At 43.5% G+C, this 230,686-nt stretch carries 175 protein-coding genes and 1 tRNA gene (1 of these 176 only partly in view); 74 read left to right on the forward strand and 102 right to left on the reverse strand.

Annotated elements, in window-relative coordinates:
- Positions 1–234 precede the first annotated feature (234 nt).
- The 4 genes from ACMA1I_RS03275 (at position 235) to ACMA1I_RS03290 (ending at position 8,915) form a co-directional block, all read left to right on the forward strand.
- Entirely contained in the window at positions 235–786 is a 552-nt protein-coding gene (locus ACMA1I_RS03275; protein ID WP_337066828.1) for a 2'-5' RNA ligase family protein, read from the forward strand.
- Positions 787–1,333: 547 nt separating this feature from the next.
- Positions 1,334–3,541, forward strand: a complete 2,208-nt coding sequence (locus ACMA1I_RS03280) for a catalase (protein ID WP_337066829.1) — start codon at positions 1,334–1,336, stop codon at positions 3,539–3,541.
- A gap of 582 nt (positions 3,542–4,123) precedes the next feature.
- On the forward strand, positions 4,124–6,724 hold the full coding sequence (locus tag ACMA1I_RS03285) for a M1 family aminopeptidase (protein WP_337066830.1): 2,601 nt from the start codon (positions 4,124–4,126) through the stop codon (positions 6,722–6,724).
- Between the two features lie 193 nt (positions 6,725–6,917).
- Positions 6,918–8,915: a tetratricopeptide repeat-containing sensor histidine kinase gene (locus ACMA1I_RS03290; protein ID WP_337066831.1), complete on the forward strand. Its 1,998-nt coding sequence runs from the start codon at positions 6,918–6,920 to the stop codon at positions 8,913–8,915.
- A gap of 231 nt (positions 8,916–9,146) precedes the next feature.
- Here ACMA1I_RS03290 and ACMA1I_RS03295 read toward each other — a convergent pair whose 3' ends face one another.
- Together ACMA1I_RS03295 and hslV are read right to left on the reverse strand one after the other, a co-directional pair.
- Complete coding sequence (locus ACMA1I_RS03295) at positions 9,147–10,118, reverse strand: deoxyhypusine synthase family protein (RefSeq protein WP_337066832.1); 972 nt, start codon at positions 10,116–10,118, stop codon at positions 9,147–9,149.
- Positions 10,119–10,338: 220 nt separating this feature from the next.
- Entirely contained in the window at positions 10,339–10,878 is a 540-nt protein-coding gene (gene hslV, locus ACMA1I_RS03300) for an ATP-dependent protease subunit HslV (protein WP_337066833.1), read from the reverse strand.
- A 240-nt stretch (positions 10,879–11,118) separates the two neighbouring features.
- On the opposite strand from hslV, the gene ACMA1I_RS03305 reads away from it, so the two are divergent.
- From ACMA1I_RS03305 to ACMA1I_RS03315, 3 genes are all read left to right on the forward strand, one after another.
- Entirely contained in the window at positions 11,119–12,378 is a 1,260-nt protein-coding gene (locus tag ACMA1I_RS03305) for a DUF2157 domain-containing protein (RefSeq protein WP_337066834.1), read from the forward strand.
- Positions 12,368–12,943, forward strand: coding sequence for a GDYXXLXY domain-containing protein (locus ACMA1I_RS03310; RefSeq protein ID WP_337066836.1), 576 nt, complete (start codon positions 12,368–12,370; stop codon positions 12,941–12,943). Before ACMA1I_RS03305 ends, ACMA1I_RS03310 begins: the two co-directional genes overlap by 11 nt.
- 1,244 nt (positions 12,944–14,187) lie before the next feature.
- The gene (locus ACMA1I_RS03315) at positions 14,188–15,375 is read left to right on the forward strand and encodes an acyltransferase (protein WP_337066838.1); all 1,188 of its coding nucleotides are present in this window, start codon (positions 14,188–14,190) and stop codon (positions 15,373–15,375) included.
- A gap of 93 nt (positions 15,376–15,468) precedes the next feature.
- Here the strand turns inward: ACMA1I_RS03315 and ACMA1I_RS03320 are convergent, their stop codons facing one another.
- Positions 15,469–17,145, reverse strand: coding sequence for a pyruvate dehydrogenase complex dihydrolipoamide acetyltransferase (locus ACMA1I_RS03320; protein ID WP_337066839.1), 1,677 nt, complete (start codon positions 17,143–17,145; stop codon positions 15,469–15,471).
- A 117-nt stretch (positions 17,146–17,262) separates the two neighbouring features.
- Positions 17,263–17,889 carry a histidine phosphatase family protein gene (locus ACMA1I_RS03325; RefSeq protein WP_337066840.1) on the reverse strand — a complete coding sequence of 209 codons (627 nt, stop codon included), beginning with the start codon at positions 17,887–17,889 and terminating at the stop codon, positions 17,263–17,265.
- 64 nt (positions 17,890–17,953) lie between these two features.
- On the opposite strand from ACMA1I_RS03325, the gene ACMA1I_RS03330 reads away from it, so the two are divergent.
- The 10 genes from ACMA1I_RS03330 to ACMA1I_RS03375 all read left to right on the forward strand — a co-directional run bounded on the left by ACMA1I_RS03330 (position 17,954) and on the right by ACMA1I_RS03375 (position 29,266).
- Positions 17,954–18,373 (forward strand): hotdog fold thioesterase, encoded by a 420-nt coding sequence (locus ACMA1I_RS03330; protein ID WP_337066841.1) that lies wholly within the window; start codon positions 17,954–17,956, stop codon positions 18,371–18,373.
- Between the two features lie 9 nt (positions 18,374–18,382).
- Positions 18,383–19,606: a chorismate-binding protein gene (locus tag ACMA1I_RS03335; RefSeq protein WP_337066842.1), complete on the forward strand. Its 1,224-nt coding sequence runs from the start codon at positions 18,383–18,385 to the stop codon at positions 19,604–19,606.
- Between the two features lie 247 nt (positions 19,607–19,853).
- Entirely contained in the window at positions 19,854–21,569 is a 1,716-nt protein-coding gene (menD, locus tag ACMA1I_RS03340; RefSeq protein WP_337066843.1) for a 2-succinyl-5-enolpyruvyl-6-hydroxy-3-cyclohexene-1-carboxylic-acid synthase, read from the forward strand.
- A gap of 368 nt (positions 21,570–21,937) precedes the next feature.
- Positions 21,938–22,393, forward strand: a complete 456-nt coding sequence (locus ACMA1I_RS03345; RefSeq protein ID WP_337066844.1) for a DoxX family protein — start codon at positions 21,938–21,940, stop codon at positions 22,391–22,393.
- Between the two features lie 455 nt (positions 22,394–22,848).
- The gene (menB, locus tag ACMA1I_RS03350; protein ID WP_337066845.1) at positions 22,849–23,673 is read left to right on the forward strand and encodes a 1,4-dihydroxy-2-naphthoyl-CoA synthase; all 825 of its coding nucleotides are present in this window, start codon (positions 22,849–22,851) and stop codon (positions 23,671–23,673) included.
- Positions 23,674–24,006: 333 nt separating this feature from the next.
- On the forward strand, positions 24,007–25,116 hold the full coding sequence (locus ACMA1I_RS03355; protein WP_337066846.1) for an AMP-binding protein: 1,110 nt from the start codon (positions 24,007–24,009) through the stop codon (positions 25,114–25,116).
- A 226-nt stretch (positions 25,117–25,342) separates the two neighbouring features.
- Positions 25,343–26,212, forward strand: coding sequence for a gluconolaconase (locus ACMA1I_RS03360; RefSeq protein ID WP_337066847.1), 870 nt, complete (start codon positions 25,343–25,345; stop codon positions 26,210–26,212).
- A gap of 366 nt (positions 26,213–26,578) precedes the next feature.
- Positions 26,579–27,526, forward strand: coding sequence for a DUF1835 domain-containing protein (locus tag ACMA1I_RS03365; RefSeq protein WP_337066848.1), 948 nt, complete (start codon positions 26,579–26,581; stop codon positions 27,524–27,526).
- 50 nt (positions 27,527–27,576) lie between these two features.
- Positions 27,577–27,978, forward strand: a complete 402-nt coding sequence (locus tag ACMA1I_RS03370) for a hypothetical protein (protein WP_337066849.1) — start codon at positions 27,577–27,579, stop codon at positions 27,976–27,978.
- Positions 27,979–28,270: 292 nt separating this feature from the next.
- Complete coding sequence (locus tag ACMA1I_RS03375; protein WP_337066850.1) at positions 28,271–29,266, forward strand: pseudouridine synthase; 996 nt, start codon at positions 28,271–28,273, stop codon at positions 29,264–29,266.
- A gap of 123 nt (positions 29,267–29,389) precedes the next feature.
- Here ACMA1I_RS03375 and ACMA1I_RS03380 read toward each other — a convergent pair whose 3' ends face one another.
- Entirely contained in the window at positions 29,390–30,079 is a 690-nt protein-coding gene (locus ACMA1I_RS03380; RefSeq protein WP_337066851.1) for a hypothetical protein, read from the reverse strand.
- Positions 30,080–30,477: 398 nt separating this feature from the next.
- Here ACMA1I_RS03380 and ACMA1I_RS03385 point away from each other — a divergent pair, with 398 nt between their 5' ends.
- Positions 30,478–31,782, forward strand: coding sequence for a phenylacetate--CoA ligase (locus tag ACMA1I_RS03385; RefSeq protein ID WP_337066852.1), 1,305 nt, complete (start codon positions 30,478–30,480; stop codon positions 31,780–31,782).
- 80 nt (positions 31,783–31,862) lie between these two features.
- On the opposite strand, the gene ACMA1I_RS03390 is transcribed toward ACMA1I_RS03385, so the two are convergent.
- From ACMA1I_RS03390 to recQ, 4 genes are all read right to left on the reverse strand, one after another.
- On the reverse strand, positions 31,863–32,717 hold the full coding sequence (locus ACMA1I_RS03390) for a pirin family protein (protein WP_337066853.1): 855 nt from the start codon (positions 32,715–32,717) through the stop codon (positions 31,863–31,865).
- A 344-nt stretch (positions 32,718–33,061) separates the two neighbouring features.
- Positions 33,062–33,784 carry a pirin family protein gene (locus ACMA1I_RS03395; protein ID WP_337066854.1) on the reverse strand — a complete coding sequence of 241 codons (723 nt, stop codon included), beginning with the start codon at positions 33,782–33,784 and terminating at the stop codon, positions 33,062–33,064.
- 180 nt (positions 33,785–33,964) lie between these two features.
- Positions 33,965–34,747 carry a helix-turn-helix domain-containing protein gene (locus ACMA1I_RS03400; RefSeq protein ID WP_414703859.1) on the reverse strand — a complete coding sequence of 261 codons (783 nt, stop codon included), beginning with the start codon at positions 34,745–34,747 and terminating at the stop codon, positions 33,965–33,967.
- A 381-nt stretch (positions 34,748–35,128) separates the two neighbouring features.
- Positions 35,129–37,258 carry a DNA helicase RecQ gene (gene recQ / locus ACMA1I_RS03405; protein ID WP_337066857.1) on the reverse strand — a complete coding sequence of 710 codons (2,130 nt, stop codon included), beginning with the start codon at positions 37,256–37,258 and terminating at the stop codon, positions 35,129–35,131.
- 305 nt (positions 37,259–37,563) lie between these two features.
- Between recQ and miaB the strand changes: the two genes are divergently transcribed.
- From miaB to groL, 7 genes are all read left to right on the forward strand, one after another.
- A complete protein-coding gene (gene miaB / locus ACMA1I_RS03410) occupies positions 37,564–39,003 on the forward strand; it encodes a tRNA (N6-isopentenyl adenosine(37)-C2)-methylthiotransferase MiaB (protein WP_337066858.1) in 1,440 nt (479 codons plus the stop codon).
- Positions 39,004–39,167: 164 nt separating this feature from the next.
- Positions 39,168–40,442 carry a sigma-54 dependent transcriptional regulator gene (locus tag ACMA1I_RS03415; RefSeq protein WP_337066859.1) on the forward strand — a complete coding sequence of 425 codons (1,275 nt, stop codon included), beginning with the start codon at positions 39,168–39,170 and terminating at the stop codon, positions 40,440–40,442.
- On the forward strand, positions 40,426–40,947 hold the full coding sequence (lptE, locus tag ACMA1I_RS03420; RefSeq protein ID WP_414703860.1) for an LPS assembly lipoprotein LptE: 522 nt from the start codon (positions 40,426–40,428) through the stop codon (positions 40,945–40,947). Before ACMA1I_RS03415 ends, lptE begins: the two co-directional genes overlap by 17 nt.
- A 28-nt stretch (positions 40,948–40,975) precedes the next feature.
- Positions 40,976–42,352, forward strand: a complete 1,377-nt coding sequence (locus ACMA1I_RS03425) for a hypothetical protein (protein ID WP_337066861.1) — start codon at positions 40,976–40,978, stop codon at positions 42,350–42,352.
- 1 nt (position 42,353) lies between these two features.
- Positions 42,354–42,737: a preprotein translocase subunit SecG gene (gene secG, locus ACMA1I_RS03430; protein ID WP_337066863.1), complete on the forward strand. Its 384-nt coding sequence runs from the start codon at positions 42,354–42,356 to the stop codon at positions 42,735–42,737.
- A 415-nt stretch (positions 42,738–43,152) separates the two neighbouring features.
- Positions 43,153–43,443, forward strand: coding sequence for a co-chaperone GroES (gene groES, locus ACMA1I_RS03435; RefSeq protein ID WP_194349919.1), 291 nt, complete (start codon positions 43,153–43,155; stop codon positions 43,441–43,443).
- Positions 43,444–43,478: 35 nt separating this feature from the next.
- The gene (gene groL / locus ACMA1I_RS03440; protein ID WP_337066864.1) at positions 43,479–45,113 is read left to right on the forward strand and encodes a chaperonin GroEL; all 1,635 of its coding nucleotides are present in this window, start codon (positions 43,479–43,481) and stop codon (positions 45,111–45,113) included.
- 296 nt (positions 45,114–45,409) lie between these two features.
- Here groL and ACMA1I_RS03445 read toward each other — a convergent pair whose 3' ends face one another.
- Together ACMA1I_RS03445 and ACMA1I_RS03450 are read right to left on the reverse strand one after the other, a co-directional pair.
- A complete protein-coding gene (locus ACMA1I_RS03445; protein ID WP_337066865.1) occupies positions 45,410–45,964 on the reverse strand; it encodes a hypothetical protein in 555 nt (184 codons plus the stop codon).
- A gap of 261 nt (positions 45,965–46,225) precedes the next feature.
- The gene (locus tag ACMA1I_RS03450) at positions 46,226–47,620 is read right to left on the reverse strand and encodes a peptide MFS transporter (protein ID WP_337066866.1); all 1,395 of its coding nucleotides are present in this window, start codon (positions 47,618–47,620) and stop codon (positions 46,226–46,228) included.
- Between the two features lie 221 nt (positions 47,621–47,841).
- On the opposite strand from ACMA1I_RS03450, the gene pckA reads away from it, so the two are divergent.
- The 4 genes from pckA to ACMA1I_RS03470 all read left to right on the forward strand — a co-directional run bounded on the left by pckA (position 47,842) and on the right by ACMA1I_RS03470 (position 51,994).
- Positions 47,842–49,455 carry a phosphoenolpyruvate carboxykinase (ATP) gene (gene pckA, locus ACMA1I_RS03455; protein ID WP_337066867.1) on the forward strand — a complete coding sequence of 538 codons (1,614 nt, stop codon included), beginning with the start codon at positions 47,842–47,844 and terminating at the stop codon, positions 49,453–49,455.
- A 154-nt stretch (positions 49,456–49,609) separates the two neighbouring features.
- Complete coding sequence (locus ACMA1I_RS03460) at positions 49,610–50,326, forward strand: 16S rRNA (uracil(1498)-N(3))-methyltransferase (RefSeq protein ID WP_337066868.1); 717 nt, start codon at positions 49,610–49,612, stop codon at positions 50,324–50,326.
- Positions 50,327–50,415: 89 nt separating this feature from the next.
- The gene (locus ACMA1I_RS03465) at positions 50,416–51,027 is read left to right on the forward strand and encodes a DUF4159 domain-containing protein (RefSeq protein ID WP_337067098.1); all 612 of its coding nucleotides are present in this window, start codon (positions 50,416–50,418) and stop codon (positions 51,025–51,027) included.
- Between the two features lie 136 nt (positions 51,028–51,163).
- Positions 51,164–51,994, forward strand: coding sequence for a DUF3298 and DUF4163 domain-containing protein (locus ACMA1I_RS03470; protein ID WP_337066869.1), 831 nt, complete (start codon positions 51,164–51,166; stop codon positions 51,992–51,994).
- A 32-nt stretch (positions 51,995–52,026) separates the two neighbouring features.
- Here ACMA1I_RS03470 and ACMA1I_RS03475 read toward each other — a convergent pair whose 3' ends face one another.
- Positions 52,027–52,596: a hypothetical protein gene (locus ACMA1I_RS03475; RefSeq protein WP_337066870.1), complete on the reverse strand. Its 570-nt coding sequence runs from the start codon at positions 52,594–52,596 to the stop codon at positions 52,027–52,029.
- A 469-nt stretch (positions 52,597–53,065) separates the two neighbouring features.
- On the opposite strand from ACMA1I_RS03475, the gene smc reads away from it, so the two are divergent.
- Positions 53,066–56,602, forward strand: a complete 3,537-nt coding sequence (gene smc / locus ACMA1I_RS03480) for a chromosome segregation protein SMC (RefSeq protein WP_337066871.1) — start codon at positions 53,066–53,068, stop codon at positions 56,600–56,602.
- Positions 56,603–56,874: 272 nt separating this feature from the next.
- Here the strand turns inward: smc and trmB are convergent, their stop codons facing one another.
- Genes trmB through ACMA1I_RS03520 form a run of 8 tightly spaced genes read right to left on the reverse strand, consistent with a single transcriptional unit; the run spans position 56,875 to position 66,808 of the window.
- Entirely contained in the window at positions 56,875–57,531 is a 657-nt protein-coding gene (gene trmB / locus ACMA1I_RS03485) for a tRNA (guanosine(46)-N7)-methyltransferase TrmB (protein WP_337066872.1), read from the reverse strand.
- 2 nt (positions 57,532–57,533) lie between these two features.
- Complete coding sequence (locus ACMA1I_RS03490) at positions 57,534–58,823, reverse strand: bifunctional folylpolyglutamate synthase/dihydrofolate synthase (protein WP_337066873.1); 1,290 nt, start codon at positions 58,821–58,823, stop codon at positions 57,534–57,536.
- Positions 58,824–58,830: 7 nt separating this feature from the next.
- On the reverse strand, positions 58,831–59,745 hold the full coding sequence (locus ACMA1I_RS03495) for a hypothetical protein (protein ID WP_337066875.1): 915 nt from the start codon (positions 59,743–59,745) through the stop codon (positions 58,831–58,833).
- Between the two features lie 11 nt (positions 59,746–59,756).
- On the reverse strand, positions 59,757–60,149 hold the full coding sequence (locus ACMA1I_RS03500) for a biopolymer transporter ExbD (RefSeq protein WP_337066877.1): 393 nt from the start codon (positions 60,147–60,149) through the stop codon (positions 59,757–59,759).
- A 2-nt stretch (positions 60,150–60,151) separates the two neighbouring features.
- Complete coding sequence (locus ACMA1I_RS03505; protein WP_414703861.1) at positions 60,152–60,859, reverse strand: MotA/TolQ/ExbB proton channel family protein; 708 nt, start codon at positions 60,857–60,859, stop codon at positions 60,152–60,154.
- A gap of 1 nt (position 60,860) precedes the next feature.
- Positions 60,861–62,027: an SPOR domain-containing protein gene (locus ACMA1I_RS03510; protein WP_337066879.1), complete on the reverse strand. Its 1,167-nt coding sequence runs from the start codon at positions 62,025–62,027 to the stop codon at positions 60,861–60,863.
- A 5-nt stretch (positions 62,028–62,032) separates the two neighbouring features.
- Positions 62,033–63,724 carry a hypothetical protein gene (locus ACMA1I_RS03515; RefSeq protein WP_337066881.1) on the reverse strand — a complete coding sequence of 564 codons (1,692 nt, stop codon included), beginning with the start codon at positions 63,722–63,724 and terminating at the stop codon, positions 62,033–62,035.
- A gap of 36 nt (positions 63,725–63,760) precedes the next feature.
- Positions 63,761–66,808, reverse strand: coding sequence for a tetratricopeptide repeat protein (locus ACMA1I_RS03520; protein WP_337066883.1), 3,048 nt, complete (start codon positions 66,806–66,808; stop codon positions 63,761–63,763).
- Positions 66,809–66,842: 34 nt separating this feature from the next.
- Between ACMA1I_RS03520 and ACMA1I_RS03525 the strand changes: the two genes are divergently transcribed.
- A complete protein-coding gene (locus ACMA1I_RS03525) occupies positions 66,843–66,974 on the forward strand; it encodes a hypothetical protein (protein ID WP_337066885.1) in 132 nt (43 codons plus the stop codon).
- Between the two features lie 195 nt (positions 66,975–67,169).
- Here ACMA1I_RS03525 and holA read toward each other — a convergent pair whose 3' ends face one another.
- Positions 67,170–68,216 (reverse strand): DNA polymerase III subunit delta, encoded by a 1,047-nt coding sequence (gene holA / locus ACMA1I_RS03530; protein ID WP_337066887.1) that lies wholly within the window; start codon positions 68,214–68,216, stop codon positions 67,170–67,172.
- A 426-nt stretch (positions 68,217–68,642) separates the two neighbouring features.
- Here holA and ACMA1I_RS03535 point away from each other — a divergent pair, with 426 nt between their 5' ends.
- Both ACMA1I_RS03535 and tyrS read left to right on the forward strand, forming a co-directional pair.
- Positions 68,643–71,369, forward strand: coding sequence for a cation-transporting P-type ATPase (locus ACMA1I_RS03535; RefSeq protein ID WP_337066889.1), 2,727 nt, complete (start codon positions 68,643–68,645; stop codon positions 71,367–71,369).
- Between the two features lie 155 nt (positions 71,370–71,524).
- Positions 71,525–72,829 carry a tyrosine--tRNA ligase gene (tyrS, locus tag ACMA1I_RS03540; RefSeq protein ID WP_337066891.1) on the forward strand — a complete coding sequence of 435 codons (1,305 nt, stop codon included), beginning with the start codon at positions 71,525–71,527 and terminating at the stop codon, positions 72,827–72,829.
- Positions 72,830–72,908: 79 nt separating this feature from the next.
- Here the strand turns inward: tyrS and ACMA1I_RS03545 are convergent, their stop codons facing one another.
- Positions 72,909–73,097 carry a histone H1 gene (locus tag ACMA1I_RS03545; RefSeq protein WP_147923659.1) on the reverse strand — a complete coding sequence of 63 codons (189 nt, stop codon included), beginning with the start codon at positions 73,095–73,097 and terminating at the stop codon, positions 72,909–72,911.
- A 106-nt stretch (positions 73,098–73,203) separates the two neighbouring features.
- Positions 73,204–74,442 (reverse strand): aminotransferase class I/II-fold pyridoxal phosphate-dependent enzyme, encoded by a 1,239-nt coding sequence (locus tag ACMA1I_RS03550; protein ID WP_337066894.1) that lies wholly within the window; start codon positions 74,440–74,442, stop codon positions 73,204–73,206.
- 217 nt (positions 74,443–74,659) lie between these two features.
- On the opposite strand from ACMA1I_RS03550, the gene accC reads away from it, so the two are divergent.
- Positions 74,660–76,162 carry an acetyl-CoA carboxylase biotin carboxylase subunit gene (gene accC / locus ACMA1I_RS03555; protein WP_337066896.1) on the forward strand — a complete coding sequence of 501 codons (1,503 nt, stop codon included), beginning with the start codon at positions 74,660–74,662 and terminating at the stop codon, positions 76,160–76,162.
- Between the two features lie 164 nt (positions 76,163–76,326).
- Here the strand turns inward: accC and bshB1 are convergent, their stop codons facing one another.
- From bshB1 to ACMA1I_RS03595, 8 genes are all read right to left on the reverse strand, one after another.
- Positions 76,327–77,055 carry a bacillithiol biosynthesis deacetylase BshB1 gene (gene bshB1 / locus ACMA1I_RS03560; RefSeq protein WP_337066898.1) on the reverse strand — a complete coding sequence of 243 codons (729 nt, stop codon included), beginning with the start codon at positions 77,053–77,055 and terminating at the stop codon, positions 76,327–76,329.
- Positions 77,055–78,098, reverse strand: coding sequence for a M23 family metallopeptidase (locus tag ACMA1I_RS03565; protein ID WP_337066900.1), 1,044 nt, complete (start codon positions 78,096–78,098; stop codon positions 77,055–77,057). The genes bshB1 and ACMA1I_RS03565 overlap by 1 nt, the downstream gene beginning before the upstream one ends.
- A 453-nt stretch (positions 78,099–78,551) precedes the next feature.
- Positions 78,552–79,490, reverse strand: coding sequence for a thioredoxin-disulfide reductase (gene trxB, locus ACMA1I_RS03570; protein ID WP_337066901.1), 939 nt, complete (start codon positions 79,488–79,490; stop codon positions 78,552–78,554).
- A gap of 157 nt (positions 79,491–79,647) precedes the next feature.
- A complete protein-coding gene (locus ACMA1I_RS03575) occupies positions 79,648–80,511 on the reverse strand; it encodes an RNA polymerase sigma factor RpoD/SigA (protein WP_007656436.1) in 864 nt (287 codons plus the stop codon).
- A gap of 194 nt (positions 80,512–80,705) precedes the next feature.
- The gene (gene pnp / locus ACMA1I_RS03580) at positions 80,706–82,844 is read right to left on the reverse strand and encodes a polyribonucleotide nucleotidyltransferase (protein ID WP_337066910.1); all 2,139 of its coding nucleotides are present in this window, start codon (positions 82,842–82,844) and stop codon (positions 80,706–80,708) included.
- Between the two features lie 225 nt (positions 82,845–83,069).
- Positions 83,070–83,345, reverse strand: a complete 276-nt coding sequence (gene rpsO / locus ACMA1I_RS03585; RefSeq protein ID WP_337066912.1) for a 30S ribosomal protein S15 — start codon at positions 83,343–83,345, stop codon at positions 83,070–83,072.
- 343 nt (positions 83,346–83,688) lie between these two features.
- Entirely contained in the window at positions 83,689–85,107 is a 1,419-nt protein-coding gene (locus ACMA1I_RS03590; protein ID WP_337066913.1) for an LptF/LptG family permease, read from the reverse strand.
- Between the two features lie 102 nt (positions 85,108–85,209).
- Positions 85,210–85,614 (reverse strand): START-like domain-containing protein, encoded by a 405-nt coding sequence (locus ACMA1I_RS03595; protein WP_337066914.1) that lies wholly within the window; start codon positions 85,612–85,614, stop codon positions 85,210–85,212.
- A 137-nt stretch (positions 85,615–85,751) separates the two neighbouring features.
- Between ACMA1I_RS03595 and ACMA1I_RS03600 the strand changes: the two genes are divergently transcribed.
- Together ACMA1I_RS03600 and ACMA1I_RS03605 are read left to right on the forward strand one after the other, a co-directional pair.
- Positions 85,752–85,825: transfer RNA gene (locus tag ACMA1I_RS03600), tRNA-Met, on the forward strand.
- Positions 85,826–86,962: 1,137 nt separating this feature from the next.
- Complete coding sequence (locus ACMA1I_RS03605) at positions 86,963–87,223, forward strand: hypothetical protein (RefSeq protein WP_337066916.1); 261 nt, start codon at positions 86,963–86,965, stop codon at positions 87,221–87,223.
- A 199-nt stretch (positions 87,224–87,422) separates the two neighbouring features.
- On the opposite strand, the gene ACMA1I_RS03610 is transcribed toward ACMA1I_RS03605, so the two are convergent.
- The 25 genes from ACMA1I_RS03610 to ACMA1I_RS03730 all read right to left on the reverse strand — a co-directional run bounded on the left by ACMA1I_RS03610 (position 87,423) and on the right by ACMA1I_RS03730 (position 117,347).
- Positions 87,423–88,169 (reverse strand): glycosyltransferase family 2 protein, encoded by a 747-nt coding sequence (locus tag ACMA1I_RS03610; protein ID WP_337066918.1) that lies wholly within the window; start codon positions 88,167–88,169, stop codon positions 87,423–87,425.
- A 121-nt stretch (positions 88,170–88,290) separates the two neighbouring features.
- Positions 88,291–88,860, reverse strand: a complete 570-nt coding sequence (locus ACMA1I_RS03615) for a WcaF family extracellular polysaccharide biosynthesis acetyltransferase (RefSeq protein WP_337066919.1) — start codon at positions 88,858–88,860, stop codon at positions 88,291–88,293.
- A 450-nt stretch (positions 88,861–89,310) separates the two neighbouring features.
- On the reverse strand, positions 89,311–90,633 hold the full coding sequence (locus tag ACMA1I_RS03620; protein ID WP_337066920.1) for a nucleotide sugar dehydrogenase: 1,323 nt from the start codon (positions 90,631–90,633) through the stop codon (positions 89,311–89,313).
- A gap of 148 nt (positions 90,634–90,781) precedes the next feature.
- The gene (locus ACMA1I_RS03625; protein WP_337066921.1) at positions 90,782–91,939 is read right to left on the reverse strand and encodes a glycosyltransferase; all 1,158 of its coding nucleotides are present in this window, start codon (positions 91,937–91,939) and stop codon (positions 90,782–90,784) included.
- Positions 91,936–92,934: a glycosyltransferase gene (locus ACMA1I_RS03630; RefSeq protein WP_337066923.1), complete on the reverse strand. Its 999-nt coding sequence runs from the start codon at positions 92,932–92,934 to the stop codon at positions 91,936–91,938. The genes ACMA1I_RS03625 and ACMA1I_RS03630 overlap by 4 nt, the downstream gene beginning before the upstream one ends.
- Positions 92,935–92,940: 6 nt before the next feature.
- The gene (locus ACMA1I_RS03635) at positions 92,941–94,326 is read right to left on the reverse strand and encodes a hypothetical protein (protein WP_337066924.1); all 1,386 of its coding nucleotides are present in this window, start codon (positions 94,324–94,326) and stop codon (positions 92,941–92,943) included.
- Between the two features lie 9 nt (positions 94,327–94,335).
- Complete coding sequence (locus ACMA1I_RS03640) at positions 94,336–95,463, reverse strand: hypothetical protein (RefSeq protein ID WP_337066925.1); 1,128 nt, start codon at positions 95,461–95,463, stop codon at positions 94,336–94,338.
- Complete coding sequence (locus tag ACMA1I_RS03645) at positions 95,460–96,467, reverse strand: glycosyltransferase (protein WP_337066926.1); 1,008 nt, start codon at positions 96,465–96,467, stop codon at positions 95,460–95,462. Before ACMA1I_RS03645 ends, ACMA1I_RS03640 begins: the two co-directional genes overlap by 4 nt.
- The gene (locus ACMA1I_RS03650; protein WP_337066927.1) at positions 96,467–97,573 is read right to left on the reverse strand and encodes a glycosyltransferase; all 1,107 of its coding nucleotides are present in this window, start codon (positions 97,571–97,573) and stop codon (positions 96,467–96,469) included. Before ACMA1I_RS03650 ends, ACMA1I_RS03645 begins: the two co-directional genes overlap by 1 nt.
- The gene (locus tag ACMA1I_RS03655; protein WP_337066928.1) at positions 97,563–98,519 is read right to left on the reverse strand and encodes a glycosyltransferase family 2 protein; all 957 of its coding nucleotides are present in this window, start codon (positions 98,517–98,519) and stop codon (positions 97,563–97,565) included. Before ACMA1I_RS03655 ends, ACMA1I_RS03650 begins: the two co-directional genes overlap by 11 nt.
- The gene (locus ACMA1I_RS03660) at positions 98,516–99,484 is read right to left on the reverse strand and encodes a glycosyltransferase family 2 protein (protein WP_337066929.1); all 969 of its coding nucleotides are present in this window, start codon (positions 99,482–99,484) and stop codon (positions 98,516–98,518) included. The genes ACMA1I_RS03655 and ACMA1I_RS03660 overlap by 4 nt, the downstream gene beginning before the upstream one ends.
- Before the next feature lie 72 nt (positions 99,485–99,556).
- The gene (locus ACMA1I_RS03665; RefSeq protein WP_337066930.1) at positions 99,557–100,729 is read right to left on the reverse strand and encodes a glycosyltransferase family 4 protein; all 1,173 of its coding nucleotides are present in this window, start codon (positions 100,727–100,729) and stop codon (positions 99,557–99,559) included.
- Positions 100,730–100,911: 182 nt separating this feature from the next.
- On the reverse strand, positions 100,912–102,027 hold the full coding sequence (locus ACMA1I_RS03670) for a glycosyltransferase family 4 protein (protein ID WP_337066931.1): 1,116 nt from the start codon (positions 102,025–102,027) through the stop codon (positions 100,912–100,914).
- A gap of 1 nt (position 102,028) precedes the next feature.
- Positions 102,029–102,943, reverse strand: coding sequence for a glycosyltransferase family A protein (locus ACMA1I_RS03675; RefSeq protein WP_337066932.1), 915 nt, complete (start codon positions 102,941–102,943; stop codon positions 102,029–102,031).
- A 219-nt stretch (positions 102,944–103,162) separates the two neighbouring features.
- Complete coding sequence (locus ACMA1I_RS03680) at positions 103,163–104,188, reverse strand: glycosyltransferase family 2 protein (RefSeq protein ID WP_337066933.1); 1,026 nt, start codon at positions 104,186–104,188, stop codon at positions 103,163–103,165.
- Positions 104,188–105,123 carry a glycosyltransferase family 2 protein gene (locus ACMA1I_RS03685; RefSeq protein ID WP_337066934.1) on the reverse strand — a complete coding sequence of 312 codons (936 nt, stop codon included), beginning with the start codon at positions 105,121–105,123 and terminating at the stop codon, positions 104,188–104,190. The genes ACMA1I_RS03680 and ACMA1I_RS03685 overlap by 1 nt, the downstream gene beginning before the upstream one ends.
- Before the next feature lie 583 nt (positions 105,124–105,706).
- Positions 105,707–106,831, reverse strand: a complete 1,125-nt coding sequence (locus tag ACMA1I_RS03690) for a polysaccharide pyruvyl transferase family protein (RefSeq protein ID WP_337066935.1) — start codon at positions 106,829–106,831, stop codon at positions 105,707–105,709.
- A gap of 12 nt (positions 106,832–106,843) precedes the next feature.
- Positions 106,844–107,920 (reverse strand): nitroreductase family protein, encoded by a 1,077-nt coding sequence (locus tag ACMA1I_RS03695; protein ID WP_337066936.1) that lies wholly within the window; start codon positions 107,918–107,920, stop codon positions 106,844–106,846.
- A 1-nt stretch (position 107,921) separates the two neighbouring features.
- Entirely contained in the window at positions 107,922–109,187 is a 1,266-nt protein-coding gene (locus ACMA1I_RS03700) for an ABC transporter ATP-binding protein (RefSeq protein ID WP_337066937.1), read from the reverse strand.
- A 6-nt stretch (positions 109,188–109,193) separates the two neighbouring features.
- Positions 109,194–110,045, reverse strand: a complete 852-nt coding sequence (locus ACMA1I_RS03705) for an ABC transporter permease (protein WP_337066938.1) — start codon at positions 110,043–110,045, stop codon at positions 109,194–109,196.
- Between the two features lie 111 nt (positions 110,046–110,156).
- The gene (gene gmd / locus ACMA1I_RS03710; RefSeq protein WP_337066939.1) at positions 110,157–111,269 is read right to left on the reverse strand and encodes a GDP-mannose 4,6-dehydratase; all 1,113 of its coding nucleotides are present in this window, start codon (positions 111,267–111,269) and stop codon (positions 110,157–110,159) included.
- A gap of 310 nt (positions 111,270–111,579) precedes the next feature.
- Positions 111,580–112,518 carry a GDP-L-fucose synthase gene (gene fcl / locus ACMA1I_RS03715; protein ID WP_337066940.1) on the reverse strand — a complete coding sequence of 313 codons (939 nt, stop codon included), beginning with the start codon at positions 112,516–112,518 and terminating at the stop codon, positions 111,580–111,582.
- A gap of 739 nt (positions 112,519–113,257) precedes the next feature.
- Positions 113,258–115,627: a polysaccharide biosynthesis tyrosine autokinase gene (locus ACMA1I_RS03720; RefSeq protein ID WP_337066941.1), complete on the reverse strand. Its 2,370-nt coding sequence runs from the start codon at positions 115,625–115,627 to the stop codon at positions 113,258–113,260.
- A gap of 56 nt (positions 115,628–115,683) precedes the next feature.
- Positions 115,684–116,487: a polysaccharide biosynthesis/export family protein gene (locus tag ACMA1I_RS03725; RefSeq protein WP_337066942.1), complete on the reverse strand. Its 804-nt coding sequence runs from the start codon at positions 116,485–116,487 to the stop codon at positions 115,684–115,686.
- A 107-nt stretch (positions 116,488–116,594) separates the two neighbouring features.
- Positions 116,595–117,347 (reverse strand): DUF481 domain-containing protein, encoded by a 753-nt coding sequence (locus ACMA1I_RS03730; RefSeq protein WP_337066943.1) that lies wholly within the window; start codon positions 117,345–117,347, stop codon positions 116,595–116,597.
- A gap of 495 nt (positions 117,348–117,842) precedes the next feature.
- Between ACMA1I_RS03730 and ACMA1I_RS03735 the strand changes: the two genes are divergently transcribed.
- Together ACMA1I_RS03735 and ACMA1I_RS03740 are read left to right on the forward strand one after the other, a co-directional pair.
- Complete coding sequence (locus ACMA1I_RS03735) at positions 117,843–118,496, forward strand: HD domain-containing protein (RefSeq protein WP_337066944.1); 654 nt, start codon at positions 117,843–117,845, stop codon at positions 118,494–118,496.
- Between the two features lie 266 nt (positions 118,497–118,762).
- On the forward strand, positions 118,763–120,790 hold the full coding sequence (locus tag ACMA1I_RS03740) for a cation:proton antiporter (RefSeq protein WP_337066945.1): 2,028 nt from the start codon (positions 118,763–118,765) through the stop codon (positions 120,788–120,790).
- 168 nt (positions 120,791–120,958) lie between these two features.
- Here the strand turns inward: ACMA1I_RS03740 and ACMA1I_RS03745 are convergent, their stop codons facing one another.
- Positions 120,959–121,543: a DUF4136 domain-containing protein gene (locus ACMA1I_RS03745; RefSeq protein WP_337066946.1), complete on the reverse strand. Its 585-nt coding sequence runs from the start codon at positions 121,541–121,543 to the stop codon at positions 120,959–120,961.
- Positions 121,544–121,983: 440 nt separating this feature from the next.
- On the opposite strand from ACMA1I_RS03745, the gene ACMA1I_RS03750 reads away from it, so the two are divergent.
- The 3 genes from ACMA1I_RS03750 (at position 121,984) to ACMA1I_RS03760 (ending at position 125,035) form a co-directional block, all read left to right on the forward strand.
- On the forward strand, positions 121,984–122,826 hold the full coding sequence (locus ACMA1I_RS03750) for a DUF1206 domain-containing protein (RefSeq protein WP_337066947.1): 843 nt from the start codon (positions 121,984–121,986) through the stop codon (positions 122,824–122,826).
- Between the two features lie 291 nt (positions 122,827–123,117).
- Positions 123,118–124,482, forward strand: coding sequence for a sigma-54 dependent transcriptional regulator (locus tag ACMA1I_RS03755; RefSeq protein ID WP_337066948.1), 1,365 nt, complete (start codon positions 123,118–123,120; stop codon positions 124,480–124,482).
- Positions 124,483–124,654: 172 nt separating this feature from the next.
- Complete coding sequence (locus ACMA1I_RS03760; protein WP_337066949.1) at positions 124,655–125,035, forward strand: Hpt domain-containing protein; 381 nt, start codon at positions 124,655–124,657, stop codon at positions 125,033–125,035.
- 71 nt (positions 125,036–125,106) lie between these two features.
- On the opposite strand, the gene ACMA1I_RS03765 is transcribed toward ACMA1I_RS03760, so the two are convergent.
- The 6 genes from ACMA1I_RS03765 to ACMA1I_RS03790 form a co-directional block, all read right to left on the reverse strand.
- Entirely contained in the window at positions 125,107–125,925 is an 819-nt protein-coding gene (locus ACMA1I_RS03765) for an ion transporter (protein WP_337066950.1), read from the reverse strand.
- 216 nt (positions 125,926–126,141) lie between these two features.
- Positions 126,142–127,527 carry a TIGR00341 family protein gene (locus ACMA1I_RS03770; protein ID WP_337066951.1) on the reverse strand — a complete coding sequence of 462 codons (1,386 nt, stop codon included), beginning with the start codon at positions 127,525–127,527 and terminating at the stop codon, positions 126,142–126,144.
- Positions 127,528–127,581: 54 nt separating this feature from the next.
- Positions 127,582–128,928, reverse strand: coding sequence for a DUF2254 domain-containing protein (locus ACMA1I_RS03775; RefSeq protein WP_337066952.1), 1,347 nt, complete (start codon positions 128,926–128,928; stop codon positions 127,582–127,584).
- 160 nt (positions 128,929–129,088) lie between these two features.
- Positions 129,089–129,517 carry a helix-turn-helix transcriptional regulator gene (locus ACMA1I_RS03780; protein ID WP_337066953.1) on the reverse strand — a complete coding sequence of 143 codons (429 nt, stop codon included), beginning with the start codon at positions 129,515–129,517 and terminating at the stop codon, positions 129,089–129,091.
- Between the two features lie 625 nt (positions 129,518–130,142).
- The gene (locus ACMA1I_RS03785) at positions 130,143–130,718 is read right to left on the reverse strand and encodes an azurin (RefSeq protein WP_337066954.1); all 576 of its coding nucleotides are present in this window, start codon (positions 130,716–130,718) and stop codon (positions 130,143–130,145) included.
- The gene (locus tag ACMA1I_RS03790; protein WP_337066955.1) at positions 130,702–132,420 is read right to left on the reverse strand and encodes a L,D-transpeptidase family protein; all 1,719 of its coding nucleotides are present in this window, start codon (positions 132,418–132,420) and stop codon (positions 130,702–130,704) included. The genes ACMA1I_RS03785 and ACMA1I_RS03790 overlap by 17 nt, the downstream gene beginning before the upstream one ends.
- A 588-nt stretch (positions 132,421–133,008) precedes the next feature.
- On the opposite strand from ACMA1I_RS03790, the gene ACMA1I_RS03795 reads away from it, so the two are divergent.
- The 3 genes from ACMA1I_RS03795 (at position 133,009) to ACMA1I_RS03805 (ending at position 136,705) form a co-directional block, all read left to right on the forward strand.
- Positions 133,009–134,901: a M1 family metallopeptidase gene (locus ACMA1I_RS03795; protein ID WP_337066956.1), complete on the forward strand. Its 1,893-nt coding sequence runs from the start codon at positions 133,009–133,011 to the stop codon at positions 134,899–134,901.
- A 641-nt stretch (positions 134,902–135,542) separates the two neighbouring features.
- A complete protein-coding gene (locus ACMA1I_RS03800; protein ID WP_337066957.1) occupies positions 135,543–136,280 on the forward strand; it encodes an EcsC family protein in 738 nt (245 codons plus the stop codon).
- A gap of 146 nt (positions 136,281–136,426) precedes the next feature.
- Positions 136,427–136,705 carry a GNAT family N-acetyltransferase gene (locus tag ACMA1I_RS03805; RefSeq protein ID WP_337066958.1) on the forward strand — a complete coding sequence of 93 codons (279 nt, stop codon included), beginning with the start codon at positions 136,427–136,429 and terminating at the stop codon, positions 136,703–136,705.
- A gap of 72 nt (positions 136,706–136,777) precedes the next feature.
- On the opposite strand, the gene ACMA1I_RS03810 is transcribed toward ACMA1I_RS03805, so the two are convergent.
- The 5 genes from ACMA1I_RS03810 to ACMA1I_RS03830 form a co-directional block, all read right to left on the reverse strand.
- A complete protein-coding gene (locus ACMA1I_RS03810; protein ID WP_337066959.1) occupies positions 136,778–137,518 on the reverse strand; it encodes an MbnP family protein in 741 nt (246 codons plus the stop codon).
- Between the two features lie 66 nt (positions 137,519–137,584).
- The gene (locus ACMA1I_RS03815) at positions 137,585–138,697 is read right to left on the reverse strand and encodes a cytochrome-c peroxidase (RefSeq protein WP_337066960.1); all 1,113 of its coding nucleotides are present in this window, start codon (positions 138,695–138,697) and stop codon (positions 137,585–137,587) included.
- A 61-nt stretch (positions 138,698–138,758) separates the two neighbouring features.
- Positions 138,759–139,856, reverse strand: coding sequence for a cytochrome-c peroxidase (locus ACMA1I_RS03820; protein WP_337066961.1), 1,098 nt, complete (start codon positions 139,854–139,856; stop codon positions 138,759–138,761).
- 208 nt (positions 139,857–140,064) lie between these two features.
- Positions 140,065–140,817: a metallophosphoesterase family protein gene (locus ACMA1I_RS03825; protein WP_337066962.1), complete on the reverse strand. Its 753-nt coding sequence runs from the start codon at positions 140,815–140,817 to the stop codon at positions 140,065–140,067.
- A gap of 2 nt (positions 140,818–140,819) precedes the next feature.
- The gene (locus ACMA1I_RS03830) at positions 140,820–141,578 is read right to left on the reverse strand and encodes a nucleotidyltransferase (RefSeq protein ID WP_337066963.1); all 759 of its coding nucleotides are present in this window, start codon (positions 141,576–141,578) and stop codon (positions 140,820–140,822) included.
- 816 nt (positions 141,579–142,394) lie between these two features.
- Here ACMA1I_RS03830 and ACMA1I_RS03835 point away from each other — a divergent pair.
- Complete coding sequence (locus ACMA1I_RS03835) at positions 142,395–143,195, forward strand: hypothetical protein (protein ID WP_337066964.1); 801 nt, start codon at positions 142,395–142,397, stop codon at positions 143,193–143,195.
- Positions 143,196–143,308: 113 nt separating this feature from the next.
- The gene (locus ACMA1I_RS03840; RefSeq protein ID WP_337066965.1) at positions 143,309–144,169 is read left to right on the forward strand and encodes a M28 family peptidase; all 861 of its coding nucleotides are present in this window, start codon (positions 143,309–143,311) and stop codon (positions 144,167–144,169) included.
- 22 nt (positions 144,170–144,191) lie between these two features.
- Here ACMA1I_RS03840 and ACMA1I_RS03845 read toward each other — a convergent pair whose 3' ends face one another.
- The gene (locus ACMA1I_RS03845; RefSeq protein WP_337066966.1) at positions 144,192–145,295 is read right to left on the reverse strand and encodes an alanine racemase; all 1,104 of its coding nucleotides are present in this window, start codon (positions 145,293–145,295) and stop codon (positions 144,192–144,194) included.
- Between the two features lie 162 nt (positions 145,296–145,457).
- On the opposite strand from ACMA1I_RS03845, the gene ACMA1I_RS03850 reads away from it, so the two are divergent.
- Both ACMA1I_RS03850 and ACMA1I_RS03855 read left to right on the forward strand, forming a co-directional pair.
- Positions 145,458–145,991: a CopD family protein gene (locus ACMA1I_RS03850; RefSeq protein ID WP_337067100.1), complete on the forward strand. Its 534-nt coding sequence runs from the start codon at positions 145,458–145,460 to the stop codon at positions 145,989–145,991.
- A 350-nt stretch (positions 145,992–146,341) separates the two neighbouring features.
- Positions 146,342–146,977 carry a hypothetical protein gene (locus ACMA1I_RS03855; protein WP_337066967.1) on the forward strand — a complete coding sequence of 212 codons (636 nt, stop codon included), beginning with the start codon at positions 146,342–146,344 and terminating at the stop codon, positions 146,975–146,977.
- Positions 146,978–147,308: 331 nt separating this feature from the next.
- Here the strand turns inward: ACMA1I_RS03855 and ACMA1I_RS03860 are convergent, their stop codons facing one another.
- The 6 genes from ACMA1I_RS03860 to ACMA1I_RS03885 all read right to left on the reverse strand — a co-directional run bounded on the left by ACMA1I_RS03860 (position 147,309) and on the right by ACMA1I_RS03885 (position 154,236).
- Positions 147,309–148,220 carry an AEC family transporter gene (locus tag ACMA1I_RS03860; RefSeq protein WP_337066968.1) on the reverse strand — a complete coding sequence of 304 codons (912 nt, stop codon included), beginning with the start codon at positions 148,218–148,220 and terminating at the stop codon, positions 147,309–147,311.
- A 190-nt stretch (positions 148,221–148,410) separates the two neighbouring features.
- Complete coding sequence (locus tag ACMA1I_RS03865) at positions 148,411–149,094, reverse strand: 2'-5' RNA ligase family protein (protein WP_337066969.1); 684 nt, start codon at positions 149,092–149,094, stop codon at positions 148,411–148,413.
- 112 nt (positions 149,095–149,206) lie between these two features.
- Positions 149,207–151,114, reverse strand: coding sequence for a DUF294 nucleotidyltransferase-like domain-containing protein (locus tag ACMA1I_RS03870; RefSeq protein WP_337066970.1), 1,908 nt, complete (start codon positions 151,112–151,114; stop codon positions 149,207–149,209).
- An 88-nt stretch (positions 151,115–151,202) separates the two neighbouring features.
- Positions 151,203–151,736 (reverse strand): hypothetical protein, encoded by a 534-nt coding sequence (locus ACMA1I_RS03875; protein ID WP_337066971.1) that lies wholly within the window; start codon positions 151,734–151,736, stop codon positions 151,203–151,205.
- Between the two features lie 134 nt (positions 151,737–151,870).
- Positions 151,871–153,649, reverse strand: a complete 1,779-nt coding sequence (locus ACMA1I_RS03880; protein ID WP_337066972.1) for an aminopeptidase P family protein — start codon at positions 153,647–153,649, stop codon at positions 151,871–151,873.
- A 77-nt stretch (positions 153,650–153,726) separates the two neighbouring features.
- The gene (locus ACMA1I_RS03885) at positions 153,727–154,236 is read right to left on the reverse strand and encodes a DUF1905 domain-containing protein (protein ID WP_337066973.1); all 510 of its coding nucleotides are present in this window, start codon (positions 154,234–154,236) and stop codon (positions 153,727–153,729) included.
- 921 nt (positions 154,237–155,157) lie between these two features.
- Here ACMA1I_RS03885 and ACMA1I_RS03890 point away from each other — a divergent pair.
- From ACMA1I_RS03890 to ACMA1I_RS03940, 11 genes are all read left to right on the forward strand, one after another.
- The gene (locus tag ACMA1I_RS03890) at positions 155,158–155,373 is read left to right on the forward strand and encodes a hypothetical protein (protein ID WP_337066974.1); all 216 of its coding nucleotides are present in this window, start codon (positions 155,158–155,160) and stop codon (positions 155,371–155,373) included.
- A gap of 530 nt (positions 155,374–155,903) precedes the next feature.
- A complete protein-coding gene (locus tag ACMA1I_RS03895) occupies positions 155,904–156,668 on the forward strand; it encodes a polysaccharide biosynthesis/export family protein (RefSeq protein ID WP_414703862.1) in 765 nt (254 codons plus the stop codon).
- A 4-nt stretch (positions 156,669–156,672) separates the two neighbouring features.
- Positions 156,673–159,048 (forward strand): polysaccharide biosynthesis tyrosine autokinase, encoded by a 2,376-nt coding sequence (locus ACMA1I_RS03900; RefSeq protein WP_337066976.1) that lies wholly within the window; start codon positions 156,673–156,675, stop codon positions 159,046–159,048.
- 103 nt (positions 159,049–159,151) lie between these two features.
- Positions 159,152–160,678, forward strand: a complete 1,527-nt coding sequence (locus tag ACMA1I_RS03905; protein ID WP_337066977.1) for a lipopolysaccharide biosynthesis protein — start codon at positions 159,152–159,154, stop codon at positions 160,676–160,678.
- A 42-nt stretch (positions 160,679–160,720) separates the two neighbouring features.
- Positions 160,721–161,923: a glycosyltransferase family 4 protein gene (locus ACMA1I_RS03910; protein WP_337066978.1), complete on the forward strand. Its 1,203-nt coding sequence runs from the start codon at positions 160,721–160,723 to the stop codon at positions 161,921–161,923.
- A 39-nt stretch (positions 161,924–161,962) separates the two neighbouring features.
- Positions 161,963–163,288, forward strand: a complete 1,326-nt coding sequence (locus tag ACMA1I_RS03915) for an O-antigen ligase family protein (protein ID WP_337066979.1) — start codon at positions 161,963–161,965, stop codon at positions 163,286–163,288.
- A gap of 50 nt (positions 163,289–163,338) precedes the next feature.
- Positions 163,339–164,274 carry a nucleotide-diphospho-sugar transferase gene (locus ACMA1I_RS03920; RefSeq protein WP_337066980.1) on the forward strand — a complete coding sequence of 312 codons (936 nt, stop codon included), beginning with the start codon at positions 163,339–163,341 and terminating at the stop codon, positions 164,272–164,274.
- Positions 164,275–164,285: 11 nt separating this feature from the next.
- On the forward strand, positions 164,286–165,521 hold the full coding sequence (locus tag ACMA1I_RS03925; protein ID WP_337066981.1) for a glycosyltransferase: 1,236 nt from the start codon (positions 164,286–164,288) through the stop codon (positions 165,519–165,521).
- Between the two features lie 13 nt (positions 165,522–165,534).
- Positions 165,535–166,374 (forward strand): glycosyltransferase family 2 protein, encoded by an 840-nt coding sequence (locus tag ACMA1I_RS03930; RefSeq protein ID WP_337066982.1) that lies wholly within the window; start codon positions 165,535–165,537, stop codon positions 166,372–166,374.
- Positions 166,371–167,639, forward strand: a complete 1,269-nt coding sequence (locus ACMA1I_RS03935; protein ID WP_337066983.1) for a glycosyl hydrolase — start codon at positions 166,371–166,373, stop codon at positions 167,637–167,639. Before ACMA1I_RS03930 ends, ACMA1I_RS03935 begins: the two co-directional genes overlap by 4 nt.
- 904 nt (positions 167,640–168,543) lie before the next feature.
- Positions 168,544–171,360, forward strand: a complete 2,817-nt coding sequence (locus tag ACMA1I_RS03940) for a PA14 domain-containing protein (protein ID WP_337066984.1) — start codon at positions 168,544–168,546, stop codon at positions 171,358–171,360.
- 290 nt (positions 171,361–171,650) lie between these two features.
- Here the strand turns inward: ACMA1I_RS03940 and ACMA1I_RS03945 are convergent, their stop codons facing one another.
- Together ACMA1I_RS03945 and ACMA1I_RS03950 are read right to left on the reverse strand one after the other, a co-directional pair.
- Complete coding sequence (locus ACMA1I_RS03945) at positions 171,651–174,023, reverse strand: LamG-like jellyroll fold domain-containing protein (protein WP_337066985.1); 2,373 nt, start codon at positions 174,021–174,023, stop codon at positions 171,651–171,653.
- An 832-nt stretch (positions 174,024–174,855) separates the two neighbouring features.
- Positions 174,856–176,565: an SGNH/GDSL hydrolase family protein gene (locus tag ACMA1I_RS03950; RefSeq protein WP_337066986.1), complete on the reverse strand. Its 1,710-nt coding sequence runs from the start codon at positions 176,563–176,565 to the stop codon at positions 174,856–174,858.
- Between the two features lie 359 nt (positions 176,566–176,924).
- Between ACMA1I_RS03950 and ACMA1I_RS03955 the strand changes: the two genes are divergently transcribed.
- From ACMA1I_RS03955 to ACMA1I_RS03965, 3 genes are read left to right on the forward strand one after another with little or no spacing between them, the layout of a single operon-like run.
- Positions 176,925–178,397: an MBOAT family O-acyltransferase gene (locus ACMA1I_RS03955; RefSeq protein WP_337066987.1), complete on the forward strand. Its 1,473-nt coding sequence runs from the start codon at positions 176,925–176,927 to the stop codon at positions 178,395–178,397.
- Positions 178,398–178,439: 42 nt separating this feature from the next.
- Positions 178,440–179,540, forward strand: a complete 1,101-nt coding sequence (locus ACMA1I_RS03960; RefSeq protein WP_337066988.1) for an alginate O-acetyltransferase AlgX-related protein — start codon at positions 178,440–178,442, stop codon at positions 179,538–179,540.
- Between the two features lie 60 nt (positions 179,541–179,600).
- A complete protein-coding gene (locus ACMA1I_RS03965; protein ID WP_337066989.1) occupies positions 179,601–180,863 on the forward strand; it encodes a glycosyltransferase family 61 protein in 1,263 nt (420 codons plus the stop codon).
- A gap of 35 nt (positions 180,864–180,898) precedes the next feature.
- Here the strand turns inward: ACMA1I_RS03965 and ACMA1I_RS03970 are convergent, their stop codons facing one another.
- The 9 genes from ACMA1I_RS03970 to ACMA1I_RS04010 form a co-directional block, all read right to left on the reverse strand.
- The gene (locus ACMA1I_RS03970; RefSeq protein WP_337066990.1) at positions 180,899–182,086 is read right to left on the reverse strand and encodes a glycosyltransferase family 4 protein; all 1,188 of its coding nucleotides are present in this window, start codon (positions 182,084–182,086) and stop codon (positions 180,899–180,901) included.
- An 11-nt stretch (positions 182,087–182,097) separates the two neighbouring features.
- Positions 182,098–182,871 (reverse strand): nucleotidyltransferase family protein, encoded by a 774-nt coding sequence (locus ACMA1I_RS03975; RefSeq protein WP_337066991.1) that lies wholly within the window; start codon positions 182,869–182,871, stop codon positions 182,098–182,100.
- Between the two features lie 207 nt (positions 182,872–183,078).
- Entirely contained in the window at positions 183,079–184,410 is a 1,332-nt protein-coding gene (locus tag ACMA1I_RS03980) for a DUF4910 domain-containing protein (protein WP_337066992.1), read from the reverse strand.
- Positions 184,388–185,638 carry a class I SAM-dependent methyltransferase gene (locus ACMA1I_RS03985; protein ID WP_337066993.1) on the reverse strand — a complete coding sequence of 417 codons (1,251 nt, stop codon included), beginning with the start codon at positions 185,636–185,638 and terminating at the stop codon, positions 184,388–184,390. Before ACMA1I_RS03985 ends, ACMA1I_RS03980 begins: the two co-directional genes overlap by 23 nt.
- Positions 185,639–185,920: 282 nt before the next feature.
- Positions 185,921–186,481, reverse strand: a complete 561-nt coding sequence (gene rfbC, locus ACMA1I_RS03990) for a dTDP-4-dehydrorhamnose 3,5-epimerase (RefSeq protein WP_337066994.1) — start codon at positions 186,479–186,481, stop codon at positions 185,921–185,923.
- An 8-nt stretch (positions 186,482–186,489) separates the two neighbouring features.
- The gene (locus ACMA1I_RS03995; RefSeq protein ID WP_337066995.1) at positions 186,490–187,581 is read right to left on the reverse strand and encodes an SDR family oxidoreductase; all 1,092 of its coding nucleotides are present in this window, start codon (positions 187,579–187,581) and stop codon (positions 186,490–186,492) included.
- A gap of 42 nt (positions 187,582–187,623) precedes the next feature.
- Positions 187,624–188,427 carry a glucose-1-phosphate cytidylyltransferase gene (gene rfbF / locus ACMA1I_RS04000; protein WP_337066996.1) on the reverse strand — a complete coding sequence of 268 codons (804 nt, stop codon included), beginning with the start codon at positions 188,425–188,427 and terminating at the stop codon, positions 187,624–187,626.
- A gap of 358 nt (positions 188,428–188,785) precedes the next feature.
- On the reverse strand, positions 188,786–189,607 hold the full coding sequence (locus ACMA1I_RS04005) for a WecB/TagA/CpsF family glycosyltransferase (RefSeq protein WP_337066997.1): 822 nt from the start codon (positions 189,605–189,607) through the stop codon (positions 188,786–188,788).
- Positions 189,597–190,988 carry an undecaprenyl-phosphate glucose phosphotransferase gene (locus ACMA1I_RS04010; RefSeq protein WP_337066998.1) on the reverse strand — a complete coding sequence of 464 codons (1,392 nt, stop codon included), beginning with the start codon at positions 190,986–190,988 and terminating at the stop codon, positions 189,597–189,599. The genes ACMA1I_RS04005 and ACMA1I_RS04010 overlap by 11 nt, the downstream gene beginning before the upstream one ends.
- 1,739 nt (positions 190,989–192,727) lie before the next feature.
- On the opposite strand from ACMA1I_RS04010, the gene ACMA1I_RS04015 reads away from it, so the two are divergent.
- The 3 genes from ACMA1I_RS04015 to ACMA1I_RS04025 all read left to right on the forward strand — a co-directional run bounded on the left by ACMA1I_RS04015 (position 192,728) and on the right by ACMA1I_RS04025 (position 200,479).
- Positions 192,728–198,952: a gliding motility-associated C-terminal domain-containing protein gene (locus ACMA1I_RS04015; protein ID WP_337066999.1), complete on the forward strand. Its 6,225-nt coding sequence runs from the start codon at positions 192,728–192,730 to the stop codon at positions 198,950–198,952.
- 135 nt (positions 198,953–199,087) lie between these two features.
- Positions 199,088–199,444, forward strand: a complete 357-nt coding sequence (locus tag ACMA1I_RS04020) for a gliding motility-associated C-terminal domain-containing protein (protein ID WP_337067000.1) — start codon at positions 199,088–199,090, stop codon at positions 199,442–199,444.
- 9 nt (positions 199,445–199,453) lie between these two features.
- On the forward strand, positions 199,454–200,479 hold the full coding sequence (locus ACMA1I_RS04025) for a type IX secretion system membrane protein PorP/SprF (protein WP_337067001.1): 1,026 nt from the start codon (positions 199,454–199,456) through the stop codon (positions 200,477–200,479).
- A 247-nt stretch (positions 200,480–200,726) separates the two neighbouring features.
- On the opposite strand, the gene ACMA1I_RS04030 is transcribed toward ACMA1I_RS04025, so the two are convergent.
- Both ACMA1I_RS04030 and ACMA1I_RS04035 read right to left on the reverse strand, forming a co-directional pair.
- The gene (locus ACMA1I_RS04030) at positions 200,727–200,939 is read right to left on the reverse strand and encodes a heavy-metal-associated domain-containing protein (protein ID WP_337067002.1); all 213 of its coding nucleotides are present in this window, start codon (positions 200,937–200,939) and stop codon (positions 200,727–200,729) included.
- 277 nt (positions 200,940–201,216) lie between these two features.
- Positions 201,217–203,454: a heavy metal translocating P-type ATPase gene (locus ACMA1I_RS04035; RefSeq protein WP_337067003.1), complete on the reverse strand. Its 2,238-nt coding sequence runs from the start codon at positions 203,452–203,454 to the stop codon at positions 201,217–201,219.
- Positions 203,455–203,867: 413 nt separating this feature from the next.
- On the opposite strand from ACMA1I_RS04035, the gene ACMA1I_RS04040 reads away from it, so the two are divergent.
- Together ACMA1I_RS04040 and ACMA1I_RS04045 are read left to right on the forward strand one after the other, a co-directional pair.
- On the forward strand, positions 203,868–207,218 hold the full coding sequence (locus ACMA1I_RS04040) for a PAS domain S-box protein (protein WP_337067004.1): 3,351 nt from the start codon (positions 203,868–203,870) through the stop codon (positions 207,216–207,218).
- 3 nt (positions 207,219–207,221) lie between these two features.
- The gene (locus ACMA1I_RS04045; protein WP_337067005.1) at positions 207,222–207,632 is read left to right on the forward strand and encodes a two-component system response regulator; all 411 of its coding nucleotides are present in this window, start codon (positions 207,222–207,224) and stop codon (positions 207,630–207,632) included.
- Between the two features lie 65 nt (positions 207,633–207,697).
- Here the strand turns inward: ACMA1I_RS04045 and ACMA1I_RS04050 are convergent, their stop codons facing one another.
- From ACMA1I_RS04050 to ACMA1I_RS04060, 3 genes are all read right to left on the reverse strand, one after another.
- On the reverse strand, positions 207,698–208,558 hold the full coding sequence (locus tag ACMA1I_RS04050) for an SDR family oxidoreductase (RefSeq protein ID WP_337067006.1): 861 nt from the start codon (positions 208,556–208,558) through the stop codon (positions 207,698–207,700).
- Positions 208,555–209,538 carry an NAD-dependent epimerase/dehydratase family protein gene (locus ACMA1I_RS04055; protein ID WP_337067007.1) on the reverse strand — a complete coding sequence of 328 codons (984 nt, stop codon included), beginning with the start codon at positions 209,536–209,538 and terminating at the stop codon, positions 208,555–208,557. Before ACMA1I_RS04055 ends, ACMA1I_RS04050 begins: the two co-directional genes overlap by 4 nt.
- 175 nt (positions 209,539–209,713) lie before the next feature.
- Complete coding sequence (locus ACMA1I_RS04060; protein WP_337067008.1) at positions 209,714–210,289, reverse strand: helix-turn-helix domain-containing protein; 576 nt, start codon at positions 210,287–210,289, stop codon at positions 209,714–209,716.
- A 485-nt stretch (positions 210,290–210,774) separates the two neighbouring features.
- On the opposite strand from ACMA1I_RS04060, the gene ACMA1I_RS04065 reads away from it, so the two are divergent.
- A complete protein-coding gene (locus ACMA1I_RS04065; protein ID WP_337067009.1) occupies positions 210,775–211,155 on the forward strand; it encodes a hypothetical protein in 381 nt (126 codons plus the stop codon).
- Positions 211,156–211,267: 112 nt separating this feature from the next.
- On the opposite strand, the gene ACMA1I_RS04070 is transcribed toward ACMA1I_RS04065, so the two are convergent.
- A complete protein-coding gene (locus tag ACMA1I_RS04070; RefSeq protein WP_337067010.1) occupies positions 211,268–211,642 on the reverse strand; it encodes a hypothetical protein in 375 nt (124 codons plus the stop codon).
- 253 nt (positions 211,643–211,895) lie between these two features.
- Here ACMA1I_RS04070 and ACMA1I_RS04075 point away from each other — a divergent pair, with 253 nt between their 5' ends.
- The 3 genes from ACMA1I_RS04075 (at position 211,896) to ACMA1I_RS04085 (ending at position 213,691) form a co-directional block, all read left to right on the forward strand.
- Entirely contained in the window at positions 211,896–212,090 is a 195-nt protein-coding gene (locus ACMA1I_RS04075; RefSeq protein WP_337067011.1) for a hypothetical protein, read from the forward strand.
- A 525-nt stretch (positions 212,091–212,615) separates the two neighbouring features.
- Positions 212,616–212,831 (forward strand): response regulator transcription factor, encoded by a 216-nt coding sequence (locus ACMA1I_RS04080; RefSeq protein WP_337067012.1) that lies wholly within the window; start codon positions 212,616–212,618, stop codon positions 212,829–212,831.
- 104 nt (positions 212,832–212,935) lie between these two features.
- Positions 212,936–213,691 carry a GAF domain-containing protein gene (locus ACMA1I_RS04085; RefSeq protein WP_337067013.1) on the forward strand — a complete coding sequence of 252 codons (756 nt, stop codon included), beginning with the start codon at positions 212,936–212,938 and terminating at the stop codon, positions 213,689–213,691.
- Positions 213,692–213,902: 211 nt separating this feature from the next.
- Here the strand turns inward: ACMA1I_RS04085 and rplT are convergent, their stop codons facing one another.
- The 8 genes from rplT to ACMA1I_RS04125 all read right to left on the reverse strand — a co-directional run bounded on the left by rplT (position 213,903) and on the right by ACMA1I_RS04125 (position 223,886).
- Positions 213,903–214,247 (reverse strand): 50S ribosomal protein L20, encoded by a 345-nt coding sequence (gene rplT / locus ACMA1I_RS04090; protein ID WP_337067014.1) that lies wholly within the window; start codon positions 214,245–214,247, stop codon positions 213,903–213,905.
- Positions 214,248–214,342: 95 nt separating this feature from the next.
- A complete protein-coding gene (gene rpmI / locus ACMA1I_RS04095; protein ID WP_007656420.1) occupies positions 214,343–214,537 on the reverse strand; it encodes a 50S ribosomal protein L35 in 195 nt (64 codons plus the stop codon).
- Between the two features lie 24 nt (positions 214,538–214,561).
- Complete coding sequence (gene infC, locus ACMA1I_RS04100; RefSeq protein ID WP_147921767.1) at positions 214,562–215,098, reverse strand: translation initiation factor IF-3; 537 nt, start codon at positions 215,096–215,098, stop codon at positions 214,562–214,564.
- A 112-nt stretch (positions 215,099–215,210) separates the two neighbouring features.
- The gene (gene thrS / locus ACMA1I_RS04105; RefSeq protein ID WP_337067015.1) at positions 215,211–217,148 is read right to left on the reverse strand and encodes a threonine--tRNA ligase; all 1,938 of its coding nucleotides are present in this window, start codon (positions 217,146–217,148) and stop codon (positions 215,211–215,213) included.
- A gap of 6 nt (positions 217,149–217,154) precedes the next feature.
- Positions 217,155–218,258: a tetratricopeptide repeat protein gene (locus ACMA1I_RS04110; RefSeq protein WP_337067016.1), complete on the reverse strand. Its 1,104-nt coding sequence runs from the start codon at positions 218,256–218,258 to the stop codon at positions 217,155–217,157.
- A gap of 154 nt (positions 218,259–218,412) precedes the next feature.
- Positions 218,413–219,207, reverse strand: coding sequence for a tetratricopeptide repeat protein (locus tag ACMA1I_RS04115; RefSeq protein WP_414703863.1), 795 nt, complete (start codon positions 219,205–219,207; stop codon positions 218,413–218,415).
- Between the two features lie 73 nt (positions 219,208–219,280).
- A complete protein-coding gene (locus ACMA1I_RS04120; RefSeq protein ID WP_337067018.1) occupies positions 219,281–222,031 on the reverse strand; it encodes a DNA gyrase/topoisomerase IV subunit A in 2,751 nt (916 codons plus the stop codon).
- Positions 222,024–223,886, reverse strand: coding sequence for a DNA topoisomerase IV subunit B (locus ACMA1I_RS04125; protein WP_337067019.1), 1,863 nt, complete (start codon positions 223,884–223,886; stop codon positions 222,024–222,026). Before ACMA1I_RS04125 ends, ACMA1I_RS04120 begins: the two co-directional genes overlap by 8 nt.
- Positions 223,887–224,280: 394 nt before the next feature.
- Here ACMA1I_RS04125 and ACMA1I_RS04130 point away from each other — a divergent pair, with 394 nt between their 5' ends.
- The 3 genes from ACMA1I_RS04130 to fbaA all read left to right on the forward strand — a co-directional run bounded on the left by ACMA1I_RS04130 (position 224,281) and on the right by fbaA (position 228,758).
- The gene (locus ACMA1I_RS04130; protein ID WP_337067020.1) at positions 224,281–225,369 is read left to right on the forward strand and encodes an AI-2E family transporter; all 1,089 of its coding nucleotides are present in this window, start codon (positions 224,281–224,283) and stop codon (positions 225,367–225,369) included.
- Between the two features lie 397 nt (positions 225,370–225,766).
- Entirely contained in the window at positions 225,767–227,176 is a 1,410-nt protein-coding gene (locus tag ACMA1I_RS04135; RefSeq protein ID WP_337067021.1) for an exonuclease domain-containing protein, read from the forward strand.
- Between the two features lie 502 nt (positions 227,177–227,678).
- Positions 227,679–228,758, forward strand: coding sequence for a class II fructose-bisphosphate aldolase (gene fbaA, locus ACMA1I_RS04140; protein ID WP_337067022.1), 1,080 nt, complete (start codon positions 227,679–227,681; stop codon positions 228,756–228,758).
- Between the two features lie 195 nt (positions 228,759–228,953).
- Here fbaA and ACMA1I_RS04145 read toward each other — a convergent pair whose 3' ends face one another.
- Both ACMA1I_RS04145 and ACMA1I_RS04150 read right to left on the reverse strand, forming a co-directional pair.
- On the reverse strand, positions 228,954–229,889 hold the full coding sequence (locus tag ACMA1I_RS04145) for a hexose kinase (protein ID WP_337067023.1): 936 nt from the start codon (positions 229,887–229,889) through the stop codon (positions 228,954–228,956).
- Positions 229,890–229,997: 108 nt separating this feature from the next.
- A protein-coding gene (locus tag ACMA1I_RS04150) for a glycoside hydrolase family 65 protein (protein WP_337067024.1) crosses the window boundary here: on the reverse strand, positions 229,998–230,686 show its end. 1,717 nt of this gene lie beyond the right edge of the window; the window shows 689 of its 2,406 coding nt (coding positions 1,718–2,406); its start codon lies off the right edge, out of view; the stop codon is at positions 229,998–230,000.

Genomic DNA, 230,686 nt, shown 5'->3' on the forward strand with positions numbered 1-230,686 from the left:
CAGCCTTTTAAGTTATGGCCTTAATGACATCTCCCCTTCAAAGCTTTTATTTCTGCGAGAAAGTGGTTAAAATTGCTTTTTCAGAAACAGCGCTTCCTTATTTCAGCCGAAGATTTAATATAAAATTGAACTCTACCCACGGCAGAACCATATGATGAAAGGCACGTTTCATGTACCTGTTCCGGAAGTACCTGGTCTTTAAGCTTGGCAGGAATCCAAAATTATTAAAACCACATGATAGCAATTACCTCCCTTTTAGACAAAGTGTACTCTGACCGTGTAACAGAGTTAACGGAGCTGTTGGAAAAGAAATTTGGGCTGAAGGGTGTAAAAATGTCTCCATATCCTCACCTAACGCTCCTGACAGCCGAAGTTCCAGACATAGAGGAGTTAAAAGAGTACCTCGAGGGTATTTGCCTTGAGACTCCTACTTTTACTATTCGCACCACTGGCTTGGGTATTTTTCCGGGTGGGGCGCCTGTAGTATACGTGCCGGTGCTACGTACGCCCCGCTTAAACCAGTTTCATGGCACCATCCACCGCGACATTGCCGAGATGAGTGTAGAAATGAGCGTTTATTACAACCCCAACATGTGGTTGCCTCACATTTCTCTTGCCCTGGGCGATACTACTCCTGACTTATTAGGACCTGTTCTCAATTTCCTGAACACCTATAACTTTAACTGGGAAATTTCTCTAGACAACCTCACTATTATGCGTAAGAGTGGTGACTTCTACCTTAAAGAAGATGAGTTTCAGTTTAGCAGACGCGAGTTGATTACCTAAATAAAATCCTGCTCAACAAATTCCATTTCCTATATACATCAGTTTCTGATTAGTATCATCTTCAGCACACTCGCCCCGAGAACTCATCTGCCAGGAATATTAACTCTGCTTTTTGCCTCCGGAAGGGCAAAATCATTAGAATAATTTACCCTCATACCACTGTTCTAAAATTATGTCTTTCTTAGCTATCGCTTTCCAATAATTAGTTAAACGCACCCTACCTATAAATGTAGAACGGGCATTAGTATTCCATAAGTACAAAAACAAGTTTGTCAGCACCTTCAGTTGCTCCTCTTCCTACAGCCTTCCTATTAGCACTAACTTCGTTCTTCCTTACTTATTTACCTCTTACATTTTTGATTTTTCCCACTTCTTCAACAGAACAGTGGCATTCTACTATCTTGCCTTAATTCAACTCTCTACTCGTTCAGCCTCTCCTCAATTTGATTAATATTGAACAGAACACAGAATTCACCCGTAAATTCTAAAACCAAGTCTATTCGGAAATAACCCAAACCACCAATCAAATTATCATTTCAGTAGAACTATGAGCAATAACGATCGAAAGAACAAGGGCGAAATGTCTTCGCGCAACGTAGATGAGAACAGCAAAAATAAGCAGTTAGAAGAATTCAGAGAAGATCCCACAGACCAATTCCTCACCACTGATCAGGGAGTGCGGGTAAACCATGTGGACGATTCCTTAAAAGCCGGGTCCAGGGGGCCAACCCTGATGGAAGATTTTCTGTTCCGGGAAAGAATGACGCATTTAGATCATGAGTCTATTCCGGAGCGTGTGGTGCATGCCAGAGGATCTGGGGCACATGGGTTTTTCCAACCTTACGACGACTCCATGAAGGAGTTTACCAAGGCTAAATTCTTAACCACTCCTGATGTAAAAACCCCTGTGTTTGTGCGATTTTCTACCGTTGTTGGTTCCAGAGGTTCTGCCGATACTGTACGAGATGTAAGAGGTTTTGCTACCAAATTTTATACAGAAGAAGGCAATTATGACTTGGTAGGAAATAATATCCCGGTATTTTTTATACATGACTCCATTAAATTCCCTGACCTGGTGCACGCCATTAAGCCGATGCCTGACAACGAAATGCCTCAGGCATCGGCAGCGCACGATACCTTCTGGGACTTTGCCTCTCTGATGCCCGAAACAACACACATGCTCTTGTGGGTACTGTCTGACAGGGCTATTCCACGCAGCTTCCGGATGATGGAAGGTTTTGGCGTGCATACATTCCGATTTATTAATGCTGCCGGAAAAGCTACTTTTGTTAAGTTTCATTGGCGGCCGCTACTAGGCACCCACTCTCTTGTGTGGGACGAGGCACAGAAACTAAACGGAAAAGACCCTGACTGGCTACGCCGCGACCTTTGGGAAGCCATAGACATGGGCGACCATGTGGAATTCGAATTGGCTGTGCAGCTGGTGCCGGAAGAAGATGAACTCAAATACAATTTCGATCTGCTCGATTCAACTAAAATAATTCCGGAAGAACTGGTACCGCTACGGCCAATCGGAAAAATGACCCTGAACCGGAACCCAGACAACTTTTTTGCAGAAACAGAGCAGGTAGCTTTTCACCCGGGCAACCTGGTACCGGGCATAGATGTCACCAATGATCCACTGCTACAGGGTCGGCTTTTCTCTTATGTCGATACTCAGCTGAACCGCTTCAATAGCGCAAATTTTGCGGAGATACCGATTAACAGGCCAGTGGTGCCAGTGCACAACCAGCAGGGTGCCGGGTTTATGCGCCAAACCATAAATAAAGGCAAGGTTAACTACTGGCCTAACTCCTTAGGAGAAGGTAATCCAAAATTGGCCACCGAAGAAGAAGGTGCTTTTGTGCATCATCAGGAAAAAGTAGAAGGCCACAAAATAAGAGCGCGAAGCGAGAGCTTTAAAGATCATTTCTCACAGGCTACGTTATTTTGGAATTCTATAACGGAACCCGAGAAAAAACATTTGGTGGAAGCTATTCATTTCGAGTTGGGCAAAGTAGAAACAATTGCCATTCGGGAGCGAATGGTAGCTAACTTCTACAAAGTGTCGCCGGAGTTGGCCCAACGTGCCGCAGAAGGACTTGGCATTGAAGTACGCCAAGACATAGAAGTGGAATCTACTGGTAATTATGAAAGCGACAAAGCAGCCGGTAAAATCAGCAAAGGCAAATCTGTAAAAGAGTCGCCGGCAGTAAGCATGGAAATCGGTAAAAAAGAAACTGCCAAAACCAGAAAAGTAGCTATTCTGCTGGAAGACGGTTTTAACTACGATGAAGTAATGGCGGTAAAGCAGGCCTTGCAAAATGAAGGAGCTCAGGCCAAAATTGTCTCAAAGGTGTTTAAGAAACTGAAGTCGACTAGTGGCGAGGAGATAGAGGTAGATAAGAGCCACGTAACTACAGGATCTATTATGTTTGATGCCGTGTATGTGCCAGGTGGTATGGCGAGTGTAGAAGCCATGAAGAAACAAGGCGAAGCGTTGCACTTCCTGAACGAGGCCTTTAAGCACTGCAAAACCATTGGTGCATCGCGCGAAGGAGTAGACTTGATAAATGCGACAAGCTTAACAGGTGTGCATGTAGCAGAGGAAGCTACGGCAGACATTGTGTCAGAGAAAGGGGTAGTAACTGCGCGCGCTGCAGCCTCTATAGAAGACTTTGCCACATCTTTTGTAGCTGCCATTAAAAAACATCGCCACTGGGAACGAGAAGAAAAAGCAATGGTCCCAGCTTAAAGCTATCAAATAATAAATCTACCTTCTGGTGTAAGCAAGTGGAGGAGAATGAAACCTAAACAATAAATGCCGCTCTAATAGCGGCATTTATTGTTTAACTGAGCTGAAGATATATTACAACCCTAGGCTAAAATTCTCCTTTTAACCTCTGGAAGGCTTTTTTCATTAGCATAATTTGTATAAGCAAAAGCTGCCAATTCTTGCTAATAGCTGTTGTGACAGGAGTCTTAAAATCAAGCCATTTTTCCAAATGCACTCACTTAGAATTTCCTCTAAAGGGAAGGGGTCCCTTCAAAGAAAAAGTTCAACGGGTACGAACTCAAACTAATATGCCTTTAAGCACTGCTTTTGCCTCTCACCCACAAGATCCTTTCAAATTATAACCTAAATAAGTCAGAGCGATACAACTTGATTAGGATGTAGCATCAGAAGATGAGCCTGTGCTTTGCACCTGCTGCTCACCAGACTTTTCCCGCTAAATGCAATATCCAAACAACCCTAATGACTCACCTCTTTCTAACAGCTAAAAATTTATTCTCACCGATTCCTTCCTTATCTTTAGCGTTTCTCAAATGTTACTATATGAACTCACTTCGTTATCGGGCTTTGGCAGCAGGCTTTGCTTTTGTCACCGTTTTCTCGGGCTACTCATGCACAAATAAAATATCGACGTCCGGTCATGTTCCTATAGAAACAGGTGTTTCCAGGCAGTTGGCCCAACATCGCAAGCAACAGATCAGCCAGTTGCAGTACGACATCAAATTCATTATACCTGAAACAAAAGCAGGTGCCATACAAGCATCTGAAACTATAACATTTTCACTTCTCTCCCACAACCAGCCTTTGCAGCTCGACTTTAAAGAGCAGTCGGAGAACCTGCATAAGGTAGTGGTAAACGGCCAGGATCTCCCTATACAGCATATCCAGGAACATTTGCTCATTCCGGCCGCTAGCCTGCAAACTAGCAACAATACCATCGAAATTGATTTCACCGCAGGTAATTTATCTTTAAACCGAAGCGACGATTTTCTGTACACCTTGCTGGTGCCAGACCGGGCCCGTACTGTATTTCCGTGCTTCGACCAACCCGACTTGAAAGCTGTATTTAAGCTGGCCCTTACGGTGCCTCAGAACTGGAAAGCAATAGCCAATGCCCCGCTCCAGGATTCTACGGTGCTGGTGCAAGGCAAAAAGAGCTACCAGTACCTGCCCTCCGATACTATTAGCACCTATCTGTTTGCTTTTGCTGCTGGCAAATTCGATAAAATACAGCGACAGGTCAAAGGGCAAACCATGCAGTTTCTTCACCGCGAAACAGATGAAGCTAAAATCGACCAAAGCATAGATCCTATTTTCAAACTTCATGGCAATGCGTTAAAATTTATGGCCGAGTACACCCAAATCCCCTACCCTTTTCAGAAGTTTGATTTTGTGGCCATTCCCGATTTTCAGTACAATGGCATGGAGCACGTAGGTGCCATTCAATACAAAGCTGCCTCTTTGTTCTTGGATGAAGGCGCTACCCAGGATCAGAAAATCGCCCGATCCAGCCTGATTGCGCACGAAACTGCGCACATGTGGTTCGGTGACCTAGTAACTATGGAGTGGTTCAATGATGTTTGGATGAAAGAAGTGTTTGCCAATTTCATGGCTGATAAAATTACGCAGCAGGCCATGGCCGATTCGAACTACGACCTCAAGTTCCTGATCGACCATTTTCCGGCTGCCTACAGCGTGGACCGAACGCAAGGCGCTAATCCCATTCGGCAGGAGCTGGCAAATTTGCAGGATGCCGGTACCCTTTACGGCAACATCATTTACCACAAAGCACCTATTGTAATGCGGCAGCTCGAGCGTTTAATGGGTGAAGAAAACTTTAGAAAAGTGCTGCAGGAATACCTGAAAACCTATGCCCACGGCAATGCCACCTGGCCCGACCTTATCCGCATAATGGATGCACACACACCGGCTGATCTGGCTTTATGGAGCGAGGTTTGGGTAAGCGAGCCAGGCCGCCCCTTGTTCGACTATGAAATGAGGACAGAGGCAGGAACAATTTCTGCCTTTCAAATAACGCAAAGAGGTGAAGATGGCTCCGACCGCCTGTGGCCACAGCTCTTTGAGGTGGCCTTGGTCTACCCTGACCGGATAGAGGAACTGACCGTGAACATGGTAAAAGCACAAGTGCTGTTGCAGGAGGCAATTGGAAAGCCACAGCCGCTGTATGTACTGTTTAACTCCACGGGCCAAGGCTATGGTCTGTTTCCGGTAGATGGGCACATACAACATGACCTTACCCAGCTACAAAACCCGGTCATGCGCGCTAGTGCGTACATTAACCTGTACGAGAACATGTTAAGTCAACGCCTTGTTAAACCAGATCAACTACTGCAAATTTATCTGAATGGCTTAACTCAGGAAACAGAAGAGCTAAACCTCAAGCTGCTAACCGGACAACTTGAAAACATTTTCTGGAAGTGGACTACATCCGCCAAAAGGTTGGAGTTAGCCAAGCAAGTAGAAGATAAAGTATGGGAAGCTCTGCAGAAAGCCAAAGCTGGTAATAACAAAAAATTACTCTTTAACACCTACAGGAGCATCGCTATGAGCAGTCAGGCGCAGGACCGGCTGTATCATGTATGGGCAAAAGAGCAGGAACCTGCCGGTGTTAAACTCACAGAAGATGATTATACAACTATTGCCCTGGCTCTGGCTGTGCGTGACCATAAAAGAGCAGAAGAGATACTTGCCTCGCAGATGCAACGCATATCCAACCCGGACCGCCAGAAACGACTGCAGTTTATCTTGCCCGCCCTCGCTGCAGATAAGCAACAGCGCGATGCTTTTTTTATGTCCCTAAAGGATCCGAAAAACAGAGATAGAGAAGCCTGGGTAGTTACCGCACTTCAGTACCTGCACCACCCTCTCCGCACACCAAGCTCCCAAAAATACTTAAAAGAAAGCCTTAACCTGCTGGAAGAGATACAGCTGACGGGCGATATATTCTTTCCTCAGAACTGGCTCGGTGCCACCTTCAGTTCTTACCAAAGTCCGGAAGCGGCGCAGGTGGTGCGGCAGTTTCTAGCCGAACACCCACACTACAACCCTAAGCTAAGGGCTAAAATATTACAGGCAGCCGATGGGCTTTTCAGGGCAGTCAGTCTACACGAATCTCAGCTTTAAAGTGAGATTTACTATCTGTGTGAACACATTTTGTATACATATCATACAAAGAATCCTATTATTGAGAAGTCTACGGAATGTTATTCTTCTGGTTTATGTTCAAGCCGGCAAATGAAGTTTTCTTTTATAAATTTATAAAGGTACTGGAAAGCTGACCTTTACTAATAAAAGCTTGTAGTTGTTCTACCTATTTATGAGAAACCTTTTACTCTTGCTTCTTTTTCTCCCACTGCACCTGCAGGGGAAAAATAATCTGGCAGATAGCCTGGCGTTAGAACTAACCAAAGCAAAATCAGATTCTGAACGGGTAGAGTTGCATTACCAGCTGAGCAGGCGTTTTTTCTTATCCGATGTAAAGAAAGGCATTGCCCATGCCGAGTCGGCTCAACAGCTCTCTGTTCAGAGCGGCTATAAAGCTGGGGAGGCTAAGGCTTTAAATTTACTCGGTTATGCAGAGGTTGTGTTAGGTGAATATGACAAAGCTCTTGACTACTACTTTAAATCCCTGAAAATTGCAGAAAAGACAGGTTCTATAGAAGCCCTCACTATTTCTTACAATAGTATTGGCAGCGTTTATTTTAGAATAAAGGATAATGATCGTGCTTTAGATTTTTATAACCAATCTTTAAAGCTTGCTCTCGAAAGTAAAGACCCACTAGCGATGAGTAAAGTATACAACAACATTGGTAATATTTTCGAGGCAAAAAGAGATTTCAGCAAAGCACTGAGTTATTTCACTAAATCTGCAAACCTGCAAAAAGAACTGGGCAACAAAGGCAGCTGGGCTATTAGCCTTTACAATATCGGCAATCTGCACGTAAACCTGCCATACCCAGAAAAAGGCCTGCCTTACCTATTTCAATCGCTTAAGCTGAACCAGGAAATTGGAAATAAAATGCTGTTGGTAGGTACTCTCAAAGGCATATCCTCTATTTACCTCCTGCTGAACCAGAAAAAGGAGGCGCTTCAATATGCCATTCAGAGTTACGAAATGGCTTTGGAAACAGAATCTAGTAAAAAAATAGCAGATGCGGCTTACCTCATGCAACAGGTATACGAAGCCACCGGGCAGTTTGAGCAGGCACACAAGTACCTCGCTATTTATGTGGAACAGCAAAAGCTCTTGGATGTAGAGCGGCAGCAAAAGGTATTAGAGGAGCTGACCATCGGGTTCGATACGGAAAAGCAGGAGTTGGAAAACCAGAAACTGAAGGCTGAGAACGCTTACCAAGCCATAGAAATGGAGCACGACCGTACCGTGCAAGGCTTTGGCCTGGTAGTGATCGTGCTTATGCTTGGACTGCTGTTGCTACTAGAGCTCAACAGAAGGCGCGCAAAGGAGAGTAACCTGGAACTGCAGAAAATTAACCAGTATGTGCAGGCAAAGAATCTGGAAATAGAAGCACAAAAAAGTGAAATTTCTTCGCAGGCACGGGCATTACAAATTCAGAATGAGCAGCTTGAGCAAAACAGCAACTTCAAAAACAAACTCTTCTCTATTATTTCACACGATTTACGCAATCCTTTCCAGTCTGTTAAAGGCATTCTAAATTTGATCCAGCGGAATGGGATGACTGAAAATGAGATCAAGCATATTTTTCCTCTGCTGCACCGTGATGTGGAGGCAGCGCAAAATATGCTGCATAACCTACTCCTGTGGTCTAAGGCCCAACTGGAAGGTTCTTCAGTTGAATATGTGCCTGTAAATTTGCGGCAGCTTATTTCTGAGAATATAGTCTTGATTCTATCGCAGGCGCAGCAAAAGCAAATTTTGTTTGTTAATAATGTGGAAGAACTGATATGGGTGCAGGCAGACCTAGACCGACTAAATTTTGTGATAAGAAACCTGCTAAGCAATGCAGTTAAATTTTCTTTTGCAGGAGGTCAGGTAGCAGTATGGGCCGAAGCAAACCAGAGCCGGGTAACCCTGCACATCGCGGATCAGGGAAAAGGAATTTCTGAAAAGAATATGGAGAAGCTGTTTGGCAGTACCAGGTTTACCACCACTGGCACTGCCAAAGAAAAAGGCACAGGCCTTGGGATTATGTTTTGTAAAGACTTTGTTGAGAGTATGGCTGGCTCACTTCAGGTGAAAAGTGAGGAAGGTAAAGGCAGTGTTTTTTCTATTACTCTGGCAGCAGCTGAGGTGCCAGCACACCAGGAAGCTATACTTACCGAAGCAGCAGTGTAAATTCTGGTAGATTGGGAGAACTACCACTACATATTTTTAAGCTTCAAAGAGTACTTGTATAAATTATTGTAATGAAAAAGCCCCTCCAGAGCGTTTTAAGTCAATTTTTAGGAAAGCCTTGGCTAGAGCAATAGACAGGTCTTAAAGAATAGCACCTTACAGTTATGTGAATTCATAAAAAAAAGCGGCTGAATTACTTCAGCCGCTTTTTTTATGAATTCACTCAATAGTTTACATATCAAGTACAATAGCGAATATAAGCGGCACCACAATGGTGGCATCCGACTCTATTACAAATTTTGGAGTGTCTTTGCCTAACTTACCCCAGGTTATTTTCTCGTTCGGCACAGCGCCTGAATATGAGCCATAGCTAGTAGTGGAGTCAGAAATTTGTGCAAAGTAGCCCCAAAGTGGAACACCTGTGCGCTGCAGATCCTGGTGTAGCATAGGCACCACGCAAATCGGGAAGTCTCCGGCTATACCACCGCCAACCTGGAAGAAACCAATAGTAGATTCATCCGTTGCAGTTTTGGTATAATAATCGGCCAGCTCCATCATATATTGAATACCGGTTTTTACCGTATGCACATTTTTGATGTCGCCGCTGATAACGTGCCCTGTAAAGATGTTACCAAGCGTGGAGTCTTCCCAGCCAGGAACAAAAATAGGCAGGTTCTTTTTAGCGGCTTCCAGCATCCAGCTGTTTTTTGGATCTATCTGGTAATACTGCTCCAGATCGCCTGATAACAGGATCTGGTAAAAGAACTCGTGCGGGAAATAAGACTCGCCGGCTTTATCGGCTTTTTCCCAATACTTTAGCACCACATGTTCTAATCGACGCATAGCTTCCTCCTCTGGAATACATGTATCGGTTACACGGTTCAAGTGGCGGCTCAGCAGTTCCTCTTCGTCCGCAGCCGACAGCTCACGGTAATGCGGCACGCGCTCGTAGAACTCATGCGCCACCAGGTTAAAGATGTCTTCCTCCAGGTTGGCACCCGTACAAGAAATAGCGTGCACCTTGTCCTGGCGGATCATCTCGGCCAGAATGATCCCCAATTCTGCTGTAGACATAGCGCCTGCCAGTGTCACCAACATTTTACCACCTTGGTCGAGGTGCGTCTTGTACCCTTCGGCAGCGTCTATCAGAGAGGCAGCATTGAAGTGCTTGTAATGTTTCTTTAAGAAATTTGTTACGTTCATGTTTGTTTACTTTAAGCCAGCCCATACAGGTGGCCAGAGTCCGCAAGTTAAGAATTAAAGTATTATTAAACTCTTACGGTTCATAAACTGCTGCAGTTCGCAAACCGGCCTAAGCCGGGAATTCCTATGTCAGATTATTGTCCTTCAGATTCAGTAGTTAAACACCTATTTGCGGAAAGAATTCCATTTCTGGTGTATTCAACCTTAAATTAAAAATCCTTTAAACAGGCTTCTCAATTATCAGGTTGTGGTTGGTATAGATGCATATATCCGCTGCAATGTTGAGTGCCTCGCGCACCATTTCCTCAGCCGATAGATGCGGAGCATGTTTTTTAAGAGCCAGCGCCGCTGCATGCGCAAACATACTGCCAGAGCCAATAGCTGCTATTTCGTTGTCTGGCTCCAGTACATCTCCCGTACCGGAAATGATGAGTAACTCATTTTTATTGGCAACCACCATCATAGCTTCCAGCTTACGCAGGTACTGGTCTTTGCGCCAGTCTTTGGCCAGCTCAATTGCGGCCCGTTTCATATTGCTGTTATATGAATTTAGTTTTTCTTCAAAGCGCTCGAGCAGCGTAAACGCATCGGCTGTAGAACCGGCAAAGCCCGTTACAATTTTGCCATCGAGCAGTTTGCGTATTTTTTTTACATTGCTCTTAGCAACATGCTTGTCCATGGTGGCTTGTCCGTCGGCACCTAAGGCTACTTCCCCGTTGTGGTACACGCCCAGCACGGTGGTTGATCTTATTTTGGTCATAGTTTTTTAATTCGAAGTACGGCAGCAGCAGCTTTTTACAAGCTACCTCTCCCCTGATTGTAAAGCTACGATACCTTCAAATAAAAAGCCAATGGTTAATGGGGTGTCAAATTGGCTGCTTTATAGGCAAAACCATTCTGGCGTTCCAAAACTGGCTGCCCTACTTAGGTGAGTGCATACAAATTATTTGTAAATTGATACACTTTCTTTTAACAGAAATAAAATTAACATCAAGCTGCCATGCATCTATTAAAAGAACTTCCGGAGCTAGTGCAAGCCGGAGTAATTCCGCAGGACACCGCAGATAAAATACAGCTGTATTACAGAACTAAGGCCGGTAAACCACAGAACAGGCTGCTTCTTGTTTCGGGTATTTTAGGGGCCTTGCTTATAGGCCTCGGCATCATTTTAATAATTGCCCACAATTGGGACGACCTTAGCCGTTCTGTTAAAACAGTACTGGTGTTTCTGCCCCTGCTGATTGGGCAACTCGCTGGCGGCTATACATTGCTAAAAAAGCAGAAGAACAGTGGATGGCGCGAAAGTTCTGCTACCTTTCTTTTTCTGTCGGTAGGTGCGACTATTGCGTTGGTCAGTCAGGTTTATCACATTCCTGGGAATTTAAGTACTTTTCTGTTTACCTGGATGCTACTTTGCCTGCCACTGGTTTACCTCCTGAAATCGAATTTCGCCTCGTTGCTCTTTCTAGCAGGCATAACCTGGTATGCTGTAGAAGGCGGGTATGGCAAACAGGATTACACTTATTGGTGGCTTTTACTACTCATTCTGCCTCATTACTTTCTGCTCTGCAAAAGCAGACCCGAAAGTAACTTTACCAGTTTCCACCATTGGCTGGTGCCACTCTCCCTCCTGGTTGGGCTGGGTACGGTAGCGAGCCAGACAGAAGAATTATTACTTATCTGCTACATGAGTCTGCTAGGTGTTTTTATTTTAGTAGGATATTCTAAGTTTTTCAAATCCAGTAGGTTCAGTAGCAATGGCTATCTCATTTTAGGCTACTTGGGCAGTGCTGGCATATTAATTACCATGAGCTTTAAATTGCTTTGGGAGAACATCAGCAGAGCAGAGCTGAATATATTATCACCTGAAATGCTGGCCGCTTGTTTTATCTCCGGCGTGGGAATTACCCTGTTGGTAGTAAAGTGGCAGAAGCAACAAGTGATTAGTCTATTAGAATTCGTGTTCCTTTTCTTTATCCTCCTTTTTGCGCTGGCCCACCTCTCTGCGCTTGCTGCGACTATCTTCACTAACTTATTGGTGCTAATTATTGGTTTAACTGTTGTTCGGGCGGGTGCCAGAAGAAATAATTTAGGCCTTCTTAATGCTGGCTTGCTCTTCATCACAGCCCTTATAGTGGCCAGGTTTTTTGATACAAATATGAGCTTTGTGCTGAGAGGAATTTTGTTTGTGCTGGTTGGGCTCGGGTTCTTCCTTGCAAATTTCTATATGCTTAAAAAACGTACTACTCATGAAGCTTAGCATTATTATAGTACCGGCCTTTATCTTAGTTTGCCTGGCGCAGCTGTACGTACCCATTAGCATGATTCGTAACAGAGAAGCTATTTTGCGTTATGGCAAAGAGTTTAAATTCCTTACAGCACCCATCGATCCCAGCGATCCTTTCAGGGGGAAGTATATCGTGCTGAATTTTACGCAAAATATTTTCCCGGTCGAAGATGCATCTGCATGGCCTGAAGACAAAGTCATTTACCTGCACCTGCAAACAAACCAGAACGGCTTTGCCACCATCAGTAAAATCTCGCAGGCACCACCCGCAGACACCATAGACTATATTGCCAGCAAAGTGGAATATGTGTCGCACCACAACGGAAGGAACCATGTTTTCTTTCAATTTCCCTTCGATCGGTTTTACATGGAAGAATCAAAGGCGTATGAGGCGGAACTAGCTTATACTGCCTCTCAACAAGACACGACGCAGCAGACGTATGCCTTGGTTCGTGTAAAGGAGGGTGAGGCTGTACTAAGTGATGTACTCATTAATGGCGTCCCTATCAAGGAAATGGTGGAAAGGCAGCGCCAATAGTAGTTGTAAAGAAGGATAAATAAAATTATCCCCATCCATAAAGTATAAAAAAATACGTATCAGTTCTATTCCAATTATTGTTTGCCAGCTTGTTTAGCCATCAAGCAATTGCCTGTTGGTGCAGCATAACTGATATAATTCTGTTTTGGGATGTAATTTCGCCCCATTCCAGGAACGCTATGGCTAAATTGGCTGAAATTTATGGAAATGCATCAAGCGCAGACGAGATAGTTGGCCGATTCGTGGTAATGGAGAACTTTAATATTCCGAACCTTAAGGTAATGATACTTTCATACTACATAGTGGCACCACCTCCTGCGACTATAATGTCATGTTTTTGGTGCGGCCACAAGATGTGCTTATTGTTGCCTTACTAGATAATAACATCTTATATGGTGGTTGCCTCTTTAATTATTTGGAATTAGGAGATGGCAACGGTATGGAGCAGCAACTGGAAGAGATAAGGGCCAGCATTTTAATTAAATTATTTACTCAAAAATCCTTGTCTGCTCAAAAAAACATCCTCCTATATCCAAACCCAGGCTTGTCTTCCACTACCATAAGCATCCCGCTTGCTGGTCGGCTTCTTTGCAAAATCTAGATTCTGTATAGGACTGGCAAAGTGGTAAAAACGAACAATTCTCATCCATTGGAAGAGCATCTGGAAGTGCAGGATCTCCAAAAAGGTTTGTACTTGCCCAAGCTTTCATATGCCGAAGAAATATCTTCTACACAAAAGTGGGTAAGGAATTAAATTAGCACACAGTAAAAATAATTAGACTGCATTTCATTTATTTAAATTGAGTAACCCTTGTTGACTTGTCAAAAACGAAAGCAAACACATTTTCTAATTTTAGATTTGGAGGAGCATAAGTAGCCTACACCAATAAAGCCTTCCAAAGCTCTGGAAGGCTTTATTAATTCTAATAATTGATATAGCCTCTCTCATTCTAAACCGATCATATTATATTACTTTAAATCATAAGCATAAACAATAATTAATTTAATATATATTCTTATTTTTACACTATTAACAGTTGATCTCACCCGCATTATTCTACTATGTATTTAAGCTAATTTAGGTCAGTTAAAGAAATATTATTCATTATAACGTGAAAGAAGGACATCCAGATTCTTTACTCAAAAGAGAAATATTAGCTCGACACTTTTAAATCTCTTTATGGCGTTACTTTCACAATCAAAATTCTTAAGCACTAGTGGCTTACTATAATAAAATTTTTTACATGAAATTCGATCTTCTGTACCCGGCAGATAAGTACCGCCAAAACAATTTTGACTTTATCCGGCTCCTTCTTGCTGCCACTGTTGTCTTCTCTCACAGTTATGTAATTTATAATGGCGTAGTAGACGACGAGCCTATGTGGAAGTTGTCGAAATCGCAGGCGGCGTTTGGTACGCTGTCGTTGAACTTCTTTTTCATCATCAGCGGATTTTTAATTGCGCAGAGCTGGGTGAATAGCACCTCTTTCATAAGTTATCTTCAAAGGAGGATCACCAGGATTTACCCTGGTTTTATGGTGGTTAGTTTGTTTACTGTTTTTATTTTTGGTGCTATTGGCACCTGGACTCCAAATGCTGGCTATGCAGCCTTACAAACATATTACGCTGAGATAAACTTACTCTCGCTCCTAAAACGGTGCCTGCTCTTACAAATCCCCAAAGTTCCGGTAACCCTGTTAGATGTGCCTGTCCAAAATTACATCAATGGTACACTTTGGTCGATTTCCTATGAATTTATCTGCTATCTGATCATTCCTTTGCTAACCCTACTAGGGCTATTTAGAAAAAAACTAGCTCCCCTTCTGTTCTTCGTGGTAGTGCTTTGTTTTAATATTTGGCATGCACAGCAATACCAGCAATACAACTCACAAGGTATTATTGACAGTAACTTATTGCCTTCTTTTTTCAGCTCTTATGGGAAGGAGTTTATAAATCTAGAACATTTTCTCATGTTCTTTTTAGCAGGAATGTGCTTTTACTTTTACAGAAATTATATACCTAAGCTAAGGGTTCTCTTGCTTGTCTCCGTAATCATTATGTTACTCTCAATTAACATATATCCGCTGATGGAACTGGCACAGTCAGTTTTTGGCTCCTACATCTTGTTCTATTTCATTTTCAGCGATAAAGTAAAACTGCATGAGTTTTCCCGCTTTGGCGACTTCTCTTACGGCATCTATTTGTACGGATGGCCAGTACAGCAATTAGTAATGTTATACTTAGGTAAAGAACTGACCGTGATGGGTTTATTCATGGTTTCTATGGCGATCGTAACGCCCATTGCCGCTTTTAGCTGGTTTTTAATTGAGAAACCAGCTCTTAAGCTGAAAAATTTGCCTATCAAAATCCCAATGCCTCACTTGCTGAAGAAACGGGGGAAATCCTCAGTAATGGCACAACGCACCACCTAAACTCACCTTACCTAATAAGTGGTATAATATAGCCTAAAGCAAAAAAGGCCTTCTGGAGTTCCGGAAGGCCTTTTTCATTAGAATAATTTATGTTTACACTAATATTCTTACTGGATTCTCGAGCAGGTTCTTGAAAGTCTGAAGGAAGGCTGATCCCACAGCACCATCAACAACACGGTGATCGCAAGACAAGGTCACTTTCATGATGTTGCCAATTTTAATCTCACCGTCTTTCACAACAGGCACCTGAGAGATACCACCTACTGCCAATATACAGGCATTTGGCGGGTTAATGATAGCTGTGAATTCGTCGATTCCGAACATACCCAGGTTAGAGATAGAGAACGTGCTACCTTCCATTTCGCCTGGCTGCAGTTTTTTGCTCTTCGCTTTACCTCCCAGTTCTTTTACCTCAGAAGAGATAGCAGAAAGAGATTTGAAGTCAGCATTGCGCACTACAGGTACCAGCAGACCTTCTTCTACCGCTACTGCTACACCAATGTTGATGTGCTTGTTGTAACGAATCTTATCCCCTAACCAGGCAGAGTTAACAGCTGGATGCTGACGCAGGGCTACAGCTGCTGCTTTCAGAACTAAGTCGTTGAAAGAAATTTTAACCGGAGATACTTCGTTCATGCTCACACGCGCTTCCATAGCTTTGTCCATGTTGATAGACATGGTCAGGAAGAAATGCGGTGCTGTGAACAGGCTTTCTGACAGACGGCGTGCAATTACCTTACGCATCTGCGATACATTTACTTCTTCGTACTCTTCAGTTGGCACACCTGGCACAGTAGCTGGTGCAGCTTTAGGAGCAGGAGCACCCTTTGTTGCAGGAGCAGCTTCCTGAGGAGCGGCAGATGGTTTAAAGTTCTCCACGTCGCGCAGCACAATACGGCCACCCTCACCAGAACCTTTTATCTGAGATAGCTTCAGGCCTTTTTCCTGGGCTACCTTCTTAGCAAGTGGCGATGCTTTTACACGTCCGTTTTCATTAGAAACAGCTTGCTCACCAGATCCGGAAGTCTCTTCTGCGCCTACTGTTTCGGCACGAGCTTGAATGTCTTCGTCTGTGGTAGCATTTTCCTCACTGTCGTCCAGTGCAGAAGAGTCGGCATCCAATAACGCTTTAAAGTCTGATCCTTCTTCACCTATTACAGCAATAGTGGCATCTACAGGCACAGAGTCACCTTCTTTAACGCCGATGTACAATAGGGTACCATCTTCGTAAGCTTCCAGCTCCATAGTGGCTTTGTCGGTTTCCACCTCAGCCAGAATATCGCCTGCACTTACTTTGTCGCCTTCTTTTTTCAGCCACGATACCAACACACCTTCCGTCATGGTGTCACTCATCTTAGGCATCTTAATAACAGAAGCCTTGATATTTGATGTGTCTACAGCAGCTTTTTTAGGTGCAGGAGCCTCTTTTTTAGCTGGAGCAGCTTCTTTTTTCTCCTCCGGTTTTGCTTCCTCTTTGGCAGCAGGTGCTCCACCGCCTTCAATCTCAGACAGCAAGCCTGAGATATCTTCACCTTCTTTCCCAAGAATGGCAATAACTGCATCTACAGGCACAGCATCGCCATCTTTCGGACCAATGTACAGGAGTGTACCATCTTCGTAAGACTCTAGCTCCATTGTCGCTTTGTCAGTCTCTACTTCTGCCAGGATGTCGCCAGAATTAACGCTATCGCCAACCTTCTTCAGCCAAGATGCGATCACCCCCTCCGTCATTGTGTCACTCATCTTGGGCATTTTTATAACTTCAGCCATATATTATCGTGTTGTTTTTTTCGCCCAAAGGTCTTTTTTAATCAGCCCAAAATTAGATTTAAAAATATTTTATTCAAACTATACTTTACTTTTTGTTGCCCTACTTCTAAACTACCATTATTTAGCAAGCTCTTCCAGGTGTGCAACGTCGCAATATTTCTTTACTGCGAACATGCTGCCGGTAAAATCCAGCTCATAAAGGCACAGGTTCTGGTGCTGAAACTTGTCCATGCAATGGAGCGGGTAGTTGAGCAGATTGCAGAGCAATATACGCATAGCTCTGCCGTGCATGCAAATTAAAACTGTTTCTTCTTCGGGTCTGCTTTTTAGCAATTCAATAAAAGGTAGTTGCCGGGCTGCCACCAGGTCCGGGCTCTCCCCTCCTTCTATGCATTCGGCTGTCTCTCCTTGGTTCCAGCGGCGGAGCAGGTCGTAATAGTAGGCATCCTCTTCCGGTGTTATAAGGGTACCTTCCCGGGTGCCCCAGCAAATTTCGTTTAAACCGGCGTGCTGCTCATGCGGAATCCCCAAGTCTAAAAAACCCTGCACCGATTGTATGCTGCGTTGCAGCACCGAAGTGTATACTTTATCAAAGGCTATACCTTTGTAAGCCTCATAAAATAAGGCTGCCTGTCTGTGTCCGGTAGTGTTTAGGGAGGAGTCAACGCCACTTCCCTGCACAATTCCCTTTAAGTTAAAATCTGTCTCTCCGTGGCGGATGAGGTATATTTTCTTAATACTCAAAATTCTTCTACTTTTGCCTTTCTGTTGTAATAGACCCCTAAATTAGGAAACGTAATCTATTTCTATGCAAAAAAATGAGGATGTGCTCGATAAAATGAGGGATTGGTCTAAAAATACGCTGGTGGACCATTTAGGCATTGAAATTACAGAATACGGAGAGGGTTACATTTGCGGTAAAATGCCAGTGGACCATCGCACGCACCAACCCATGGGCCTGCTGCATGGCGGTGCCTCAGTGGCGCTCGCCGAAACGCTGGGCAGTATAGGAGCCGCCCTGCAGGTAGACCTGAAAACGAAAGCCTGTGTGGGCCTCGAAATTAATGCCAACCACCTACGCAGCGTTCGCGAAGGCTGGGTATTTGGTAAAGCAACGGCCCTGCACACGGGCCGCACTACCCAGATCTGGGAAACAAAAATAACAAACGAAGCCGGCGACCTGATCTGCATCAGCCGTATGACAGTAGCCGTTATCGATAAAAAATAAGGTTTGCCCATGGCTACAGCTCTCACTGGAGAAAAGGCTACCCCCTCTGCTGCTCCAACCCTTTCCGCTATCATTACCACGGCGATGGATCTTGGCTTGCCCGTGGCCGCCTGGCGCTTGCCACTGTCTTCTGTCTGGCAGGTATGTGTGTCGCTGCAACAGGAAATTCGTATCGAGCAGCCTGTTCTGGAAAGCAGCCAGTTTGGTTTTCTTTTCTGCCCTTTCCAAGTAAATGAACACCACCATAACATTTTCATAAAAGCCGACATTTATTTTAATTCTGAAAAAGGTGAACCAGACGTAGCAAATGAAGCTAACCCTGCAGCCGTGGGCCAGTTTTTAACGGCACTTACAACATCAGGCAGCACTCAAAAACAAAACTGGTATACTCCTGCCAGTAACGGCAGAGGCACCGAGCAGCCGGAAACTGCCTATAAGGCAGCAGTTAAAAATGCGGTTAAAGCCATTGAGGCCGAAGAAATGGACAAGGTGGTGCTGTCGCGCGCTTTAAAATTACCTGTTCCAGAAGGCTTTACTCCTGTTTCCGGTTTCGAGGCAATGTTAAAACTGCACCCGCGGGCGTTGGTTTCGTTAGTGGCAGTGCCCGGTGTGGGAACTTGGATGGGTGCCTCTCCGGAGATTTTAGTTAGTGTAGACGAGAACAAGGTTTTCAGGACGGTTGCCTTGGCCGGAACGCAACCCATTACCAATGCCACTTCTACGGCCAACGCCATTTGGCGACAAAAAGAAATTGAGGAGCAGGCCCTGGTAGAGCGTTATGTCATTAATTGCTTTAAAAAAATCAGGCTGCGCGACTATACTGAGATTGGTCCCAAAACGATTGTTGCCGGCAACCTGATGCACCTGCGCACGGATTTTAAGGTCGATATGAGAGAAGAGCCGGATTTTCCGAATCTCGGCACTGATATGCTGCACCTGCTGCACCCAACCTCCGCGGTGTGTGGCATGCCAAAAGAACCGGCACTTGCCTTTATTCTGGAGCACGAAGGCTATGACCGCAGCTATTACAGTGGTTACCTTGGCCCCGTTAACAGTACCGTAGGCACACAACTTTACGTAAACCTGCGTTGCATGCAACTGCTGCAATCTGAGGCAGTATTGTATGCCGGAGCTGGTATTACCGGAGAATCCTCGCCAGAAAAGGAATGGTTGGAAACGCAGTATAAGTTGCAAGCCATGCGCCGAGTGTTAGGAGGGTTGAGTTTTGACTGAGTGATTGAGTAAATAATGTATTTAAATAAGGCTTTGCAGAAAAAAGCTTACTGGTTATTGTTTCTGAATAAATAAATTCTGATACAATTTATTCGCTGTTTATAGTGCTAATAAATATGGCGAGCATTGGCAAGGGCAGAAGAATTGAAACACGTATTTCATTCTACCCAAAATCGAAACGACAATACCTATTCTAAAATTCCATCCACCATTCACTCATCCACTTAATCATATTTAAAGTTAAAAGATGATCCTTCAACCGATAGTAAACATAGCAGAGATTTGTGCCAGAAAGGGTGTGCAGCAGGTGGTACTATCGCCGGGGTCACGTTGTGCACCGCTTACCATAGCGTTTGCACGCCATCCTGCTTTAACAGTGCGCACCGTTAGCGACGAGCGCGCCGCTGCTTTTATAGCACTTGGCATGGCGCTTACAACAGGCAAACCAACGGTGCTGATCTGCACCTCTGGCACAGCAGCACTGAATTATGCGCCAGCAGTGGCCGAAGCATTTTTCCAGCAGGTGCCCTTGCTGATACTCACCGCCGATCGTCCGCCCGAATGGATTGACCAATTAGATGGCCAGACCATACGCCAGCAGGAAATTTATGGAAAGCATGTAAAAAATAGTTTTTCCTTTCTGGCTGATTTAATGCACCCCGATGCAGTGTGGCATGGAACACGCATAATTTCGGAAGCATTAAACGAAGCTGTAGCCTTTCCTCCCGGCCCTGTTCATATTAACGTGCCCTTGCGCGAGCCCTTTTACCCTGCGCCTGGCGAAGTACTGGTGTATGACAAGGATGTAAAAGTGGTGGAGGAGCAACAAAACGACTTCTCCCTCTCTAAAGTCCAGGCCGTACAGGTGCTGCAGGAATTGCAACAATACAAGCGCATACTGGTAGTGGCTGGTCAGGAAAAGTATGACCACGTGTTGCAGGAGCAACTCGGCAATTTTGCAGACAAAACAGGCGCAGTAGTAGCTGGTGACATCATTTCAAATATTCATCAGATCCCGGGAGCAATCAGGCACCAGGATGCTATTCTGGCTTGCCCGGATGAGGAAAAAATGCAAGCGCTGCGGCCAGATTTACTTATAACCTTTGGCAAATCGATAATCTCTAAAAGCCTGAAGCTATACCTGCGCCAGTACAAGCCCAAAGCACACTGGCACCTTCAACCTGCCGGTGCCGTGGCAGATACATTCCAAAGTTTAACTAAAATTTTCAGGATTACTCCTGCCTCCTTTTTTGTCGAAGTAGCAGCTGCTCCCACTGGTTCAGAGCCAAAGGACCTGATGTACCATGAGACGTGGGCCAATAAGGAAGCCCAGGCTGCCCACTTTTTTGAAGAATACACTGCAGCAGCAGCAGCTTATAGTGAATTATCTGTCATAAGCAAGGTGCTGCACCAATTGCCACAGCCTTCAAACCTGCACCTTGCCAACAGTATGGCCGTGCGCTATGCCAATATTTTGGGCCTAAGAAAGAAACAGGATATTCACGTGTTTGCAAACAGAGGCACCAGCGGCATAGATGGCAGCACCAGCACCACGGTAGGATGTGCCCTTACCAGCAGCCATATCACCACCCTGATTACCGGCGACCTCGCATTTTTCTACGACCGCAATGGCTTGTGGCACAATTATCTGTCTCCAAATCTGCGCATTGTACTGTTAAATAATCATGCAGGCGGTATTTTTAGATTGATAGAGGGACCCAAGCAGCAACCGGAACTTGAGCCATTCTTTGAAACACACCAGGCCCTGAACGCTGCTAATACCGCCCGCGACTTTGGCCTTAGATACACCTCCTGCCATACCCTGGACGAGTTGCAACAGGCGCTTCCCACCTTTTTCGAGGCGGAAGCGGGCGCTGGCATTCTGGAAATTTTTACAGATACAAAAGACAATGCGGCAGCATTTGCCGCTTATAAACAGCAGTTACTCCGATCTGGGATTTAGAACCTCCTGCCTATCCAATTCTTCTAATGAAAATGTCCTTCCAGAGGTTAATGACCTTAGGAAGGACATAGGCATAACTTTGGATGGAGTTGCCACAGCGTTGTTACCATAGGCAGGGGCTGCTATTATCAAACTTCCTGAAGCTAATAATCCAGAACCTTTCGCTGTTGTTCCCACAACATTTCCGAAGGAAACCACTAACTAAACATTGGCAAATATATTAGCAAGGTCGAAAAATAATTCAACCTAACCCATTCATAAACAACAGAATAAAAGCACAGCTACTACGCTAAAACATGTCCGAAGTTTTGAAGAAATCGTTTAAACAGTAATAAAATATTGTTTTAAATCCTTTAAACAGTAAAGCCATGAATTTAACACACGACATGAACCGCGTGGAGCGCTGGGCTGATACGCACCACCCGCTCTGGATTGATTTTTTGAGAATGGCTCTGGGCATTTTCATTTTTGTTAAAGGATGGATGTTTATACAGGATACAGCCGCTTTGCAGCAGATAATGAGTAACAGCCAGTTCCAGTGGGTATCGTTTGGATTGGCGCATTATGTTGCGTTTGCACACCTGGTAGGCGGTATTCTCATAGCCATCGGTTTAATTACCAGAGCAGCTATCCTGTTCCAACTTCCTATCCTGATAGGTGCCGTCTTTTTTGTTAATTCCGAGCGCGGGTTTTATTCAGAAAACACAGAATTATGGACTTCGATGATCGTGCTTGTGCTGCTCATTTTCTTCCTGATTTTTGGCTCCGGCCGCCTGTCAGCCGACTATAGAATGCGCGAAAAACACGATCCACTGGATAGATAGCTTCTGCTGAAAAATTCATCAACATAGCGAGTTCTGCTTTACAACTGCAGTAGGAAAAGGTATGCCCTTTGTTGATCGCAGGTGGCGGTTAAAGCGCATTTTAAGACGAACACTATTACACCGGAGCATGAACAAATACCCTCCTGAATATCATTTTACTAAATTCAGATTTTAAGTTTATAGTCTCTACCCAGTTTTAAGTCGGCAAGGAAGTAGATAGTTTAAATCCTCCACCCCACCTGAACAAAATTGACAACACATTAATTTACTAGCACTTATTTTAAAACCACCAAATCGCCTCAGTTGCTATGGCAGTTCTTTGCCACTATAAAACTTACGGCTTATTTAGAAGAATCTGTTTTAATCAATAGCCACAATTAGTACTTTTACCTCCTGAAGCAACTTTACTGCACCAAACGTACCTGGTGTAGCTGTATGTTTAACAGAATAATTTAATGGAGAGCAAATTTAACTGGACAACGCTGAAAGAATACAAAGAGATTCTTTTTCAATATTACAACGGCATTGCTAAAATAAGCATTAACCGGCCGCAGGTGCACAACGCCTTTACTCCGCGCACAGTAACGGAAATGAGCGAGGCTATGGAACTGGCCCGTCAAAACGAGAAAGTGGGTGCCATTATTTTAACTGGCGAAGGCGGAAAAGCTTTCTGCAGTGGCGGCGACCAAAGCGTGCGTGGCCATGGTGGCTATGTAGGCGAAGATACGGTGCCTCGTCTGAATGTACTGGACCTGCAAATGCAGATTCGTCGCATACCTAAACCAGTTATTGCCATGGTGGCTGGCTGGGCTATTGGTGGCGGGCACGTGCTGCACGTGGTATGCGACCTTACCATTGCCGCTGAGAATGCTCGTTTCGGACAAACAGGTCCTAACGTAGGCTCATTTGATGGTGGCTTCGGAGCTTCTTATCTGGCACGTGTGGTGGGTCAGAAAAAAGCCCGTGAAATCTGGTTCCTCTGCGACCAGTACGATGCTCAGGATGCGCTGCAAATGGGACTGGTAAACAAAGTGGTAACACTGGAGCAACTAGAAGAAACAACGGTGGCCTGGTGCGAAAAAATACTGCAAAAAAGTCCGTTGGCTATTCGTATGCTCAAAGCATCTTTTAATGCCGAGCTCGACGGGCAGGCTGGTATTCAACAACTAGCAGGAGATGCTACTTTGTTATATTATCTTTCTGAAGAAGCAAAAGAAGGTAAAAACGCCTTTTTGGAGAAACGCAAACCAGATTTCTCTAAGTTTCCAAAATTCCCCTGATCTTCCCTCATTTCCCCTTGCCCTTCCAAAGGAAATTTTGCCTCTGGAAGGGCATTTTTATTTAAATAATTGCCCGGTCCACCTTTACCAAAATATAACTCGAGCAGGCACAACAGCTCCATGCAATTCTGATTGCACGACCCGAGATGCTACCTTCCCTCCGCCAGTTAAAGAATATATCTTTCAGATTAGGTAATTATACTTATCTAAATAAAAACTTCTCAGACCTTTTGTTTGTTTTTAACTAAATAAATAGGCAAAATTGCTTGCTTCGAAACTAATAAATCCTCAACTTATTAGTTGTAAGACCGACACTTTTTAATTGTACTAATCATGAAAGAGTTTCTCCTGCTGAATGGAAAGAAGTTTCAATATAGCGACCTGAGAAAAAACAGTTATCTCAGCGAAACTCCTTTGAATGGGTATGAAGTAAAGACCCTAGAATTTTGTGCTGATTGGCTTAATGGCGTGCAGGAGTTTACAACACAAACCTCTGGCTCTACTGGCACACCCAAACAGGTTCAGCTTACCCGCCATCAACTCGAAGCCAGTGCCCTTAAAACCATTCGCCTGCTGCAGCTGGAGCCAGAAGACAATACGCTGGTTTGTTTGAATACCGAATATATTGCGGGTTTGATGATGCTCGTCCGTGGTTTTATGGCCGATATGACCATGCACATTATATCGCCAAGCAGCAATCCGCTGGCACAATTGCCACCAGACACAGCTATAAGTTTTGCTTCTTTTGTGCCTATGCAATTGCAGACCATGCTGCAGGAATCTCCAGACGCGCTGCCAAGGCTAAACCAAATGAAGGCGATTCTGGTGGGAGGTGCCCCCGTTAACATGGTGCTGCAACGAGAGCTACAGCGTATAAAGCCTCCTGTTTTTCATACTTATGGAATGTCTGAGACCGTATCGCATATAGCACTCAGGCAACTCAACGGGCCAGCGGCCGCTGAATATTATGAGGTGCTGAAGGGGGTATCGATTGCGCAGGACAAGCGGGGCTGCCTTACTATAAAAGCAGACGTTACCAACCACGAACTTATTGTTACCAACGATCTGGTGGAGATCCTCACCCCCACCCGCTTCCGCTGGATTGGCCGCATCGACAATACCATAAACACGGGCGGCGTTAAAGTGCAAACTGAAAAACTGGAAGTAGCCATTGCGCAGGCATTGTCGGAGCGCGACCCGATGCCCCGCTTTTTTGTAACCTCACAACCAGACGAGTTACTGGGCGATAAAATTGTTCTGATTATGGAGGGAGAACCATGGGGTGCAGAAGCAGAACTGATACTCTTTGCCCGGCTCACCAACCTGCTCCGAAAATTTGAGCTGCCAAAAGAGATTTACTACAGCCCTTCGTTTAGTGAAACGCCAACCGGAAAAATTTCGAAACAACGAACCCTTTCAAAACTGGGTCTGGCAGCTTCCTGATGTTTTTCACTTTCTGCTCAATTCCTCCGGCAACTGCGCTTTCCTCCAACAGATTATCGGCAAAATTCCAACCGTAACATTCCATACTCGGGGCTATCTTTTTAGGTGGCTCAATCTCTAATTTTTTCTCATTAGCTCAATGTAGGCCAGCATCGGGTAGAGCAAATTTACCAAACAGCTTGCTGCTAACTGCCGTAAAGCTGTATACAGATCAATTTAAAAGCTCATGCGCATTTTTATACAATACCTGCTACTCCTTTGCCTGCCATTTTTAGCTTCTTGCCGCTCCGGCCTTTTTGGCGGTGGCACGCCGGTAAAACTGACAGAGGCCTGGGCCAGCGACAATACGCTGCGCACACCAGAATCAGCATTGTATGATCCGGAGCGTAATGTAATCTACGTCTCCAACATTAACCAGCGTACCGAAGACCGCAAAGATGGCGATGGCTTTATTTCCGTTTTATCACCTAATGGCAAGGTGGAACAACTCTTCTGGGTAGCCGGACTAAATAACCCTAAAGGCCTGGCTCTTTACAATAATGTTTTGTATGTGGCCGATATAGATGAAGTAGTCGCCATTTCGACGCAGTCAGGTGCTGTGCTGGAGCGATTTAAGGCCGACAAAGCCAAAAACCTTAACGATGTAGCAGTAGATGGAGAAGGAAATGTCTATATATCCGATTCAAATGAAGGCCGTATTTACCTGCTTCGCAACGGACGCATCAGCACCTGGATCAAAAACACAAAAAATGAACTGCCAAACGGGCTGTTTTACGATCAGAACCGTCTCCTCGTAGCTTTCAAAAACAGCGGCCATGTACGGCTTCTGGATACCAACCGAAAAAGATTTACTAACTGGACAGAAGGAATCGACAGTGCCGACGGTATTGCAGGGGATGGCACAGGAAACTTTTTCATTTCGAACTGGAACGGTGAAGTGTACTATGTGAACCAGAGAGGCAAAAAATGGCTCCTGCTCGATACAAAATCAAAAGGAGTAAAAGCTGCTGATATAAGCTATGCTCAGCAACAACAATTACTACTGGTGCCAACCTTCTCAGACAACAGAGTGGTAGCCTATAAGGTGAAGTATTAAGTTAAACTAGGCATAGTGCAGGCACATTAAGTAGCCTAATGGACAATTTGTGATTTTGCTTCCTGAAGGCTCTTTTCATTAGAATAATTGGCTTCAGGAAGTTCTGTTACTCAATATTTCATCTTTCCTTGGCAGTAATAAACGGACTGATGCCGAAATAATCTCGTGCTCCCCTCGTTAAAATTGAAGTTCGTCAACTCTAAACATTTTCATTCTGAATAACACCGATTGTAAAACTTCTTATGCAAAATCAGAAAAGAGATTCGTTTCTGAACCTGAAATCTTTGTTGTACAGGCGGAACAATATTGGCACTATCTTCAAACGCAAAACACAATCGTGCTCCCAAAGTTAGTAAACCCAAAATCATGAAAACCCTACACGTGCTGAACGGAGATGCCTCTGTGCCTGCGTTTGAGGCTGCAGAAGTGCCAGGAGATATACTGGTTTGGCGCGAAATTATGTCGGAAGGCCCTGTGGTGCCACAGGTAAAAGATGAGGCTTTTTGGGAGATGCGGCAGCAATACATTGTGCAGTACTATGCCGAAAGCGAAGAGGCATACCAATCTAAAGTGCTGGAGGTGGTGCCGCTACTGAGGCAGTGGCATGGCTATGAAGAATTGGTGCTTTGGTTCGATACGGACCTGATGTGCCAAATCAACCTCCTGTTTTTATTGCACTACATCAGGCCACAACATCATCAGAGAATAACGGTAGCCACTCCTGCCCATACACCTGTTGCTTTACTTACAGAAGAAGAGGTGCAGGCGGTGTACGCGCAGCGGCAAGTTATGACAACAGAGGACCTGAGTCTGGCGCAACAGCTATGGCAGGCGTACGCCGATGAATCGCCGCTGCTCCTGCAGGAATTGCTGTATGGTGATCTGGCTCCGTTTAGCTTCCTAAAGCAGGCGCTAACTTTGCACTTTCATCGCTTTCCTGATTGCCACACCGGTCTGAACCAGGTAGAAACACTACTGCTACAGCTTCTGGAAAAAGGCACCACAAAGAAGCAAAAGCTCATGCAGGCGATCTGGCAGGCTGCCCCGGACTACGGTTATGGCGACAAACAGCTCGACCTGATGCTCGAAGACCTTAGCCCGTCTCTATTGCAGCTCTCAGGCGAAATCGTTACCCTTACGGCTGTTGGCATAAAAGTGCTCCAAGGGCAAATACGCTTATCAGAGATATTGGCAAGAGAAATGCTGGTAGGTGGCGTGCGTCTCGATTTTAAAAGCACCTGTTGGTGCCGCGATGCCGTAGATGGTAAAGTTAAGGCCGTAAATAAAAATTTTGATGCAGGCTCAGCCACCTGATTTCTGGCTTGAATTCTGCATATAGAGCCTTGTACTGAGATGAACGCATAATGAAGAAGAAAAAGTATGTTTTGGCCTTTGGCCTTCCGTTTGTTCTGGTAACCCTGCAGGCAAAGGCGCAGGAAGCTACCACTCCATTACCACGTCTGCACCAGGAACATATACTGGTTAAGGCAGACACTACAGTACAACTTAAAACCCTTTCCGGTATTCACCTACAGCCAGGTACAAAAGGAACTTTTATACTTGATTTTGAGCAGGAGCTAAAAGAAGATGCTAAGCTGGAAATTAAAAATAAAGCTGGAAAACTGGTATTTCAAAAACTGGTAGATAATACAGAAACCAAGCAAAGCTGGCGTTACAATGTAGGCAAACTACGACCGGATACTTACCTTATCGAAGTGAAAACCTCCGACACCACCTACTGGACAAAATTTAAGGTGAGTAAGTAGCAATACAAAAATGTTAAAAGCCGGTTCCGATATCAGAACCGGCTTTTTTGCAACTAATGCAGAATCTACTGTTGAATTGAAACTATGGCTATCGCTATTCTCTATATGCCATATAAGCTTTTGATAGGCTGTGGAGGTGAACGTAGAGGCTGTTTCTGAAACAAATTTCAATGCCAGGTGCCGGCAGAATAGGTAAAGCAACTGAATTCAGGTAATTTTACCTTTCGCTTATAACAAGCGTAATATAAACGCGGATATCACTGGCCATACCATTGTGCCGCGAAAGCAATATATGGAACCCAAAAGACTAAATAAATTTATCAGCGATAGCGGCATGTGCTCCCGGCGCGATGCCGACAAGTTGCTCGAGCAAGGTCGCGTAACCGTAAATGGGAAGCTGCCTAAACCAGGCACCATGGTTACGCCTAAAGACAAGGTGCGCGTAGACGACCAACTGCTTAACGTGCGGGAAGAGGAACCCGTTTTCCTGGCATTCAACAAGCCAGCCGGCATTGCTGTCACTACCGATACTTCTATCCGGAACAATATAATTAGTGCGCTCAATTATCCGGCCACTATCCTGCCAATTGGCCACATGGATCGCGACGAAGAGGGATTAATGTTCCTGAGCAACGACAGCGAGCTGGTACGCAAAATGACACGTGCCGACAACAGATTTCAGAAGGAATATGTGGTGCATGTTGATAAGCCGATTACATCGGAATTTCTGGCAAAGTTAAGTACTGGCGGGGAGCAGCCAGCAGGGCCTGGCGAAGAACAGAAAAAGGCGATGGTGACCAAAGAGGCCACAACACGCTTCCGGATTATTCTGGAACCAGGGACCAACCACCATATCAAAAAGATCTGCGAGGCGCTGGGCTATAAAGTGCAACACCTGCAGCGCGTAAGGATCGATTCTTTTAAACTGGCTAAGCTACCAGGCGGCTATTGGCGCGCCATGACGGAAGCAGAAATAGCGCAAGTTACCAGCGTGCTTTCTCAAAAACAGGTGAAGCCCGGCCGGGCAGGAAAAGGTTGGGGAGCAGAAAATGCTTATAGCAAAGACCGCTCTGCCAGAACCGGCACCTCCCGGACTAAAGCAACCACAGGGCAAGGCAGAACATCAGCCTCTTCCTCTACTTCCACTGCAAAAAGAGCAGACAGCAATCGCGGAGCCAGAGGAGCTTCTAAACCTGGCACCAGAAGCACAACACGTAACACTGGCGGACCAAAAAGCAGCACACCCAAAACCAATTCAGCTAAGGGATCTCCTCGACGAGGAAGGTAGCATAAAAATGCATCAGATCTGGTAAAGCTTGTCTGGCTGCTAAACAAAAGTTGCCAGACAAGCCCTTGAGCTCTTCAGAAGATTACAGCCTCCGGAAGGGTAGTTTCATTAACAGAATTTGACTCACTTTTTCTGAAACACCTGCACGAACTCCTGCACAACTAAGGTGTCTTCGTTTTTTAGCTTGTCAAGAACAGTAGGGTCAAATTCATTGTTCAGTAACCTTGAGTTCACTCTAAAGTCTCTTTTATCACCAGATTTGATGGTATACAGTAGCTTTGGGAACTCCAGCAGGGATCCATTCAAGTAGGCATGCAAGCGGTCTTTGGTTTTGTAGCTGTAGTTAAACCCGCTACTAGACGCCAAAGTCTGCTTATCAAAAATCAAGGGCTTATGCTTACTGATATATTCCATCATATTGATGGCATACTCATCATTCTGGCCATAAGTAGCAGTTGTTTCTTCTTTAGCAGTAAACAGCAACTCGTTGCCGCTAATCAGTAAATCATAGTAACTTGGGCTGCCACCCCAAACAAAATGTGCTTCCTGCTCTTTCTCCAGAACCACCTCGTCTCCGGTTGATCGGTTTTCTGAAACACCTTTTGGTTGGTACTGCCCGTAACGATCGAATGTTTTGATGAACGTTTTGATAAGGGCTTCATTTTTAACTTCTCCCTGGTTAGTGTACATCCTAACAGTAGTGGAGCTACGGTACTGAGTTTCGAAATAGGTAGTCGGAAAGCTAAGCCCTTCTTCTTTTTTACAGGAAGTGAAAAGACAGGCTAAAAGTAGCAAACCACTAAAGATTTTCATTTGTTATATAGTTTTGATTTGATCTTCAAAAATAGTAAAATGGTTCTATTTTTAGGTATAATTATAATATATAAATTTAAAATATTGATTTATCAGTAAAAAAATCTCATTCAAATCTTAATACTGCTTTTTGAAAGTGAGTAATTTTACTTAATCAATTAAGCATAGTGATAGGCCTGTTTTTACTGAGTTAACAGAAGATAAATAAAAACAAACGTTCATTCTTTAGGCACTACATACTCTTTTAGCGTCTAAAACTAAGCCTGCCAAGGCTTGCATTATTATGCTAATTATTCGAACTTATGTATCTGAACCAGATAATATAACAAGAAAACAGCGCTCAGGCTGGCAATCTTATGCTTTTTAATCCTGCCATTGAAACTCTACCCTTGCCTAAATTGCGGAAACTCCAGAACGAGCGGCTCCGCAACCTCGTCAATTATGTATACGATCGGGTACCTTTTTACAGGCAGCTGTTTGATGCGCATGGATTAAAGCCATCTCACATTCAAAGAGTAGAAGATCTGCACCTGCTCCCCTTCACTAACAAGCAAGACCTGCGCGATAACTACCCATTTGGCTTACTGGCTGTGCCCCGGCAAGAGATTTCTCGTGTGCATTGCTCCAGTGGCACCACCGGCAAACCGACAGTTGTTGGCTATACTGCCGGCGATATAGAAATTTTTTCGGAGGTAGTGGCTCGTTCGCTTGCTGCCGGAGGCTGTAAACCAGGCATGATGCTGCAAAATGGCTACGGATATGGTTTATTTACTGGTGGCCTGGGCCTGCATTACGGTGCCGAAAAACTAGGAATGACCGTTGTGCCGGTATCTGGTGGTATGACAGAACGCCAACTGATGCTGCTCCAGGACTTTAAACCGGAAGTACTCTGCTGCACTCCTTCTTATGCCCAAGCCCTGGCAGAAGAGATAAAGAAGCGTGATATTAGCCTGGAGTCGCTAAATCTGAAATTTGCCTTGCTTGGAGCAGAACCCTGGACCGACTCCATCAGGCAGCATGTGCAGCAAGGGCTAGGGCTGCAAGCAACCAATATTTACGGCCTAAGCGAAATTATAGGGCCGGGTGTGTCGCAGGAGGATGTAGAGGAGCCCGGCACCGGCAGTTACCTATGGGAAGATCATTTTTATCCCGAAATTGTAGATGCCACAACTGGTGAAGTCTTACCAGAAGGCGAATTAGGAGTCTTAGTGTTAACCACGCTCACAAAACGAGGAATGCCCCTCCTCCGCTACCGCACCAACGACATTACCAACATTTATTACAGCCACTCTGGCAAGCGAACTCATGTGAAGATGGGACCTATAAAGGGACGTGCAGACGGCATGCTAATAATTAGGGGTGTGAACCTCTTTTACACGCAGGTGGAAGAAGTGCTACAAATGTTTGAGCACCTTACCACCCATTATCAGTTAGTGGTGTCGCGCGAAGGCAGCATGGACGAGGTAGAAGTGCATGTTGAGGTAAGCCAGAGTTTAGTGCGGGAGCTAGGCCTGGAGCATATCTCCATCGTAGAGTTGTGCCGGTTCCCGGTATTATCGGAGTTAAATGCCACTTTTTGCAAAAGGCTAAAAGAAAATACAGGCCTGACAATGCGTGTGCACCTAAAAGTAACCGGAGAAATACCACGCAGCGAGGGAGGCAAATTGAACCGCATTGTAGATAAGCGGCAGGTTTACGCCTAAAGAAAAAGCAGATTGCAGCTCCGGTTTATAGATAGTGCTGCAATCTGCTTTTGATATTCTTACCCGCTTTTCGGCAAGCTTTAGCCTTGCCAGGACCCCATTTTACCAAGCTGGTAATCGCGGTAAGCTTCCCTGATTTCTTCTTCTGAGTTCATAACAAACGGCCCTTGTGCAACCACCGGCTCCCGGAACGGCTCTGCATGGCCCAGAAGAATATAAGATTCCTCCAAAGCTTCTACCTGCAGGTCATCCCCTTCGTTTAAAAACTCTACAAGATGCAGTTTCTCCACCGGCTCCTGGTTTACCAGTACCTTGCCGCGCACAACATAGAAAAAGATATTTCGAATGGCAGCTATTTTAGTGCTGAAACGGCCACCCCGCTGCAGCTCGACACTACTCATATGTATGTCGCTGAGAGAGTCGATAGGACCATTAACATCGCCCCAATTCCCTGAAATTACGTTCACTTTAACTTTGCCACCATCTTCGGCAACCTCTGGTATCTGATCCTTCTGAAGGCCAACATAATGGGGAGCAACCATTTTATATTTTGCCGGAAGGTTAAACCAAAGCTGCAGAATTTCCATATCCCCACCGTCGCGCTTAAATTTATCAGAAGAAATTTCTGCATGAATAAGGCCACGGCCAGCCGTCATCCATTGTACACCACCCGCCTCTATTACGCTCTGCCCACCACCAGTATCCTGGTGCATGATGTCGCCATCCAGAATAAAGGTTAAGGTTTCGAAGCCCCGGTGCGGATGCGGTCCAAAAGGGAGCCCCTCGTTGCCTGGCTTGTAATGCTGCGGCCCATGATGGTTCAGAAACAGAAATGGGTCGATATACTCTACTTCACGGGTTGGTAAGGCTCTATAAGTTACCAGGTCGGCTATGGGTGCATATACTGCCTTATATTTTTTCTTAATTACTCTCATACTAATAGGATTAAGATGCAATTAATGTAGGTACATCGACTTATCCAAATAATAAAACCTATTTAGGGTCCGTATTACTATGGAGTTTTAGCAGTTAAATTACACTAATGAAAATGGCCTTCTTTAGGTGTTTTAGACAAAAGGTATGGTAGGATATATATTACTTCTATACCGGACTTGCTCCTGGTGCAGAAACTAAACAGTTGCTCTCTCCTACATAGAACAGCATTCTTAGCTCTCAAGAGCATAGTATGTGCCATCAAGCACCAAGAGCAGGAAATTCCTTTGCAGGAAAGTCCCTATCTTTTGTGCTTACTGGATCTATTGATGGCCTGCGCTAAAAGTTAAAAGTTTGCTTCTATTGCCGGAACATCGACCAGAATAAACGTGGCATCGGCAGATCCATGAATGGTAATTAATTCCTGATCCTCTAACCTGATATGATCGCACTGATCTGCTTCAACACCATTTATAATAACAGTACCTGTTAGTACATAAAGCAGCGTTTTTCTGATTTTAAAGGTTCTAAAGTCCAGCTCCTCTCCTTGCGACACCGAACCATAATAAACAGTGGAATTGGAGTTCATAAAAACCACATCTTCCAGCACTTTCTGCCCGGTTACCAGCGGATAAAGACTTTTTGTAACTGTCAGAAACTCTACATCCATTTGTTCAAAGGCAGGCGCCAGGCCACGTTTGTTTGGCAGAAACCAAAGTTGAAGCAAATGCAGCTCTTCTTCTTCAGATTCATTGCTCAGGGTGTAAGTAATACCAGAACCGGCTGTTATACGCTCTACTGCTCCTGCCTGAATTTTACTTTCATTTCCGAGCTGATCTTTATGAGTGAGTTCACCGCTAAGCACCACAATCACCACCTCCATATCGGAGTGCGGATGCGCTGGGAAGCTGCTCTTCGGTGCCAAATATTCGTGGTTAAAAACACGCAAAGGTCCAAACTGAATATTAGAGGGATCGTAATAGTCTGCAAACGAAAAAAGGTAGTTAGAAATAAGCCAGTCTCCTACTTTAGCTTCGTGGCGTTCTGAAGCTGTGATTAGTTTTATCATTGCGCTTTATAGTAAATGAGTGTGCAAAAGCATAAATATTAAGTACTATATATTGCTTAGCCTTTACGCATAAAGCGCGAACTGGTTAATAAAAGCCGTTTCTGCTTTTGTTTTCTGGGCATAAACAAAAAAATCCTGCCCGTATAGGTGCAGGATTTTTTTGCGGCTAATAAACTGGTATTAGTCTAGTTTTTTCAGTTTCATCACCTCTTTCTGCAGGTCGAGCACGATAGACGAAAGTTTATCTAAAGACAAATCAGCAATCGGGAAAGTGGAGCTGATATAAGACTTTGCTTCCCAAATCTCTAAAATATCTTCCACGTGCAGTTCATAAGGCGAGTACAAAGGGTTATCGGAGTGTAACCGAAGGATAGACGCATTTTGAATTTTATTGTAAAGCCGCTTGAAAACCACACCTTCTTTCTGGCTCACGATTATACAAGGAGTTCCGTCTTTGATAGATTGCCAATCGTCGATAAAACGGCCCACAATCACTGTTCCGGAAGAGATTGGTAACATAGAGTCGCCACTGATCTCAAAGGCTCTGAAAGTTCCGTTGTTACCCAGCATAGGAAGCTGGAAACGAGGCAACTCTTCAATAAACTCAGGATCGGCATACCCATTCAGGTAACCGGCACTCGCCTTGTAAGGCACGAGTTCAATGTTTTCTTTCTGGTCCTGGTCTACAGTTATAGCCAATACCCGTAATTTGCCACCAGCACCAGTAGTAGCCTCAGCGCCACCTTTTGGATTGTTGGTAGAAAGATCCAGGGTAATCAGATCATCTAGTGTAATATTAAAGTGCGCTGCAATATTAATGAGCGTACTCAGCTTTGGCTCTGCCCTGCCCTCCTCATAGGCGCCGATCAGGGAACGTTTTATATCCAGCTTTTCAGCCAGTTGTGCCTGTGTATAGCCGGCACTTTTTCTCAGATGCCTTAAATTAGAAGTTACCATATCCACAAATTGCCAAATGCATTAGTTAAAAATAAGGCAATACCCTCTTTGAGGGCTTATCCTTGTAAACATACTAAATTTTTAAACAAAAAACTAATATGTTTAGCATTTTTATCTAAAGTTTTTTATGGTAATAAAAGTTCCTGTCGACACAAGAAAGATTGAGAATAAAGAAGCGGGAAGGTCTTGTTCAAATAGTTTCGGCTGCCTGCCTCTCTATAAAATAGCAAGGCTCCTGCACTGGCTTCTCTCCTTTAGTAATACAAAGAAATTTAAACGCTACGGCCTTAGGTCGGTTGCCCTTAGGGTCCCACAGCTTAAAACAGCTCCGGAGGGCCTTTTTCATTAGCATAATTTGAGCTCTCCTTGGCAGTTACTGCTCCAGGTTTATTTGCTATGTTGCTTTTTATAAACTGCCTGCGATAGTCTGATTTTAAAGTATTCGTAGCCTTCGCCAAGCTGCTCGTAGAGCTCTTTCAGTTTGGCTTCGGGACCTAAAGCTTCAATGGCTTCAGAAATAGTGTTGTACTCGGATTTGGTGAGAAAATCAGAAACTTTAATGGAGTAGCCCTGCTCATATAAGGTGGCCAGGTGCGAGTAAACGGTTACCGGGTTCAGTTGTCGCTGCTCCGCAATCTGCTCCGGTGAGAGCCCTTGCTGATAGGCATCAAACGTAACTAAGTGGGTTGCTCCTTTTATTTTGTTGCCCTTGTTTTGCTCCCCAGTCATAAACTGAATGATCTCGTTGATAAATTCTTCGCCATATCGCTCGAATTTCTGAGCACCCACCCCGCCAATAGCCAGCATCGCCAAGCGGTTTGTCGGCTTCTCAGCCGACATTTCCTGCAAAGTGGTATCGGTAAACACCACATAAGGCGGCACATTGTTTTCATCAGCAATGCGCTTTCGCAGGGCGCGCAGTTTATCAAACAAGGCATCCTTAATCAGCTCTTTCTTCGGTCTGGCTTTTAGAATTGGAGCCTCTACCTGCTTCACCTCTTCAAACTTCACAAGTTCTACTTTTCGGTTTTCAAAAAGTACCTGTCGGCTCTGCTCGGTCAGCTTCAGGCTGTAGTTTTGGTCATAAGCCATTTCCACTAGCCCGGCATTTATCATTTGGTGCAGGTAGCGCTGCCATTCCATAGAATTTACATCGCGGCCAGCTCCATAGGTCTTTATTTTATCGAAGCCTGATTGCAACACCTGGCTGCTCCTGGAGCCACGAAGCACGTCGATCAGCAGGCCCATATTTGCTTTTTCCTGGGTGCGGGCAATAGCCGATAGTGCCTTTTGGGCAATCAAGGTACCATCGAAAGTAGTAGGTGGATTTCGGCAGATGTCGCAATTTCCGCAGTTTTTGCCGTGGTTCTCGCCGAAGTATTGTAGCAAGATGCGTCTCCTGCAGATGGCAGCTTCAGCAAATTGCTGCATGCGCTCCAGTTTCACCAGTTGCAGCTCCGTCTGTTTCGACTCTCCCTCCTGGAGCATGCTGCGAAGGTTCATGACATCAGCATAGCTGTAAAACAGCAAGGCATCCGATTTGGAGCCGTCCCGCCCTGCCCTGCCGATTTCCTGGTAATAACTTTCGATGTTCTTTGGCAGGTTGTAATGGATAACCCAGCGCACATTCGATTTATCGATGCCCATACCAAAAGCAATGGTGGCACATACCAGCTGTACGTTATCGCGCAGAAAGTCTTCCTGTGCTTTGGCTCGCTGGTTAGCGCTCATGCCGGCATGGTAATAGGTGGCATTGTACCCTTCGCGCTTCAATTTGCCTGCCAGCGACTCAGTTGAGTTTCGGCTAAGGCAGTAAATAATGCCGGGCTGTCCACGGTGCCGATCCAGAAAATCCAGAATGCGTTTGTAACGATCCCGGCCGGGCTTTACAGAAAGGTTAATGTTAGGCCGGTCGAAAGAAGCAATAAATACCTCTGGTTGCTGTAACTGCAACTGCTCCTGAATATCTTTTTGGGTAAGCCTATCGGCGGTGGCAGTTAAGGCAATAACAGGCACCTGCGGAAACTGCTGCTTTAGTGCGCGCAGCTGGGTATATTCTGGCCTGAAATCGTGGCCCCAGGCCGAGATGCAGTGCGCCTCATCTACTGCGAACAAAGAAATCTTCAGTCGTTTCAGAAAAGAAAAGAAGCCGGCCGAAAGCAGTTTCTCCGGCGATACATACAAAAGCTTTAATTGCCCGTTCAGGCACTGGTTCTCTATCTCGTACTGATCCTGCGCATTCTGGGAGCTATTGAGGTAAGCCGCCGGAATTCCATTTACAAGCAGTGCCTCCACTTGGTCCTTCATTAGGGCAATAAGTGGAGACACCACCACGCACACCCCCGGCATCACTACGGCAGGCACCTGAAAACAGATAGATTTTCCGCCACCCGTCGGCATCAGCACAACGACGTCCTTTGCCGCCAGTACGTTTGTAATAATCTGTTCCTGCATTGGCCTGAACTGGTCGTAGCCAAAATAAAGTTTAAGTGCTTCGCGTGCCTCTCTAATGTCCATCTGTAATATAATGCGGTGCCGGTACGGCTGTAGGTGTCAGTATTTCAACACCAAAGATAATCAAAATTATGCTTCCAGAAGTTCCAACCAAGGTAGCAGGGCAAATGTTCTCGAGCTTCATCCCTTGTATGCATGTATTAACTTTTTAGTATCAAATTTTCTTTAACTAACTATAACAAATTGACCTTCAGCATAAAAAACCTTGCTGGTATAACCTGCTTGTTCATGCTACTGTAAAAGCTTTCTGCCATTCTGTCACATACATTTGTTTCTTTTTGTATATTTGTAGCTGTAAAGGAATGAGAATGGAATCATTAGTAACAGATTTAGATTTTATTGACAACCGCACGCCAGAACAGGCCGCTGCTGCCGCCTGCGACACCAAGGTGACACAGGAGACAAACACGGGCCGGGCGCGGAAACTATATATTGAGAGCTACGGCTGCCAAATGAACTTCTCAGATAGCGAGATAGTGTCCTCTATTATGTTTAAGGAAGGTTTTGACACTACTTCTCAGATAGAACAGGCCGATGTCGTGTTTCTAAATACTTGCTCTATTCGGGAAAAGGCGGAGCAGACTGTGCGGAACCGTTTGGGGCAGATCAACTATTTCAAGAAAAAGAAACCTGGCCTGGTGGTTGGTGTGCTGGGCTGTATGGCGGAACGTCTTAAAAAATCGTTGCTGGAGGAGGAGAAAATTGTTGACCTTGTTGTAGGACCGGATGCTTACCGTGATCTGCCAAACCTGATAAACGAAGTGGATGGTGGCCAGAAAGCAGTTAACGTATTGCTTTCGCGTGAAGAAACATACGCCGACATAAACCCCATTCGACTGAACAGCAACGGGGTATCAGCCTTTGTCTCTATTATGAGGGGCTGCGACAACATGTGCTCTTTCTGTGTAGTGCCCTTTACCCGTGGTCGCGAACGTAGCCGCGATGCACACTCTATTGTGGAGGAAGTAAAGGACCTGGTACAGCAAGGCTATAAAGAGGTTACACTGCTAGGTCAGAACGTGGACTCCTACAAGTGGGCTTCGGAAGACGGTACAGAAGCTGTAAACTTTGCCCAGCTTCTGGAGAAAGTGGCATTGGTGCACCCGGACCTGCGCGTAAGGTTCTCCACCTCTCACCCTAAAGACATTACAGATGAAGTCTTGCATACCATGAAGAAGCATGACAACATCTGCAAATATATTCACCTGCCTGCCCAAAGCGGCAACTCCCGTGTGCTGGAGCTCATGAACCGTACCTACGACCGAGACTGGTACATGAACCGTGTAGATTCCATTCGGGCTATTTTAGGCGAAGATTGCGGTATTTCCTCTGATATGATCTCCGGCTTCTGCTCCGAAACCGAAGAAGAGCATCAGGATACTCTCTCGCTCATGGAATACGTTAAGTACGACTATGCCTACATGTTCTTTTACTCCGAACGGCCAGGCACGTTAGCTGCCAGAAAACTGGAGGATGACATTCCGCTGGAGACCAAAAAGCGCCGTTTGGCAGAAGTAATCGATAAACAGCGTGAGCACTCCTATATCCGCAACCAGCTGGCGCTGGGCAAGGTGCACAAAGTATTGGTTGAGAACTTCTCTAAAAAATCTGACGAGTTCCTGAGCGGCCGCAACGACCAGAACAAAGTGGTAATCTTTCCTAAAAAGCACTACAAAAAAGGAGACTATGTGAACGTGTTCGTAAATGACTGCAGCGTAGGCACCCTGTTCGGAGAAGCTGTTGATTAATGTGCTAATATTTAAGTGTGCTGATGTGCTAATTAGTTGATGAAATAAGGGTATGATTATCTACGTGCCACTTATCAAAAGTATTTCACCTGATATCACATCTGCACATGAATCTTTAAGCAAATTAGCACACTATCACATTAAAGAATTAGCACATTAAATAAATGCGCAATATAGATATCCAGAGTATTAAGCAGCGGTTTGGGATAATAGGTAATTCGCCTTTGCTCAACCATGCCATACAAGTGGCAGCACAGGTGGCTCCTACCGACATGACCGTGATGATTACCGGTGAGAGTGGTAGCGGAAAAGAATCCTTTTCAAAGATTATTCATAACATGAGCCCGCGCAAGCATGGGCAGATAATTGCCATTAACTGCGGCGCCATTCCGGAAGGTACCATCGACTCTGAGCTTTTCGGCCACGAAAAAGGATCTTTTACCGGCGCACAGGAAGCACGCAAAGGCTATTTTGAAGTAACAGACGGAGGCACTATTTTTCTGGATGAAATTGGAGAAATGCCGCTTGGAACGCAGGCCCGCCTCCTGCGTGTACTCGAAAACGGGGAGTTTATTAAAGTTGGCTCCTCTAAAGTGCAGAAAACAGACGTTCGTGTGGTGGCAGCCACTAACGTAAACCTGCTAAATGCTGTAGAAAAAGGGCAGTTTCGCGAAGACCTTTATTATCGGTTGAACACTGTTCCAATATCTGTTCCGCCACTGCGCGATCGTGGTGATGACATTTACCTTCTTTTCAGGAAATTTGCCAGCGATTTTTCTGAAAAGTATAAAGTAAAACCTATTACCCTTACGCCCGATGCCATACAGGTATTATTGCGCTACAGATTTCCGGGCAATATCAGGCAACTGAAGAATATAGTGGAGCAAATTTCCGTTCTGGAATATGACAGAGAAATAGATTCTGCTAAACTGCTGCACTACCTCCCCAAAGAACAGTCGGGCCTGCCGGCCCTGTTAAACAAAGAGGCACAGGCAGGAGATCATTCCTTTTCGGAGCGGGACCTGCTCTACAAGGTGCTTTTTGACATGCGCCGCGATGTTTCGGAACTTAAAAAGCTGGTGTTTGAGTTACTTACTCATGGCCCTACCGACAATGACTTGCTAAAAGAGCATAGCCACCTCTTCGAGAACATAGAGCACCATGGCTACAATGGCAGGCCATACCAGCAGGAGCACCCCGATAGCTATTACCTGCCAGTGAGCCAGCAGAAAACCGACGATTACGAAGAAGATCAGAAAGTGGAAGATATTCCGCACGAAACCGAAGAAGAAAGTCTGTCGCTGGAAGATAAAGAGAAAGAACTGATTCTGAAGGCTCTTAAAAAGCACAACAACAAACGTAAATACGCTGCCCAGGATCTGGGAATTTCTGAAAGAACACTTTACCGCAAATTAAAGCAGTATGATATTGAAGAGTAAACTATTTTTAGCTGTAAGCTGCCTGCTGCTCCTTTTTACCAGCGGCTGCGGGGTCTACTCGTTTACGGGCGTTAACATTTCGCCTGATATAAAAACGATTTCTATCCAGAACTTCGAGAATGCTTCCGGCGAGGGACCCGCCAACCTGACACAGGTGGTGACCAATACTTTTAAGCAATACTACCAGCGAAACACTAACCTGAACATGCTGCAGCGCGAAGGCGACTTGCAGATTGAAGGAGAAATTGTTAGCTTTAGTATTACTCCGGCAGCTGTGCAACGCGAGGGCGATTTTGACCGCGCCAGCCTGAACCGCCTTACCCTGGGTGTAAAAGTTCGGTTTACAAATACCAAAAATTCAGAAGACGATTTCGACCAAACCTTCTCCATCTCGCAGGATTTTTCTTCGACTGTAGATATAACCCAAATTCCAGCTCCCTCTATAGAGCAGCTGGCCGAGCGCCTGGCAATCGACGTGTTTAATAAATCTTTGGCTAACTGGTAGTTGGCCTGGTATCAGAAAGCTTCGCTTCATGAATAAATCAGCCTTCTTACAATTGATACAGCATGTATCAGACATATCAGACCAACAAACACATGAGTTGGAGAAGGTAGCTGCTGCCTTTCCTTATTGCCAGACAGCACACCTGCTCCTGGCGAAATCTGCACACGATAAAGGTAGTATGCTGTCGGCTCAGCGCTTGCGCCGCGCTTCGTCGTACGCCACTAACCGGCAACTCCTTAAAAGAATTATTTATACGGCAGCTCCAGCTCTGGAACCTGTTTTTGAAGAAACAGAAGCAGCAGAAACTGAGGCAACGGAGGCAGCCCTGCAACCAGAAACAGTTGCCACTGATCTGCAACTTGTACAACCTGAAGTAACTGTAGAGGACCCCGAAGATACTATTGAGGTTGAGCAGCAAGAGGAAAATATAGCTATAGGCAATAGTGAAGCTTCTGTTGAAGAAGCAGAAGTAGAAGACACAGGTTTAATCGTTTATGAATCCGCAGCAGTTGCAGAAGAAGCTATCGAAGTAGCACCTGCACCTGAAGTTGAGCCGGAGACGAACGAGCTATATTCCGAACTGGCCATGCTGCTTACTATTGACAGCCTTAACCCCAGTTCTACCGATTTACTTGCCCAGGCAGCTGTAACTACTCCAGAAGAAACCACCACTCCTGCCCTTGCCTCTTTTATGGAAGAGCTTCAGGATAACATGCAAAGCTATGCCGAAGCCTTAGGTGAAGAAAACTCTGAGGAAGATGCAACGGAGGCAGTAATAAGTGTAGACACATCAGATACTTATTTCGAAGTACCTGATGAACAGCTTTTTGAAGAAAATGAGCTGCTAAATAATTCAGCTACAGTTTTTGCTGCCGAAGAAGAGGCAATAGAAGAAACTCCGGCTATAAGTGTCGCCGGTCAGGTTAATTATAGTTTCGATGAAATAGACCGCTTGTATGCCGACGACCTGCTGGGTTATTGCATGGGCAACAGCCGCATGGGCGAAGTTCTTCAGCTAAAGGACGAGTATACCCGCCCAAGGCCCCAAAGTTTTCACCCGGAGCTGATATTGGAATACAGTAAAACACACGAATTGGAAAAGGCGGTGCAGCCGGCGAACCATATTTTAAGCAACCAACTCGATATTATAGATCAGTTTCTAAAACTGAACCCAAGGCTTAAAACTATGGCTAACCTTAAAATAAAGCCGGAACCACAAGAGGATTTATCGCTGAAAAGCACCAAGATACGCAAAGGAATGGCATCAGAGAATTTGGCCAACATCTTTATTCAGCAGGGCAAAGCCAAGAAAGCTATTAAAATATATGAGCAGCTGATGTTGAAAAATCCGGAAAAAAAATCTTACTTTGCCGAACAAATAGAAAAATTACAAAACTTAAACTAAAATGTATATCGCCTTAATCAGTATCATTATTTTTGTTTGCGTACTGCTCGTACTTGTTGTGCTTGCCCAAAACCCTAAAGGGGGCGGCCTATCCAGCCAATTTGGAGGCGGTGGAGCCAGCCAGCTGATGGGCGTGAAGCGTACAGGCGACTTACTTGAAAAACTGACCTGGGGTTTTGCTGTGGCGCTGGTGGTATTAACACTAGGTACACACATGATGCTAGACTCCTCTGGCGAATCTAATATTAACAGAAGCGTAAATGAAGAGCGTGCACGTCAGTCACAACTTCCTGCTGGTCCTGCTGCCACTATTCCAGGCGAAGACAGCACCATGGCTATTCCTGACGCAGCTGAAATTCCTGACATGATAGATACTGCGCAATAACATTTTGCAGCAAACTATATTAGAAGCCGGCCCTCCGCCGGCTTCTTTCATTTTAGGGCTGTTTAAAGTTTTTTGTTAGCAAGGCTTTTACAATGCTGGAACTATCGGTTCAGCTTCTTATCTCCAGCACAGCTCACAAGCCTTAAATTAATGAGATGCGCATTTTGTAGGCAATTAGCACCGCAAATATGGGCCAATAAGGCACCATAGAACAGGCAAGGCTGTCAGCTATGTTCGTTGACAAAGGCCAGCCGCCGTGACAAAAACTGGCAGTCCTGACAATTTTGTCAGAACCGGAGCTGCAAAAATGGCTTAAAATGGCAGAAATTAACCATTGGCACAAGAAATGATAGTAGCCACTATGGTTTCAAAGCTTAAATATCAACCATATTAAAACTTAACATTTATACAAACTATGTCAATCAGCATTAAACCATTAGCAGACAGAGTAATCGTAGCTCCTGCTGCAGCAGAAGAAAAAACCAAGTCAGGTATTATTATTCCTGATACTGCTAAAGAAAAACCACAGCGTGGTGAGGTAGTAGCCATTGGCGAAGGAAAAGTATCTGAGCAAGGCGCTCTGATGAAGCCTCAGGTTAAAGTAGGTGACCAGGTTTTATATGGCAAATATGCCGGTACTGAAATCTCTGTTGAAGGAAGCGACTATCTGATCATGCGTGAGTCTGACATTCTGGCTATTCTTTAATCTATCAAAACAAATCTTAATCAGAAAAAATAACCATGTCTAAAAACATCACATTCGATAGCGACGCTCGTAGCAAGATTAAAGCTGGCGTTGACAAACTGGCTAATGCTGTTAAAGTAACGTTAGGACCAAAAGGCCGCAACGTTATCATCGACAAAAAATTCGGTGCCCCTATGATCACCAAAGACGGTGTATCTGTGGCAAAAGAAATTGACCTGAAAGACCCAATCGAGAACATGGGTGCGCAGTTGGTGAAAGAGGTTGCCTCTAAAACTGCTGATCAGGCTGGTGACGGTACTACTACTGCCACTGTACTGGCGCAGGCTATCTACACTGCCGGTATCAAAAACGTAGCGGCAGGTGCCAACCCAATGGACCTGAAGCGCGGTATCGACAAGGCGGTTGCTATTGTAGTAGAAAACCTGAAGTCTCAGTCTAAAAAAATCGAGAACTCTTCTGAAATTGCCCAGGTAGGTACTATTTCTGCCAACAACGATCCTGAGATTGGTAAAATGATTGCCGATGCCATGGACAAAGTTGGCAAAGACGGTGTAATTACTGTTGAAGAAGCAAAAGGTACTGAAACTGAGGTTAAAACTGTAGAAGGTATGCAGTTTGACCGTGGTTACCTGTCGCCTTACTTCGTAACCAACGCAGAGAAAATGGAAGCGGAGTTCGACAACCCTTACATCCTGATCTACGACAAAAAAGTGTCTACCATGAAAGAGCTGCTTCCTGTATTGGAGCAAGTGGTTCAGACTGGTAAAGGCCTGATTATTATTTCTGAAGATGTAGACGGCGAAGCCCTTGCTACTTTAGTGGTAAACAAACTGCGTGGCTCGCTTAAAATTGCCGCTGTTAAAGCTCCAGGCTTTGGCGACAGAAGAAAAGCAATGCTCGAAGATATTGCCATCCTGACTGGTGGTACTGTTATTTCTGAAGAGCGTGGCTACAAGTTAGAGAACGCTACTCTTGATTACCTGGGTACTGCTGAGAAAGTGATCATCGACAAAGACAACACCACTATTGTAAACGGTGCCGGTCAGAAAGATGATATCGTGGCTCGCGTAAACCAGATCAAGTCTCAGATGGAAACAACAACATCTGATTACGATAAAGAAAAACTTCAGGAGCGTCTGGCCAAATTATCTGGCGGCGTGGCTATCCTTTACATCGGTGCTTCTACTGAAGTTGAGATGAAAGAGAAGAAAGACCGCGTAGACGATGCTCTGCATGCTACACGTGCTGCTGTTGAAGAAGGTATTGTAGCCGGTGGTGGCGTTGCCCTGATCCGTGCGCTGGATTCACTTTCAGAAGTGAAAGCTTACAACGCTGATGAGCAAACTGGTGTTCAAATCATCAGAACTGCCCTGGAAGCTCCTCTTAGAACCATCGTATCTAACGCAGGTGGTGAAGGTTCTGTAGTAGTACAGGCTGTTCGCGAAGGTAAAGCCGATTATGGTTACAATGCCCGCGACGACAAGTATGAGAACATGTTTGCGGCCGGTATCATCGACCCAACTAAAGTTACTCGTCTTGCCCTGGAGAACGCTTCTTCTATTGCTGGTCTGCTGCTTACTACCGAGTGTGTAGTTTCTGAAGATCCTGAAGAAGAAAAAGGTGCACCAGCTATGCCAGGTGGCATGGGCGGCATGGGCGGCATGATGTAATCATCCTTTCCCATAGTTACCTTACAAAAATACCCTCACCAGAGAAATTGGTGAGGGTATTTTTTTTGCGTCCTACCCTTGTGCTTACAAATGCTTTGATGCCTCTGGAAGGTCCTTTTCATTAGAAGAATTTAGGGATAAATATATTTGATAAGTAAAACCAGAAAAACTATGCTAGCACTATAGTAGTAAAGCCTTTATATAAAAGCCACAAGAAGAGTTCTGGAAGGCCATTTTAATTAGAATAATTTAGAGTCAACATCTGCAAGGATTAATGAAGTTAAGTTTATGCTCTGTTAGGGGAGGTCCTTCACAACAATTTTTATATCATGTGGGGCCACTTCATCTCCTCCAAAATATGGGTAAAGCATGTAGCCATCTGCCTGATCGTAGCAGGCTCTTGGTAGCGTTACCTGCTCGCCATTTACTTTAAAAACATAGCGTCCCTCCTGCCGTTCCAGTTCGTATGTGTACGTCTGCCCCAATGCAACAGTCGAAATAAGAGCTGATTTACGGGTGCCATTATAATAGGTGTATGCATGGATTTCCAGTTTGTTATTATACCATCTCCATCCAAAGCGTGCACTGTTGCTCTGGTGTAAAGATCCACAATCAGAAAACCCATACAATTTGTTTATGTCTCCCTGGTTTGCAGGATCTATAGACGTATAAATAGCTGTACTGTCAAAAGTAGCCTCAAATTTAAGATTTGGAGAACTTACCTTTTGAATCTTGTTTATAGCATGATGCTGGTTCTTGTGAATGACATAGGTAGTGCTAGGTACTGGTTCGGTCTCTACCACTATGGTGTCTGCACCAGAAATAATTTCGCATGAAGGCAATAAAGACAAGAAAATAAATAAACTTAATAGAAGTAAAGCTGGGATTTTCAATAGAATGGAGATAAAGGATGAAAAAGATCTTTGAATCATTGTTCGAACATTAGATTTATGGTAATAGTTTTATACAAGTACAAAAAAGCCGCTGCTATATACTTAGCAGCGGCTTTTTTGTATTCACTTGTTGATTCTATGTAGATTATATCTTATTCATAATCAGGGCTAAACCTTTTTAAGCACTGTAATTTTGATGGGCAGTGTCTCAAAAAAATATTATTTAACCCCATGCATCAGCTTAACCAACCTACCCGATAATAAGAATAGTATGATAGACGATACAGCTGCAATACCTACAAATATCAGGAAGAAGGTAGACATAGACTGGGTTTGCGCCATTTGATCGATCATACCTGCCAAGGCACCACCTATGTAGTTACCAATAGCAGAAGCAAGGAACCAAACACCAAACATTACGCCGATCAGCCTAACAGGTGAAAGCTTGTTCACAAACGAAAGCCCCACTGGCGACAGGCACAGCTCTCCCATGGTATGCAACAGGTAAGCGAACACAAGCCACAGCATGCTAACACCTGCAGCTTCAGCACCTTTTGGAATAGATAATGAACCCACCACAAGCACTGCAAAACCAAGCGATAGCAGCAACAGTCCAATGGCAAATTTGTAAGGCCCGGCTGGGTTTATGTTCTTCTTGGTCAATTTTACCCATAACATAGAGAAAATTGGTGCTAAGGTAAAAATGAAGAAAGCGTTAATAGATTGGAACCAGGTAGCAGGAACCTCAAAGTTCAGGAAATCGATTGTTCTGTCGGTGTACTTATAAGCAAAAATATTCATAGATGACCCCGCTTGCTCAAAGGCTAACCAGAATAATATAGAGAAAAAGGATAAAGACAAGATAACCTTAAGTCGGTCGCGTTCCACTTTGGTAAGAGGCTCTGCTGGTTTCGCATCTACAGACGGATCTTTAGGCTCAGGCTTCAGACCGATCTTACCTAACTTATTCCGGCCAATATAGAATTGTGTAAGGCCCAACACCATACCGATACCGGCTGCACCAAAACCATAATGCCAGCCTATAGCCTCACCCAGCCAACCACAGATCAGAGAACCTAAAAAAGCCCCAAGGTTAATACCCATGTAAAAAATGGTATAGGCAGAGTCTTTCAGTTTACTTCCTTCCGGGTACAACTGGCCAACCATAGAAGAGATATTTGGTTTAAATAAACCATTGCCAATGATCAAAAGTCCTAAACCGCTATAAAAGAAAGGCATCGATTCAATGGCAAGTGCTCCGTGACCAATCGCCATTAACAAACCACCGATAATAACAGCAGATCTGAATCCTAAATACCTGTCGGCCAGGTAACCTCCAATTAAAGGAGTTACATATACTAAACCCGTATAAATACCATATAACTGGCCAGCTTCAGCAGAGGTCCAGCCTAAGCCGCCTTTAGAAATTTCTGAGATCAAATACAAGGTTAACAAGGCTCTCATACCGTAGTAACTGAAACGCTCCCACATTTCTGTAAAAAAGAGCATGTAGAGTGCACTGGGATGCCTATTGTCAGATTCTAAGGAAGTGGCACCATAGGGTATGTTGTGCTTACTGACCTGATCTGAGGCAGGACGATCTTTGAAGGACATAGATGTAGTTAAATTAGAAGTGTAGTTTTTGTTCGTGAGAAGGTAAATATATCAGTTTAAACAATTATTGACAAATCCTTTGCCCCACCTAATCTGCTCCGAATCCGTAAAAACCTGCATATAAGAGCATGCTACTCTGTAAATTACATCACGCCACAAACTACTATTGGAAAAACTAGTGCATTTCTTAAAATCACATTTTTTAACAAACTACCATCTACATGAAAAAATTTGGAAAGAAAGTACATCCGGAGGACCTGGAGAGCCTGGGTATTACAAATGCGGCAAAGGTCTACTGGAACCTTAGCCCCGCTGAACTAATAGAAGAGGCAATTAAGAATGGGGAAGGTATGCTGGCCGACACAGGTGCACTGATGTGCGACACAGGCGAGTTTACGGGCCGATCACCAGAAGACCGTTTTATTGTGAAAGATGAGACAACAGCCGATGTTGTATGGTGGGATAAAATCAACATCCCGTTTGAGCCCGCTAAATTCGATAAGCTGTACGACAAGGTGGTTAAGTCTCTGGAAGGGAAAAAACTTTATGTGCGCGATGCCTATGCCTGTGACCATCCTGACCACAGACTCAGCGTTCGGATTGTAAACACGCAGGCCTGGCACAACTTTTTCTGCTACAATATGTTCCTGCGCTTCTCCACCGAGGAGCTTTCCTCTCATACACCAGAGTTTACCATCATCGGAATTCCTGAATTCAACGCATCTCCTGAAGAAGATGGCACCCGCAGCAGAAATTTTTCTATTATCAACCTCACCAAAAAAATCATTTTGATCGGAGGCTCTGGCTATACCGGCGAAATGAAAAAAGGTATTTTTTCGGTGCTGAATTTCACTCTTCCCCACGAGAAGAAGGTATTATCTATGCATTGTTCGGCCAACGTAGGAAAAGAAGGCGACACGGCTATTTTCTTCGGACTATCAGGTACAGGTAAAACCACCTTATCTGCCGACCCGGACCGCTACCTGATCGGAGACGATGAACACGGCTGGACCGACGACGGAGTATTTAATTTTGAAGGCGGTTGCTATGCGAAAGTAGTAGACCTTTCCCGCAAAAAGGAACCTGAAATATGGGATGCCATTCAATTTGGGGCGCTCCTGGAAAACACCCGCTTCTATGAAGGAACACGCACTGTAGACTACACCAACAAATCCGTTACTGAAAATACTCGCACTGCCTACCCCATACATTTTATACCAAATGCCTTACTACCATCCCGAGCCGGAATTCCAAAAAATATTTTCTTTCTCACAGCCGATGCCTTTGGCGTGATCCCTCCTATTTCAAGGCTTAACCAAAGCCAGGCCATGTACCATTTTATATCAGGTTATACCGCAAAGGTGGCAGGTACCGAAGTAGGTGTTACAGAGCCTCGAAAAACGTTCTCAGCCTGTTTTGGAGAGGCCTTTCTGCCCCTGCACCCTACGCGCTACGCGGAGCTGCTTGGCGAAAAAATGAGCAAACACCAAGTAAACGTATGGCTCGTAAACACTGGCTGGACAGGCGGTCCCTATGGTGTTGGCTCTCGCATCAAGCTTGCTTATACCCGGGCCATGCTTACGGCAGCCCTTACTGGTGCCCTTGATAATGTAAATTATGCCAAGCATCCAGTATTTGGGGTGGAGGTGCCAAAAAGTTGCCCTGAAGTACCCGAAGAGGTACTAAACCCGCGCGATACCTGGTCCGATCAGGAGGCTTACGACGCTAAAGCAAACGAATTAGCGCAGTCCTTTGTCAAGAACTTCGGTAAATATGCTGAATTTGCAAATGAAGAAATTCTGGCAGGTGCCCCTCATGCTGAAGTAATAGTTTAAGGCCGCTGTTAACCTAAAGAAGCCTCTTTACGCTAAAAAGTAGAGAGGCTTCTTTCCTTTGAGGAAGATTTTTATTTTTATGCTTATCTTAGTTGTTGCTTAAAACGGCTAAGGCTATAGGCTAATCTTATATATAACGTTAAAGAATTCTAAAGTGCATCTTTTCTATACCCCCGATATTGCAGGAGAAACTTACACCTTACCCGAGGAAGAGTCGAAACATTGTACCCGTGTGTTAAGACTGCAGCAGGGCGATACCGTATACCTGGTAGATGGGAAAGGTGGCCTCTATACCTCTATTATCCAGGATGCGCACGCCAAACGCTGCCAGTTACAGATTATAGATAAACAACTGGAATATGGCAAGTTGCCTTACGTAGCACAAATAGCAGTAGCACCAACTAAAAACATAGACCGGATAGAATGGTTTGTAGAGAAGGCTGTGGAAGTAGGTGTTAGTGAAATATATTTTTTAGAGTGTGAGCATTCTGAGCGAAGAAATCTGCGCCTCGATCGGCTGGAAAAAATAGCTGTAAGTGCCATGAAACAGTCGCAAAAAGGGTATTTGCCTCTGTTGCACGACATAATGCCAGTTAAAAAATTTATGCAGCAATGTTCTCCTGAGCATACCTATATTGCTCATTTAGAAGAGGACGCGACAAAAAGTATAAAAGATTACTATAAACCAGGAAAGCCACATTGCATTATGATAGGCCCTGAAGGAGATTTTTCAGAACAGGAAATTGCACTTGCCTATCAAACTCGCATTAGACCTGTAACCTTAGGCAATAGCAGGCTGCGCACCGAAACAGCGGCTTTTGTAGCTTGCCACACCCTGCATATACTGCACGACATTTATGCCCCGTTGTAGTATATCAATACTTAGAATCTGACGAGAAAAAACATATGATAAAATCATTTTGCTGCACACTAGTTCTTGTGTTGATCTGGTCCCTGTCGATGTCGCAGGCACCGAACTTTAGAATTGCTAAACTAAAGTACAATGGGGGCGGCGACTGGTATGCCAATAAAACCTCTTTGCCCAACCTGATTCGATTTTGTAATCAAAATCTGAGCATGAATATTGCCCGCGAAGAAAGTGTGGTGGAAGTAGGAAGTCCGGAGCTTTTTCTTTACCCTTTCGTGCACATGACCGGCCATGGCAATGTCGTATTCTCGGATGCGGAAGCCCTGAACCTGCGCAACTACCTGCTGAGCGGTGGCTTTCTGCACATAGACGACAACTATGGTCTGGATCAGTACATCCGAAAGGAAATGAAAAAAGTATTTCCGGAATATGAGTTTGTGGAGCTGCCTTTCTCCCACCCCATTTATCACCAGAAATATCCTTTCCCGAACGGCCTGCCTAAAATACACGAGCACGACAACAAGCCGCCGCAAGGTTTTGGAATTGTGCACGAAGGTCGATTGGTTTGCTTTTACACCTACGAAACAGATTTAGGTAATGGCTGGGAAGACCCTGAAGTGCACAACGACCCGGAGAACAAACGCCAGGAAGCTTTACGCATGGGCGCCAATATTCTCACCTATGCCCTCACTCAGTATCTGTAATATTACCTTCTATTTAATGATTATGGAGTAGTTACAACAACAGCTTCATAAATTAGTTGACTTTAGCTACTTCTAATTTTATTCCAGGCAGCTCGGCTGCACCGCCTATATACTAATCAACCTAAATTATTCCCTGGTGAACATAAGATTTCAACTCCTAACACTGCTGACGATCCTGTACTTCAGCAGCTGCCAGCAATCACAACCTGAAGAAGCAGAGGCTAAGGAGGCAACGGAAATAAATATAACTCTAGAAGAAAAGAAATTAGATGAGCATTCGCCTCATTGTACGGCAGGTGTAGATAGTTGTGCCCATGTGGAAGTTACCTATTTTAAGGCGACAGGTACTCCAACAGCGCTTCAGGATAGCCTAAACAACTACATACAAAATTTGCTGATCAGGTTACAGCTCGATTTTGATCCGGATGCTAATACTTTGGCTCCTGCAGAAGATCCAGCTAAAAAATTGGCTTCTAGTTTCTTGCAGCAATACGATGCATATGCTACAGATGCCTCTAAATCAGGATTCCCTGTAAGGCCATGGGAATTAACAGTTAACGCGGGGCTACTTTATAAATCAGCTTCTGTCCTGTCGGTGAAAACGGAGCAGTATAGCAATACCGGCGGGGCGCATCCTAATTCCAGTACTGCTTTACAAAGTTTTGATGTGGCTGGCAAGAGATTGTTACTCTCAGAGATGGTAACAGACACGGCAGTGCTGATACAACAGGCAGAAAAAGCGTTACGCCAAAAATTTCCGCAGTTACAAGATAAGCCGTTAGCCGAGGCAGGACTTTTGTTAGATTCAGATGCCTTGCCTTTACCACTTAACAGCGCGCTTAGCGCGGATGGGCTGTTGCTGCATTACAACCCGTACGAAATTGCACCTTATGTATTCGGACATATTCAGTTGCTTCTGCCCTACTCACAATTAGAAAATATAATAAAACCTGCCTACAAACCTTAATACTCTGGAGTTTTAGCGCAGACACAGGAAAATTAAAATTGCTTCCGCTGTAGTACCTCCGCCAAAATAACCGCGTCTCGTACAGTCTGAGGGTTTTTGAGCATAGCAGCTATCCGGTGGTTGCTCCCAACACGCTTTGGTACAGGCGCCTCCGGTATGCTGATGGCAGCTTCTCTTGCAGCTAAACGTTTTTCTGTTCGCCTGTCTTCCTCTACCTTTCGCCTGGCCTCAATAACCTCCATCGGCACCTCCAACGATTGAGGCTTTGGCTTATTCAGTTCATAGTTTTTAACGGGTACAGGTGCTGGTACTGGCAGAGGCTTAACTTTGTCCTTTGCTGTATCTACGGCGGTGCGCCCCTGCTCCTTGGCACGATCTACTTTTGGTTGCAGCTCACGCAGAATATCCTCAAAAGATGTTGGGGGGCCTACAGCTTGCTGCGGCTTTGGCTGAGGCCTGGCAGCTTCAGGCCTTCTGTTTTGCTCTGGCAGCTCGTCCGGCGGCTTAACCTCCGGATTGTCTTTGAAAGCCTTTCGCCAGAAAGAATAAACAAAATAGGCTACTGCCGCCAGTACATATAATATTGGTTTAATATCTTCCATAGTTCGCCTTTCTATTCAAATATAGCAAAATCAGAACGCTTCTGAGCAGGCATCACCAAACTATTTACTCAAACGGAATCTAAAATGTAAATTATTCTAATGCAAAAGCCCTATCAGAGACTTTTGATAACATGCAAGATACAGGGCATAACAGACGCTGTTTCATGTATTAGAGTATGTATCACAGGACTAATCAGGTCTTTAAACGGTCATTCAATCACTATTCATGTTGTCATTATAGCTCTTGAACTATCAAGTACGGTACAAATAATCACTGACAGGCAATTCTTCTAATGAAAAAGGCCTTCCGGAGCAGCATTTTGCTTGAGAGGCCCAAGGGTATATAAAGATAAAAGAAGGATGTGCAGAGCCTGGAGCTAAAATTTAGCCTCTAATTCGCTTTAGCCTCTCAACATAACAATTTAAGTCTTAATTTTGGGTTTAGTTTGAAGAATACCCGCGGACGCGAATGCAAGTATCAAGATTAGAGATAAAAGGATTTAAAAGTTTTGGAGACCGCGTGGTCATCAATTTCGACGAAGGAATTACGGGAATTGTAGGTCCGAACGGCTGTGGCAAGTCTAACATCGTAGATGCCATTCGATGGGTTTTGGGAGAACAACGCACCCGTAACCTCCGCTCCGACAAAATGGAGAACGTGATCTTTAACGGTTCCAAAACACGGAAACCTGTCCAGATGGCAGAGGTCTCCATCACCTTCGATAACAATAAAAACATTCTGCCAACAGAATATTCACAAGTCACCGTTACCCGAAAATACTATCGGACCGGCGACAGCGAGTATATGTTGAACGGGGTGGTCTGTCGCCTCAAAGACATCAACGAACTGTTCCTCGACACAGGTATCGGCTCCGACAGCTACGCCATTATCGAGCTGAAGATGGTGGACGAGCTGCTTAACGACAAAGAAAACTCTCGCCGACTACTGTTCGAAGAAGCTGCCGGTATCTCTAAGTTCAGGGTACGTAAAAAGCAGACGCTAAAGAAGCTGGAGGAAACAGATGCCGACCTGGAGCGCGTGGAAGATGTGCTCTTTGAAATAGGCAAAAACATGAAAACACTGGAGCGGCAGGCAAAGCAGGCCATCAAGTATTTTCAGCTGAAAGACGAATACAAAAAGCACAGCATTGAGTTTGCCCGCCGTAACATCTCGCAGTACCAGGACACACTGCAGCGTTTAGAGCAAGATGTGCAGCAGGAAACAGCCCTGAAGGAGAACTACATAGAAACGGTAACAGAGGCTGAAAATGCCATAGCCGACCAAAAAGAAGAGCTTAACCAGACACAGGAGGCGCTTGCCGAAAGCCAGAAGACCATGCAGGTCCAGACGGCCAAACTGCGCCAGCTGGAAAACGACATTAAGCTGAAATCCGAAAGAAGCTATTTTCTGAAGGAGCGCATGCAGCAACTCCGCCAGCAGATCAGCCAGGATACCGCCACCCTCGACCATACCAAAGAAAGTATTGTGCAGCTGCGGGAAGAGCTCGAGGCGGTGCAGGATCAGTTTGCTGAGGCCGAAGAGCAGGTGCAGGCCCTGAAAGAGCAGCTGCAGGAAGCAAATGAGCAGAAGCAAACCATTCAGGAAACGCTACAGGACCTGACGCAGCAGCAGCGCCAAAAACAAAACGAAGTGTACCAGCTAAATAAATCACTGGAAATAAGCGAGGTACAAATCCAGAACATCAATACGGAGATAGAGCGCCTGCAACAGCAGCAACTTACCGCCGACGAAGATGCGCGGGTGTTACAGGAGCAACTACAGGAGGCCCAGGAAATTCTGGAAGATAAAACCGCTATGCTCGTGCGATTGCAGGCGAAAGAAGAAACCTTACTGCAAGACATAGAGAAAACCGAGGGAGACATAGACCTCCTGAAAGAGCAACTCGTGGAGCTAAATCGTGCCCTCGATGCCAAGCAAAACCAATATAGCCTCACCAAGTCGCTGGTAGAAAACCTCGAAGGCTTTCCGGAAGCTATTAAATATTTGTATCAGTCCGACAATTGGTCTAAGCCAGCCCCACTCCTATCGGATATTATAGTGGTGGAGCCTGAATACAAAAACCTGATCGAAAGTTACCTGGAGCCTTACATGAACTTTTTTGTGGTGGAGGCCCTGGAGGATGCCGTAGAAGCCACAGAGCTGCTGAAAAAGGAAAACAAAGGCCGCGCTAACTTTATTATTTTAACGGAAGTAGAAGAGCTGGAGCCGACCGGAACCTTCTCAGAAGGCAAAATGAAAGCAGCCTATGAGGTGGTAACAGCTGAAAAAAAATACAGCAGCCTGCTAAAGTACATTCTCAACAATGTATACATAAGCGACACTACCCCCGACGATTTCTATGACAACGACTATCGCACCATTATATTAAAAGACGGCTCAGCCATTAAAAAGCCCTTAAGCTTATCGGGCGGCTCGGTTGGCATGTTCGATGGCAACCGCCTGGGCCGAAAGCAGAACCTCGAAAAGCTGGAGCAGGAAGTACAGGAGCTTACGCAGCAGGCCGACCTGATGCAAAGCCGCATTAACACGCAAAACCAGATTCTGCTGAACCTAAAAGGAGAATCTCAGAAAGACACCATAAAGCAGCTCGAAAAAGAAGTCTCCCGCCAGCAACAGGAACTCCTGGCAGTGCGCATTAAGCATGAGCAGCACCAGCAAAATATCCAGAACTTTAACCTGAAGCATGCCGAACTGCTCCAACGCCTGGAAGAGCTGAGCCAGCAATCGCAGGAGGTATCGCCGCAGGCAGAAGCCGACCAGCAGGAGCTGAAACGCCTGGAAGAAGAAATGGCAGTTTATGCCAGCCATGTGGAGCGGCAACAAGAGCAGATTGCCGTCATTTCCAGCAAGTATAACCAGGAAAACATACAATACCACCAGCTCAAAAACCGCTTTGCCAGCTTGCAGCAGGAAATAAGTTACAAGCAAAAATCTGTTGAAACGAACCAGGAGCGCATAGAAGGTCTACGACAGGAACTGATACGCGCAGAAGAAGAAACGGTGCAGGCAGCTGCTTTTATTGAAGAAAACGAAGCAGTAGTTGTAACCATGACCGAAGCCCGGCGCGAGTTTGGCTACGAACTGGAAGAAATAGAAAAGAAATACTTTACACTACGTGGCGACCTGGAAGAAGAAGAAAAGGTGATCAGGGAGTTGCAACGCAAGCGCCAGAATGCCGATGAGCTACTCATGCGTATGCAGAAAACCATTTCAGATACGCAAATCAAGCTGGTATCGGTGCAGGAGCGCTTGGTTGCCGAGTTTAACTTGAGCCCGGAAGACCTGCAAAAGGAGCCGGAAACGCCAACAGAACTGTTTGCCCTTACCAACGAAGAGCTGAAAGTGCAGATTGCTTCCGTAAAAGCAAGCCTCGACAGAATGGGACCTGTAAACGCAATGGCAGCAGAAGCTTACAGTGAAATAGAAGAACGCAATAAATTTATTACCGAACAGCGCGACGACCTGGTAAACGCAAAAAATACCCTCATCGAAACAATTAATGAAATCGATACGGTAGCGCGAGAGAAATTCATGGACGCGTTCACTCAGATCAAAAACAACTTCATGCTGGTATTCCGAAGCCTCTTTACCGACGAAGATAATTGCGACCTGGTACTCACTGATCCTAAAAATCCGCTGGAATCTAAAATTGAGATTATGGCGCAACCAAAAGGGAAACGCCCACTTACCATTAATCAGCTTTCCGGTGGAGAGAAAACGCTCACGGCTATTTCGCTGTTGTTCGCCATTTACCTGCTCAAGCCAGCTCCGTTCTGTATTTTTGATGAAGTAGATGCTCCTCTCGACGATGCCAACATCGACAAGTTCAACAACATCATCCGGAAATTCTCAGACGACTCTCAGTTTATTGTGGTAACGCACAACAAGCGCACGATGGCCTCTACTGATGTGATGTACGGCATCACTATGATTGAGGCAGGTATTTCGCGTGTTATTCCGGTTGACCTTCGCCAGATTGCCTAATGCCTCCTTTGCTGTAGATGCATAGTGCTTATAGACTCACTGCACCTACAGCCTTACTTAAAAACAAGCAACCCTCCGCTGCAATTCACTCTTCAGTGACTCCAGCGGAGGGTTGCTTGTTTTAGTAATGAAAATAAGAGAGAAACTCTTTTATTTCAACTTCAGGTAGAACAACTAGTTATAATTTCCAATTATTCTAATGAAATTCCCCTTCCAGCGTAAATGTAGCCTCAGTAATGCCAAGGCCAATGCAGGCTCCACACCCTTACGATTTACCTAAATTTGAATTGGAGGTACTTAATTGGAACACCTTCCTGCAAATACTGCTTCTCATATTTGGTATAAATACCCATTGTATGCTCCTGCAATTCCGACTGGTAAAGGTCTGTTGTGGAAATCAGATTTTTAATCGGAGCTTCCTGCAGCACCTCGAGGGTATACTCAAACAAGCCCAGGTTATCGGTTTTTAAATGTACAATTCCATCAGGTTTCAGGATGTGCTTGTACAGCGCCAGAAACCGCGGAGAAGTTAATCGGCGTTTAATATCCCGATCTTTGGGCCGCGGATCCGGAAAAGTAATCCAAACTTCAGAAACTTCCCCTGCAGCAAACTGGTCACTGATTTGCTCTACATAGGTCCGCAGAAACGACACGTTCTCCAGCCCTTCTTCTATGGCAATAGTACTTCCCTTCCAGAGTCTGGCCCCTTTGATATCAACTCCGATAAAATTTTTGTCTGGGAATAGGCGAGCCATACCTAAGGTATATTCACCACGGCCACAACCTATCTCTACTACTATTGGATTTGTATTTTCGAAATGAATTTCATCCCACTTTCCTCCCAGGTGACCGTAAAGTTCGTTCCCCTCTTCCAGCACGTTTTCACGCTCTGCAATTTCACTGAATTTCTTTAGTTTAGATCTCGACATTGTTAAAGTTCTTCTATCTCTGCAACTACAAAAGTACTACCTCCAATGAAAATAACCTCATCCGGAGCAGCATTTGCTTTGGCGGCCTGAATAGCTGCTGCCACGGTAGCATAAGGCTGGCCCTGAAGTCCATGTGCCAGAGCCTGTTCCAGCAACTCCGTAACAGCCAGGGCACGCGGAATATTTGCCTGGCAGAAATAATATTGGTAGTTTTTAGGCAAAAGCTCCAGAACAGAACTAATGTCTTTGTCGTTTACGGTGCCAAAGACCATATGTACTTGTTTCGGCTTTATAGCCTGCAGTTGCTGCACTATTTGTTTAATGCCGTCTGTATTATGACCTGTGTCACAAATTGTTAACGGATTTTGGTTTAGCACCTGCCACCGCCCCTTGAGGCCTGTCAAAGTCTTTGTATTTGCCAAACCCTCTTTCAAGGCCTCCTCCGAAATAGAGAAGCCTGCTTCTCGCAAAAGATGTACCGTCTGTAGCACGCCGGGAAGGTTAAACTGCTGATAATGCCCGGTCAGGTCAAGTTCTAGCTGGAAAATGCCGTTAGATTTGTCTACTACTTCCAGCAATTGTCTTTCTGAAGTAGCTGACAAGATGCTCATTTTTAAATTATCAGAAGCAAAATATAAAGGAGCTGCTTCCTGAGCCGCCTTCTGGGTAAATACATGGGCTATATCTGGTTGGCGGGTACTTATTACCGCAGAAGTGTGTGGCTTTATAATACCTGCCTTCTCTCCTGCTATAGCCTCCAGCGTATCGCCAAGCAGCGCCTGGTGGTCGTAGCCAATGTTGGTAATCAAGGATACCTCCGGTTGAATAATATTGGTTGAATCCAACCTGCCGCCAAGCCCTACTTCAATTACGGCAATATCGACGTGCCTATCAGCGAAATATTGAAAGGCAAGCGCCACTGTCATTTCAAAAAAAGACGGCTTAATTTGTTCAAAAAGAGGCTTGTGCTGCTTTACAAAACTGACCAGGTAATCCTGCTCCAGTTCTGTGCCATTTACACGAATGCGCTCCGTAAAAGATTTAAGGTGAGGTGAGGTATAGAGGCCAGTGGTGTAGCCTGCGCGCTGTAGAACAGCTGCAAGCATGTGGGAACTACTTCCTTTACCGTTGGTACCCGCCACATGAATTGATTTGAAAGCATGCTGTGGCTGTTGCAGGGCATCGCAAAGGCTGATAATGTTGTCGAGGCTCTTCCTAAAAGCAGCATTGCCGATGCGTTGGTACATCGGCAATTGCTTGTAGAGATACTCAAGGCACTCCTGATATGTCATGAAAATACTAGTTCGATTTGATTACAAATGTTACAGTACCAGTGGCTCCCGCATTGCTGTTGCCGCCACCTGTCCGGATAAAGGAGGTTCTGCGCAGTTGATCTTCGTACCATTTCTTAACCTGCGGCGAAACATTACTTTCTATAGTAGAAATATTAGTTACCTCACCGTTACCATTGATAGAGATTCTGAACTTTACAATCCCAGACTCATTGCTGTAAGGGTCCCGCTTCGGCTCAATTTCATATCGCCAGCCAGCCATGTCAAGGCCACCGGAGCCACCACCGGATTTGCCATAGAGGGCTTTTGCATCTACCTTACCATCAGGTGATCCTTTGTCGCCCACTTTGTTCACATCGTCGCCGTTATTGTTACCTGTGGCTTCATTAGAAGTTCCTGCTTTACCGGTACCGGTACTCTCGGTTGGTTTACCAGGGTATAACGATTTTGGCTTCTCTGGCTCCTTCTTAGGCTCCTCTACCAGTTTTACGGGCTCTTTTTTGGGCTCGACTTTTGGCTCTGGTTTAGGAGTTGGCTTAACTACTTCTTTTACTTCCTTAACAGCAACTGGCGCCTCTGCTGTAGTAGTCACTACCTTTGGCGTTTCTACTGGTTGTGTCGGGGCCGGAGGTGTAGCAGCCACTGGTTTAGGCTCAGGCTGAGGATCTGGTTGTGTAGGAGCTGGTTTACTGTCCTGCACATTCTTAGATTCATTAGGGGTAGCTGTTGTCTGCACATCACCACTTCCTACCGCGTCCATACCAAAATTAAGTTCAATACCTATTTCTTCCGCCGGCGGGTCTTGCGGGCGCCAAGCCATCAGGTAGAACAAAAGCAGAATAATAAGCGCGTGCAGCACCACACTGACAACTGCCGCAATCTTTTTATTCTTTTCTTCCTCCTGTGTTAACGCTATATCCATCTTCTTTCATTTTACTCTGGCTCAGTAGCCAGCGTTACTTTAGCATTAAGGTTAGCGGCAATGCTTGCCACTTTCACAAGTTGCTCTACTGGTACAGCCTTGTCTACATGCAACACCACAACCCCTTCTTCTGTTCCCTGTAAAAGCCCTTCTAATTGAGGCTGCAGATCAGAAAAAGCTACTTCCTTTCCATTTAGCGCAAACCTAAGGTCTTCTGTAATAGTCACGCTAACCTTTTGCATCGTAATGTTAGATAACGTGCTTTTGGGTAAGCTAACCGGTAAACCGGTTGGGGTCACAAAATTGGAGGTAAGCATAAAAAAAATGAGCAACAGGAAAATAATGTCTGTCATGGACGACATGCTGAAGTCAGCACTGATCCTGTTTTTTGAGCGAAGGTTCATTCTTAATGCTGTGGTTCTTGTAAGAGATCAATAAACTCGATAGAGGTATACTCCATGTCATGCACAATGCTGTCGATCTTAGATACCAGGTAGTTGTAGCCAACATAAGCAGGCAAACCTATAATCAAACCGGTTGCTGTCGTTACCATCGCCTGGTAAATACCAGCAGAAAGTAATTGTGGGCTAACTGAGCCTTCTGCCTGTGCAATCGCGATAAAGGCCTGAATCATACCGGTTACAGTACCCAGGAAACCCAGCATAGGTGCAGCACCAGCAATAGTTGCCAGCGCAGAAAGGTTTGTCTCCAGGCGTGCCATTTCAATTTTACCAGTATTCTCTATAGACGTCTCTATGTTTTTCAAAGGATTACCAATTCGGGAAATACCTTTTGCAAGCATTTTAGAAACTGGGGTACCTGTCTGGGCACATAGCATTTTAGCACCGTTAATATCGCCTGCCAAAACCATGCTTTTTATTCTGTCGCGGAAACCTTCCGGGTTCTTGGCAGCTCGCTTCAAAGTTAAATACCGCTCCACAAATATGTAAACGGCAACTAACGATAACAGTGCCAAAGGAATCATAGCCCAACCGCCGGCGAGAGCAAGGTCTATAAGTCCGACAGAAGCATCAGCCGATTCAGCACCAGGCGTAAGTGTAGCAGTAGTGTCCGTAGGGACAGCAGGTGTGATTTGTAAAAGAAAAGATGTCATGTTAATTATTAAGTACCCAAATTGTTTCTCCGAAAGTTTTTCTATAATCTCCTATAGCTGCTGCGGCCTCTTCTGGGGTAGCAAAATCGGCTACTGATACCCGCAGTAATTTATGACCTGGCGGAGGAAGAAGTATTTTAGCTTCTATTTGTTTTTTCTTTATTTCAGATCGGCTCACTTCTGCATTCTTCAGGCTGGAATAACCTCCTGTGATAATGTAAAAACGGCCGGTTTTGCCTGACAGTATATGAGAAGGTTTTTCTTCAGCAGCAGGAGCATCTGCTACCTTATTCTCTGTAACAACCTCGTTTGCAACTATTTTATCACTGCTATTTAAAGTAATAGCTTCATCAAAAGCATCAGCAGGTGCCTCATCTAAATTGCTTTGCTGCTGGAATAATGGACCTTGCGGCTCGGCTTCTGCGGCAGGTGTTTCTACCGGAGATATTGCCAAATACCATGCCAGGCGCTCCTCTTCAGTAAAAGGAATATAATCTGGAGCGTATTTAGAGAAAACTTTAGCTTCAGTTGTCTTGCTGCTCATACCTGCCAAAGACAGCGGGTTCAGGCTGCTCAGATTATAGTCGGTTTGTAAAGAAAGTAAGTAAAGCGCCGAAACCGTAAGCCCCCCCATTAAAAGGCCTGCTGTTACCGTATAAGCTTTTTTAAGTCTGCTTTTAAAGGTTGATCTGACTGCCACTGGTACCTGCTGCCGCTCTTTAATTAGCGTTCTGAGCACAGCTGGCTCACTCGCTCTTAACGGCCTGGCTACCAGTTCAGGTAAGCCAAAGCTATTATCAAGCAGGTTTTCGCCTTCTAAAAATTCAAACTCCAGACGCTGCTCGGCATTGTACCGGAACGAGCCAATATTTTGAATGTCAAAGCGATTTTCTTCTTTCAGCTTCTGCCTTGCCTGATATACAAAATCAGCTACTACTCCTTTTGCCTCTTCCAGGCTAATATTCCTGTTCTGGGATATCGCGCTGATGAGCAAGCCATCGTTCAATACCAACTTTTCATTGAAAGCGATCCTCTTCGAAGGAGGCATCAGCGCATGTTTCGTCGGCTGTATCCGGGCCGAGACATAGCGGGCGATCAATCCACCAAAATCCGGTATGATGACACAGTCATGCTCGTGGAGCAATTGCTCAATTTGCTTATCAACCATAGGCTTTAAAATGAATAAGTTATACCACCAATTAAGTTTACACTCTTATTCTGGTAATTCACGAAACGCTCATATTTCTGGCCAAGTATGTTATTAGCCATTACAAAAGCGGTGAACCTGCTGGAGAATTTATAATCAGCCTTCAGGTTCAGGTCCACGATATTGTCCGTTTCACGAATTACTGAACTTCCGTCTGTACGCACAATACGGCCAAACGAGCTACCAATATAGTAAAGTTCTGAATTAAAGAGAATCTTATCGTAGAAGTTATAGGTGGCAAATATGCTTGCCATCATTTCCGGCCGGTGGAACGGATGCTCTAACCTTTCGGTCCTATAGTTGTTATAATCAGCCTTTAATCCTACCCTTACTTCATCAGAATAATTAAATACAGCCTCTGCATATAAATTTAAAACATTTGTTACGCCATCGTCATACAGAAGCTCAAACTTGGTAGAGTCAGTACGGGAGTTATTAAAGAAATACAGGTTCCGGAAATTCTGGTAAGACACACGACCGGTAATGTGTACGTAGTTCGCGATGTTAGCAGATAGGCCTCCATACAACTCCAAGGTTTTGTTTACGTCGGCCACTAACACGTTTGGAGCCAGAAACGGGTTCTCCTGGGTCAGCTGAGACATGGTAGTACGCTCTAAGTCGCCGCCAAATCCACCGTAAATTTTCAGTTTGCCTTCAATTGGCTCTACCCCCAGGCGCACCACAGGATAGATATTCATGCTGCGGGCATTATTTACCGTGTCGCCAGTAAAGGCAAGCCGTGCTCCCAAACCAACTGTCAGTACGCCTAATTTGCGCTCGTAGGTTGGAGTCAGCTTAAAAAACTGGCGGTTTATTTGTGCAGAATCAGTGTGAGTCAGCATAGACACAACCGCGTCTACTTTAAAGCCTGATTCATCATCTATTGTATACTCACCATTAATATTAGCGGCAATATTAGATTCCTTCATGTCGTACCGGTCGTTCAGGTAATTAAACCCGAGCGTGGCTCTGTAAATAAAAGGAGATCCTGAGGTTTCGTTGTGCAGAAAAGCTTCAGCATTAAATCGGTTAAAGACCTGTTTTATAGAGTCTTTGTCTATAACTGTTTCAAGCGAAGGTTCATAACCATAAAAGTATACCTGGTCGCGACCATATCCTGCTCTGCCACCTACTGTCAAACCTTTTAAATAGCGTTCGCCATGTGCGCTGATGCTGGAATTAGAAACACCAGAGTTAGCACGATCTACCGGTCCACGGGAGGAGGCAACATGGCTCACTTCCGCACCATAGGCTCCTTCTGTACTGCGTTTGTTGTGGAAGTACCCTTTCAGGTACAGGGTACCATAATTGCCTATACCGGCTTTCAGGTAGTTGCCGTATAACTTGGTAAGTTCATCCTGCTTAATGGTAAGTACGCGCATTTGCAGGTTAATATCTTGGGAAGCAAGGCGATAATCGCTAAAACGGTAGCGTACATTTCGTTCCTGCGGCTCCGGCGCCTCAATCCGAAACTTTTCGAAGTTACGTGCGGCACGCGGCAACTCAATTACTCTGTTCTTTTCTACTACAACCTGTGCATCTTCCAGTTTGGCACCTTCGCCCCAGCCTGTTCCACCCTGCGCCTGCACATTGTTCATGAAACTATAACCGACACTAAAAACAATGGCAAGTGAGGTTAATTTTAATTTATTTTTCATGTTGCTAAATCTCTCTTCTGCTAATACTGAAAATAATTACCGGGGCTGAATTTGAATGGTATCTCCTGTTCCACTACCAGCCGGAGCCATTTTGGCCAGTTTCTGCTTGGCTTCTTCCACCACCTCCACTACCGGAGATCCTTCTATAATAGATTCCAGTGTGGCACGCGCCTGGAAAGTTTCGTTCTGGGCAGCATAATTATCGGCTATAATCAGGAAGGATCTTCCAAGCCAGTAATCGTAGTTAGAGTATTTGTTGTTGAACTCGTATGCAGCATCAATCGACTCTTTGTATTTCTTCTGTTTGTAAAGAATCTCAGCTACCAGGTATTGTGCTTCAGCGCCGTTTACATCAGAAGCAGCTTTTACAGCCTCTCTGAACTCTGTAAGCGCCTGATCCATATTACCCTGCGCATAGGTAGACTTTCCTCTGTAAAGCAAAGCTGTATTTCGTGCGTTTAGTGCGGCATTACCCTGGCTGATCAGGTCGTTGGCAATACGCTTGGAGCCGGCATAATCTTTCGTCAGATAATAGCTCATCATAAGGCCGGTAAGCGCGTTTGCCTGTTCATTGCGGTTAGAAGCCACATCTCGCAGCCTGCCGTAGTATTTTATAGCTTCAGTGTAATTTTTAGCTTCAAACTCAATTTCGGCTATTTTTAATATGGCACGGTTAACATATTCCGACCTGTTTTCGGCAATAACCTGCTTCATTCTTCTTACACCCTCATCCTTATTGTTTTGGCGCAGATAAGAATCAGCCAGGAAATAGCGGGAATCGCTTATAAACGGACTTTTCGGATAAGCACTGATATAAGCTTCAAACTTTGGTATTGCCTGTGCATATTTCTCACTGAAATAAAGTGTTTTGGCCGCCTCATACTCAATGCTTTCTAAAGCACCGCTTTCCGGGTTAGATGATTTGTAGCGAGCCAGGTAACCGTCAAACTCTTCGCTGCGATCCTGGTTAGCTAAGGCATCCTGTAAACTGTATAAAGAGCTGCTAGCCACCGGCGAAGCAGGATACTCATCGAGCACACGTTTAAAGTCCACTATGGCATCGTTATAACGCTGCACGTTGGTGTAAGCAATACCTCGCTTCTGCAGTGCGTTCGGAATCAGCTTGCTTTCTGGTTTCGTTTGAATGAGAGAAGAAAAGCCTGAAATGGCTGGCTGGTAATTTCCTGCTTCAAAATCGATGAGCGCGCGCTGATACTCGGCTGCATCGGCATAGCGGGAGTTTGGAAACTGCGTTTGCACCGTTTGCAGGTTTTGTAAGGCCTGGTCGCGTTTGCCTGTAATGCTCAGCACCACGCCTTTCTGGAAGAAAGCATAGTCGCGGTCCGGTGAGTTGGAAGCAATTACGCGTTCATACAGGCCAAGGGCATCGCTATACTTTTTATCTACATAGTAACAGTCGGCCAAACGCAAGGTGGCATCATGATAGTTCACATTGCTTGGCTGAATGGCATCTAGGTATGCTTTGAAGTGCGTCAGGGCCCGGTCATACTGCTTGGTATTATAATAGGCATAACCAGCGCCGTATCTCGATTTTATATAATACTCTGAAGAAGTGGAGGGAGCATTACGGAAAACGGCACCATAGCTGTTGATGGCATCTTCGTAGCGCTGGCCAATAGAGTAAGCCTCGCCTTTCAGGAAGTGGCTGGCAGCTGTCACTTCTTTGTCGTAAGGATACTCCAGCGACTTATCGAGCATGGTTACGGCCTGAGGAAACTTGGCATCGTTAAACAGATTTACTGCGTGGAAGTAAGTTACCCGCTGATACGTCTGCAGGATACGCCAGCTCTTTTTAGGCAGACTCTCAATGTGGCGAATAGCTTCCGGATAGTTGTTTGAGTTAAAGTACGCCTCGCTTAGCAAGTTGTCGGCATCCGCCCCCTGCTCTGAGTCCGGGTAATCGTTGGTGAAGTTGGCCAAGGAATTAATGACTTCCCTGAAATTGCCAAGCTCGTAATTTACCTGGGCGTATTTAACGGTAGCAGCCTCCGTTACACTTTTATCGATGTTGTTTTTGCGCGCCTGGTCAAAAGCGGTTAGGGCAAACTGCTTATTATTTTCGCGCAAATAGCTTAAACCGAGGTAGTAGGCGGCGTTTTGTCCGAGAGCCGTTTTCTTAAGCGCGATATCTTTAAAATTAGCAATGGCATTTTTAAAGTTATCGTTCTTGTAATCCGTGAACGCTATTTTGTACTGCACCACCTCATCCAAGGTGCGCTTGCCTTCGGCGTATTGATTAAAATATTTGGCAGCTGTGGCATAGTCCGCTTTCTGATAATAGGCATCGCCTACGAGCAAAGCAATCTCATCGGCCTGCAGGGGTTTTGGTGTGGCAGCCAATGCAGCTTCCCCGTACCGGATTACTTCAAAAATATCGTTCTCTTTGTAAAGAATCTCGGTGACCATGTAAGGCACGATCTGCTGGTAAGCCTCATTCTTCTCGGCTATTTTCAGGTCGTTTTTAGCTGCCGCATAATCTCCATTGCGGTAGGCGATATAGCCAGCATAATAGTTGGAGGCGTAGGCAAAGCGGTGCTCGTCAGTGCGGAAGCCGGTAGTCTTGTTTTTATCGAAATAGATTTTGGCGTTTTCAAAATCCTTGGTTGCAAAGTAAGAGTAGCCCAACTTAAACTCCAGTTCCTTATTCTGCTTTATGCCAAGCAAATGCGTTGGTGCCTGCACCAGAAATTCCACCGCTTTTTTGTAGTCTTTGTTTTCGAAGTAGTACAGCCCCAGTTCGTAGTTAGCCAGCGCCGTTTTAGGGTGCGCCGGAAATTTTCTGGTGAAGGCCAGAATCTGCTGCTCCGCGTCTGGGTGCAGGAGGTACAAGCCACTAAGGGCATAGTAATACTGTGCATCAGCGGTTTTGGCATCGTCACCGATCAGGCTGATGTACTTCTGAAACGCTTCCTGCGCCGAGCCATACTTAGCCCGGTCAAAAAGCTCTACCCCCTCATGGAAGTGTCTTTCTTCAGCGGTAAAAACCTGCGTATGCTGTGCTTCAGCCAAGTGTGCTCCGCCAGCCAATACCGATGCAAGCGCTACTTTGTAAGCTATCTTCATATATTCTTATAGTGCCCCAAAACAGGACTAAACGATGATCTTATTTTCAATAGTTAAGGTGGCGACAACCAAGGTCAAAGTTAATAAAAAAAGCTTAGGTGCAGTCTTTTCTGCACCTGCTGCAGCCAAAGGTTTGATTAAAAAATTCTCCTTCGGATTTACTTAATGCAATGAGCTTTATGCTTTAATTATTGTGTGCAGTTCCAATTTTCTTTGCCTGTCTCCCTGCTTTTCACTTGTTACCTCGGCTAGCCCTCTCCAATTTCCCGGCCTGCTTTGGCAATCACCAACACCGAGAGTATAAATTATTCTAATGAAAATGGCCTTCCGGAGGTAAAATGGTTTGCTTTAGCCTGAGGCCTTAGTAGGCTAGCGCCCGTGGCACCGGATGCATAATCTTGAACACCAACTCTCTGAGAATTTCAGCATCGGTCATGTTGCCACCCTCTATACCTTTCACCTGCAGGTCGGCCACCCGTACAAAGTGGATAATGTCGATGGTGCGCTGGGCCGGAAAAACACGTAAAGCATGCATATACTCTTTGGCCAGGAAGCCGCGGTTCCCCAGGCTCTTACGCACGGCGGCCTCCGACTTATCTGCGGCCATGTGCAATACCAGTAGCTTAGAAAAAAAAGAAAACAACAACGACAAATTGGGAATAAGCGGATTATTCTTAGGGTTGGACTCAAAATAGTGGATAATGCGGTGCGCTTTGAGAGCATCCTGGGCAATGAGCGCCGTTTGGAGTTCAAAAATATTATACTCCTTGCTGATGCCCACATTCTCCTGCACTACCCGCTCATCTATAGTCTGCCCCGGCTTCAGGTTCAGAAGGAGCTTGTCAATCTCATTGGCTAGCCTGGAGAGGTCCGACCCAATGAACTCGCTCAACAGCAGCACAGCTTTAGGCGTGGCTTGCAGTCCTTTCTCCTTAATGTAGCCAGACACCCAGGTAGGTATCTGGTTATCGTACAGCTTTTTAGTGGAGAGTAGTACCGCGTGCTTTCCGACTGTTTTAGCCAGCGATTTACGGCCATCCAGCGATTTGTGCTTGTAGCAGAATACCAGAATGGTACTGGGCAGTGGGTTCTGGAGGTATGTCTCTAATTGCCGGATGCCATCATCCTTCTCTATGTCCGGGATCGACTGCGCCTCCTTTACAATTACCACTTGCCGCTCTGCCATCATCGGGAAGCGTTTGGCCTGCAGCAGCACCGTAGCCACATCTGCATCCTTACCATACACCACCACCTGGTTAAAGCCTTTCTCGTGTTCCTGCAGCGCATGCGCTTCTATGTAATCCGAAATTAGATCTATGTAATAAGGTTCTTCGCCCTGCAGAAAATAAACTGGCGCAAACTGCCGTTTTTTCAGCTGTTCAAGAATACCTTCGGGTGTGTGAGACATAAGTGGTGCTGTAATTACTGTAATTTAAGGAGCTTAGGCTGCGCCACTACCAGATAGGACTCTACCGGCAGCCTATTTTAGCCTGCTGCAAAGGTACGCTTTCCGAGTTAAAATCTGAAGGGTAATTCAGCCAAAGCTCTTTACTGCTATGGCAGGTCAGCCAATAATCTTGCCACTAATTCTGCTAATAAAAATGGCCTTCCGGAGGATAAAAGGTACCGGATGCACCAAGGGGCTACCGATTACAGTCTGGTGCATTAACCTTATGCCGTTCAGCCCGTACCTTCAGCACTGAGGGGTTTGAATTTGTTTGTTTGATTAAGGCAGTCTAAGGAGTTCGACATCAGATTTTTATCCTGACCCACAATTCTTTACTGCCTCTCCAGTACACCTCCTCCTGGCCTTATCTTTCTCAAAAAAATTATTATGCAACAAATTCCACCAAAAGACTGGCATGCCTTAACTCCTGTAGAAGTAACTACAGCACTTAAAACAGACGCTGACAGAGGATTATCGGAACAAGAAGCAAAAAGCCGGCTCGAAACCTACGGCCCTAACCTTTTTACACAGGAAGAAGGGCAATCGAACCTGGTGCTGTTTCTGCTGCAGTTCCACCAGCCCTTAATTTACATTTTGCTGGCAGCTGCCATCATCACGTTTTTCCTGAAGGAGTATATCGACTCTTCCGTGATATTTGGGGTTGTAATTATAAATGCCATAGTGGGTTATGTGCAGGAGTCTAAAGCCAAGCAGGCCATAAACGCGCTATCTAAGGAGCTGAAGACAGAGGCACAGGTGATTCGGAATGGCGAAAAGCAAAAAATCGATGCCGAACATTTGGTTCCAGGCGATGTGGTCCTGCTAAAATCAGGCGACCGGGTTCCGGCAGATCTGCGCCTGCTGGAGGTAAAGAATCTGAAAGTAGATGAGTCGGCCCTTACCGGGGAATCGGTGGCCGTAGACAAGAGCCCTGAAAAAGTAGAGGCCGACACCGTGCTTGGCGACAGGGTCAGCCTGGCTTTCGCCACTACCAATGTTTCTTTCGGAACAGCCAAGGGGGTGGTGATTGCAACCGGCGACGCCACTGAAGTTGGCAAAATATCTGAGTCTATAGCCAGTGCTGTAGACCTGGACACCCCCCTTACCAAGCAAATTGCCCAATTTAGCCAGGTTTTACTTTATGCGATCTTGGGTTTATCGGTTATTTGTATTGTTATCGGGCTTTCGAGAGGCCAGGAATTTACAGAGATTTTTATGGCAGCAGTAGCGCTGGCAGTAGGTGCCATCCCGGAAGGATTGCCTGCAGCCATTACCATTATGCTTTCGCTAGGCGTATCTAAAATGGCTCAGCGAAAAGCTATTATTCGTAAACTGGTGGCGGTGGAGACGCTGGGAAGCACAAGCATTATTTGCTCAGACAAAACCGGAACTCTCACTGAAAACCAAATGACGGTGAAAAAGATAGTGGCAGGCGGTCGAACTTACAAAGTGGGTGGTCAGGGATATGAGCCAGAAGGTAACATCAGCCAGAATGAGGCGAATGTAGACCTCCAGGAGCACCCGGCACTGCGGGAGCTTTTATTTAACGGCATCCTCTGCAACGACTCTGATTTAAAGCAGAAAGATGGTCAGTTTATAGTAGAAGGTGACCCAACTGAAGGAGCTTTAATAGTAGCCGCTCAAAAAGCAGGACTTGACCGGAAACAGTTAGAGCAAAAATTTAAAAGACTCGACACAATTCCTTTTGAATCAGATTACAAATACATGGCTACGCTGCACCCGCACGATGGCAAAAATGTAGTGTATGTAAAAGGTTCTTTTGAAGCAATAGCAGACCGTTGCAGTACCATGCTGAATGCACAGGGGCAGGAAATAGATTTTAAAAAGGAAGAGGTTGCTGAAATAACCAACTCCATGGCCTCCGAAGGTTTACGCGTGCTGGCCTTTGCCAGCATGGCCACAGATAAAACAGATGTTTCGCACGAAGACCTGACAGATGGGCTTACGTTTTTGGGTCTGCAGGGCATGATTGACCCTCCACGGGAGGCAGTGAAGCAGGCGGTGAACATGTGCCAGCGGGCTGGGATTACTGTAAAGATGATCACCGGCGACCATGCCCTCACCGCCTCCACCATTGCCTCACAGATTGGGCTGAAAGGGCGTGAGGAGAATGGGAGGCTCGTGGCCTTGACCGGCCGCGAACTTGCCAAAGTGGCGGACGAGGACATAGCTGACGTAGCAGAAAGTACCGCGGTTTTCGCACGCGTGTCGCCAGACCAGAAGTTGCGGCTGGTAAAAGCACTGCAGAGCAGAAACCACATTGTAGCCATGACCGGCGATGGCGTAAACGATGCCCCCGCTTTAAAGCAAGCCAATATCGGTATTGCCATGGGTATAACTGGAACAGACGTAGCCAAAGATGCTTCGGACATGGTGCTGACCAACGATAACTTTACCTCCATAGAAAGTGCCGTAGAAGAAGGCCGAAACGTGTTCGACAACCTCACCAAGTTCATTGTTTGGACTATACCGACTAACCTGAGCGAAGGACTCGTGATCTTAGCTGCCGTTGTTGCAGGAACCGTGTTGGCAGCCACTCCTGTGCAAATTCTTTGGATTAACATGACGACAGCTATCTTACTTGGTCTTACGCTTTCGTTTGAGCCGCAGGAAAAAGGATTAATGGAACGCCCCCCCCGAAAACATGACCAGCCTATACTCACCAAAAGCCTTGTATATAGAACACTGCTGGTGGGTTCGCTGCTGCTTATTGCCACCTTCGGCCTTTTCCATTATGAACTCGATGTTGAAGGCGCTTCCCTCGAAGAAGCTAGAGCGGCAGCCTGTACTGTTTTTATAGTCTTGCAGTCATTCTACCTGTTAAACTGCCGCTCCCTTCGGTATCCATTTTTCCCGTCTGGCTTTTTCTCCAACCTCTGGATTTTCTACGGCATCGGGAGTATGTTGCTGCTTCAGTTTGCTTTCGTTTATGCGCCTTTCATGAACAAGCTTTTTGGCACTGCCCCTATTTCGCTTATGAGTTGGGTTAGAATTATAGCGGCTGGCGTGGTCATGTATTTTATAGTGGAACTAGAGAAATGGCTACGATATAAGCGCAGAGAGCGGATCAATGAAAAAATTCGAAGTAGATAATCTTCGATTTTAGACGTTTAATTATTCTAATGAAATGTATCTTCCGGAGCCTTTTTCTACTTAGCTAAGCTTAGGGGTAGTCTCATTTATCTTTTTAAACACCAAACTCCCAACTCTTTTTTATCTTTGCTGCCGAATAAGATGAAACAGGCTACATGAATCTGATTGAAGAATTAAGATGGAGAGGCATGCTCCACGATTTCATGCCGGGCACAGAAGAACAACTGGCTTCCGGCATGACAACGGGTTATATCGGTTTTGACCCAACAGCTGAGTCGTTGCACATTGGCAACCTGGCTACTATCATGCTCCTGGTGCAGCTACAGCGTGCCGGCCATAAGCCAGTGGCCCTGGTAGGTGGTGCCACCGGTATGATCGGTGACCCTTCTGGCAAATCGGCAGAGCGCAACCTGCTCTCAGAAGAGGCCTTGAGTGCAAACCAGGCAGGCATACGCAAGCAACTCGAGAAGTTTCTCGACTTTAACAGCGGTGCCAACTCAGCCGAAATAGTAAATAACTACGACTGGTTCAAAGAGTTCAGCTTTTTAGGCTTCCTGCGTGAGGTCGGCAAACACCTGACCGTAAATTACATGATGGCCAAAGACTCGGTAAAGAAGCGCATCAACGCCGACGAAGATGGTGACCGCACCGAAGGCTTGTCATTTACCGAGTTCTCTTACCAACTCATACAAGGGTACGATTTTTACCATTTGTATAAGCACAAAAACGTGCGGTTGCAAATGGGAGCCTCCGATCAGTGGGGAAACATTACGTCAGGCACCGAGCTTATACGTCGCATAGATGGCGGTAAAGCTTTTGCATTGGTAGGCAAACTTGTTACCAAATCAGATGGCACTAAGTTCGGAAAATCAGAGGGAGGCAACGTGTGGCTCGACCCGAATCTGACCTCGCCTTACAAGTTTTACCAGTTCTGGCTCAACCTCTCTGATGAAGAAGCCGAGAAGCTGATAAAGGTGTACACACTGCTGCCACAGGAAGAGATTGCAGCTATAACGGAAGAACATAAGCAGGCACCGCATTTGCGTGTTTTACAGAAAGCCTTAGCTAAAGATGTTACTATTCGGGTACACTCCGAAGAAGACTATCAAGCTGCTGTAGATGCCTCTGAAATATTATTTGGAAAAGGGGATTTAGAGACCCTGCGCGGCTTAAAAGAAGATGTTTTGCTGTCGGTGTTCGAAGGTGTGCCGCAAGTGCAGATAAACCGAGATGCCTATCAGCAGGTGCCGACCGTGAGCGATCTCCTTTCTGAGGCTACAGAAGGCCAGGTATTTGCCTCCAAAGGCGAAGCCAAGAAAATGATCAAGAACGGCGGCGTAAGCATTAACCGCCAAAAGGTACAGGGGCCAGATGATGCCTTGGCGTTCGAGCTGCTACAGCAAAAGTACCTGGTGGTGCAAAAGGGGAAGAAAAACTACTACCTTATTAGCGTTATTTAATTGAATTACAGTAGATTACAAATAAAAAAGGTGGCTTTAAAAAGCCACCTTTTTTATTTGTATTAACAATATCTGTTGCTTATTTAGCCTCAGATGAGTTTTTCATATCCTGCACTTCCTTACGAATGTCTTGTGCCAGGTTTTTCAGATCCTGCATACCTTTACGTACACGAGTACCGGCAGCCGCATTATTCTTGTCGTAAAACTTCTCGAAGTCTGATTCCAGAGACATTACCAAGTCTTTCAGTTTGCTGAAGTTGTTGTTCATGTGAGCTATTAGTTTGAGTTAAACATTTTGTTTTATCGCTCCAATATACTAATTAAATGATAACAAGCAAAAATTACGAATTTTTAATATATGCGATTTTGGCTGTTTAAGCGGTAACTGTAGACTTGGAGTAAAGACCCTTGTCCAATTTAGATGCAATTTTCTCGAAGGCAGCAATGGTCTCTTGTACGTCCTCTAAAGTGTGACTTGCAGTCGGAATCAGGCGCAGCATGATCACGTCTTTTGGCACTACCGGATATACAACAATCGAACAGAAAATGCTATAGTTCTCACGTAGGTCGAGTGTAAGCTGGGTAGCATCCGGAATCTGGCCGTTCAGGAAAACAGGCGTAACCGGAGACTCAGTTGTTCCGATGTTAAAGCCTTTCTCACGCAAGCCAGACTGCAGCGCATTCACCACCTCCCACAGCTTAGACTTAAGCTCTGGCTGTGTGCGCAGCAGTTCCAGGCGCTTTAGGGCACCTACCACTAATGGCATTGGCAACGATTTGGCAAAAATCTGAGAACGCATGTTGTACCGCAGATACTCTACTACTTGCTCGTTGGAGGCAACAAAGGCACCAATGCTGGCCATAGACTTGGCAAAGGTAGAGAAGTAGATGTCTACGCCATCCTGTACACCCAGTTCTTCGCCGGCACCAGCTCCTGTGGCACCCATCGTACCGAAACCATGCGCATCGTCTATAAACAATCTGAAATTGAACTGCTCTTTCATGGCCACAATCTCCTTCAGCTTGCCCAGGTTACCAGACATACCAAATACTCCTTCTGTAATTACCAGAATAGCACCACCTGTATTCTCAGTCCAGCGCGTGGCACGCTCCAGCTGCTTTTTCAGGTTGTCCATGTCGTTGTGAGTATACACAAATCGTTTGCCCTGGTGCAGGCGCACGCCATCAATAATACAGGCATGAGACTCAGCATCGTAAACAATTACATCGTGGCGATCTACAAGTGCATCGATAATGGAAACAACGCCCTGGTAGCCGAAGTTCAGCAACATAGCGTCAGGCTTTTTCACAAAGTCAGCAAGTTCCGCTTCCAGTTTCTCGTGCAGGTTCGTGTTACCAGACATGATCCGGGCACCCATTGGAGTTGCCATTCCCCACTCGGCGGCGGCCTCAGCGTCCGCTTTACGCACCTCCGGATGGTTTGCCAGCCCCAGGTAATTGTTAAGGCTCCAGGTCAACACTTCTTTCCCCCTGAACTTCATGCGTGGGGCAATTTCTCCCTCCAGCTTCGGAAATGTGAAATAGCCATGCGCGTAATGTGAGTGGCTGCCTAACGGACCTCTGTTGGTCAACAACTTTTCAAATAAATCCACCTTGTGTAATGATTTAGTTATCCAGATAATTTCAGAAATAAAATTTGCCTTCTATAGCCATGTTCTTTTATTGCTATAAAATCCAGCGGTGCAAATTTATGCTTTTAAACGGTGAATTACAATTTAATCAAAATATCATATATAGCATTTTAAAAAGCAGTTTTTTAGTTTAAGAACAAAACCTTTTCTTTGGAATTGAATAAACCTGAGCTTCTGCATGAAAAAGATAAAAAAATTACTGGTGGCGAACCGTGGTGAAATTGCGTTACGCGTCATGCGGTCTGCGAAAGAAATGGGAATAAGCACGGTGGCAATCTATAGCGAGGCCGATCGCAATGCCTTACACGTACGCTATGCCGACGAAGCGGTATGTGTTGGGGGCCCTAAATCCAGTGAATCTTATTTGCGGGGCGATGTAATTATAGATGTTTGCCGGCAGCTACAAGTAGATGCCATTCACCCTGGCTACGGATTTTTATCAGAGAATGCAGGATTTGCCGGAAAGGTACAGGAAGCAGGAATTATTTTTATAGGCCCCTCTCCAGAAGCCATTGAACTCATGGGCAGCAAACTCGCAGCGAAAGCGGCAGTAGCTAAATATAATATCCCGATGGTGCCAGGCACCGAGGAGGCTATTACAGATGTAGAGGCAGCTAAGGAAATCGCCAAACAGGTTGGTTTCCCTATTTTAATAAAGGCAAGCGCCGGTGGCGGTGGCAAGGGCATGCGGGTAGTGGAACGTGTGGAGCATTTTGAAGAGCAAATGCAGCTGGCAGTCAGCGAGGCGACCTCCGCCTTTGGCGATGGCTCGGTTTTTATCGAAAAATACATCGGCTCACCTCGCCACATTGAGATTCAGGTGCTTGGCGACACCGATGGTCATATTGTGCACCTGTTTGAGCGAGAGTGCTCCATTCAGAGGCGGCACCAGAAGGTAGTGGAAGAAGCCCCCTCGGCCATACTTACGCCAGCCCTACGCGACGAAATGGGACGTTGTGCCGTGAATGTAGCCAAGGCCTGCAACTATGTAGGAGCTGGCACAGTAGAGTTTCTGCTCGACGAAAACATGAACTTTTACTTTCTGGAAATGAATACCCGCCTGCAGGTAGAGCACCCGGTAACCGAACAAATTACTGGCCTGGACCTGGTGAAAGAACAGATTCATATAGCAGAAGGTAACGCTTTAACTTTCAGTCAAGAACAGTTGCAGATACACGGCCATGCATTAGAGTTGCGTGTTTATGCCGAAGATCCTGCCAACAACTTTCTGCCGGATATCGGTAGGCTTCAAACATATAAAAGACCGCAAGGCTTAGGCGTTCGCGTTGATGATGGTTTTGAACAAGGTATGGACATTCCGATTTATTACGACCCGATGATTGCCAAACTGGTGACCTTTGGAAAAGACCGTAAGGAAGCCATAGAGAAAATGCTCCGGGCCATAGATGAATACGAAATAACCGGCATCGCCACGACCCTCCCCTTCGGAAAGTTTGTACTGGAGCACGAGGCTTTTGTTTCCGGCAACTTCGACACAAAGTTTATAGAACGCTACTTTAAACCAGAAAATTTGGAGCCAGCTTCAAACGCTGAAACCGATGAGATTGCTGCTGTGCTGGCAGGAATGCTTTTTTCGAAGGCACGCCCTACTCCTGCTGCCTCAACAGAACGAACTGCCACTACAGCTGTTTCTCCCTGGAGAAAGAACAGGCTGCGCTAATGAGGCCAAACTGCTCCTCAGCTTGTGGAGCGGCTATATTTTTGACTTGAGCCGAAGGAATGCTACTGTTCTAACAGGGCATTAAACCAAGATAGGTATAATCTTTACAAAAAAAGGCACTGCTTAAGTAAGCAGTGCCTTTTTTAATTTTATTGTTTGTGTAGCTAAATCAGGTCAAACAGGTTTCTGACACCAATATGTCGTTCTTTTGTAAAGCCTTCGCCGTAAGTTACACCAATAGAATGACCAAATTCCAGGGCACGCGCCTCCACAAATTTTAAAAATTCAGGCGACGATATGTAGGTGTTAGGGGAAGTATCGTCCGGATTGTAAAATTGAGAACGAAACGCCCTGATCGATTCCATCTTTTGCTCCCAAAAAGGAGTTACATCTACAATGAAATCCGGCGTAATCAGGCGGTCCTGGATAAAATGGTATACTACCTTCGGCCGCCAGGGTTGTTGCGCCTCACCATCATCTCCAAAGGTATTTATCATTCTTAGGCCCGCCATAAAGCACGCATCTGATACAAGCGAAGATCCTTTGCCATGATCAGGATGCCGGTCGTGTACGGCATTCATGAGCACGATCTCAGGTTGGTACTTCCTGATGGCTTGAACCACGCGAAGTTGGTGCTCTTTGTCGTTCTGAAAAAAGGCATCGGCAAAACCAAGGTTTTCGCGGGCAGTAACACCTAAAATCTTGGAGGCGGCCTCTGCTTCAGCTGCTCTTACCTCTGGTGTACCGCGAGTTCCTAATTCGCCTCTTGTAAGATCTACGATGCCTACTTTTTTACCTGCAGCTATGTGTGCAATAATGGTTCCCGCACAACCGAGTTCAATGTCATCGGGGTGTGAGGCAAAAGCCAGTATGTCTAGTTTAGTTATGTTCATTATCTGATTCTCAGCTTTCTTCCAACTTTAAGGGTAGTACGTGTAGAAATACCGTTTAGCCTGGTTAGCTGACTAACTCCTACGCCGTAACGTTTGGCAATACCGGACAAGGTATCGCCGCTCCTAACGGTATGGTAAGTAGATCTACGGGCACCAGTGGCTGAAGAGCTTTTGGAGCGGTTATAATAATTAAATAAGGCGGAGGTGATTTGGAAATTCTGGTCTTTGATAAGATAAGCCGGAAATTCATACACGAGCTCCGGATCGATTGGGTTGCCCTGGTAACGCACCTCGTAGTGCAGGTGAGGCCCTGTACTGCGGCCGGTGCTGCCGCCTAGCCCTATCAATTCCCCTGCCTTCACAAAGGTGCCGGGTTCTGCAATGGCTTTGCTCATGTGGCCATAAAGCGTCTCCAGGCCATTGTAATGGCGCACTACAATGTAGTTACCATAGCCACCGCCATCCCACTTATTTATCCGGACAACACCATCAAAAGCAGCAAAAATAGAGTCTCCGGTGTTTAAGTCAATATCGGTGCCGTAATGCCAACGGGAGCCTCTGTGGCCAAAATGGCTGGTAACTGGCGTTTTTTCGAGAGGCATTTTATAGTCGCGCTGGGCACGAGGGTCGTAAAGAGTAATGTCTATTGTGTCTTTCAGCTGGCGACCGTCCATCCGGTATGGGTTAATGTTCCGGGTGTCCCAAATGGCGTAGTAGCTGGCAATTTTAATCCAGGAGGAATCTATGAGCATCTCTTCTGATACCTCCACAATGTGCTGCTCTCCCAGGTCCAGTTCAGTTGTATCTTCGCTGACAATAGAAAGCTCCTTCTTCGGATTAAAAATAATGGACTTTCCGGCATCGGAGCTTTCGTTTGGAAACTCTTCATATTCGATCAGGATAGTTGTATCCGGCCTCACATATTGTATTTTAGGCGACTTCACCTTAAAAAGATCCTTCACCTTATTGTTCTGGGCAGAAGCTCCGCCAGCAGTACAAAGCAGGAAAAATACAATATATAAAGTTGATTTAAATTTTAACATTGTACATGAATTAGGCAGTAAAGCACCTCTTTTCATCGAGCTGCTTGCTATCTTTAACTGCTTTAGAGTATTTTTATTGTTTCTGGCAGATAACTAAATATTACCTTGCTTCTAGGTTAATTCAAAAAAAGTTTTGGTGATGCTAAGTATTATTATATCCTGTTGTATCTGAGCCCTAGGCCCTATTTCTATAAAAATGCCTCCAAAAGGCTGTTTTCATTAGAATATTTTGCTCTACGATTGTTAGTTGCTGATTACTAAAATAGTAACTGGTAAGCTGGACAGGAAGCTTTGGCAACCTTCGTTTTTTGGTGATTCTACAACTTCGGTTTACTAATATTCTAACGACTAGCCAATTAGCCGCTCAACAACTAAGGCAAAACTGCAAGAATAAGTCCGGAAATGGCCACTTTACAGCACATTTCCGGATTTAATTAATAGGTATTTTGGGAGCTAGTGTATATTGCTGGCAGCCAGGTAACGTTCCGCATCCAGTGCAGCCATACAACCAGACCCAGCTGCTGTTACAGCTTGCCGGTATGTATAGTCCTGCACATCGCCACAGGCAAACACACCATCTATATTTGTTTTAGATGTTCCCGGAATCGTGCGGATGTAGCCGTTTTCGTCCAGGTTCAGGTAATCTTTAAAAATATCGGAGTTTGGCTGGTGTCCGATAGCCACAAAGAATCCTGTTACCGGAATCTCCTGCAGTTCATCGGTTAGTACGTTACGCAAGCGAACACCTTCAACGGCATGCTGACCCAGAATTTCGTCGGTTACGGAGTTCCAGATAATCTCAATGTTTGGTGTGTTCTTTACACGCTCCTGCATAATAGTAGAAGCACGCATTTCCTCGCGACGAATGATCATGTAAACCTTGTTACAGAGATTAGCAAGGTAGGTGGCTTCTTCTGCAGCTGTATCGCCGGCCCCTACTATGGCTACATCTTGTTTGCGGTAGAAGAAACCATCGCACACTGCGCAAGCCGACACGCCACTTCCATTCAACCGTGCCTCAGACTCCAGGCCAAGCCATTTGGCAGAAGCACCTGTAGAGATAATAACGGTATGCGCCTCGATTACTGTCTGATCATCGATAGTAACTTTGTGGGGCTGCGAAGAAAAATCTACGGCTGTGGCAATGCCATAGCGTACGTCGGTACCAAAACGCTCGGCCTGACGCTTAAAGTCGTCCATCATCTGCGGACCGTTAATACCATCAGGGTAACCCGGGTAATTCTCTACGTCGTTCGTAATGGTTAACTGGCCTCCAGGTTGAATACCTTGGTAAAGCACCGGATTTAAACCGGCTCTGGAAGCATATATGGCTGCTGTGTATCCGGCAGGACCGGATCCTATAATTAGGCACTTAACTTTTTCAATTTCCATTCTGATAGGGTGCTATTTGCAATTTGGGTGCAAGTATACAAAATTTATCTGCCTTCGCCTGCATCCGGTTCTCAAAAAGGCGCAACCGCTGAGCAGGCCGGCAGTAAAACACGAAAGCCCTGGTGTTGGCCAGGGCTTCGATCTTGTGATTATGCTACTAGCCTAAGTATGGCTTCAGAGCTTTGCTTCTGGATGTATGGCGAAGTCTGCGGATAGCTTTCTCTTTAATTTGCCTTACACGCTCACGGGTCAGGTTAAACTTCTCACCAATTTCTTCTAAAGTAAGGGAGTGTTCACCGTTCAGACCAAAGTAAAGCGTTATAACATCGGCCTCACGCTTAGTAAGCGTAGAAAGGGCGCGCTGTACTTCTTTACGAAGCGAATCGTTCATTAGACCAGTGTCAGGTGATTCTTCGTCTTCGTTTTCCAACACGTCAAGCAGCCTGTTTTCCTCGCCTTGTACAAAGGGAGCGTCCACTGATACGTGGCGACCAGAAATCTTGAGTGTGTCAACAACCTCAGCTGTAGTGAGTTCAAGCACTTCGGCAATCTCTTCTGGAGATGGCTCACGCTCAAATTTCTGTTCCAGTTCTGAGAACGACTTAGAAATCTTGTTAAGAGATCCTACACGGTTTAGGGGAAGGCGCACAATACGCGATTGCTCTGCCAAAGCCTGTAAAATTGACTGACGAATCCACCAAACGGCGTACGAGATGAATTTGAATCCACGAGTCTCGTCAAAACGCTTAGCGGCTTTAATCAGACCAAGGTTCCCTTCGTTTATCAGGTCGCCTAGCGATAGGCCCTGGTTTTGGTACTGCTTGGCTACTGACACCACGAAGCGTAAGTTAGCCTTCGTCAGTTTCTCAAGTGCAAACTGATCTCCCTCCTTAATCCTCTGTGCTAACGACACCTCTTCATCTGGAGTAAGCAAATCGACTTTACCAATCTCTTGTAAATATTTGTCAAGCGACTGGCTTTCGCGGTTTGTAATCTGTTTGCTTATCTTGAGTTGTCTCATCAGATTTGTATATTATAAATATTGTTGTGTAAATGTGTAATTCGGGCTCGCAGTGGTAACAACAGAAAATCGCGCAAAGTTCTTATATTTTACAATAAAATCAAAGAGCCGAACAGGTATTAGTCTTATAAAAACGCACGATGCCACGCCTGCTAAAGCGCAAGATGGCATCATGTGTTTGGAGAAATAGAAACTTAGCCTTGCTGTGGAGCCTCAGGCTTAGGCAAAGCAGCTTTACGGGAAAGCTTGAATTTGCCTGTTTTTTTATCAATATCAATCAGCTTCACTTTTACTTCTTCGCCGATTTCCAGAACGCCATCCATTGTTTCGAGGCGCTCGTGCTTAATTTCGGAGATGTGCAGTAAGCCATCTTTACCTGGCATGAACTCTATAAAGGCACCGTATGGCTGAATAGACTTCACTTTACCGATGTACATGTCGCCAATTTCCGGCTGCGCCACAATGCCTTTGATCTTAGAGATGGCATCGTCCATGGCAGTTTGGTTGCTGGCAAAGATATTCACATGGCCCTTCTCATTTTTCTCTTCGATAATGATAGTAGCACCTGTGTCCTTTTGGATCTGCTGAATTACTTTACCGCCTGGTCCGATCACAGCACCAATAAATTCTTTATCAATTACGATATTAAACGAGCGTGGTGTGTGTGGTTTGTAATCTGGGTTAGGAGCAGAAATGGTTTTGTTCATCTCATTCAGGATATGCTCGCGACCTTCTTTTGCCTGAGCAAGTGCCTGGCTCAAAACGTCATGCGACAAACCGTTTACTTTGATGTCCATCTGGCAAGCTGTGATCCCTTTTTTAGTACCGGTCACCTTAAAGTCCATATCACCCAAGTGGTCTTCATCACCTAAAATATCAGAAAGCACAGCGAATTTACCTGTTTTCTCATCGGTGATAAGTCCCATAGCGATTCCGGAAACAGCATCCTTGATAGGGACACCGGCATCCATCAGAGCTAAGCTACCAGCACATACAGTTGCCATAGAAGAAGAACCATTTGACTCCAGAATATCAGAAACGATACGGATAGTATACGGATTCTCTCCTTCTGCAGGAAGCACTTTCTTAAGTGCACGTAGCGCCAAGTTACCATGACCGATCTCACGGCGGCCAGGCCCTCTGTTTGGCTTTACTTCGCCGGTAGAAAACGCTGGGAAGTTGTAGTGCAGCAGGAACTTATTGTAACCGGAAGTCATGGCGCTGTCGATCATCTGCTCGTCCAGCTTAGTGCCTAAGGTTACAGTGGTTAAAGATTGAGTTTCACCACGGGTAAATATAGCAGAACCGTGCGTAGCCGGAAGGTAATTTACTTCAGACCAGATAGGGCGGATCTGGTTTAACTGACGACCATCCAAACGAGTGCGGTCATTCAGGATCATGTTCCGAACAGCCTCTTTCTCCACATCGTGGTAATAGGTCTTGATCAGGCTAAGGTCATACTCATGGTCAGGGCCTAAAGACTCTACAAACTCAGCAAGAACGGCGGCAAAGCCCTCTTTACGCTCTGATTTGTTAGCGTTGCCTCTTTTTGCTACCAGATAAGCTTTAGAGTAAGTGGCATCGTAAATTTTTTGGCGAAGCTCCTCGTCATGTGTTTCGTGGGAGTATTCGCGTTTCTGCAACTTGCCCACTAGTTCCGAAAGCTCCAGCTGCGCCTGGCACTGTACCTTAATGGCTTCATGGGCAAAGCTGATAGCCTCAAGCATTTCTTCTTCAGAAACCTCGTTCATCTCCCCTTCTACCATAGATACGCTCTCCATAGAGGCACCTACAATCATATCGATATCGGCACGCAGCAAGTCGGTGGCAAGTGGGTTAATTACAAATTGTCCGTCGATGCGGGCTACACGAACTTCAGAAATAGGTCCGTTGAAAGGAATATCAGAAACTGCCAGGGCAGCAGAGGCAGCTAAAGCGGCCAGTGCATCAGGCAGAACCTCCTTGTCAGCGGAGATCATGTTTATGGTTACTTGTGTCTCAGCGTGGTAATCGCTAGGGAAAAGCGGACGCAATACGCGGTCAACCAGGCGTGAAATCAGGATTTCGTAGTCAGAAAGTCTGGCTTCTCTTTTCAGGAATCCACCAGGTATTTTACCGGATGAAGCAAATTTTTCCTGATAGTCCACCGACAGTGGCATAAAGTCTACCCCTTCTCGGGCTTCTTTATTGGAAACAACGGCGGCAAGCAGCATGGTGTTACCCATTCTTACTACTACAGATCCGTCGGCTTGTTTAGCTAGTTTACCAGTTTCAATTATAATCTCCCTACCATCAGGGAGGGCAATAGTTTTTGTAATCGCGTTCTGTGACATCTTCTTGTATCGTTTATAGCATCAAAAAAGACAGGGCTACCCATTGTGGCCACTGTCGGTACTGGCAAAGAGGAAGGGAGGAAGTTTACTTACCTGCTCTTGTGTTTAATCTTAACGAAGCAATGTGCCTTTACGGCATGTGGCTTGGCGAGAATAAATTCAGAGACAGGTTCAAAGAAAAAAAGATTAGGGAATCCTTGCCGGAATTCCCTAATTCAGATAAGCTTATTTTCTGATACCAAGCTCTGCAATAATGGCTCTGTATCTTTGGATATCATTTTTAATCAGGTAGTTAAGAAGTCTTCTTCTTTTACCTACCAGCTTAAGAAGGCCAAGGCGCGTGCCGAAGTCTTTCTTATGTATTTTAAGGTGCTCAGTCAGGTCAGAGATGCGCGTAGTGAAGAGCGCGATCTGTGCTTCTGCAGAGCCTGTATCAGCCTTTGATTTGCTAAGGCTATACTTTTCAAAAATTTCTTGTTTCGCTTCAGTAGTTAATTTCATTGCGTATAAAAAAATATCAAACTGTTTTTCTTGGTTCAGATAGCTATATAAGCCGCAAAGATATAAAAATTTTATCGTTAATAAAAATTGTTATCGGATTGAAATGTTTTAAAAGTCAGAAAGATTTACTGACTTCAAAAGGCACACTTCTACCGGCTCCTACAACATTTTACCACTCTTTGGCTAACGATCTAAATCCCAATAAATTATTCTAATAGAATTTGCCTTCCGGAGGTTGTTTCATTCACTATAACTCCAGGGCTATGAAGGAGCGGCTTTACAGAGAAGAACCTACAATACAGTTGCGTCATCCCCTCCCACATTCAATTTCAGCTTTTTTGTTTTACACATCCAGCTTATTGCGGCGCAGGCGGGCCATCAGTTTTCTCCAAAAGTCTACTTCCAGCAGGCTGGAGTCGTTCTGGGCCTGGTACAGGAAAAACAAGCCAATCGGAAAGAGAATGATGTTAGCGGCCCACATACCAGCCTCTACAGGTATTATTCCTTCCCTGGCCCACTTTTCGCCTAAAATCGACATTACATACATCAAAATAAAAAATACGATGGATATGATAACCGGAACACCTAAGCCCCCTTTTTTGATGATAGCTCCAAGTGGTGCACCTATCAGGAACAACATAAATATGGAGGCGGATTGCGTGTACTTGCGCCAGATTTCAATTTCATAATTATTGGCTTCGCGCATAGTCGTGTTTACACGCTCCACATAATTAGATGTAAAACTTTTGATGTTCCTGGCTTTATTGGTGGCAACAGACAAGATATCTGGGTTTTCGGGAGGCAATTCTCTTTCTATGGTTTTGTCGAGTAGTTTGAACCCGTTTTTGGTACTGCCGGTATCTGCTTTAAAATAAGCGTAAAAAGACTCTACATTAATTGGGTAAAGCTCCTTTTCGCGTTGCCCGTGCCGGCGCAAAGAATCGGTTACCACCTGCAGCTGGTTGATGTTCTTCATCATCTTGTTATCAGAAAAATACTCCTCACGGGTACGCTCCATGTTGAAAGATGACAGACTGAAAATAATTTTACTCTCCTCGAAGCGCTGGCGAACAAATTGTTCAGATGAATTTCGGATGCTTGGGTCATCCTGATCAACATAAGTATTGCCATCAAAGAGCTCCAAAACCAGGTAGTTATCGTTGTACTGGGTGTACATTTTCCCTGTTTCGGCCAGAATTACAGTAGTATTGGCACCGCCTTTGGAATGGTCATATATCATGATATCCCGCAGCGATTCCCCATCTTCCATCTTTTTGTTGATCTTGATGCTGTAACCAGGCAGCCCGTTGTAGAAGGCTCCTTCCTTAAAATTCATGGTTGGTTTTTTCTGGCGGATATCCCACAGCAAGCTGTAAGCCTTCAGGTTGGCCTTAGGCACAACTTTGTTGTTGAAAAAAAAGGCTCCAGCCGAAACAACCACAACCAGAACAAGAACAGGGCGCAGGATACGTGGCAGGGCAATGCCTGAGGTCTTGATGGCAGTAAGCTCGTGGTGCTCGCCTAAGGTACCAAACGTCATCAGCGACGACAACAGCACGGCCAATGGCAATGCTACCGGCGTCATGTTCAGACTAAAATAAAAGAGCAGTTCCGCAAACACCTCCCCGCCCAGGTCTTTGCCCAGCAGTTCATCGAGGTATTTAAGCATATACTGCGTGAGCAATATAAACTCTACTACGGCAAAAGTCAGAAAAAAAGGGCCGATAAACGACCGGAGTATAAGCTTATCTAGTTTCTTCATGTCAGCCAAGACGGCGTTGAGGCTTGTTTGGGTGCCTGGTGCCAGTTGTCAAACACCATGTATCCAAAAATCGTGCAAAGATAAGCATTTTTGGCAGACGTATTAGCCTCCCACTGTTTCACGCAGATTTTGTAGCAGGTATTCCCACCGCTCCTCCATTTCTTTTTTATCTTGTTCCTCAGAGTACTCCACCACCTTCAGAAACTGCTCCTGTGTTAGCTCGCTAGACTCTATGCTGAGGTCGATGTACGATGGATCGTGCACATGCTTTTTCTTTTCATCCAGAAAAAGGAATCGGATCGATTTGTTGGTGCGATGCCCGGTCATTTCCGCGTAGTGGCTTCTGCCGTCCCAAATGAAATTGAAGATTTTATTTTCGTCCAAAACCACGTCGTCGCAGAACCACTCTGCAAGGCCGCTTGGTGTACTGAGGTATGGATAAAGCAGCTTGGCAGAAGCGTTTATCGGATACTCGCAAACAAATTTAAATTTAGTCGTTTTATTCATACAAGCCCTTCAATAAGTGTTTGAGTAAGTATAGTATTTATTTCCCACTCTTTAAACATACTAAAAATAAAATATTTTTTTTTGAACGGAAGTGTTGCGTTTATTTAAAACTTTTCTCTACATTTGCACCACAATAAGGCGGGGTAGCTCAGATGGTTAGAGCGCAGGATTCATAACCCTGAGGTCGGCAGTTCGATTCTGCTCCCCGCTACAAGGCTCCGGAAATACTTCCGGAGCCTTTTTGTTTCACCACAGTTAGTACCATGCCCGCTACTTATTTTCTGCATATCCTCCTGATTAAGATTACCTTATAAAACTTCCCTAAAATAAGAGTTGTCTGGAGGCAATCAAATTCCCGCTGCTTTCTCCTCAAATTTCATTGTTTCAGATTACAGATCTTCCTTGGCAAGCTTTAAGAATTTAACCTAAACCGTCCGGTAAACCACCACATTTAGGTCAGGCAATTGGTTGACTAAAAAAACTAATTTTTCAGGAGGAAAATTTTCTTCTTTAAAGGACAGAATCGAAAGATGGGAGAAATAGAGCTTGAAGCATATTTTTTATGTTCAGCCAAATTGCTAAATCCACTCAACTCTAATAGTAGTAACACCTGCTATTAGATTCCTACCGGCAGGCTCAAAAGCGACGGCAATTTCTTGTTTGAAATGAATTAATTTAGTTGTAATAAGACTATTTGAAGAGTAGTCATCAGACTGATATCATCCTAATAAGTACCGGCAGACCAACAAAACACCTGCCTTGGGAGTTATGAGAAAAGGCGATAAATCTAAAGCCGGCGGCTCAAAGACTTCATTACCACCACAACAAGACCTTGAACCCAGGTTGTGATATTGTGCACCTCCCATAATAACAAACCGATACAAGTAGTTAATATTGAATTATTCTAATACAACTGGCCTTTCAGGGGTAAATCAAAGAAGCTTAGTACAAGAAGATAAACTTCAGGCTTTTTCTCACGTCCCTCCAATAGCAGTAAGACTTCTTAACTCTAAGTCACCTAATCGGTTGATGTGTAACCTCCTCAATTATTCTAATGAAAATGCCCTTCCGGAGCTGTTTTTAGATTCCAAAAGCAAAGTCTATACTGATCAACTAAAATGTAAGTTTTATACTTTACCTCACTCCTACTATACTCTTTTGCAACTTGCCACAATTAGTAATTAATGGCTTGGTAAATAGATTTAAGTTAAAACATAGCATATTAACGACTTATATTCGTACCCAGAAGCAGGTATTTTTGCAAAAAAATTAAAAATAACAAAACATTTACATTGAGTATTTCCGTTAAGTTAAATATATTGTTATCACCACTACACAAATAATTAACATGCAGGCGCTAGCTACTTTTTATGAAAAATTGAGTACCTGCGATTTGATTGTACTTACACCTGTTTCTGAAGAGCGCTGCTACTGCAGGTTCTATTCTTGTGGTGTTTACTTAGACCGGTTATTTATTACAGATAGGAACCTGCTGGCAGAATTGCAGGAGCTAAGATTGGAAGATGATGTGATAGATGCTGAAGGAGTGAAGCAACTGCTGGATAAATTTGGAACTCTTTTAAGCAGCACCCAAGAAGAGACGCTTTAAAATAAGATTTCAGCAAGTTTATTAAGAAGCTTTACTGAATAAAAAATTGGTAATCAGGAAACCACTCACCATTCCTTTTCGTACAACTGATCGGCTAAAAGTTGAAAATAATTTTAAAATATAGGAAGGCTCTCCTTTTTGGGGAGTCTTTTTTTATGGCCCTACTGTTATATGATAACTACACTATAATATTTTATTACTACTTCAGGAACTGCTTCAGTTTCCGTAAAGGCTTCAGAAAACGAGTATAGATTTTAGGCTTAAGTCCATTTACCACCCAAGCATTGTAATCTTCCTGGTTTGCTCTTATTCGGTTCTTTAGCGTCACGTTGCTTTTCCCTCCTACCCTCATTCTTACCAATACCTCCGGCAGGTAGGCAGTACTAATTTTATGTTTATATAAGAAGCGTAACATTAGCTCGTAGTCAGCTGCGCTTTTGAAGGTGGTATTGAACAAGCCATACTTTTGATAGCACGCTCTTTTCACATAAAAAGAAGGATGTGGTGGCATCCAGCCATACAGGAAATTTTTGCGATCATAGTCTCCAGATACCCAATTACGCACTGTTTTAGAGGTATCTTCTTTCTGAACATAGTGAAGGTCTCCATATACACTGTCTGTTTGATGAGTCGTAAACATTCTTGCAATGTCTGCCACTGTATCTTTACCAGCCAGCATATCGTCGGAATGCAGTAATCCTATAACCTCTCCTGTGGCTAATCCTATTCCTTTGTTAATAGCATCATACAGACCTTTATCTTTTTCCGAAACAAACGTTGATATCCTATTCCCATAGCTTTTAACTACATTTACAGTCCCATCAGTCGATAGGCCATCTATAACAATGTATTCAATATGAGGATAGGTCTGGCTCAAAACAGACTCAATTGCATCTGCTATAGTTTCCCGGTTGTTATAAACGATGGTAATAATGGAGATTTTCACTAGCTGTTTTCAGGGTAAATATGGGATGCTTAATAAAACAAGATGCGATGTAGGTGGATCTGTATAGGCAATTTAACAGGATGCTGTAGCTACACACTATATTTGAGATTGCCTTAAATGTTTATTCAATGTTCCTAGCTCTTTTAGGTACAGCTGGGTTGCCCTGATAGATAGTGTAAGGCTGCAGATTTTTAGTTGCTACAGAGCCTACGGCAAGTACACTATGGCTACCGCAGGTTACGCCTGGGCATACCGTAGCCTTGGCTCCTACCCAAGTACCTTCCACCAAGGTAATTTTACCTACCTGCAAATCAAAATTTGTTGTCTTATAATTGTGACTGCCCGTGAGTAGCATGGCTCCCTGAGAAATTGTAACATGATCTTCCAACACAACTTGCGTCAAATTATCGATCCATACATCCTCACCCAGCCACACATGATTACCTATACTCAAGTACCATGGGTATTTGATATTGACACCCGGTTTAACGACTACCCCCGTTCCCACTGTAGCTCCAAACTTGCGAAGCAGCCATACTTTAAGGCCATTAACAGGGTTAAGAGGGTTCATAAAAAACAGAACGTTAACAAAGTACCAGATAGTCCGTTTCAACACACCCGCACCAGGGCTGTACCAGTCGTTATTAAAGCTGGAAAGGTCTACTTTCTTATGTCCCTCTTTTACTTCCATTTTTATCAAAGGTCCAGCCATTGCGCCACCTAACCAAAAGAAATCAATGTTACTAGCAAATTAGCATGCTGTAATAAACACTAATAAATATCGCGATCTCAAATGCGGCAGCTTGTATAGCTCTAAAAACCGATACTCTAAATTTGCAGCTTACAATTTGAAGAGGTTTTACGACCTTCTTACTACTTAACAAAAGCCTATTCTTATTTAGGAAAGATGGTAATTTTGTTTCGGTTTTAATATAGTTGCTTATTTTCAATTACTTCGCATCAGAATAAAATGTAAAGCAATCAGATAAACTATTACTACATCGAGCTGTACAAAATGCCAATAAAGCTATCCTCCTAGTAATAGGAAAAAAAATATAATGGAGCCTCTGCTGTAATTTATAAATCATGAGCAAATTTGCAGAGGCTCCATCTTTGTAATACCAACTTTAGCTGGCAAGTATTATAAACGAGCATCCACCAGATCGCGGTCCAGGCAAGCTTTTGTGTCAAAAATAACTACGTTGTCACGTTTGAATTTTGCAAAGTCGAAACTCAGGAATTCATTGTGTGCTACTGCTACTACTATAGCATTATACACTTTATCGTCTTCTAACTCTCTTTCTATCTGTACACCATATTCATGCTCCACTTCCGCGGCATCTGCCCATGGATCGTAAATATCTACATCCATTCCAAATTGAACTAATTCATGGTAAATATCTACCACACGAGTATTACGCACATCAGGGCAATTCTCTTTAAAAGTAAAGCCCATAATTAAAGCTTTTGCACCTTTAATTTTGTGGTCCTTATTAATCATCAGCTTCACGAGCTTATTGGCAACAAATTGCCCCATGTTGTCATTCACACGGCGACCTGAAAGTATTACCTCCGGATGATAGCCTAAGGATTCAGCTTTATGCGCCAGGTAATAAGGATCAACACCAATGCAATGTCCTCCTACCAGTCCGGGCTTGTATTTCAAGAAATTCCACTTTGTTCCTGCGGCTTCAATCACATCATTGGTGTCAATTCCGATCCTATCGAATATCAGTGAAAGTTCGTTCACAAACGATATGTTTACGTCCCGCTGGGCATTCTCAATCGCCTTAGATGCCTCAGCAACTTTAATGCTAGGAGCCTTATGGGTACCTGCCAAAATAATAGAACGATACAGATCATCCACACGGGACGCAATTTCAGGCGTAGAACCACTCGTCACCTTTTTGATCTTGGTCAGAGTATTGATTTTGTCACCAGGATTAATACGCTCTGGCGAGTAGCCAGCAAAGAAATCCTTGTTGAAGGTAAGCCCGGAGAACTTCTCCAGCACTGGCACGCAATCCTCTTCCGTACAGCCAGGGTATACCGTAGATTCATAAATAACTAGGTCACCACGCTTCAGAATTTTACCGAGCATCTCCGAAGCCTTTATCAGCGGTCTTAGATCAGGAGCCTTAAACTGATCTATGGGCGTAGGTACGGTTACAATAAAGGTGTTATACTTCCGAAGTTCCTCCGTATTGGAAGAAAAACCTAATCCAATCCTATCCTTACCTTCTGCTTTCTTTAGAGCAATTACATTTTCCAGATCCTCTACATTGGCTTCCTGTGTTCGGTCCTGGCCCTCACTCAGCTCTCTTACACGCCCCTCATTTATATCAAAACCTAACACGTCATACTTTTTGGCAAGCTCTATGGCAAGCGGTAGACCAACATACCCTAATCCTATGATAGCGATCTTAGCGTTTTCTACGACTAAGTTATTACTGTTATTATTCATTATTTTAGATTAACAGAATTGTGGCTCTTTTTAAATTCAGAGAATGATTTAATGTATTTTTTTAGACTAAATTTGGCATTAATATTACAAAAAATAATGTTATTCCAAGTAAAAAACTTAAAAGATTTGCTTTTTATGTTAATGATGGTTACCATAAATCGAATAAAGCCCGATTGGCAGCTAAAGTTCCCTTATCCTCTAAAACTCCCATTGCATATTTTCTAGCGTCATCCTGCATCAGTCTGAATGTCTCCTCGGTCATATTCAACATCTTTTCTATAGCTTCTTTAAATTTGGTTGGCTGCTCCAACGGCAAGTCAAAACCCACATTAGCCCACTGAAGGTTTCTCCAAGGTGTTTTGTCACTAATAATAACTGGTAAACCTGCTGTTAAGCTTTCAAGAATTACATGGCCGAAATTTTCCCCTTTGGTGGGTAGAAAAAGAGCATGGTATTGCTGCATGATCACAGGCACTTCAGTATTTTCAATGCTTCCTTTATAAGTTACTTTTACATTGTTGGGCAACTTTGTAATCAATTCTAAACAGGTTTGCCAGTAACCAGTATCGTTTACTTGGCCATATAAATCATACCAAATCTCACCATCAAATGAGTTACCAGCTAATACCTCTAATCCATAATGTGTGTTCTTTTCAGGCGAAATACGTGCAAAACTAACAAGTCGAAGTTCATTAGCCTTTTTTGGACATCCTTCATTCTGTATCTGCTTCCTCTGCCTACTGGCAAGGTTTGAAGCAACCATTACAGCAGCACGCTTTCCTAATACCTGCTGTATATGACTGGCCTCCATATCATTGGATGCATGAAAATTAACAAATTTGTACAATCCTATATACTTGGCAATTTTAAAGAAAAGCTGCTTCTTCCCTCCTTTCACCTCCCGAGCCCCTGGCGCAAACATACCTCTACCTGCCACTATCACTCTTCTAGCTTTTAGCGACCGGCTTATGAGTAGTGGAAAAATAGAGAAGTAGCGTGAGAAGATGCCATTAATATAAACTATATCTGGCTGCACCTCCTTCATTACGTTTTTCAGAGAACGGTATGCCAATTGTTCCTCTGAAAAATAAAAAACTTGCACACCATCCTTTTGCTGCCAACGATTAGGGATAATATTAGCATAAGGTTCAGTAGAATTGTAATCAATGTTCCGAGTGATAATGTAAAAGTCATATTCGTTCTTCAGGTGGTCTACCAGGTTTGCGCAGGATCTAATAGGTCCTCCTGCTTTAAAACCAGGCAAAAACCAGTCAATAGTTAATAAGACCTTCAATTTCTTTTTCATGATAGCATACTCTCGTAAAGCTCAAGGTAACGTGCGGCAACTATTTCAGGACGATATTTCTTCACATTCGCAATGCCATTCTTCACGAGTCTTTCTCGCAATTCATTATTTTCGATAATTTCCAATATGCCACGGCGTATATCTGCAACATTTTCAGGGTCAACTAACATGGCAGCTTCAGCCCCTACTTCTGCCATGGCCCCAGTGTTACTAGTTACTACAGCTCTACCAACAGCATTCGCCTCAATTATTGGCATTCCGAATCCTTCAAATGTAGAAACAAAGGTAATAATATCTGCTTGAATATATTCCAGTAACAACGCTTCATTACTTAGTCCTGCCTTATTAACATATTCTATCTTGTGCAGCCGCAATAACTGAATCTGAGCATCAGACAGCTTACCTATAATAGTTAACTGGCAATCTAATCCAGCAATGGCTGGTATCAATTTCTCTAGATTTTTATTATACTTAGTGCCAACCTGTAACAGATGCGGCTTCTCATTTCTGAAAGGCTTAGGAGTATATTGGTAGATCTCTGAGACAGGATTTGGGATAACAATTACTTTTTCAGGATCGACTATGACCTTCTTGAGAAGCTGAGATTTTGTATGTTCAGACACAACAGTAATTTTCGCTACAGCCTTAGCAGGTAGTACTAACCAGAAATAATAAAGTAATTTGGCTGCAAGCCCCCCCTGCCGTTCCAAAGATTCGATATCATGTATCGTTAGTATGGATTTGTTCTTTGGTAGTGCCAGTGTAATAAAATTAATATCGCCTGTTACATGGTTTATCTCCCCTTTCTTTTTAGCGGCTTCTTTTAGTAACAGTAATCTATTTTTAAAACCGGAACTTTGGCAGGTCATGTATTGATTATTAATTCCAATTTTACCTTTCAGTTGTTGCTGTACTGTGTTAAATAATATTTCGATACTATATGCACCCTCGCGTGGTTTGCGGAAAAAAAAGGTGACGGTAGTTGTTTGTGCCAAAATCAGCTACAGCTTTAACTTCAGAAAAAATGGGAACGACTTGTATAAAAGCCAAGTAACAAAACAAGCTTTTACTAAATGATTAAACACTGTTGTAAAATCAGTCTCGGCCTTTACAACCTGTAAAAAAATTAACGGAAGCCAAAGTATTAATGAAGGATGGAATCTTGCAAGTTTATAAATAGTAGCAAGAATAATGTTAAAAATCATACCAAAGACAAACATGAAAATTATTCCACCTGAAGAACCAAAATTACCATATGCTTCACCCAAAGGACTTATATTCATACTGGTGCCTTCAGTTAGTGTCAATCCAGAAAACCTAGAAAAATATTCTTTGCCTCCTGCCACATACTTATCAGGATTAAGAAACCGAGGTAAAATACTTGCGGAAACCCCTGACACTATTGTTTCACCATTTGCATAAGGCTCATAAGTCGGTACATGATACATCACATTACCTACTATCCAGCCTTGATTTATTCTATAAATAAAACCATTGATACTTTTGTCCGAAAAAAGAATGCTCATATCTGAAATTCGCTCTTCGATTAAACCTTGAAAGAATTCTGTCTCTTGTCCTGGAGGTATGTTCCCAAACCAAAGCGCATTTCTATATTCTCCTTTAACTGATTGAACCAAAAACAATACAAAAAAACCTATTATAGCTGCTGATAGTTTAATGATGAAATGGACTTTCTTTGTTAAAGTAAGCAGCATAGCTACAAACACCATCCAGAGAATCAGGTCATGAAACATAGAGCTTGTTACAGCATTTATCGCTAAAAGACCAAAAACTAAAAAAAATAAGGTTGTCTTTTTATTTGACTCGGAATAGAAGAGATAAAATACTCCGATAAATTTCAGATTTTTCAATAAATAGAAAAAGAAAGCTAATCCTCCCGGCACTACTTTTACTAAATAAGAGGAAATAAATCCAATTCCGATCAAAACTAAAGCCACTTTTTCTTTATCAGCTAAATATTTTTTTACTGCAGATAATATTTCAAAACTAAACTTTTCCTTTGAAATAGGTAAATAAAGTCCAATTATCAAAGCAATTATAGCTGGAATTGCAAAGCTAAAATACTCTGCTTCTGAAACTGGTATTGAATAGTAATCCCAATTCGGCAAATAAATAAAACTTAGAACAGGGCCAAATAACAATTGAAAGGAATAAATAAATGCTATCAGCCCCCTGATGGCTATCTCTTTATTAAGTTCCTCTAATAAATTCAGAAAAGTAACAATACATAAACTCAAGGCCAAAATAGAATAACTGTTAAGGCTTAGATAGATGTTTAAAATCAGTATTAAGAAAAAAAATACTAAAAGATACTTTATATAATAAAGCGCATAATGCCCACGAATATAGTTGCTACCAATAATCATTAAAACATATTAATTAAGTTCCTGTATTATATTGTAATATACCTTTTCTGCAAAATAGGTATTATTAACTTCTGGTAACCCTTCTCTATCAATAGCTTTTTCCACATCAAACTGCAGAATATTTTCAAAATCAATTTTGATAACCTTGGGAAAGGTATTTTCTGTAATATAAGGATAAGTGCCTATCATTTTATCAGAAAACCAAACATCCAATCCACAAGCCATGTATTCAAATAGTTTATTAGAAGCACAATATTTACTATTATTAGATAAGCCTCTATAAAGAATCAAACCGACATCATAATCCTTCAATATTGCTGGAAGATCCGAATACTCTATACCACTAGAAAAAAACCGTACTTGGGGCATATTTAAGTTGCATAGATAATCAGAAGTTTCCTGATCCAGGTTAAAGCTATAAATGTCAAATGTAACATTATGCTTACATGATGCTAACCACGTGCAAAACTCCTTAATATAAGTTGCTTTAAGTGACAAGGAGCCAACATAAACTAATTTAAGCTCTTTATTATCATCTGGAAAATTACAAACCTTGTTATTCAGCAGTTCCGACCAAACAAAAGGAGGATAATTAGGTAAAACCCTGAGTTTGCTTTTTTGTAAAAATGGGTAATCAGCCAAAAAGAATTCTACCCTGTACTCATTAGTTTGTGAAATGAAATAAGCTTTCTTAAAAAGAAAATCAACTTCAATTTTATGATAAAGCTTTACAAGTTTCATTCCTCCCTCATACCATTCCTTTGAAAAATATTCATGAAAATGGATAAGTAATTTTGCTTCCTTATTAAAAAATTTTAAATATAAGTAAGCTGGAAAAGCAGAATAAGTTTCATAGTACAGAACTACATGAGGCCTAAAAATAAGGAGCCGCAGAAAAGTAGAAAAATTAAATAAAGCTTGTTTAAACAAGCTTATAATGAAGCTGTCTTTCTTCTTCGGAAAAGAAGCACGATTTATTTTGATTTTTCTAGAAATATAGGGTGCTCTATTTAGCTGATTCTTAGACGTGAATACATACACATTAGCATTTAAATTTCCCTCCAAGTACTGTAAAAAGTTTGTGGTTGGGGGATAATATTCTAATGGCTGATAATGTATTATGGCAACTTTTTTCACTTATTAATTTCTTTAACAACTTCTTGCATCAAATATCCATATTCAAACTTGTTCTGCACCTTATGGTAGCCTTTCTTAGTCAACAACTGCAACTCATCAGGATGAGAACTGTAATATTGTATTCTATTAATTAAATCGGGGATATCATTATAAAATATAACTTCATCTTTCTCAAAAAATGAACTTGTTTCTATATTTGCTTCAGTTAATAGAGCCGTACCACAAGCCGGAATTTCAAAAGTTCGTGTTGTATGTAGCTCCGGAATCCATTTTGAAACAGATCCTAATGCAAAAAGTGAAGACGAGATTAAATTTGAGTATGCATCACCAAAAACACCTGTTCCGCAATAAATCAAGTATTCGTTATTTCTATTCTTTCTTACAAAATCCTCCCATTTGATTCCAGCCAGTTTTACTATAATTTTATTATCTATTAACGCCTGTATAGCCACCCCTCTCTCTTTCTCAAAGTGACCTATAAAAGACACACCTTGCTTCTCAGAATAATGATGCCTAGGGTAATGTATATTTTTATCAAAGCCTTGTGTAGCATAAATAATTTTGCCATTGCACTTCCTTTTGTAAATATCAACTTCAAATAATTTTGTAGTTACCAAATAATCATAGTTCTTACAACAGGCATTAAAATGAGCAGATTTATGAAAGGTAAACGCAGGATCCGGTGTAAAGTGCACCAACTTAGATGTTAAATTTCTTACTATAGCAATCGTAGATTTATTAATGTATATGCCTTTATCTATCCAGATCAGATCATAATGAGTATTTTTAATTCTATCCAGGATATACTGATTTAATTTCTTTATTACGGGTCCTGTTTTAAAACGGAATGCTAAACTCTTAAAAATTCGGGAAGAGTTATTATATGGAATATTTGTGTCAATAACAATAAACTCCATGTGACTAAATATTTCTTTTAACTTTTCTCCTCTCATTTTTGAGGTAGATCCATCAGAATACTGTCCTATATAGAGAAATTTGGCCATTAGTGCGAAATTGATTTATAAAAATGGTCTCCTACACGATCCCAATTAAACGTTGTTGTGCTGAAGTGCCTGACTCTTTTCCGCATTTGGGTGTAAAATTGCCTGTCGGAACATAACTGCTTCATCTTTTGATAAGTATCTTCAACAGTAATAGGATGGTTAAGCAGTAGTCCTGTTTCGTTATCTTTTATAAGTTCAGGAATGGCAAAAGTCTGTGGCGCTATAGAAGGGCATCCATAATAACCAGCCTCACTAATCACTAAAGCATTCGTGTCTTTACTGGTAGGATGTACTAAAGCAAAGCTATTATAAAAAATGTCTTTTAACTTGGCGTATTCTTCAGGTTTAGTTTTGCTTAAAAATCCTGCATATATTACATTTTCCATAGCAAGAACTTCTTTGGGTGGTTCTTCCCCTACAATTACCAATTTGGCCTGAGGAAAATCTTTGAGAATCCTGTCAAACGCTTTAGCACAAAACTCCCCCCCTTTTGGAATAAACTCCTTTGAAATAAATAAAAAATTAAAATCTACATTTTTTTTAAAAGTTTCAGGAATCTCCATAAAGCCTCCTAAACCAGCTACGCTAAAATTACTACCATCCAAACCGTAATGCTTTTTAGTCTCGTTTAGCGCCCATTGACTCCTAAAAAAAACCTTTGTTGCATTGTTTAACCATTGCGCTTCTGTAGAAAAAATTCTATCTAAATCTCGCTTAGAAAATTTGATTTCTTTATTATATATAGATACATAGGTTGCAAAACATGCATCAGAATAGGCATAATATGGCAAATTACTCTTATACTTAATCCAGGAAGTAAAACCATGAAAGAAATTTATATCAGCATCTTGTTTGATAACAGACGTAACATGATCTGAAATCCTACTTAGCCTATTGTCAGAGAAAAAATGATAGTTTCCGGAAAGTCCGACGCTTCTAAGTATTTTAGATTTTAACTTAGAAATTGAGTCGGAGGGTAAATTAACAGGACCACAATAATTAACTTTATAAAATCTATTAAGCTGTTCAAAGGTCGCAGCATTTACAGCAGAACCACCTCCAGAGGTTTCAGCAATGGGTAAATTTGTAATAAAGTTAACTTCCATTCTTAATTAAATTTCTAAGTTTAATTGCATTAGAGAAGCCTACAAATTTTGCGAGCGTTCTAAAACCTGAGCCTCCAATTGAAGATACTCTTCTAACGTTTAACTCCTTTATATTTATATTTGCTCTTCTGATTAAATGAGGGTAATGGGGGGAGTATAAATATATAAAATTACAGAAATTAAGAGCAAGCACTTTCCTTATTTCGATAGAATCATAACTCGGGAGAATCATTTTTTTATAAGATTCAAAACTGCTTAATAACGACTCCGCTTTAGCCTCCGATTTATTTGATTTTGATATGCTATTCTCATTATCAGACCTATAATAGACATATACAGATTCGCAAAATTTTATTGCCTTTGCATGCAAAAGTACCCGTGCAAAAAATTCTCCATCTTGGTTAATTTTAAGATCTTCGTTCCATGGACCGGCTGCCTCTATTAGGAACCTTGGTACAAGCCAAACTGACGTTTGTGCCGAACCTTTCCCACCCCAGGAATCAATTAACCAATTTACTGGTATATCATAGTTTTTGTTGATCTCCTTCTCTTCCGCTTTAAATTCAGTAACAGAATTTACAAATCGTCCCCAAACACAAGTAGCTACTGTTCCAGGCAGGCTACTACTTAATATTTGAAGCTGCTTCTCAATTTTATCAGAAGAAAGTAAATCATCAGCATCTAAATACTGAATATATTCCCCTTTAGCTACAGAAAAGGCAAAATTTCTTGCAGCGCATGCCCCTTTATTTGTTTGTTTGTAAACCCGCACCCTTTCAGATTCCATTGCTTTAGCAAGGGTAAAGGATGAATCTGTTGAACCGTCATCGACAACAACTATTTCAATATTATTCCAAGTCTGGTTTAATACTGATGTTATTGTCTCTGCAATATACATTTCAGAGTTGTATACTGGGATCAATACGGATACTAATGGTAAGCTCATTTTAGGTAGTCAGCACTATAAGGATTATTCTCGAAATTAACTCTCAATGGCTTAACAGAAGAAAAATCAGAGAAAGGATCCTTAAATTTACGTGCTTTTAAATAGTTAGAAATTGTAGAAATAGGTAAGTTGAGCATTTTAATTAGCTTAAATGCATCAAAAAATTTAAACTTCTTCATCTTATTAATTACAACCTCCCATTCAACTTTACTAATATTAAAAAAAGCATCTTTCTTTTCCTGATCTGATAAGGGACATTTGGGATCTGTTAAAAAGCGTTGATACATCTGATGCTTCAAACGATAAAACCACAAATTATCTGTCAAGCTGGAAGAGGCTTGGCCAGGGGTTTGTCTCCACCAGGTAATATTATCGTTAATAATCAATGAATTGTAAACAGTGGCTATTTTAAGTCTTATATAATCATCTCCATTAGGATACTCCAAAGATAAACCACCCACTGCTTTAAGAATAGACGTTTTAAATAAAATACTTGTAAAAGCAGTACGCATAAACGACTCACCTAAAAAATGGCTTACATAAAATTGATGTGGCGTAACTACTATAGGATAATAAAAACGGGGATTTCGTCTTGACATTAAGGCCATTGCACATGAAGGAAACGCATGAAGCATTTTAACCATAAATTCTAAACCATGCGGATAAATCATATCATCCCCATCAATAAAAATAAAGTATTCTCCTTTTGCAAGATTAATCACTTTATTTCTGTTAGGGTACTCTCTTAAATTAACTTTGTTCTCATGAAGCCTTATCCTACTATCATTAAAAGTTTTAATTTTAGCTATAGTGTCATCAGTGGAGCAATCATCACTTATAATAAGTTCGAAATTAGTGTAGCTGGAACTGAGCACACTTGAAATAGCATCTTCAATATATTGACCCGAGTTGTAAGTTACCATTCCCACTGAAACCAAAGGATTCCCTTCTATACTATCAATCATATTATACTTTTGACTTTAACTGATCCTTTAAAAGGAAGGAATTACTTGAATACAAATTATAACCTTATGTAATTATGCATTAATGTTAAAAGCTGCAGAATATTTAACAGATTTAAACAACTCCAGCATTTTACTGATTCTGGTTTCAGGTCTAAAATTATTCAATACCCTTAGTCTGCCTGCTTCGCCCATCTCCCTGATCAAATCTTTGTTTTGCAATAAAATTAAGATTTTTTCAGCCATTGCCTCATAATCATACTCCTTCACAAGAAACCCAGTAACACCCTCAAGTACATTTTCTGGTATTCCGTTATGAATAGTAGAAACAACCGGGAGTTTTAAAGATGATGCCTCTGCCAGGCTTATGGCGAAACCTTCCTGATCACCCTGATAAGAAGTAACACTATGTTGAGCATAAACCCAGTGTTGTTTTAATATAGCTAAAGCATCCAACTGACCAAGTTTTCCATGTAATTTTACATTTTCCTTTAAATCAAGCTTAGCAATAGTATAAACAACATCTTTATATAACGGGCCATCGCCAATAATAGTAAGTGTAGCCGTAGGGATCGTTTGTGTGACGATTTTGAAGGCATGCAAAAGAGCAATTGGGTTCTTCTTTGGAGTTAGGCGCCCCAGGAAAACTACAGATGGCGTAGTATAAAATTTTTCTTCCCAAGATACAGGTTGAAAATTAGCGGCATCAATTCCATATTTAATTACATGTACTTTTGCTTCATCAGCACCTTGCAGTATAATTAATTTTTTAATATGATTAGATGCAGCAACTATGGCTCCTACGGAAGCAAAAAGTGACTTGATTTCATTTCTATAATATAAATTATTCAGAGCTGACGTAATGTCAAACCCATGAAAGTGAACTATATAAGGAATACGATGAACCTCAAGTAGTTCTCGTAATAAAACAGCAGTAGTGCCATAATCAATATAAGCAATATCAAAAGTATTTTTGCTAAAGAAATCTTTTAAAGTATTCTGTACATAATACTTATCAAACTTCATCCGACTTTTGTGTCCTAAAATTGAAAAGATCCGACTTGTGAGCTTACTATATTTATAGGGGAATTGTCTTCTTTCTATTATGACGTTATTGAAGCTTTCCCCTTGATCCGATGTAATTATAGTGAGTTTAACTTCTTTTGATAGCCCATTAATTAAATCAGAAATAAATGTTTCTGATTTAGATATTCCACTTGCAAAATAGGCTACATTTAGTGTCGTCAATATTTAAGTAATTAAACTAGTTAAAGGATAAAATAAAAATTGAATTCCTATAATTTGTAGGAGGCAGTGCTAAAAAAGTACTGCTTAAAATTACCCGTTAGAAGAAACTAAAGATATTGGTTGATTTTAGTATTACTAAGGTTGCTTTTCAAACTAACCTTAAACATCGTGCCCTATCTAAATTAAACTAACTCTCTGAGGATAGTTTTAAATTTTGAAGCTATTACAGCCCAAGAAAATGTTGATATATATCGTTCATAAGATGCATTAGCAAGGGCTTGTAATAAATTATCATCATAAATAACACGTCTTATTTGATCTGTGAATTCATCCGTTTCATCTGGATTAATAAGTATACCGGCACCACCCATCACTTCTGGTATTCCTCCCCTGTCTGATCCCATTACAGGTAGCCCCTTTGCCATTGCTTCAGCGATAACCATTCCAAAAGGTTCCTCCCACAACGAAGGACAAACGAAAAGTGTAGCTTTAGAATATAAAGCAGAAAGTTCTTTATGCCCCAGGAATCCTGTAAAAACTACATTACCTTGATAGGGTGAAGCGGCCTCCTTGATAGCTCTGATATAATCAGTCTCTATGTAGCTACCAAAATCATGGCTACCAACAATAAAGAGCTTTACCTTGATGTCCCTCTTTAAAAGAGGAATAACTGCATTAATAAGTTCCAAAACACCTTTTTCCTTGACTAATCTTCCGGCAAAGACAATATTGATATGTTTCTTGGACTTTGAATCGAGTAATGAAAAATTATTATTATTGGCACCATTATATACAACTTTACATTTAGGCTGTATTTGGTCACCTGCCCGATTAATTATTTTATTCTGTATAAATGTACTACAAGAAATAATTAAATTAGATTGCAAAACAACTTTATTGAAAATATGATCTGGCAGAGCAGACATATGATCATTTTGCATATGCAGAATAATTTTTGCCTGAGGAAAGAACTTCCGCACAATCATCACGTGACTAGGCCGGTTTAGTATGTGAACAACATTGATGTTATTTAACCTTGCATAAGATGTTATTATGAAAGGATACAGATTATATTTAAAATGATGCTTTAAATTGCCACCGAGTATATTGAAAAGATTTGAATTAAATTGAGGAAGCTTGATTATTTTATCATATCTATATAATGTTTCACTCTTAATTGTAAAAATATAAGTTTCATAGTCAATAAGAGAATAAACTTCGAAAGCCCATCTAGCTAAAGCACCTCCATGAACAGGCGAAAAAGGTTCAGAATCAGGTAAAACAACAGCAATCTTCATTTTATATCTTTAAGTTACTACTAAACGATCTGTATAACTGCCTCAAAGTTAATTTATCAAATAAGAACCTAAAACCCACACATCTGATCCCAAAATAAAAGGTTTGTTTGATTGCTTTTCGATCTTCCAGAATAGTGGCATAATACCTCATTTTGCTCAATTTTTTGCGCACTGCATTAATATAAAGTTTAGTATCCTTTTTACTTAATTTAATGTCTTTTATTAATTCCACCCATTTATTTAAACTAAGTAAGTGGTTTTGGTACATCTTTAAATAATTTCCCTTACTATTATTAGCATGTGACCTAATAAGTACATCGTTAGAATTAACAATAGAAAATTTATACCCGCTCAAGGCACACCTAAACCAAAGATCCATATCTTCACAACCCCACAATTCCTCATCCCAACCTCCTACTGAAATTAGAACCTCTTTTTTAAGTAAAACCCCACTTGGACTAAAATAGGTATCAAACCAAAAATCAAATGGTATTATCGGCTCTCTATTTATCTGTGGATTTAATATTTTATTTTTCCCATCAAACCAAACATATTGAGAAGTAACTACATCAGCATTTTCAGCTTGCATTAATTTAACCTGCTTCTCAAGCTTATCTATTTTCCATAAATCATCTGCGTCTAAAAACGCCACAAGATCACCTTTAGCCTCCATCCAACCTTTATTCCTTGCTTTAGATGGCCCCCCATTTACTTGCTGCAAAACTTTTAGGGAAGAATATTTTTTAGTTAAAGAATCTAACAGAGCAATAGAATTGTCTGTAGAACCATCATCCACAACTATACATTCAAATATTCTAAAGCGTTGAATATATACACTTTCTATTGCCTGAACTATGTATCTTGCATTGTTGTAATTCGGTATTACTACACTTACACAATGATCTTCTGTTGTCATTAGAGGAATATTACAAAAATCTTTTCAACAAAAAGCGATAGTTAATCATACCACATTTATGAAATTTTCGAAATCTACAAATTTAAAATCATGTTTAATTTAAGAACGAATGAGATTATTTTAATGTCAAATTTCGAAGTCAAAATTAATATGGGTTAAGAACGACCCAGGCTTCTTTCTGTAGCTTGTTAATTATCGGTTATATCTATCTATTATATTTTAATTTTCTTTTAAAGGTTTTAAAATTATCTTAAAGATGATTTTAAATTTTTCTCCAAAAGAAAAAGTGCCAACGAAAGGGAATTTTGAACTGAAAACTAATCTCAATGTGGAAAGGCTACGCCTATTATTAAAAATAACTGCTCTTTTCCACAACTCTTGTAAAAATTGTGCAAAGCATTGATCCGCAAACGCTTTAGTCTTTTGATTTGCACTCTGAAAATTAGAGATTAAATGGTATACCTCATCTAAAGTAACCTCTGTAGGTTTAGGTGCCCAAGTTAACAACCATAAATAAATATTTTTCTGTCTCTGCGTTAGCTCAAGCATTAACTCCTGTTCAACAAACTTTGTTCTGACAAGATTTGTATTTTGTATTTGGACATCCCTATATTTATAAGAGACTTGTTGATCATGAATCGTAACTTCATATAATATTTCAGGTAAATTAGCTAATTTAGTAACTTTAGTAAGTCTAGTTAACCATTCATAATCTTCGGCATGAGGAAATTCAGGATTATAAAAGATTTGATTTTTAGTGACAACAGATTTTCGTAGAATTGCAGTTCCATGAGAGAAATAGCAACCTCTAATAAAAGAAAATTTAATATCATTATGGTTATGAGGATACTTCTGCTGTACATAATCTCTCCCATTATTATACTCTAGCCAAGAGCCACAAATACCAACATCAGGATTTTTTTTCATAAAGTTTACCAGTTTAATAAATCTTTCTGGCAAACTATAATCATCAACATCCGCACGAATAATTAGATCTGTATTAGCGAGATTTATACCTAAATTAAGAGTATGTATTAGCCCCAAATTTTTTCTATTATAATGTACTTTAATTCTGTGATCCTTTTTGGAAGCTTCTGCAAGGACGGCAGCAGTATTATCTGTAGAACCATCATCAATAATTAGCAATGAAAAATATGGATAACTTTGACCTAGAATACTTTTTAATGCCCTCTCTATGAAACTAGCGCCATTAAAAACGGGGAGTAGTACTGTAATAAACTCCATTATTTATTATGAATATTCTTTGAAAACAATGACAAAAATAATGACTTCGCTGATGAATATAAAAGTTTCAATGAGACAAGATCTCTATCATATCTTAAAAATTTAAGAGCTTTTATAGCTAAAGAGCAGGCTTCTATATTTTTATTTTTTTTCAATTTATAATAAGAACATCTCTGATAATGCTGCATTTGTAAAGTAAAGTATAATTTCAATTCCATATTTTTTGCAGAGGTCTTACCTTCTCTTCTTTTTATGGCAAGTCCTATGACCTTCAAATGATTATCATGAGCTTGTAATGAATTTGAAAATAAAGAAATGCTTCCACTGTGCTGTCTATAATTGTACAAAGGTTGATTAATAAAGTGGACTGGGCCTGTTTCTTCTAATTTATAATATAAATCCTGATCAACAGCACTTATCAATGTTTCATCTATACCAATTGTTTGATCATAAAGAGCTTTTTTAAAAACAGCAAAATGTGATATTCCACCTCCCATATAAGATAGGTGTGACTCTCCATCAGGAATTGCACAATTATAGAGGCTTACCTTAATAGGTCGTAGATTTTCATCACAAAAAGTAAGATTAGAATAGATAATGCTATATAAAGGAAGATTAAAATGTGCCTTTACCATAATTGAAAGAGAGTCAGCTTCAATTGTATCATCAGGATCTAAAAAGGCACATAAATCTCCCTCTGCAAGATCAATACATCTCCTTTTTGTAAAACCACAACCTCTATTTTCAGGATTGTAGAAAACTTTTATTCTTTTATCTCCCTGAAATTGGTTATAAACAGAAACAGAAGAATCATTAGAAGCATCATCCACAATAATTACTTCCCAATTCTCATATGTCTGTTGTTTAACAGAATCTAATGCTTGATGAAGAAATTTGCCATTATTATAATTGGCAATTAATATAGAAACTTTCAAAACAAGGTATAATTTTATGGTTAAAATGTTATTTAAAAGTTCTATCCTACCAGTATATTAAATTATAGATATTAATTTATGGAAAGACTAATAGAAAAGGAAAAAGTAGCAACCACAATATGTTCCTTTTAATTCTGTTAAATAAAGTTTTGCAAAATTGTCCTATAATAAAAGCATGATACTCTCAAGCCTGCTGCATAAATGTTTATGCTCGTGTAACTGGGCTTTAGAAATACCAAAACAAATTTGATTTAAACGTATATCGTGATCGCCATCATCAAAAAATTTGGTTAGTAACTTGCTTGATATTTAGAAAACTATAACTTCTTTCAAAAAATTAAACTAATAAAGCATGAAAATTAATTTCTTTATAGATAGCGACATAATTTATAAGAAATGGATATGTGAAATATTTATGATATTGTCCTCTAAACCAAAAAACCGCAGAGCGCTTACATAATATTTACAATACTTAATTCCGAGGAGTATGACGTCATCTATATTAAAGGTTCTTAATAAACCATATTTGCTTATGGTGAAACCATTATTCAGAAAAAGTTAATGTTTACCTGAAGATAAAGAATTATCTATAACTTAAAGTATCTATAACTTCCCTCCACATTTCATTAGTAGAGGACTTTAAATTATCGATTGTACTTTTCGTGCACACTACATTTTTGTACTTGTCAATATGTTGCATAGTATCGGCAAGATCGTTGTCAAGATCTAAAATAGCATGCAAACAGTTATACTGTTTTAACAATTCTACATATTTATGTGACCAACTTGTGCAAAAAGTAGGAATACATTGATTAAGTCCGCTCGCAACTCCATGAAACCTTGATGAGATTAAGATTTTTACATGACTTATCACAGCTTTTATTTGTAAAGCATCTAAACCATCAACAATATCTACTTCTGTATTTAAAGCCTTAGTGATACTTTTTATTAAGTTTAGATCATCTTTTCCTTCATGATTTAAAAAAATAACTTTTTCTCCATTTTTTATGAATTCATTAGCCATGTCAGATAAAAAGGTAATATAATTCGTCTTTCCCGAATTACTATGGGTAACCATTTTCGAATTTGGAATAAAGCAAATGGAATCCTTAACTCTTTGAAATAAAGATAAAGATACATCGGAAGTAAGAAGTGATGTAAAATCGGGGGCTAGCCTTATTTTTGGCTGTTCACCAAATATTTCAATTAAATTATTATAGGAGGTAGTATCTCTTGCATATATAAGATCTGCACTTTCAAAAACAATTTTAATTAAAGCTTTTGATAGAGGTAAATCAAAAGGGCCAAAGGCTTGTGGTAAAAAAATAATTTTAGCTCCAATGCTTTTAAATTTATTATAATAGGAATTTAGTTCTGAAATACTTTTCTCACTATATATGTCTCCCCATTGATCGCCAAATTGAAATCCTCCTGCATCAAGCAGTACATTGATTTCCTCATGTTTAACAATACCAAAAGGATCTAATCTTTTTTGAGGCATTACATCTTCTATTCGCAGCTTAAACCTCTGAAAACTAAACTTTTGATACATACCTGCACGTCTTATTTGTTCAGGGGTAGCTGGGCCTCTACCAAAAACAAATTTAGGCTGAAGTTGAGATTCATTCTTTAATCGGTCAATAATTGACCAAAGCATTAATTCAGCTCCTTTATTTCTAAAACCGACTTGATCAATTTGAATATACATTTTATTCTAATTTTAAATTTTTGATAAAATTGTATTTATAGACTTTTTTTGTGAGAATGGGATTTGTCCATCTTCTAAAGGAAAACCTATTGAGATAAACATTACACATCTTTCAAAGGGTGAAAGTTGCAAAAATTTATCAAGGCTTTTCTCTCTATATTCAACATCAGGCCAATTAATTGGACAGGAAGATAACCCCAGTGTTTCAAGAGCGAACATAAAACTCATTGCTGCCAAGCCTCCGTCAATATATATAATATGACGGTCCCTCTCATCGGAATAAGCAGAAAGATCTCCGATGAGAATAGCCATCATCGGAATATTATGCGAAAATGTAGAAGTCCCCATAGGAAGATTTGCAGCTACTTTAAGCATCTCAGGGTCTTCAATTATTACGAATCTAAATGGCTGTCGATTGCAGGCACTAGGTGAATAGAGAGTGGCAGACAAAGCCTTATCGATAAGTTCATGTGGTACTTTTTCTTGTGTATACCACCTTATTGATCTTCTTTGCATACACAACTTGTTAAATTGCTCATAAGAAATATCAGATAAAACAGAATCTTTTCTTGCAAAAGGTAATGAGGGAACAGTTCCAGTATCGTGGAATTTAAAAGAACCTTCTAAATCTAAAAACTTTTTATTTGCTTTCACGACAGAAGATGTTTGCTCTACAATACTAAAATACTTACTTAAAACATCTCTAGCCCATTTAACAGTTTTAAAATCAGCTGATGATTTTAACATGAACTCATAAGAACTCACTGTTTCTTCTATATAATCTTTTGCAAACGAATTTCTTAAAGGCATTGTTGTCAGCCCCTTCTCCAATCGGTGGATATTTCTTCTAAGTGTAGCATCAAAAGACAAGCTATTATCATCCTTATTAATATGAGCAAGTTTTGCTTTTAGAACACTATAGTGTTCCCGATCAAACTTATTACTAAAGGCGAAATAATAGAAAGAACTTCTTCGAGGAGACCTAGTAGACCAAAATAATATTTGACTACTATACTTCGCAATTATGGTACTATAGAAGTTTCTAACCCTCCAGGAAATTTTCTTCTTTAAAGAATTAAATATCATCATATTAAATAACAGACCATGATTGATCTACTAATACTTTAGACTCCCTAGGATTAGGCAATTTACCATTACCAAAATAATCACCATTTTCTACAAAAAGCGCCACCGCATCTTCTATTCTATGGAAGGGCCTTCCATCAACATGAAGTGAAAAGTTAACAGTGTATTTCCCTTCAACTAAAGGCAACCTAGGAATTTTGCATTGAATAGTTCCAAATTTTTCTGTTAAGAAAGTATCAAAACCACCATAAATAGAACCTAAATGCAATATTTTATCGCCAAAATGGTTATAGACTCCAACATGTAACGAACATTTAAGCCCAAGCTCTTTCGCTCTGTATTTCACAATTATTGTTATGTCCTGCCCAGTCATTACTTGATTATTTATACTATCATTACTTTCAATAAAGGCTGACTCTATCCAAACATAATCATTAATAGCATCTGGAGAAGCTTTGTAAGAAGTGGATGTATCTTTGGTATTTAATGAAAGATACTGACTTATAGCCTCCGCAACAGTATGGTCTGTATGCACTTGCCCATTTGACATCAATATTCCTCTTGTACAAAGAGTTTGAATAGAGGCCATATTATGACTGACAAACAACACTGTCCTTCCTTCACCTTGCGCAACATCCTGCATTTTACCAATTGCTTTACTTTGAAATTCAGCATCACCAACGGCTAAAACTTCATCAACTATTAGGATTTCGGGCTCTAAATGTGCAGCTACAGCAAAGGCCAGACGCACCCGCATTCCAGATGAGTATCTTTTAACCGGAGTGTCAATATAGCGTTCTGTCCCAGAAAAGCTTATAATTTCCTCAAGTTTGGAACGTATTTCTGCTTTAGTCATTCCGAGAATTGCCCCGTTAAGAAAAATATTCTCACGGCCAGTTAGTTCTTCATGAAATCCTGTCCCTACTTCCAACAAGGAGGCTATTCGCCCTCTTGCTTTTATGGACCCAGTCGTAGGAGATGTTACTCTGGATAACAACTTGAGTAAGGTTGATTTGCCAGCACCATTCTTTCCAATAATACCTAGCACCTCCCCTTGCTGTACTTCAAAATTAATATCCCGAAGTGCCCAAACATATTCACTATTCCCCTTTGAGGTTCGGTCATTTGTCTCACCCACTTTAAGATAAGGATCTTCTTTACCTCTTACCTGATGCCACCATCTATTTAAATCATGAGATATTGTACCTGTACCCAATACACCCAACCTATATTGCTTAGACAGGTTCTCCACTTTTATTGCTGTACTCATAACTATTTAAACAGTATCCATAAATGATTTTTGCACTTTATTAAAAATTACCAGCCCTATAAAAAAGATGACAATAGTGAATAAAGTAGAATACACCAGGTAATTAAGGTTTAGTTCACCTGCTCCCAAGAATGCAAATCTGAATGTTTCGATAATGCCAGACATAGGATTTGCAAGAATTATGAACCGATATTTTTCTGGTAAAGAAGAAAGGGGATAAATAACCGGAGAAGCATACATGGCTAACTGAACGCCAAACGTAACCAAAAATTTCAAGTCTCTGTATTTGGTGGTCATGGAAGATATTAACATTCCAAAACCCAACCCCAAGGCAGCCATTAAAATTATGAGAAATGGCACCAACAAAAGATAAAAATTCGGTTGTATCAGATCTGTAGTAACCAGATAGTAAATGAAAACAACTAAAAATAATGCTAATTGAACTCCAAATTTAAGCATATTTGAAAACACAATTGACAAAGGAGTTATTAACCGAGGGAAATATACTTTCCCAAAAATATTAGCATTCGTTATGAAAACAGTAGAGGTAGTATTTAAACATTCAGCAAAATAATTCCAACTGATTATTCCTGCCATATAAAAAAGCAAAGGAGGTACTCCATTTGTAGATATTCCAGCCACTCTTCCAAAAACAAAGGTGAAAATAATGGTGGTAAATAGTGGTTGAATAAAAAACCAAATTGGTCCCAGAATTGTCTGCTTGTAAACTGCTACAAAGTCTCGGCGTACAAATAACTGTAACAAATCACGGTACCGCCAAACTTCTTTAAGCTGTAAATCAAAAAGACTGGATCTAGGTTCAATAACCAATGTCCAGTCTTCTTCTTCTTCTTTCATTAGTATTGCTGTAAAACTGTTATTTATTTTTTGGACTTTAACTAAGTCACAAAAGTAACAAAAATGATTCACAAACTATACTATTGAACATTAAACTTAAATTAACATGTACTATTCGTGATAGTTTAAGATTCTATGCCCTCCTTCAGCCAAATAAGTATCGCGTTTAAAAAGTTCGATGTCAGATTTCATCATATCTTTTACTAAAGCAGCTAAATCATAGCTAGGCTCCCAACCGAGTTTAGTTTTTGATTTAGTGGCATCTCCAATCAGCAGTTCCACCTCTGTAGGACGGAAATAATTCGGATCAACACACACTACTTCCTTTCCAATTTCCACCTGGTATTCCGGTTCAGTACATGCCTTTACAAAGCCCTTCTCCTCAACTCCTTCACCTGTGAACTCAAGGTCAATTCCAACCTCGGCAAACGACATTTTCACAAAATCTCGCACTGTGGTTGTTACGCCGGTAGCTATCACGAAATCCTCGGGAGTGTCTTGCTGCAAAATACGCCACATGGCATCTACATAATCTTTAGCATGTCCCCAGTCGCGTTTAGCATCTAAATTTCCTAAATAAAGCTTTTCCTGCAGACCCAAAGCTATTCTGGAGGTAGCCCTTGTAATTTTACGTGTCACAAAAGTTTCACCTCGCAGCGGTGATTCATGATTAAACAGAATACCATTGCAGGCATACATGCCATAAGCTTCCCTATAGTTTACCGTAATCCAATAAGCATACAGTTTGGCTACGGCATAAGGTGATCGTGGATAAAAAGGTGTCGTTTCTGATTGAGGCACTGCCTGTACCAAGCCATACAGTTCTGAAGTTGAAGCTTGGTAAATACGCGTTTTCTCAGTTAAGCCTAAAATTCGTATTGCCTCCAGGATCCGCAGTGTTCCCAGCCCGTCAGCGTTGGCCGTATATTCTGGCGTATCGAAACTTACCTTTACATGGCTCATGGCCGCCAGGTTGTAAATCTCATCTGGCTGTGTTTCCTGAATGATTCTTATAATATTAGTAGAATCAGTCAGGTCGCCATAATGCATTTTGAAATTCACATTCTTCTCGTGCGGGTCCTGGTACAAGTGATCTACACGGTCGGTGTTAAAAAGGGAACTACGACGTTTCACACCGTGAACCTTATATCCTTTGCTTAGTAATAGTTCAGCTAAATAGGCACCATCTTGGCCTGTAATGCCAGTAACGAGGGCTGTTTTCATTTTATCTTAATTAGAAATTCAAAATTAGAAATTATGTTTATTGATTGGGGGCTGCTGTTGATCACCAATATTGAGATTTACATAGTAACTCGTCAACTTAAGCTTCTCTAAGATTTCTTATTTATGCATTAGGTAAATAATAGTTTCCTCAACAAGCTCGGAATGACTTTGGCAATAGTTAAAAAAATTTGCGGTTGTCTGATCCTCCCCTCAAACCAAGGAGGAGAATTAGGTTAGCAGTTCCTAGATTATCTTAACAGAAACTAAATGATCTTAATATCTAGCACATCAACCTTAAACCCTTAGCACATCAAACAGCGGTTACATACTTTTCTTTGAAGTCGGCGTAAGCCAAGGCAATGCCATCTTTTAACTCTGTTTTGTGCTTAAAGCCTAACTGGTGCAGTTTTGACACATCCATGAGTTTGCGCGGGGTACCATCGGGTTTGGTGTTATCGAAAACAAGTTCGCCTTCGAAACCAACCACTTCTTTAACCAACAAGGCCAGCTCTTTGATGGTCACATCCTCCCCCGTTCCGATATTCACCAGCTCACGCCCACTATAATTCTCCATAAGAAAGACGCAGGCTTCTGCCAGGTCATCCGCGAACAAAAACTCTCTTCTGGGGCTGCCTGTGCCCCATACGGTAACAGAAGGAGCACCGTTGTCTTTTGCCTCATGAAATTTCCGAATAAGCGCCGGCAATACGTGCGAGTTGTTTAGGTCGTAGTTATCGTTATAGCCGTACAGGTTGGTGGGCATAACACTGATAAAATCACAGCCATACTGATCGCGGTAAGCTTCGCAAAGCTTGATACCGGCTATTTTAGCAATGGCGTAAGGCTCATTTGTCTGCTCAAGCGTACCCGTAAGTAGATAGTCTTCTTTTAGTGGCTGGGGTGCCATTTTGGGGTAAATACAGGAAGAGCCCAGAAACTGAAGTTTTGTGACCCCATGCACGAAGGCTGCTTGGATAATATTAGCCTCAATCATAAGGTTGTCGTACAGGAATTCGGCCCGATAGGTGTTATTGGCCTGTATTCCTCCAACTTTAGCAGCAGCCAGGAAAACGTAATCAGGTTTTTCGTATTCAAAAAAGCTAAGAACGGCCTGCTGATCCCGAAGATCCAGCTCCTTTGATGTTTTTGAAATAATATGGGAATAACCATCCTGCTCCAGCTTGCGACAAATGGCAGAGCCCACCATTCCCCGATGCCCAGCAACATAGATTTTAGCACTTTTATTCATAGATAATTAGGGTAAAATATTGTTCATAGGGTATCCTATATAAAATGTTCCTTCGACTGTAACGGAAAAACCCATTTGAGGTTCTGTGTTTTTATTAATCTGAGAAATTTTAAAATCCACTTGTTAGTTCAACTTACTCAATGCAGTTTTTATGGGACTATGGCAAAAACATATCAGAACAAAATAACTTGGGACTCCTCCACCGACAGACTTCCTGATTCAATAAGTTAAGCAGGTAATAGTTTATTAAGCATCACAAGTAAACTGCAAACTCAGAATATATGGGTAGAGAAGAAATGGTAAAAGAATCACTCCTAACTCCCAATGTCGCCAACTTAAGAAAGAAAAAATTTGGGTTCAATGACGTTTCAACCAACAGGAGAAATCTGAGTTTTTAATAGGATGAGCCATATAGCATAATTACTGCCGCTGGTCGAAGTGGTACAAATTGATGAGGTCGCCAATACCCTTCCTCTATAATAGTTTGTGAGTGAAAGCAAGTTTGAGTATAGACATCATTGCTTGAGTATTCTATTCCTCAGCCTCTGCCCTCCTTCCTTCCATTACTTGGTGAGTGGCATTAAAATTTTTAAAAAACATTAGGCTTAGTGTACCGAAAAAAACTCTGCAGTTTCTAATGTTTGATGATATATAAGGTCGTTTTACATGAAGACACTTCGAAAGAAGAATAATTTGAACTGGTTGTTGGCGCAACAAAAAGATTGTCACCCTACCATTATCAAACCAGCCGTTTCCACCAAGGTTTGATCTCCACGTCTTCGGCATAGTAGCCATAGCCGTAACCATAGCCGTAGCCGTAGCCGTAGCCGTTTTTGGCAAAATTTACATCATTAAACAAAATAGCTAGATTTTTTAATTTTCCTGCCTCGTATTGTTGCTGAATCTGCGTCAAGAACAGCATAGGAGTGTAATCTTGCCTAACCATATAAATATTGACATCAGCAGTTCGCATCATCTCTAATCCATCAGAAAGAATACCAACAGGCGGAGTATCCAAGATAATATAATTAAATTGCTCTTTTAAAGTTTTTATGAGTTCAGAGTTACGTTCGCTTAATAGAAGTTCAGATGGATTGGGTGGAATATCCCCGGAGGGCAAAACGAACAAATTTTGTACCTTTGATTGAAATATAACCTGGCCCAAATTTGCCTGACCAGCTAGAAAATTACTTAATCCAACATGTGATTGAACCCCTAAGTCAGAATTGTCATTAGGCTTGCGCATATCTGCATTTACTAGCAACGTTCTTTCTCCCGATAATGCTAAAATATATGCTAGGTTCTTTGCAGAAAAAGTCTTTCCCTCCCCGCTTATTGAGGATGTTATTACAATAATTTTACCATCCTCAGTTTTTGAGGTAACCATAAACTTTAAATTAGAACGAAGGGTACGGAAAGCTTCAGCTAAAGCTGTTTTAGGATTTTGCTCTATAAGAGATTTTTGTTCTTTTTTATTGTGACCTATCATTCCTAACAATGGAATAGTTGTTAATCTCTTAAGTTCATCAGCTTCACTAATCTTATTGTTAAAAAAATTTTTAATAAAAATAAAGGCAATTGGTAATGCGAGTCCAATTAGTATGGCTGTAATATAGTTCTTACTAGCAGTTGGAGCTAGCTTAGTTGAAATTTTCCCTTCATTAATAATAGTTATGTCTGAGAAATTGGCAGCCTTTGCAATACCAGTTTCGGCTCTTTTTTGAAGCAGGAATACATATAAATTTTCGCTCAAGTTATATAATCTTTGAATATTAACCAGTTGTCGCTCTGCAGATGGAATTTCTTTTAACAGTCCCACTACCATATTCATCCGTTCATTAACATCCTTAAGTTCAATGTTATTAGCTACAACCGCATTATTAATGCTTTTAAGCAAGTTTGGGATAAGTTCGTTTAATTCGCGCTTTAGTTCCTCCAGCCTTCGGGCTTCAATTGGATTTGATAAAGTTCTACTTTGCGACATAACATCAATCTGCACCTGCAAATCTAGAAGTCGAGTAATATGAGAATTTAAAACATTATCAATTATACCAAAACTCGAAGGAACAATCACATCATTGTAGTCTTTTCTGGTATTTATATAATCAATTAAATAATCATAATATTTTTGATTAAGTAATAAGGCAGCTTTAGTAGATTGTAACTCCTGAAGCTGTACATCTATAGTCTTGCCACTGTTACGAATATCAAGAGAAATATTGTTTTTCTTAAAGTCTTCTAACCTAGATTCAATAAAATAAAGGGAATCGGAGATTTGCAGTAATTGATCATCAATAAATTCAACCGTATTTTCAGCTTGTGTATTCTTTATGGCTAAATTATTCTCCCGGTAACTTTCCATATGTGCATTTAAGAATTCAACGTCCTTATGGGGTGTTGGACCTTTAAGCTTTAGTACCAGTAGTGCAGAAGCATCTTTTGGGAAAGAAACATCAAGAGCATTAGCATAAAATTGAGCTAAATTGCTTAAATTATTAACTTTGAACAGCATCTGTTCTTCTTCCCCACCTTTTAAGTTGAGCAGATCAATCTTAAACTTGAAGCCCATCAAGGTATATTGGCGACCGGACACAAAAGCCTTATCTTCTGTAATTTTTTGCCACTTAGAATTTTCACTTGTCAAAGTATAATGCTCATTATCCTTAAAGTTAATAGTAAACATTACACCATAGGGAACTTCTGAATCTGCATCAAATTCTACCTTAAAAGCGTTTTCTTTATATACCTCTGTTAACTTTACATTACCTTTCTTATAATAGCTAATATTAAAATCGAGCTTTTGTAATGTTTTAAGAGACAAGGCTTTACTTTTGAGTATAATCGCCTCATTGGATAGATTTTGGCTTGACCTGAACATCTCAGAATTTGCCATAACTGCCGATGCTGAAATACTTTCTGTATTTCCTGCCCCTACCATTACCGAAGATCTAACTTCATAAATAGGCTCTGTATACCTGTTTATAAAAAATGCTATCACCAGAGCGATTATAACTGAGCCTATAATAAGGTACCAGTAAGCTAGAAGCTTGTTTACTAGCTTCTGAATATTGAGACCCTGAGGTTCTTGTTTTGAATTATTATTTTCCAATTTGAAAATTAAATCTACGAGTTTAACTCTTTAATATTATAATCCCAAAAATTTATTTAGCGAGTAAATCTCCAGATTAATAAAGAAATAGAAGATACAATTGAAAGCACCATGGTAAAATTCTGCACAATATTTTCTCTAAAGAACCTGGCTGGCAAAGGATCAATAACTATCATATCATTAGGTTGAATATAATAGTTTTTCATACCAATAATATCTTCTTCTAGCAAACTCAATGTATAAATCCTTGCCTGCCCTTCCTCCTGCCGTATTAATCTGATTTGGCCTCTGTTTGCATAGGGTGTCATACCTCCAGCATTTGCCAATGCTTCCATTAAGTTAATGTTATCTTGAAGAGAGGTAAACTGCCCTTGCCTTTCTACTTCACCAACTATAGTATACTTAAAAGTCAACAAGCGTAAATTAACTGTAGGATATTCAAAATAAGGAGCTAGAGCCGCCGTTACCTTTACTCTTGCCTCAGGCATACTCAAATTCAAAAGGTTTACATCTCCAATCACGGGTAAGTTCAAATTTCCACCCTCATCTAAGGTATAACCAGTGAGCAGAGGATCCGTTGCCGTACCGAAAGTTGTAGCCGGAGCTGCCAAGAAGTTATTTTCAGCTGGAGTAGTGGTCCGTATCTGAAGCGACAGCACATCCCCGGGCTTCAGAGTATAAATTGGTGGCTGCAATTTAATTGTCTTCAGCAACTCATCAGCCTCTCCCTGATCTTTCACATTCGCTTCTTCCTGTAATAATTTTATTTTCCGTTGCGGTACACAGCCTCCGATCATCAGAAGGGCGACAAAGAAACAGATAAGGGTAAGAGTAGGGCGCATTTTCTCTATTTTGCACATTGCTAAATAAGAACAAGTTAGCTAAAACTGACGATTAATTCATTAATCTGAAAAGGCGAAATTAGGAAATAAATTAGGATATGCTTCACCTCCTGCTAAAAATTAATTTACTGAAACTCATATTTAAATCCGTTGTTGATTGAATAAATAAACTTTGTTACTGGTACAATTGGTTCATCTTCGAAAGTAAAGTTAAAATTGGTGCGAAGGCTTAACTTTCCATAAATCTTTACATCAAAACCTACATCGCCGCTTAACCTGTTTCGGAGCCTGCTAATGGCCTTATCGTAGCCGGTTTGGTAGTACACAATGGCACTTGTGCTGACAAGATCGTTTAGCTTGGCCCTTATGCTAGTGTAATTGGTACTTTTCAGGAGGTCAGAGGTTTGGAACACACCATCTCTGTCTGGGTCTTTCCAGGTTTCGTGCTCGTGCATCAGGCCGGTGCCGGCATACAGCTGCACCGCATCGTTCCGGAGCAGAGCAATCCGGACGCCAGCCCCGCTCAGGGTCCGCAGATCCAGGCCGCGCGCCTGGTCGTTTTGCAGCTGCACAAACAGCTCATATGAGAGCTTTTGCTTGCGATGCAGGTTAATCCTGAAATGTGTGAACCCGTTGCTGGCAACTGTATTCCTGGTCTCCCTCGAGGAGAAATTCACTAAGATATAGTCGTAATTGTTCAGCAGCATATAAGCATGTCGTCTCGAAAAGTAGCCGATATCACCTGTAAACGTTAATTGCAAAAAATTATTGGGGTTGTCGCGACCGGCATTCCGGTTGTACATCGAAAAGTTCAGTCCTGCACTGCCCGTAAAATAATTAGCTGAATCGCGCTGGAGCCTTGCCCGTTCAATATTCAATATTTGAGCCTCTGCGCTGGAAGCGAAAAATGAAAATACAAATAAAAATAGAAGTAGCTTTGAGAAGAAATAAAACTGTTGCATTAGCTGTAGGTGCCTCCGTTCTGTTAACAGGTCAGCAAAGTTTGCTGCAAATTGATAACTTATATCTAATCTTAAGCCTCGGAGACTATTGATGTTTATTTTTAAATAATGTGCTTGCGAGGCTAAAGCTATAACTAAAATATTTGAGTTGCTTAACAATTAGCACTCTAATTTTACAATATTAGGGTGCTAATGGAGCATAGGAAGACCACTTTATCCAGAGGGAAAGCAGGAATTTTCACTTTCTGCCCTGGTAGACATAAAGTAGGAGAACTAATTGGATATCTATGTGCAATGTCTTCAGTTTGAAACCTGGTGGTGTTTTTTCTCTACAAGACTTTTTCCTTGAAAAATTAGAAATCAGATGTCTTCCTTACCTTTGCTTTGTCTTTACCACAAACACTTTTTATCATGTCAGAACGCCCTGCCCTTATTCAGACTACTGCTAACCATATTCAATCCCTCCTTTCCGGTGAAGGATCGGGCCATGACTGGTGGCATATCTACCGGGTTTGGCAAAATGCGAAGAACATAGCAAAAAATGAGCAGGCGGACCTGTTTATAGTGGAATTAGCCGCTTTGCTACACGACATCGCCGATCATAAATTCCATGGCGGCGACGACACTGTCGGACCCAGAGTTGCAAGAGAGTGGCTGGAGTCGCTTCAAGTAGAAGAACCTGCTATTCAACACATCTGCCTTATTATTAAAGAAATATCTTTTAAAGGTGCTGGCACCATTTCCGCTATGAGTAGTCTGGAAGGACGCATTGTGCAGGATGCAGACCGGCTGGATGCCATTGGCGCTATCGGTATAGGACGTGCTTTTGCCTATGGCGGGCACAAAGGCCGCGAAATGTATAACCCTGAGATCAAGCCAATCCTGCATGATTCTTTTGAAGCGTACAAAACTGCAAGCGCTCCTACTATAAACCATTTTTACGAAAAGCTCCTTCTTCTAAAAGACCGTATGCATACAACTTCGGCAAAGGCTATGGCAGAAAAGAGGCACCAGTTTATGGAGGAATTCTTAGAGCAGTTTTACCAGGAATGGGAAGGAAAGTAATGTAATCTCGCCGTAGGGTATTGTTTTGTATCTTTAAACCCTAGCCTGCTTTTACCCTATTTAATTTTGGAAGGTCATTTTCATTAGAATAATTTAGTCCCCTCCTATCATTGAACCACTATTTCGCGACCGGATTCTTCTGCGACAATTAAAATTAACTATAATTTAACCATCAACAACAGACCGCCACCACCACCTGCTCTAAAGATATTTTAGTAAATTGTCTCCGCTTATTCTAATAGTTAGGCCAACGCAACTACATATCTATGGAAATACCTTTATTATCAGACATTGTAATTATACTTGGCTTGGCCGTGGTGGTAATCCTTCTGTTTCAGAAGTTTAAGCTCCCCACCATTCTGGGATTTTTGGCTACAGGTGTTATTGCCGGTCCTTATGGGCTTAGCATTCTGTCGTCTATGCACGACATCGAGGTACTGGCCGAAATCGGAGTTATTCTGCTGCTTTTCATTATCGGGATGGAGTTCTCACTGAAGAGTCTGGCCAAAATAAAGAAAACAGTTTTACTGGGAGGTTCTATTCAGGTGGCCGCTACCATTGCGCTGGTGGCCGCTGCTGTCTCCGCTTTTGGTTTTGGAACCGGTCCCTCTATATTCATGGGCTTCCTGATAGCCTTGAGCAGCACGGCTATTGTGCTGAAGCTACTGCAGGATAAGAGCGAGATTAATAGTCCGCATGGCAAAGTCGTGCTGGGCGTTCTCATATTTCAGGATATTGTGGTGGTGCCGCTCATGCTCATTACTCCCTTACTGGCCGGCGGAGAGGACAATATTGTTCTGGCGCTTTTCTGGATGATTGCCAAAGGGGCCTTGGTTGTGGTATTTGTTTTGATCAGCGCGCGCTACCTGGTACCAAAGCTGCTCGACATGGTGGCACGCACCCGGAGCAAAGAACTTTTTATATTGTGCGTAGTTGTAATTTGCTTTGCCGTAGCCTGGCTTACTTCCAGCCTCGGTCTTTCCTTAGCCTTGGGAGCATTTATGGCAGGCCTGATCATATCAGAGTCTGAGTATAGTCACGAAGCCACCAGCACCATCCTGCCTTTCCGGGAGATCTTTACTAGCTTCTTCTTTATCTCCATCGGCATGTTGCTCGACTTCCAGTTTATGTTGACGCATCTCATTGTCGTGCTGCTGTTAACGGCTGGCACTTTCCTGATCAAGGCGCTTGTCGCTACGGTAGCTGCCAAAGCGCTAGCCTTTCCCTGGCGCACTTCCTTGCTGGTAGGCTTGTCTTTATTCCAGGTAGGTGAATTTGCGTTTATTTTGTCTAAGGCGGGAATAGAACATGGCTTGCTTTCCAATGAGGCTTACCAGTATTTTCTTTCTGTGTCGCTGCTTACCATGGCCATAACTCCCTTTATTATTAACTCTTTCCATAGCATTTCCTCAAGAATCAGTTCTTTGTTGCCTAAACAGTCTGCTTCAGAAGAATTAGCGGCCAAGGCGCATCACGACGACGCGTCTCACCCACCCCTGGAAGATCATATTGTGATAATTGGCTATGGCATAAACGGGCGCAATGTTGCCAAAGCTGCCAAACACGCCCAAATTCCTTATGTAATTGTGGAGCTGAATGCAGCCACCGTTAAGACCGAACGCGACTCCGGAGAACCTATTTTGTTTGGAGACGCCGTCCATGGCACCATTCTTTCGCATGTGAGCATAGAAAAGGCGCGTGTAGTAGTAGTGGCTATTTCTGACCCCATGGCCACCAAACGCATCATCGTGTCTATTCGCCAGATGAGCGACAAGGTGCACATTATTGTTAGGACACGCTTTGTACAGGAAATGGAAGAAAACTTTAAACTTGGAGCAGATGAGGTAATTCCGGAGGAATTTGAGACATCCATCGAAATATTTACCAGGGTTCTTTCTAAATACCTGATGCCCCGCGATTATATCCAGGTCTTCACCAATAGCATTCGAGCAGACAACTACGACATGCTCCGTAACATCTCAAGCGCTCCATCCACACTTTCTAATTTAATTTCGGACCTGCCCGATATAGAAGTTGCTACACTGAGGATTCATACAGCAGACCCTACTATTGTAGATAAACCTTTGATAGAAGCAGCTATCCCTAAACGGTTCCAGGTTACGATAGTAGCTATAAAGAGAGCAACTGGTGAGACTATCTTAACGGTAAATGCCAACACCAAACTGAAGCAGGAGGACATCATATATGTGGTAGGAAAACCCCGCGACGTTACCCGCTTCGATAATTACCTGCGCCCTGAAGAATCGGAAACAAGTTTTTCAGTATCAGCATAAGGAGAACAAGTGATCTGATATAAGGAAAAGGATGCTGCACCCTCAGTAGCTTCTCCTCTTGTGTCTATGCATTGGCTCTAAATGACTCATTTATGCCAATACTCAAATTGAATAGATTAGAGCAATGATGATCTTAAAAAAATCTACGCTAAACTTTAAAGTAAATGATCAGGGGTATTTAGAAATGATGGGCTCTACCTGACGATGAATTTTTCTGTAGCCTGCCTGGAAGTTATTGATAGCTCCTTCTGTCCAGCCTCTCCATAGTAACTGGTTGGAGGCAGGATCTACCATATCTATAATAAGGGTGCCTTGTTTAAATAGGTCCACTGCCCGGTAACCTGGTATACCTGTGTTTTGGTAAGTATACCTGTAACCTGCCATGTGCGCATAACTATAGCCAAATCCTTCAGCAAAGTGAGATGGAATGTCTTTTTCCCTGGGCACCGACACGCTAACATCGTAAGCCACCAGCACATCGGGGTTAGCTGTTGTCTTTGTCAACCCTTTCTTCTTTAACTCCTCCTCAATTGCCGTTCTTAAGTGCTGATCCAGCTCCTTATCAAAACCCTTTTCAAAGTCTGGATCCTGCACCGGTTGCTCCAGGTACCAGTTGTACGTAGTATACCGGCCTGGCTGAGAACCTGAAGCTGAAATAGTGTGCGTGGAAACAATACCGGATGTAGCTACACACCCTGAAAACAGGGCAAGTATAAAAGCCGATAGCAGAATGGGTAAAGCTTGTTTTTTCATAGTAGTAGAACCTGGTTGTGCAGGCCTCCGGAGCAAAATAACAGAAGTCGGTGCCTGAGCAGCCAAAGGTAAAAAAGTTATGAAAAAGTAGCTGCTCCAGAAGCCTTTTTTCTGAAACGAAAAAACAAGCGGAGCGTTTATCCTATAGCCCCACTGAAGAGCGGAAAGCTTCCTATGTAAAGCTGAATGACACCGTAGCACCAAAAGGAAATTACGCTAATGAAAATGCCCTTTCAAAGGCATTTTGGCGTACTTGAGGCAAAGGCCTTTGAGCAGTTTGATAATGAATAAGACAGCCAGGCGAAGAAATATTCCCTCTGCTACATCTGTTCCGAGGTCTTAAGCCACATCTTCACATTAAAGTTTAAGTTTACAGGTCTAATTAACTAGTATTAAAATATTAAACACAAAAAACAGCTATATAATAAACATCTACTTCTATGAACATTACAAATATGACTCAACATTTACCCTCTCCGCAACCGGCATGGGTAGTGAGATTTGCCCGGGTGGGTTTAACCGCCAAAGGCGTTATTTACTGCCTGGTGGGCGCACTGGCATTTATGGCTGCCTTTGAGTTAGGAGGAGGAAACCAGGAAGCTGGAAAACAGGATGTTTTCCAGTTAATTCTCCGGCAGCCTTATGGACAGGCATTGCTGGCACTAGTTGCACTCGGAATGGCTTGCTACATGGCCTGGCGCCTGATTCAAGCAGTTAAAGACACAGATCACAAAGGTTCTGATGCAAAAGGATTAGGTACACGCATCGGCTATGCCTTTAGTGGGCTTGTGTATGGCTTTTTTGCTTTTTATGCCGCCAGATTGGTGATAGGCTCTGGCAGTAGCAGCAACCAAGGTGAAGATTCCAGACAAACGCTGGCAAGAGAACTCCTGGCGCAACCATTCGGACAGTGGCTCGCAGGCGCAGTTGCTTTAGGTTTGTTGTGGATGGGCATCTACCAGTTTTACAGAGCCTTTTCGGGCAAATACAAGAAAAAGATAAAAGAGACTGAAATTAAACCGGAAGTAAAAGGCATGCTCATTAGAGCCGGAAAGGCAGGTTATGTGGCCCGTGGTGTCGTGTGGTTGGTCATTGGCTATATGTTTCTGAAGGCGGCGCTGGAAGCAAACTCAAATGAAGCTGGTGGTAGCCAACGCGCCTTTCAGTTTCTGGAAAACTCCAGTTATGGCTCCTACCTTCTTGGAATTGTGGCACTAGGTCTTATTTGCTACGGCGTCTTTATGTTTGTGAGGGCCAAGTATGAGGTAATCCAGACTCAGTGAATATACCTACCTAAGTAATTAACGTACAATAAGATTTAGAGCACAACCTAAACAGGTAATTGAAGTAAGGAGCTTTACTACCCCAATTATTCAAATAAAAATGGCCTTCCGGAGGTAAATTAATCTTTTTTACCTCCAGGAGGCCATTGCTTTCCTACACTTTTTAAAGCTACAAAGTATACCTTCCTGGCCGTCTCTTCCTAAGTTTGCAATTTCGTGCTTAGTTGCTATTTTTTCAGACCTAAATAGTACTATCTTTGGCATTTAGAATAGTATCCGTTAGTGGCATTCATGAAAAATACGACTTTTAAAATCTTTATTCTCGACGATGATATATGGTATAGCGACTTATTGGAATACCACCTGTCTCTTAACCCCGATTACGAAATCCGAAAGTTTCATGCTGCCAAAGATTGTCTTGCTGCGTTGCACGAACGCCCAGATGCGCTAACGCTGGATTACTCTCTTCCCGATAAAAACGGGTCGGAGGTGCTTAAACGAATAAAGGAACAGAGCCCTGATACCCAGGTGGTCGTTATTTCAGGTCAGGAAGACGTAGCCACGGCTGTTGACCTGCTAAAAAAAGGCGCTTACGATTATATAGTTAAAGACGAGGACACGCCTGAGCGCCTCTGGAACACCATCAATAAAATACGCGAGAACACCAGTCTCCGGCAGGAGATAAAGCAGTTACGCGAGGAAATTGGCCAGAAATACGATTTTGGCAATGTTATTATTGGTAACAGCGAAGCTATTAAGCGCTTGTTTGCCATGATGGACAAAGCGTCTAAAACCAATATAACTGTTTCTATAACAGGTGAAACCGGTACAGGAAAAGAACTTGTTGCTAAGGCAATACATTATAACAGCCCCCGCAAAAAGCAACCCTATGTGGCCGTAAACGTGGCTGCCATTCCTAAGGAATTGATTGAAAGTGAGCTTTTTGGGCATGAAAAAGGAGCTTTTACCGGTGCCATGTCGCGGAGACTAGGCAAGTTTGAAGAAGCCAACAAAGGCACCATTTTCCTGGACGAAATTGGCGAGTTTGACATTAGCCTGCAGGCAAAGCTACTTCGAGTACTTCAGGAGAAAGAAATTGCCCGCGTTGGCGGGAACTCGATTGTGCCGGTAGATGTACGCATTATAGTAGCCACGCATAAAAACCTGGCAGAAGAAGTGCGGAAGGGAACTTTCAGGGAGGACTTGTATTATCGCCTGCTCGGCTTGCCGCTTAACCTGCCACCTCTGCGCGATCGTGGCGGCGATGTGCTGGTACTGGCAAAGCATTTCATAGAAGCCTTTGCCAAAGATAACGGGCTGGGCCGCAAAATGCTTTCTTCAGAGGCACAGGAGAAGCTTCTCTCCTATTCGTTTCCTGGAAACGTGCGGGAGCTAAAGGCGGTGGTAGAACTTGCGGTGGTGCTATCAGATGATGAGGTCATTCAAGAGTATCACATTAACTTCCAGGCAAACAATAGCTCCGACAAGGATTTCCTTTCCAAAGAGCGATCCTTGAAGGATTTTAACAAAGATATCATTCAGCATTTTCTCGATAAGTACGATTATAATGTACTGCTGGTGGCCGATAAGCTGGACATTGGCAAATCCACTATTTATCGGATGATTCAGAATAAAGAGATATATGTAAAAAATTAAATAAGATGCTTATTTAAAGCAATTTATACTAAACTACAGTATCAGTACTTGAACTTAACAATTTTTGATCTTAGCACATTTCTATTGCTCTAAATTTCCTTAATCAACCATATTTCAACCCTAGATCCCATAATTACCAGCTGTTACGGTTGGCTTACTATTTTTTATCTCTATGCACACTATCACCCCTTTGCCCGACAACGCTGAACCATTGTACGACCTCACCATGATCCAGAAGATGGCGCGCGGCAATGAAGCTTTTCTAAAGAGAACAAAGCAGCTCTTTGTAGATACTGTGCCGCAAACAGTATCAGAGCTACAACAGCATTATGCAGCAGCAGATTGGGATGCTGTAAGCTCCTCTGCACACAAATTAAAAGCAACCATCGATGCGCTGCGCATAGAATCTCTTAAAACAGTGGTCCGCCAGATCGAATCAGATGCCAAACAACAAGTTAACCTGGCGCAGATGCAGACCAGCGTAGAATTTCTGACTTATATTATGGGCCAGGTTATTAATAAGTTTCGGGAGGAATTAACAGAGGGCGTATAAGAGTAGTCTGCAGCGTCTGGAGTGGCTGCTTCTGAAGGCAACTGCAAGCTCTGATGTGGCCCTTTCTTTGTCTAAGCTTTCTCAAAGGAATGTCCGCAATTGCTGCAGAAATTAGCATCAGGAGCATGCCCCTCCTTGTGGCAAGACGGGCAGACTTTGGTATTGATACTTAATTTTTCGATGTTAGCCAGTTCCACCGATACTATGCCTGTAGGTACGGCGATAATGCCATAGCCCATTATCATAACAAAACTCGCCAGAATCTGACCTAATGGCGTGGCCGGGGCTATGTCGCCATACCCTACCGTGGTAAGCGTAACAATAGCCCAATAGATGCTCACCGGAATGCTGGTAAATCCTCGCTCAGCGCCTTCTACAATATACATTATAGACCCTATTACCACCACCATCGTAAGCACGGCACCCAAGAAAACTGTAATCTTGGTTAGAGAGGCACGCAAAGCCTGCGTAAGGATCTGCCCCTCATTTATAAACCGGGTAAGCTTAAAAATACGCGCCGCCCGGAGCAAACGCAAAACTCTTACTACAGCAAAATACTGAGAACCCAGCACAAAAAAACTGAGGTACGTTGGTACAATAGACAAGAAATCGACAATCCCGAAGCCTGAGAAAATATATTTAATAGGCCTGGGTGAGCTGTAAATACGGAGTATATATTCTATTGTAAAAATAATAGTGAAGAACCATTCCAGGATTCTAAAATAGTCGAAGTATTCACGGTGCAGGGCTACCACACTCTCCAGCGACACCGTGAGCACACTCAACAGAATCATCAGGAGCAGCAGCACATCAAAGTTTCTACCTCCCGGTGTTTCTGCTTCAAAAATGACAGTGTAAATCTTCTGCCTCAGGCTTGGTTGTTTACTCATCTTGGTTTAAGAAAATTACTGCTTACCTGTAGGTGAAATAAAGAGTGTGTCATGTAACAAATTATTCTAATGAATTTGCCCTTCCAGAGGCAAAATTAGTTAAAAGTGTTATAGGTTCCCGCACTTTTTAAATTAGTTAAAACACAAAGAATCATCAATATAATGAGCCAATCCTTTTCTAACTCTTGAACTTCCATAGGGCACCTGCCACATGTACTAAAACCGAGAAACCACCTGCACCGAATCACGGTTTAGCTTTCGGGCAATAAAAGAGCTGATGCGGCTCTCGTGTTCCCGCACACTGGCCGCATTCAGTTTAGCTGCCTGCTTTGACTGCCCTGGCTTTGGTTGAGGACTCTGCCAATCCAGCATCACCAGCACTACGGTATCCTGTTTCTGCTGTTCAGAAGCCACCACCATCTCTCCTACCTGAGCCTTCGAAATTTCCGGGAAAAGCAGTTTAAGATCGGAAGTTGCCTGTCCTGATGTATACACCTTGGCCTCCTGCCTGTGGATGCTGTCGAGGCGCTGGCTGTGCAGTTTCTGTATCTCTACCGTCTTCAGGAAATCTCGGGTAAGGTTATTGGTGATCTGAGAGGCCATCTGCTGCACATCCTCCGCCGATACATCCAACTGCACCACCTTTACCCTGTAATCTCCAAGCGAGTTCTTCTGGAGTACACCGTTATAATGCCCCACTAAGCCTTCTTCCAGCTTGTTGCCCACACTGTAGATCTTCACCACATTCAGCGAATCGGTGTTGGCTATCTCCCACTTCAAAATTTCGTTGTTCCGGCCGGCAAAGTCCTTCACAATCAGGTTTTCTATTTTCTTTTTGGTCTGGAGGTCTTTGTAAATGTTATACAGAAAGTAAACACTTGGCAGCACAACAATAAACAGAATAACGCCCATAATCCGAGCCACCTGCCGTTCCTTTTGCTTATCGAGGTAATGCTTTACCTCAAACTTCAGGTATTTAACGATCAGGAAAGTAGCCAGGCTGATAAACACGGCGTTTATAAAGAATAGGTAAAACCCGCCGAAAAAGTAATTGAATTTGCCCATAGCCAAACCGTAGCCAGCCGTACAGAGTGGCGGCATCAGGGCAGTGGCAATAGCTACACCAGGTATGGCATTCGACTTATCTGACCTGGAAATGGATACAATACCGGCAACACCGCCAAAGAAAGCCACCAGTACATCGAGTAAGGTAGGTTGTGTACGAGCCAGAATTTCGTTCGTAGGCTCACCTAATGGAGTTAAACTGAAATAGAACGTGCTTACAATAAGTCCTGCAAGTGCAGCTAGTGCGAGGTTTTTAACCGAAGCCACCAGCATCTCCTTATCGTTGATGCCTACCGATAGCCCTACGCCCAGTATAGGCGACATAAGAGGCGATATGAGCATGGCTCCTATAATTACTGCTCCGGAGCTTACATCGAGGCCAATAGAAGCCAGCATAGCCGAACAAATCAGCATCCAGGTGTTGTTCCCCCTGATTGGAGTTTTATCGTAAATCTCCCTTATTGTGCCTTCTTCATCAGTTTCGTGCTGTATGTTTAGAACGCCATCCAGCGTGTTCTTCAGGGATTTAAGAAGCATAAAAGAGTAGCAGTTTTTAATAAAGCCGTAAAAATAGCCTTTTTAACTCAGATTTCAGGCTTCGGCTGGCATTAAAGTCAGTTCCCTGTCCAGGATATTCATCTTATTCATCTCAGTTACCAGGCGGTTTAAATTCAGCCTTTCTACTTTATTCGTAATCACTTCGCTGGCATCAATCAACAATTGCTGCGTATGCTGTTGAATGCTTTTGATCCGGCCTGGACTTTTAGAAGCTTTATAAAGCAACGTTTTCAGCAGGAATAGCAATCTGGCCACAATTACAGTATCACCTTTACCATATAACCTTATAGGCCCTAGGCAATTACGGCACAGTTCATCAAAATTTACTTTAGGAACCCAAACCCTGGCTTTCTCCTCCTCATCATATAGCACTTCTTCGTCTGGCAATCTCATCCTAATTCCAAGAAGATCAGTCAGGTAATCAATAGCTCTAACAGCAGTTCCCGGATCGTTAATACTCGGACTTAAAGCCTTAATGGCGCTTTCGGTAATTTGTTTAAAGCCATACAGGTAGTTTGTATTAACTAACTCGGCTTTATAAAAATTGGCATGATCTAACATATCCTCACAAAAAGTATCCAGATCGTTTATAGGTTTATTAACCATAAGAAAAGGGGTTCCTTCTACCAGAAAACTTCCCATAGGCTGCAGAAAAGAAATCAATACATTATGATGCCTACAAATTTCAGCAACCTGTTTATGATCAATTGTTTGCAAATAGCCTGTTTTAGGACATAGTAAAGGGTGCCAGTTCGTTGTGTCTGCAGAAGTTAGACGCTGCCCCTGACTTATATTTACTTTTTCTTCTTCCTTCAGCAAACTTTTCCTGGTGATCTCATAGATACTTTCCAGGATGTTATCTATTTGAATGGTTTGTGAAATGGCATGAATGAAGTACACAAAGAAAATAATGCATAAGATTGTAAAGCACATGGCCAGAAAGATAGCCAGCCCCGGTAATTCTTCGCTATACATGTCAGAGCGAATGTTCACCATCACCACCAAGGTGTAAATGAGGGTGCCAAGGTAGAGCCCCAGAATTTTCTGATTGGCTTTGTATGTGATGAGGCCAGGTATTACCCGAGGAGAAAAATTACTGCTTGCCTGGTTGAGCACCAGCATAACCATCGTAAAACTAAATACAACCAGCGATATAAGACCAGTTGTAATGGAGCTTAAAACCATACGGGCCGTCTCACCATTTGTAATGATAAAGAAGGGCAGGTTTTCCTTGACACTTTTGCTCAAGCCTCTGGTCTCCAGATAAATCAAGCACATAGCCAGCCCGAAAAACAGCAAAGATATGAGCGTAGGATAAAATCCGATACTTCCTATAATGTAGTGATAGAGAAATTTTAATCGACTCAGAACTCTTTTCATAAACCAGAAAGTGACAAAAAACAAAAGGCAGCTATATACTATTGCTTTTACTACTTTTTCCTGCTACTGGTTTGTAACCTCCTAAACTAAGCCTCCCCTGGTAGATACTCTCAAAATTAGTTTGAAAGGCATATAGAGCAATTCTTAAAATACTACAAATTCAAAAAGCAGTAAAAACTTCAAAAGTTTTATCTGAATAGAAGTAAACTATGCGTTCAATGTTTTTGCTATCTGTTTTATTCACCTGTTGAGGAATTGGCTGCCCCACTTCAGGCAGCCTATGTGGTGATTGAGCCTCATCCGGCTTATCAGGCTCAGGCAGTCTGGTAGTTACCTTTTCAGGTGTAATTGAGTCGCCATTACCTGAAGATTCAGAAGCATACATTTGGCCATCCCCTAACAACAGCCAGTTCATACTCACGTCTCTATGGGCAGAGAGGATTTTTAAAATCACATCTAAACTAGGTTTATTTCGGCCGCTGAGTATATGGCTAACTACTGCCCGAGGCACCTCCACCCCATCAGCAAACTGCGTAGGGCTCAAGCCTTTCTCTTCCATAAGCTGCTTTATTCTTTCGATCATATTCATCTCAAACTGATTTACAAATGAATACCAGAGTTACTCAATTCTTTAACAAAAGTAAAGTATTACCTATATGTTTTTGTTTTGTAAATTCATCAAACACTTTAAATACTTATCATAATTAGTTAATTATTAATAATCTAAAAACACAATATAACTAAACCTCCACCAACTATTTACAATTGTATATACAAATGTAAACAGCAAACAGCTTTCATACATCTTGTATTTGTTGCTCTTATTTTGCAGTATAGATTAGGCGCTTTTATAGGAAAACAGCATGATCCAGATAGGAGCAAAACACACAAAATGACATAATGGCAGGGTAATTCTCGCTTATGTGGATAACTCGAGTTATCCACATAAGACTAAAAACCACCTATTTAAGCCTTGCTTATTCTAGCAGGAGTGTATAAGTTGTGGAAATCATAAATACACTTTTGGCAGTTTCTAGGCGCATTTACTACTTTCCTTTGTGCCATTCTCTTCTCCTGTTTCTGTAACATTAAGACAATGCGCCTACTGGGGCTCGATTGTTTAAGTTAATTTTAATGCGGTATAGGCAATAAAAAAGAGGCATGCTGTTTTACAGCATGCCTCTAAAGCAAGAATCTTAGTTTATTTCAATATGCTACTTCACCACCATCACTCCTTTCATTTCTTTGTAATGCTGCGGATAAGTGCAGACAAAATCAAAGAAGCCAGGTTCTTTAGGCGCTGTAAACTCTAGATGCACCGTTTGGCCGGGCAAAGCAAGTGGAGATGCGGCCAAAACTCGCACGGTATCGGCAGGAACAAAGTTTCCTGGCGCTCCTATCTTTTCTCCAGCTAGCGCTACCTGCGTGGATTTTCCTGCTCTGGTAAAAACGATATTATGAATCATGGACTGCTCAGAGCCTTCATTAATCAGGGTCAACTTTACTACCGACCCTGCTTTTACTTCAATAGTGTCTTGGTCGTAATGCTTATGCCTGGGTTTGCCCTCCTCCTCTTCCTCTTTCACCTCGTCGCCTACAGTCCGGAGTGTAATCTCCTGCACTGGTTGCATGTTCTTCTGCTTGGATTTACTATCTACGACAACTGAATCTTTTGTGCGCTCGCCTGCATTTTGCGTCGGGTTGTCGGAAGAACAACCGGTGGAGAGCAGCACCGCTGAAAGTGCTAAACAAGTGGTGGTATAGCCTGCTTTCTTAGCTAAAAAGTTCATTCTCCAGTTTCTTGTCATGTCCATAGATATCTTCCCGGAAGTGAACATTGCCTTTCTCATCTACCCAGCTGGTAAAATACACCAGGTACACCTGCACTTTTTTAGGCAGGGTTATCCAGGTTTCTTCTCCAGCCTCTATTGTTTCATTTATCCTGCTCTCATTCCACTCGGGCATGTCTTGTAGCAGGTAGGTAGCAAGGTTCATTGGCCTTTCAACACGCACACAACCATGGCTAAACCCGCGTTCCGTTTGGCTAAACAGCTGTCCGGCTGGGGTATCGTGCAGGTAAACGGCGAACTCATTAGGAAACAAAAACTTAATGGTTCCCAGGGCATTGCGTTGTCCTGGCTTCTGGCGCACCATATACGGAAAGTCTTTTTCTGTTACATTTTCCCAATCGATAGAAGAAGCATCAATTACTTTGGGTTCTTTTTCTTTTGTTACCACTTCCATGTTCTGCGACTCCAGATAGCTTGGGTTACGCAGTATGGCAGGTTTTATTTCGTTTGCGACAATGCTATTCGGCACGTTCCAGTAAGGAGCCACCACCACGTACTCCAGCTTATCGCTGAATATAGGCGTGGAGTGCATTTGCTTGCCCACAATCACTTTCATTTCCATTGTTTTCTTGTACTTTCTTTCCGCCTCCGGGTCGTTATCCGGATCCTCATAAATGTAGAGCTTGTACTCCGGAATATTAACCCATATAAACTTCTGGTCTAAGCTCTTTGGAACGAGACGTTTCGGAATCCAGCGCCAGCGCTCCATGTTTACCATAATCTGATCAATCCGGCTTTCAACTGGCACATTTAAGGTTTCCAATGTTTTACCGCCTACCACACCATCCGGATCAAGACCATGTAATTGCTGAAACACCTTAACTTGTTGCTCCAGGTTCGTGTCGAATTGGCGATGTGCCGGGTTATTTACATCTACGGCGGCTTCTGGGTTCAGGCGCTTACGGAGGGAGAGCACAGCCTGAGCGGTATCACCCACTTTTATTGACTTGCGGTTTCCGAGCTCCACTTTAGCCCAACCGCCTTGCTTCTGCAACGCACGGTACTTTTGTAAGGCCGACCGTAGTTGCACATAACCATCGTGAAGCGCCTCAAACTCATAATACGGGTAGGTGCTTTCACGCTCCTTCAGGATAGTTTGCAGCACCTTATGCAGTTTTATATTGTTCTGCTTTACGTTCCACTCCAGGTTCGTTTCATCATTTGGATCGAGGCGGCCGGTATAAAAATCTGAAGCGTATTTAAAGTAGGTAGCAGTAAGGGCCACGTCAATCTGTTTCTGCAACGCCACCCGAGCGGTGTCTTTGGTCTTCATCTCATTCAGCTTCTGAATCATGCCCTCCACATCCACTATTTTGTAGTTGGCAGGTTCCAGTCCTTCTTTGCGGCTCTGGTTTATTGTTTCTAGGAATTTTTCAGTTTCCGGAACCAGTTTGTCGTCCCTGAACCAGGCCAGGCGATAATCGCGCTCCCTGTAAAAAAGAAACATCAGGTCCGCATGGTCTTTAAATTCCTGCTTCTGGTTTATAAAACGCTGCACGTATACACTGTCTGTCTGGATCTGGTCTTTATCCTCATTGCCCGCCAGATTGTCGCGGGAGCCTGAGTTACAGCCAAAAGTCAGCAGCAGGCATAAAAAGCCTGCCATATATTTTAATCGGGTGAAATAATAAATAGGGTTCATTGTTATTTTATGTTTGGTAGATCTCCCCTGGTAGCAGCTTCTATCCATGTAAAGGCAGAAAGCGAACAGCCGATCCTGCTATAGTACAAGCAGCAGCCTCTTCCTCACACTGTAAGGGGAATTTATGTTCTATGTACTTCTATTTGTATAAAAATGTTATGCAGCTGGCCCTGCCACTCCCCCGGTATAATTTCCTTAGCTGACGGAAGATGTTACAGCCATTGTTATTTAACATAAATTTCCTACTTTAAAACAAACCCTAAACCTCGAATCTAAATTATTGTAATGAATTTGCCCTTCCGGAGCCACTTTATCAGAATCAGGGTAAAGGCCCTGGCCCATGTTATATAAGACTAAGTCTTTAATATAGATGTTATCGAACACGACCTTTACCTGTACTTCCTACAGCACTTACGTTTCCGAGGCTCCTCTTTTCTCTAACCAAAACGAATAGTTTAACTTCTTCACCCTGAGCAAAATCAAAGAAGGTAAGCCTATTGTTTAGTAATAACCCAGCCAAGAGCCTCAATAGAATTTGACCATTTAGGTATAAAAAACTTAACTTACCAGCAGAACATATGCTTATAAATGAAATCATACCAAACGTTTTTACTTGGGTTAGGCCTGGCAAGTACCATGCAGCTGGTGTCTTGCAGCAATAATTCCTCTAACGACAATCAGACTATGCAAACCGGACAAGAAATTGAAAGAGTATCGCACGATGTACATAGTTTTGCACAGCCAACCGAGGCCGTAGCTAAACACCTCGACCTGAACATATCGGTTAATTTCGACCAAAAGGTTATTGCCGGGCAGGCAACTTACCAGATAGATAACATCACAAAAACCGATCAGATCGTGTTTGATACACGTGGTCTGGAAATCGAGAAAGTATTTCTGGGAGACAGCTTAGCCGAAACCACTTTCCGGTTGGGCAAAGAAGAGAAGTTTCTGGGCCAGCCCCTGCTGATAGATATTAAGCCAGACACAAAATCTGTAACCATACACTACCGCACCACAACAGCAGCAGCCGCCCTGCAATGGCTGAACCCGCAGCAGACAGCCGGCAAAAAGCACCCTTTCCTGTTTACACAGTCACAGGCCATTCTGGCCCGCACCTGGATTCCCATTCAGGATAGCCCGGGCATCCGGATTACGTACAGTGCCAACGTAAAGGTGCCTAAAGAACTTTTGGCTGTTATGAGTGCCGAAAACCCGAAAGAAAAGAACAGCACGGGCGAGTACAAATTTTACATGCGTCAGCCAATCCCTTCTTACCTGATGGCGCTGTCGGTGGGCGACCTTGTATTTGAGCCCATCGGAGAAAAAACCGGGATTTATGCAGAGCCTGCTACCATTAAAGAGGCTACTTATGAGTTTGCCGAGATGGACCAGATGCTTACGGCTGCCGAAAAGCTCTACGGCCGCTACCGCTGGGACCGCTACGACCTGCTGGTACTGCCTCCGTCTTTCCCGTTTGGTGGCATGGAGAACCCACGACTCACCTTTGTAACGCCTACTGTGCTGGCCAAAGACCGGTCCCTTACCAGCCTTATTGCGCATGAGCTGGCACATAGCTGGAGCGGCAACCTGGTAACCAACGGCACCTGGAACGACTTCTGGCTAAACGAAGGCTTTACTGTTTATTTTGAACGGCGGATTATGGAGGAGCTTTACGGTAAAGATTATGCCGACATGTTGCAGGTACTCGGTTACCAGGACCTGCAACATACTTTAGAAGAAATGGAGAAAAAAGACGATACCCGTCTGAAACTCGACCTGGAGGGGCGCGACCCGGATGAAGGCCTTACAGAAATTGCCTACGAAAAAGGAAACGCATTTTTGCTTAACATCGAAAAAACAGTAGGCCGGGAGCGCATGGACCAGTTCCTGAACAAGTACTTCCAGACCTTCGCGTTCCAAAGCACCAACACCGACCGCTTTCTGGAGTTTTTGCGTAGCGAGCTCATTAAGGGTGACGAGAAAATTGCAGCGCAAATAGATATAGAAGGCTGGGTATTTACAGCCGGACTTCCGGAAAACCATGTTAAACCTGCCTCCAAACGATTTGCACAAGTAGAAGAAGCCTATACGAATTGGTCTGGTGGCACGCCAGCTGCCTCGCTGCAAACCAAAGACTGGTCGAGCCATGAGTGGCTGCACTTTATCCGGCTACTGCCTGAGGAGCTTTCTCAACAACAGCTTGCAGAACTAGACAAGGCATTCGGTTTCACGAAATCGGGTAACTCAGAAGTGCTGGCTGCCTGGTTCTTACACGCCATCCGCAACAACTACACCACGGCCGACCAGGCTATGGAAGCCTTCCTGACCATTGTAGGCCGCCGAAAATTCCTGGTGCCGCTCTACAAGGAACTGCTGAGAACCCCGGAAGGCAAGAAAAAAGCACTCGCCATTTATGCCAAAGCACGGCCAAATTACCACGCCGTATCTACCAGTACCATAGATGAAATGGTAAAATAACAAGCAAGAGCCTAAAAAAGCAGAAGGCGGAGGTGTCATTAACCTTCGCCTTCTGCTTTTTTAGGATCTTTATCTTTACTGATTTCTGTTTCTACTATTATGCCGAAGCTTCAGAATCTCCAACAAGTCCTGGACCATAATAGGAAAAATAGTCTCTGGAAGGCCATTTTCATTAGAATAATTTGAGCGATGTAAAAGCTGCCTCATCATTTAAAAAGCTAGTGCGGCAGGAGGCTTCAGAGCGAATACTTTTGCCAGGTGCACAATTGACGATTTTTTGTTTGAGCGGTCAGCGAGTTCAAAATTGTCTTGATTTTTTTGGTTCTTTTTGTATCAAGACAAAAAGAACAAGAAAGCCAGCTATGCAATAGCTTCAGCCTGATGAACAGGTAAATATAAACTATGCGAACTTAAACTAAACCGCCAGTAGCCATTGCTAAAGGATCTTGCCCACAAGATCCCAAAAGGATGACCATTTGGAGAGGTCTTCAATAACCTATACCAATAAATTCTTAACGAATTTTACAGGTAATCTTGCTTAAAATCCGCTAACTTTCAGAAAAACTCTTAATCAGAAGCTCTGAATCCCAACCTACATCCCCTGCCGTACAACAAAATAGACCAGCTGATAATCTACACCTATGACTCCTTATGAAGAACAAATGCTGCTGGAGCTGCAGCTCTGGCAGCACGAAATGATGCAGGAGCCTTCTTTAGCGAACAGAATGGCTAAAAAAGTGCAGACCAAGCTCAACAGCTATATCCCTGAAAAAGTCCACCTGGCTGTTACCGCCACCGTTAAGCAAATGATCCGGGCGGTTTTGTTTGGAGCCGAAAAAACCACACAACCGCCTTTTGTGCATGTAACCATGGAGCTGAAGGAGAAGGTGGTGCTGGACCGTATAGCATTTTATAAGAAGGCAGCTGCTGCAGAAGGTGGCGTTACTGGTGTGGGGGGTATTTTGCTGGGACTGGCCGATTTCCCGCTGCTGCTGAGCCTGAAGCTGAAAATGCTGTTCGACATTGCCACGTACTACGGCTACTTTGTGGAAGATTACCGGGAACGGGTGTACCTGCTCTACATCTTTCAGCTCGCTTTCAGCAGCCAGGAGCAGCGTAAGCAGGTGTATCTGAAAATGGTGAACTGGGAAGACCAAAAGCACCAGCTCCCCACTGACATTCACCAGTTCGACTGGCGCAACTTTCAGCAGGAGTACCGCGACTATATCGATATTCCGAAGCTGGCCCAAATGATCCCAGTTATTGGTGCTCCTATTGGTGCTGTAGTAAATTACCGCCTCCTCCAGAAGCTAGGTACCACCGCCATGAATGCCTACCGCCTCCGCTGGCACGACGAGGAAAAGCTGCTGAACCCTTAAGCCTTTCTTATAAACTCAAATTCTTCTAATGGTTTTGCCCTTTAAGAGAGTTTTGAGGGTTTTTCGAATCAGGCCTATTCAAGATCTTTTATTAACTTAGAACCGGCTTTAACGTACATTCAGAACTAATTCAAAAGCTAGAGATTATGAATATCGTACACGATGAAGATGATTTACGCTTCTACGCCGATTTAGAAGGAGAAGAAGCAGAACTAACCTATACTTATCCTGAAGATAATATTATAGATTTTGATCATACATATGTTCCGAAAAAGGATCGTGGTCAAGGGCTGGCGGATGAACTGGTAAGAGCAGGGCTGGAATTTGTAAAATCGAAGAACTATAAATTTATACCTTCCTGCCCTGTAGTAGAGACTTTTGTAAAACGCCACCCAGAGTACAACCAGTACATGGAAGAAGTGTAACGCCAAAGCAGAAACCATAAAAAAGCAGCGGCTGCCCGATAAGGTGCAGCCACTGCTTTTTTATATTAAAAATTACTCGACTGCTATAACTTTTAAAAATCCGTTGCTGTAGTTCTCGGCTATTAAATTGGGGCCGGAGCCGTGGCCGGAGGAGTTCATCACCTCAAAATCAATCAGGTTCGGGTGCTGAAAAAGCTCGTTTACATCTGCCTGCAGGCGCAGCTGGTTGCTCCCTCCTTCCTGCAGGTTCAGGGGCTGGGGCAGGTCCAAGGTAAGAGTGCGGTAGTTGGCATCGCCCCCAATATGGAACACCAATCCCCCACTCCGCGTCTGGCCTGTGTAGGAGCCAACAAGGGTAATAAATTTATAACCTGTGTCCCAGTTCCATACCATCTCGTTGCTTGGGTCCAGGTCTCCCTGGTGATCTATCCGGTGGTTAAGTTCTTCGTCTATTCCTATAGAAAGCTCCAGCTTCTGGTAAGTTCCAACAGGCACATCGGGCATTACAAAGGAGGTTTTACCATCTTGAGCAATGAGGTGGTAACTCTCTGGCTCCACATACATTTTTGCTCCGCCACTGCCAATCAGTTTTACATTACTAAGGTAGTATTTAAAGTTGCTGAGAGAATAGCTATGGCCTGCGGGGCTGATATAGGCAACCTCGTCTAGCTGGAGCGGCTCTGTTCCAACCATGTTCTGAATAGAAACAGTTACAGAGGTAGTAGCTTCAGGATTTTCTTTTTTGTCGTTGCAGGCCGAAAGAAGTGGAACAGCTACTAATATAAAAATGAAACGCAGGTTTAATTTCATCATAGTTTTCTAAGGTGTAAGGGCTTGAATGAAGAGATATAAACCAAAGGATTAATAACCTGTGGCAGCTTATTTTTTAAACGGGTCAGAAAAACGCTCTTCTGTAATAAAACTAGAATCGGTGAGAGCATGCAGAAAGGCAATAATTTTCTTCTTTTCCTCTTCCATGATCATCAGGGTTTTTCCATCTACTATATTTGAGGCTTCAACAATGAGCGGGTCTATGCCGGGACTGTCGTAGCGCATGTGGTCGTTGTAGTGGTCGAGCACTTCTTCTAGAGTATTGAAACGGCCGTCGTGCATATAAGGAGCCGTGAGAGCAATGTTTCGTAGTGAAGGCGCTTTAAACATGCCATCGTGGCGCGGGTTCCCAGTCACTGCACCAAGCCCCTTGTCGGCAAAAGTTACATCGAGGCCGTTGTTATGGAAGGTTTTCATGGAAATGAGGGTGCCGCCATGGCAATCGCCACAGTTGCCGCCGCGCAGGCTGATGCTAGGCTCCGGGTGCGTCATAAACAAATCCATGCCTTCTTCCTCGTAGCTGCTCAGTTTTTTAGTGCCCATCATGTGCTGGTCGTAGCGCGAATTGGCAGATACGAGCGTGCGCTGAAATTGCGCCAGCGCTTTCAGAATGTTATCGGTGGTGATGGTGGCAGAGCCGAACGCCTTCTGAAACATAGGCGGATACAGTGGTGTAGCCTGCAGCTCGTGCACTGCCTCATCCAGGTTCTGGTTCATCTCCAAATGGTTCTCGATCGGCCCAGTTGCCTGCTCCTCCAGGTTAAAGGCGCTGCCATCCCAGTTAAAACGATTAAACCAGGCCAGGTTGGCAATAGACATGGTGTTGCGGGTGTGCGGCAGGCCGAGCTCTCCTATAGCCACAGCCTTGCCATCGGTAAAGGCCTTTTCCTGAATGTGACAGCTGCCGCACGACATGGTATTGTTGCCCGATAGTTTTTTTTCATAAAAAAGATGCCTACCCAACTCTATTCCTTCTACTGTTAAAGGGTTATCGACGGGCATACTCTCCACGCGCGGAAAAATGCTTGGCCTAACCAGTTCGTAAGGTGTAGGAGAAGTGGTGGCTGGTGTAGGGTCGGGCTCTCCTGTTTTATCGGGGGAACAAGCAAAGAAAGCGGCTAGCAACATGCTCCACAAAAGGCTTGGTACAACTGGCTTCATCTTTCGAACTTTTATTTTCAACGGGCAGGTCCTTTTTCTGGTATGCAAAATGCCATTTTCTTTAAAAAACTTTCTCCTCTTTTTCCTTAAAAGGAGAAGCCAGCTTGGGGTTCTGAATAAATTCGTAATCAGTTAGTGTTTCCAGAAAGGCCACTATAGCTTCCTGCTCCTGCTGGGTTAAAGGTATTCCGGCCGCACCACCGGCACCTTGCAACAGGTCGGGCGCTAGGGTGGCAGATACCTGCACCCCTTGGCTATAATGGTGCAGCACTTCGGAGATAGTAGCAAACCGGCCATCGTGCATATAAGGTGCAGTGAGCATGATGTTACGGAGGGTGGGAGTTTTATATTTGCCAAGATCTGCCGGGTTATGCGAAATGCGGTAACGCCCCTGGTAAATGCCTTCGTGCTGCTCGTTGTTAAAATCCAGGTCGAGGCCGTTGTTATGATAGAGGTTATCGGTAAAGAGTTCGCCGGTGTGGCAGCTGCCGCACTTTTGCCGTACAACTCTCAGCCCCTGCAACTCCAGCTCCGACATGGTGCCGCCTGGCTCCTGGCGCACATATTTATCGTAGCGCGAACCAGCCGACACAAGCGTCCGCTGAAACTGCGCCAGCGCCTGCCCAATATAGGCCGCCTTTATCTCGTCGTTAAAAACAAGCTTAAATCTGCTAACATAATCAGGAATGGACTGCAGCTCCGTTACCAGTTCCTGCAGGTTCTGGTCCATTTCGTCTGGGGCCGTGAGAGGTCCAAAGGCCTGCGACTCCAGATTTTTAGCTCCTCCATCCCAGAAAAAGCCAGTCATCCAGGCCATATTGGCTAAGCCGGGCGAATGGCGAAGCAAGGGAGTTCCTGCAGCCCCCTTAGCAGAAAGGGCAGCACCATCGGTAAAAGCTAGCCGCTGCTCATGGCAGGAGGCACACGATAAAGTATTGTTCCCTGATAGCCTGGTGTCGTAGAACAAACGCCGGCCCAACTCTACCCCTTCCTCCGACAGCTGATTGTAGCTTTGCATTTCCAGAGCCGGAAAGTTGGCTGGCACCTTCACCTCCTGCTGCTTTACCTGCGGTTCCTGCCCCAGTTCCTGCTCCGTTGAGCAGGCTCCTAGCAGCCACATAACGGGCAAAAGAATCAGGAATAATCGCCGGGCCGCCATTCTCAAGTTTTTGGTAGGGGTTTGGTACTGAATAGCATTATTATAAAGTAAGCTTGTACCGCCATAAAAAGCAAATTCCGGTAGCACTTATATCAGGAAGAGCTACCGGAATCAGATGATTAACAGGCTGCTTTAGCCTAAAGCCAAAAACACCTCTAGAAGGGCATTTTCATTAACAGAATTTATATTTTTGGACCCTCGGGAAAAATTAAACTTCCATCAGGAAAAAACAGGGGTCGTAGCCTTCCTGCACCAACACTGGCTTGGAAACATTAAAGACTTTCACACCTTTTGAAGTCTCGCTTTGCAAAGTACCGATGTGGGCATGCCCATGAAAGGCAGCAATAACACCCCTCCTGTTTAATGGCTCTGCCAGCCGCGAGGAGCCTAGAAAAGGAAAGATCTGCTCCGGTTCGCCAACCACTGTTGCTTTTATGGGCGCGTAGTGCAGCAACACGATCTTCTTTAAATCGGTATGCTCGCTATCTAAGCGGGCAAGGGCTCCGTCCAGCTTCAGCGACTCGTCAACAGCTTCCTGTACAAAAGCTTTCATCATGGGTTCGCCAAACATTGAGAGCATTCCCTTGTCAAAACCTCCCCCAAACCCTTTTACTCCGGCAAAACCGACATCTCCAATCACCACACTTTCGCCATCTAGTATATGTACATCCTCGCGAACAAGTACTTTGCGGATGGCTTCCTGCTCGTTTTTGTCATAATCGTGGTTACCCAGCACACCAATAACAGGAATGGAACAAGATTTTAGCTCTTTGGCCAGAACTTCAGCTTCCGATTCCCGGCCTGTATCGGTAAGGTCCCCGCAAAGGAGCAGCACATCGGCCTGCGCCGATACTTCCCTGAAAAAATCGGCCCACTTTCCCTGGTCTGCTTCCCGCACATGTATGTCGCCTATGGCTGCGATTCTGGTTTTGGTTGGTTCGTTATTTTCTTTTTCTATCATAGTTAAACTGATCTCATGGTTACTACCTTATAGTCCCATTCGTTACTATCGGTTGCATATTGTGTCTGATCAATTAAGGCGCCGCGGCATACCCGCTCCAGCGATGTAGGCATATCGAACTGTTCCTGCGCTCTTTTCAGGAGTTCATCAAAAAGCCACCTCGGAATAATATCGCGGTCTGACGGGTACACAAACTGAAAGTTAAGGAACTGGGCCAGCAGCAATTGCCAGTGTTGCTCCATGTGTAGCCAAAGGCGCTTCCAATCCATTTTGTGGCCATACCGAAGCATCACGTGGTTGATGTCGGAGCCATCGTAGCGCTCACGGTTCTGCACGTAAATTTTGCACCAGATCAACTCTTCGGCCGCCATAAACAACACGGGCAAGCCCCATACTTCGCCTTTTACGGCATGCTCAAACCAGGTTTCGTCTACCGCGCAAAGCCCGCCGGGGTTACTAAAAATAATATCGATGAAGTGCTCTCCTTTTTTCACTTTTGCAAGCCAGCGGGCATCCGTTACCTCTAGCTCGTAACCGCTGTCGGCCATGGTTTTCAGAATGCGTGGGTAATCGCCGGATTTACAAAAAATGTCGAGGTCTTTGGTGTCCCGGAATATGCCGGTATATTCTTTATGCGCAAAACCGCCACCTACCAGGTAGGGTACGCCAGCAGCATTTAAAATTTCTAATGCTTCTTTATAAAAAGTCTCAGCAGCTTTTTGCTTATCTGTTACTTTTTTTTGTTTTGTATCTTTTGCCATTTTACTTAAAATCCAAACATGAGTATTGCCCCAGCACCTGTTGGTGACGTTTAGGTGTAACTTCAAGAAATTGTACCTGAAACTCTTTACAGGGCGGAGTAGAAGCATTTACTCCCGAATGTTCATTTTTGTTATAGTACCAAGCCTAAAGGCGTATATTTTTTGAATTATACGAAGCCGGTCAGTTCCAATGCCTGGAGAAGAGGCCCGATTTCAGAAACCTGAAACAAGCTATTGTCCTGCTGCCAACTGTCTGCCTTAGCACCACATGAGCTTTCACTGGTGTGTCATAGTGACCTCTTCGAGAAATCAGTCACTCGTCGTCAAGTACCAAATACTTTCATCGGCAAGCTCGGAATAACCTCTTGTTAGTGTTTGGTATCGCGTTTCCCAAACATTTTACTTTCTGATAGCGCATTGTCGTAAGGCTTCCTCTCAAAATACATTGTTTCAAATCCTCTCCCACAAAAAAGAATTATGCTAATGAAAAAGCCCTTCCAGAGTCAAAATGGCTTGAAAGGGCTTAGGGTATGTTTGAGTAATTGGGCTAAATAGTATTTTATTTTCTGTGCCTTTGCCTCGTGCTTTTCTCTAAGCTGCAAACACACTTTATCTTCCGAAAATTTCCTCTTTGACAAGAGAGGCGCGACAGAAGGTGCCTGATTAACTGGCTCTTCACCGGTTCAGGTTTTGCGCACAGATATTACTACTGCCCCCCTTACTATTGTCTTTGTTCAAACTAAACTCCTTACACTACTATTCGTTAGTATACATAAGCAGCATTTAGTGCTTTATGTTAAACTAAACACAAAAGCTATGAACAGACATGATTCAGATTACGACCAAAACCGCTGGCAACACTCCGATGAGGAGTTTCATACCCGGCGGTCGGAAAGATACCGACATCCTGAGCAGCAACATTCCACCTACTCTCCTCAGCAGGAGCGACGTGGAAGTTATGTGTCGCCAGATCAGGGGCAATACCGCAGCCGCAGCAACTATGGTTTTCAGGGCGATGCATTAGGCGGATACGGCTCACAGTTAGACCAGGACAATTCCTACAGTTCATCCCGCAACTATGGCAATATGGGCAGCTATGGTGGAGCGCAGGGCTATGGCAGCTCTCGCGGTGGCTACGGCTCACAACACAATCAGCACGACAACGATAGCAGGTTCTACGACAGCGGACGAAGAAACATGTACGACAACAACCGCAACAGCGGGTATGCCGGTAGCCAGAGATACGGTGGCACCAGCGGGTACAGCAACCAAGGCTGGGAAGACAACCGTGGATCACGGGGCAACCAGTTCAACAGGGGCAGCAACAGAACATCCGCTAGCCAGGACTTGTATGGCTCCGACACTTCCAGAAGGTTTCAGGGAAGCAGGCAGAACAGCTACGATTTCAATGATAGCGACTACAATTCGTACCGCGACAGAAACCAGGAAGCTGGCTATGGCTACTACATGGGCAGCAATTCTGATCGCATCAGCCGGGGCGACTATGGCTCCAACGATGGAAATTACGGATCCTTAAGAAGACCGGGCGAAGAGCAGAACAAACCATACGGCTTAAGTGGCTATTATAGTGGTGGCTATGGCGAGCAAGGCTTTTAGTTTTGTTCATGTTTTATAGAGCAGGAAAGGCTGGTGCAATGCCAGCCTTTCTTTTTTCACCTGCACCCCGTGCCGAATATCCCTATATAAAAATCTTACGTCAGCCTTCTTTTATGAAAGCAAATAAAAAGAACCTTTATAAAGATGTTGAGTTCCTGACATCAATGAACCCAGCCCGCAATTACCAGCAGTTACAGGCTCTCAACAAGGCCGCCAACTACATTTCCGATGCCTTTAGAGAATTAGGTAATGCCGAAGAAGATCAGGTATTTAAAGTAAACGGAGAAAATTACCGCAACATCAGGTTGCTTTACGGAAAAGAGGAACAGGAACGCGTGGTGGTTGGAGCACACTACGATGTTTGCGGCGACCAACCTGGAGCCGACGACAATGCCAGTGGTGTGGCAGGTTTACTAGAAACGGCCAGACTGCTGTTTAGCGCCAGGCCAAAGTTACCTTATGCCGTAGAGTTTGTTGCCTATTCGCTGGAAGAGCCGCCTTATTTCGCCACAGATAATATGGGAAGTGCGGTGCATGCCAAATACTTACATGAACAAGGAGTAAAGGTAAAATACATGATCTGCTTCGAAATGATCGGGTATTTTTCGGACGAGCCTAACTCCCAACGATTTCCGGATGAGGCCATGCGGCAGTTTTACCCCAACACGGGTAACTTTATTGTCGTAGTTGGGAAACAGGGGCAGGAGGCATTTACCCGAAACATGCAGCACCTCATGCAGCAGCATACCACAATAGATGTACAGTCGGTTAACCTGCCCATCGGCATGGGCCTGGCAGGCTTATCGGACCACCGCAATTACTGGCGATACAATGTGGAGGCCATTATGATAAACGATTCTTCATTTCTGCGGAACCCCCACTATCACCAAAAAAGCGACACGATCGATACTCTGGACTTTGACAGGATGACGGCTGTGGTAGACGGCGTGTACGGAGCGCTGATTAATCTATAAGTGTAGCAACCCCCACACGACTTTATAACGGTGTACCCGAAAGGTGCTCCAGCCACTCCCCTTCCAGAGTCAGATAGCGCTTCATCAGGTTAGAGGTAAGACAGGAGTGGATGGGTAATACATACAGCAGGTCCCCTACGTCGTATTTTTCAAATTGCTCATCTGAGGCGCTTACCACCCCATGTTCCTGCGACAGCGACACCAACTGCATATCGTCTATAGGAGTCGACCAGCCGTAGTTGGTTGGTTCTACAACACGCCCATATAGGAGCGAGCTGTCCTCTTGTACTAAAAAGTCTTTTGAAAAGTGCACGCCTCCGCCATACAAGATGATCTCGTTACGGTCGGAGTGCTTGGCTACGATGGGGCAGGCCATACACACGGCTATTTCTTCAAACGTACAGGAGCCAATACGTTGTTGCGTCAGGTCGTAAAACACGAAGTTTCCCGGTCTTATTTCATCCACCCCTGTCAGGTTTTCCAGCACACTGCAGGAAGGCGTGTCGCCGATAGAGAGCAGGATATCAGGAAAAAGGTGGTGGTAACGCTTCCGGAGCAAGTGTAGCAAATAAACACTCGTATTATGAATGGTCTGGATAGCCTCGGTGTCCGTTTGCTTGTATGTATGCCCGTCGTGCGCTAAAAAACCTTCAAAATAAAGCTTGTCACTTTGCAGCAATAGCTGCAGCATGGGATCAAGTTCGGCGTGGTTGTGCGGCAATACGCCTGTTCTACGATAACCGGTGTCTATTTTAACCCATACATACACTGGGTGCTGCAACTGTTTGTCGAGCACCTCCAGCGATTCCATATTCACTACCACCAGGTGCAGGCGTATGGTAGCAGCCAGTTCGTTTATTGTTTCCAGCTCAAGAAGGTTAACCGGAAAGGCCACCAGAATATCTCTCCAGCCGTGCCGGGCAAAGTAGGCCGCCATACGTAGCGAAGATACTGTTATAGCCTCTACCCCCATTTCGCGGAACCACTCCCCCACCTGAGCCGATTGATGCGTTTTAAAATGTGGTCGCAACCTTACTTCATTTCGATTCGCCTTCTCTACCATCATGCGAATATTCCGGATACACTTGCCTTTGTCCAGAAGTAAAGTAGGAGACGTAATTTTCATAAGTTTCGCTGGTTTTGCCTTACAATTTACCAGCTGCAATTTATAATTCTTTAGCTTTACTGCCCTCAGCACAGCTATATTTAAAAGAGATAAATCATTTAAATTTTAGCTGAACCCTTACCTTTGCAAAAAAGCCAGTCAGGAGTGGCTCCAACTTTCGCGATGTATTTTTTCTATATAAAAGCTCTGCACATAATTTTTGTTGTTACCTGGTTTGCCGGTTTGTTTTACATTGTGCGCCTCTTTATATACTTTGCCGAAGCCAGCGAGAAACCCGAACCACAACGCAGCATCCTGCAGGAACAGTACCAGCTAATGCAAAAGCGGCTTTGGTATGGCATTACCTGGCCCTCTGCAATACTTACGCTCATTTTCGGTTTGCTCATCCTGCACCTTTACGGAAGCGTGCCCTCCTGGCTTATCTGGAAACTATGTTTTGTGGCAGGCTTGTATGTATACCACTTTCTGTGTCATGCCCTCTTTAAGCAGCAGCAGGCGGGTCTGGTAAAATACAGTTCTAACCAATTGCGGCTCTGGAACGAAGTAGCCACCGTGTTTCTCATCAGCATTGTTTTTCTGGTGGTACTTAAAAGCTCCTTGAGCATGCTTTGGGGTATTATTGGGTTGCTCCTTTTTTCAGCTATGCTTATGCTTGCCATCCGCATCTACAAACGCCTCCGGGAGTCTGGCAAATAGGTTTTTGATTGGGAAAGTGCATCGGGAGACTTGGTAGTGAGTAGGAAACAAACCTCCCATGGTTGTAGACATAGAAAAAACATAGCCACGCGCTAAAGGATATTCTTTAGTTCACAAGGGTTAAACCTTTAGTTTACAAAGAAATATTGCCTCCGGAAGGCCTTTTTCATTAGCATAATTTCCTCTGGTTGCTTAGGCCGGACCAGCAAAAATATCCGCTATGCCAACCCATTAAAAAATGGAGGTTTGTGCCTTCCTTTGTCTGTTCTAGGTTTAGCTGTGAAGGCAGCAGTTGGCTCTCTCCGGCCAGTTTAAAAAAATTTGTACCTTTGTGTTATTAAACCTCATACATGAAGCAAGCAGAACTGAAAGCCACCGAACGAGAATTAATTAAACTGATCAGTTTTTTTGGGAAACGCGCCAAGCAGATGATGGAGAGCGGCGAAATTAGCCCTGAACACACTCAACTGACCACCGCCTGCCAAAATCTCGAAACGCAGCTCTACAACCATGCCCATAACCGGTCTGCCATTCTGGACAAAAGAGAACGCCTGAAGGCATTGATTGAAGATAACGCCCAGTGCCCTACCTGCCAGAAAGCCGATATGCTGAAACGCACCGGCAGCACCACCACGGAGCGCGGCTGGAAATGCAATACCTACAAATGCCGCCGCTGTAACATTACCTTTACCTGGAACCGACCCAATAACCCCTGGGATATGGTTAAGTTTCTGGAAGCCTACATTGTGGAACTGGAACAGGGCATTTTAGTGGAAGAAAACCAGGAACTGAAAACACATACCGAAGAAGCCATTGTACAACTTAACGATAGCCTCTCAAGACTGAAACCAGTGCTCGACACCTCAGATGAGGAAATGGAGGCGCTGGAGGTAAAAGAGAAAGAAATGGACCGGCTCATTCACCAGTTCAAGAACTACCTGCTCATCGAAAAAATAAAGCTCGACACTTATCAGGAGCCGGAATAAGCTACTAAGGGTGCGGCAGAATCATCAAAAGCAGGTTGGCAGGAGGAACTGTAGCTGACAACTCAGACCCAATTATTGTAATATAAATGGCCTTCCGGATAAATCAAGAATTGTCTTGCTTTATGTTGGTTCACTCCTCCTTTTTTCAAGGAGGGGTGGCGCAGGCGATGTGGTTCCCTGTAGCAAGACATATAGGACAAAGACTCAGGCAATGAAACAATTCAACAATAATTGTCTTCCGCACAGCCTAAATTATTCTAATAGAAATGCCCTTCCAGAACTTAAACCACCTCTTAACATAACAGGGCTTTTTTAATTAATATTGAAGAAGTTAGACCAGAGACAACACCCAATACCAGAATACCAGCGTTATAAAAGACAGCGGCAGACCAAACCCTACCATCATGTTTGCCAGTCGAGGCTTCAGGCCGTAAGTAGCAGCTACAATAGAAGGTGCAATCATGGGCGACATAGCAGCCTCCATCACGCTCACATGCAGAATTTCGCCCCGGGTATTAAAAAGCCCTGCATAAAGTGCCAATATAATGGCCGGTGCCAGTAACAACTGGTAAGCCAGACCTAAAAACATAAAGCGCCAGTGCTTGCTGTGCCGCTCCACCCGCAGCTGCATCCCCACCGACACCAGCGCCAAAGGCGTAACAGTGCTACCTAGCCGCTGAAAGACCTCCCGCAGCTCCTCGGGGAAGTGCCACCCCATCAAACTCATGCCAAGTGCCACAAAAAACGATAGCAATGGCGGAAACGTTGCAATCTTTTTTAAGATAGCTTTGGCACTGGCCTCACCTTTAGAAAAAGAGGCCGCCACTGCAATACCAACGGTAGAGAGCGCTACAAAAGAGCCCGGCTGATCTACCAGAATGGCAATTTTAAGTCCGCTTTCACCATAAAGTGCCTCTATAATAGGAAACCCGACAAAGGAGGTATTGCTCAGGCCCGACATTAGTATCAGGCAACCAGTTAGCTTCCGTGACCAGCCATAAAGTTTACCCAGGCTCCCGAACAGCAACGCCGACACGCCAAAACAGATCCAGGCCACTGCCACGGGCAGCAACAGTGTGCGCGTTAGTTCTATTTCGGGAATAAAATTAAGAGCCAGCGCAGGCAACGAAATGTAAATCACAAATTGGTTCAGCGCCATAGGCGTGGCGCTCGGAAAAGCACGCACCCGCCGCAGCAGCACACCAATTAGCAGGCATATAAAAAGCAGAAGAAAGCTACTCATATTTTTTTCGGACTGGCCCGAAGGTACGTACATCTCAGGACAAAAAGCAGCTGCTGCTGCTTTAAAGACAGAAAAAGGCAGAAAGCAGTACGCTCCTTACATAAAAAACCCTTGTCCAGAGAGCAGTTAAAAAGCCTCCGGAAGGCTATTTTCATTGGAAGAATTTGGCCTTGCGCCACCTGAGCCGCCCCTAGCGTAACGGGAAAGTGTGCAGTAGCTTTACGTGCTTTTCGCGTTGGTACCAATCGTTGCAAACCAACTCAGCCTCCTTAATGGTGGTGGTTCCGAAGTTATAGTCGCGGTATTGCTGGAGCTTTTTCAGAAACAGCTGTGGTTGCTGGAGCGGGGCCTTAAACCGAACCATCGTGCTATGGGCTGTTATAATGGCATAGCGCTTATCTATGGAATGCTGTAGCCCGGAAGCCTTAAAACGTTGGCGAAGCTGGTTGCGGAGTTGCCCCAGCTGCTCTCCCACCGGAAAACCCTGCAATAGAATACAGGAGGGTGAAGCCGTAATTCCTTTTATCTCGACCGAAAAAGGTGATATTCCCTGCAGCGACTCCTGCACCACCGCAAGGTACTCTTCTAATGCAATCTGGCTCAGCTCAAAACCACTGTAGCATGATATAATAGAAAGAAGCGTCAGGTGCCGATCTGAGGGAGGGTAATAATATTGAGCCGGCTCTACCTGCTGCAGTTCATTTATCAAGGCCTGAATCCGATCGTCTACATCAGCCTGAATGCGCGCCAACAACGTCAATCCTAGCCGGTTATCCTGTTTATCCTCAATTAAAGGATCCAGCTCAAACTCTCCCTTCCGGAAGTGCTGGAGAGAACTTTGCCACAACTGATCATAATGCATTGCTAGCTGCATGCTCAATAACCATATATAAAAATGATATTTTGATTCCTCTAATGAAAATAGCCTTCCGGAGCCTGTTTTAGTCTATGCCGGGCAAGGGTTCTAATTGACTTTAGGTAGAATATCAGGCGAACAGCGAATTTTTGAACTCTACTTTTATATAAGACTGAAAATTGCTGATCGTCTTAAATATTTCCCTCAGCGTAACCTGCTCTATTTTCGTCAGGCTGCGAAGGTCTACGTAATTGTCGGGTTCTTTTTTGTCGTTAATGATCTGGCCCGCCTGCTTTTTCAGTCGCAAACTCATCAGAAAGTAGTAAGACTGCAATAGTTCCTGCACCTCTGCCTCCGTAAAAACGCCTTTTCCTTTCAGCTCCTGCAGGCGCTCCCCGGTGTTGGTTTTAAAAATCCTGTTCTTCAAGGCATACACCCGCACCAGGTCCACAATAGGTGTCATGGCTTTTTTAATATCGAAAACCTCTTTGGAGTCTTTGGTAAAAGTTTTGATGTTTTTGAAAAATGTGAGAGGCGGCTCGTACTGCAGTGCATTATTGCCCATATGAAAGAACAGCTTGCCTAATGGCTTCTGCAACTCCTCATCCAGAAAATCTTTTAATTCCTCTATAATAGCTGGCTCGCCATACAGATAGCGACAGTCGAAAAAAGTAGAGAACTTGATCACAGTTTCTGGTACAGCCTCACTAATCCAACTTTCGTAATTGCGCTTCCAGTGCGAGAGCGAGTGCGTCCATTTTGGGTTTTTGGCCATAAAGCCGCCGGTGCAGAAACTGAAACCAATGCTGTTTAGCCGCTCCGACACCATATCGGCAAACCGAAGAAAATACTCCCTGACAAGCTCCCGCTGCTCATTGGCTTTGTCTTCGTAAATAATGGCGTTGTCTTGGTCGGTTTTAAGAGTTTGCTCTTTGCGGCCTTCGCTGCCGAGCACCATAAACACGAACTTGGCGGGAGGTTGCCCAATCTCGTTTATGACTTCTTCAATAACCTTTACGGCAATGGTATCAGAAATGGTGGTGATCATCTGGTTCACGATTTCGGCTTTTACACCGCGGTCGAGCAACTGAAACACAATTTCCGGCACCTTGTACCATTTTTTCCGCAGCTCCCCTACCGACCTGGCCAGCTTTACCGACTGAATGAACATAAACGGCGACTGCGCCTGCTCACTCAGCAACTTGTTCCGGCTGATGCTACCCAGGTAGTTTCCGTTTTCCTCGATGAGCATGTACCGGGTTTTGGTCTGGAACATCATCAGGATGGCTTCATACACATAGGCCTGCGTGTTTATGGAGACAGTTGGGTTGTCCATAATCTCTTTTACAGGCTTTTGCACCGGCACTTGCCGTGCCACTACATTGTCGCGCAAGGTAATGTCGGTTACATACCCGATAATGTCCTGCTGCTCGTCCTTCACAAACAAACAGCTGGTTTTATGCTCTGCCATGAGTTGCGCCACCTCAAAAATAGGTGTTTGCTGCGCACACGACACCACCTCTCGGTACTCTATGGTTTCCACTTTCTTGGTGTAGAGCTGGTCGGAGGCTATAAAGTTCTCGTCGTAGGTAATGGGCCGCTTCACAAAGTGAGCATATTCATCATCGATCATACGCTTCCCAAACTCAGCAGTAAAGTAGTGCAGAAACTCTTCGTAGGCCTGGCACAGGGCTTTGAAATCTTTGCGGGGCAGGAAGTACACCAACGTACCTTTTTTAGCGATAACTGTGCGCAGGGAGCGTTTGCGGTTGAGCAATACAGAAACACCACCAAAGCAGTAGCCAGGCCGGTGGTATTCAATTACCCGGCGGGTTTGGGTGCTATCGTAGAAAAAAGCTTCGTATTCGCCCTCCACAATTATATCTACCCCAGGCATTTTGGTAACTTCCTGGTGGTAAATAACAGCTTCTTTGGTATGACGGACTTCCTGCAACAGCTCCACCACGCCCTCCAGCACATCGTCCGGAAGGATATCAAAGGGTCTTACAGTTTTCAGAAATGCTAGTTTGTTGTGCATAGCCTATCAGGTATAGTACAGGAACTATAAAGATATCAAATTCTGCGGAACCACCGCAAGTTGCAGGAACAGCAGCAGCCTATGTGAGTTACCTTCTCTCAAACTCCTTTTCTACTCTAATGTCGCAGGGTACCTGCAGGCTGCCGGCCAGCTTTTCAGCCTCGGCTACGGCCCGTGCCCTGTCGGCAAAAGAAAACGATGGAGAGGCGGCCGTATTGGCGGCACATAAGATTATTTTGTAAGCTATTACTGTCCCAGACCAAGTCGGACTTATGCCGTTAGGTGTGTTCGTTGTTTTGTAGGAAGCCGGTACTACCGCTACTTTGGATACCGGAGGCAAAGCCGTCCATTTCCCGAACTTGATACCCAGAAACGAGGAGTAATTATTTACACGCCTCGCTTCCAAATCAAGCAAGGTGCCTTTATAAGCCGATACAGCTATTGCACCCAGCAAAACAGCGACTCCGCCCACCACCAAGGATCTTACAAGCGAGTCAGGGTCGTTGAGCACAAATGGGCTTAGGATGGAAACAATGCCAGCACCAATAAGCAACAGGCCTAGCAAGGCAGGCCCCGTAGAATAGCTTCTCGCTTTGAAATCAGAATACTTCGTATTTCCCATAATTTCTGAGTAGAGACGGGCAACCGGCCTCTTCTGCCCTTTGGCTAAACATACCTTAAAACCCTCTGGAATGCTATTTTCATTTAAATAATTTTGTAACGCCTTTGCCTCCGTTTAGCTTGTTGCACACTTCATCAAATAGCTTTCGCTTTCCGCTGAAGCCAGTCTTGCTCCTCTTCCGTGAGGTAAGGACTCAGTTTTTCTACCACTTGTTGGTTATAGGCATTAAGCCAACTGATGTGGAATGGCTCCAGCAAGTCTTTCTTAACAGGTGCTGTATCGATTAGAGCCAGGGTAAGATGCTCGAAGGTGTAGAACACTCCAAACTCATTTTCCTGGTCTGGCACAGTGAGCACCAGGTTTTCGATACGGATGCCATGCCTCCCGGGTCTGTAGATGCCTGGCTCCACGGACGTAATGGTTCCTAATTCTATCGCAATTGGAGTAGGCGACGGGTTAAATACATGCGGCCCTTCGTGAACATTCAGGGCAAAACCAACGCCGTGCCCAGTGCCATGGCCATAGTTGCGGCCAAACTCCCACAATGGCCTTCGGGTGATGGCATCGATCTGGTAACCATAAGTACCTTTTGGAAAACGGGCAGTAGCACCGTCTATCATACCTTTCAGCACCAGAGTATAATCCACGCTCTCTTCCTCAGTAAGGTTTCCCAGCGACACGACTCTGGTTATATCGGTGGTGCCGGTATTGTATTGCCCTCCGGAATCCACAAGCAGCAGACCGTCCGGCTGCAGCTCAGAGTTGCTTGCCGCAGTTGCCCGGTAGTGTGGCAAAGCACCATGTGCTCTGTAGCCTGCAATGGTATCGAAACTGGATCCTATAAAACCATCCTGGTCGGCCCTGAATTGCTGCAGCCGCTCCTCTACACTTAACTCAGACATGGCAATGTTCCCAATGTTTTCCTCAAGCCATTTAAAAAACTTAGTGATGGCCACTCCGTCTTTTACCATGGTCAGGCGGGTATTTGCTACCTCCGTCTCATTTTTAATGGCTTTAAAATAAGTGGTTGGATTTGTATCCTGCACCACACGAACAGAGGCGGGCAACAGTTTATAGAGCGCAAAGCAGTTCCGCTTCGGATCAATTAACACGGATGCATCGGCTGGCAAGGCAGCCAGAGCACTTTCAACCTCACCATAAGGCTGCAGGGTAATGCCAGTAAGCTGCAGTTGGCCTTGCTCCTGCTCGCTTAGCTTCTCCAGGTCTATATATAAGGTGGCTGCATCCTGGCTGATCAGGGCGAAACACAGCACCACCGGGTTACACTTCACATCGCTTCCTCTGATATTAAAGAGCCAGGCCAGATCATCTAACGAAGAAATAAGATGAAACTGCGTCCGTTGCTTCTGCAATGCTTGCCGCAGATCTTTCAACTTCTCGGCAGTAGATTTGCCTGTTATCTCTTCAGAAATCAAGTAAGCAGGTGCGACCGGCAGCGGAGGTCTGTCTGGCCAAATTGGGTCAAGATAATTTCGGTCGGAGGCTATGGAAAGTCCGAGTGGCGCCAACTGCTGCTCCAGCAGCTGCGCCAGTTGCACCGATATCAGGCGAGCATCAAAAGCTACAACTTCATCCTTGCTAAGCTCCTCTCCCAGCCACTGTATATACTCCGGTACCCCTTGCGCCTTCATTTTAACTAACTCAAAACCAGTGTCGGCAAGTTGGTCGGCGGCCTGCTCAAAATAACGTGCATCTGTCCAGAGACCGGCGAATGTAGCTGTTACCACCAACGTACCAGCAGACCCAGTAAAGCCTGAAGCAAAATAAATGCATTTATATCTCTCTGGCAGGTATTCACTTATATGCGGATCAGCAGAAGGAATAATATAGGCGCTTACGCCATCAGTTTTCATTTGGGTTCTGATGGCAGCTAGTCTTTCTTTATATGTCATGATTATTGTACGCTTTAAAAAAGCAAAATATACGAAAAATGGATGAACGGCACAGAAAAACCACTGCTGCAAAGAGCTTAAAGGCGTTTTCCTTTTCCAAGTATTTCTCTGAATGTTTCTTTACCAGGCCGTAACAGCTTCAGGTTCCCGATCAAAAGCAGGGCCCGATCTAGGCGCAACTGGCTACTTTTAACACCGGCTACATACTGAATGATGTACCGCTTCATGCCAGGCGCCAGGAGTGCAAAGCGTCTGTTCCCCTCCTCATCCTGCCTTAACAGCTCCTCCAGTTCTTCCGGCACCTCTGCACCATACTCACTATCATCTTTCTCGAGCAGCACCTGTACCTTATCTCCCCGCCTTAGGTGCGCTTGCTTCATGCGGCTACCTGAGATGGTAATATAACCTCGCCCCTGCCCAAGCGCCACCAGGCCGCATTGGTAGCTAACCGCCCCATTTACGGTACAAATCAGCCGAACCTTAAATTTACCTCCCAGCGCCTGCACCACTTCTTCCGGCACTTCGAGGTAATGCAGCTTCAGTTTAAGTAAATGATCTATATGTGTGGTAAACTGAATAGGTAGCATGAGGACCGATTTCTAATTTTTAACTTAAGGTTTGTATCAGTGCCATTATAATGCCTGCTTCTAAGTTCAGAAATATAAAAAGGTATTTAGTAAACTTTGGCAATTGAGCTTATATAACATATCGATTTGCCGCTCTTGACACCTTCTAAAAATCAACTATTTTTTGATTCATAAAGGTAGAAAAACTATTTACCCTTAAAACTCTCACCTCACTTAACAAAGCATACAGTATTTTAAATTTATATTACACCTTTAAATTATTCAAACAAAAATTTCCTTCCAGAGCACTTTTGTCCTTGTTTGGTCCCAAGCTTCTTCTGAACTTCATCTATAACATTAAAAAATTGACTACGTCTTCTTAATGACGTGAACTTTCCATAACATTGGATCGACTAACTAGTATAAGTTTACTTCCTAGAAAAAAGCATAGGTAATTTAGTAGACACAGCTTAGGAAACAGGGATAATGAGCCGCAGCTTACACAAAGCAAACAACCTCTATATCATATTAATTTACAAGCATTTATACTCCCAAAACAGAGCCGTAGTATTAGAAGCAGGCATGGTAAAGCACAACTAACGCATTCCACCCTTGTGTTAATAAACTGAACATTACCTCTGGAAGGCTTTTTTCATTCAAATAATTGTTGTTAGGCTAACCTAAAGTTCAATAGCCTTTTTTGCACTAAACAACTACTAGTTAATTTTGATAATTCTAGTTTAAACAACAAGTAAGTTCAATTAGCAATTGTAATGGATTACTACCTTAATGCTATAAATTTAATAAAACAGGTTGTTTTATTTATATTCAGCAAATTAATTAACAAATTTTAAACATTTTCTTAACTTTTCCGTAGCGGATCGATACAACCTATTTAAATATTTTCTATCTTGTATCAAGTTAATTAGATAGGTAAGAGATATGGAATTTAGTATAGTAGTAGCACCCAACTTAGAATCGCTTGCAGCAGAAGTATCCGGTTTATTCTCAAAAGGATGGCAGTTAAAAGGAAGTATTGTAGAACATAAACAAGGCTACGCGCAACAAATGACGCGTAAACCTTCTGATATAGTGCGTTTAAGAACCAAATCTCATCAAGCTCAACCTATTCAGAAAAGAACTAAATGGATTGAGTAGTATTTAAATAATATTTCGCCTCCCATCTTAACGGGGAGCCAGCGCTTTACAAGCAGTATATTGCAAGTTGAGCGCTGGTTCCCCGTTTTAGTTTAAGCGTACAACCGGCTTCCTGTAGGACAGTTACTAAATAGTCCTCTTTATTTATACATGTAACTTTTATTCATGCTCCTTGCTTCATTTATCTTCTAGAGCAGCTATCCAGAAGCACCTTTTCAATAACTATACCTGTCTTTCCTCTCGTATTAAGTTAAAGCTATGTAGGGTTACACTATAACAGAGGCACTTTTCGCACTTCTAAATATTAATTTTTGAGTACATAAGTTTATTATATAGCGTTTTTACTGACTTTAGATATTAATTATTCATAATATTCGAAAAAAGCACATCTTTTTCTGCCCACATAAGTATATATGCTAGATTCATTCAAAATATAGAATATAATATTTCAAAGAAATTTCAAAAGTGCAGTTTAATACAAATTTTATCATCGACCCCAATCACAAACTATTGGATCTTTTACTTTTTTTATGAGAAGAATAATTTACGCCATACTCCTCTTATGCTGTGCCACATCGTGTATGTCTAACAGAGAATTAGCTTACATGCAGAATGACAGATACAACACCAGTTCCCCCGTTTCGGTTGCGAATGGTCCTAAACCCTACAGGCTGCAGGCTAACGACGTTTTATCCGTTAAAGTGCAAAGTGAGCAACCTGAGCTTTCTAACTTATTTAACGTAGTAGACCCAGGAAGCAATATGGCGTTTGGCGGCCCAAGTGCACTCTACATGAGTGGCTATACCATAGACGCTGCAGGTAATATTACTTTGCCTACTATAGGAAAATTAAAGATAGCAGGCTTAACTTCTACCGAAACGCAAGACCTGATACAACAGAACCTGAACAAGTACCTGGTAGGCACCACTGTTATTGTAAAATTACTGAGCTTTAAGGTAAGTGTGCTGGGTGGCGTACGTAACCCGGGCTATTACTATGTATACAACGAGCAGGCAAATATACTCGAAGGCCTTAGCCTTGCAGGTGACCTAACCCAAGCGGGCGATAGAAGAAGAGTGAAACTGATTCGACAGACTGCAGGTGGATCTGAAGTAATAATGTTGGATTTAACTGACCCTAATTTGGTACAATCACCGTATTATTATTTGATGCCCAATGATGTAATCTATATTGATCCTTTGAGAACTCAACTAAAGCGGGAGAACCTGGTAGTTGTTACAGCCTTACTGGGTGTCATTTCGACAGGTGTTTTATTATTAAATTATTTTAGGTAGACTGATGAAAAGAAATACGAAAGAGCATGAGATAGATATAAAGAGCTGGCTGTTTAAATTTAAAAACAAGTGGTACCTCTTCGTGGCTTTTGCACTTGTATCGCTTGCGGCCGCTTATGTTTTTGTAAAAAGCTCTAACAGCCTGTATGAGTTTAAATCGACGTTATTACTAGGCGATCAGCAAACGGGTTCCAGAAAGGCCCAGGAGTTATTAAACATTTTGGATGTGCCCTCCAAAGGCATAAAAGTGGAAGATGAGATTGGCTTGATTAAGTCGGCCGAAATGGTGAAGCGAGCCTTGCAGCGCCTCGACTTTTCAGTTACATATTACCAGGTAACTGATCATTGGCTCAATACATTTGGAGAACTTGTAGTGCAGGAGCAATACAATGAAGCGCCCTATATTGTTAAACTAGACACCAGCTCCACGCAGTTAGTAGATATTCCGATTGAGATTAAGGTGCTGAACGATAAGCAATACCAGATTTCTATAGATGCAGAAGAAGTAAAGCGCTACGATTTCCGTACCCACAGCAGCTCTGGCTTTGTTCCGGCTGTATCTATGGTTAAAGTACATTACTTTGGAGAGCCGTACAAAGATAACAACCTTAGCTTTACACTGGTGCGCGATAGCAGTGCTGCCGAAATTAGCGGCAAGAAGCATTACTTTGTTGTGAACAGCATGAAAAGTCAGGTGGCCCGTCAGCAGTCTAAGCTCGAGGTGAAACCAATTGATCGGGAGTCGCGGGTACTGGAGCTGAAAAGTAAAGGCAGCATTCCTGAAAAAGAACTTGCTTTCCTGAACACCCTCATGGACGAGTACGTGACAAAAGATCTGGAAGAGAAGAACCTAAACGGACATAAAACCATTGAATTTATAGATAGCCAGTTAGCTACCCTGACCGACTCTCTAAGAAAAAGCAAGCAAGCTATCTCCTCTTTCCGCTCGGCAAACAAAATTTCGAATATTGGAACTCAGTCTACTATTAGTTCGCAGCAACTTTCTCAGCTACAGGCTGAGCGAGCCCGCCTGATGGTAGAGAAACAGAATTACGAAAGCCTCTTGGACCAGTTCTCCAGCGAGGATGCCATTGCTCAGGCAGTTTCCCCTGCAGCCGCAGCCAGTGTACAAAATGCTGTGCTCAGCAACCTGTTTAACCAGCTTACTGAGTTAAACCGCGAAAAAGCAGGATACCGTGTAACGGCCACCCAGGACAACCCAAGGCTGCAGGTACTGGAAAGCAAGATCCTTAACACCCGCAACGCCATTGTATCAAACCTGAAAAACGTTATTTCTTCTACCAACAACAATCTGAGAGATGTTAACAGAAGAATTGGTGAAGTGGAAACAACCTTGGCTAGATTACCCGAAAGCGAACGTGTGCTGGCAGACTTGCAAAGTGAGTCGGAGTTTGTAGACAAAAAGTACAGCTACCTATTGGAGAAAAGAGCCGAAGCTTCTATTGCACTGGCAACCAACACAACAGACAAAAAAGTAATTGACCGTGCCTCGCTGGCAAGCAGCGGACCAGTAAACGTGAAGCCAAAGATGATTTACATGCTGGCGCTTATCATAGGGCTCATTATTCCGGCCGCCATGATCGTGCTCATCAGCAACGTAGACAATACCATTCAAGGCAAAAACGATCTGGCAAAAGTTACTAATATTCCTTTCTTGGGCGTTATTGCCCATGGCAGCAAAACAGATAAACTGGCTGTAAAAAACAACCCGCGTTCTGCCATTGCAGAGTCTATAAGGTCAATTCGGATTAATCTCCAGTACCTCATGGCAGAAAAGGATTTCAAGGTAATTGGTGTAACATCATCTGTATCAGGAGAAGGCAAAACCTTCACTTCTGTTAACCTCAGCACGGAATTGGCTATGTCTGGTAAGCGTACCGTCCTTATTGAATCGGACATGCGCAAACCAACTTTTGGCAAATATTTTAAAACATCCGGTGCGGCAGGTTTGTCTTCTTTCCTTACTAATGATGTTGCCTTAGAAGACGTGGTTCAGAAAACAGAAATTGAGAACCTGGATATTATCTCTAGTGGTCCAATTCCTGATAATGCCATCCAGTTACTGGAGCGCCCTAGAATGCGCGAGTTAATTGAAAGCCTAAAGGGAAAATACGACCATATTGTAATCGACACGCCGCCAATTGGCTTTGTATCGGAATACTTTATCCTGATGAAGCACATGGACACGAATATCTATGTAGTGAAGCACCAGTTCACGAACAAAGATATGCTGCATCAGATCAATGACTTGTATGCTAGCAAGAAGATCCGCAATATTCACATGATCATCAATGACCTGGACTATGGTAAAGCATATGAGTATGGCTACAAGAAAAAAGCCAATTACTATTATGTATAAACCTCCTGGCAAACAAGCCATATAAGTTAAGGAACTTTCTGAAGCTCTTCCGGGCAATTTCCCTGGAAGAGCTTTTTCAAACCATATTACCAATAACGTAGGGATGAGTAAAAATCTGGCTTCGAAAGCTGTAAGCGGATTAAAGTGGGGTTCAGCATCCACAGTAGCCAATGCTGTTATGCAAATTGGCTACACCTCAGCCATGGCAAGGCTTCTGGAACCCGAAGCATTTGGTTTAGTAGCCATATCTGGCGTAGTGCTACGTTTCGGTAGCTATTTTGCCAATCTGGGTCTTAATAAGGCCATCGTTCAAAAAGAAGATCTTTCTGAGGAGAATATCAGGGCCGCCTTCACTTCTACCCTGCTGCTGGGCCTGCTGTTCACGGCACTCACCTGGTTGCTGGCTCCATTCTCTGTCATCATTTTCGATAATCCGGATGTTGCTCCTATTGTACGCGTTATGTCGCTTGCTTTTTTCATTAATGGAGTAAGCGCGACTTCTGTGAGCCTGCTGGAGCGGAATATGCAGTTCAAGGTAATCAGTATTATGGAGACCATCTCCTATGTGATTTCTTACCTGGGATTGGGTGTAGTACTTGCCTACCTCGATTTTGGTGTGTGGAGCCTTGTGTATGCCTCGTTGGCTCAGGCTGCTTTAGTAGCGGTTGGTTCTTATGCGGTTACCCGGCACAATGTACTGATGTTGTTTCAGTGGGAGTCGTACAAGCCACTCTTCAGTTATGGCAGCAAAATGTCGGTTATCAGCTTTCTTGAGTTCTTGGCCACTAACCTCGATACTATCCTGATTGGACGTGCGCTAGGTTCTCATCGGCTAGGCCTTTACAACAGGGCGTTTATGCTGGTAAACCTGCCTATGTACATGCTCACCCGAACGCTGACAAAGGTTGTTTTTCCATCTTTCAGTAAGCTACAGTCTGATGTACAAAAGCTTGGCAAAATATATTTGTCCAGTATTACGCTGCTTGCTGCCATGGTTATACCCGTTTGTCTGGGTATACTGGTAGCTGCCCCCGAAATAGTATACATCTTGCTTGGTAGCCAATGGTCGGCTTCGGTGCCTGTGTTACAGGTATTGTGTCTGGCCATTCCGCTAAGTTTTATAACCATGTTTGCCGGTATTGTGTGCGATGCCAAAGCAGTGCTGAACATGAAAATCGCACTCACTACTGCCTTCATACTTATTATTTGCGTATTCTTCTACTTGTTGCGGGGGTATGGACTAATTGGTTTCGCCTGTGCCATTTTTCTGGGTGAGTTGGTAAGAATGGGCTTGTATCAGTGGGTTATGAGCAAAGTTTTGGAGCTCTCCTACCGGCAGCAGTTGTCTATTTACCTGCCAGGCGTAATCAACGGTGTTCTGATAGCCGCTGCACTCTATCTGGTAAGTTCGCTTATGCGTGGAGCAGACTTGCCAGCCTGGCTAATTTTGGGTGCGCAAATGGTAACTGGAGCCATCACGCTGCTGACTCTGACCTTGTGGTTCCCGCATAAGTTACTGAAAGCAGAACTGCATATGATATTCAGCAAATTAGGCTTGACTGAAAAAACCGGGAAATTTTATAGTAAGATGTTCCAAAAATATACGCACTATAACGTAAAAGAAGCATAAGCTATGCTTTCTTATCCATCAGCATTAAAATAATACATTATTATGACTATCGGAGTATGTGGACCTGTTGATTTGAATATTCTGGAGTGGGAGCTGAAAGGGACAAATTTTCCTGTAACCAATGCCTTCCCTTTAACTTCGCATTTTATTAATGCACTTGTTAGTAGAGGCTTTAAAGTGATTGCTTACACCAATTCAGGCGCAATTGACCAGCCTCTTGCTTATGAAACCGAGAATCTGAAGGTTTATGTAACGCAGCAATTACCGCAACCAGGCAGGCGCTTTTTTAAATTCGAAATTGATGAACTAAAAAACAAGATTACCCAGCACCCTGCTGATTTCATAGTAGCTTTCTGGTCTTATGAGTATGCGGCAGCGGCCTTGAAAACCGGGATTCCCACAGTAGTAAGCCTGCATGATGTGGCATTGCAGATTTTGAAAAATCACCGGGATGTATTCAGATTAGTTCGCTGGTGTATTAACTACTATGTGGTAACCAAAGCAAAACACTTAATTGCTAACTCAGAATATACTTATGCTCAGCTAAGCAAGAAGGAAAAAATTAAAACCAGGACCATCGCCAATTTTTACCCACACGACCTGGAAACCTCTGTTTCAAAACCAGTAGAAAAAGGCAATTATCTTATTACTACCTCGATGGGCTTTGGCAGGCGCAAAAACGTGCACCAAGCACTGCGGGCATTTGCTATCCTAAGAAAACGATTCCCGACTCTAGAGTATCAGCTATTAGGTGCCGGCATGGAGGAGAACGGGGAAGCCCATCAATTTGCCAGGAAACATAATCTAGAAGATGGCGTATTGTTCCTCGGGCACCTGCCTTTCGATGAAGTTCTGCAGCGCATTGCCGCTGCCAAAGTACTGCTACACCCCTCCAGAGAAGAATCTTTTGGCATGGTGGTATTAGAGGCTATGGTTACCGGAACGGCTGTAGTGGCAGGCAAAAAAAGTGGTTTTATCCCACACCTGCTCAATTATGGTAAAGCAGGTCTGCTTTGCGATATTCTTTCACCTGAAGATATTGCCAACAACGTAGCAAAATTATTAGTAGATAAGTCGCTGCGGGAAGAACTGGTGAACAATGCCAGAATCTATGCAAAGAACAACTATTCGGAAGAAGTCATTATTAACAAGCACCTCGAATTCTATAGTCAGATCTTAGGAAAACCAGTTGTACCCGATAGAAGATCACTCAACGAACTTCCGGAGGTTCATTTAAAAGCCTAGCCTGATTTTGTAGAGGGACGAGATGTAGATTAGAAGCTGATGAAAATAAATTACTCTTTTTTATTTATAATACCAATAGCACTCATCATGCTCATGGACAACATGTTCACTGAGCTGGCTGCTCCAAGTAATCCGGACATACAGTACATGATGCTTAACCTGCTCATGAAGGGAGGAGCTGCACTTTCGTTTGGATATTGCTGGCTGAAATTTCAGCGTATGTCCAAGCCCATGCGCATGATCTACTTTCTTCTCAACCTGTATGTAATTGGCATGGTGGTGGAGTCTATGTTCAGGTACGACACCCCTATGGTATACCCGCACGTGTTCCAGAAGCTGTTCGTACTCTACTTTAGCTTCTTTGTTTATACCTTTTACAAAGGTAATTTTCACCTCAAGTTCTCGCACGTTGTATATTTTATTATGGCCGGTTTCTGGCTTAACGTGCTGATCGTGAACCCCCACACCTTAAGCATTTCTTCTTTCACCGGGCATGAGCGCGGAGTTCACTCCTCTTCTGTTTATATGCTGGTAATACCGTTTCTGTATTACCTGAGCAATTATTTTTATCGGGGCAAAATGTTCCAGTTGTTCATGGCCCTGTTTGTTTTGCTGACTATCTTCTTTTTCCAGCACAGAACGGTGTGGATCTCAACGGCCGTGGTACTTGCCTTCTATTACCTCCTGACCAAATTTAAGGCAGAAGAACCCATAAACTTTGGAAAGCTGGTACCCATTATTCTAGTTGGTATTATAGCTGGTATTGCGAGTAGTGCTTTCCTTTTTTCGATGCACCCTGAAATTATTGATAAGGTGCAGGCTAGTTTCTCTGATATGGAAAACTTTGAAACACAAGGCACCGGAGGCTGGCGGTATAAACAATGGCTGTCTTACGTACCTTTTATCGAGGAGAATTTATTTCTAGGGATGCGCTTTGATGGGTTTGAGTTACCGATTCAGTTTTACCGCGAAGATTTAGGCAGGCCCGTTTTTGAGGACGGCAATGGCCACCACTTTCACAGTTTTTACATTGAGATTTTGTTCTATACCGGGCTTGCAGGTTTATTTATTTTTCTGATGCTTACCTGGCAAACCATCAAATATGTATTCCGGGTGCGCTACATGACTATCCGGCAAATTATGCTGCTGTCATTTATTTTAAGTGGCTTTATTTTTGGCATATCCTATGTGTTGCCGGTTTTCTTTTATGCTGTGCTTGGATGGGCTATCGTACTCATGGAAGAAGAAGTGCCTGCCCCTGTAACGTATCTTAAACAATCTGTTTGGCGTAGAAAGCTCCGGCTGAGAGAATTAAAAGAAAACTTGCTGCCTCCGGCTAACAAACCAATTTTTAAACACAACTAGTTTTTGCAAGAACAGTATTATAGGTATACTAAGATATTTACCCTTAACATATGAGTACCTTTACGTCTGACGAACCTCTGCACACACCTGTGCTGCTTATTATATTTAACAGAGCCCACACTACCCAAAAAGTTTTTGAACGTATCCGGCAGGTAAAGCCTAAGCGACTTTATGTAGCTGCCGATGGCCCGCGACCGCATGTGCCCGCTGATGTAGCTAAATGCGCCGAAACCAGAAAAATTATTGAGCAGGTGGATTGGGATTGTGAAGTAAAAACATTATTCCATGAGCAAAACCTACGCTGTGGCGTAGCTCCCTCAAGAGCAATTACGTGGCTGTTCGAAAACGAGGAGACCGGTATCATTTTAGAAGATGACTGTATTCCTTCTAAAAGCTTTTTCTGGTTCTGCCAGGAACTGCTCGAAAAATACAAGCAGGACACTCGTGTTATGCACATCAGTGGCAACAATTACCTGGATGGCTGGCGCAACGACTCCGACTACTCTTACTATTTCTCTAACAAGGTAAACAGCTGGGGCTGGGCCACCTGGCGCAGAGCCTGGCAGCTGTACGACTTTAATATTAGCAACTATCCGGAACTGAAGCAGAAAGGATACCTGAACGGTATTTTCCTGAATAAATTTGAACAAATGTACCGGTTAAGCAAGCTGGATGAAACTTTTACCAATATAGAAAAAGGGGATGTTTGGGATTACCAATGGGAATTTACTGTTTATAGCAATTCCGGACTATGCATAGTGCCTGAAGTAAATCTTGTACGTAACATAGGTTTTGGCGAGGATGCCACACACACCTTTAACCTGCACGATAAAAAAGCGCAGATTCATGAGCAGGAAATTGAGTTTCCGCTCCGGCACCCACGCTTTGTAATCCGTGATATTGAGTCTGACAAACGAAACTTCAACTACCTGATCCGTGATAAGGTCAGTGCGAAAATCAAAAATATTTTCAGCATTAGTCTTTAGCTTAACCCTTTATGAAGTTACTTCTATCTGCATACGCCTGTGAACCTAACCGGGGAACAGAACTAGGGAATGGCTGGAACTGGGCATTGAATACAGCTAAAATGGGCCACGAAGTGTGGTGCCTCACCACTATAGAAGGCAAAGATAATATACTGGCAGAAGTAGAACGGCTGGCGATGCCTAATCTGCACCTCATTTTTGTGGAAGTACCTGGCTGGGTTCAAAAAACATTTGAATACCACCTGGGCTTTTACATTCATTACATGTATTGGCAGGAACAGGCTTACAAAATAGCACGGCAACTAGATAAAGAAATCAACTTCGATCTGGTACACCATGTTACTATTGGCAGTCTGCAACTAGGAACAGCTCTCTGGCGCCTGGACAAGCCCCTTATTTTTGGGCCTGCAGGAGGTGGACAGGAGGCTCCAAAAGCATTTAAAAAATACTTCTATAGCTGGTGGAAAATGGAAGTGGTGCGGTCTTGGATCAGTAAATTGCTTTTGACATTTAATCCTAATGTTCGCAAATCTATGCGACATGCCTCGCTGGTTCTCACCACCAACGAAGATACCTATAACATGGCTAAAGAGAACGGTGCCAGCAACGCTCAAATGTTTTTAGACACAAGTCTGCCTGAAAGCTTCTATCCTCCTGTTTATCCTGCACGTACCCCCTCCTCTGAGCTAACAATTGTTTGGGTGGGCCGTTTGTTTGCCCGAAAGGGGCTCCCGCTTGTAATGGAGGCACTAGGCCAAGTGAGGCCGGATGTAAACTTTAAGCTGCAGATATTAGGAGATGGCCAAATGCATGATTATGTGCCGCAATGGATAGAGCAATACAACCTGAAAGGTAAAGTGGACTGGAAAGGCCAGGTGCCATGGGAGGAAGTAAAACGAGCCTACACAGAGAGTGACATTTTTATGTTCTGTAGCCTCCGCGACTCTTCCGCCGCACAGTTTCTGGAAGCAATGGCTTTCGGCCTTCCTATTATAACACTCGACCTGCACGGCGGCAAAAACCTGGTACCAGACCAGGCTGGCATCAAAGTCCCGGTTACTACACCTGCTGAAACTATTAAAAAGCTTGCCTTGGCTGTAGAAGAACTTTATGATAATCCTGATCTGCGCCAAAGCATGGGCCAACACGGGTACAGTTTTGCTAAAACGCAAACCTGGACTCTAAAAACAGAACATATTGCAAGGTTCTACAGTAAATTCAGTCAAGTAGAAGAAATTCATCAATAAGAAGAAAGTAAACATGATACATATAGTTATACCCGTTTTTAACAGAAAGCATTTCACCAAAGCCTGCCTGCTGTCTTTGCGTCAGCAAACAAATAAGGAGTTTAAGGTCATTATTGTAGACGATGGCTCCACAGACGGTACGGCGGATATGCTAAAGGAAGAGTTTCCGGAGGTGACTGTACTGTTTGGTGATGGTAATTTGTTCTGGACCGCCAGCGTTAACATGGGAATTGAGCACGCGCTGAAATCAGGAACAGATTATGTCATGACGATGAATAACGATGTGGAAGTAGCGCCTGACTTTATCGAACACACCTACAAATGGGCAAAACAAAAGCCACATGCCGTTATTGGCGCCCTGGAAATGGATGCAGATACACGTGAGCCAATATTTGGAGGCGAGATTGTTGATTTCAAATTAAACAAGGTACGGCACTTGCTGAAGGAACTACCAAAAGAGGAGCAGGTAGGAATTCATAAGGTTTCGCAATTGCCTGGGCGCGGCTTGCTTATACCAAGAGCAGTTTTCGAAAAAGTTGGCTTGTTCGATCAAGAGCGTTTTCCGCACTATGTAGCCGATTACGATTTCACGCATACTGCCGCCAGAGCCGGATTTGAGCTCTATTGCAATTACGATGCAAAACTTTATACTTATCCGGAGGAAAGTGGTGAGCGCCAGAATAGAAAAAGTAAGAGCCTCAATAGCTTCTATAAACATTTATTCGATATAAAAGGAGGCGGCAACCTGCGCGACTTCACCAGGTTTACACTTAAAAACTGCCCTAAGCCCTATGTACCTTACTACCTGGTGAATGGATATGCTCGCAGAATTTTCGGATATATAGTTAAATGATGCTTGAAAACCAAAGCGATAACATCCTCTTAAATAATTTTAAACAACTACACCTATGGTTTAACCGCCTGCTCTGGTTAAGTTTAACCATGGCTGCGGTACTAGCCATAGGTGTAGTTGCTTACCACGTACTTTATTCCCAACCAACGGCAGGGACCACTACTGCCTATGAATTCGAAGGCCCGCTGGTAATAACCAAAGGTGGCACCTATTCTGGTAAATGGGAATCCAGAAATTCAAACGTACCGGCTATAGAGGTTAAGACTTCCGAGCCAGTTATCATCACTAATTCGACCATCCGTAGTGCTGGCTTCCTGATAAAATCGTGGGGCTACAGTGCCGATATTACAGTTAAAAATACGACAGGTTATGGTTTGCGCCCTACCCTGTATGTAGGATCTAAAAAACCTCGCAGGTTTATCACCATAAACAATTTTAAAAATGTGGTGGTAGAGAATAATTACCTCGTAGAAACCGCCGGTATATATTTAGGAACACGTTACGAAGGAGACGGCTCTGAAAAACAAACCATCAAAATTCGCTACAACAAAGCTAAAAACATAGACGGTCGTGTGTTTGGGGGAGATTACGAAAGATCTCAGTTTGTGCAATTTAACTTTGTGAACCCCGTACCACACGCAGAGATTGCATGGAACGAAATTATAAATGAACCTGGCAACTCACTTGTTGAAGACAACATAAACATATATAATTCCAGGGGCACACCGGAATCTCCCATCCTGATTCACAACAACTATATTGAAGGGGCTTTCCCTATACCACTCACAGAAAAAAAATATACGGGCGGGGGCATTATTACAGACTCTCCTGGCTCAGATTCTCTGACTGCCACAGCACATTTAAAAATATATGAAAACCACTTGGTTGGCCTTGGAAACTACTGCATAGGTATAGCAGGCGGTAACCATATTGAAGTATTCAATAACAGAGGCGTGGTTGCTGCAGAATTCGAAGATGGCACCCCATATCCTTTTTGGACGAGTGGCATCTGGGCCCGTGACTTTTATAAAACAAATGCCACCTATAACAACAGCATGCATCACAATACCTTATCGGTGGTTGGTAAATCTGGCAGCTGGCGCAACGAAATCATGAAGGGCATGGAAGAATCAGCGGCTACTTATGATAACACAGTGTTGGAGAAAAGAGCATCTAAAGAAATGGAGCAACAAGAGTACATAAGGTGGCAACAAAAACTCGATTCACTGCAGATAACCCCAGGTCCACTGGCTAATGGATCATAAAACCATAGCCTGCACAGGTTATAATTGAAACATCTTCCTTAATATAAACAGACTTTTGCAATTCTTGGGGCAAATCCTTCTAATGAAAATGCCCTTCCAGAGCCGCTTTTACTATGATATGTTATAGGGTACATAAAGCACTATTCTTTATAGTATCAACTTGTTTACAAGTTTTTGATTACCACTACTCTCTTCTGCTCCCCACATTTTACATAATTTTTCTTCATGTTAACTTTGGCCGACAACTTTTATTCTAGAGGTATTTGTCTTGTCAATGGCAAAAATTACTAGAAAGAATTGGTGTCCACAATCAAGTTCTAAAGTGCAAGTATGGTTTTTCCATGTTTAAACAATAAAGCTAAAAAACACCTGTAACCTTACTTAAATCAAAATTATCCAACATCCGCTCATTCATTATATATAAAAAACCATATATGAAAAAATAAATAACATTATGGTTTTATAAATAAATTATGATATAAGTTAATTTAAATATTTCCCAGAATGAACCTTCGAATTATCAAAATTATATAAAATTTAATAAATTAAATTACATTTCATGTTTATAACTTTTCTAATTTTTTAAACTATTAAAATTGTTCAGACATGACAAAAACAACCTTTAAAACGCTTTAAACTAAGATTTTGAAGATTTATGCATATAACTATTTTAACCTTGTATTATTATTTTCTTATTTATTTCAATTTTATTGGATTTTCATAAAAAAACAGTTCTATATTTGTAACCAATTATATTTGTTGCTTCCGAAAAGGTATTAAGCTTTAGTACCACAGATTTCAAAACTTAAAAAATTATAAAAGTGAACTATTAAGGTTTGGATTAAGTTTGAAGCAGTATTACAATATTATTTTTTTTTAATTTTTCAACTTTTAGCCAAAGAAGATGAATTTACAATTTCTTACCTCTCCAGAGAGGGTAAGCCGGACTATGCTTGCTCTATTGACATTCGTTGTCGTTTATTTAGCAACCACCGCCAATGCACTAGCCCAATCTTATAGTGGGCCAATCGTAATCACCAAAGGAGGAACCTACACAGGTAACTGGGAGTCGAAGAACTCCAATGTTCCGGCAGTAGACATCCAAACATCAGAACCTGTTATTATTGTTAACTCGAACATTCGGGGAGCAGGTTACCTCATCAGATCCTGGAGCTGGCCAGCTGATTTAACTGTTCGTAACTGCAACGGCTACGGCATCACCCCAACTTCTTACAGCGGATCTAAAAAACCACGCCGCTTCGTTACAGTTAACGCCTTCAAAAACATTGTTATTGAAAACAACTACATGGAGTCGACTGCAGGTATCTACCTGGGCACAAGCTACGATGGAAACGGCTCTCCCAGCCAGACAATCAAAATCCGCTACAACAAGGCCAAAAACATAGATGGTCGAGTGCATAATGGATTTGAGCGCTCACAATTTGTGCAGTTTAACTTCCGAAATGCAGTTCGCCACGCAGAAATAGCTTGGAACGAAGTTATCAATGAGGCCAACAAATCAATGGTAGAAGACAACATCAACATGTACAATACACGTGGTACTGCTGATTCACCTATTAGAATTCACAACAACTACATTCAGGGAGCCTTCCCCTACCCTGCTACTAAATCAGAATATTCTGGTGGTGGTATTATCACAGATGGTGACGGCAATATCAACATCTGCCCTGCCTACATCACTGCCTCTGAAAACCAACTGGTAGGACTTGGAAATTATTCCATGGGTATTGCCGGTGGCAACAACATCCGCTACGTAAACAACAGAGCAATTACTGCAGCAAAGTATAACGACGGAAAAGAGTATGCGATGTACACTTCCGGCATGTGGAGCAAAGACTACTACAGAAAAAACACTACTTTCGCCAATGTAATTGGTAACAACGTAATTGGTGTAGTAAAATGGCGCAACCCTCAAAACCGTAATGATATTTCGGTAGCAGAACATGCCTCATTTACATCTAATACACACCTTCCAAACCCAATTACTCCAGACACTGAAAGAGGAGAAGCAAATCTTTGGGCACAAAAGCTGCAGAGAAATGGCATCAAGCTCGGACCGAACGGCTCTGCCCCTTCTAACAGCAACCAAGCGCCAACTGTTGCTTTAACTGCTCCAAGTGCTAATGCTTCTATTGTTGTAGGATCATCTATCAAAATCAGTGCCAATGCGAGCGATGCTGATGGTTCTATTTCTAAAGTAGAGTTCTTCCAGGGTTCAACAAAATTGGGAGAATCAACTTCAAGCCCTTATTCTTATACCTGGAACAATGCCAGAACAGGAATTTACTCTTTAACTGCTAAAGCAACAGATAACAAAGGTGCTACTACCACCTCCACTTCTGTAAGCGTGACAGTAGTTAATGCCAACACAGTTACAGACAAAATAACTGGCGGAGGCGGCGGATCAGGGAAAATTGTTCGCGAGATGTGGGCAAACGTGCGAGGCTCTAACACCTCAGACATTCCAGTAAATACCACCCCTACCAGCACTACTGAACTGACTGTTTTTGAAGGACCTACCAACGTAGCCGATCACTATGGTGCCAGAATCAGAGGATACGTTACGGCTCCTGTTTCAGGGCAGTATACCTTCTATATTTCTGGAGACAACAATGCAGACCTTTTCCTGAGTACTTCTGAAAACCCTGCCAATAAAACCAGAATTGCTTATGTGAATGGTTGGACAAACCCAAGAGAATGGAATAAGTATGGCACGCAAAAATCACGTGCAATTACTTTGGAAGCAGGCAAACGCTACTACATCGAAGCCCTGCACAAAGAAGATGCTGGTGGTGATAACCTGGCAGTTGGTTGGGATTTACCTAATGGTGCGCAGGAAAGACCTATAGGAGGAAACAGACTATCTACTTTCGGAAGCACTGCTGCACCAATTGCCTCAATAACTGCCCCTTCTGCTAACTCTCCAACAGGTAAAATTACCCGCGATATCTGGAGAGGTGTACACGGATCATCCGCTAAAGATGTACCTGTAACGACAGAACCAAATCAGTCATCTGAATTAACATTGTTTGAAGCACCAAGTAACCAAGGCCACAACTATGGCCAACGTATCAGAGGTTACGTAACTGCACCTGCTACTGGCCAATACACGTTCTGGGTTGCCGGCGATGATGTTGCAGAACTTTGGTTAAGCACTTCTGATGATCCGAATAGAAAAAGAAAAATTGCTCATACTTCAAGCTGGACAAACCAAAGACAATGGGACAAGTCTTCGTCGCAAAAATCTGCTAAAATCACACTGGAGGCAGGCAAGCGTTACTATATCGAAGCAATTCACATCCAAGGTGGCGGAGGTGATAACCTGGCAGTAGGTTGGGAGTTGCCTAATGGAACACAGGAGAGACCAATTGCAGGAAATCGTTTATCTCCAATGAGACAGGGTCAGGCCGCCATAGCAGCTGTTTCTACAGAATTAAGCTTTACAAATGCTACAGCATATCCTAATCCATTCAGAGATATGATTACGCTTGATCTTGGTGAGAAAGAAGTTAAACTACAAGAGGTTGTTATCATGGACCAATCAGGTAAAGTTATTTACAAAGAAACAAGCAACCTGAAACTGGATAACAATAAACTTGTGATTGATTTTGCAGGATTGTCTATCAATAGCGGCTTGTATTTACTGCGCTATACTGATACACAAGGTGGTACTAAGACTTTTAAGGTCATTAAAGAATAGTATAAACCTGCTTTTATAGTATCTTCATTAAGGATGCTCATCATATTGTTGGGCATCCTTTTTTTATGCCTCTCCTGTCCCTTCTACTCTTTATCACCTCGCTATCTCACACTTCTCCTGTCCTGCCTATAGTCAACTAACTGTATTTGTCTCTGTTTGATTTCACTGCTACTACTCAGTGTATAGTGTGTTATACGTGCTGTGTTTTTTCCAGGTTACAGCATTTTCTATTTTTTTTTCAGCTGTGTTATTTTCAATTGTGACAATTAAATTGCTGACAACTAATAGCCTCACCGTACCACCACCAGCTTTCGGCTTAGGGTCTTGGCAGTACTTACCACACTTATGTTATAGATGCCGGGCCGCATGGTCTCATCCACATTAAAATGTAAGTTCAAAGTCCCATCAATATCCGTTTTCACCTGTTCCTGAAGAAATCGCTTCCCAGATAAATCTGAGATGACAATAGTTACTTCCTCATCTACCGGAAATCTGGTAACTTCAATTTGCACATCGCCAGACCTTACAGGGTTTGGATACAGCAAGAACGTAGAGGCGGAAAAGCCACCACTTTGTACAATGATGATGTTTGAATAGGTGTGTTTGCCTGATGTTTTGTTTATTTTAAGCCTGTAATAAACACTACCACTAATCGGTGAGGAATCAGTGAAAGTATAGGCTAGCCTATCTGAACTCGGTCCTGTGGCGGCTACCTGCCCTATTGTTGTAAAAGATTCACCGTTCTCTGATCTTTCCACCTCAAAGTTGGTTACATCCACTTCGTTTATAGTTTCCCAATTCAGCACAACAGAACCGTGCACGTACTGCCCCTCAAAAGACATGAGCTCAGTAATTGCAGAAAACACATCTGTATAGCGCTCTTTTATTTCTTCTGCGGTCAGAGGCCTACCAAACAGTTTAACCTCATCCAGGTCGCCTTTGTAATGGTAACCACCTGCTTCATTAAGATAACCTAGGTTAACCGGACTTCTGCTGCCAAATCCATTCTGGAAGGTGTAGTTCTGCTGACCTACCAGTTCTCCGTCGATATATACCTTGCTACTATTTGTTTTAGAATCTCGTACGGCTACAAACTGGTGCCAAATGCCATCGTTGATTTTTACGCCTGAGCTGGTAACGGCAGTCCCTCTCCTACTCCAGTCGAACATCACAAATACCGCGTTGCCACCAGGGTTAAGGCCCAACCACCATTGTACCTGCGAATCTTTGGCACTTCGGCCCATGAGCACCTGGTTACCGGAAGGAGTAACGGTGGTGCGCATCCAGAGTTCTATAGTAAAGTTGGCATCTGGCCCCCACTCAAAGTTTGGACTCTCCATTACATTCAGTCCATCGTCTTCTCCGTCAAACCGCTGGCCGCCAGACACTACGCCAGTTATAGGAGTAGGCCTGGAGGCTTCTTCTGTGATGGCATGATGAGGCGTGTAATAATCGCGGTAGCGGGTACCTACTATTTCGTGGAGCATCCAATGGTGCACCACCTCTGCGATTTCTCCAATACCTTCTTTCACCGAAATGGTGAAGGTCTGCTCTGCCGCATTCACACTATTTGCCGCCTGCACCGTTACTTTAAAATTACCAGTTGCACCTGGCACCCATGTTATCAATCCTGTGTTGCTGTCGATGCGCATCCCCTGCGGCGCATCCAGAAGTTTATAAGTTGGTGCGGGACTACCGGAAGCATTAACATCATAAAAATAGTTCTGGCCCATGACACCATAAATCACTGGCTCCGATACAATGCTGGTAGCCACAGTTTGGGGTCCGCAATACGTTCCAGCGCCTTGGTTATACCGGTTGCGGACTTCTGCTTCCGTTAAGTTCCTGTTGTACACCATCAGTTCGTCTATGTCGCCGTTGTAAGGAAAGCCTGTTTGCAGGTTCAGGTAACCTATGTTCACGGGGGCTGCGCTTAAATAGTCTCCTCCAAAGGGGTGTTCCAGGCTATAGATAGCATAGCCGTCTACATACAATTTATTGGTAGTGTGTTTTTCGCGAGTGCTGGTTCTTCCATCGCGCACCACCACAATGTGATGCCAGTTACCGTCGTTGATTTTCCGTTTAATTGTGCCTTCATTGTCTCCTCCTAAACCAACTGTATTACCGGTTCTGTCGCGGATAATAAAGGTGGCATACCCATCTGGTGTAAGCCCGAGCCACCAATGTGCCGGCGAATCTTTGGCGTCGCGGCCAATTAGCACCTGGTTGGTAGAAGAGTTTGCTGTAGTCTTAACCCAAAGCTCTATAGTAAAGCTGCTGTTAGGGCCCCACTGAAAATGCTGTGTCTGATCAAAGTCTAATCTGCTGGAGCCATTGAAACGTTGTGCACCACTAAACTTTCCTGGTACAGGTGTTGTGCAGGAAGTACAGGTAGCATTTGTGTTCGAAGTATAATCGAGGTAAGTACCGGAAGCCTGTTCATCAAACCCAAAGTAATGCACCAGGTTGGGAGGACAGGAACTGTTATCGAGCAAATCTAACGTACGCTTTTCTGCTGCCAATACGCCTCCGCCTGTTAATAAGGCCAGTAACAGCGTAAGAAAACTTTTCAGGATTCCACATAATGTTATTTTGCAAAAAACCTGATTTGAGAAGTTGTCCGCTACTGCAAATTTAGCTGTTCGGGTAATTATTTTTGTCATTCTATTGTCGTGATTTCAATACAACCAAGTTCTTTTGTAGTTCCTGGTTCGTACAATGCAGGGAAACCAATACCTACACAGAGAGTGTGTAAGGTTGTGCTGTGTAAAACTTCTGGCCGTTCTGGTATTAACCCGAAAACCTTTTCTAACGCATTTTGTTATCCCCTATTACGCTGTATTTATAGGGAAGTTTTAATATTGAGTTTATTTAATATTTATTGCAAAAAACAAGGCATATAGTATCATTTTTCTTACATCAAAATGCTAACCTTTGTTGCTCCCAGGGTTGAACCAAAAGGAGTTAAAAGAGGGAATAGTAAATGGATTATTATTTGGAATTAGTAGAACAGACAGCTGAAGCATGAGTTGTTTGAATTAGCATTCTAGAGCCGGCTCAAATTATGCTAATGAAAACGGCCTTTCAGAGGCAAAAAAGAGATAATAGCTAAAGGACTTGTGTCCTTCCCAATTGATTGTTAAAAAGGCATTTAGCTTTAAAATATTTAAAAGCAAATTACGGCCACCAATTCTAATTTAGTGATTCTAATTTGGAAAAGCACCAGTTCTGTTCCAGGCGTTCCTCTTGAGCAAATTACTTTGCCTTAGTTTCTAATCTAAACTTAGCGCTCGCTCGAATTATTCAAATGAAAATGGCCTTCCAGAGGAACAAAACAGCTTTTAGCTCTCTGGAGGAAGCCTGCCTTCCTGTTATTCCTGAAATATTTAGCGACCGTAAAGGACTGAGTAATTTAAACTCCACACCCTGACTCTTAGCTCAAGTTTATTTATTTGAGATTGTGAATCCTTATCCAGCACACCATCAACCTAAATCTTATCTCACGATAACCTTCAGACTCCTGTTTTTTGACTGACTGGATAGGTTTAACAAGTACAAGCCAGGAGGAAGCTGTTGCGCAAAATCTAGTTGAGTAGCCAATGTGCCGGTGCCGTCTGCTTTTGCTGTGGTAGAATTAAGTTTACGGCCTGTGCCATCAGTTAGCAGCAGGTTCACAGGTTCTTCTTTACTGAACCCGTGCACTTCCAAGGAAATGCTTCTGCCTTCGCCAGGGTTCGGAAAAACAAAATCGGCTTGTTTTGTTGCCTGTTTGTTCTCTACAGCCACTACCTTAGACATAGAAAATTTGCCATCGAAGTCTACTTGCTTTAAGCGGTAATACAGTGTGCCCGAAGGCGCCGTTTCGTCCAGGTAAGTATACACTTTGGAAATACTGCTGTTACCAGTGCCTGCAACTTCTGCCACATCTTCAAACTGCTCTCCCTCCTGCAGGCGCTGTACAACAAAGTGGCTGTTGTCTTTTTCAGAAGCTGTTTTCCAGGTAAGTTCGACGCCTTTGCTACTGTACTTTGCATTAAATGAAACAAGTTCTACAGGTAAAGTATTAAATGCCAATTCCGTAGCCAAAGCATTAAACCATACGTTGCTCATTTTATCGTAGCCCGCCTGCGTGGGGTGCAAAGGGTCGGCCATATCTCCTCCACTAGCAGTATACCTATAATCTATGTTGGCATCGGCCATATCTACCAAAACCAATCTGTCGCCAGCTGCTATGCGTCTAGCAGCCATTGATCCCATGTAGTTGTTATAGCTGATGGTTGCCTGATTTTCGTCTGGATATGGACAAAAATTCATTCCATTATCGGTGTAACAAGCCACCCGCAAAATTATTTTAGAAAGAATAACGGTAACTTCTTTCCCGCTTTTCTCTTCATAGGCATCTACCTGGTCCAGGATATCAATTAAGTCATTCATGCCACTTTCTCTGCCATCTACAGAGTTTGTACCAATGTGCAGCAGAATAATGTCTGGGTTATAAACTTCGAGGTAAGGCCTGTCAGAAACAATCACTCGTTTATTCCCATCCATGTAATTTGAGTAGGAGCCATCGCGCAGAATGTTGGCTATATCATTATCGCGGAGCCCCGGGAAGCCGGCATGATCATCGTCTTCAACCAGCTCCTTTCCTGATTTTCTGCTTCCAACATAGTCAACTTTAATTTCTGCCTTAGTAAGCATGTTATAAAGGTTACTTCGATAGGCCGCTCTGTGTTCCACTGGCACCGGTTTATTGTCGGTGGTAGTGCTATGTCCTTCGGTATTAGAATCGCCAAGAGGCATAATTTTATAGACATAATCAGCTGGCCTTGTTGTGCCACTTACCACCTGGCTGTAGGCAGAATAATGCTCTCCATCGAAGCTCCTGATCCTGTAGAACATTTTTTGTCCTGCTGCCAGACCAGTATGCCGGTAAAATGTTTGAGACCCTGGTATACTGGCCAACGATTCAAATTTACCGGTGGCAGAAGTTGATGTTTCAATGAAGTACTTTTCTACGCCAGCATTGTCTCCTTCCCATCTAATGGTGAGAGCACCTCCAACCGATGTTAGCACCTTCACTTCTATTGGCGCGGCCTCAGGCGAGAGCTCCTTTAAGGCTAGCTCATTACCAGCATTAGTTTCAGAAAAATTTAGCAACAGCAACAGGAGGACCAAAAAGTACCGGGGAGTAAAATATAATTTCATACAGGTTGAAAAGATGTTATGAAGCTTTGCAGCCAACCCTATAACGTATATTATATTAAAGAGTTTCTATATTTAAAATTTTGCTGCACTTTTCGGACTAAATCCCTTTATTCCTACCTGAACCGCCGAAAAAAATTAGGCAAAACAACCTGCTTGTAACATCTGGTGCACTTTTACTAAATATCAGGAAAAATATATGCCTCTTTGCCCAACCTTTTGCTGAAACTTTTATATAATATAGGGCATACTGATTTCTTGAAGCCCTATGTATGTTTCTCAGGCAATTACCGGCAACCGCTGGTAGCATAGCAGTTGTTTACATGAGAGATTTACGCTAACCTAAAACCCTTTGATTTCAAATGCTTTTTAACTCTACTGAATTTTTTATTTTCTTTCCGGTAGTAGTGACGCTGTATTTTTTGACACCTCCAAACAGACGGTGGATTATTTTACTGCTGGCCAGTTACTACTTTTACATGTCCTGGAAGGCAGCCTATGCCATCATCCTGGTCATATCTACGTTTGTAGACTTCTTCTGCTCACGTAAAATGGGGCTCTACTCAGATGAAGAAAAACATAAGCGGAAGCCTTTTCTATATCTAAGCCTGTTTTCTAACCTGGCTATCTTACTGCTGTTTAAATACTATAACTTCTTTAATGAGAGTGCCCGAGGATTAGCCGAAGGCCTGAATGTGCCGTATGCCATGCCTGCCTTTGAGCTGCTCCTGCCGATGGGTATTTCGTTCTACACTTTCCAGACGATGAGCTATAGCATAGACGTGTATAACGGAAGAATAAAGCCTGAGAAGCACCTTGGTATTTTCGCCCTGTTCGTTACATTTTTCCCGCAACTAGTAGCCGGTCCAATAGAACGGGCAGGTAACCTGCTCGACCAGCTAAAAGCCTCCCACCAGTTCGATTATAACCGTATAGTGGGTGGTTTACGTCGCATGGCCTGGGGCTTTTTTAAGAAAATAATGATTGCCGATAACCTCGCACTCATGGTAAACCAAGTGTATAACAATCCTGGCGAGTTTGAGGGTGTTTCCTTTGTTATAGCCACCATCTTTTTTGCTTTCCAGATTTACTGCGACTTCTCCGGCTACTCCGATATTGCTATTGGCGCAGCACAGGTTATGGGAATTAAATTAATGGAAAACTTCCGCAGTCCTTACTTTGCCAAAACCATATCAGAGTTCTGGAGCCGCTGGCACATCTCTCTCTCTACCTGGTTCCGCGATTACCTGTACATTCCGTTGGGAGGCAACCGTGTAGTGAAGTGGCGCTGGTACTACAACCTGTTTATTGTGTTTATGGTTAGCGGGCTCTGGCATGGCGCTAACTGGACTTTTGTAATTTGGGGAGCACTGCATGGTATTTACCAGATAGTTGGCATCCTGACCAAAGATCAACGCAATAGAGTGGTTCAACTGATAGGGCTAACCAATTACCCTCTTCTGTACAAGTGGGTACAGGTACTCACGGTATTTGCGCTGGTTTGTTTTTCGTGGATCTTCTTCAGAGCCAACCACATTAGCGATGCTTTTTATATTATTAGGAGCAGTATTGCCGATTTCGGCAACATTTCCGACATAGTTTCCAATGCCGGCCATGTGCTGTTCCTGGACCAGGGCCTGAAGGTGTTTGCTGTTTCGGTAGTCTCTATCATGATCATGGAAACGGTGCACCTGATTCAGCGAAACGGCAGTGTATCACAGCTTATTCTGCAACGGCCTGTATGGGTACGCTGGAGTGTGTATTACGCTGCCATACTGGCCATCCTGCTGTTCGGGCAATTTGGTAACCAGGAATTTATATATTTTCAGTTTTAAGTACGGTTAAAAAGTAATTTGAAGGTGATGCAAAATTCTGACGTGAAGAGACTGTTGCTGAAGTTAACCTTGCTGACGCTACCATTTGTGACGTACCTGCTCATAGAAGCCTCTGTGCTACCTATGAACACCTTCACCTTTAGGGTATGGGAAACTATTTCTGTAAACTCTATGCAGGTTATGTCGGGGCCGTTTTACCCGAACATGCACGTTAAAATGGCAGAAGAAGGTGAATTGGCGCCACGCACACCCTATGCAGAAAAACGTCTGGTAGAGTGGTATACCGATGCCTACGGCTACCGAAACAAAGACACCAAATGCGATATTCTGTTGATTGGCGACTCTAACATAACCGGCGTAAAGCTGACACAGGAAGAAACTCTGGCCGATGTGCTGGAGCGCTGCCTGCAAAAAGAAGTATATTCTTTTGCCCCAGCAACCATGAACAGGTTTCTGGCAACGGAGCGGTTCATCCAGAATCCACCCGAAATGGTAATCGTCTCCAGCATTGAACGCAGAATTCCCGATTTGCCAGCTATCGGAGCCAATGGCCTAAACTCCAAACTCAGAAACTTCAGCGGTGACCTTATCAATTCTTCTTCCCTACTCACTTCCCTTTTTATCACAGCCGACCGACTATCCAAATTAAGTTTGTACCGTAGAACACTTGCTGATATGGAGCGGCATTACGGAGTAAAAAAATACATCCAGCACGATAATGAATTCTTTTTGGAGGGTGAATATGCCAATCGCACTTTTTCTGATGAAGAAATAACCAGGATGGCAGACGTTATAGCCTCTTACAAGCAGGTGCTGGATGAAAAAGGCATTCGCTTCATGTTCATGCCTATTCCGAACAAAGAAAATATTTATTACAACCTATTGCCTTCAGGTAAGAAACCAGACTTTTTACCCAGACTAATGGCTGAGCTTACCCGCCGCAAGGTAGAGGTAGTGGACCTGCAAAATCCTTTTGAACAACTTTACCATGAACAGAATATCCCACTATATCCTGCAGATGATGCCCATTGGAACGAAATTGCTGTAGAAAAAGCTGCCGGCATAGTGGCTAATAAAATAAAGAACCCAGATACTGATAGCCTTCAGAAAAAAGATAATCATTTGGTAAAATTTATAGAATAATTTTAGTACTAAATTTAAATTTAAAACGTATACATTGCATATATTCAATTTTCCATTTATATGAAATTAACTACTCTTTATAAGAAAGGACTCAAAAGAATAAAGAAGGTTTTAGGCCGATATATTCCTTATAATACCCAATATAAACCAAAGGGGGTCTGCTCTTTTTCCTTGGATGATGTTTCTCAAGTTGACCCTGAAGAACTTACAGTTCACCCTATTTACCGCCATTTAAAGTCTTACCTGCGCGTAACCGACGACTTATATGCTGCTTGCTCTGATTATTGGAAGCCCGTAAAAAGTGTAGAGACAGATTATATGGTGGTGGAAGTGCCTAATGGGCGTATCTACACAGACAACCAGAACAGTGTTGCTATTGTGTCGCAGCAGAACCGGGTAATAGAAAACGTATCGCTTAGCCTTACCAATGGGAAGGTTACCCCCGCCAGCCAGAACAACATTTTTAATCAGTTATATTTTACTGCGCCTCTAAAAGTGGAGGGCACTTTGTTTACTCTGCTCACGGGAGGTGCTGGCATCAACAACATATCGCACTGGTTTGTAGATGTGCTGCCCAGGCTGCACCTGCTCCAGAAGGCCGGCTTGTATAACAGCATAGACTGGTTTTTAGTACCCAGCCTACGCTACAGCTATCAGACCGAAACCCTGGAGATGCTGGGTATTCCGAAAGAAAAATTGATTGCCGGCGATGAGCACCCGCATGTTATAGCCGATCGGGTGGTTGCCTCCACTGCACCGCGTGGCAGCAATACTATTGTGCCGGAGTGGCTATGGAAATTTAACCAGGAACATTTCTTTCCTTTTGCAGAAGATAATACCGCAGCTAACGAGAAGCCGCTTCGCCTTTACATCAGCCGCTCAGACTCCGCCATACGCAATGTGCTTAACGAGCAGGAACTTCTCAAGGCCCTGGAGCCATACGGTTTTGTAAATATCATCTCCAGCAAATACAGCATTCTGGAAAAGATACAGATGTTCTCAAAAGCAGAAATTGTAATTGGTGCCTCAGGAGCAGGTTTAATTAACATGCTCTTCTGCAGACCTGGCACAAAGCTTATCGAGATTTTCTGCGAAGGATTTATTTTGGAGCCATTTTACGACATTGCCCCTAAAATCGGGCTCGATTATGATTATGTGATCTGCAAAGGAAACAGCAAAATCAAAAATGCAGACGATGGCCAAAGAGAGCACATGACAGTTGAAATAGATAAAGTACTTGCTGCTGTCGCACGCATAGAAGCAGAAAAAACTAATACTAAGATAGACGACCGGACAGCAGTACCGGAGCATCACTCCTTATAAATGTGATATCCGCTAAAAAAGCAAAAGCCCGTCTGTTACAGATGGGCTTTTGCTTTTTTAGCGGATATCACTTCTTGGTATATATTGATTAGAAGATCGTAATTAGCCTGCGGCGTGTAATGCTGCTCATAACTGGCTCTTGCCCCTATTGCCAAAGTGTTGGCTAGAGCTTCGTCCTGCTGTAGTTGTTGTACTTTTTCGGCCAGCATGGCTGCCTGGCCTGGTGCATAAAGCAGACCATTGTATCGCTCCTGCACCAGGTGAGCGGCCCCTCCTATTTCGGCTGCAATAGCCGGTGTAGCCGTAGAAAAAGCCTCTACTATAGTCATACCAAACGTTTCGTGCCACTCCGAAGGAAAGATAAGCGCTTTCGCCTGTTTTAGCTCCTGCACAACCCTGTCTCTTTTCTGAAACCCCAGATACTCAACCTCCGCATGTTTGGCTGCGTAAGCCGCTACCTTGTCTGCCAGAGGCCCATCACCAATAATCTTAAGAGGGAAAGGCTTTAGTTGGTGTGCTTTCAATAAAGTTTCCACGCCTTTTTCAGGTGTCAGTCTGCCTACAAATAAAAAATAATTGTTGCGTTGACTAGCTCCTGTTCCTAGATCTTCGGTAAAGTTCGGCTTCACAACCAGTTGCCCCGGCTTAGGGCGCAAAGATGAATTTTGAAAAAGTGCGGCAGCACCCGGTGTGAGCACAATAAACCGATCTATTTTATTTCGCCATGTACCGAGCAGTTTATGTACGCCAGTTGCCAGCACAACAGAAGCTGTCTGAAAGGCTGACTCGCGATACACCTTATTCAAGATGGCCTTTACTGGGAAAACCTGGTTAATATTTTCAGTTTGCACCTTCCCCTTATAAAAAAGCAAAGCGCTGGGGCAAACCAACCGGTAATTGTGGAGCGTCATGACCACAGGCACGCCCAGCTGCTGACAAACACTAAAAACGGCTGGCGAAACTAACGGGAAGAAATTATGCACATGCACCACATCTGGCTTAAACTCCTGCATTTTGTCCCGGATAAGCCTGGCGCTTTTGGGGTTATACACCACGCCCAACGCTGCCTGCACTTTATCTAAGGCACTCACAACATTATTGTTTGAGAAAGCAAACTTCTCTACCTCATGTCCATGTTTCTCCAGAAGCGCTGCTTCCGCAAAAAACACGGTGTCTTCGCCTCCAACTTGTTTGTAGTGATTGTGTATAATTAAAATGCGCATTAATAAGTAAGTTAAGTAAGAAGTTTAATGGCTTCCCGCAAATCTTCGGGCGTGCCGGTGTCCAGGCAAAAACTGTCAGGGAAGCATACGGATTGAACTTTTAGGCCGTTGTCTATGGCGGCCTGAATGACAGCGCCCACACTCACTTCTCCTTCGGTGCCGGTTTCCAGCATTTGCTGCTGCAACATCTGCAGGTGGTTCTGCATAAAATGAGTGAAAGCAGGTCGCCAACAGGCAATAGCCCAGCCATATGGCAAAGTAGTGGCAGCTGACTTAATGACCAGTTGCTGCACCTCCCCATCTGGGCTTGTCTCTACCATATCCCAGGTGTGAGGCCTTTTTACTTGAAACAGCCCTAGCACCACATCGGCCTGCGTTTGGTCCAGTTTGTGCAGCAGAGACGTGTACAGGGTCTCTCCGGAAACCAGAATATCCGGAAACCCGAACAGGACCACCGAATCCTGCACAAACTCGTATGCCTGGTTAAGGGAAAACGGCGTGCCGTTTGGATTTTGCATCATCAGGTAAGCCAGGTTGAGTCCATACTGACTGCCATCGCCAAAGTAGTTCGGAATGTCCCATTTGCCTTTGCGCAGGATAAAGAACACCTTTTTTGCGCCAGCCTGCTGCATGTGGTCCAGCAAATACTGCGATACCACCTTCGGGTGCTGCTCCCCATGCTCCGGGTGAGGACCAAAACCTATAGGAACAAGCTCTTTGCTACAAGGTAGCGGCGATAATCTTGTTCCTAAACCGGCAGCCGGAATTAATCCTGTAATCTTCATGTATGCTTCATGTGGAATAGGTAAAAACTGGAGCATTATCTGATGTGGCGGAAATACTCAACTGGTGTGAAGACATGAAATTATTCTAATAAAAATAGCCTTCCGGAGATCAATGAGCCTTCACATAACCTAGAGTTTAACCTGAAGCATGGAGGTAAGAAAGCCAGAAATGGGTCTGGAAGGGCATTTTTATTAGAATAATTCGTTTTAAGAAGTTAATGTAAAAGGTTCCAGTAGTTGATGCTGCTCCAACACACTTGCAACTTCGCTGATGGTATGAAACGGAATGCCTGCCCTTTTGGAAATATCCAGCAGTGTAAACCGGCCATCAGAAAGATTCAGAAGCCATAGCATCGCCATTTCCCACGATTTCCAGTTACTCCCGCTGCCAGCAATGGAATCGTACAGGCCTCTTTTCCCGAGCTGAGGCTCGCATTTGGGGTTTGTGTTCAGGTACCGCCTGTTCTGTTCCAGCACTGTAGTCACCTCCTTTACCACATCTAACGACTCTTCCAGACAATCGGCTTTTACAAAATCCAGGTTATCGGCGGAGGTATGATATTCCGGGAACTCACCATGCCGTGACCGCATAAGGCAGCCAACCGGCAAATTAAAGGCTGGAGAACAATACTGGCGCTCATCGTAGCCATACGGGAAAAAATCGATTAGTTGGTGTTGTTTCTGCCGTGCCTGCAAGACATGCTCCACCACCTCATCTATTTCAAATTTGCCTTCACGGCTGCGTTTATAAGTAAAGCCAGCCTCATCGCCCAGCAAGGTTAGTACCAGGCCATGCTTGATGTTGGCCAGTTTGTCTTCGTTTCGGCTAAGCCAGGTAATGGAGCCGATGGTAACCGGAATAAAAAGGAACCGGTAAGAGTAGCGGTTCTTTTTTGTAGCCAGGGCAGTGGCTAAATACGTAGCCACTGCTATACCTGATAAGTTATCGTTGCAGAGCGAGGGATGGCATACATGGCAGGAAATAAGTACTTCTTCGGCTGATTCGCCAGGCAGGTAGAATTCGCCATAGGTCAGAGATCCGTCTTCAAGTGTGGCATCTATTACCGCTTCATACTGGCCTTCTGGCAGCTGCTGCAGCTGTTCATCGGCCAAACAGAAACCCCAGTCAGGCTTGTAATAAGAGGTTTTATAAGGTATTAATTGGGGCTGGTCCGGCAAACTGAACAGGTGCTTTTTTAGCTCCTGCAGAGGTAACTGCTTCCGCACCGGTAGACTGTAATGGAGTATATGCAGGTTGCAGGCATTGAAATCAATAATTTTCTCACCTTGCTCATTTCGTACGTAGGCATCGCGGATATTCCATTCTTTTGGAACAACCCAATCAAAAACAGGAGTTCCGCTAGGCACCTCGTGTATTTCTAACGGTATGTACTCCTGCAGTATCCGGAGCGTTTGCCGCACGCCTTCGCCGGTAATACTTCTGCAAATCGGGTAAAGCCGGGCTACCAGCTGGTGCATTTCCTGCCCAACGGTAGCTACCGGTAATGTTTCTGTATCAGAGTGTACTAAATACTGCATCGTAAACCATTACTTCCGGAACAAATACTACAAACTGGCAACCCCATTCCCCCACATAAGCGAGCTGTTCCATAATCTCATCTTTCAGGTTCCAGGGCATTATAATAATGTAATCTGGCTGGTACTCCCTAATTTTTGCTTCGTTGTAAACCGGAATGCGGCTGCCTGGCAAAAATTTCCCTTGCTTAGACGGAGCCGCATCTACCACAAACTGAATCAAGTCGTTGCCTTTAACACCGGCATAATTCAGCAAAGTATTGCCTTTGGCAGCGGCACCATAGCCTATTACTTTTTTCCCCTGGCGCTTTTTGTCGATCAGGAAATCCAGCGCATCATACTTAATTTTATCTACCCGCTCCTGAAAGTTCAGGTAGTAATCAGAGGTTTTAATGCCGGCTTCTTCTTCTTTGTCGAGCAGGGCCTGCACCCGTGGCGAAATCTCTTTGTCTTTGTCCTTCTTGTGTTTGGCGAAAATACGCAGTGATCCACCATGTGTGGGTACCTCCTCCACATCGAACATTTCTAATGCGTGTGCCTCAAAAATCTTCTTCACAGTAGTGAAAGACAGGTAAGAAAAGTGCTCATGGTAAATGGTGTCGAACTGGCAATCTTCTACCAGGCGGAGCAGGTGCGGAAATTCCATCGTAATGACGCCGCCTCTGCGTAAGGCACATTTCAATCCCTCCACAAAATCATCAATGTCCGGCACGTGAGCCAGCACGTTATTTCCTATCAGGAGGTTAGCTTTTTGCCTGCGGCGGCTCAGTTTCCTGCCGAACTCCGACCCAAAATATTCAGAAATAGTGGGAATACCTTTCAAAATAGCAGCGTTGGCAGTATTCTGGGTAGGCTCAATACCCAACACTGGTACCCCTTTGTCTTTAAAGTGCTGCAAAAGGTACCCATCGTTAGACGCTATTTCTATTACATATGATTTCTCGTTATAACCAAAACGCTCGATCATGGCATTGGCATAACGCCTGGCATGCTCTACCCAACTTTTCGAGTAAGAAGAAAAGTACACATACTCATTGTTAAATATGTCAGTAGCCTTTTTATACTCATCTACTTGAACAAGATGACAGTTATCGCAGGCGTAAATTGTTAGCGGGAAATATGTCTCTGGCTCGTTTAACTGCGAAGCACTCAAAAAAGAGTTTGAAGGAGGGCAGTTGACCAGGTCCACAAACTTGTTGTGAAGCGGTTGTTTGCAGAATCGACATTTCATATGTTGGATTGAATTAATATAGTAAAAGTTTCTTAAACTATGTGTCCGGCATCGTCAATGATAAAGTGAAAAATAAAATTACAAGAGGATTGAAGTAATCAGGACCTAAATAGTTAGGCTATTTTTTGGTGGTATTGCAACAGAGCATCACCTACACCTAAAAATTATTCTAATAAAATTGCCCTTCCGGGGGTTTTATTTTTCCTTTCGCCTTAGGGCATGGCTTTGACCACAGGCAATTGAACGAAAATGCCTGAGAGGATTGATTATTTACTGGTAATTCTAAGAGATGGATGGCAATGGCCTGGCTACCTCATCTGAAAAATCGGCGTGCGCAAGATCTTTATCAGAAATCACCAATGGCTCCATCGGCCATTCTATGTTAAAAGCAGGATCATTATACCTGATGCCCCGTTCTGCGGCGGGAGCATAATACTCCGTAACCTGGTACATGATATCGGTGTTATCTTCTAGAGTAATAAAGCCATGTCCGAAATTTTCAGGCACGTACAGCATCCTGAAGCTATCGGCTGTGAGCTCTACACCTATCCATTGCCTGTAGGTTGGAGACTGCTCGCGCAGGTCAATAATAACATCATAAAGAGCTCCCCTGGTGCAGCGCACCAACTTAGACTCAGCATGCGGTGTAACCTGAAAATGTAGCCCGCGAAGGGTGCCTTTCTTTTTATTAGAAGACAAATTGGTTTGAACTACATTGGTAGATAAGCCTACTTCTTCAAATTCCTGCTTACACCAGGCTCTTCCAAAAAATCCGCGATCATCTTCAATGCGTTTAATATCAACAATATAAGCGCCTTTTAATTTTGTTTCAGTAAATATCATAGATAGGGTTAATCTAATAATTCCAAGGCAAGTTCTCTGTCAGAAACTATTCTCTGATGAGCCCACCGAAGCTGATGATCCAACAGGCCTTGCTCTTCCAGTTTATTTAGTGCTAAGAGGCGGTTAAGCTGTAATTCTCCTGCGTTGTCGCTGTTAAGCATTTTCGCTGACAACCCGTTGCGCATTTCTGCAATCGCCTCTGTTAAGGTGTATAATGGCTGATGGTTTGGCGCCAAGGCTTTAAACAAATCGAAATTGACTTTATATGAGCGATTATCTGCTACCTCGTCGTCGGTAAAATGGAGCATTGTACCCGGAATAGCCTCTGCAACAGCTTGCCCCAGGTCGTGGGTTCTGAAGTTCCAGGAGTTACTTCCGGCATTGATTATCAGGTATTCTCCTCCGTGAGCTATATCTCTTGTTACAGCCCATTCAATGGCTCTCGCCATATCCTGCACGTGGAGCAGTGGTTGCCAGTAATTATTGGTGGCAGACACACGTACACTGCCTGTTGTAATGGCTTCAGCCACCATATCGTTTAGCAGCAGGCCCAAACGAGGTTTGTCGCTCATGCCGCAGGCAGTAGGAAAGCGCAAGCAGGTGATACTAAACCCATCGCCGGCAAGTGGCTCCAGATCCAACTCCGCCTGCAACTTGGCAGCTGCATGATTGGAGATTGGATTTAAATCCGAAAATTCGGACACATCGCTTTCTTCAGCCGCTCCGTACATGCTACAGGTAGAAGCAAAAACAAAGGCCTCTACTCCTACTGCCTTTGCTAGTTCTGCCATGCGGATAGTGGCCGTGTAATTCACATCTTTTGTTATGCTATCGTATTTCTGCCCCAGCAGATCTTCGGGAAGGGCCGCCAGATGCACTACGGCGTCTACCCCATCGAGCACTTCGGCAGGCATGTTACGAACATCACCATAAACCTGCTCATCGAGACTCTTCTCCGGTAAAACACTTGAATTACTGGCACTGGATGCAAAATAAGCCATGTCATAGCCTATTAAGGTTGCCTCTGGAAAAGCTGTCCGCAATTGCATTACTACGCCAGTGCCCAGGTATCCAAGATTACCAGTAATAAGAATTCTCATAAACAAATATATTATAAAGGTAGAAACCTGAAGCAATGCTAATTACACAATAGCTCCTGAATAGGCTTTGCTCCAGATATGCCAAGGAGCTTTGCCACTTTGCCAAAGTTCTTCGAGCAGATGTTTATCGCGTAGAGTGTCCATTGGCTGCCAAAAACCAGTATGTCTGAAAGCAGAAAGTTCTCCTTCTTCCGCCAGTTTTTCCATTGGCTCACGTTCCCAGGTAGTAGAATCACCTTCTATATAATCTAGTACAGCCGGCTCCAGTACAAAGAATCCACCGTTAATCCAGGGCATTTCGCCTCCGGATGGCTTTTCTTTGAAATGATTTACCTTGGTATCTTCAGTAGCCAAGGTAAAAGCACCAAATCGGCCTGGCTGTTGTACAGCAGTAAGTGTGGCCAGTGTACCTTGTTCTTTATGATAGGCAACGGCAGCAGAAATATCTACATCGCTTACACCGTCTCCATATGTCATGCAAAACGTCTCATCACCAAGGTAGTTTTTCACACGCTTCAAACGGCCACCAGTTAAAGTTCCCTCACCAGTATCTACCAGGGTTACCTTCCACGACTCAGTATTGTTCTGATGCACTTCCATGCTGTTCTTTTGCATATCAAAAGTCACATCAGAGTTGTATAGGAAATAATTTGAAAAATATTCTTTGATCATGTGGCCTTTATAACCACAGCAAATAATAAATTCGTTTATACCATGTGAAGAGTAAATTTTCATGATATGCCAAAGAATAGGCTTACCTCCAATTTCAACCATAGGTTTAGGGCGTATTCCACTTTCTTCACTGATTCTGGTACCGAAGCCTCCTGCGAGTATTACTGCTTTCATAAATGTAAAGAGTTGTTTCTACTGTTTAAATATGTATATATCTTGTTATTGCTCACCTTCAGGTGCTGCTTTGATCTACCTTACGTCAATTGTTGAATTTTGATATAGTGTTTTCCAGATTTTCAAGATATTTTTAATTTTCTTTTAATCTGGTTCTTCATCTTATGTTTTAACAGCAGTTAACAAACCGCTTTTTTACATACAACCATTACAGTATAGTATAATCAAAAAGGCCTCAGAAGCATTTTTCAGGTGCTTTTGAGGCCTTTGTATATTTAGCTTAGATACTTAAACCAAGCAGTAGAATGTTATTTTGAGAGATAATATGTACTTCAAAAATTCTTAAATTAAAAGAACATCAAGCGGATCGCACATTATTTTCTTTGTAGTTGCGCGTAACGAGCATTTTTAAAGTCAATAGAACAAACATGCTGTTGGTAACTAAATACCTTTTCCAAAGTCGTTTTGGCTCCAGATACAAGCGGTAAGTCCATTCCAAAGACAGATCTCTGGCCCATTTTGGCAGCCTCTTTTCCAAGCCTGCAAAGGTCAGAAAGGCCTGCCCTACGCCTAACATACAGGCATTCACTCTGTCTTTGTGATCCGCCATCCACCGTTCCTGCTTCGGGCATCCAAGCGCCACAAAAACAAGGTCAGGTTTAGCGTCATTAATCATATCAGTTATAGAAGCATCCTCTTCTTCTGTTAGCTTTCGGAACGGCGGCGAATAAAAACCAGCAATTTTCAGATCAGGCATTTCCTGCTTCGCTTTCGTAACCACCGTATTAAGCACCTCATCGGTAGAGCCATAGAAATAAACTGACTTGCCTTTGGCAGCAGCCTCCCGAAGCAAACGCGGTAATAAATCCATGCCAGCCACCCGGTCCTGCTCCTGCCCATAAAACAGCTTCATAATTTTTGAAACAGGACCTCCATCTGGAGTGGCAACATCGGCCTTATTCAAAACCTCGTTAAAAGCTTGATCTTTGTAGGCTTCTACCAGCATGTGCACATTGGCAAAACATACATAAGAAGACTTTTTATGCTCTGTGAGCCAAAAGATCTGGTCTACAAAGGTGTCGAAGCTACCAGTTGAGATATAGGAGGTAAGAAGTTTGCGTTTTTCGCCGATTGGGCCTTTCAGACTAACAGCAGGCGAATCTTGTAACTTAGTATGCATTTTTCTCTCCTTTGATCATGTTCCAAACTGTGAGGAAGATAATTTTCATGTCCATCATGAAGCTCCAGTTCTCCATGTATTTTACATCATACTCCACTCGTTTCTCCATCAGCTTGAGCTCTTTTGTTTCTCCACGGAAACCACTTACTTGAGCATAACCTGTAATTCCTGGTGTTACGAAATGGCGCATATGGTATTTGTTGATTACTTTAGAGTAATGGTCTAGCTGAGACACCAGGTTCGGACGTGGACCTACTACCGACATATCACCTAGCAATACATTAAAGAACTGTGGAATTTCATCCAGGTTAGATTTACGAAGGAAACGTCCTACCCTGGTTACACGAGGGTCATGCTGCGTTGCCTGAAGCTCTGTCTGGTTGTTTACCTTCATGGTGCGGAACTTGTAGCACACAAAGAGTCTGTTTTTCTTACCTGGCCGTAGTTGCTTAAAGAAGATCGGTCCTTTAGAATCCAGTTTAATGGCAATAGCTATAATCGGTAGCAGAATCGGAAAAATAAACAGTATGACAAACAAGGAGAAAGCAATATCGAAAGCACGTTTCATGACGCGGTTCGCCACAAGCTCAAGCGGCTCTCTTCTTATGCTGATCATTGGGATGTTCTGGTAAAAATACATGTTCACATCACGCTGTACAATGGCGCTAAAGTCAGGAACCATACGGAAGTACATGAAGTTGTTATCGGCGAATTCCGACAGCTCATCAATTTCTTCTTTGTTGTTCAGAGGCTGTGCATAGTAGATCTCGTCAATACCATTCTGAAGACAGAATTCTTTCACGTCAGCATTGCCACCCTTCACCATATTAGGATAAGGATTTTTCTTATCAGGAGCATCGTCGAAGAAACCCATGAATTTAGTTCCTGGATTGTCGTTGCTGAAAGTCTGGTAAAGCGATACTGCAGCCGGACCAGTTCCAAGAATAACAAAGCGGGAGTAAGCCATATCTGATTTAGTGAAATATTTGCTTACAAGCTGTAAGACAAATCTATTGGCACCAATCAACGATGCCGTTAATAGATAGGTGTAAAGAAGTAAAAGCCTTGAAAGTTCTTCCAGATTAAAAACTACAATACAAGCTGCCAGAATGATAGCATGTAGGATAAAGGCATTTACAAGATTAGCATATTTCTTTCCTATTGGCAACCAGGCATCTATTCTGAATACGAAGTTGGAGAACCCGGAAACAATCCACCAAACAAGCGCGAACAAAACAAAGAAGATACTATACTGACGTGTCAGTTCTAGATCACCGTAACGAAAGAGGTTAGAAATTTTAAAAGCGAAGGCAATCAGTGTGATGTCTATGGCTAATAATAAAATTCTATTGAAGCTATAGTAGTGTCGATACTTATTCATGGCTATATTTTGTACTTATTTAATCATATTGAAATGTTTAACTCTGGCCTAGTATTCTTTTGAAATTAAAATCCTGTTCTTCATCATCATCAGTTTCTCGTGCAGTTCCAGACTAAAATCGAATAAAAGCCTAATATTAGGTTATTTAAATATATTAATCCTGTTATATTTAGTTTCCATATTGTTTGGCAAAAGCTGTTAATAAATGCTTCAGGAGCATGTTCCTGAGATTTATGGTTTCTTACGCTTTATACTTTATTTAGTTTTAGGATTTAGAGAGGATATATAAGCCAAAATAAATTTTATATATTTTATTCCAGCCGTATATTATTTTAATACAGTTTTTAAATTATATAAAACAGCTGCTGCTGCCAACACCAATAGTACCGACTAACAAAACTGTCATATCGTTATATAACATTTTAAGGACAGTTAAAATATGTTAAAATGCTATATTTTATCATAGAATTACTTAAAACACAGTCTTTTAGCTAATTTTCATGATAGCATATTTAAAAACAAACACATCAAAAAGTCTATCTTTCAAATCTATTTCCTGCCCCCAAACTGAATCTTATTTAATAAGCAGGTCTATATTTTTTAATCTCTAGATAAAGCTCAAATATCCTGTCTTGGAAAAAGTACAAAATTTATTTCTTTATTAATTTTTAAAAACTACTAAAGAAATTTATATCAAAAAAATTGGCAACAAATTTGATTTTCCCAAAATGAAACGCATATTCATCCGCTGTAATAAATTTTTGCTTCTCTCCTAGTGTTATAAGGTAGTTTAGCGGTATTACAAATTAATCCACATCTACCTTCACTCTGTTTAAGTTTTTTGAAGTCGGCACTATATCACCTTGGTCTAAACTAAATTGGTTACTCTAAAACACCGTAGACTATGGTTATCAGAATGTGCTAGTTTTAGCTTTAGTTGAATTAGAAAAGCTTTTGCTCATTATTTAAAAGATTAGGATGCTCTATTATATGTAGACTTAAATATATTCTTAGCAGAGCCTGCGCATTTTTTACTTGAACTTAATGTATACTAATAATGAATTAGAATTGAATCTGCTGTTGCAAGCTGGGAAAATTAAAGACCACCAGGTACATCAGCAGAATTAGTATCATGCATTATTATTAAACAGTTGTTATTTTTTAACTTTTCTAATATAACTACCATTAATTAGTCTCTTAAGTGTAAATTGCTTGAAGCTACACATGCTGGAAACTCTTTAATAACTAACATTAAGGTCATTAGCTATTAAGAGCAAATTCAAAGCAAGCAATTTATTGGATTATTCAAATACAAAAATTAGCAAAATGAAATTATTCGTGCCAACATTGAACTAATCTTCTGACTTATTCTTTTATCAATTTGTCCATATCTTAATAAACTGATATAGGGAAATTTGATATAATAAATCATCTTTTAGTAAAGACGCCATATAAAATGGCCACTATGGACTTATTAACGTTGGAATCCAATTAACTTTTAGCCAAAATATGAAAATACGATTACTATTCCCTGCCCAAGCAGGTATATCTCTTCTAAACATAAGGTTTCATCATGAGCTCTCTGCTGCAACCTCTATATTATATACTTTCACTTTACCAGAACTTAACCAATAGCAAAACCTAACTGCTTATCAGAAAGCCGTAAGTACACTCCTGTGTCTTTCTGCTTTCTCTACACACAGCTAAGAAATCACCCTCTAGTTTTTCAGCACTTCGCTATGGCACTCAAAAAGAAAGCTGGTATGCTTTCATGCATTCTGGCACTACTGGTTCTAATGAGCAACCAGGATGTATTGGCGCAGCAAAATTGTGATAAATTACCTGACGCCAGCATCACAAACCCCTATTATAAGTTCACTTACTGTACGTCTAACATAAGCACTGCCACCTTTAATATGGTAGTGGAAAACACTTCGTCTACTAAAGCAACCAATGCCAGCTACCATATTGCATGGGGTGATGGTACTAGCAATACGTTTGGGAAGGATTTCAATACGACTAGTCACGTGTATCGTGCAGCTGGCTCTTACGACCTTGTGCTAACCGTAACCAGCGAAGATGGCTGTACACAGAAAAAATCCGAACTGGTTTTTGTGGGTAGTAATCCAGGTATTGGCCTTTCTAACGCTGGCAATAGCACTGACTGCTCTCCGGCTACCTACAGGTTCGATATCAACAGCTTTGAGCGAAATTCTCCCTTTACGACCTACACATTTAATTTTGATGATGGTTCTCCTACCATTTCACGTACGCATGCCGAGTTGCTGGCACAACCTTACATCGAGCACACTTTCAGTGAATCGTCTCACGATAAACCAGGTGGCTTTACCTTAACTGCCCTTGCCACCAACCCTTGCCTTACCTCCAAGTCTACCTGGAGCGGCATCAGGATTTCGAAAGGACCCATCGCCGACATTGGGCTCGCCTCTAAAATAGGATGCGTGAATCAACCTATTACCTTAAACGACGCATCGAACAGCGGCTACGATGCATCCAGAAACTTATCGACTCATAGAACTCAATGGAGTATTGAGCCTGCTACTGGTTGGTTTATTCAAAGTGGCAACGTTAACGCCAAAAAGCCAGTGGTAGTCTTTACAGAACCCGGTTCTTACGTAGTAAAACTTGCTGTAAGCCCTGAGGATGCCAATTCAACTTGTTCAGGCAGCACCAAAGAAGAGACCATAACCATAACCTCCCCTCCTACTGCCAATTTTTCGATTTCTCAGCTACCTGAAAATGGCTGCTCACCTGGCACCTTTACTGTTACAGATGCCTCTGAGGGTGAAAACATAGTACATACCTGGTTGGTAACAAAAGCTGATGGAACAGCCGCGACCGGTTGGACCTTTACAGGTGGTACTAAGGCTAACTCTAAGGAGCCCCGCATTTCCATTACTAATCCGGGTGAGTATAACATTACTTTAACGGTTAGCAATGGCTGCTCGCCCAACAGCATTAAAACAATTCCTGTTACCGTGGCTGGCAAACCTCTAGTGGCTTTACCAAAGGCACCGGCTCCCTATTGTGGCACCACCAGCATCAGTTTTTCACCAGACAATGCTAAACATACTCCTTCTTATAAGGCTAACTTTGGCACCATCTCCGGTTATAAGTGGGAGGTTAAAGTAATAACAGGGACAGGGGAAGCCAGCTTTGAGAATAATAGCGGAAACACTCAGTACCCGAGCATCAGTTTTTCAGCAGCAGAAGCTCAGGTTGTGTACGAAACATGGGCCTATGCTATAAATGAATGTGGCGAAACCTCTGCTCCGGCAAAACAGCGCATCACCATAAATCCTTTGCCCAATGTTAAGATTGCACCAGGCAAACCTGAAATCTGTATTGGTGAAGAAACAACTCTTACCGTTTCAGGGGCTAACTCTTATAAATGGCAAACTGCAGCAGGACTTAGTGCGACTACTGGAAACCAAGTTACTGTTAAGCCTACACAAACCACTACCTATACTGTTACCGGAACAAACACGGCTACAGGTTGTACCAGTACAGCTTCTATAACCATAGTAGTAAAACCCTTACCTACTATATCGGTCAGCAGCTCCACAACCGAAATTTGCTTAGGCCAGGCTGTTGCCACGCTTACTGCCTCGGGGGGTACAACCTACACTTGGTCACCTGCTACAGGCTTAAGTGCAACTACCGGCGCAGAGGTTTTGGCGACTCCTGCCGAAACGACCACCTACACCGTTACAGGCATCGATGAAACCACCGGCTGCAGTAACACAGCCACTGTTAAAGTTATTGTGAAGCCACTTCCAACCGTAGAGGCAGGCGCTAACAAAACAGTATGTGATAACCCGGAGCCAATTAAACTGGAAGGTAAACCGGCAGGCGGAACCTGGACAGGACCCAACGTATCAGAGGGTCACTTTATACCCGCTGGCAAGGGTGATTTCGTGATCCGGTACACTTACACCAACGCTGCAGGCTGCACTAATTTTGATGAGATGACCATGACCGTAACAGAGGCAATTGTTGCCAATGCCGGTGATGATCGGGAAGTTTGCCTTAATGCAGGCTCTTTTGCACTGCAAGCAACTCCGGCCGGCGGCTTGTGGAGTGGTTCTGAGCTTGTAAGTAAAGACGGTACCTTTACACCTTCTAAAATCGGAAGTTACACCCTTACCTATACCTACTACACAGGCACCTGTTTTACAACAGATCAGGCAACCATTACAGTGAAGCCTTTGCCTGCTGTACCTGCTGTTGTAGGTGCGACCATCTGCTATGGCACATCCACCACGCTTAGTGCCGAAAACCCGCAAGGAACCATTATCTGGTATGACCAGGCTGGCCAACAGCTTGCCAGCGGTACATCCTTTACTACAGGCAATTTAACAAAAGACACCAAATTCTTAGTAGAGACGCTCTCGGACAATGGCTGCACCAGCGCCCGCAGAGAAGTAACTGTAGTAGTTCGGCCTGAAACTCCTGCCCCGGTGGTAGATGCCGTTACTTTATGCGGACCAGGCACTGCCACGCTTACGGCAGTTGGTACAGCGGAGTCTTATAAGTGGTATAACCAGCAAGGCACCCTGTTGCACACCGGCAGAGTCTTTACACCTACCGTTAATGCCAACACTACTTTTGTAGTGGAAGGAGTTATTGCAGGATGTGCTGGCCCTCAAACTCAGGTTCAGGTTCACGTATTGCCGGTGCTGGACCAAAACAGCATTACGGATCATCAAACCATTTGCGCTGGCCAGACACCAATTGCCCTGTCAGGAAGCGAGCCTGTAGGCGGAAATGGCACTTATACCTTCCGCTGGGAAAGCAGCCTGGCAGAAACCACAGGATATACCGAAGTAACTGGAGCAATTGCTGCAGATTATGCCCCCGGAGCCCTTACTCGCAGCACCTACTTCCGTCGGATCGTGAGGTCTGCCACCTGTACCGATGTATCTGCACCAGTGCTTATAACGGTTACGCCGGTTATCGCCAACAACATCATCAGAGGCAATAACAGTCTTTGCGAAGGCAGTACAGTACCAGAGTTGATAGGAGAAAAACCGACAGGAGGCTCAGGAGAATACAGATACCTTTGGGAAAGCAGCATTATTGGCACAGTAGATGGATTTGAGCCAGCAGCAGGCCCGGAAAACAATAAGCAAAATTACAGCCCTGGCACCCTTACTCAAACTACCTGGTTCCGTCGTAAAGTATTATCCGGTACTTGCCAGGAGAGCATCAGTGAGCAAATCATCAAAATAACAGTAGATAAACCCATTACCCTGAATAGTATTGCCGGCGAGCCAGTAGTGTGTGCTGTAAATGCATCTACTATTACGCTGGCAGGAAGCAAACCGGCTGGAGGCAATGGCGAACACACCTATACGTGGCAGGTGAGTACCGACGGCGAAAACTTTACCATCGCCCCTGGCCAGAACCACAGTGCAAACTATACTCCCTCTTTTTACAACCAGATATTGTGGTACAGAAGAGTGGTAACGGCCGGACCTTGTAATGCAAGTGTAAGCGAAGCTGTAAAAGTGCTGCCAGCCCTAACCAATAACATTGTAAGCCAGTCGCAGACCATTTGCATGGGAGACGAATTCAGACCTTTAAGTGCAACCACCCCGGTTGGTGGCAATGGGGAATATACTTTCCTTTGGGAAAGCAGCGCCACCGGCATAGAAGGCAGCTACCGACCTGCCGCAGGAGACAACACAAAGGCAACCTATGCAACAGAAGAACCAATAACAGAGACTACCTTTTATAGAAGAGTGGTTACCTCTGGCCCTTGTGCGTTAAACGTAAGTACGGCGGTTAAAATAACTGTTCAGCCAGCAATCGCGGGCAACACCATCAGCACACCAGAGCAAACTATTTGTGCAGGAGAGGCACCTGGTGTATTTACCGCGGTTAAACCAACTGGTGGCGACAACACATTTACTTACTTGTGGGAGAGCAGTACCGACGGCCAGACCTTTGCAGCGGCTGCAGGAAACAATACCACTTTAAACTATCAAGCGCCAAAGCTAGAGAAAACAACCTGGTTCCGCCGCAAAGCTGCCTCAAGCCAATGCAATGATGTGTCGGCGGCCGTTAAGGTGGTGGTAAACGAGATCATCACAGAAAATACCATCACAGAGGACCAGGTAATATGCTTCGGCACAGTGCCAGTTGCCTTATCAGGGTCTGTTCCGAAGGGTAGCGTTGGTAACTTTGCTTATCAGTGGCAATTCTCTACTGACAGCAAAAATGGCCCTTATGCAGATGTGCCGGGCGCAACAGGTAAAGATTATGCTCCTGCAGCGCTCACAACCAGCACCTGGTACCGGAGAGTAGTTATTTCCGGAGCGTGTACGCGCATGTCGGAGCCAGTGCAAATCACAGTATCTCCTGTGATTGCACGAAACACCATCGCTTTTTCCCAGAATATCTATGCGGGCCAGAAACCTTCGCCACTTACTGGCTCACAGCCTACCGGAGGCAGCGGCAAGTACACCTATGCCTGGGAAAGCAGTACAACTGGTCCAGATAGTGGCTTTAGCCCGGTTATTGGTTCTCGTACCGATATACATTATGCTCCGCAGGCGCTTACCCAAACCACCTGGTACCGTCGCATAGTAACATCAGGCGGCTGTGAGGATATTTCGCCGGCAATTAAAATTTCTGTAATTCCTAATGTTACAGCCAACACTGTACAGGCCAGCCAAACAATTTGCTATGGCAACAAGCCCGCTCCACTGAGCGGCACTACACCTGGAGGCGGCGAAGGCAGCTACCTGTACTTGTGGCAGGCCAGCACCAAAGGCGCCACTTCGGGCTTCGTAACGGCAACTGGGGCCAGTGGAGGCAAAGACTATGCGCCTGCTGCCCTTACTCAAGACACCTGGTTTAGAAGAGTGGTTATTTCAGGTCCTTTTACAGATACCAGTGCTGCCGTACTCATTACTGTAAAACCGGCAATGGCTAATAATAGAATTAGCTCCAGTCAGACTATCTGCTACGGAACTGCTCCTACCTCCCTAACAGGCTCTCTACCTACTGGTGGCAGCGGAAGCTACTCTTACCTTTGGGAAAGCAGCACCACTGGCCCTGGCACAGGCTTTACTACTGCTCCTGGTGTAAATAATAATCAGAACTATAGCCCAGAGGTGCTTACCCGTAACACATGGTACAGACGTGTGGTAACCTCTGAATCTTGCGACAGATTGGTGAGCGAGGTGGTAGCCATTAGTATAAATCAATTACCTAAGGCACCGAAAGCTGCGAATGTGGGTATTTGCTACAATACAGCCGCCCAGTTGAGCGCTACCGGTACAGGAGGAAAGCTGGAATGGTTCACAACAGCAACCGGAGGCAACCCAATTCATAGTGGATCTACCTTTACAACCCCGGTGCTCTCTGCCAGCACTACCTATTATGTGCAGGAAGTCAGTTTGTCGTGTGCAGGTGAGAGACAGGCAGTAACTGTAACAGTGTCTGCCCCAACAGCAGATGCGGGTCCTGATGTAACATTCATAAAAGGCCGTAACGCCACCCTAAAAGCTAGCGGAGGCACCAGTTATTCCTGGTCGCCAGCTGCAGGATTGAACGACCCTACAGTTGCCGCCCCCATAGCCTCTCCGGAAGCTACAACAACTTATACTGTAACCGTCACAACCAGAGAAGGCTGCATTTCTACGGATCAGGTAACTGTTACCGTGCTTCCTGCTGTAGATGTGCCAAATACCTTTACACCAAACAGCGATGGCATAAACGACACATGGGAAATACCGCACCTCACGCAGTATGCTAATTGTCAGGTTCAGGTATTTAACCAGTGGGGTACGCTGGTGTTTACTTCTCAAGGGTACAAGGCGGCATGGGATGGGCGGTTTAACGGGCAAGAGTTACCTATGGCCACCTACTATTATATTATTAAACTGGATACCACTGAAAAACCATTGGCTGGCAGTGTTTCGATTGTAAAATAAATTAGATGATGAATAGCTTTTATAAAAGAAACAAATAGCATTTTTAAAATAATGTGGGAATAATATATTTGTGGCATTCTATGTCAAAACAAAGAATGCCACAAATCCAGAATTATACTCATCTAATTCAAGTCTATGTACAAACTTTTTGCGGCGGGCATTTTTACTTGTATGCTGGCAGGCCATATTGAGGCACAACAACTAACGCAGGATATTCAGTTAATCAGAAAAAACATTCCAAACACATTTACTCCTAATCGGGATGGTGTGAACGATTACTGGGAGATTAAAGGTTTATCGGAGTTTACCAATTGCAAAGTTCAGGTGTTCAATCAGTGGGGTTCCATAGTTTTTAGCTCCAATGGCTACACAAAACCCTGGGATGGCCGGCATAATGGGAATGTATTACCTACAGCCAGCTATTTTTATGTTATTCATTTCAACAACAACAAAGACAAACCTATTTCTGGATCTGTGACCATTGTTAAATAATCAGACTTCATGAACAAACTTATACTTCCTTTTATAGCTGTGCTTTGCCTGGCGGCAATGCCGGTACTGGCGCAGCAAAAGCCTCAGTTTTCGCAGTACACACTGAATAACTACCTGGCAAACCCTGCAATTTCAGGTATTGAAGATTATACTGATGTAAAATTTGGCACCAGACACCAGTGGAGCGGCCTCGAAGGTGCTCCGGTAACTTATTATACCACAGTGCACATGCCACTGAACAAAGACCTGACAGCTAAATATGGCAGCAGAAAGTTTAAGGACGTGCCAAAGGAAGCAACAACTAAAAGAGTGAATATGTACCGCAGGGTAAAAGCGCACCATGGAATTGGCGCCACCGCCATGACCACCAAAACAGGTGTGTTGAAGCGCAGCAGCCTGAACTTAAGCTATGCTTACCACCAGCCCCTTACACGCACATTGCGTTTTTCGGCTGGCGTGGCACCTGGTTTAATTCAATATAGCCTCGACCCAAGTAGAATTAGAGCTGTGAACATGAACGACCCGGCTCTGAACGACGGTCGTGCCAACGAAACTAAATTTGACCTGAACCTGGGTTTTTGGCTCTACTCTCCTATTTTTTATGTAGGCGTTTCCGGATCCCAATTGTTGCCGAGCCAGCGTGAGTACATGATTACCACCACCAGTGGTGCAGACCAATCGGGAGAATTGCAGCAGCATTATTATACCACAGCCGGTTACCGGTTTAATGTAGCACCTGGGCTGGCGGTTATACCTTCGGTGATGGTAAAAATGGCTACTCCAAGTCCCGCCTCTGTAGATGCTAACATGAAAGTAATGTATGCTGATCGTTTGTGGGCAGGTGTATCTTACCGGCACAACGAGGCGGTTGCCGCAATGGCAGGTATTAATATTAGCCCACTAATGGACCTTGCCTATTCTTACGACGCAGGAACCTCTCCTTTAAGAGGAGCTAACTCGGGTAGCCACGAAGTGGTGCTAGGTCTGAAATTGCGAAACGCTGCAAAAGTACTATGCCCTAATTGGGCCTGGTAGCATAGAAAACGTTTCCCTTTGGCAGTGATTATCTAACGGCTAACAGGACAGCTTATTATTTTCAGCAAAAAGGCGAGCCGTCCGGTTCGCTTTTTTCATTTGTACCATTAAATCAGCATAACCCCTCAATTATTCTAATGAAAAAGGCCTTCCAGAGAAAAATTAGTCTCTGGAAGGCCTAGGGCACAGCAGGTAGAAACATTGTTTTACATATTCCTTTTGTGCTTTAAATTTCTACTCAAAAAGCTTAGGCTATTTTTTCTGCTTTAAAGCCGGCTTTCTGCACTGTTTGCTGGATGTCTTCTGCAGTGAGTATATTAGTTTTTACTTCCAGCACTTTATCTGCGTTCTCTGTATCTACTTTCCATTCCTCTACTCCCTCTAGTTTTTGAAGATGAGGAGTTACGGCTCTAACACAGCTTCCGCAGTTTATAGTTGTTTTGAATTTGTAAGTTGTCATATTTAATTTATTTACTGTTAATCAAATTAATTATTATTTTACTCTTTCTTCAACCAAAGGCATTGTGCCTTACAGTTAAATTATTCTAATGAAAAAGGCCTTCCAGAGGCTATTTCTTAAAAACAAGGCAAAGCCTAAATCTGGTACTCCCTTCCCTGTTTATGCACTTATATTATCTGTTTTAGAGTAGGGCACAGCTATATTCGGCGTAGCCATCCAATTATTCTAATGAAATTACCCTTCAGGAGCTACATTCCGCCTTTTAGCATCCAGGGCTCTATTTCAGTTTTACAGATTTAAGACGCAGGCTGTTTCCTACCACCGATACTGAGCTTAAGGCCATTGCAGCACCAGCCAGCATGGGGTTCAGCAAAAATCCTGTAAAGGGGAACAACAACCCTGCTGCTACCGGAATACAAATAACATTATAAAAGAAAGCCCAGAAAAGATTCTGCCTGATTGTTCTGACCGTCGCCCGCGATAACTGAATGGCGGCAGCTACCTGATTCAGATCAGAGCGCATCAGAGTAATGCCAGCTACATCCATGGCAATGTCGGTTCCCTGTCCCATGGCCACACTAACATTGGCTAAGGCTAGTGCCTGCGCATCGTTTATACCATCACCGACCATGGCTACAGTCTTACCCTGCTGTTGCAACTGCTTCACGAAATCAGCTTTACCGGTTGGCAGCATCTCAGCCTGAATATGGTCAATATCTACTTGTTTTGCCACAGCCTCGGCAGTTTGGCGGTTGTCGCCGGTAAGCATGTATACGGCTACTCCTGCGTCTTTTAAAGCTCGGATGCCGGCGGCTGCCGTAGCTTTTATAGGGTCACTCACGGCAAAAACGGCAAGTGCTTTCTGGCTATCGCTAAAGAAAATAGCTGTTTTCGCCTCCTGCTGAAGCGCTCTGGCCGCCAGCACCAACTTATCTGACAGGCCTACTCCCTCCTGCCGCATCAGCTTTTCGTTACCTGCCAAGTAGCTGGTTTCTCCAAACCTGGCTTCAATGCCCAAACCTGTCAGGCTGTTAAACCATGTAGGTTCCTGCGTTTGCAACCCCAGCTCCTTGTAATGCATGTAAACCGCCTGAGCAACCGGGTGCTCCGACTGTGCCTCCATTGAATAAAATACCTGCTCAAGTTGGGTACGTTTTGCCGCTTCCTCAGCCCAAATTACATCCGTTACGGCAGGCTTGCCCATGGTAATGGTGCCAGTCTTATCCAGCACTACGGCGTTTACATGTTGCGCCCTTTCCAGACTTTCTGCATCTTTAATCAAAATGCCATTTTCGGCACCTCTTCCTACTCCCACCATAATTGCAGTTGGGGTGGCCAGGCCAAGAGCGCAGGGGCAGGCAATAACCAACACCGAGATCATAGAAACCAGTGCCTCCGACAAATACGCCTGCCCCCCCAGCAGCAGCCAAACTATCGGAGTAAGCAAGGCAAGAGCTAAAACAACCGGCACAAAAATTCCGGCAATCTTGTCGACTAGTTTCTGTACCGGAGCCTTACTTCCTTGTGCATCCTGCACCATCCGGATGATATAAGCCAGCATCGTCTCACTACCAGTTTTCCGGGCCACAAGCTGAAGGCTTCCTTTCTGGTTAATGGTACCGGCAAATACGCTATCTCCTTTCTGCTTTTGCACCGGCAGAGGCTCCCCGCTTAGCATGCTTTCTTCTACATAAGAAGATCCGGCTACCACTTCCCCATCTACCGGCACCCGATCACCGGGCAGCAGCAGCACCAGGTCCCCTGCGTGAACCTCCTCTACCGGCACCTCCTGCTCTACCTCGTTCCGCCTGATGCGAACCGTTTTGGGCTGCAGACCCATCAGCTTTTTAATAGCAGATGCGCTCCTTCCTTTTGCTCTTTCCTCCAGGTACTTTCCTAACAATATAAAGGCAATGATAACCGCTACAGCCTCGTAATAAACATGCGGCACCAGCCCCCTCGAACTAAAAAAAGAAGGATACACGGTGTTAAACACGCTGAACGCAAAAGCAATGCCCGTACTCAGCGCCACCAGGGTATCCATGTTCGCGCGCAGGTGTTTTGCCTGTTTATAGGCACCGGTATAAAAATGCCGACCTGCCCAAACCACAATAGGTGTGGTAAGCACGAGCATGGCCCAATTACCCCAGCCAAAGTATCCGTGGAAAAACATTCCTAAAATAAAAACAGGCAAGGCCAGTATGCCAGCTACTACTGTTTTCTGTTTTAGTCTGGTCAGCGCATCTTCTTGTCGCTGCTCCACGTCCTCGTTTGTCTGCTGCTCTATAAGCAGGTCGAAACCAATTTCCTGAACCGTTGCCTTAAGCTGCTCCGGCTTAACCACAGCTGGTGAAAAAGCAACCTGTACTGTTTTACCGGCAAAATTAACGTTTGCCTCCTGCACTCCTTCTTTTGCCCGCAGCATACTCTCTATACTTGAAGCGCATGAGGCACAGGTCATTCCCTCCACGGGAAAAGTTTTTTTCTCTACTTTTGTATCTATTATAGCTTCCATTTCGTCTCTTATTCATTACAACAAATTTATAATAGAACATGCCCCTGTTCGTTACAGTTTTACAGCTTTGATTTGCAAATTTTCCACAGTGCTCCGAGGACTAATGTTATAATTTATATTACTCGAAGAAGTTTCGTAACTTTAAGGCCGTATTTATTCCCCCGCCCTCTTTTCCTAAAAACAGACTTTGTAAAACATGCCTCCTGGTATGGCTTTGCCGTGTGCCTTCTACTAGCACTTGAAAAACTGAAAGACAAGCATATAGAAGAGAAGCAAGCTTTGAAGAAACAGGAAGTACACCTAAGTGGGATAACTCTATTGTATTCTGAAATGATGTAAAAGAGGATATCTTATTGATGTACAAACTCAATGGACTTTTATGGCTAGTAATAGCAACAGGATAGTTTATCCCTATGAATTTTAATAAAAATAGATTTAATATTATAAACCATAGTAGTCGTACCGTCAGGTATGTGGCCATTGCATTCTCGCTTGTGCTGGCCTTGCTCCTTACGGTAAGTACGCTTTCTTTTTTTGGTGCCCGGCAGGTAAAGTTTAATTATAACATCATTGTTTCTGATGCCATGCTCAAGCTGGAGCTCATAAACAACCTGCACGAAAACGAAGATGCGGTGTATGCGGCAGTAATAGGTTTTATCTCGACCCCTGACCTGCGCCTTAAATCGGTTTACGAGAAGCGGATAGAAGAGCGCAACCTGCGGAACGCCAGTACGATCGCGCAACTTCGAAAACTGTTGCAAAACGATGGTCGCCTTATTATTCTGGAAGAGTTTGTGAAGGAGCGAGATGCCTATACTGCGCATATTCAGAAAATACTTCAAATGAGCAAGCAGGCCCGGTACACCAAATCAGAGCTTCTAAGCGCTCACAACCTGGCGCCGGTTTCCCGGACGCACCAGCGCCTGCTGCACCAGCTCAACCACAGTATTCGTGAAACAACCAGGGTTAACTCCGATAAAACTGTTGCCAGCATCACCAACACCATCAGAAGCTTTAATGCGCTTCTGGTAATAGCGATGTTTTTAGCCATAGGCGCCGGCTCTATGATTCTGGTTACAATAAATCGGCTCCGGCGCGACAACCTGGTGCTTAAAAACGAAATACAGGAGCGACAACAACTGGAGCTGGCGCTTACCGAACACAAACGACAATACAAAAACCTGTTCGACTTTAACCCGGCCCCTTTGTGGGTATTTGATCAGGAGACAAGGCAGATTTTAGAGGTGAACGAGGCTGCTCTGCGGGAGTATGGCTACACTAGAGATGAGTTCCTGACGAAATCTATTGCAGATATCAGACCTGAAGAGGAGCTCGACTTACTTCAAAGCGAACTGGAAACTGCCGACCGCTGGGGCACTACGGTCGGTAGCGGGTTCCACAAACGTAAAGATGGCACACTCTTTACTGTTGAGACACGTTCTCATGCCTTACCTGTTATAGAGAACAGTCATCCGAGGTTAGTGGTAGCCATTAACGTAGAAGACCGCCAGCGTGCAATCCGGCAGCTGGAGAAAAATGAGCAGCAAATGCGTGAGGTAAGTTCCAGTATTCCAGGAGCTGTGTTCCAGTTTCAGATGGATGCGACCTACCATCTCACCATTACCTTTTTGAGTGAGGGTATACAGCGGCTCTATGGTATTAGCCCTGAAACGCTAGTTGCCAACACCAACCTGCTATTTAAACCAGTGCACCCCGACGACAGGTTCCGGGTACGCCGCACCACCTTAACCTCTTTTCAAAAATTAACACCTTGGGAGGTGGAGTATAGAATATGGGAGCCTGAAAGAAGCAAATGGAGATGGATAAGGGGCCATGGCTTACCTAGTCAGAAAAGCAAAGGCCTGATAACCTGGAACGGTACCCTAATAGATATCACCAAGCAGAAAGAAGCGCAGGAGCAGCTCGTAAACAGCGAAGCCAATTTGCGCGCTTTGCTCAATAGCTCCCCGCAAGCCATTTACTTGTTAGATGGGAATATGCAAGTGCTCTCTTTTAACAAAGTGGCCGCTACACAGGTAAAAACACATTTGCTAAAAGAATTAAAAGCTGGCCAGAATATCTCGGCCTTCATAGAAGAATCGACTGCTGAACCTTTAGTAGAGAACCACCGCAGGGCCATGCAGGGCCACACTATTATATATGAATCAGGAAGCGGTGACATTTGGCATGAAATTGCTTTCAGGCCTGTTCTCGGTCCAGATAATACGGCACTGGCAGTGGCCTTTAGCATCCTAGATATTTCTGAGCAGAAAAGAGCCATAGAAACGATCAAGCGAAGCGAACAGCAACTGGCGCGGGCGCAGCAGCTAGCCCACCTTGGCAACTGGGAGTATGATTTGAAACGCGACCTTTTGTACTGCTCTAACGGAGTGTATTCCATTTTTGGTTTAGACAAAGAAACATTCCAGCCCACCATCCAAAACTTCTCTGATTTAATACACCCGGAGGATAAAGACTGGATGCAGGCTGAACTGAGTGCCGCCATAGAAAACAAAACCATGCTCACAGGAGAGCATCGCATCATTCACCATGATGGTACAGAGCGACAAGTGATGGAAATTGCCGAAATCGTATACAACGAGGAGGAGGAACCAATTAAAATTTCTGGCTCCATACAAGATATTACTGAACGCAAAGAAACAGAGCGCAAGGCTACGGAAGCCCGAAACCTGCTGCAGTCTACCCTGGAAAATATTCCGGAGGTTATTTTTTCTACCGATGGTGAGTTACACATGACCTACGTGAGCCCGCAGTGTATGGAACTAACTGGCTTTAAAGAAAAGGACTTTCTGAGCAACAGCCACAAATGGCTCGAAATTACTCACCCCGACGACCAGGACATACTGTTGGAGCAAACGCTGCCCCTCCTGCAAGTCGGCCAGCGGCAGCATTGCGAAATTCGTATTACCAGCAGGAGCATGGAACAAAAATGGGTACTACTCAGGCTCTCGCCCTTACATGATGAGGCAGGCAAGCTGATACGGATTGATGGTTCAGCTTCTGACATGACACAATATAAAGCTGCAGAGGCTCGGCGAAACGAGCTTACAGAACAGTTGCTGAAGCAAAATCAAAACCTACAGCAGTTTGCCTATATTGTATCTCACAATTTACGAGCTCCTATCGCCAACATCTTGGGGCTCACATCTGTTTATAATAAGGCGCAACCCGATTCGCCAATTAACAGTAAGGTGATCGATAATCTTGTGAAATCGGCCAGCTCTTTAGACAGTGTTATACGCGACCTTAATGATATCCTGACCATTCGGAGCGAGATAAACAAAGTGCAGGAAAAAATTTCGTTCGATGGACTCTTAGAACAGGTTATGCACATATTAATGGAAGAAGTAGCTGTAATAGACATGCACCTGGAAGCCGATTTTGAAGAGGCCCCAGAGGTATATACCATCCGTAGTTTTATGCATAGCATTATGCTCAATCTGGTCGCTAATGCTATTAAGTACAAGTCACCAGACAGAAAACTATTGCTACAACTACGTACTTATAAAGTTCCTAATTATATTTGCCTTAGTATAAGCGATAATGGCTTAGGAATAGACCTGAAAAAAAACAAAGACAAAATTTTTGGTCTGTATAAACGATTTCATCATCATACAGAAGGAAAAGGCATTGGTCTGCACCTTGTAAAAACGCAGGCAGAATTGTTAGGTGGAGGCGTTGAAGTTGACAGCCAATCCGGAACCGGAACTACTTTTATTGTGTTTTTTAAAAATTATACTTAATTAATGAGAACTTTGAAAAAAGTGGTATTAGTAGACGATGATCAGGTGAATAATTTCGTTTGTGAAAGCATAATCAAAAATGAGAATTTTGCAGACGAGGTTATTAGTTTTGAGTGGGCTGAAGATGCACTAGCTTTTTTGAAGAATATAACTGAGAACGACATTTCTAACTTTCCTGAACTTATTTTCCTGGACATAAACATGCCAGGCATGGATGGTTGGTCTTTTATAGAAGAGTATCGAAAGCTTCCTGTAGAGGCTACTCGCCAGTGTAATTTGTTTATGCTGTCCTCCGCCGTCGATAGAAAAGATATTATCTCAGCCAAGAGCCACAAAGAAGTTAAAGATTTTTTTTCAAAACCGCTCTCCCCAGAAATCCTTGGTTTTATTAAGGAAGAGTTTATTGCGATTTAAACTTACCTGCTGATCCTGTAAAAGCCCTTCAATTTAATTTGAAGGGCTTCTTTTTTTGCTACAGTTTATTGATGCGCTATTGTTTTCTCCTCATCTACTACACTTACTGTGTCCATTTTCACCTGTTCTTCTTTTTCGAAACCATTCTTGAAAATGGCTTTCAAAATATACATTTTGAGCCGGTAAGGAATAAGCGGAATAAGGGAAAGAATAAACTTGTTTCCCCATCCTGGAATAATCACTCTCTTCTTTCTAAACAGGCCATCAATAGCTTTTTTTGCTACAACCTCCGGCGAGAGCGTAAGCATATTTGAGTTCTGACGCAGCAGCTCCTTGTTGCGTTTCTTTACCGCTTCGGTAGTAGTTGGGCCTGGGCAGAGGCAACTAACATGCACCCCATACTGGTCCAACTCGCTATGCAAGGCTTTAGAAAAAGTTAGTACGAAGCTTTTAGAAGCAGAATATACGCTTTTGTAAGGTATTGGAAGAAAGGAGACAAAGCTTCCAACGTTCATGATATAGGATTCGGCATGCTCTCGGAGCTTCGGCAAAAAGGTGCTCGTAAGCAATACCACCACTTCAGAATTAAGTCGAATAATATTAAGGTAAACAGAGGCGTCTGTAGAGGCAAAGGGGCTGTAATTGCCAATACCAGCATTATTGATTAGTACATTAATTTTAAGATTTTGGCTGCAGCACCACTCATACAGTTCTTGCACTGCATGTGGCTGCACCAGATTGAGTTCTACGGTCTTTACATCTATGCCATATCTTCGCTGCAAATTTTTGCCAACTTCCTGCAGCCCGGTAGCCGGAAGCGATACAAGTATCAGGTTCTGGTTTCTCTGGGCGCATTCTTCGGCAATCGCTCTTCCAATTCCTGCACTTGCACCAGTTACTAAAGTATATCTCTTCTCTTCAATCATTTTTTAAGATAATCTAATGTCATTTTCAATCCCTCTTTAAGGGGAGTGATCTTGTAATCAAGTTCTTGCATGGCTTTCTGGCTAGATACCCTCCCATGGTTCAGGTACTTTTTTAGCCATTTTGGCGTTAAGAGCGGTTTAGAATGAGTAACCCTTGCCGCTGTCACCAGGAGCTGACTCACTACCTGGAGTAAACCTGCAGGCACTTGGTATAAGGTATAGTGACGATTTGTTACTTGAGCAACCGAATCAAGGAATTCTTTATAGGAAACATTCTCTCCTCCAAGCAAATAGCTCTCTCCACTCCTGCCTAAGGTAAGGGCATTCAGGTGCGCCTGCACCACATCCCGGATGTAGCAATAGTTGCCAATGCTCTTGCCATCTCCAGGCAAAAATCGCCATTTTCCATTCACATACAAACTTATAAGCTTATTAACCGCATTGCTTTCGCTTTCTTTTCCGGGCCCATAGACCCTGGTAGGGTTCAGCACAATTACTGACAACCCCTCTCTGGTATAGCTTTTTACCAAATTTTCTGCCTCCGCTTTTGTGGCTTCATAGGCACTTGTAAATGCCACTCTTCTTTCTGTATTTTCTGTAACAGCTACTTCGGCCGATGGAGAAGGACCATACACGCCGGCTGTAGAAGTAAACACGAGCCGTTGCACGTTCATTTTAACAGCAGCATTTGCGATGTTTCTGGTGCCTTCTACATTTACTTTTTTGAAAATTGTTTCTTCTTCTGGCCAGAGCCTGGCGTAGGCTGCCAGGTGAAACACAGCGGTGCATTGCTCCATCCCTTGCTCTATTACCTTAACACTATCTAAATCGCCCTGCACCAGGCGAATACCGGCTTCCTGAAGTGCCAAGGCTTTTTCAGGGGACCGAACAAGCGCCACTACCTCATCTCCTCTATTTGCAAGGGCCAAAGCCAATTGCTCGCCCAAATAGCCAGTAGCACCTGTTATAAAAACCTTCATAAATTCTAAGCATGTATAAGCAGAGCAGAGGACTTTATTAAGCCTCTACCCATCAAATTATTCTAATGAAAAAAGCCTTCCTGAGCCTTTTAGAGTAGAAAAGACACATAAGTAACCTCTTGCCACAGGCAGACCAGCAGCATTAGCTTCATAAAGTACTATACCTAGTACTATTTTACGTAACCTGATCTATGGGTTTACGCAAAGACGAGGTATTGTTTTTAAATTCGGTGGGTGTAAGGCCGGTAATCTGCTTAAACTGGTTTGATAGGTGGGCTACACTGCTATACCCAAGGTGGTAGGCAATTTGACTCAAAGTCAGCTCATTGTAAAGCAACAATTCTTTTACCCGTTCTACTTTCTGAAGCACCACATAGCGGGCAATGGTGGTATTTTCTTCCGCAGAAAAAAGACTGCTGAGGTAATTGTAGTCTTTTCCTATGGATTCTTCCAGATAAGCCGAAATATTCGTATTCAATTCCTCGATCCGACCAGAGTGTATTAAATGGATGATGGCTAGCTTTATTTGCTCAACAGTTTCGGCCTTTTTGTCTTCCAGCAACTCAAAACCATTCTTGGCAAGAACCTGCCTTATTATTTGGAGCGTCTCGCCGTTAGGCTCCTGCGCTAGTTCAGCCTCTCCTAGTTTCACCTTCAGTACAGGCAATGCCAAGCCGTTTAACTCATCGGTTACGACTTTAATGCATCTCGGGCAAACCATGTTTCGGATGTGGAGGCTAAAGCTACTCATTTTATAGACTATGTTAATTCTCGAAGATACACATTGCCATTCGAATTCTGAAGACAAACGTGAGATAGCTTCACTTTTAAACAGTGTTCATCCGACAGGTGTTCCCAATGCTCCTTTACGATTGTACTGTACTAAAATTTAGACCAAGTAATCAGGCATACGAAACCATACCCAGTTCTTATTTATATACTATAACAAAAATCTGACTTAGGCAGTAGCAAATAAGGAACTAACGAAAGGCCACAATTGCACTGACTAAAATATAGCACAACTCCTGATTACCTGCTTTGATTACAACTGCACTATAGCACAAGGCAAGTTATTAATTCAAAACAGGCATAAACAGAAATTATATTAAGTCTTAGCAACAAAGAAAATAGCGCAGCGTACATGAAAAATATAAAGCAAATATAATTTTATCTATATAACGAAATTTACCATTACTTAAATTCAAAGGTTCTCTTCCACACTTAAAGAATGTTTATATGAAAAAATTATTACTATTATCCATTTTCATACTTTCAACTGCATCTGTTTCCTTTGCTCAGACTGGTCAAGTACGCCTCTCTCCTGAGGCCGAGAAAAAATGCTCTGAACTTACTCGGGCCATGAGCGAGACTTTGCAATTAAACGAGTTAGAATACATAAAAGTAAAAGCCCTAAACAGAGAGTTTTTCGCTAAAACAGCAGAAATTTTAGCTGCCTACAAATCCGATAAAGCTGCCCGCGAGCAGATGCTGCAAGATTTGGAAGGTAAGTTTGAAGATAATTTGAAAGCTCTTCTCACACCTATGCAGCTGCACGCCTATACGCATTATAAAAGCACGCAACAAGCTAGTATGGTGGCAGTGACTGAAGCCTATTAATTATTATAATAAAATTAACCTTCTGAGGAAGGGAATAACATCATAGCTTAAAGGTTAAAAAAGGCGCCCGGTATTAACCGCAGCGCCTTTTTATGCTTTTTTCTTTTAACTATTAAATTCTACTAGGGTCGCCATCCTGCTCCTGATTAGTAGATGTGCTATCAAGCGGCTGGTCAGAGCTCCGGATTCCATTCACACTGTCGTCCATGGCTGTATCGCTTCCTTCGAATTCGAAGCCTGGGCCTTGGGCATAAGATTCTTTGCTGTCAGGATCTATAGCACCATAGCCAGTAGCTTCACTTCCACCAATATGCATGTTCTCGAGCTTGTCTTTTTGATCATCACGCTCAAGATCTCCGCCTCTGCCCACATTTCGTTTTGCACTTGGGTCAGGCTCGTTCCCAATGGTCATGCGTTCATTAAAGTCGTCATGGACATTCTTAGGCTTACCAGGCGTATTTTTTTTATCTTCATCATGTATGGCCATAATTCATTTATTTTGTTGAGTTAGTTTATACGTTCCACAACAGTACATGTTCCTGAGCAAGTACTCCAGAACTAATATAGACTAACTCTATTGATAGCTGAACTGTAAGTAAAAGGCACTGCATACGCATATGGCTCGTTTACAATCTGCTATATTTGCAGTAAATTGGCACCACTTACTCAATTTATCTGTTACAGATAAAAATTAAATCTCCGTTTGCATGAATTTATCTAAAATATACGACCCACGGGAAATGAATTCATACCAGTTTGTGGCTGCCACAGGTTTGGTTATGACCATTGTAGCTCACGTGATCCTGCTCCTGATTAATAAGCAGGTAGAAAGCTTTGGCTACTTATATCTTTGTTGGTTCGTCTTTTTTAGTGCGGGAACCTTTGCTAACTTTAGAAGCAAGCCTGATGATCATGGTCATCACCATCATCATTAAACGATTTAGTTACCTTTCTTCTTCAAATTGGAGCTATTTAGGTGCTATTTAGCCCTTTATTGTGCACTCTGGGGGCTGACATTAAATATTTTCAATAAATTTGAAACCGCATCAACTAAATCTTCGTATATTTAAACGGCTAAAAGTTGAAAATTATATTTTCAAAAAATTGAAGAGGTTCCCTTGAAAAAGGAATCTCTTCTTTTTTTGTCCTTGAATTTAGATTAATTCAGCTTACTCTATAAAGCAGATAGCTCCAGCCCCTGCTTTCCCTTCAAATATCAGAAAGACCTCCTTCATAATAAATTACTTTCAAGTAAAAGATTAATATTCTACGGCTAAAAATCTTATTCATTTAGTCTCATTTTACAACTCCCCTAACCTCCTGATAATAACTATATTCAGAAATTCTGAGCCTAAACGTATTTTTTTACCTATAAACAGGTATTGTATATAAACTTATTAAATCGGATATTTACAAATAATAATCTAAATGATTATATAAAACATCTCATCTCAACCTATATGCAAAAGACTACTACATCATTAAGTAAGCGAGAAAAAGAAATTCTAGAGCTGATTGCAAAAGGGTATAGTAGCAAAATGATGAGTGAAGAGTTGAAAATTACAGAATTGACTGTTCAAACTCACCGTCGAAATATGCTCCGGAAAATGAAGATGAGCAATTCTATGGAATTATTAAGTTGGGCTTATAGTACCGGAATACTTATTGCCTCCTAAAAGCTTGGTTCCCCTTGCAGGTCTTGCATTAGTCTGCTAAAACCTTCTATAAGGCTGCCTTCTTTTTAGCATACTTCTTATCCTCGCACTTGATTAAAACTACTATGTCCAGCCTGTTTACAGATAGAACCTCCATTTTGTGCAGCTCCATTAATTACGAAGAGCAAAGGCTTCAGGCATTAGAGCAATATAACATCTTGTACACCGCTGCGGAGGAAGAATTTGATGTACTGGTGGCCTTAGCCTCTACTATCTGCGATACCCCTATCTCCTTAATTAGCCTGATAACACACGACCGGCAATGGTTTAAAGCCGGTATCGGGCTGGAAATTGAAGAAACACCACTGTCGGTGTCTTTTTGCCAGTATGCTATTAAGCACGACGAGGTATTAGAAGTACCAGACGCTTTATCAGATATTCGTTTTTATCAGAACCCCTTTGTGGTTGGCGAACCTAAAATAAGATTTTATGCTGGTGCACCGCTAGTAAATAAAGACGGATTTAAGCTAGGTACATTATGTGTAGTAGACCTTATTCCCAAAGAACTTACAGAAAAGCAACGATTAGCTCTTGCTACTCTCGCAGAACAGGTAGTGGCACATCTGGAGTTGAGGCGGATGAAGGAACAATTGGAGTTAGAAAAGCAGCAACTTGTAAAAGCCTGGAACCTGTTACAACAGGTACATCAGATGCCATACTTATCAGGATTGAAGTCTTCACTTAGCACTGTCCATTATTTGACAAATAAATTGGAGACGGCAGTTTTAACACAAAACCTTCCTGCAGCTGCAAATTGCTTACGTTCCCTAAAGGCTCAGTTGCAAAACCTGGAAACAGGTCTGGACCATAAGGGTAGTTAAGATAGCGTCATGGTTATTTAAAATGCCTCTCTTGTTGCCCAATTAATCCGGCTGCTAGTAAGCTTACCTATATATGAGATTACGCCTCCTTTTTAATTCGCTTTCAAATATATCAATCCCAATTTCAACTTTTTCTAATGAAATGAGCCTTCCGGAACAAAAAAAGGCCTGACAAATGCCAGGCCTTCCGGTATATTATAAAGTCAGTAAATTACTTTACTTTCTCAACGATGCTTTTGAAAGCTTCCGGGTGATTCATCGCCAGGTCAGCAAGTACTTTGCGGTTCAAGTCGATGTTTGCCTTTTTAAGGGCTCCCATAAGGGCAGAGTAAGATAAACCGTGCTCACGTGCACCAGCGTTGATACGTTGGATCCACAAGGCTCTGAAGTCTCTCTTCTTTGCTTTTCTATCGCGGTAAGCGTAAACTAAACCTTTTTCAATTGCGTTTTTCGCAACTGTCCAAACGTTTTTACGACGGCCAAAGTAACCTTTGGCCATTTTCATCATTTTTTTTCTTCTGTGTCGTGCTGCTACGACATTGACCGATCTTGGCATTTTTTTAAAGTTTTAGCGACTGGTGATTAAGGATTAATCTTCAAAAAACCAGGCACCGGGTTCGTACTATTTAATTAACCTTCTAATTCTGGGAATTAGATTTGAAGCATCAGTTTCACTCTGTCCATGTCAGCGCTGCTAACAAGGCCAGTATGAGTTAAGTTACGCTTCTGCTTAGTCGTTTTCTTGGTCAGGATGTGGCTTTTGTAAGCGTGCTTACGCTTAATTTTGCCAGTACCTGTCAAAGAAAAACGCTTCTTTGCACCAGATTTTGTTTTAACTTTTGGCATGAGTATATAATTAATTGAAATGAATTACTTCTTAGGAGCTGCTACTTTCGGAGCAAGGATCAGGAACATTCGTTTTCCTTCCAGCTTCGGCAACTGCTCAACTTTAGCTAAATCTTCCAGTGCTTGGGCAAATTTCAGAAGCAGGATCTCTCCTCTTTCTTTAAACACGATCGTTCTGCCCACAAAGTGAACATACGACTTTATTTTGAAACCGCTCTCCAAAAAGGCTTTGGCATGCTTGAGCTTAAACTCAAAGTCATGATCATCAGTATTCGGACCAAACCGAATCTCCTTGATCACCACTTTTTGCGCCTTAGCTTTCATCTCACGTGTTTTTTTCTTCTGCTCGTACTTAAATTTCGAGTAGTCGATCACACGGCAAACCGGTGGGTTAGCTGTTGGTGAGATTTCAACTAAGTCCAGATTCTGCTCATTAGCCATCTGTTGGGCCACACGCAGAGGATAGACGCCCTGCTCTACATTGTCTCCAACAAGCCTTACTTCTCTGGCAGTAATTTTATCATTGACTTTGTATGGCTCTTCTACCTTTCCTCGTGGAATGTAGCGCCTATTGTTGCTAGTAGTAGCTATAGTATTACCTCCTTTAATGATTTAGTTTGCACAATCAGGCTGCAAATATCGCAAATATTATATCAAGAAAAAAATATTTACCTTATTTGTTAAGAGCCTCCGCTATTTTAGCTTTAAACATTCCTGTAAATTCTCCGATGGTCATGGTACCTAAGTCGCCTTCGCCGTGTTTACGAACCGAAACAGATGTAGCTTCCTGCTCCTTTTCGCCCACTATCAACATAAATGGCACTTTGCCCACTTCCGCATCCCGGATTTTTCGGCCGATTTTTTCATCACGACTATCGATGTACCCTCTGATATCTTCCTGCTCCAGCGCTTCTTTAACTTCCTGTGCAAACTCCTGATACTTTTCAGAAATAGGCAGAATAGCATATTGCTCAGGGCTTAGCCAAAGCGGGAAGTTGCCACCACAGTGCTCGATCAACAGTGCCACAAAACGCTCCAGGGAGCCGAATGGTGCCCTATGGATCATTACTGGGCGATGCTTCTGGTTATCAGCACCAATATATTCCAGTTGGAACCTTTCTGGTAAGTTATAATCAACCTGAATAGTTCCCAACTGCCATCTTCGACCTAAGGCATCTTTTACCATAAAGTCGAGCTTTGGTCCGTAAAACGCAGCCTCGCCTAATTCGGTTACAGTGCGCAGTCCTTTCTCGGCAGCCGCCTCTACTATAGCACTCTCCGCTTTCTCCCATACTTCGTCAGTACCAATATATTTGGTCTTGTTTTCAGGATCTCGCAAAGATATCTGGGCAGTAAAGTCATCAAAACCAAGTGCTTTAAATACATACAGCACCAAATCAATCACTTTAATAAATTCCTCCTTCACCTGGTCCGGACGGCAGAAGATGTGTGCATCATCCTGCGTAAAGCCGCGCACGCGGGTTAAGCCATGCAATTCGCCGCTTTGCTCATAGCGGTACACTGTACCGAACTCGGCAAACCGCACAGGGAGCTCTTTATAGGAGCGTGGGCGGGTTTTATAGATTTCGCAGTGGTGCGGGCAGTTCATTGGCTTCAACAGGAACTCCTCCCCTTCGTTTGGAGTCTTTATGGGCTGAAAAGAATCTGCACCGTATTTCTCGTAGTGCCCAGATGTAACATACAGCTCTTTGCTGCCAATGTGCGGCGTTACCACCGGCTGATAACCCGCACGCTGCTGGGCTCTGCGCAGAAACTGTTCCAGGCGCTCACGCAAAAGCGTGCCTTTAGGCAGCCACAGCGGCAATCCCATTCCTACTTTCTCAGAGAAAGTAAACAGCTCGAGCTCTCGGCCTAATTTGCGGTGATCGCGCTTTTTAGCCTCCTCCAGCCGCTCCAAGTACTCTGTAAGCTCTTTTTGTTTTGGGAAAGTGACACCATAGATACGGGTCAGCTGCTTGCCTTTATCATCGCCGCGCCAATAAGCTCCGGCCACGTTCATCAGCTTGGCCGCTTTAATAAATCCTGTATTCGGAATATGTGGCCCGCGGCACAGATCTACAAAATTACCCTGAGTGTAAAACGTGATGGTACCATCTTCCAGATCTTTAATCAGGTCCAGCTTATAGTGGTCGCCCTTCTCCTCAAAGTAGGCCACCGCCTCTGCTTTTGAGACTTCTTTGCGTGTAAACTCGCTTTTGCTTCTGGCAAGTTCCAGCATTTTCTGCTCTACCTTTGCAAAGTCGTCTTGTGAGAAATGCTGCTCCCCAAGGTCCACATCGTAGTAAAAGCCATTTTCGACAGGAGGCCCTATTCCGAATTTTACTCCCGGATAGAGCGCTTCTAATGCTTCCGCCAACAAGTGAGCAGAAGAGTGCCAGAAAGTATTTTTACCTAAATCATCGTTCCAGGTAAGTAACTGCACTTCGGCATCCTCGGTTATCTGGCGGCTCAGGTCCCAAACAGTGTTATTCACTTTGGCGGCAAGCACATTTCTGGCAAGCCCTTCGCTTATACTTTGCGCTATCTCCAGGCTGGTTACGCCTTGCTCGTACTGGCGAACGGAACCATCTGGAAGTGTGATGTTGATCATGTAGTTCTATTTGATATTAAAATCCAATATCTTAAGTTTCTCCACAGTGGCGGTGTCTGTGATTGTTCTTCGCCCCTCAATTTTATACTTCAGGCGGCTGATGCTCTGGTTAGCATAGCTATACCGTGGGTCTAAGGCAACAAGCCGTTGGTATTGCTCCAATGAATTTCTGTACAAACCAACCCGTTCATAAGCATTTGCCAGTGCACTGATATAAACTGGGTTTCTTTTGTATTTCCTGTTAGCCTGCTCAAAATGTGATATGGCTCTTTCATTGTCGCCACGCTTATACAATGCATAGCCGTAATAAAAATGTGCTTCCTGCAACGTGTCGTTTAATGCAACCGCTTTTTCAAAGTGCACAAAGGCACTATCTGGCTTTTGCTGCTCCTGAAGTAACCGCCCTTGATACAACCATAGTCTGGCATCGTCTGGAGCCAGCTTTATAGCCGATCTTACAAACTCTCCTGCAACTGTGTATTCTTTTTTGGCCAAGTATAGACCTGCCAGTTCCCTTTGCGGCTCCATGAATTCCGGTGCCTGCTCCAGTGCTGCCTTATAATTAGTGATGGCCCGGCTGGTATCAGCAGTTTCGGCCAAAATACGACCATTGTAGTACAAAGCGTATTCATCAGCCGGTGAGATCTCTAAGGCTCTTCTTACATATTCACGGGCTTGCTTTATATTTTTTCGCTGCAGATAAAGCTCACTTAGTAATACATACAGCGAAGCACTTTGATAGGAGTTTCGCTCTGCCCGTAGTGCCAGCGGTAAAGCCTCTTCAGGCTTATCCAACATATAAAGCACCTGTGCTTTTACAAACAGGGAGGCTGGATTGTTTTTAGAAAGTTTTACGGCTAAATCCGCATCATCTAAAGCCTCCTCAAGTTCTCCTTTGCGAAGCAGCACAATAGCCCTTCTGGCATACAGGCTTCCGTCATTTTTGGAGCGTTCGATGGCGGCAGTTAAGTTCGTCAGTTGTGCCTCGGGGTTGTCTGTAACCACCTCCAGGTTCACCATCTCTTCTTTTCGGCCCTCATCAGAGGTGCAGGCAGCGTGGCTAAAGAGCAGCACTATGCCTATAACCCAACTAAAAGCCCCTACTCTCATCTGCTAATAAACTTTTGCTGCACCAGTAATCAAATGCTAAATTATATATATTTTCCTGAAATAACGAAAAACATACGCTGCATCAACACAAGTAAAAACAAAAGAAGCCTGCATCTAGATTAGAAACAGGCTTCTTTTGTGGTGGCAGAAAATATTAACGGGCTTGATCTTCTAGCATTATTTTGCACCTTCTGCTCAACTCATATTCTTCTTTAGTTTCCATGTTCACAGTCAAGGCCTCCTTCAGCACATTAACACAGGCCTCCTTTTCTTTCATTTCCTGATAAATAGTGGCCAGATCGTAATAATACCGGATGTTTTGCGGACTAATAGCAATGGCTTTCTGTAAGGATTGAATAGCATCTGAATTGGTTGTTTTCTCTGCAATACCACCAAAAAACATTTTAGAAGCGGCTATTTCGGCAAAATTCAGATTAGCCATTTTGTACTGCCACCTTCCCATCAGGTGCCAGGCCCCTGCGTGATCCGAGCGGCAGGCTAATGCTGCATCCAGATAGTTTTTTACCTGATTTGTCATTTCCAGCCTTTGCTTTGGGCCAAGAACTGTAGCCAAGTTGCTCATAGATAGCGCCATCAGATAATTTGTTTCAGCATCGGTAGGGTTAAGCCCATGTGCACGAGTTGCCAAATCTTTGGCTTTACTAAAATGCTCCATTTGCCTCGTATCATTGGCACTATACCGATCGCCTATACGATTATGAAGTAGGCTTGCTTTACACAAGGCTTCAAAATTATCGGCAGATAAGGCAAGCACCTCCTCATAAATCCTAAGGGCCTCAGTTTCTTTATAGTTATTCAGCAAAAACTCTGCACGCTGCATCAGTTGCTCGTGGTCGTAAGAGCCACCACTACTGGCACTTACCTGCAAGGCAGGTAGTGCCAGCATTAGCAAACTCATTATAATATAAGTTGTTAAAAATCTTTTCATATGTAAACTTGACACTAATTATCGTTTGTTAAGATAGATAATAGAAAAGACAAAAACAACAAAAGTATTATTCCTAGAATAAATTAATCTGTTTCTTTTCTTTTAAGGTTATTTTTGTACTTTTATCATCTATGTTATTTTGTACGGTTTCTGCGATAACAGGTTGGTCTCCACTTACTTTTGCAGCTTCCTCAGCCAATTGTCTCAGCTCGGCAGGAACTTCCACACCACTTCGCTTAGTGCCAGCACTTTTTTTAGTACCAGTCTTCTCTTCCTGATGCTGAAACTCCTGCTTTGGCACATCTACCTCTAGTATTTTGTAGTAGTTTAACTTATTACCCATCGCCTTCCAGCCTTTCACATCAATAAACTCGCTGAGTAGAATTTTTTCTGCTTCTTTATCGCTTTTCCGGTCGCGTTTAAATTTAATTTCTGCCAGCGGCTGCGGATGGGTAGACACTGCTTCCATTCTGGAATTTTTGCTTTCAGAAATAAATATAAAGCGTTTTCCAATGGTAGAAGTCTCTATCTTAAAGCGTTTTACATAATAGTTTTTATTCTCACCTTCGTAATAAATGGTCGAAATCACCAGCTCTGGATCATATTTCTGCAGCACCTTAATTTTTTCGACTGTGTAATGATTAGCCAAATCGAAGGAAGTCAGCTCGTAAGAGCCGTCTTCGTATATAACCAGAATTGTATCGTCGGTGTTGAAAGAACCCAGATAGCGGCCTCTGCCTTCGGTGTTCAACCTGCCAATTACCTCGTCGTAGAAAATTTCGCGCCCTCCCAGGGTAGAGTTACCCAGGCTCTTCTGCACTACTTTTTTAACAGGATATTTTGTCACGATATTACCATTGGAACCTTTGCCTTTTATCATCAGCTCGGCAAAGTCAAAATCAAAGATTTTGTTACGTGCCGATGCGGAAGAGGCCAGAGTAAGAGTAACTACTTCCGACTCTGAGTTGGGGTTAGAGGTGAGGTAATGCACCTTAGATCCCTTTTCTCCTTTGGTAAGATCATATTCTTTATCGCGGGTAATCGATTTTACAGAGAAGCGCTTTGCGTATGACACACCCGACTTGCCGTCTACATAAATCATGTTGTAGACCATGTGCTCGTCGTTTTTGTTGTAAACACCTGCCAATATAATATCTTTCCCCACGAAGGCTTTCTCGGCTACTTTGGTTACTGTAAACTTGCCATCTTTGCGGAACACGATTATATCGTCCATATCAGAACAGTCGCAAACAAATTCGTCTTTGCGGAGGCCGGTTCCGATAAAGCCGTCTTTGGCGTTCATGTAAAGCTTCTGATTGGCAATAGCAACGTTCTGCGCGTTAATCACATCAAATGTTTTCACTACAGTCCGACGCTCCTTACCTTGTCCGTATTTTTTCAATAAGCCTTCAAAATAAGCAATGGAATAGCGGATCAGGTTTGCCAGGTTATCATCTACCTCAGCCATCTCCTCTTCCAGCCTGCGGATGTACTCATCGGCTTTAAAGGAGTCGTATTTAGAGATTCGCTTTATCTTTATTTCAGTGAGCCGAATAATATCGTCCTGCGTTACTTCGCGGCGCAGCAGGGGCTTGAATGGATCCAGACCTTTGTCAATCGCCTCGAGCACTGCCTCCCAGGTTTCACATTCCTCTATGTCGCGGTAAATCCGGTTTTCGATAAAGATCTTCTCCAGAGACGAATGATGCCATTTGTCTTCTAGTTCTGCTTTGCGAATCTCCAGCTCCCGCTTCAGCAGGTCTACAGTTTTGAAAGTAGAAATGCGCAACAAATCATCCACATTCATAAAATGTGGTTTGTCGTCTATAATAACACACGTGTTCGGCGAAATAGACACCTCGCAATCAGTAAAGGCGTAAAGTGCATCAATGGTAAGATCAGGAGAAACACCTGGCGGCAGTTGCACATGTATCTCCACCTCTGCGGCCGTGTTGTCTACTACCTTCTTAATCTTGATCTTGTTATTCTCGCTCGCCTTTACAATCGACTCCATCAGCCCGGTGGTGGTAACGCCATAAGGCACATCCCGGATGATCAGCAGCGTTTTGTCTATTTTCTCAATAGTGGCCCTTACGCGTATTTTGCCGCCTCTGGCTCCACCGTTATAGTTGGTAACGTCAACCTGCCCTCCTGTCAGGAAGTCGGGCAACAGCTGTGTCTTGCGGCCTTTAAGTACATCAATAGAGCCTTTAATGAGCTCCTTGAAGTTGTGCGGCATTACTTTGGTAGATAAACCTACCGCTATACCCTCTACTCCCTGTGCCAGCAGTAACGGAAACTTGACCGGCAAGGTGACCGGCTCATTTTTGCGGCCATCGTACGACAGCTGCCACAGCGTCGTCTGCGGGTTAAACACTACATCGAGCGCGAACTTAGACAGACGAGCCTCAATATAACGCGAAGCAGCTGCACTGTCGCCGGTGCGTACATCGCCCCAGTTACCCTGCGTTTCTATGAGCAGGTCTTTCTGGCCAAGTCCCACCATGGCATCGCCAATAGAAGCATCGCCGTGCGGGTGGTACTGCATGGTCTGCCCTATTACGTTGGCTACTTTGTTAAAGCGGCCATCGTCCATCTCTTTCATGGCATGCAGAATACGGCGCTGCACTGGCTTCAGACCATCTTCAATGGCTGGTACGGCACGCTCCAGAATTACGTACGAGGCATACTCGAGGAACCAGTTTTCATAAAGGCCCGATACAGGTGTTACGTTATGGATGGTTTCTTCCTCGCCATCTGTAAACTCCACCTGCAGTTCTTCTTCCCTTTCTATTTCTTCGTTATTCAACTCGTCGTTATGCATAAACTTCTTCTACTATGTCTTTCTCTATCTTCAGGTTATCAATAATAAAATTCTGACGCTCCGGAGTATTTTTGCCCATATAATAGCTCAGAATTTTCTGAATAGTGGTGTCCTTCTGCAGAATCACCGGTTTTAGTTTGATGTTGTCGCCGATAAACTTACCAAACTCATCAGGCGAGATTTCTCCCAACCCTTTAAAGCGAGTTATCTCTGGCTTTTTGCCGAGCTTTTGAATGGCTTCCTGCTTCTCAGTTTCGTTATAGCAGTATATGGTTTCCTTTTTGTTGCGAACCCTGAATAGCGGCGTTTCTAAAATAAACACGTGCCCGTTTCGCACCAGGTCCGGGAAAAACTGCAGGAAGAAAGTGAGCAGCAGCAGGCGAATGTGCATGCCGTCTACGTCGGCATCGGTTGCGATTACCACGCGGTTATAACGCAGCCCCTCCAGGCCTTCCTCTATATTAAGTGCATGCTGCAGCAGGTTAAACTCCTCGTTCTCATACACCACTTTCTTCTTCAGGCCAAAGCAGTTCAAGGGCTTACCCCGCAAACTGAAAACGGCCTCAACATCAACGTTTCGGGATTTCGTAATAGAGCCGCTGGCAGAGTCACCTTCTGTAATGAAAAGCGTGGAGAGTAACGGTTTTTCGCCTTTGTCTTCGTTGAAGTGAAGGCGGCAGTCGCGTAGTTTGCGGTTGTGCAGGTTGGCTTTTTTGGCACGCTGGTTAGCGAGTTTTTTTACGCCGGCCATATCTTTGCGCTCCCGCTCACTCTGCTCAATTCGTTTCTTCAGAGCTTCTTTTGTTTCAGGATACATCCTCAGGTAATTGTCGAGGTGTTCCTTTATAAAGTCGGTAATAAAGCCGTTAACTGTAGGGCCATCTGGTCCCATGTCAATAGAACCTAGTTTTGTTTTTGTCTGAGACTCGAACACCGGCTCCTGCACACGAACAGAAATGGCACCTATTATAGAAGCCCGTATATCGGAAGCATCATAATCTTTACCAAAAACCTCCCGCACCGTTTTTACCACGGCGGTTCTAAAAGCTGTCAGGTGCGTACCGCCCATGGTTGTGAACTGTCCGTTCACGAAAGAGTAGTACTCTTCGCCATAGTCGTTACCATGCGTCAGGGCAATTTCTATATCCGGACCTTTCAGGTGAATGATCGGGTAGCGCATGCTCTCTTCATCGGCTTTGTTGCGGAGCAGGTCCAGCAGGCCGTTTTCGGAGTAAAACTTCTTGCCGTTAAAGTTGATGGTGAGGCCGGCATTCAGATAAGCATAGTTCCAGATCTGGTTCTCCAGGTAATCGGGGTTGAACTGATAGTTCTTAAAGATGGTATCGTCTGGCGTAAAAACAGTGAGCGTACCGTTGCGTTGGCTAGACTCCTGCAGGTCCTGGTCGAGCGTGAGAACACCACGTTCAAACTCTGCCGCTTTCATTTTGCCATCGCGCACCGACTGTATTCTAAAATGGCTGGAGAGCGCATTTACAGCCTTTGTACCTACCCCGTTTAAGCCTACAGATTTCTGGAAGGCTTTGGAGTCGTACTTGCCGCCGGTGTTAATTTTGCTCACGCAATCGATTACCTTGCCTAGCGGAATACCACGACCATAGTCGCGCACCTGTACTTTATGGTCAGAGATTTTAATGTCGATGGTTTTACCAAACCCCATCACGTGCTCATCAATGGAGTTGTCGATCACCTCTTTCACTAAAATATAAATACCGTCGTCTGCAGATGAGCCGTCTCCGAGCTTGCCAATGTACATACCAGGGCGCAACCTGATGTGCTCACGGGGTTCGAGGGAACGAATGCTGTCTTCGTTGTAATTATGTTCTAACTCTGCCATGTTGTAAGCGTAAGTGTATTTGTTTAGGAAAAATCAATTCGAAATATAAAATAAAAGTTAAAGAGAGCCTTACCTGCACTTGCTGCATGCTCCTGCCATCCTGCGAAAGGTTAATTTACTAATTTTTTTAGTTTATTAAAACTCCTCGTCGTGTTAAACCTGCAGAATATAGAACAATAACAGCAAAAATTCGCTTGTAGTTCATATAGGCAGAAGTTTATAGGAAGGATAAAACTAATATTTTTAGCACAACAATATAGCTATTTTGGTATACTCCGAAGGGCGCAATTTACTAATTTTATAAAAAATTTCCTGCCGATGCAGGACGGAAGGTACTAGAAAATTAACATCAATGGAAATAAAACTACCGAGGTACTTTAAGTATATCCTCGTTATGCTAGGGATAATCCTGCTTATCTGGCTATTACAAATGTTCAAATCAGTGCTGATGCCCATGGCCTTTGCACTGTTGTTTGCCCTGCTCCTGCTCCCTATGACCCGCGACATGGAAAAGCTCCGGATTCCGAGGCCACTTGCCATCCTCATCAGCATCATATTGGTTATCGTTATCCTGGCTCTTGTAATCTGGTTTTTGTCGATGCAGATTGTGAGCCTTACCTCCGAGTTGGAGACCATTGGCCAAAACTTCGATTTGCTGCTGATGCGGGTGCAGGACTACCTGTACCGAAACTTTGATATTGCACCGGCTAATAAAAGCGACTTCATAAAAAACGCCATTGGGAGCCTCCGCGAATTTTCCACAGCTTTTGTGGGCAGCACAATTTCTATGACCACCGGTGCACTGGCCGCTTTTACCATAGTGCCAATTTTTGTTTTCTGCCTGCTGTATTACCGCGACCACCTGGAGCAGTTTATGTTTAAGTTTGTGGCAAAAGACAGCCGCAGCAACCTCAACAATACCATCACGAACATTCAGCAGGTTATTCAGAGCTACATCTCCGGGCTGATGATTGTGATCATGATTGTGGCTTTGCTGAACTCAGCCGGACTGCTCCTGCTCGATGTAAAGTATGCCATCTTCTTCGGCATTTTCGCCTCTATTCTTACCATTATACCTTATATCGGCATCCTGATTGGCGCGCTGCTGCCGGCACTGTTTACCTTGGCTACCACAGGCCATTTAATAGATGCGGTGCTGGTAGTAGGCGTGTTTGTGTTTGTACAGTTCCTGGAAGGCAATTTTATAACTCCCCTGGTAGTAGGATCTAAAGTTAGTATAAACCCATTTGCAGCTATAGTAGCCTTGCTTATTGGAGGAGAAATTTGGGGAGCAGCTGGCATGATACTTTCTATTCCGGTTATTGCCACGCTTAAAGTTATTTTTGATGCTTACCCACCGCTCTCGCCGTTTGGCTTTTTGCTGGCTGATATAGACGATACCAAACCGAAAAAGAAGAACAGGGTGGGGAACTGGTTCAGTGCGATTTGGAACGGCACAGGCAGAAATAAACGCAACCCTTAGAACCCTAGGGCACTCTAGCCCCAGACATCCTCCCGAAGGGCCTTTTTATTAGCAGAATTTGGTTTATTAGTACTTGCAAAAAGGTTTGATGGTTGAAGTGATGAATAGGGAAATCTTTCGTTAACCTATAGTCTCCATGCCTAAGACCTAGGTTCTTCACGAATTAAAAGACCTGTTATCTTGGTTTTCGTGCCCTAAGGCTTGCGTCTCATTTTCGCCTCCGGAAGGTCATTTTCATTAGAATAATTTCCTATAGGCCCAACCTTAAATTATTAAGGCAATGCAGAAATTGCTAATTTTATTTGCAATTAAGAGAGATTGAAACGTATTACTAATATTATTGGTTTACAGGATAGCAGCCATTGCACGTGCCTGTTTGACTTAAAAAAGAACCACCTTGTACGCCATAGTAGACATCGAAACCACCGGAGGGCAACCTTTTCAGGATAAGATCACGGAAATCGCCATCTTTATTCATGATGGAGTACAGATCGTCGATAAATACAATACCCTTATTAACCCCCAACGCCCGATACCTTTTTTTATTAGCAACCTGACCGGTATTACCGATGAGATGGTGCAGGATGCGCCCAAATTTTATGAGGTGGCAAAAGAAATTGTGGAGTTTACCGAAGGCAAAATATTTGTGGCCCACAACGTCCGGTTCGACTACTCTTTTCTTAAAAAGGAATTTGCCGACCTTGGCTACACCTTTCAGCGCAAAACATTGTGCACCGTTCGGTTAAGCCGTTCGCTGATACCTGGGCTGCCCTCCTATAGCTTAGGCAAATTATGCAAGAGTGTTGATATTGATTTACAGCAACGCCACCGTGCTATTGGCGATGCCGAAGCAACGGCAGTGCTCTTCGATAAACTCCTGAAAATCAACCGGACAGCCGTAGATGGCGCTTTGCATGCCACGGAACCGTCTGTTGTGCTGGCTAAAGAAATAAAAACCTCGCTGCTGCCTCCCAACATTAAAAAAGAATTGGTTGACTCCATGCCCACCACTCCAGGGGTTTACTATTTTCATAACGAACAAGGCGAAGTAATATATGTAGGCAAAAGCATCAACATCCGCAAGCGCATTATCCAGCACTTCAACATAGACTACAAAAGCCGAAAATCACTGGATTTTAAAAATAGCATTGCCGATATTAGTTATGAGCTGATGGGAAACGAGCTGGTGGCGCTCCTGTTTGAGTCGGCCGAGATCAAGCGGATGAAGCCACATTATAATCGCCAGCAGCGCAGGAGTGTGTTTAATACCGGCATTTTTATGTACGAAGACAGCAACGGCTATAAGCGCTTAACCTTTGGCAGCGTGAACAAAGCCGAAAATGTAAATCTGACGCCTATCATTGCGCTCTCCAACCCTTTCAAGGCAAAAGGCTTTCTGTTTCACAAAGTAGCTAAATATAATCTTTGCCAAAAGCTCTGCGACCTCTACAAAACCAACGGCGCCTGCTTCGATTACCAGGTGCACCAATGTCAGGGTGCCTGCATCGGCCTGGAAAGTCCGGAGTCTTATAATGCACGTGTAGACGAGGCCATAGAGTCCTTTACATTTGAACATAACAGCTTTGTTATTATCGGAAAGGGCCGGCACGACAATGAGAAAACGGTGGTGGTTGTGGACAATGGCTCTTATTTGGGCTTTGGTTTTGTAGACGAAACCTTTTCTGCCCATAACCTTGAGGATTTTAAAGGAGCCATTACCCGTTACAAAGACAACAAAGATATTCAGCAGATTATTCGCGGCCATATGCGCAGCAAAAACAAAGACAAATTAATTGTGTTTGATTAACGCGCTTTGCCTTAATGCTATTAAATATACACTGCTGCCTCTGAACAGTGTTGTGGTTGCTTTTAGTTTAAGATTTGCTGTATCGGGTTCTCGGATTGATGAATAATCCGGCGGCAGCAGCTTACTAATCCTGCTGCTGACGTTTTTGCAATGACTGAACAAGAGCAGGCGCTGACAAGTTTAGACATGCCTACCGTTGCCACTTGGCCCCAAAGAGGTAGATTGTAGCAACTGCGGAACTCTCCTACTGCCTCACATCAGCTTTATTTCCAAACTCCTCGCTTTGGCCAAAGACTGTCCGGCCGTATTGCCGTATACCCAATTATTTTCAGAAGCTAAAAGCCTGATATTTCTGCTTAAACCATTAAGCATCTTCTTCTGAGAGATTAATTTGTAAAAACCACAGGAAAAACATTCTTAAAGTTTTTCAGTAGAATATTTTAATTATTGGTATATTCAACCGAGTATTGAATATAAATCTATAACTCTTAATAAAATAACAGTGAGCGAAACCACTACTAAATTCCGACCAGGTGTACTGTTTGGCGACGAAGTAACAGAACTCTTCAAATACGCCAATGAGAATAATTTTGCACTCCCGGCTGTAAACGTGATCGGCACCAACTCAGTAAATGCGGTACTAGAAACAGCAAAGGCAGTTAACTCGCCAGTAATTATTCAGTTTTCTCATAGCGGGGCGCAGTTTTATGCTGGCAAAGGCCTGGCAAACGATGCGCAAAAGTCTGCCATTGCCGGAGCTATAGCAGGTGCCCACCATGTACACATTATGGCAGAAGCCTACGGTGTACCTGTAATTCTACACACCGACCACGCTGCCAAAAAATTACTTCCTTGGATAGATGGCCTGCTGGATGCCGGTGAAAAATACTTTGAGCAACATGGTAAGCCACTTTTCAGCTCCCATATGCTGGACTTATCTGAAGAAGAAATTCATGAAAACATTGAGACATGCGCTCTTTACCTGAAGCGTATGAACAAGCTTGGAATGACTGTAGAAATTGAGCTTGGTGTAACTGGTGGCGAAGAAGATGGCGTAGACAACTCCGACGTTGACAGCTCTCGTTTGTACACTCAGCCAGAAGAAGTTGCGTATGCCTACGAAGAATTGAATAAAATAAGCTCTCGCTTTACCATAGCAGCTGCCTTTGGTAACGTGCACGGGGTATACAAACCAGGCAACGTAGAACTGCGACCAGACATCCTGAAAAACTCACAGGAATTCATCCAGAAAAAATTCGGTACTGGTGAAAACCCTGTTCACTTCGTTTTCCATGGTGGCTCGGGCTCAGAGAAGCGCCAGATTACAGAGGCTATTGAATACGGCGCAATCAAAATGAACATCGACACTGACATGCAGTGGGCGTTTACAGAAGGCATCAGAGACTACATGTCGTCTAAAAAAGACTACCTGCAGAGCCAGATTGGTAACCCAGAAGGAGAAGATGTTCCAAACAAGAAAATTTACGACCCTCGTGTATGGCTCCGTGAAGGCGAAAAAACCTTTATTGCTCGTCTGAAAGAAGCATTTACCGACTTGAATGCTAACAACAGAAACGCATAATCTTAACTATTCTATAAACAAAAAAGGTGAAGCTCAGTGGCTTCACCTTTTTTGTTTATCCTTCAAATAAAACATCATTCAACCAGCAATTATTCAAATAAAAATACCCTTCCAGAGCCTTTTTAGTGAATTATAGCATCAGACCCGGTGACTCAAAAGCAATTATTTACAGGGCATTATTCTTTATTTACGGCATTAACCGTGTTCCTGCAGCCACTTGTATATCTCTTCCGTGTCTTCTCTTCGGCATAATTCCGAACCTGGAGTCATGGTGCAGGCGGTTCCTGCTGCCACTCCAAAACGTACCACATCCAGCATGCTGCAGCCTTTCAGTAAACTAAGTACCATACCACCTACCATACTGTCGCCGGCACCTACTGCGCTTAGTTGCTTTACCGTAGGCGAAACCACATAATGAATACCTTCTTTAGTTGCCAGCATAGCTCCTCTTGGCCCCAGCGAAACAACCAGCACTTCGCATTTACCATCAGAAAGCACTTTTCTCGCAATATCCTCCTGCTCCATGGCTGTAATATGTTCCTTCCCGGCCAGTCCGGCTAGTTCGCCAAGGTTAGGTTTTATCAGGTACAAGCCTTCACCTGCTGCTTTCATCAGCGCATCACCTGAAGTATCTACTATCAGTTTAAAGCCGCGCTTGTGCGCCACCACGGCAAGTTGGTAATAAAAATCTTCCGGAACTCCCGGAGGTAAGCTGCCACTGGCCACCACATACTCCGGCAATTCTTCTGTCTGCTCCAACTTATCTATAAACTGGCGCCACTCCGGCTCCTCCACATGGGGCCCAGGCATGCCAAAACGGTATTGCTCGCCTGTTGCAGCTTCGTACACCATCAGGTTTTCGCGGGTCCAGTTTTTAGCTTTGGCTGCCCAGAAGTGCACCCCCTCTTCGTGCAGCAGCTCCTCAAGTCGCTCTCCAGATGGGCCACCTGATAAAAACCAGGCACAAGACTCACCTCCCAGTTTCTTAATGGCTCTGGATACATTTATGCCGCCACCGCCTGGCTCATACCGGGGCACATCGCACCGGATTTTTTTTTCATGTACCACCCGCTGCGTTGTCGTGCTTTTGTCGAGAGCAGGATTTAAGGTTATCGTTACTATTTTTTGCATAGCTATTTCATTTAAGGATGCCTCAGGGCAACCTAATACATACTGATTTGTTTAAAAACCCTTTCTGAGCTCTGATACTTATTTTAGAAGCTCTCTTTGAGACATTTCTTAACTGATATCAAACTCTTTTTTATCGCCGGTAACTAAGGTAAAAACTTCGCCGTTTACACCCACTTGTACCTCCTTGGTAAACCCTTTGTCTACGCTCAACATTAACTTTTGGTGCGTAACCCGCACCGATAGCCAATGCCCCCTGTAGCGGAGCTGCAGCTTCATAAAGCTTACCTCCACAGGCAGCGCCGGACTCAGCCAAAGCACGTCATCCCGAATATCGAGGCCAATATAACCACGCTGCAGCAGGTCTACCGTGCCAGCCATAGCTCCTAGGTGGATGCCTTCCTGGGTAGTGCCTCCCTGCACATCCTCTACATCGCTCATTAGCGCTTCTAAAAAATCAGACCACGAGCGCTTTCTATCAGAACGGGCCATCACCCATGAATGCACGATCTTACTCAGGGTAGAGCCATGGGAGGTACGGTGTTCGTAGTAGGCAATGTTTTCTGCTATGTCTCCCGAACTGAATTCGTATCCAAGGCTCTGAAGCAGTTTTAACAACTCCTCTGAAGAAAACAGGTAAAACAGCATAATGACATCTGCCTGTTTGCTGGCTTTGTATTTGTTTACATTATCACCTTCACTTTCCAGAATCCGGTCGAGCCGCATCGAATTACCGTGCTTTTGCTGATAGGTTTCCCAGTTAAACTCCTCCAGCGCCTCATACCCTTCAAACTGAGCAA

Source organism: Pontibacter sp. 13R65 (assembly GCF_047525655.1).
Classification (GTDB): Bacteria; Bacteroidota; Bacteroidia; order Cytophagales; family Hymenobacteraceae; genus Pontibacter.

Excerpts from the sequence above, each read along its gene's own strand:
- ACMA1I_RS03275 (WP_337066828.1), top strand. The coding sequence starts at position 235 with ATGATAGCAATTACCTCCCTTTTAGACAAAGTGTACTCTGACCGTGTA.
- ACMA1I_RS03280 (WP_337066829.1), top strand. The coding sequence starts at position 1,334 with ATGAGCAATAACGATCGAAAGAACAAGGGCGAAATGTCTTCGCGCAAC.
- ACMA1I_RS03285 (WP_337066830.1), top strand. The coding sequence starts at position 4,124 with ATGAACTCACTTCGTTATCGGGCTTTGGCAGCAGGCTTTGCTTTTGTC.
- ACMA1I_RS03290 (WP_337066831.1), top strand. The coding sequence starts at position 6,918 with ATGAGAAACCTTTTACTCTTGCTTCTTTTTCTCCCACTGCACCTGCAG.
- ACMA1I_RS03295 (WP_337066832.1), bottom strand. The coding sequence starts at position 10,118 with ATGAACGTAACAAATTTCTTAAAGAAACATTACAAGCACTTCAATGCT.
- hslV (WP_337066833.1), bottom strand. The coding sequence starts at position 10,878 with ATGACCAAAATAAGATCAACCACCGTGCTGGGCGTGTACCACAACGGG.
- ACMA1I_RS03305 (WP_337066834.1), top strand. The coding sequence starts at position 11,119 with ATGCATCTATTAAAAGAACTTCCGGAGCTAGTGCAAGCCGGAGTAATT.
- ACMA1I_RS03310 (WP_337066836.1), top strand. The coding sequence starts at position 12,368 with ATGAAGCTTAGCATTATTATAGTACCGGCCTTTATCTTAGTTTGCCTG.
- ACMA1I_RS03315 (WP_337066838.1), top strand. The coding sequence starts at position 14,188 with ATGAAATTCGATCTTCTGTACCCGGCAGATAAGTACCGCCAAAACAAT.
- ACMA1I_RS03320 (WP_337066839.1), bottom strand. The coding sequence starts at position 17,145 with ATGGCTGAAGTTATAAAAATGCCCAAGATGAGTGACACAATGACGGAG.
- ACMA1I_RS03330 (WP_337066841.1), top strand. The coding sequence starts at position 17,954 with ATGCAAAAAAATGAGGATGTGCTCGATAAAATGAGGGATTGGTCTAAA.
- ACMA1I_RS03335 (WP_337066842.1), top strand. The coding sequence starts at position 18,383 with ATGGCTACAGCTCTCACTGGAGAAAAGGCTACCCCCTCTGCTGCTCCA.
- menD (WP_337066843.1), top strand. The coding sequence starts at position 19,854 with ATGATCCTTCAACCGATAGTAAACATAGCAGAGATTTGTGCCAGAAAG.
- ACMA1I_RS03345 (WP_337066844.1), top strand. The coding sequence starts at position 21,938 with ATGAATTTAACACACGACATGAACCGCGTGGAGCGCTGGGCTGATACG.
- menB (WP_337066845.1), top strand. The coding sequence starts at position 22,849 with ATGGAGAGCAAATTTAACTGGACAACGCTGAAAGAATACAAAGAGATT.
- ACMA1I_RS03355 (WP_337066846.1), top strand. The coding sequence starts at position 24,007 with ATGAAAGAGTTTCTCCTGCTGAATGGAAAGAAGTTTCAATATAGCGAC.
- ACMA1I_RS03360 (WP_337066847.1), top strand. The coding sequence starts at position 25,343 with ATGCGCATTTTTATACAATACCTGCTACTCCTTTGCCTGCCATTTTTA.
- ACMA1I_RS03365 (WP_337066848.1), top strand. The coding sequence starts at position 26,579 with ATGAAAACCCTACACGTGCTGAACGGAGATGCCTCTGTGCCTGCGTTT.
- ACMA1I_RS03370 (WP_337066849.1), top strand. The coding sequence starts at position 27,577 with ATGAAGAAGAAAAAGTATGTTTTGGCCTTTGGCCTTCCGTTTGTTCTG.
- ACMA1I_RS03375 (WP_337066850.1), top strand. The coding sequence starts at position 28,271 with ATGGAACCCAAAAGACTAAATAAATTTATCAGCGATAGCGGCATGTGC.
- ACMA1I_RS03380 (WP_337066851.1), bottom strand. The coding sequence starts at position 30,079 with ATGAAAATCTTTAGTGGTTTGCTACTTTTAGCCTGTCTTTTCACTTCC.
- ACMA1I_RS03390 (WP_337066853.1), bottom strand. The coding sequence starts at position 32,717 with ATGAGAGTAATTAAGAAAAAATATAAGGCAGTATATGCACCCATAGCC.
- ACMA1I_RS03395 (WP_337066854.1), bottom strand. The coding sequence starts at position 33,784 with ATGATAAAACTAATCACAGCTTCAGAACGCCACGAAGCTAAAGTAGGA.
- recQ (WP_337066857.1), bottom strand. The coding sequence starts at position 37,258 with ATGGACATTAGAGAGGCACGCGAAGCACTTAAACTTTATTTTGGCTAC.
- miaB (WP_337066858.1), top strand. The coding sequence starts at position 37,564 with ATGGAATCATTAGTAACAGATTTAGATTTTATTGACAACCGCACGCCA.
- ACMA1I_RS03415 (WP_337066859.1), top strand. The coding sequence starts at position 39,168 with ATGCGCAATATAGATATCCAGAGTATTAAGCAGCGGTTTGGGATAATA.
- lptE (WP_414703860.1), top strand. The coding sequence starts at position 40,426 with ATGATATTGAAGAGTAAACTATTTTTAGCTGTAAGCTGCCTGCTGCTC.
- ACMA1I_RS03425 (WP_337066861.1), top strand. The coding sequence starts at position 40,976 with ATGAATAAATCAGCCTTCTTACAATTGATACAGCATGTATCAGACATA.
- secG (WP_337066863.1), top strand. The coding sequence starts at position 42,354 with ATGTATATCGCCTTAATCAGTATCATTATTTTTGTTTGCGTACTGCTC.
- groES (WP_194349919.1), top strand. The coding sequence starts at position 43,153 with ATGTCAATCAGCATTAAACCATTAGCAGACAGAGTAATCGTAGCTCCT.
- groL (WP_337066864.1), top strand. The coding sequence starts at position 43,479 with ATGTCTAAAAACATCACATTCGATAGCGACGCTCGTAGCAAGATTAAA.
- ACMA1I_RS03450 (WP_337066866.1), bottom strand. The coding sequence starts at position 47,620 with ATGTCCTTCAAAGATCGTCCTGCCTCAGATCAGGTCAGTAAGCACAAC.
- pckA (WP_337066867.1), top strand. The coding sequence starts at position 47,842 with ATGAAAAAATTTGGAAAGAAAGTACATCCGGAGGACCTGGAGAGCCTG.
- ACMA1I_RS03465 (WP_337067098.1), top strand. The coding sequence starts at position 50,416 with ATGTCGCAGGCACCGAACTTTAGAATTGCTAAACTAAAGTACAATGGG.
- ACMA1I_RS03475 (WP_337066870.1), bottom strand. The coding sequence starts at position 52,596 with ATGGAAGATATTAAACCAATATTATATGTACTGGCGGCAGTAGCCTAT.
- smc (WP_337066871.1), top strand. The coding sequence starts at position 53,066 with ATGCAAGTATCAAGATTAGAGATAAAAGGATTTAAAAGTTTTGGAGAC.
- trmB (WP_337066872.1), bottom strand. The coding sequence starts at position 57,531 with ATGTCGAGATCTAAACTAAAGAAATTCAGTGAAATTGCAGAGCGTGAA.
- ACMA1I_RS03490 (WP_337066873.1), bottom strand. The coding sequence starts at position 58,823 with ATGACATATCAGGAGTGCCTTGAGTATCTCTACAAGCAATTGCCGATG.
- ACMA1I_RS03495 (WP_337066875.1), bottom strand. The coding sequence starts at position 59,745 with ATGGATATAGCGTTAACACAGGAGGAAGAAAAGAATAAAAAGATTGCG.
- ACMA1I_RS03500 (WP_337066877.1), bottom strand. The coding sequence starts at position 60,149 with ATGAACCTTCGCTCAAAAAACAGGATCAGTGCTGACTTCAGCATGTCG.
- ACMA1I_RS03505 (WP_414703861.1), bottom strand. The coding sequence starts at position 60,859 with ATGACATCTTTTCTTTTACAAATCACACCTGCTGTCCCTACGGACACT.
- ACMA1I_RS03510 (WP_337066879.1), bottom strand. The coding sequence starts at position 62,027 with ATGGTTGATAAGCAAATTGAGCAATTGCTCCACGAGCATGACTGTGTC.
- ACMA1I_RS03515 (WP_337066881.1), bottom strand. The coding sequence starts at position 63,724 with ATGAAAAATAAATTAAAATTAACCTCACTTGCCATTGTTTTTAGTGTC.
- ACMA1I_RS03520 (WP_337066883.1), bottom strand. The coding sequence starts at position 66,808 with ATGAAGATAGCTTACAAAGTAGCGCTTGCATCGGTATTGGCTGGCGGA.
- ACMA1I_RS03525 (WP_337066885.1), top strand. The coding sequence starts at position 66,843 with ATGATCTTATTTTCAATAGTTAAGGTGGCGACAACCAAGGTCAAAGTT.
- holA (WP_337066887.1), bottom strand. The coding sequence starts at position 68,216 with ATGTCTCACACACCCGAAGGTATTCTTGAACAGCTGAAAAAACGGCAG.
- ACMA1I_RS03535 (WP_337066889.1), top strand. The coding sequence starts at position 68,643 with ATGCAACAAATTCCACCAAAAGACTGGCATGCCTTAACTCCTGTAGAA.
- tyrS (WP_337066891.1), top strand. The coding sequence starts at position 71,525 with ATGAATCTGATTGAAGAATTAAGATGGAGAGGCATGCTCCACGATTTC.
- ACMA1I_RS03545 (WP_147923659.1), bottom strand. The coding sequence starts at position 73,097 with ATGAACAACAACTTCAGCAAACTGAAAGACTTGGTAATGTCTCTGGAA.
- accC (WP_337066896.1), top strand. The coding sequence starts at position 74,660 with ATGAAAAAGATAAAAAAATTACTGGTGGCGAACCGTGGTGAAATTGCG.
- bshB1 (WP_337066898.1), bottom strand. The coding sequence starts at position 77,055 with ATGAACATAACTAAACTAGACATACTGGCTTTTGCCTCACACCCCGAT.
- ACMA1I_RS03565 (WP_337066900.1), bottom strand. The coding sequence starts at position 78,098 with ATGTTAAAATTTAAATCAACTTTATATATTGTATTTTTCCTGCTTTGT.
- trxB (WP_337066901.1), bottom strand. The coding sequence starts at position 79,490 with ATGGAAATTGAAAAAGTTAAGTGCCTAATTATAGGATCCGGTCCTGCC.
- ACMA1I_RS03575 (WP_007656436.1), bottom strand. The coding sequence starts at position 80,511 with ATGAGACAACTCAAGATAAGCAAACAGATTACAAACCGCGAAAGCCAG.
- pnp (WP_337066910.1), bottom strand. The coding sequence starts at position 82,844 with ATGTCACAGAACGCGATTACAAAAACTATTGCCCTCCCTGATGGTAGG.
- rpsO (WP_337066912.1), bottom strand. The coding sequence starts at position 83,345 with ATGAAATTAACTACTGAAGCGAAACAAGAAATTTTTGAAAAGTATAGC.
- ACMA1I_RS03590 (WP_337066913.1), bottom strand. The coding sequence starts at position 85,107 with ATGAAGAAACTAGATAAGCTTATACTCCGGTCGTTTATCGGCCCTTTT.
- ACMA1I_RS03595 (WP_337066914.1), bottom strand. The coding sequence starts at position 85,614 with ATGAATAAAACGACTAAATTTAAATTTGTTTGCGAGTATCCGATAAAC.
- ACMA1I_RS03605 (WP_337066916.1), top strand. The coding sequence starts at position 86,963 with ATGCAGGCGCTAGCTACTTTTTATGAAAAATTGAGTACCTGCGATTTG.
- ACMA1I_RS03615 (WP_337066919.1), bottom strand. The coding sequence starts at position 88,860 with ATGGAAGTAAAAGAGGGACATAAGAAAGTAGACCTTTCCAGCTTTAAT.
- ACMA1I_RS03620 (WP_337066920.1), bottom strand. The coding sequence starts at position 90,633 with ATGAATAATAACAGTAATAACTTAGTCGTAGAAAACGCTAAGATCGCT.
- ACMA1I_RS03625 (WP_337066921.1), bottom strand. The coding sequence starts at position 91,939 with ATGAAAAAGAAATTGAAGGTCTTATTAACTATTGACTGGTTTTTGCCT.
- ACMA1I_RS03635 (WP_337066924.1), bottom strand. The coding sequence starts at position 94,326 with ATGATTATTGGTAGCAACTATATTCGTGGGCATTATGCGCTTTATTAT.
- ACMA1I_RS03645 (WP_337066926.1), bottom strand. The coding sequence starts at position 96,467 with ATGGCCAAATTTCTCTATATAGGACAGTATTCTGATGGATCTACCTCA.
- ACMA1I_RS03650 (WP_337066927.1), bottom strand. The coding sequence starts at position 97,573 with ATGGAAGTTAACTTTATTACAAATTTACCCATTGCTGAAACCTCTGGA.
- ACMA1I_RS03655 (WP_337066928.1), bottom strand. The coding sequence starts at position 98,519 with ATGAGCTTACCATTAGTATCCGTATTGATCCCAGTATACAACTCTGAA.
- ACMA1I_RS03660 (WP_337066929.1), bottom strand. The coding sequence starts at position 99,484 with ATGATTGATAGTATAGAAGGGAATCCTTTGGTTTCAGTGGGAATGGTA.
- ACMA1I_RS03670 (WP_337066931.1), bottom strand. The coding sequence starts at position 102,027 with ATGAAGATTGCTGTTGTTTTACCTGATTCTGAACCTTTTTCGCCTGTT.
- ACMA1I_RS03675 (WP_337066932.1), bottom strand. The coding sequence starts at position 102,943 with ATGACAACAGAAGATCATTGTGTAAGTGTAGTAATACCGAATTACAAC.
- ACMA1I_RS03680 (WP_337066933.1), bottom strand. The coding sequence starts at position 104,188 with ATGGAGTTTATTACAGTACTACTCCCCGTTTTTAATGGCGCTAGTTTC.
- ACMA1I_RS03690 (WP_337066935.1), bottom strand. The coding sequence starts at position 106,831 with ATGTATATTCAAATTGATCAAGTCGGTTTTAGAAATAAAGGAGCTGAA.
- ACMA1I_RS03695 (WP_337066936.1), bottom strand. The coding sequence starts at position 107,920 with ATGATGATATTTAATTCTTTAAAGAAGAAAATTTCCTGGAGGGTTAGA.
- ACMA1I_RS03700 (WP_337066937.1), bottom strand. The coding sequence starts at position 109,187 with ATGAGTACAGCAATAAAAGTGGAGAACCTGTCTAAGCAATATAGGTTG.
- ACMA1I_RS03705 (WP_337066938.1), bottom strand. The coding sequence starts at position 110,045 with ATGAAAGAAGAAGAAGAAGACTGGACATTGGTTATTGAACCTAGATCC.
- gmd (WP_337066939.1), bottom strand. The coding sequence starts at position 111,269 with ATGAAAACAGCCCTCGTTACTGGCATTACAGGCCAAGATGGTGCCTAT.
- fcl (WP_337066940.1), bottom strand. The coding sequence starts at position 112,518 with ATGAATAAAAGTGCTAAAATCTATGTTGCTGGGCATCGGGGAATGGTG.
- ACMA1I_RS03725 (WP_337066942.1), bottom strand. The coding sequence starts at position 116,487 with ATGTGCAAAATAGAGAAAATGCGCCCTACTCTTACCCTTATCTGTTTC.
- ACMA1I_RS03735 (WP_337066944.1), top strand. The coding sequence starts at position 117,843 with ATGTCAGAACGCCCTGCCCTTATTCAGACTACTGCTAACCATATTCAA.
- ACMA1I_RS03740 (WP_337066945.1), top strand. The coding sequence starts at position 118,763 with ATGGAAATACCTTTATTATCAGACATTGTAATTATACTTGGCTTGGCC.
- ACMA1I_RS03745 (WP_337066946.1), bottom strand. The coding sequence starts at position 121,543 with ATGAAAAAACAAGCTTTACCCATTCTGCTATCGGCTTTTATACTTGCC.
- ACMA1I_RS03750 (WP_337066947.1), top strand. The coding sequence starts at position 121,984 with ATGAACATTACAAATATGACTCAACATTTACCCTCTCCGCAACCGGCA.
- ACMA1I_RS03755 (WP_337066948.1), top strand. The coding sequence starts at position 123,118 with ATGAAAAATACGACTTTTAAAATCTTTATTCTCGACGATGATATATGG.
- ACMA1I_RS03760 (WP_337066949.1), top strand. The coding sequence starts at position 124,655 with ATGCACACTATCACCCCTTTGCCCGACAACGCTGAACCATTGTACGAC.
- ACMA1I_RS03765 (WP_337066950.1), bottom strand. The coding sequence starts at position 125,925 with ATGAGTAAACAACCAAGCCTGAGGCAGAAGATTTACACTGTCATTTTT.
- ACMA1I_RS03770 (WP_337066951.1), bottom strand. The coding sequence starts at position 127,527 with ATGCTTCTTAAATCCCTGAAGAACACGCTGGATGGCGTTCTAAACATA.
- ACMA1I_RS03775 (WP_337066952.1), bottom strand. The coding sequence starts at position 128,928 with ATGAAAAGAGTTCTGAGTCGATTAAAATTTCTCTATCACTACATTATA.
- ACMA1I_RS03780 (WP_337066953.1), bottom strand. The coding sequence starts at position 129,517 with ATGAATATGATCGAAAGAATAAAGCAGCTTATGGAAGAGAAAGGCTTG.
- ACMA1I_RS03785 (WP_337066954.1), bottom strand. The coding sequence starts at position 130,718 with ATGAACTTTTTAGCTAAGAAAGCAGGCTATACCACCACTTGTTTAGCA.
- ACMA1I_RS03790 (WP_337066955.1), bottom strand. The coding sequence starts at position 132,420 with ATGAACCCTATTTATTATTTCACCCGATTAAAATATATGGCAGGCTTT.
- ACMA1I_RS03795 (WP_337066956.1), top strand. The coding sequence starts at position 133,009 with ATGAAATCATACCAAACGTTTTTACTTGGGTTAGGCCTGGCAAGTACC.
- ACMA1I_RS03800 (WP_337066957.1), top strand. The coding sequence starts at position 135,543 with ATGACTCCTTATGAAGAACAAATGCTGCTGGAGCTGCAGCTCTGGCAG.
- ACMA1I_RS03805 (WP_337066958.1), top strand. The coding sequence starts at position 136,427 with ATGAATATCGTACACGATGAAGATGATTTACGCTTCTACGCCGATTTA.
- ACMA1I_RS03810 (WP_337066959.1), bottom strand. The coding sequence starts at position 137,518 with ATGATGAAATTAAACCTGCGTTTCATTTTTATATTAGTAGCTGTTCCA.
- ACMA1I_RS03815 (WP_337066960.1), bottom strand. The coding sequence starts at position 138,697 with ATGAAGCCAGTTGTACCAAGCCTTTTGTGGAGCATGTTGCTAGCCGCT.
- ACMA1I_RS03820 (WP_337066961.1), bottom strand. The coding sequence starts at position 139,856 with ATGGCGGCCCGGCGATTATTCCTGATTCTTTTGCCCGTTATGTGGCTG.
- ACMA1I_RS03825 (WP_337066962.1), bottom strand. The coding sequence starts at position 140,817 with ATGATAGAAAAAGAAAATAACGAACCAACCAAAACCAGAATCGCAGCC.
- ACMA1I_RS03830 (WP_337066963.1), bottom strand. The coding sequence starts at position 141,578 with ATGGCAAAAGATACAAAACAAAAAAAAGTAACAGATAAGCAAAAAGCT.
- ACMA1I_RS03835 (WP_337066964.1), top strand. The coding sequence starts at position 142,395 with ATGAACAGACATGATTCAGATTACGACCAAAACCGCTGGCAACACTCC.
- ACMA1I_RS03840 (WP_337066965.1), top strand. The coding sequence starts at position 143,309 with ATGAAAGCAAATAAAAAGAACCTTTATAAAGATGTTGAGTTCCTGACA.
- ACMA1I_RS03845 (WP_337066966.1), bottom strand. The coding sequence starts at position 145,295 with ATGAAAATTACGTCTCCTACTTTACTTCTGGACAAAGGCAAGTGTATC.
- ACMA1I_RS03850 (WP_337067100.1), top strand. The coding sequence starts at position 145,458 with ATGTATTTTTTCTATATAAAAGCTCTGCACATAATTTTTGTTGTTACC.
- ACMA1I_RS03855 (WP_337066967.1), top strand. The coding sequence starts at position 146,342 with ATGAAGCAAGCAGAACTGAAAGCCACCGAACGAGAATTAATTAAACTG.
- ACMA1I_RS03860 (WP_337066968.1), bottom strand. The coding sequence starts at position 148,220 with ATGAGTAGCTTTCTTCTGCTTTTTATATGCCTGCTAATTGGTGTGCTG.
- ACMA1I_RS03865 (WP_337066969.1), bottom strand. The coding sequence starts at position 149,094 with ATGCAGCTAGCAATGCATTATGATCAGTTGTGGCAAAGTTCTCTCCAG.
- ACMA1I_RS03870 (WP_337066970.1), bottom strand. The coding sequence starts at position 151,114 with ATGCACAACAAACTAGCATTTCTGAAAACTGTAAGACCCTTTGATATC.
- ACMA1I_RS03875 (WP_337066971.1), bottom strand. The coding sequence starts at position 151,736 with ATGGGAAATACGAAGTATTCTGATTTCAAAGCGAGAAGCTATTCTACG.
- ACMA1I_RS03880 (WP_337066972.1), bottom strand. The coding sequence starts at position 153,649 with ATGACATATAAAGAAAGACTAGCTGCCATCAGAACCCAAATGAAAACT.
- ACMA1I_RS03885 (WP_337066973.1), bottom strand. The coding sequence starts at position 154,236 with ATGCTACCTATTCAGTTTACCACACATATAGATCATTTACTTAAACTG.
- ACMA1I_RS03890 (WP_337066974.1), top strand. The coding sequence starts at position 155,158 with ATGGAATTTAGTATAGTAGTAGCACCCAACTTAGAATCGCTTGCAGCA.
- ACMA1I_RS03895 (WP_414703862.1), top strand. The coding sequence starts at position 155,904 with ATGAGAAGAATAATTTACGCCATACTCCTCTTATGCTGTGCCACATCG.
- ACMA1I_RS03900 (WP_337066976.1), top strand. The coding sequence starts at position 156,673 with ATGAAAAGAAATACGAAAGAGCATGAGATAGATATAAAGAGCTGGCTG.
- ACMA1I_RS03905 (WP_337066977.1), top strand. The coding sequence starts at position 159,152 with ATGAGTAAAAATCTGGCTTCGAAAGCTGTAAGCGGATTAAAGTGGGGT.
- ACMA1I_RS03910 (WP_337066978.1), top strand. The coding sequence starts at position 160,721 with ATGACTATCGGAGTATGTGGACCTGTTGATTTGAATATTCTGGAGTGG.
- ACMA1I_RS03915 (WP_337066979.1), top strand. The coding sequence starts at position 161,963 with ATGAAAATAAATTACTCTTTTTTATTTATAATACCAATAGCACTCATC.
- ACMA1I_RS03920 (WP_337066980.1), top strand. The coding sequence starts at position 163,339 with ATGAGTACCTTTACGTCTGACGAACCTCTGCACACACCTGTGCTGCTT.
- ACMA1I_RS03925 (WP_337066981.1), top strand. The coding sequence starts at position 164,286 with ATGAAGTTACTTCTATCTGCATACGCCTGTGAACCTAACCGGGGAACA.
- ACMA1I_RS03930 (WP_337066982.1), top strand. The coding sequence starts at position 165,535 with ATGATACATATAGTTATACCCGTTTTTAACAGAAAGCATTTCACCAAA.
- ACMA1I_RS03935 (WP_337066983.1), top strand. The coding sequence starts at position 166,371 with ATGATGCTTGAAAACCAAAGCGATAACATCCTCTTAAATAATTTTAAA.
- ACMA1I_RS03940 (WP_337066984.1), top strand. The coding sequence starts at position 168,544 with ATGAATTTACAATTTCTTACCTCTCCAGAGAGGGTAAGCCGGACTATG.
- ACMA1I_RS03945 (WP_337066985.1), bottom strand. The coding sequence starts at position 174,023 with ATGACAAAAATAATTACCCGAACAGCTAAATTTGCAGTAGCGGACAAC.
- ACMA1I_RS03950 (WP_337066986.1), bottom strand. The coding sequence starts at position 176,565 with ATGAAATTATATTTTACTCCCCGGTACTTTTTGGTCCTCCTGTTGCTG.
- ACMA1I_RS03955 (WP_337066987.1), top strand. The coding sequence starts at position 176,925 with ATGCTTTTTAACTCTACTGAATTTTTTATTTTCTTTCCGGTAGTAGTG.
- ACMA1I_RS03965 (WP_337066989.1), top strand. The coding sequence starts at position 179,601 with ATGAAATTAACTACTCTTTATAAGAAAGGACTCAAAAGAATAAAGAAG.
- ACMA1I_RS03970 (WP_337066990.1), bottom strand. The coding sequence starts at position 182,086 with ATGCGCATTTTAATTATACACAATCACTACAAACAAGTTGGAGGCGAA.
- ACMA1I_RS03975 (WP_337066991.1), bottom strand. The coding sequence starts at position 182,871 with ATGAAGATTACAGGATTAATTCCGGCTGCCGGTTTAGGAACAAGATTA.
- ACMA1I_RS03980 (WP_337066992.1), bottom strand. The coding sequence starts at position 184,410 with ATGCAGTATTTAGTACACTCTGATACAGAAACATTACCGGTAGCTACC.
- ACMA1I_RS03985 (WP_337066993.1), bottom strand. The coding sequence starts at position 185,638 with ATGAAATGTCGATTCTGCAAACAACCGCTTCACAACAAGTTTGTGGAC.
- rfbC (WP_337066994.1), bottom strand. The coding sequence starts at position 186,481 with ATGATATTTACTGAAACAAAATTAAAAGGCGCTTATATTGTTGATATT.
- ACMA1I_RS03995 (WP_337066995.1), bottom strand. The coding sequence starts at position 187,581 with ATGAGAATTCTTATTACTGGTAATCTTGGATACCTGGGCACTGGCGTA.
- rfbF (WP_337066996.1), bottom strand. The coding sequence starts at position 188,427 with ATGAAAGCAGTAATACTCGCAGGAGGCTTCGGTACCAGAATCAGTGAA.
- ACMA1I_RS04005 (WP_337066997.1), bottom strand. The coding sequence starts at position 189,607 with ATGCATACTAAGTTACAAGATTCGCCTGCTGTTAGTCTGAAAGGCCCA.
- ACMA1I_RS04010 (WP_337066998.1), bottom strand. The coding sequence starts at position 190,988 with ATGAATAAGTATCGACACTACTATAGCTTCAATAGAATTTTATTATTA.
- ACMA1I_RS04015 (WP_337066999.1), top strand. The coding sequence starts at position 192,728 with ATGGCACTCAAAAAGAAAGCTGGTATGCTTTCATGCATTCTGGCACTA.
- ACMA1I_RS04020 (WP_337067000.1), top strand. The coding sequence starts at position 199,088 with ATGTACAAACTTTTTGCGGCGGGCATTTTTACTTGTATGCTGGCAGGC.
- ACMA1I_RS04025 (WP_337067001.1), top strand. The coding sequence starts at position 199,454 with ATGAACAAACTTATACTTCCTTTTATAGCTGTGCTTTGCCTGGCGGCA.
- ACMA1I_RS04030 (WP_337067002.1), bottom strand. The coding sequence starts at position 200,939 with ATGACAACTTACAAATTCAAAACAACTATAAACTGCGGAAGCTGTGTT.
- ACMA1I_RS04035 (WP_337067003.1), bottom strand. The coding sequence starts at position 203,454 with ATGGAAGCTATAATAGATACAAAAGTAGAGAAAAAAACTTTTCCCGTG.
- ACMA1I_RS04040 (WP_337067004.1), top strand. The coding sequence starts at position 203,868 with ATGAATTTTAATAAAAATAGATTTAATATTATAAACCATAGTAGTCGT.
- ACMA1I_RS04045 (WP_337067005.1), top strand. The coding sequence starts at position 207,222 with ATGAGAACTTTGAAAAAAGTGGTATTAGTAGACGATGATCAGGTGAAT.
- ACMA1I_RS04050 (WP_337067006.1), bottom strand. The coding sequence starts at position 208,558 with ATGATTGAAGAGAAGAGATATACTTTAGTAACTGGTGCAAGTGCAGGA.
- ACMA1I_RS04055 (WP_337067007.1), bottom strand. The coding sequence starts at position 209,538 with ATGAAGGTTTTTATAACAGGTGCTACTGGCTATTTGGGCGAGCAATTG.
- ACMA1I_RS04060 (WP_337067008.1), bottom strand. The coding sequence starts at position 210,289 with ATGAGTAGCTTTAGCCTCCACATCCGAAACATGGTTTGCCCGAGATGC.
- ACMA1I_RS04065 (WP_337067009.1), top strand. The coding sequence starts at position 210,775 with ATGAAAAAATTATTACTATTATCCATTTTCATACTTTCAACTGCATCT.
- ACMA1I_RS04070 (WP_337067010.1), bottom strand. The coding sequence starts at position 211,642 with ATGGCCATACATGATGAAGATAAAAAAAATACGCCTGGTAAGCCTAAG.
- ACMA1I_RS04075 (WP_337067011.1), top strand. The coding sequence starts at position 211,896 with ATGAATTCATACCAGTTTGTGGCTGCCACAGGTTTGGTTATGACCATT.
- ACMA1I_RS04080 (WP_337067012.1), top strand. The coding sequence starts at position 212,616 with ATGCAAAAGACTACTACATCATTAAGTAAGCGAGAAAAAGAAATTCTA.
- ACMA1I_RS04085 (WP_337067013.1), top strand. The coding sequence starts at position 212,936 with ATGTCCAGCCTGTTTACAGATAGAACCTCCATTTTGTGCAGCTCCATT.
- rplT (WP_337067014.1), bottom strand. The coding sequence starts at position 214,247 with ATGCCAAGATCGGTCAATGTCGTAGCAGCACGACACAGAAGAAAAAAA.
- rpmI (WP_007656420.1), bottom strand. The coding sequence starts at position 214,537 with ATGCCAAAAGTTAAAACAAAATCTGGTGCAAAGAAGCGTTTTTCTTTG.
- thrS (WP_337067015.1), bottom strand. The coding sequence starts at position 217,148 with ATGATCAACATCACACTTCCAGATGGTTCCGTTCGCCAGTACGAGCAA.
- ACMA1I_RS04110 (WP_337067016.1), bottom strand. The coding sequence starts at position 218,258 with ATGAGAGTAGGGGCTTTTAGTTGGGTTATAGGCATAGTGCTGCTCTTT.
- ACMA1I_RS04115 (WP_414703863.1), bottom strand. The coding sequence starts at position 219,207 with ATGAAAAGATTTTTAACAACTTATATTATAATGAGTTTGCTAATGCTG.
- ACMA1I_RS04120 (WP_337067018.1), bottom strand. The coding sequence starts at position 222,031 with ATGCATAACGACGAGTTGAATAACGAAGAAATAGAAAGGGAAGAAGAA.
- ACMA1I_RS04125 (WP_337067019.1), bottom strand. The coding sequence starts at position 223,886 with ATGGCAGAGTTAGAACATAATTACAACGAAGACAGCATTCGTTCCCTC.
- ACMA1I_RS04130 (WP_337067020.1), top strand. The coding sequence starts at position 224,281 with ATGCTAGGGATAATCCTGCTTATCTGGCTATTACAAATGTTCAAATCA.
- ACMA1I_RS04145 (WP_337067023.1), bottom strand. The coding sequence starts at position 229,889 with ATGCAAAAAATAGTAACGATAACCTTAAATCCTGCTCTCGACAAAAGC.